This window comes from Mycobacterium aquaticum (assembly GCF_002086485.1).
In the GTDB taxonomy this organism is placed as follows: Bacteria; Actinomycetota; Actinomycetes; order Mycobacteriales; family Mycobacteriaceae; genus Mycobacterium; species Mycobacterium aquaticum.
In genome coordinates, this window is record NZ_MVHF01000004.1 from 54,338 (window position 1) to 285,023 (window position 230,686).

At 65.9% G+C, this 230,686-nt stretch carries 209 protein-coding genes, 4 tRNA genes and 3 pseudogenes (1 of these 216 only partly in view); 143 read left to right on the forward strand and 73 right to left on the reverse strand.

Going from position 1 to position 230,686, the window contains the following annotated elements; all coding sequences use genetic code 11:
- The 48 genes from BST13_RS05695 to BST13_RS05930 all read left to right on the forward strand — a co-directional run.
- A protein-coding gene (locus BST13_RS05695; protein WP_083161543.1) for a hypothetical protein crosses the window boundary here: on the forward strand, positions 1–1,051 show its 3' portion. 131 nt of this gene lie to the left of the window's left edge; only the last 1,051 of its 1,182 coding nucleotides appear in the window; the start codon falls outside the window, past its left edge; the stop codon is at positions 1,049–1,051.
- A gap of 412 nt (positions 1,052–1,463) precedes the next feature.
- A complete protein-coding gene (locus BST13_RS05700) occupies positions 1,464–1,937 on the forward strand; it encodes a hypothetical protein (protein WP_158087111.1) in 474 nt (157 codons plus the stop codon).
- The gene (locus tag BST13_RS05705; protein WP_245839384.1) at positions 1,934–2,353 is read left to right on the forward strand and encodes a flagellar hook-length control protein; all 420 of its coding nucleotides are present in this window, start codon (positions 1,934–1,936) and stop codon (positions 2,351–2,353) included. Before BST13_RS05700 ends, BST13_RS05705 begins: the two co-directional genes overlap by 4 nt.
- Before the next feature lie 90 nt (positions 2,354–2,443).
- Entirely contained in the window at positions 2,444–2,677 is a 234-nt protein-coding gene (locus BST13_RS05710) for a hypothetical protein (protein WP_083161547.1), read from the forward strand.
- Positions 2,659–3,273, forward strand: coding sequence for a recombinase family protein (locus tag BST13_RS05715; RefSeq protein ID WP_083161549.1), 615 nt, complete (start codon positions 2,659–2,661; stop codon positions 3,271–3,273). The genes BST13_RS05710 and BST13_RS05715 overlap by 19 nt, the downstream gene beginning before the upstream one ends.
- Positions 3,273–3,491 (forward strand): hypothetical protein, encoded by a 219-nt coding sequence (locus BST13_RS05720; RefSeq protein WP_142282730.1) that lies wholly within the window; start codon positions 3,273–3,275, stop codon positions 3,489–3,491. The genes BST13_RS05715 and BST13_RS05720 overlap by 1 nt, the downstream gene beginning before the upstream one ends.
- A gap of 91 nt (positions 3,492–3,582) precedes the next feature.
- Complete coding sequence (locus BST13_RS05725; protein ID WP_142282731.1) at positions 3,583–3,813, forward strand: hypothetical protein; 231 nt, start codon at positions 3,583–3,585, stop codon at positions 3,811–3,813.
- 62 nt (positions 3,814–3,875) lie between these two features.
- Positions 3,876–4,097 (forward strand): type II toxin-antitoxin system HicA family toxin, encoded by a 222-nt coding sequence (locus BST13_RS05730; protein ID WP_083161555.1) that lies wholly within the window; start codon positions 3,876–3,878, stop codon positions 4,095–4,097.
- A 2-nt stretch (positions 4,098–4,099) separates the two neighbouring features.
- Positions 4,100–4,513, forward strand: a complete 414-nt coding sequence (locus BST13_RS05735; protein WP_083161557.1) for a hypothetical protein — start codon at positions 4,100–4,102, stop codon at positions 4,511–4,513.
- A gap of 370 nt (positions 4,514–4,883) precedes the next feature.
- Entirely contained in the window at positions 4,884–6,329 is a 1,446-nt protein-coding gene (locus BST13_RS05745; RefSeq protein WP_095533431.1) for a terminase large subunit domain-containing protein, read from the forward strand.
- Between the two features lie 79 nt (positions 6,330–6,408).
- Entirely contained in the window at positions 6,409–7,404 is a 996-nt protein-coding gene (locus BST13_RS38620; protein WP_142282732.1) for a hypothetical protein, read from the forward strand.
- Between the two features lie 123 nt (positions 7,405–7,527).
- On the forward strand, positions 7,528–8,043 hold the full coding sequence (locus tag BST13_RS05750) for a hypothetical protein (protein WP_245839386.1): 516 nt from the start codon (positions 7,528–7,530) through the stop codon (positions 8,041–8,043).
- A 58-nt stretch (positions 8,044–8,101) separates the two neighbouring features.
- Complete coding sequence (locus tag BST13_RS05755) at positions 8,102–8,518, forward strand: DUF1360 domain-containing protein (RefSeq protein WP_083161563.1); 417 nt, start codon at positions 8,102–8,104, stop codon at positions 8,516–8,518.
- Between the two features lie 27 nt (positions 8,519–8,545).
- Positions 8,546–10,456 carry a hypothetical protein gene (locus BST13_RS05760; RefSeq protein ID WP_170064262.1) on the forward strand — a complete coding sequence of 637 codons (1,911 nt, stop codon included), beginning with the start codon at positions 8,546–8,548 and terminating at the stop codon, positions 10,454–10,456.
- A complete protein-coding gene (locus BST13_RS39280) occupies positions 10,456–10,620 on the forward strand; it encodes a hypothetical protein (protein WP_170064263.1) in 165 nt (54 codons plus the stop codon). Before BST13_RS05760 ends, BST13_RS39280 begins: the two co-directional genes overlap by 1 nt.
- Positions 10,620–13,103: a structural protein gene (locus BST13_RS05765; RefSeq protein WP_083161960.1), complete on the forward strand. Its 2,484-nt coding sequence runs from the start codon at positions 10,620–10,622 to the stop codon at positions 13,101–13,103. Before BST13_RS39280 ends, BST13_RS05765 begins: the two co-directional genes overlap by 1 nt.
- Positions 13,103–13,288, forward strand: a complete 186-nt coding sequence (locus tag BST13_RS40155; protein ID WP_083161565.1) for a DUF7196 family protein — start codon at positions 13,103–13,105, stop codon at positions 13,286–13,288. Before BST13_RS05765 ends, BST13_RS40155 begins: the two co-directional genes overlap by 1 nt.
- Positions 13,289–13,459: 171 nt before the next feature.
- A complete protein-coding gene (locus BST13_RS05775) occupies positions 13,460–15,505 on the forward strand; it encodes a major capsid protein (protein ID WP_142282733.1) in 2,046 nt (681 codons plus the stop codon).
- Between the two features lie 101 nt (positions 15,506–15,606).
- Positions 15,607–16,455: a hypothetical protein gene (locus BST13_RS05780; protein WP_245839388.1), complete on the forward strand. Its 849-nt coding sequence runs from the start codon at positions 15,607–15,609 to the stop codon at positions 16,453–16,455.
- A gap of 2 nt (positions 16,456–16,457) precedes the next feature.
- Positions 16,458–16,946: a hypothetical protein gene (locus BST13_RS05785; protein WP_083161567.1), complete on the forward strand. Its 489-nt coding sequence runs from the start codon at positions 16,458–16,460 to the stop codon at positions 16,944–16,946.
- Positions 16,943–17,332 (forward strand): phage holin, encoded by a 390-nt coding sequence (locus BST13_RS05790; RefSeq protein WP_083161569.1) that lies wholly within the window; start codon positions 16,943–16,945, stop codon positions 17,330–17,332. Before BST13_RS05785 ends, BST13_RS05790 begins: the two co-directional genes overlap by 4 nt.
- Positions 17,329–17,787: a hypothetical protein gene (locus tag BST13_RS05795; protein ID WP_083161571.1), complete on the forward strand. Its 459-nt coding sequence runs from the start codon at positions 17,329–17,331 to the stop codon at positions 17,785–17,787. The genes BST13_RS05790 and BST13_RS05795 overlap by 4 nt, the downstream gene beginning before the upstream one ends.
- Complete coding sequence (locus BST13_RS05800; protein ID WP_142282734.1) at positions 17,784–18,119, forward strand: hypothetical protein; 336 nt, start codon at positions 17,784–17,786, stop codon at positions 18,117–18,119. Before BST13_RS05795 ends, BST13_RS05800 begins: the two co-directional genes overlap by 4 nt.
- Positions 18,120–18,371: 252 nt before the next feature.
- A complete protein-coding gene (locus BST13_RS05805; protein ID WP_083161575.1) occupies positions 18,372–19,439 on the forward strand; it encodes a hypothetical protein in 1,068 nt (355 codons plus the stop codon).
- Between the two features lie 89 nt (positions 19,440–19,528).
- Positions 19,529–21,019: a glycosyl hydrolase family 28-related protein gene (locus tag BST13_RS05810; protein ID WP_142282735.1), complete on the forward strand. Its 1,491-nt coding sequence runs from the start codon at positions 19,529–19,531 to the stop codon at positions 21,017–21,019.
- A 1-nt stretch (position 21,020) separates the two neighbouring features.
- Positions 21,021–21,779, forward strand: a complete 759-nt coding sequence (locus tag BST13_RS05815; protein ID WP_083161590.1) for a hypothetical protein — start codon at positions 21,021–21,023, stop codon at positions 21,777–21,779.
- A complete protein-coding gene (locus tag BST13_RS05820) occupies positions 21,776–22,306 on the forward strand; it encodes a hypothetical protein (RefSeq protein ID WP_083161592.1) in 531 nt (176 codons plus the stop codon). The genes BST13_RS05815 and BST13_RS05820 overlap by 4 nt, the downstream gene beginning before the upstream one ends.
- Before the next feature lie 25 nt (positions 22,307–22,331).
- Entirely contained in the window at positions 22,332–22,667 is a 336-nt protein-coding gene (locus tag BST13_RS05825; protein ID WP_142282736.1) for a hypothetical protein, read from the forward strand.
- Positions 22,654–23,058 (forward strand): hypothetical protein, encoded by a 405-nt coding sequence (locus BST13_RS05830; protein WP_083161596.1) that lies wholly within the window; start codon positions 22,654–22,656, stop codon positions 23,056–23,058. Before BST13_RS05825 ends, BST13_RS05830 begins: the two co-directional genes overlap by 14 nt.
- Positions 23,059–23,094: 36 nt before the next feature.
- Entirely contained in the window at positions 23,095–23,664 is a 570-nt protein-coding gene (locus BST13_RS05835) for a hypothetical protein (RefSeq protein WP_142282737.1), read from the forward strand.
- Positions 23,665–23,689: 25 nt separating this feature from the next.
- Entirely contained in the window at positions 23,690–29,212 is a 5,523-nt protein-coding gene (locus tag BST13_RS05840; RefSeq protein WP_083161600.1) for a hypothetical protein, read from the forward strand.
- Entirely contained in the window at positions 29,212–30,702 is a 1,491-nt protein-coding gene (locus BST13_RS05845; protein WP_083161602.1) for a hypothetical protein, read from the forward strand. Before BST13_RS05840 ends, BST13_RS05845 begins: the two co-directional genes overlap by 1 nt.
- A gap of 4 nt (positions 30,703–30,706) precedes the next feature.
- Positions 30,707–31,759 carry a hypothetical protein gene (locus BST13_RS05850; protein WP_083161604.1) on the forward strand — a complete coding sequence of 351 codons (1,053 nt, stop codon included), beginning with the start codon at positions 30,707–30,709 and terminating at the stop codon, positions 31,757–31,759.
- On the forward strand, positions 31,756–34,137 hold the full coding sequence (locus tag BST13_RS05855) for a phage upper tail fiber protein (RefSeq protein WP_083161606.1): 2,382 nt from the start codon (positions 31,756–31,758) through the stop codon (positions 34,135–34,137). The genes BST13_RS05850 and BST13_RS05855 overlap by 4 nt, the downstream gene beginning before the upstream one ends.
- Positions 34,137–35,471, forward strand: a complete 1,335-nt coding sequence (locus BST13_RS05860; RefSeq protein ID WP_083161608.1) for a glycine-rich domain-containing protein — start codon at positions 34,137–34,139, stop codon at positions 35,469–35,471. Before BST13_RS05855 ends, BST13_RS05860 begins: the two co-directional genes overlap by 1 nt.
- 10 nt (positions 35,472–35,481) lie before the next feature.
- Positions 35,482–36,636, forward strand: a complete 1,155-nt coding sequence (locus tag BST13_RS39010) for a glycine-rich domain-containing protein (protein ID WP_083161610.1) — start codon at positions 35,482–35,484, stop codon at positions 36,634–36,636.
- 28 nt (positions 36,637–36,664) lie between these two features.
- Positions 36,665–37,051, forward strand: a complete 387-nt coding sequence (locus BST13_RS05870) for a phage tail fiber protein (protein WP_083161612.1) — start codon at positions 36,665–36,667, stop codon at positions 37,049–37,051.
- A gap of 8 nt (positions 37,052–37,059) precedes the next feature.
- A complete protein-coding gene (locus tag BST13_RS05875; RefSeq protein ID WP_083161614.1) occupies positions 37,060–37,416 on the forward strand; it encodes a hypothetical protein in 357 nt (118 codons plus the stop codon).
- 29 nt (positions 37,417–37,445) lie between these two features.
- Entirely contained in the window at positions 37,446–38,087 is a 642-nt protein-coding gene (locus tag BST13_RS05880; RefSeq protein ID WP_083161616.1) for a DUF7172 family protein, read from the forward strand.
- A 97-nt stretch (positions 38,088–38,184) separates the two neighbouring features.
- Entirely contained in the window at positions 38,185–38,784 is a 600-nt protein-coding gene (locus BST13_RS05885; protein WP_083161618.1) for a DUF7172 family protein, read from the forward strand.
- Positions 38,781–40,091, forward strand: coding sequence for a DUF7172 family protein (locus tag BST13_RS05890; protein WP_083161620.1), 1,311 nt, complete (start codon positions 38,781–38,783; stop codon positions 40,089–40,091). The genes BST13_RS05885 and BST13_RS05890 overlap by 4 nt, the downstream gene beginning before the upstream one ends.
- Before the next feature lie 10 nt (positions 40,092–40,101).
- On the forward strand, positions 40,102–40,788 hold the full coding sequence (locus BST13_RS39660; protein WP_245839390.1) for a DUF7240 domain-containing protein: 687 nt from the start codon (positions 40,102–40,104) through the stop codon (positions 40,786–40,788).
- A 29-nt stretch (positions 40,789–40,817) separates the two neighbouring features.
- Positions 40,818–41,231 (forward strand): hypothetical protein, encoded by a 414-nt coding sequence (locus tag BST13_RS05905; RefSeq protein ID WP_083161622.1) that lies wholly within the window; start codon positions 40,818–40,820, stop codon positions 41,229–41,231.
- Positions 41,231–41,917 (forward strand): DUF7257 domain-containing protein, encoded by a 687-nt coding sequence (locus BST13_RS05910; protein WP_083161624.1) that lies wholly within the window; start codon positions 41,231–41,233, stop codon positions 41,915–41,917. The genes BST13_RS05905 and BST13_RS05910 overlap by 1 nt, the downstream gene beginning before the upstream one ends.
- A 33-nt stretch (positions 41,918–41,950) precedes the next feature.
- Entirely contained in the window at positions 41,951–42,298 is a 348-nt protein-coding gene (locus BST13_RS05915; RefSeq protein WP_083161626.1) for a hypothetical protein, read from the forward strand.
- Entirely contained in the window at positions 42,295–43,836 is a 1,542-nt protein-coding gene (locus BST13_RS39665) for a glycoside hydrolase family 25 protein (protein ID WP_425436987.1), read from the forward strand. The genes BST13_RS05915 and BST13_RS39665 overlap by 4 nt, the downstream gene beginning before the upstream one ends.
- A 2-nt stretch (positions 43,837–43,838) precedes the next feature.
- A complete protein-coding gene (locus BST13_RS05925; RefSeq protein ID WP_083161630.1) occupies positions 43,839–44,231 on the forward strand; it encodes a DUF3307 domain-containing protein in 393 nt (130 codons plus the stop codon).
- Positions 44,228–45,115, forward strand: a complete 888-nt coding sequence (locus tag BST13_RS05930; protein WP_083161632.1) for a hypothetical protein — start codon at positions 44,228–44,230, stop codon at positions 45,113–45,115. The genes BST13_RS05925 and BST13_RS05930 overlap by 4 nt, the downstream gene beginning before the upstream one ends.
- Before the next feature lie 312 nt (positions 45,116–45,427).
- Here the strand turns inward: BST13_RS05930 and BST13_RS05935 are convergent, their stop codons facing one another.
- Entirely contained in the window at positions 45,428–46,045 is a 618-nt protein-coding gene (locus BST13_RS05935) for a DUF4352 domain-containing protein (RefSeq protein WP_083161634.1), read from the reverse strand.
- Entirely contained in the window at positions 46,042–46,338 is a 297-nt protein-coding gene (locus BST13_RS05940; RefSeq protein ID WP_083161636.1) for a CDGP domain-containing protein, read from the reverse strand. The genes BST13_RS05935 and BST13_RS05940 overlap by 4 nt, the downstream gene beginning before the upstream one ends.
- 180 nt (positions 46,339–46,518) lie before the next feature.
- Between BST13_RS05940 and BST13_RS39015 the strand changes: the two genes are divergently transcribed.
- A tRNA-Tyr gene (locus BST13_RS39015) sits at positions 46,519–46,587 on the forward strand.
- 71 nt (positions 46,588–46,658) lie between these two features.
- Here the strand turns inward: BST13_RS39015 and BST13_RS40510 are convergent.
- Positions 46,659–46,834, reverse strand: a pseudogene (locus tag BST13_RS40510) (site-specific integrase); the annotation flags it as partial.
- Positions 46,835–46,844: 10 nt separating this feature from the next.
- Positions 46,845–47,573 carry a hypothetical protein gene (locus BST13_RS05950; protein ID WP_142282739.1) on the reverse strand — a complete coding sequence of 243 codons (729 nt, stop codon included), beginning with the start codon at positions 47,571–47,573 and terminating at the stop codon, positions 46,845–46,847.
- A 507-nt stretch (positions 47,574–48,080) separates the two neighbouring features.
- Here BST13_RS05950 and BST13_RS05955 point away from each other — a divergent pair.
- Positions 48,081–48,509, forward strand: coding sequence for an MmpS family transport accessory protein (locus tag BST13_RS05955; RefSeq protein ID WP_083161640.1), 429 nt, complete (start codon positions 48,081–48,083; stop codon positions 48,507–48,509).
- Positions 48,510–48,672: 163 nt separating this feature from the next.
- On the opposite strand, the gene BST13_RS05960 is transcribed toward BST13_RS05955, so the two are convergent.
- On the reverse strand, positions 48,673–49,506 hold the full coding sequence (locus tag BST13_RS05960; protein WP_083161642.1) for a mycofactocin-coupled SDR family oxidoreductase: 834 nt from the start codon (positions 49,504–49,506) through the stop codon (positions 48,673–48,675).
- Between the two features lie 300 nt (positions 49,507–49,806).
- On the opposite strand from BST13_RS05960, the gene hisD reads away from it, so the two are divergent.
- From hisD to BST13_RS06035, 15 genes are all read left to right on the forward strand, one after another.
- The gene (gene hisD, locus BST13_RS05965) at positions 49,807–51,129 is read left to right on the forward strand and encodes a histidinol dehydrogenase (RefSeq protein WP_083161644.1); all 1,323 of its coding nucleotides are present in this window, start codon (positions 49,807–49,809) and stop codon (positions 51,127–51,129) included.
- Positions 51,126–52,553, forward strand: coding sequence for an aspartate ammonia-lyase (locus BST13_RS05970; RefSeq protein WP_083161646.1), 1,428 nt, complete (start codon positions 51,126–51,128; stop codon positions 52,551–52,553). The genes hisD and BST13_RS05970 overlap by 4 nt, the downstream gene beginning before the upstream one ends.
- A complete protein-coding gene (locus BST13_RS05975; protein WP_083161648.1) occupies positions 52,550–54,154 on the forward strand; it encodes a GMC oxidoreductase in 1,605 nt (534 codons plus the stop codon). Before BST13_RS05970 ends, BST13_RS05975 begins: the two co-directional genes overlap by 4 nt.
- Positions 54,151–55,950: a thiamine pyrophosphate-binding protein gene (locus BST13_RS05980; protein ID WP_083161650.1), complete on the forward strand. Its 1,800-nt coding sequence runs from the start codon at positions 54,151–54,153 to the stop codon at positions 55,948–55,950. The genes BST13_RS05975 and BST13_RS05980 overlap by 4 nt, the downstream gene beginning before the upstream one ends.
- Before the next feature lie 39 nt (positions 55,951–55,989).
- Entirely contained in the window at positions 55,990–57,033 is a 1,044-nt protein-coding gene (locus BST13_RS05985) for a Gfo/Idh/MocA family protein (RefSeq protein ID WP_158087112.1), read from the forward strand.
- A gap of 69 nt (positions 57,034–57,102) precedes the next feature.
- Positions 57,103–58,257, forward strand: a complete 1,155-nt coding sequence (locus tag BST13_RS05990) for an iron-containing alcohol dehydrogenase (RefSeq protein WP_083161654.1) — start codon at positions 57,103–57,105, stop codon at positions 58,255–58,257.
- Positions 58,258–58,443: 186 nt separating this feature from the next.
- Entirely contained in the window at positions 58,444–59,496 is a 1,053-nt protein-coding gene (locus BST13_RS05995; protein WP_083161656.1) for a LacI family DNA-binding transcriptional regulator, read from the forward strand.
- A gap of 137 nt (positions 59,497–59,633) precedes the next feature.
- Positions 59,634–60,305 (forward strand): ThuA domain-containing protein, encoded by a 672-nt coding sequence (locus BST13_RS06000; RefSeq protein ID WP_083161658.1) that lies wholly within the window; start codon positions 59,634–59,636, stop codon positions 60,303–60,305.
- Between the two features lie 32 nt (positions 60,306–60,337).
- The gene (locus tag BST13_RS06005) at positions 60,338–62,122 is read left to right on the forward strand and encodes a thiamine pyrophosphate-binding protein (protein WP_083161660.1); all 1,785 of its coding nucleotides are present in this window, start codon (positions 60,338–60,340) and stop codon (positions 62,120–62,122) included.
- Positions 62,123–62,146: 24 nt separating this feature from the next.
- On the forward strand, positions 62,147–62,989 hold the full coding sequence (locus BST13_RS06010) for a mycofactocin-coupled SDR family oxidoreductase (protein ID WP_083161662.1): 843 nt from the start codon (positions 62,147–62,149) through the stop codon (positions 62,987–62,989).
- Positions 62,990–63,000: 11 nt separating this feature from the next.
- Positions 63,001–64,035 carry a glycoside hydrolase family 3 N-terminal domain-containing protein gene (locus BST13_RS06015; RefSeq protein WP_142282740.1) on the forward strand — a complete coding sequence of 345 codons (1,035 nt, stop codon included), beginning with the start codon at positions 63,001–63,003 and terminating at the stop codon, positions 64,033–64,035.
- A gap of 40 nt (positions 64,036–64,075) precedes the next feature.
- Positions 64,076–65,563 carry an APC family permease gene (locus BST13_RS06020; RefSeq protein ID WP_158087113.1) on the forward strand — a complete coding sequence of 496 codons (1,488 nt, stop codon included), beginning with the start codon at positions 64,076–64,078 and terminating at the stop codon, positions 65,561–65,563.
- A gap of 1 nt (position 65,564) precedes the next feature.
- Positions 65,565–67,172: a PucR family transcriptional regulator gene (locus BST13_RS06025; RefSeq protein WP_083161667.1), complete on the forward strand. Its 1,608-nt coding sequence runs from the start codon at positions 65,565–65,567 to the stop codon at positions 67,170–67,172.
- 115 nt (positions 67,173–67,287) lie between these two features.
- Positions 67,288–68,343, forward strand: a complete 1,056-nt coding sequence (locus tag BST13_RS06030) for a glycoside hydrolase family 3 N-terminal domain-containing protein (RefSeq protein WP_158087114.1) — start codon at positions 67,288–67,290, stop codon at positions 68,341–68,343.
- Positions 68,344–68,552: 209 nt separating this feature from the next.
- Positions 68,553–69,584, forward strand: coding sequence for a zinc-dependent alcohol dehydrogenase (locus BST13_RS06035; RefSeq protein WP_083161671.1), 1,032 nt, complete (start codon positions 68,553–68,555; stop codon positions 69,582–69,584).
- On the opposite strand, the gene BST13_RS06040 is transcribed toward BST13_RS06035, so the two are convergent.
- Both BST13_RS06040 and BST13_RS06045 read right to left on the reverse strand, forming a co-directional pair.
- Positions 69,576–70,805 carry an MFS transporter gene (locus BST13_RS06040; RefSeq protein WP_083161673.1) on the reverse strand — a complete coding sequence of 410 codons (1,230 nt, stop codon included), beginning with the start codon at positions 70,803–70,805 and terminating at the stop codon, positions 69,576–69,578. The two genes, BST13_RS06035 and BST13_RS06040, sit on opposite strands and share 9 nt — an antisense overlap.
- Positions 70,806–70,983: 178 nt before the next feature.
- A complete protein-coding gene (locus BST13_RS06045; RefSeq protein WP_083161964.1) occupies positions 70,984–72,555 on the reverse strand; it encodes an APC family permease in 1,572 nt (523 codons plus the stop codon).
- A gap of 326 nt (positions 72,556–72,881) precedes the next feature.
- Between BST13_RS06045 and BST13_RS38185 the strand changes: the two genes are divergently transcribed.
- A complete protein-coding gene (locus BST13_RS38185; RefSeq protein WP_142282742.1) occupies positions 72,882–73,151 on the forward strand; it encodes a hypothetical protein in 270 nt (89 codons plus the stop codon).
- Positions 73,152–73,154: 3 nt separating this feature from the next.
- Here the strand turns inward: BST13_RS38185 and BST13_RS06055 are convergent, their stop codons facing one another.
- Positions 73,155–74,999, reverse strand: a complete 1,845-nt coding sequence (locus BST13_RS06055) for a DUF7159 family protein (protein ID WP_083161675.1) — start codon at positions 74,997–74,999, stop codon at positions 73,155–73,157.
- Positions 75,000–75,208: 209 nt separating this feature from the next.
- On the opposite strand from BST13_RS06055, the gene BST13_RS06060 reads away from it, so the two are divergent.
- Positions 75,209–76,864, forward strand: coding sequence for a DUF7937 domain-containing protein (locus BST13_RS06060; RefSeq protein WP_083161677.1), 1,656 nt, complete (start codon positions 75,209–75,211; stop codon positions 76,862–76,864).
- A gap of 3 nt (positions 76,865–76,867) precedes the next feature.
- Here BST13_RS06060 and BST13_RS06065 read toward each other — a convergent pair whose 3' ends face one another.
- From BST13_RS06065 to BST13_RS06085, 5 genes are all read right to left on the reverse strand, one after another.
- Entirely contained in the window at positions 76,868–77,152 is a 285-nt protein-coding gene (locus tag BST13_RS06065; RefSeq protein ID WP_083161679.1) for a hypothetical protein, read from the reverse strand.
- Between the two features lie 8 nt (positions 77,153–77,160).
- Complete coding sequence (locus BST13_RS06070; protein WP_083161681.1) at positions 77,161–78,303, reverse strand: inorganic phosphate transporter; 1,143 nt, start codon at positions 78,301–78,303, stop codon at positions 77,161–77,163.
- A gap of 94 nt (positions 78,304–78,397) precedes the next feature.
- Positions 78,398–78,631 (reverse strand): hypothetical protein, encoded by a 234-nt coding sequence (locus BST13_RS06075; protein ID WP_083161683.1) that lies wholly within the window; start codon positions 78,629–78,631, stop codon positions 78,398–78,400.
- A gap of 38 nt (positions 78,632–78,669) precedes the next feature.
- On the reverse strand, positions 78,670–79,842 hold the full coding sequence (locus tag BST13_RS06080) for a Cmx/CmrA family chloramphenicol efflux MFS transporter (RefSeq protein WP_083161684.1): 1,173 nt from the start codon (positions 79,840–79,842) through the stop codon (positions 78,670–78,672).
- Positions 79,842–80,594, reverse strand: a complete 753-nt coding sequence (locus tag BST13_RS06085) for an SDR family oxidoreductase (protein WP_083161685.1) — start codon at positions 80,592–80,594, stop codon at positions 79,842–79,844. Before BST13_RS06085 ends, BST13_RS06080 begins: the two co-directional genes overlap by 1 nt.
- A 75-nt stretch (positions 80,595–80,669) precedes the next feature.
- On the opposite strand from BST13_RS06085, the gene BST13_RS06090 reads away from it, so the two are divergent.
- The gene (locus BST13_RS06090) at positions 80,670–81,278 is read left to right on the forward strand and encodes a TetR/AcrR family transcriptional regulator (RefSeq protein ID WP_083161687.1); all 609 of its coding nucleotides are present in this window, start codon (positions 80,670–80,672) and stop codon (positions 81,276–81,278) included.
- Here the strand turns inward: BST13_RS06090 and BST13_RS06095 are convergent.
- Positions 81,253–82,155 carry a DMT family transporter gene (locus BST13_RS06095; protein ID WP_095533433.1) on the reverse strand — a complete coding sequence of 301 codons (903 nt, stop codon included), beginning with the start codon at positions 82,153–82,155 and terminating at the stop codon, positions 81,253–81,255. The genes BST13_RS06090 and BST13_RS06095 overlap by 26 nt on opposite strands.
- Before the next feature lie 464 nt (positions 82,156–82,619).
- Between BST13_RS06095 and BST13_RS06100 the strand changes: the two genes are divergently transcribed.
- The 4 genes from BST13_RS06100 to BST13_RS06115 all read left to right on the forward strand — a co-directional run bounded on the left by BST13_RS06100 (position 82,620) and on the right by BST13_RS06115 (position 87,648).
- Positions 82,620–84,314 (forward strand): TROVE domain-containing protein, encoded by a 1,695-nt coding sequence (locus tag BST13_RS06100; RefSeq protein WP_083161691.1) that lies wholly within the window; start codon positions 82,620–82,622, stop codon positions 84,312–84,314.
- 328 nt (positions 84,315–84,642) lie between these two features.
- Entirely contained in the window at positions 84,643–85,107 is a 465-nt protein-coding gene (locus BST13_RS06105; protein WP_142282743.1) for a MarR family winged helix-turn-helix transcriptional regulator, read from the forward strand.
- Positions 85,108–85,134: 27 nt separating this feature from the next.
- Entirely contained in the window at positions 85,135–86,565 is a 1,431-nt protein-coding gene (locus BST13_RS06110; RefSeq protein WP_083161695.1) for an aldehyde dehydrogenase family protein, read from the forward strand.
- A gap of 21 nt (positions 86,566–86,586) precedes the next feature.
- A complete protein-coding gene (locus BST13_RS06115) occupies positions 86,587–87,648 on the forward strand; it encodes a zinc-binding dehydrogenase (RefSeq protein WP_083161697.1) in 1,062 nt (353 codons plus the stop codon).
- Between the two features lie 197 nt (positions 87,649–87,845).
- Here the strand turns inward: BST13_RS06115 and BST13_RS06120 are convergent.
- Positions 87,846–88,070 (reverse strand): annotated as a pseudogene (locus BST13_RS06120) (LuxR C-terminal-related transcriptional regulator); the annotation flags it as partial.
- Positions 88,071–88,257: 187 nt separating this feature from the next.
- Here BST13_RS06120 and BST13_RS06125 point away from each other — a divergent pair.
- On the forward strand, positions 88,258–89,001 hold the full coding sequence (locus tag BST13_RS06125) for an MSMEG_1198 family transcriptional regulator (protein ID WP_083161700.1): 744 nt from the start codon (positions 88,258–88,260) through the stop codon (positions 88,999–89,001).
- Between the two features lie 26 nt (positions 89,002–89,027).
- Here the strand turns inward: BST13_RS06125 and BST13_RS06130 are convergent, their stop codons facing one another.
- The gene (locus BST13_RS06130) at positions 89,028–90,980 is read right to left on the reverse strand and encodes an SNF2-related protein (protein ID WP_083161702.1); all 1,953 of its coding nucleotides are present in this window, start codon (positions 90,978–90,980) and stop codon (positions 89,028–89,030) included.
- Positions 90,981–91,047: 67 nt separating this feature from the next.
- Here BST13_RS06130 and BST13_RS06135 point away from each other — a divergent pair, with 67 nt between their 5' ends.
- Positions 91,048–91,767: a hypothetical protein gene (locus tag BST13_RS06135; RefSeq protein WP_083161704.1), complete on the forward strand. Its 720-nt coding sequence runs from the start codon at positions 91,048–91,050 to the stop codon at positions 91,765–91,767.
- Here BST13_RS06135 and BST13_RS06140 read toward each other — a convergent pair.
- Positions 91,764–94,139, reverse strand: a complete 2,376-nt coding sequence (locus tag BST13_RS06140) for a lysylphosphatidylglycerol synthase transmembrane domain-containing protein (RefSeq protein WP_083161706.1) — start codon at positions 94,137–94,139, stop codon at positions 91,764–91,766. The genes BST13_RS06135 and BST13_RS06140 overlap by 4 nt on opposite strands.
- A gap of 189 nt (positions 94,140–94,328) precedes the next feature.
- On the opposite strand from BST13_RS06140, the gene BST13_RS06145 reads away from it, so the two are divergent.
- Positions 94,329–95,948, forward strand: coding sequence for a DUF4407 domain-containing protein (locus BST13_RS06145; RefSeq protein WP_083161708.1), 1,620 nt, complete (start codon positions 94,329–94,331; stop codon positions 95,946–95,948).
- 84 nt (positions 95,949–96,032) lie between these two features.
- On the forward strand, positions 96,033–97,838 hold the full coding sequence (gene stpK7 / locus BST13_RS06150) for a serine/threonine protein kinase StpK7 (RefSeq protein ID WP_083161710.1): 1,806 nt from the start codon (positions 96,033–96,035) through the stop codon (positions 97,836–97,838).
- Between the two features lie 4 nt (positions 97,839–97,842).
- On the opposite strand, the gene BST13_RS06155 is transcribed toward stpK7, so the two are convergent.
- From BST13_RS06155 to BST13_RS06170, 4 genes are all read right to left on the reverse strand, one after another.
- Positions 97,843–98,505, reverse strand: a complete 663-nt coding sequence (locus tag BST13_RS06155) for a sensor domain-containing protein (RefSeq protein WP_083161711.1) — start codon at positions 98,503–98,505, stop codon at positions 97,843–97,845.
- Between the two features lie 70 nt (positions 98,506–98,575).
- Positions 98,576–99,352, reverse strand: coding sequence for a glycoside hydrolase family 25 domain-containing protein (locus BST13_RS06160; protein ID WP_245839392.1), 777 nt, complete (start codon positions 99,350–99,352; stop codon positions 98,576–98,578).
- Positions 99,353–99,430: 78 nt separating this feature from the next.
- Positions 99,431–100,180 carry an aquaporin Z gene (aqpZ, locus tag BST13_RS06165; RefSeq protein ID WP_083161713.1) on the reverse strand — a complete coding sequence of 250 codons (750 nt, stop codon included), beginning with the start codon at positions 100,178–100,180 and terminating at the stop codon, positions 99,431–99,433.
- Between the two features lie 120 nt (positions 100,181–100,300).
- The gene (locus BST13_RS06170; protein WP_083161715.1) at positions 100,301–102,070 is read right to left on the reverse strand and encodes an alpha/beta hydrolase; all 1,770 of its coding nucleotides are present in this window, start codon (positions 102,068–102,070) and stop codon (positions 100,301–100,303) included.
- Positions 102,071–102,174: 104 nt separating this feature from the next.
- Here BST13_RS06170 and BST13_RS06175 point away from each other — a divergent pair, with 104 nt between their 5' ends.
- Entirely contained in the window at positions 102,175–102,834 is a 660-nt protein-coding gene (locus BST13_RS06175; protein WP_083161717.1) for a hypothetical protein, read from the forward strand.
- A 138-nt stretch (positions 102,835–102,972) separates the two neighbouring features.
- Here BST13_RS06175 and BST13_RS06180 read toward each other — a convergent pair whose 3' ends face one another.
- The gene (locus BST13_RS06180) at positions 102,973–103,446 is read right to left on the reverse strand and encodes a MerR family transcriptional regulator (RefSeq protein ID WP_083161719.1); all 474 of its coding nucleotides are present in this window, start codon (positions 103,444–103,446) and stop codon (positions 102,973–102,975) included.
- 8 nt (positions 103,447–103,454) lie between these two features.
- Positions 103,455–104,327, reverse strand: a complete 873-nt coding sequence (locus tag BST13_RS06185) for an SDR family oxidoreductase (protein WP_083161721.1) — start codon at positions 104,325–104,327, stop codon at positions 103,455–103,457.
- Positions 104,328–104,635: 308 nt separating this feature from the next.
- Between BST13_RS06185 and BST13_RS06190 the strand changes: the two genes are divergently transcribed.
- The gene (locus BST13_RS06190) at positions 104,636–105,064 is read left to right on the forward strand and encodes an HIT family protein (protein ID WP_083161723.1); all 429 of its coding nucleotides are present in this window, start codon (positions 104,636–104,638) and stop codon (positions 105,062–105,064) included.
- 113 nt (positions 105,065–105,177) lie between these two features.
- Here the strand turns inward: BST13_RS06190 and BST13_RS06195 are convergent, their stop codons facing one another.
- Positions 105,178–105,714 carry a DinB family protein gene (locus BST13_RS06195; RefSeq protein ID WP_245839394.1) on the reverse strand — a complete coding sequence of 179 codons (537 nt, stop codon included), beginning with the start codon at positions 105,712–105,714 and terminating at the stop codon, positions 105,178–105,180.
- A gap of 522 nt (positions 105,715–106,236) precedes the next feature.
- A complete protein-coding gene (locus tag BST13_RS06200; protein ID WP_083161727.1) occupies positions 106,237–107,565 on the reverse strand; it encodes an aminotransferase-like domain-containing protein in 1,329 nt (442 codons plus the stop codon).
- A gap of 204 nt (positions 107,566–107,769) precedes the next feature.
- Between BST13_RS06200 and BST13_RS06205 the strand changes: the two genes are divergently transcribed.
- The 6 genes from BST13_RS06205 to BST13_RS06230 all read left to right on the forward strand — a co-directional run bounded on the left by BST13_RS06205 (position 107,770) and on the right by BST13_RS06230 (position 113,555).
- A complete protein-coding gene (locus BST13_RS06205; RefSeq protein WP_083161729.1) occupies positions 107,770–108,171 on the forward strand; it encodes a PaaI family thioesterase in 402 nt (133 codons plus the stop codon).
- Between the two features lie 62 nt (positions 108,172–108,233).
- Positions 108,234–108,971 (forward strand): SDR family oxidoreductase, encoded by a 738-nt coding sequence (locus tag BST13_RS06210; protein ID WP_083161731.1) that lies wholly within the window; start codon positions 108,234–108,236, stop codon positions 108,969–108,971.
- Between the two features lie 249 nt (positions 108,972–109,220).
- Positions 109,221–109,439 (forward strand): hypothetical protein, encoded by a 219-nt coding sequence (locus BST13_RS06215; RefSeq protein WP_062829224.1) that lies wholly within the window; start codon positions 109,221–109,223, stop codon positions 109,437–109,439.
- Between the two features lie 189 nt (positions 109,440–109,628).
- Positions 109,629–111,107 carry an amino acid permease gene (locus BST13_RS06220; protein ID WP_245839395.1) on the forward strand — a complete coding sequence of 493 codons (1,479 nt, stop codon included), beginning with the start codon at positions 109,629–109,631 and terminating at the stop codon, positions 111,105–111,107.
- A 54-nt stretch (positions 111,108–111,161) separates the two neighbouring features.
- Positions 111,162–112,196 carry a patatin-like phospholipase family protein gene (locus BST13_RS06225; RefSeq protein WP_083161735.1) on the forward strand — a complete coding sequence of 345 codons (1,035 nt, stop codon included), beginning with the start codon at positions 111,162–111,164 and terminating at the stop codon, positions 112,194–112,196.
- A 6-nt stretch (positions 112,197–112,202) separates the two neighbouring features.
- Complete coding sequence (locus tag BST13_RS06230) at positions 112,203–113,555, forward strand: glycoside hydrolase family 27 protein (protein WP_083161737.1); 1,353 nt, start codon at positions 112,203–112,205, stop codon at positions 113,553–113,555.
- On the opposite strand, the gene BST13_RS06235 is transcribed toward BST13_RS06230, so the two are convergent.
- Complete coding sequence (locus BST13_RS06235) at positions 113,530–113,814, reverse strand: Asp23/Gls24 family envelope stress response protein (protein WP_083161970.1); 285 nt, start codon at positions 113,812–113,814, stop codon at positions 113,530–113,532. The genes BST13_RS06230 and BST13_RS06235 overlap by 26 nt on opposite strands.
- Before the next feature lie 9 nt (positions 113,815–113,823).
- Positions 113,824–115,524 (reverse strand): sodium:solute symporter family protein, encoded by a 1,701-nt coding sequence (locus tag BST13_RS06240; protein WP_083161739.1) that lies wholly within the window; start codon positions 115,522–115,524, stop codon positions 113,824–113,826.
- 42 nt (positions 115,525–115,566) lie between these two features.
- On the opposite strand from BST13_RS06240, the gene galT reads away from it, so the two are divergent.
- The 3 genes from galT to BST13_RS06255 all read left to right on the forward strand — a co-directional run bounded on the left by galT (position 115,567) and on the right by BST13_RS06255 (position 118,996).
- On the forward strand, positions 115,567–116,646 hold the full coding sequence (galT, locus tag BST13_RS06245) for a galactose-1-phosphate uridylyltransferase (protein WP_211296020.1): 1,080 nt from the start codon (positions 115,567–115,569) through the stop codon (positions 116,644–116,646).
- Entirely contained in the window at positions 116,643–117,728 is a 1,086-nt protein-coding gene (locus BST13_RS06250; protein WP_083161743.1) for a galactokinase, read from the forward strand. Before galT ends, BST13_RS06250 begins: the two co-directional genes overlap by 4 nt.
- Before the next feature lie 86 nt (positions 117,729–117,814).
- Positions 117,815–118,996, forward strand: a complete 1,182-nt coding sequence (locus BST13_RS06255) for a zinc-dependent alcohol dehydrogenase (protein ID WP_083161745.1) — start codon at positions 117,815–117,817, stop codon at positions 118,994–118,996.
- 4 nt (positions 118,997–119,000) lie between these two features.
- Here BST13_RS06255 and BST13_RS06260 read toward each other — a convergent pair whose 3' ends face one another.
- Complete coding sequence (locus tag BST13_RS06260) at positions 119,001–119,867, reverse strand: NYN domain-containing protein (protein WP_083161747.1); 867 nt, start codon at positions 119,865–119,867, stop codon at positions 119,001–119,003.
- A 121-nt stretch (positions 119,868–119,988) separates the two neighbouring features.
- Between BST13_RS06260 and BST13_RS06265 the strand changes: the two genes are divergently transcribed.
- Positions 119,989–121,110, forward strand: a complete 1,122-nt coding sequence (locus BST13_RS06265) for a fatty acid desaturase family protein (protein ID WP_083161749.1) — start codon at positions 119,989–119,991, stop codon at positions 121,108–121,110.
- A gap of 166 nt (positions 121,111–121,276) precedes the next feature.
- Positions 121,277–122,527: a KasA/KasB family beta-ketoacyl-ACP synthase gene (locus BST13_RS06270; protein ID WP_083161972.1), complete on the forward strand. Its 1,251-nt coding sequence runs from the start codon at positions 121,277–121,279 to the stop codon at positions 122,525–122,527.
- Here the strand turns inward: BST13_RS06270 and BST13_RS06275 are convergent.
- The 4 genes and pseudogenes from BST13_RS06275 to BST13_RS40390 form a co-directional block, all read right to left on the reverse strand.
- The gene (locus tag BST13_RS06275) at positions 122,524–123,411 is read right to left on the reverse strand and encodes a cyclopropane mycolic acid synthase family methyltransferase (RefSeq protein ID WP_083161751.1); all 888 of its coding nucleotides are present in this window, start codon (positions 123,409–123,411) and stop codon (positions 122,524–122,526) included. The genes BST13_RS06270 and BST13_RS06275 overlap by 4 nt on opposite strands.
- A gap of 24 nt (positions 123,412–123,435) precedes the next feature.
- Positions 123,436–124,314, reverse strand: coding sequence for a cyclopropane mycolic acid synthase family methyltransferase (locus tag BST13_RS06280; protein ID WP_083161974.1), 879 nt, complete (start codon positions 124,312–124,314; stop codon positions 123,436–123,438).
- A gap of 186 nt (positions 124,315–124,500) precedes the next feature.
- A complete protein-coding gene (locus BST13_RS06285; protein ID WP_245839396.1) occupies positions 124,501–125,310 on the reverse strand; it encodes a HEAT repeat domain-containing protein in 810 nt (269 codons plus the stop codon).
- Positions 125,307–125,995, reverse strand: a pseudogene (locus BST13_RS40390) (sensor domain-containing protein). The gene BST13_RS06285 and the pseudogene BST13_RS40390 overlap by 4 nt, the downstream one beginning before the upstream one ends.
- Positions 125,996–126,249: 254 nt before the next feature.
- Here BST13_RS40390 and BST13_RS06295 point away from each other — a divergent pair.
- On the forward strand, positions 126,250–126,459 hold the full coding sequence (locus BST13_RS06295) for a hypothetical protein (RefSeq protein WP_029371448.1): 210 nt from the start codon (positions 126,250–126,252) through the stop codon (positions 126,457–126,459).
- 165 nt (positions 126,460–126,624) lie between these two features.
- Entirely contained in the window at positions 126,625–127,251 is a 627-nt protein-coding gene (locus BST13_RS06300) for a DUF7255 family protein (protein WP_083161979.1), read from the forward strand.
- 5 nt (positions 127,252–127,256) lie between these two features.
- Here the strand turns inward: BST13_RS06300 and BST13_RS06305 are convergent, their stop codons facing one another.
- Positions 127,257–127,808, reverse strand: coding sequence for a protein-tyrosine phosphatase family protein (locus BST13_RS06305; protein ID WP_211296021.1), 552 nt, complete (start codon positions 127,806–127,808; stop codon positions 127,257–127,259).
- Between the two features lie 8 nt (positions 127,809–127,816).
- Positions 127,817–128,302 carry a hypothetical protein gene (locus BST13_RS06310; RefSeq protein ID WP_083161755.1) on the reverse strand — a complete coding sequence of 162 codons (486 nt, stop codon included), beginning with the start codon at positions 128,300–128,302 and terminating at the stop codon, positions 127,817–127,819.
- Positions 128,303–128,369: 67 nt separating this feature from the next.
- On the opposite strand from BST13_RS06310, the gene BST13_RS06315 reads away from it, so the two are divergent.
- The 5 genes from BST13_RS06315 (at position 128,370) to BST13_RS06335 (ending at position 135,102) form a co-directional block, all read left to right on the forward strand.
- Entirely contained in the window at positions 128,370–129,116 is a 747-nt protein-coding gene (locus BST13_RS06315) for a Mut7-C RNAse domain-containing protein (RefSeq protein WP_083161757.1), read from the forward strand.
- A 136-nt stretch (positions 129,117–129,252) separates the two neighbouring features.
- On the forward strand, positions 129,253–132,261 hold the full coding sequence (locus tag BST13_RS06320; protein WP_083161981.1) for a DEAD/DEAH box helicase: 3,009 nt from the start codon (positions 129,253–129,255) through the stop codon (positions 132,259–132,261).
- A complete protein-coding gene (locus BST13_RS06325; RefSeq protein WP_245839397.1) occupies positions 132,254–133,063 on the forward strand; it encodes an SWIM zinc finger family protein in 810 nt (269 codons plus the stop codon). The genes BST13_RS06320 and BST13_RS06325 overlap by 8 nt, the downstream gene beginning before the upstream one ends.
- A gap of 441 nt (positions 133,064–133,504) precedes the next feature.
- Positions 133,505–133,822 (forward strand): helix-turn-helix domain-containing protein, encoded by a 318-nt coding sequence (locus BST13_RS06330; protein ID WP_245839409.1) that lies wholly within the window; start codon positions 133,505–133,507, stop codon positions 133,820–133,822.
- Positions 133,822–135,102 (forward strand): type II toxin-antitoxin system HipA family toxin, encoded by a 1,281-nt coding sequence (locus BST13_RS06335; protein ID WP_083161763.1) that lies wholly within the window; start codon positions 133,822–133,824, stop codon positions 135,100–135,102. The genes BST13_RS06330 and BST13_RS06335 overlap by 1 nt, the downstream gene beginning before the upstream one ends.
- An 18-nt stretch (positions 135,103–135,120) precedes the next feature.
- Here the strand turns inward: BST13_RS06335 and BST13_RS06340 are convergent, their stop codons facing one another.
- The 5 genes from BST13_RS06340 to BST13_RS06360 are packed head-to-tail and all read right to left on the reverse strand — an operon-like array spanning position 135,121 to position 139,703.
- On the reverse strand, positions 135,121–136,401 hold the full coding sequence (locus BST13_RS06340; protein WP_245839399.1) for an amino acid ABC transporter substrate-binding protein: 1,281 nt from the start codon (positions 136,399–136,401) through the stop codon (positions 135,121–135,123).
- A 15-nt stretch (positions 136,402–136,416) separates the two neighbouring features.
- The gene (locus BST13_RS06345; RefSeq protein WP_083161767.1) at positions 136,417–137,130 is read right to left on the reverse strand and encodes an ABC transporter ATP-binding protein; all 714 of its coding nucleotides are present in this window, start codon (positions 137,128–137,130) and stop codon (positions 136,417–136,419) included.
- Positions 137,123–137,839, reverse strand: a complete 717-nt coding sequence (locus BST13_RS06350; RefSeq protein WP_083161769.1) for an ABC transporter ATP-binding protein — start codon at positions 137,837–137,839, stop codon at positions 137,123–137,125. The genes BST13_RS06345 and BST13_RS06350 overlap by 8 nt, the downstream gene beginning before the upstream one ends.
- A complete protein-coding gene (locus BST13_RS06355) occupies positions 137,836–138,831 on the reverse strand; it encodes a branched-chain amino acid ABC transporter permease (RefSeq protein ID WP_083161771.1) in 996 nt (331 codons plus the stop codon). Before BST13_RS06355 ends, BST13_RS06350 begins: the two co-directional genes overlap by 4 nt.
- Positions 138,828–139,703: a branched-chain amino acid ABC transporter permease gene (locus BST13_RS06360; protein ID WP_083161773.1), complete on the reverse strand. Its 876-nt coding sequence runs from the start codon at positions 139,701–139,703 to the stop codon at positions 138,828–138,830. The genes BST13_RS06355 and BST13_RS06360 overlap by 4 nt, the downstream gene beginning before the upstream one ends.
- Positions 139,704–139,914: 211 nt before the next feature.
- Between BST13_RS06360 and arr the strand changes: the two genes are divergently transcribed.
- A complete protein-coding gene (gene arr / locus BST13_RS06365) occupies positions 139,915–140,292 on the forward strand; it encodes an NAD(+)--rifampin ADP-ribosyltransferase (RefSeq protein ID WP_083161775.1) in 378 nt (125 codons plus the stop codon).
- A 202-nt stretch (positions 140,293–140,494) separates the two neighbouring features.
- Here the strand turns inward: arr and BST13_RS06370 are convergent, their stop codons facing one another.
- On the reverse strand, positions 140,495–141,250 hold the full coding sequence (locus BST13_RS06370; RefSeq protein ID WP_083161777.1) for a GIY-YIG nuclease family protein: 756 nt from the start codon (positions 141,248–141,250) through the stop codon (positions 140,495–140,497).
- 49 nt (positions 141,251–141,299) lie between these two features.
- Positions 141,300–142,475 carry a DNA cytosine methyltransferase gene (locus BST13_RS06375; RefSeq protein ID WP_245839400.1) on the reverse strand — a complete coding sequence of 392 codons (1,176 nt, stop codon included), beginning with the start codon at positions 142,473–142,475 and terminating at the stop codon, positions 141,300–141,302.
- Here BST13_RS06375 and BST13_RS06380 point away from each other — a divergent pair.
- Positions 142,402–142,968, forward strand: coding sequence for a DNA mismatch endonuclease Vsr (locus BST13_RS06380; protein WP_083161985.1), 567 nt, complete (start codon positions 142,402–142,404; stop codon positions 142,966–142,968). The two genes, BST13_RS06375 and BST13_RS06380, sit on opposite strands and share 74 nt — an antisense overlap.
- Positions 142,969–143,123: 155 nt before the next feature.
- On the opposite strand, the gene BST13_RS38635 is transcribed toward BST13_RS06380, so the two are convergent.
- The 3 genes from BST13_RS38635 to BST13_RS06390 all read right to left on the reverse strand — a co-directional run bounded on the left by BST13_RS38635 (position 143,124) and on the right by BST13_RS06390 (position 152,201).
- Positions 143,124–143,636 carry a hypothetical protein gene (locus tag BST13_RS38635; protein WP_142282745.1) on the reverse strand — a complete coding sequence of 171 codons (513 nt, stop codon included), beginning with the start codon at positions 143,634–143,636 and terminating at the stop codon, positions 143,124–143,126.
- A 232-nt stretch (positions 143,637–143,868) separates the two neighbouring features.
- A complete protein-coding gene (locus BST13_RS06385) occupies positions 143,869–149,136 on the reverse strand; it encodes a DEAD/DEAH box helicase (RefSeq protein ID WP_083161779.1) in 5,268 nt (1,755 codons plus the stop codon).
- A gap of 11 nt (positions 149,137–149,147) precedes the next feature.
- Entirely contained in the window at positions 149,148–152,201 is a 3,054-nt protein-coding gene (locus BST13_RS06390) for a hypothetical protein (protein ID WP_142282746.1), read from the reverse strand.
- A gap of 733 nt (positions 152,202–152,934) precedes the next feature.
- Here BST13_RS06390 and BST13_RS06400 point away from each other — a divergent pair.
- Positions 152,935–153,558 (forward strand): hypothetical protein, encoded by a 624-nt coding sequence (locus BST13_RS06400; RefSeq protein ID WP_142282747.1) that lies wholly within the window; start codon positions 152,935–152,937, stop codon positions 153,556–153,558.
- Between the two features lie 42 nt (positions 153,559–153,600).
- Entirely contained in the window at positions 153,601–154,722 is a 1,122-nt protein-coding gene (locus BST13_RS06405; RefSeq protein ID WP_083161787.1) for a hypothetical protein, read from the forward strand.
- A 28-nt stretch (positions 154,723–154,750) separates the two neighbouring features.
- Here the strand turns inward: BST13_RS06405 and BST13_RS06410 are convergent, their stop codons facing one another.
- The 4 genes from BST13_RS06410 to BST13_RS06425 form a co-directional block, all read right to left on the reverse strand.
- On the reverse strand, positions 154,751–155,521 hold the full coding sequence (locus BST13_RS06410; protein ID WP_029368187.1) for a DUF1906 domain-containing protein: 771 nt from the start codon (positions 155,519–155,521) through the stop codon (positions 154,751–154,753).
- Between the two features lie 193 nt (positions 155,522–155,714).
- A complete protein-coding gene (locus BST13_RS06415) occupies positions 155,715–157,688 on the reverse strand; it encodes an OPT family oligopeptide transporter (RefSeq protein ID WP_083161789.1) in 1,974 nt (657 codons plus the stop codon).
- A gap of 88 nt (positions 157,689–157,776) precedes the next feature.
- Complete coding sequence (gene cax, locus BST13_RS06420) at positions 157,777–158,877, reverse strand: calcium/proton exchanger (RefSeq protein WP_083161791.1); 1,101 nt, start codon at positions 158,875–158,877, stop codon at positions 157,777–157,779.
- A gap of 374 nt (positions 158,878–159,251) precedes the next feature.
- Positions 159,252–160,655 carry an ADP-ribosylglycohydrolase family protein gene (locus BST13_RS06425; protein ID WP_083161793.1) on the reverse strand — a complete coding sequence of 468 codons (1,404 nt, stop codon included), beginning with the start codon at positions 160,653–160,655 and terminating at the stop codon, positions 159,252–159,254.
- A gap of 68 nt (positions 160,656–160,723) precedes the next feature.
- Here BST13_RS06425 and BST13_RS06430 point away from each other — a divergent pair, with 68 nt between their 5' ends.
- The 4 genes from BST13_RS06430 to BST13_RS06440 all read left to right on the forward strand — a co-directional run bounded on the left by BST13_RS06430 (position 160,724) and on the right by BST13_RS06440 (position 163,070).
- Entirely contained in the window at positions 160,724–161,380 is a 657-nt protein-coding gene (locus BST13_RS06430; RefSeq protein ID WP_083161795.1) for an NUDIX hydrolase, read from the forward strand.
- Positions 161,381–161,470: 90 nt separating this feature from the next.
- Positions 161,471–161,731, forward strand: a complete 261-nt coding sequence (locus BST13_RS38640) for a hypothetical protein (RefSeq protein ID WP_142282748.1) — start codon at positions 161,471–161,473, stop codon at positions 161,729–161,731.
- Positions 161,732–161,791: 60 nt separating this feature from the next.
- Positions 161,792–162,751: a mechanosensitive ion channel family protein gene (locus BST13_RS06435; RefSeq protein WP_083161797.1), complete on the forward strand. Its 960-nt coding sequence runs from the start codon at positions 161,792–161,794 to the stop codon at positions 162,749–162,751.
- Positions 162,752–162,824: 73 nt separating this feature from the next.
- A complete protein-coding gene (locus tag BST13_RS06440; RefSeq protein ID WP_087074493.1) occupies positions 162,825–163,070 on the forward strand; it encodes a LuxR C-terminal-related transcriptional regulator in 246 nt (81 codons plus the stop codon).
- Here the strand turns inward: BST13_RS06440 and BST13_RS06445 are convergent.
- On the reverse strand, positions 163,046–164,020 hold the full coding sequence (locus BST13_RS06445; RefSeq protein WP_083161801.1) for a metallophosphoesterase: 975 nt from the start codon (positions 164,018–164,020) through the stop codon (positions 163,046–163,048). The two genes, BST13_RS06440 and BST13_RS06445, sit on opposite strands and share 25 nt — an antisense overlap.
- A 211-nt stretch (positions 164,021–164,231) precedes the next feature.
- Here BST13_RS06445 and BST13_RS06450 point away from each other — a divergent pair, with 211 nt between their 5' ends.
- Genes BST13_RS06450 through BST13_RS06465 form a run of 4 tightly spaced genes read left to right on the forward strand, consistent with a single transcriptional unit; the run spans position 164,232 to position 166,663 of the window.
- Positions 164,232–164,717: a GNAT family N-acetyltransferase gene (locus tag BST13_RS06450; protein WP_245839405.1), complete on the forward strand. Its 486-nt coding sequence runs from the start codon at positions 164,232–164,234 to the stop codon at positions 164,715–164,717.
- Positions 164,718–164,774: 57 nt separating this feature from the next.
- Entirely contained in the window at positions 164,775–164,972 is a 198-nt protein-coding gene (locus BST13_RS06455) for a hypothetical protein (RefSeq protein ID WP_029368172.1), read from the forward strand.
- Positions 164,969–165,355, forward strand: a complete 387-nt coding sequence (locus BST13_RS06460; RefSeq protein WP_083161803.1) for a type II toxin-antitoxin system death-on-curing family toxin — start codon at positions 164,969–164,971, stop codon at positions 165,353–165,355. Before BST13_RS06455 ends, BST13_RS06460 begins: the two co-directional genes overlap by 4 nt.
- A 39-nt stretch (positions 165,356–165,394) precedes the next feature.
- Entirely contained in the window at positions 165,395–166,663 is a 1,269-nt protein-coding gene (locus BST13_RS06465) for a hypothetical protein (RefSeq protein ID WP_083161805.1), read from the forward strand.
- On the opposite strand, the gene BST13_RS06470 is transcribed toward BST13_RS06465, so the two are convergent.
- Complete coding sequence (locus BST13_RS06470; RefSeq protein ID WP_083161807.1) at positions 166,629–168,254, reverse strand: peptide chain release factor 3; 1,626 nt, start codon at positions 168,252–168,254, stop codon at positions 166,629–166,631. The two genes, BST13_RS06465 and BST13_RS06470, sit on opposite strands and share 35 nt — an antisense overlap.
- A gap of 99 nt (positions 168,255–168,353) precedes the next feature.
- Complete coding sequence (locus BST13_RS06475) at positions 168,354–169,286, reverse strand: hypothetical protein (protein WP_142282749.1); 933 nt, start codon at positions 169,284–169,286, stop codon at positions 168,354–168,356.
- A gap of 281 nt (positions 169,287–169,567) precedes the next feature.
- Between BST13_RS06475 and BST13_RS06480 the strand changes: the two genes are divergently transcribed.
- Genes BST13_RS06480 through BST13_RS06490 form a run of 3 tightly spaced genes read left to right on the forward strand, consistent with a single transcriptional unit; the run spans position 169,568 to position 172,658 of the window.
- Complete coding sequence (locus BST13_RS06480; protein WP_083161811.1) at positions 169,568–170,824, forward strand: L,D-transpeptidase; 1,257 nt, start codon at positions 169,568–169,570, stop codon at positions 170,822–170,824.
- Positions 170,797–171,354, forward strand: a complete 558-nt coding sequence (locus tag BST13_RS06485) for a hypothetical protein (RefSeq protein ID WP_083161813.1) — start codon at positions 170,797–170,799, stop codon at positions 171,352–171,354. Before BST13_RS06480 ends, BST13_RS06485 begins: the two co-directional genes overlap by 28 nt.
- The gene (locus BST13_RS06490; protein ID WP_142282750.1) at positions 171,354–172,658 is read left to right on the forward strand and encodes a hypothetical protein; all 1,305 of its coding nucleotides are present in this window, start codon (positions 171,354–171,356) and stop codon (positions 172,656–172,658) included. Before BST13_RS06485 ends, BST13_RS06490 begins: the two co-directional genes overlap by 1 nt.
- Here the strand turns inward: BST13_RS06490 and BST13_RS06495 are convergent, their stop codons facing one another.
- Positions 172,659–173,219, reverse strand: a complete 561-nt coding sequence (locus BST13_RS06495; protein WP_083161817.1) for a TetR family transcriptional regulator — start codon at positions 173,217–173,219, stop codon at positions 172,659–172,661.
- Between the two features lie 78 nt (positions 173,220–173,297).
- Between BST13_RS06495 and BST13_RS06500 the strand changes: the two genes are divergently transcribed.
- Together BST13_RS06500 and BST13_RS06505 are read left to right on the forward strand one after the other, a co-directional pair.
- A complete protein-coding gene (locus BST13_RS06500; RefSeq protein ID WP_083161819.1) occupies positions 173,298–174,179 on the forward strand; it encodes an SDR family oxidoreductase in 882 nt (293 codons plus the stop codon).
- A 98-nt stretch (positions 174,180–174,277) separates the two neighbouring features.
- The gene (locus tag BST13_RS06505; protein WP_083161821.1) at positions 174,278–175,411 is read left to right on the forward strand and encodes a DUF7159 family protein; all 1,134 of its coding nucleotides are present in this window, start codon (positions 174,278–174,280) and stop codon (positions 175,409–175,411) included.
- Positions 175,412–175,436: 25 nt separating this feature from the next.
- Here the strand turns inward: BST13_RS06505 and zwf are convergent, their stop codons facing one another.
- On the reverse strand, positions 175,437–176,936 hold the full coding sequence (gene zwf / locus BST13_RS06510) for a glucose-6-phosphate dehydrogenase (RefSeq protein ID WP_211296023.1): 1,500 nt from the start codon (positions 176,934–176,936) through the stop codon (positions 175,437–175,439).
- Between the two features lie 205 nt (positions 176,937–177,141).
- Here zwf and BST13_RS38190 point away from each other — a divergent pair, with 205 nt between their 5' ends.
- Positions 177,142–177,291: a hypothetical protein gene (locus tag BST13_RS38190; RefSeq protein ID WP_087074512.1), complete on the forward strand. Its 150-nt coding sequence runs from the start codon at positions 177,142–177,144 to the stop codon at positions 177,289–177,291.
- Here BST13_RS38190 and recD read toward each other — a convergent pair.
- Genes recD through recC form a run of 3 tightly spaced genes read right to left on the reverse strand, consistent with a single transcriptional unit; the run spans position 177,288 to position 185,396 of the window.
- Positions 177,288–178,937 carry an exodeoxyribonuclease V subunit alpha gene (gene recD / locus BST13_RS06515; RefSeq protein WP_083161823.1) on the reverse strand — a complete coding sequence of 550 codons (1,650 nt, stop codon included), beginning with the start codon at positions 178,935–178,937 and terminating at the stop codon, positions 177,288–177,290. The two genes, BST13_RS38190 and recD, sit on opposite strands and share 4 nt — an antisense overlap.
- Positions 178,930–182,175 (reverse strand): exodeoxyribonuclease V subunit beta, encoded by a 3,246-nt coding sequence (gene recB, locus BST13_RS06520; protein WP_083161989.1) that lies wholly within the window; start codon positions 182,173–182,175, stop codon positions 178,930–178,932. The genes recD and recB overlap by 8 nt, the downstream gene beginning before the upstream one ends.
- Positions 182,172–185,396: an exodeoxyribonuclease V subunit gamma gene (recC, locus tag BST13_RS06525; RefSeq protein ID WP_083161825.1), complete on the reverse strand. Its 3,225-nt coding sequence runs from the start codon at positions 185,394–185,396 to the stop codon at positions 182,172–182,174. The genes recB and recC overlap by 4 nt, the downstream gene beginning before the upstream one ends.
- A 54-nt stretch (positions 185,397–185,450) precedes the next feature.
- Between recC and cynS the strand changes: the two genes are divergently transcribed.
- Both cynS and BST13_RS06535 read left to right on the forward strand, forming a co-directional pair.
- Entirely contained in the window at positions 185,451–185,906 is a 456-nt protein-coding gene (cynS, locus tag BST13_RS06530) for a cyanase (RefSeq protein WP_483869184.1), read from the forward strand.
- A gap of 126 nt (positions 185,907–186,032) precedes the next feature.
- Positions 186,033–186,869 carry a hypothetical protein gene (locus tag BST13_RS06535; RefSeq protein ID WP_083161829.1) on the forward strand — a complete coding sequence of 279 codons (837 nt, stop codon included), beginning with the start codon at positions 186,033–186,035 and terminating at the stop codon, positions 186,867–186,869.
- 65 nt (positions 186,870–186,934) lie between these two features.
- Here the strand turns inward: BST13_RS06535 and BST13_RS06540 are convergent, their stop codons facing one another.
- From BST13_RS06540 to BST13_RS06555, 4 genes are all read right to left on the reverse strand, one after another.
- Entirely contained in the window at positions 186,935–187,633 is a 699-nt protein-coding gene (locus BST13_RS06540; protein ID WP_083161831.1) for a crotonase/enoyl-CoA hydratase family protein, read from the reverse strand.
- Between the two features lie 26 nt (positions 187,634–187,659).
- Positions 187,660–188,502 (reverse strand): hypothetical protein, encoded by an 843-nt coding sequence (locus BST13_RS06545; RefSeq protein WP_083161833.1) that lies wholly within the window; start codon positions 188,500–188,502, stop codon positions 187,660–187,662.
- 67 nt (positions 188,503–188,569) lie between these two features.
- Positions 188,570–189,562, reverse strand: coding sequence for a phospholipase effector Tle1 domain-containing protein (locus BST13_RS06550; protein WP_083161835.1), 993 nt, complete (start codon positions 189,560–189,562; stop codon positions 188,570–188,572).
- A gap of 229 nt (positions 189,563–189,791) precedes the next feature.
- Complete coding sequence (locus BST13_RS06555) at positions 189,792–190,505, reverse strand: MBL fold metallo-hydrolase (RefSeq protein ID WP_083161837.1); 714 nt, start codon at positions 190,503–190,505, stop codon at positions 189,792–189,794.
- Positions 190,506–190,604: 99 nt separating this feature from the next.
- Between BST13_RS06555 and BST13_RS06560 the strand changes: the two genes are divergently transcribed.
- The 13 genes from BST13_RS06560 to rplA all read left to right on the forward strand — a co-directional run bounded on the left by BST13_RS06560 (position 190,605) and on the right by rplA (position 197,143).
- On the forward strand, positions 190,605–191,063 hold the full coding sequence (locus BST13_RS06560; RefSeq protein ID WP_083161839.1) for an RrF2 family transcriptional regulator: 459 nt from the start codon (positions 190,605–190,607) through the stop codon (positions 191,061–191,063).
- Positions 191,063–192,298, forward strand: coding sequence for a globin domain-containing protein (locus BST13_RS06565; RefSeq protein ID WP_083161841.1), 1,236 nt, complete (start codon positions 191,063–191,065; stop codon positions 192,296–192,298). The genes BST13_RS06560 and BST13_RS06565 overlap by 1 nt, the downstream gene beginning before the upstream one ends.
- A 119-nt stretch (positions 192,299–192,417) precedes the next feature.
- Positions 192,418–192,490 (forward strand) — tRNA-Thr (locus tag BST13_RS06570).
- Positions 192,491–192,523: 33 nt separating this feature from the next.
- Positions 192,524–192,597, forward strand: a tRNA-Met gene (locus BST13_RS06575).
- 35 nt (positions 192,598–192,632) lie between these two features.
- Positions 192,633–192,800 carry a 50S ribosomal protein L33 gene (rpmG, locus tag BST13_RS06580; protein ID WP_023985310.1) on the forward strand — a complete coding sequence of 56 codons (168 nt, stop codon included), beginning with the start codon at positions 192,633–192,635 and terminating at the stop codon, positions 192,798–192,800.
- A gap of 10 nt (positions 192,801–192,810) precedes the next feature.
- On the forward strand, positions 192,811–193,287 hold the full coding sequence (gene hadA, locus BST13_RS06585; RefSeq protein WP_083161843.1) for a (3R)-hydroxyacyl-ACP dehydratase subunit HadA: 477 nt from the start codon (positions 192,811–192,813) through the stop codon (positions 193,285–193,287).
- Positions 193,274–193,702 (forward strand): (3R)-hydroxyacyl-ACP dehydratase subunit HadB, encoded by a 429-nt coding sequence (gene hadB, locus BST13_RS06590; RefSeq protein WP_083161845.1) that lies wholly within the window; start codon positions 193,274–193,276, stop codon positions 193,700–193,702. The genes hadA and hadB overlap by 14 nt, the downstream gene beginning before the upstream one ends.
- A gap of 13 nt (positions 193,703–193,715) precedes the next feature.
- On the forward strand, positions 193,716–194,225 hold the full coding sequence (gene hadC / locus BST13_RS06595; protein ID WP_083161847.1) for a (3R)-hydroxyacyl-ACP dehydratase subunit HadC: 510 nt from the start codon (positions 193,716–193,718) through the stop codon (positions 194,223–194,225).
- Between the two features lie 175 nt (positions 194,226–194,400).
- Positions 194,401–194,473: transfer RNA gene (locus BST13_RS06600), tRNA-Trp, on the forward strand.
- 68 nt (positions 194,474–194,541) lie between these two features.
- Positions 194,542–194,994, forward strand: a complete 453-nt coding sequence (gene secE, locus BST13_RS06605; protein ID WP_083161849.1) for a preprotein translocase subunit SecE — start codon at positions 194,542–194,544, stop codon at positions 194,992–194,994.
- A gap of 103 nt (positions 194,995–195,097) precedes the next feature.
- Positions 195,098–195,868 carry a transcription termination/antitermination protein NusG gene (gene nusG, locus BST13_RS06610; protein WP_425436988.1) on the forward strand — a complete coding sequence of 257 codons (771 nt, stop codon included), beginning with the start codon at positions 195,098–195,100 and terminating at the stop codon, positions 195,866–195,868.
- 66 nt (positions 195,869–195,934) lie between these two features.
- Entirely contained in the window at positions 195,935–196,363 is a 429-nt protein-coding gene (rplK, locus tag BST13_RS06615) for a 50S ribosomal protein L11 (RefSeq protein ID WP_018598681.1), read from the forward strand.
- Positions 196,364–196,435: 72 nt separating this feature from the next.
- Positions 196,436–197,143: a 50S ribosomal protein L1 gene (gene rplA / locus BST13_RS06620; RefSeq protein ID WP_083161853.1), complete on the forward strand. Its 708-nt coding sequence runs from the start codon at positions 196,436–196,438 to the stop codon at positions 197,141–197,143.
- 49 nt (positions 197,144–197,192) lie between these two features.
- Here the strand turns inward: rplA and BST13_RS06625 are convergent, their stop codons facing one another.
- From BST13_RS06625 to BST13_RS06650, 6 genes are all read right to left on the reverse strand, one after another.
- Positions 197,193–198,431 carry an RNA polymerase sigma factor gene (locus BST13_RS06625; protein WP_083161855.1) on the reverse strand — a complete coding sequence of 413 codons (1,239 nt, stop codon included), beginning with the start codon at positions 198,429–198,431 and terminating at the stop codon, positions 197,193–197,195.
- An 11-nt stretch (positions 198,432–198,442) separates the two neighbouring features.
- Positions 198,443–199,138, reverse strand: coding sequence for a YciI family protein (locus BST13_RS06630; RefSeq protein ID WP_083161857.1), 696 nt, complete (start codon positions 199,136–199,138; stop codon positions 198,443–198,445).
- 94 nt (positions 199,139–199,232) lie between these two features.
- Complete coding sequence (locus BST13_RS06635; protein ID WP_083161859.1) at positions 199,233–200,093, reverse strand: cyclopropane mycolic acid synthase family methyltransferase; 861 nt, start codon at positions 200,091–200,093, stop codon at positions 199,233–199,235.
- 194 nt (positions 200,094–200,287) lie between these two features.
- Positions 200,288–201,160 carry a cyclopropane mycolic acid synthase family methyltransferase gene (locus BST13_RS06640; RefSeq protein ID WP_083161861.1) on the reverse strand — a complete coding sequence of 291 codons (873 nt, stop codon included), beginning with the start codon at positions 201,158–201,160 and terminating at the stop codon, positions 200,288–200,290.
- Positions 201,161–201,317: 157 nt separating this feature from the next.
- On the reverse strand, positions 201,318–202,223 hold the full coding sequence (locus BST13_RS06645; RefSeq protein ID WP_083161863.1) for an alpha/beta fold hydrolase: 906 nt from the start codon (positions 202,221–202,223) through the stop codon (positions 201,318–201,320).
- A gap of 32 nt (positions 202,224–202,255) precedes the next feature.
- Positions 202,256–203,620, reverse strand: a complete 1,365-nt coding sequence (locus BST13_RS06650; RefSeq protein ID WP_083161865.1) for an ABC1 kinase family protein — start codon at positions 203,618–203,620, stop codon at positions 202,256–202,258.
- A 218-nt stretch (positions 203,621–203,838) separates the two neighbouring features.
- On the opposite strand from BST13_RS06650, the gene BST13_RS06655 reads away from it, so the two are divergent.
- Both BST13_RS06655 and BST13_RS06660 read left to right on the forward strand, forming a co-directional pair.
- A complete protein-coding gene (locus tag BST13_RS06655; RefSeq protein ID WP_245839410.1) occupies positions 203,839–205,095 on the forward strand; it encodes an MFS transporter in 1,257 nt (418 codons plus the stop codon).
- Between the two features lie 225 nt (positions 205,096–205,320).
- A complete protein-coding gene (locus tag BST13_RS06660) occupies positions 205,321–205,590 on the forward strand; it encodes a hypothetical protein (RefSeq protein WP_083161869.1) in 270 nt (89 codons plus the stop codon).
- Between the two features lie 65 nt (positions 205,591–205,655).
- Here the strand turns inward: BST13_RS06660 and BST13_RS06665 are convergent, their stop codons facing one another.
- Positions 205,656–206,648 (reverse strand): oxygenase MpaB family protein, encoded by a 993-nt coding sequence (locus BST13_RS06665; protein WP_083161991.1) that lies wholly within the window; start codon positions 206,646–206,648, stop codon positions 205,656–205,658.
- 110 nt (positions 206,649–206,758) lie between these two features.
- Between BST13_RS06665 and BST13_RS06670 the strand changes: the two genes are divergently transcribed.
- Complete coding sequence (locus tag BST13_RS06670) at positions 206,759–207,358, forward strand: TetR/AcrR family transcriptional regulator (RefSeq protein ID WP_083161871.1); 600 nt, start codon at positions 206,759–206,761, stop codon at positions 207,356–207,358.
- Between the two features lies 1 nt (position 207,359).
- Here the strand turns inward: BST13_RS06670 and BST13_RS06675 are convergent, their stop codons facing one another.
- Both BST13_RS06675 and BST13_RS06680 read right to left on the reverse strand, forming a co-directional pair.
- Entirely contained in the window at positions 207,360–207,959 is a 600-nt protein-coding gene (locus BST13_RS06675) for a DinB family protein (RefSeq protein WP_083161873.1), read from the reverse strand.
- Between the two features lie 3 nt (positions 207,960–207,962).
- A complete protein-coding gene (locus tag BST13_RS06680) occupies positions 207,963–208,487 on the reverse strand; it encodes a DinB family protein (protein ID WP_083161875.1) in 525 nt (174 codons plus the stop codon).
- A gap of 61 nt (positions 208,488–208,548) precedes the next feature.
- On the opposite strand from BST13_RS06680, the gene BST13_RS06685 reads away from it, so the two are divergent.
- From BST13_RS06685 to BST13_RS06700, 4 genes are read left to right on the forward strand one after another with little or no spacing between them, the layout of a single operon-like run.
- The gene (locus BST13_RS06685; protein WP_083161877.1) at positions 208,549–209,508 is read left to right on the forward strand and encodes a helix-turn-helix transcriptional regulator; all 960 of its coding nucleotides are present in this window, start codon (positions 208,549–208,551) and stop codon (positions 209,506–209,508) included.
- Positions 209,509–209,518: 10 nt separating this feature from the next.
- The gene (locus BST13_RS06690) at positions 209,519–213,703 is read left to right on the forward strand and encodes a glycoside hydrolase family 38 N-terminal domain-containing protein (RefSeq protein WP_083161879.1); all 4,185 of its coding nucleotides are present in this window, start codon (positions 209,519–209,521) and stop codon (positions 213,701–213,703) included.
- On the forward strand, positions 213,700–214,311 hold the full coding sequence (locus tag BST13_RS06695; RefSeq protein ID WP_083161881.1) for a DUF7158 domain-containing protein: 612 nt from the start codon (positions 213,700–213,702) through the stop codon (positions 214,309–214,311). Before BST13_RS06690 ends, BST13_RS06695 begins: the two co-directional genes overlap by 4 nt.
- A gap of 31 nt (positions 214,312–214,342) precedes the next feature.
- The gene (locus BST13_RS06700; RefSeq protein ID WP_083161993.1) at positions 214,343–215,251 is read left to right on the forward strand and encodes an ROK family protein; all 909 of its coding nucleotides are present in this window, start codon (positions 214,343–214,345) and stop codon (positions 215,249–215,251) included.
- On the opposite strand, the gene BST13_RS06705 is transcribed toward BST13_RS06700, so the two are convergent.
- A complete protein-coding gene (locus BST13_RS06705; RefSeq protein WP_083161883.1) occupies positions 215,152–215,589 on the reverse strand; it encodes a winged helix-turn-helix transcriptional regulator in 438 nt (145 codons plus the stop codon). The two genes, BST13_RS06700 and BST13_RS06705, sit on opposite strands and share 100 nt — an antisense overlap.
- 80 nt (positions 215,590–215,669) lie before the next feature.
- Here BST13_RS06705 and BST13_RS06710 point away from each other — a divergent pair, with 80 nt between their 5' ends.
- The 6 genes from BST13_RS06710 (at position 215,670) to BST13_RS06735 (ending at position 226,687) form a co-directional block, all read left to right on the forward strand.
- On the forward strand, positions 215,670–216,110 hold the full coding sequence (locus BST13_RS06710; protein ID WP_083161885.1) for an anthrone oxygenase family protein: 441 nt from the start codon (positions 215,670–215,672) through the stop codon (positions 216,108–216,110).
- 377 nt (positions 216,111–216,487) lie between these two features.
- Positions 216,488–217,015, forward strand: coding sequence for a 50S ribosomal protein L10 (gene rplJ, locus BST13_RS06715; RefSeq protein ID WP_083161887.1), 528 nt, complete (start codon positions 216,488–216,490; stop codon positions 217,013–217,015).
- Positions 217,016–217,066: 51 nt separating this feature from the next.
- Positions 217,067–217,453 carry a 50S ribosomal protein L7/L12 gene (rplL, locus tag BST13_RS06720; RefSeq protein WP_083161889.1) on the forward strand — a complete coding sequence of 129 codons (387 nt, stop codon included), beginning with the start codon at positions 217,067–217,069 and terminating at the stop codon, positions 217,451–217,453.
- Positions 217,454–217,630: 177 nt separating this feature from the next.
- Positions 217,631–218,710, forward strand: a complete 1,080-nt coding sequence (locus tag BST13_RS06725; RefSeq protein ID WP_083161891.1) for an ABC transporter ATP-binding protein — start codon at positions 217,631–217,633, stop codon at positions 218,708–218,710.
- A 477-nt stretch (positions 218,711–219,187) separates the two neighbouring features.
- Positions 219,188–222,697, forward strand: a complete 3,510-nt coding sequence (gene rpoB / locus BST13_RS06730) for a DNA-directed RNA polymerase subunit beta (protein WP_083161893.1) — start codon at positions 219,188–219,190, stop codon at positions 222,695–222,697.
- 36 nt (positions 222,698–222,733) lie between these two features.
- Positions 222,734–226,687, forward strand: a complete 3,954-nt coding sequence (locus BST13_RS06735) for a DNA-directed RNA polymerase subunit beta' (RefSeq protein WP_083161895.1) — start codon at positions 222,734–222,736, stop codon at positions 226,685–226,687.
- Between the two features lie 118 nt (positions 226,688–226,805).
- Here the strand turns inward: BST13_RS06735 and BST13_RS06740 are convergent, their stop codons facing one another.
- The gene (locus BST13_RS06740; RefSeq protein WP_083161897.1) at positions 226,806–227,369 is read right to left on the reverse strand and encodes a CHAP domain-containing protein; all 564 of its coding nucleotides are present in this window, start codon (positions 227,367–227,369) and stop codon (positions 226,806–226,808) included.
- 78 nt (positions 227,370–227,447) lie between these two features.
- On the opposite strand from BST13_RS06740, the gene BST13_RS06745 reads away from it, so the two are divergent.
- The gene (locus BST13_RS06745; RefSeq protein ID WP_083161899.1) at positions 227,448–228,203 is read left to right on the forward strand and encodes a deoxyribonuclease IV; all 756 of its coding nucleotides are present in this window, start codon (positions 227,448–227,450) and stop codon (positions 228,201–228,203) included.
- Here BST13_RS06745 and BST13_RS06750 read toward each other — a convergent pair.
- Positions 228,200–229,489, reverse strand: a complete 1,290-nt coding sequence (locus BST13_RS06750) for an amidohydrolase family protein (RefSeq protein WP_083161900.1) — start codon at positions 229,487–229,489, stop codon at positions 228,200–228,202. The two genes, BST13_RS06745 and BST13_RS06750, sit on opposite strands and share 4 nt — an antisense overlap.
- Positions 229,486–230,670 (reverse strand): trans-sulfuration enzyme family protein, encoded by a 1,185-nt coding sequence (locus BST13_RS06755; protein WP_083161902.1) that lies wholly within the window; start codon positions 230,668–230,670, stop codon positions 229,486–229,488. The genes BST13_RS06750 and BST13_RS06755 overlap by 4 nt, the downstream gene beginning before the upstream one ends.
- Between the last annotated feature and the right edge of the window lie 16 nt (positions 230,671–230,686).

The following is a 230,686-nucleotide window of genomic DNA, read 5'->3' on the forward strand; positions in this document are numbered from 1 at the left end:
CCAGCCCATCAACTTCACCCGCTGGCGCAAGGCCATGCGCGACGGCGACCGGCTCCCGGCCGTCGAGGACCTGCAGGCCGCACTCGTGCGGATGGAGCGCCGCGGCTACGTCTTCACCGACGAGGACGCGGGGGAGGTGTTGATCAGGTCGAGGATCCGCCGCGACGAACTCGATAAGCAGCCCACCATGTTCCTCGCCGCCCTGCGGATCTTGGCTGTGATCGACTCCCCGAAGTTCGCTGCCGTGCTGGCCACCGAGTTGAACCGGATGGACGTGCCGGACGTCAAGGGCGACAAGGACTATGCGAAGCGCCTCCGGGACTCGCTCAACCAGACGTACGTCACGGCCCGAACGCACCTGAAAACCCTGGCCGACGGTTACCCGCAGCCGTTCCCTGAGCCGTTCGAGGGAGTCACCCCGGGACCCTCCCACGGACCCTCCACGAGACCCTCCCCGGGAGGGTCTGCGGGACCCTCCCCGCGACCTGGGGAAACAGGACCCACCCCGGGACCCTCCCCGAGACCCACCCAGGGACCCTCGGGTTCTGGTTCAGGTTCAGGTTCACTCACCTCCCTAGGTGGTTACGTTGGGGAACGCGCGCGAGCAGCCGAAACCGCCGACACCGAGCCCAACGGCCCCCGCAACGACCCCCCAATAGCCGCAGCACCACCGGACGACACCGACGACCCCGAGCCGCCTCGCCGCTGCAAAACCCACCGCGCACTCCCCGCAGACGCCGAAATCCCCGACTGCCCCCACTGCGGACACTTCCGCAAGGCCCACGAGCGCTGGACCGAACGCCATCGCACCGCCCACGCGCAAGCACAGTCCGCCGCCGCCCACGCACGAGCCGCACTCATCGCCGAAGCCATCCACGCCTGTGACCTATGCGACCCAGACGGCTACGTCCACGGCAGCACCCACATCGTCTGCAACCACAACCCCGCCCAAGCCGACACCAACGCCCGCGGCATGGCAGCCGTCCGCGCCGCCCTCACAACCCGAACCACCACCACCGACCCAGCCGAGGAAGCACAGGCCGATGCGTGACCCCTACGACCCCCACGCCGACGAACGCCAAGCCACCGGCCCCACCGCCGACCAAATCTGGGCATCCGAACAAAACCGCCGACGCCACGCCGACCGCCTCCACGCCATCGCCAACTGCCCGCTCTGCGACACCGACGGCTACCGAGACACCCACGTCTGCGACCACACCGACCACCGCGCCGCAGCACGACGAGGCATGGCCCAAATCCGAGCCGCCCTCAACCGTGACGAAACGCGTGACGAAACACCCCCGCCAGGCACAACCACACCAGAAACCCCCCAAACGCAGCCCCACGGCCACGCTGGGCCTCAAAAAACACGCCTGTAATTCATCCCCGACGCCCAAAAACCGCACAAACCAAACCGGACCACAGTCCACCAACCAGCACCCACCCAACAGAAAATCCACACCATGCCCCCAGTCATGAACCGCAAAGCCAGCAACAAACGCTGCGAACAAGCCTGGGAACTGCGCTGCTCCGGACGAACCTGGAGCGAGGTCGCACGCGAGGTCGGCTACAACTCGCCCCAGGCCGCACTCAAGGCCGTCAAGAGCTGGCTGGAGAAGAACCCGCCCGACGAGCTCGAGACGATGCGGCGGGCGTCGGGCGACATGCTGACCCGCGGCATCGACAAGCTGTTCAAGGCCATGGAGGTCGCCGAGCAGCGAGGCGAACTACGGACGTTGGCCGAGCTGGTCAAGGTGGCGTTCGACGGCATCGACAAGCGCGCGAAGCTGCGGGGCGAGTGGGTTGCGGTTCCGACGCAGGTTGACGTGACGGTGACGCAGACGATGACCGAGATCCTGACCGACACCCGCGCTCGGCTGCTCGATGCGATCGACGCCGAGGTGGTCGAACTGCCGGCCGAACGGAGCGAAGCATGACCACTACCGAGCAAATGAAGGCTGCCGCGAAGGCCGCGAAAAAGGCCGGCGTGGACGCGGCGATGTCGCTGGCCGAGGACATCGCTACGGGCCGGCTCGACCCCGCCGCGCTCGACGCCGCAGCGGCCGCTGAGGCTCGGGCACTGTTCGCACGCGTCGAGGGCCCCGACGATCCGCTGTGGGAGCTGCATGTGGACGTGGCGCGCCAGGTGCTCGCTGTCGGTGGTGGCATCCCGGCCGGTGAGCTTGCGGAGTGGCTGGCGGTCACCAGGGCGGCCGAAGGCGTCGAGGCTGAGCCGGACGCCGACGCGGGGGACTGGACGGCGGAGGCGTGCGACGAGGTACTGGCCTGGCCGGATAGTGGTGTCGCAAAACTAAAGCAAAGCGACAGCACTGAGGACACGCCCGACCCCTAGCGTTTCCGCAGGATGGAGTTACGCAAAAGTCGCCGCAAAACTGGATAAGCAATATTGCGTTTTGCGATACTTTTGCGATAGTCTCTAGTCGTGACCAAGACCCGCCCCCAGACCACCACCGACGAAGTCATCGCCGCCATCACCGCGGCCGGCCTCGACTACCACGACTTCAAGTGCGAGTACGCCGCCAAGCTCACCGCTCACTATCCGGTGTGGGTCGCCATCGCCGAGATGGCACGCACCGACGCCGCCAGCATCGCGGCCTGGAAGATCAGCGGCCGCCCCGACCCGTACACCACCGCGGTATGGCTCGGGGCCGCTTGATGTCGGGCGCGCTGCTCGGGTACGCCCGTGTGTCGACAGGTCACCAGTCCCTCGACCAGCAGGCCGACGCGCTCGCGGCGGCCGGCGTCGACGCTGATCGGGTCTACAGCGACAAACTCACCGGCACGTCGACCCGCGATGAACGACCCGGCCTGGCCGCCCTGCTGGACTACGCCCGGGAGGGCGACACCATCGTGGTCGTTGGCATCGACCGCCTGGGCCGCAACGCCGCCGAGGTGATGCTGACCATCCGGGATCTCGGGCAGCGGGGCATCGTGCTGCGCAGTCTGCGTGAGGGCATCGACACCTCGAACGCGACAGGCCGCATGATCGCCGGGGTGCTGGCGTCGCTGGCCGAGTTGGAGTTGGAGCTGGGCCGGGAGCGGCGTGCCGCTGCTCGGGAGGCGCGGCGGTCGCGTGGGCAGCCGATCGGCCGACCGCGGGCGCTCACTGACGCGCAGGTGGAGCAGGTGTTGAAGCTGCACGCTGCGGGGGAGCAGGTCGCGGATATCGCGAAGTCGTTCCGCGTGGGGCGTGACACGGTGTATCGAGTGATCCGCGCAGCAGCGGACGAATCAGAGTCGGAGGGTATGTGATGGGTGACGTGAACGTGACGTTCTTCGTGCGGTACGAGGTGTTGCTGGGTGACGGGGAATGGACCGCCAGAGAATTCGGCCCGGTCAGTGACGAGTCGGCGGCGCATGCGTTCTTCGAGGACCAGGTTTACGGGACGGGGCCGCAGGTGCGGAACACGGAGATTGTGCGTCGTGAGGAGCGGGTGATCCAGGCGCAGGACGGCGCTGCCGGTGGGTGAGCCAGCGCGGTGCCCGCGGTGCATGGCAGTGCTCGAATTGGTGGGCCCGGACGCTGCGGGTGTGGTGCGGTGCGCGGGATGCGGTGACGACGTGACGGAGTTCGTGAAAGCTCAGATGGAGTTTTACGAGGCCATCATTCAGGTTGGTCGTCGTAGGCGTCGGGCTGAGCGGTGGCGTCAGCTCCAGATCGGGGCGGTGGTGCTGGTGGTGCTGCTCGGTCTGTTTCCGGCGACGCGGCCGGTGTTGTTGCCGTTGGCCGCGTTTGGTGTGGGTGTGTGGATGGTTTCGGGGTTGTGGCGGCTGTTTACGGGGCGTCTCTGACCTGCAATCCAATTTGTCTAGCGCGCTTGACTAGAAATAGTCTAGCGCGCTAGACTAAAGTCATGATCGCACCGGCGCCCACCCGAGAAATCGTCAAGCAGCTCAAAGACGCGCGCTTCACCAAGCGTGACGGCAAGGGCAGCCACACCGTGTGGACCTGCCCGCACGGCCGCTACAGCGTCTCGGTGGACACCGGAGGTCGGACCATCAGCCCGGGCGTGCGCCGCCAGGTCAACAACGTGATCGATCGGTGCGCAACCGACTGCAAGGACGAGGAGGACTGAACATGCACACCTACAAGGTCAACGTCACCCGCGACGACAAGTGGTGGATGATCACCGTGCCCGAGCTCGACGGGTACGTGACCGCCGACGGTTCGATCAACCTCTCCGACACGACTCAGGCGCGCCGGCTCGCCGACGTCCCCGGCCAGGCGCTCGACTTCATCTGCACCGTGGTCGATGCCGCTCCCTCGGAAGTCGGTGTGGAGATTTCGATCAGTGTCGACGACATCGACGTGACGGCTATCGCTGACGAGGTGGCCAAGGAGCGGGAACTGGCGGAGCGGCATGCGGCCGCGGCTCAGGAATACGCCAAGACGTTGGCCCGCAGCCTCTCGGCGCACGGGGTGGCGGTGCGCGACGTCGGTGAGGTGTTAGGCGTGTCGTTTCAGCGCGCGCAGCAGTTGATCTCGGCTTAGACACCGTCTTTGACGTTTGCGTCACGCAAGTGCGCGGTCGACGCTAGCGTGTGGTCGCTGCGGCAAGGTGTCGCGGCGGAGAGGGGAACATGGCTGATTTGACGGAAGAAACGCGGGACGCGTTGTTGGCGGCGATCAAGAACCGCGCTGCGACTGAGAATGCCAAGGGGTTGGAGTCGCTGGCAGTGGCTTTCGCGTTCACAGTTGGGGCGTACAGGCAGCGCGTCCCGGGCTACACCCCGTCGTCGTAGCCGATCGGAGCACCGGGGCGTGACACTCTTCGCGGGTGTCCGCCCCGGTTGCGTTGTTGACGGCTGTTCGCCACGTGCGGGCCATCCGCGCCCAACGTCGGCCGGCGACCCCTGCGGAGCTGGCACGTCGCCTCGACCCGAAATTTCGTGTGACGCCCACGATCCGGCTGCTGTCCGACCTCGCGGTCCGGTCCGTCAACGAGCCCGACGAGCGCGACGCAGTGTCGACGCCGCCGCGGACCGGCAAGTCGCGGATGCTGGCCATCTGGACGTCGGTCTGGGCGCTGATGCAGAACCCGGACCTCGAAATCGTGATCGTGTCCTACTCGGATGAGCTGGCGCAGGTGCATTCTCGTGAGGTCCGCAAGATCATCAACGAGCACGGCGACTTTCTCGGCTTCCGGTTGGCGCGGGACAAGACGGCGGTTGGTCAGTGGCGCGTCGAGGGCCACGAAGGCGGCGTCCTGGCGACGGGCATCAACTCGGGTGTGACGGGTTTCGGCGCGGATCTGATGATCATCGATGACCCGGTTAAGGATGCGGCGGAGGCGGATTCGAAGGCGCACCGCAAGCGCGTGCTGAACGAATTCCAGTCGACGTTGTCGACGCGTGTGCACCCGGGCGGCTCGATCCTGTTGGTGATGACCCGTTGGCATGAGGAGGATCTGGCCGGCGCGTTGTTGAAGCAGGATCCGAAGCGGTGGCGGCGCACCAACATTCCCGCCGTGAGCGACGCGAAGATTCCTGACGCGTTGGGTCGGCCGCCGGGTGTGGCGATGATCTCGGCGCTGGGCTACACGGCAGCGGATTTCGCGGCGACGCGCCGCATGGTGGGGGAGCGGGTGTGGTTCGCGCTGTATTGCGGGGAGCCGAAGACCCCGGCGGGCAGCTTGGTGAAAGCGGCGTGGTTGGACGGGTGGCGGTTGCCGGTGGCGCCGGCGCGGCCGGTGTTCACGGTGGTGGCTGTGGACCCGAGCGATTCGGGTGAGGGCGACTCGTGCGGTTTGGTGGCGACGTCGATGACGGCTGGCGGTGTGGTGGCGATGATCGCGGACATCTCGGCGCCGATGACGTCGGACGCGTGGGCCGTGGCTGCGGTGGACCTCGCGGTGAAGGTGGGGGCGAGTCAGATCACGGTGGAGGGGTTTTCCGCGCGGGAGACGTATGTGCGGGTGGTTCGGGCGGCGATCGGGCGGGCGGTCGAGGCAGGCACGTTGGGCCGTGAGATTCGGGTGACGTCGTGGCCGCCGAAAGGCCGCGCGCGGGTGGGGGATGCGGTGGCCCGTTCGGCGGCATTGCTGCAGGCGCTGGAAACCGGAACCTGCCGTCTGGCGGGGCATTTCCCCGATTTCGAGATCAAAGCGGTGGCGTGGCAGGCGGGCCAGCATCAGCCGGACAACCTGGCAGCGCTGGTGATTGGCCACGATGAATGCGTGCATGCCGCTGGCCTGGAGTGGGACATGGCGGCACCGCTGACCGAGGGCCAGGGCGCGGCGTCGGACGGGCCGGAGCGCGGTGGCTCGGTGGTGAGCATGGACGATTGGATGTCGCGCAAGATCGGGTGACGTCTGCGGCGAACACGGCGCACTGTGTGGAGTTGGGGCTGATGTCCGCCGGGTCCGCAAGCACGCCATACTGCCAAGTGTGGACGACACAGAGTATCTCGCATCACCCGCTGGCCAGGCGTACTACAACTTCCATGAGTTCATGGAGAGGGTCTTTCACCTCACCAACATGGCAAAATCTGGTATTGGAATTACTAGCGGCTTAGGAATGTTATTTATTAGGGCCCTATCTAAAGATGATAAGTACAAAGACGAACTCAAACGGCTCGAAAAGGTTGCCAAAGACCCACTTCTTCACTCAATGTCCATAATGGCCGCTTGGGGAGCCTTCGATGCGTTCATTGATGACTTCTGCAAAGGAGTGTTAGCTGCCGATCCGTCGTTACTGGAAGATAAAGACATAAAGAACAAAAGTGTAAAGGTTCACCACCTTCTAGCGCCGCAGGAAGTCAAGCTCGAATTGGTCTATGAAGCAATCAAGTCCAGCATCGATACGCGCAAGGTCGAAGAACGCGTCGAACAGACCCTCGGATTTCTCAATCTCAATACACCGCAGACAGCGTCGTCAATCACAGCGGCATTCGTCGACTCGTACAAGATTCGAAACGTATGGGCGCACAGTTCCGGAAGAGCCGACGCGAAGTTCGTCAAAGAAGCGAGGCACCTTGGATTCAATGTCGGTGATGAAGTCTCACTGACGTTGGATCAGACAACTCATTACGTCGGTGCCATCTGGTACTACGGTCTGGCAGTTAATAACCGACTGAGGCTCAAATACAATTTGGAGCCAGCAATCCTTCTAACAGATGCTGTAGGCGCAAAACTAAAACAAGACTTCCATAAAATGTACCCCCAGTATCCCCACATAAAGCAAACTGGAACTGGACCCGGCTGGTGGGCCGAGACACCCGAGGAGATGGAGCAGACACGGCTCGCGTCAGAAGCTGCAGCGAGCGCGGCCGACGCTACCCCGGACTCTCCACCAGATGCGTCAAGGCCAGTGTCGGATGCACCTTCGCCAACTCCTCCAGATGGGGAAGAACCCCCAGCTGGCGCCCGTGGCCAAGGCGACTAGCTGACGTAGCAAGCCTTCGCCCTTCACCTATGCAGTGCTGCGGGTCACTCGCAGCGTAACGTTTTGGGTGTCAACATGTTCCGTGCGCACAGCTCACTGACTGGTGGGCTTACGGTGGCGTTCGTGACGCAGCCTCCACGCTGGCAGCCTGATGAGCACATGGTTGCCGCGGTGCTGTCGACGCCGAAAGCCTCGCGGAAGATGACGGAGCTGTCGGACGCTGACCGGGCCTGGCTCGTCGCCGGTCTGACGCTCGCTGGGGTGACGGCGCAGGACATCGCCGACCGTATGTCGTGCTCGCTGCGGTTGGTGCGGTCGATCCGCGCGGAGGACATCACCCAGATGGCCGTCGTGGCGCAGACCGAAACGCGTGCGCTCGGTGACGATCTGCGCACTGAGCGTTGCGATCACGCGTTGACCCGCCGGAATCTGGCTGAGGCTGAGGCGGAGCTGGAGCGACTGCGGGCCCAGTTCGATCAGGTCGTCGACGCCCACATGACCGGCGAGTTGAAGACCTTCCCGAGGTGCGGGCATCCGATGGTGCCGTACAACACCTACGAGCACGGCGGCCGGAAGTGGTGCCGGACCTGTGGCCGGAAGCGGAAAGCTGAGAGCCGTAGGGCATTAGCTGCCGTCTGACCTGCGGTGTCCTCACCGGTTGGGACAGTTTCACCCCTGCTACATAGCGTCCCGGCCCATGAATCTTAGTCTCGGACAATCCATTCTGATTCTCGTCGTCTACGTGCTGGCCGTGATGCGGCTCGTGCGCCTGGTCAACTTCGACACCGTGCTGGACCCGTTGCGGATTCGGATCGCACGCCGGGCCCAGACCGCGAAGTTGGCCGGTGAAGAGGCGGAGGTGAACATGCAGCCCATCGCGGCGGAGCTGCATCTGCGGACGATGGCGCGGTGGAACACTCTGGCGTACTTCCTGGGATGCCCGTGGTGCGTGGGGTTTTGGCTGTCGCTGGCCACGGCAATCTTGCCGGTGTGGCTGATCGGGTGGCCGTGGTGGGCGGCGTTCGGAGTCGCGTTGGCCACCAGCCACCTCGTCGGGCTGGCGGCGCCGTTGACGGCGGACGAGGACATGGAGATCGTCGAGAACGCCGAGTAAACACCCAGCTTGGCTACCGTCTCGCTCGTGGCAGCTCCGGATTTGCGCGTCGTTCGACGCCGTAAGGGCACCGCGCTGGTCGCGTCCGGTGCGCGTCCTGTCGCGCTGACGGCAGCCAGCGCACCGGTGAGCGACCCGAGCAAGGTGTTCGGCGCCGCGACGATGGGGCGCCGCAACAACTGGCAGGCCGACGCCTGGGAGATGCATCGGCAGGTTGGTGAGCTCGGCTATTACGTGCGGTGGCGCTCCAAATCGTGCTCGCGGGTGCGGCTCGTCGCGTCGGAGATTGACCCCGACACTGGGTTGCCGACCGGCAGCATCGATCCCGACAACGCGGAAGGTATGCGGTTCGCGGAGATCGTGCGCGAGATCGCCGGCGGACCGCTGGGCCAGGCGAAGATCATCAAACGCGCCACCGAGTGCCTCACAGTGCCCGGCGAGCACTGGATCGCGATCCTGATGCGGCCGGCGGCGGGCTGGGCGGATGGTTCACTGCTGCCTGAGCGGTGGTTTGTGGTCACCCGCAAGGAAATCGAAAAGGGTGCGCGGCGCAACAGCGTCGTAATCAAACTGCCGGACGGGTCCAAGCACGAGTTCGACGCCACAGCCGGGGATGGCATCTTTCGGGTGTGGAATGAGGACGCTGAGGACGCATCCGAGCCGACGTCGCCAGTGCAGGCTTGCATGGACCCGCTGCGTGAGATCGTCCGTACGACAAAGAAGATCCGCAACGCCGACAATTCGCGGCTGCTGAACAACGGTCTGCTGTTCGTGCCGTCGGAGGCGAGCCTGCCGGATTCGCAGGCGCCGGTGTCGGCGGACAAACCGTCCGGGTCACCGACGCCACCAGCTCGCCGACAGGGTGTGGCGGAGAAGCTGCAGCACATGATCGTTCGTGTTGGTGAGACGGCAGCGAAGGATCCGGACAGCATGGCGGCCTTGGTTCCCGTCGTGGTCGCGGCGCCGGGTGAGCACCTGTCGAAGATCCATCACCAGGAGATCGGCAAGGACGTCACCGACACGGCGCTTAGGACGCGCACGGAGGCGATCGCGCGGCTCGCGATGGGCCTGGACATGTCGCCGGAACAGTTGCTCGGGCTCGGCAACTCGAATCACTGGTCTGCGTGGCTGCTGTCGGACAACGATGTGCAGCTGCACGTGTCGCCGGTGCTTGAAACGATCTGCCAGGCGATCTATGACAATGTGCTGCGCCACATGCTGGTCGCGGCCGGGATCGATCCGGACAAGTATGTCCTGTGGTACGACGCGAGTCGCCTGACCGCCGACCCGGACAAGACCGACGAGGCCCGCGACGCGTTCGACCGCGGCGCTATCACGGCCGAGGCGTTGGTCCGTCAGTACGGGTTGCCCGATGACTCGCTCTACGACTTCTCGACCCTCGACGGCTGGAAACAGTGGGCGCAGGACAAGGTTTCGCAGGATCCGACGCTGTTGCCGACGTTGTTGCCCCTGCTCGACGAGAGTGTGCAGGCGATCGACTTCCCTGAGCCGCAGCCTGCGTTGCCGCCGGCCGACAACCAGCAATCCGATGACGAGTCGGGCGCTGACGGGCAGCAGGAACCGGCCACCGAGGACAACAGCGGTGACCAGGCGGCGGGCCTGCGTGGCGATGTCGAACTGGCCGTTGTGGACCTACTCGTCGGCCGGGCACTGGAGTTGGCGGGCAAGCGGCGTGTCCGGACGAACGACCGGGTGCAGCACGCGCGCCTGCGTGACGTCGCGACCCGGGACTATCACCGGTTCATGCCGCCGGTCGACGACGGTGAAGTCGGCAGGTTGATCAAGGGATTTGACGATGTGCTCGACGGTGATTTCGCCGCGGCGCACGGTCTGGACCCTGAGCGCGTTCGGGCGGCGGTGCGGCGTATCGCGCGGCGCGAGCTCACCGCCCAGGTGGTCGACGGGCAGGTGGTCTGATGGCCGAGATCGACAAGACACATCCCGGCAGCGTCCGCGCCTACGTGGGGAACGCCAACGCCGCCTACTACACCGAGAGTCGCCGCGTCCTAGTCGTCGCCGACAGTGGCAGCTTCGCCGACGCGCTGGCCGCGTTGAAGGCACTTCGGGACGAGGTGTGCTGATGTTCTTCCCTGGGCGTGATGAAGCGTTGTCGCACACCATCAAGGCGGAGACGGCGATCAGTGACCTGTACGCGGAGGCGATCCGCCGGTGGGCACCGGATGTGCAGGCCGCGGTGCTGCCGTCGCTGACGGCCGCGGCCGCGGGAGAGCAGCTGCCGCCGGACCCCGATGCTGTCGCGCAGCAGCAGCCGTCGTGGGAGACGGCCGCCACGGCGGTGATCGTCGCCGGTCTTGCGGTCCTGTGGGCGGTCGCGGTCTACGAAACCCTGTCGGGCCTCGCTGGCGTCGTTCCCTCGATTGGCGGCGACGGCGGCGACGAGCGTCCACCCGTGCCCGACATCGACGACGCGGTGATCGACATTATTTCGGCATCGGTGCGGCAGTCCCGCGCGGAGGTGAACGACGCTGTCGCATACGTGCAGGCCACACCGTCGCTGGCCGCCGCACGCGACGATCTCCTGTCCTCAAAACGTGAGGACATTTTCACCAGCACCCCGAAAGCGGTGCGCGCCAAGGTCACCGCGGCGATCTCCGACCCGGTGCTGACGGTGTCGGTGATCCCCGAGGATCGGTCCGCGGTGCTGCAGGCGGAGGCGGCCAAGGTGCTGCAGCCGTCGTCGGCTGTGATGCGGGAGATCGCCCGCGGCGGCGGGTACCAGGCGGCTGGCGTGATGAACCACGCTGTCGTCGCCGCGGCGGTGGCCTCGGCGCGCGAGTCCGGCGAGGAACTGGAAAAGACGTGGATCTGCACGATCGACGGGAAGACGCGGCCGACGCACTGGGCTGCTGACGGGCAACGGGTGCCGCTCGCGGGGCGCTTCACCGTTGGCGCTGACCAACTGTTCGTGCCCGGTGACCCGGCGGGCTCGCCGGCCGAGGTGAAGAACTGCCGTTGCCGTGTCGGCATTCTCGCCGCCGACGAGGAGATTCCCGACGAGGTGGACCGGCACACCGAACGTCTCAACGGTCGCGACAGCGTGCAGGTCAACCGTCAAGGCAGCCAGGCCGACGAGATCCGGCGGCGGGCCGACAGCGGGAACGTCCGGGCCCGAGACGATCCGAACGGCATTGGGCAAGTGGCATCCGGCGGCTGGGCCGCACCAAGTGAACAGGAGTACGACATGACGACCCCAGTGATTGGCGGACCCACCAAGGCCGAACTGTCGGCCTTCGCCGCCGACGGTGGCGACACCACCGACGCGGAGACCTATCTGACGTTCACCGACGCACTGTTCGCGGTGACCGGCACACCCACCGACGACCGCCGCATGCTCGCCGCGGACATCGAGCTCTCGATGCGCGACACCCCGATGCCGCTGCAGTGGTGCGAGAAGATGGAAGGCGGCCACTACGGATCCGTCACCGTCGGTGTCATCGAGGCGATCGACTTCAAGAACGGCCAGGTGCTCGCGTCGGGCTACATGCTGAACAACGAGAACGCGCTCAAGGCGATGGATCTCGTCGCGCACGGTGTGTGCAACCCGTCGGTCGACCTGGCCAACGCCACCGCGACGTGGACCTACGAAGACGGCACGATCGTCACGGACGAGAATTACGACCCAGAACTGCCGATCTATGAGACGGTCACCGAGGCCACGCTGACGGCGGCGACCATCGTGGCGATCCCCGCGTTCGGGCAGACGCGCATCGCGCTGAACGCCGACCGGGAATCCCGGGACACGGCACTGGTGGCATCAGCCGCCGCGAAATTCCAGCCCCGCGTGTACGACCCGGCGTTGTTCTCCGATCCGAAGCTGACTGGGCCGACGCAGCTGACGATGGACCCCCAGACAGGTCGGATCTACGGGCACATCGCGGATTTCAAGGAAAAGCACCGCTCTGTCGGGCTGGGCCACATCTCGCCGCCGCACTCTCAGACCGGGTACGCGCACTTTCACACCAGCCCGCCGGTGCACCTGTCCGACGGCAGTCACCTGCCGGTCGGCCGGCTGACGGTGGGCATCGGCCACGCTCCCACGAGCGGGGTGAGCAACGCTGAGGCGCAGGCACACTACGACAACGCTGAGGCGTGCTTCGCGCTGGTCCGTGCGGGTGAGGATGCGCACGGCATCTGGGTGTCGGGTGTCGCGGCGCCGTGGGCCACGCCGGAGAAGATCGAAATGGGTTTGGCGGCACCGCTGTCCGGTGATTGGCGTCCGTACGGTGGTGCGCTCGAACTAGTCGCCGCGCTCGCGGTGAACACTCCAGGGTTCCTATGCCGCGCCACGACCGACTCGCGGGGTAACCCGCTGTCGTTGGTCGCGTCGATGTCGCCGCGGTCAGGCGCGCCGGCGCGGCCGGTGCTGTCGCGGGAGGACATCAAGGCGGCCGTGGCGGAGGCGCTGGCCGACTCCCAGCAGGCTGCGGAACTGGCGCAGCGCCGTGACGCCGTGTTGGCGCGGGCTTTCGCCGCAGTTGGTGATCCGCCTGCTGAGCTGACGCCAACGGAGCGAATCGGTCAGATGCTCGCGGGGCGTGCCTGATGGGGTGCAGCTGCAGAGGCGGTCGGCGTGCCGGCGCCAAGACGTCGACGGGCTCGACGGTGCAGGGCTACGAGTACACCGCGCCGGACAAGACGGTGAAGACGTTCCTGATCTATCTGGAAGCGAAGAAAGAGCAGCTCCACAACGGTGGCGGCACGATCAAAACGATCACCAGCAGCGTATAGGTATCCGACCAGACGGCCCCCGGTTTCACCCCGGGGGCCGTCTCGTGTTCTGGGTTGCTGCACGGTGCCCTCTTACTGTCCGGCGCCAGAGAGTTCCTGCCATGCGCTATGTGCCGGGGAGCGATCGGAAACAGGCAGTACCCCTTTTGATCCGAGACAGGAGCCATTGCAGTGAAGTTCACGACGCTGCCCGATCAGCTGCCCGCCACCGTCACCGAATTGGAAGAACTGGCCGCGGCTGTCGCCGCCGAGATCAACGTCTTCCAGGCCCGCTATGCGGCCGGTGACGAGTTCACCGAGGACGAAGTGGCCCGGTTCGAATACGTCACCGAGGCGCACGAGAAGGTCACCGCGGAGTGCGACACCCTCGCCGCCGCCGAGCAGACCCAGGCCGACAAGGTGAAGGGCCTGATCGAGCGTTCGACCAGTGCTACCAAGAAAGCCACCGACCCCGCACCGGCCGCCGACGCCGATGCGGAATCCGGCACCGAGGCAGAAGCGCCAGCCGCCGACGCCGACACTGCCGCTGCTCAGGTGGTCGCGGAGGCTGAGGCCGCGACAGCGAAAGCCGCCGAGTCCAGTGCTGCTGTCACCGCCGGCGCCGGGGTGAGTTTCGGTGGCGCCGTCCGCAATAACGACATCCCAGCTGACGCCCCTGCCACCGAGTTGCCGAAGCGCTGGCGGATGCTGCCGTCTGCGCCGAAGTACGCCGAATTCGGTGGCTCGTCTGGCATGGTCAGCACCCGGGAGATCGCCGAGGCGATCGAGTCGGTGCAGCCCGGTCAGCGGACCGGCAAGCAGCAAACCGGTTCGAAGGTGTTCAACGGCCAGACGTTCGCCACGCAGGCGCTCGCCAAAATGGACCGCCCGCAAGGCAAGGTCATCGAGACCGGCGAGGACTTCTACGCCGAACTGGAACGCATCGCCGCCGAGATCCCCGGTCGCGGCAAGGTTTCCGCGCAGGCGCTCGTCGCCGCCGGTGGCTGGTGCGCACCATCGGAGCAGCTGTACGACTTCTGCCCCACGCCTGCCGCTGGCAATCTGCTGTCACTGCCGGAGATCGCGATCAAGCGTGGCGGTATCCGGTTCCCCGCTGAGCCGGACTTCACCGCGCTGCAGACCGGGTTCCACTTCACTGAACCGCAACTGGAAGCCACCGACGGCAACGGCAAGCCGACGGCGATCAAGAACTTCGTCGAGATCCCTTGCCCGGACGAAATGATCGAGTATCGCCTCGAAGCGATCGGCTGGGCGGTCAAGGCTGGCATCCTGCAGCGGCAGGCGTGGCCGGAGCTGATCCAGAAGTTCCTCGACGAGTTCCTGGTGAAGCACCAGTACCGGGTGTCGGCGAAGACCATCTTGAAGATGCTGGGCGAGTCGAGCGCGGCCAAGGTCGTCCCGACGGATGCGGTGCTCGGTGCCACCACTGGCATCCTGAACGGTTTGCACGTGCGGGCTCGGAACCTGCAGATCAAGACCCGTAAGGACACCATGGAAGGTGTTGCGCCGGTGTGGTTCCGCGACGTGCTGCGCGCCGATCTGGCGATGCGGGACGGCAGGGACATGCTCGATGTGTCCGACGCGCAGATCGACGCTTGGCTGGCTGTCCGAGGGATTTACCTGCAGTACGAAGGCCGTTGGCAGTCCCTCGGCGTCGGTCAGCCCGGACACTACGACACTTCGTGGTGGCCCGGCAGCGTCGACGTGATGCTGTACCCGGCGGGCACGTTCTTCCGGTCGCTGGACAACGTCATCACCCTGGGCGTCCAGTACCCAATCGAGCAGGTCCAAGAGAACCGCTACACCGAAGGGTTCCTCGAGGACTCGTTCCTCGTCGGAAAGCGTTGCGACCCGTCGCATCTGATCCGTATCCCGCTGTGCACCAATGGTGCGGTCGGTGCTCGCGAGACCATCGTGTGCCAGTCGGCCACGATCACCAAGACGGTGACCGTCGGCGGTGCCCCGACCGGTGGCGGCTACACGCTGAAGTTCGGCCCGCTGGGTGTCCCGTCGGCGTCGATCGCGAACAACGCGGCCGGAACCGCGATGGACTCTGCCCTCACCGGCATCGACGACGGTGTGACCGCGGCAGGCGACATCACCGTGGTGGGCAACGGCCCGGTCTACACGGTCACCTACCCGGCCAAGCTGGGCGACCTGCAGTTGGCCGCCAACAACCTGACCGGCGGCACCAACCCGAGCGTGACCGTCTCCTAGTCGAGACCCGGGCGCATCGCAATGGACGAGGCGGGCGGCGTGAACAGCATCCGAGGCTTTCTCACGCCGCCCGCCTTCCCCGGTAGAGAGGACCGCACGCCATGACCACTGCATTTTCTCCGGTGGTGTTCGACGCTCCGCTGGTCAACCCGGCGCCGAACGGTTTGTTCGGCGCGACCCAGTGGACGGACGAGGATGGGCCGCTGCGCTGGTTGGCGTCCGGTGTCGACATCCGGGTGTTCAACTACGGTGGCGGAGCGCAGTTCGGTGTGTGGGAACACCCGTGGTGTGTGTCGGAGGACGATCTCGATCCCGAGACGGACGCCAAACGCGGTGTCCGGCCGGAGTTTCCGGACACGTTCACTGCGTTCACCTCGTGGGCGTCGGACGAGTGCGATGTGACGCAGCGGAGCCGCGACGAGGTCCGTGTACGAGCACAGCAGGTGCACCGGCTGCAGGAACCCAACGCGGTTGAAGCCAAACTGGCCACTCGAATGCTGGCCGACGCCGGCACGGCGGGCACCGCCGCGGGCGTGGTGGCCGCCGTGGCATTCCTGGAGGGGCTGTTGGCGAAGACCAACACGGTCGGCCAGATTCACGCATCAGCGGAGTGGGCGGCGTTCGCGGCGTACGCGAATCTGGTGCGCTACAACGGCAGCAAGCTGGTGACGCCCCTTGGACACCAGTGGGTGTTTGGTGGCGGCTACGTCGATGGTCTGGGTTCGACTCTGGTGGCGACGTCGCCGACGTTTGGTTGGCGAGGCCCGGTGGTGCTGCGCGACGCCCCCACAGCGGGGTTCAACGAGTTTGTGGCGGTCGCTGAACGGAGCCTTGTCGTTGGCTACGAGGAGCTGGTGGCTGCTGTCAAGGTGACGGCGCCGGTCGCTGGCGACGGCTTCCCTGGACTGCTGAATTTCCCTGGTAGTGCGAATTTCCCGAGCGGAGGATAGTCATGCCTGCTGGTGTGCTGGTTGTGGTTGAGAATGGTTTCGCCACGATCGATTTCGTCGACAAGGCCAAGCGTGGCCCTGCGCTGGCGAAGCTGTTCGAGATCGGGACACCTCCCGAGGCAATCGAGAAGCTGACCAGGTCGGGACCGCGCGCCGTGTATGTGGTGCCCGAGGGCAATGCCCGCGAGGCCGGACTGCTCGACGAAGCCGACGTGGAGGACGCCGTCGTTGGCGACGTCGAAATTCCTGACGGCGACTCGGTTCCCGACACGGTGTTCGTTGAGGGTGGGCCGCTGCCGGATGGGTCTCTGCCCGTGCTGGGTACGTCCGGGGAGGATGTCCTGCCGAAGGCGTGGCCGGATGGTGAGCCGGCCGACGACTGGACCCGTTCGGAACTCGACGCTTACGCCCAGGCGGTGACGGGCATCGACACTCGTGAATTCAAGAACAAGGCCGCGGTGCTCGACGCCATCGGTAAGGCAACGGCATGACACCGCTTCCGGTCGTCCAAGGCCCCGGTGTGCTGGACCGGATTCGCGCGCTGATCCCTGAGTCGGCGCGCGAAGCCTGGTACCGCATCGCAGGTGCCACAGTCGCGTTTCTGGCCGCATTCGGCCTGCTGGAGCAACAGGAGGCGGCACTGTGGACGCAACTGGTCATTTCGGTGGTCACCCTGGTGTTCGCGCTCATCTACGCCACTTCGACGTGGCGGGTCGTGCTGTACGCCGTCACCGGTCCGCTCGGCAGCGTGCTGATGTTCTATGGACTGGTGAACGACGTCCGGTGGGCGGCGATCACCGCGTCGGTGGCGTACGCCTTTGGCATCACGACCGCCGCGGCGAAGACGGTGCAGCGAGACTCCGACTTGGTGCGATGACCGAGTCGGAGCGGGAACTGGCGAAGGCCGCCCACGACGTCGAGGTCCACGAGCAGCACCGCACCGTATTCATCGGCAGTCAGACGATGCTGCTGGCGTTGCTGGCCATCGGCTACGGGCTGATGACGTTCTGGCTGGGCCAGGATGCGTGGAGCTTCGAAGGCTACGAGGGCACCTACACCACTGCGTTGGAGGTGCCCGGCTCGCCGGAGAGTTGGGGTGCCGCGTTCCTCATCTTCGGGCTGTCGACACTGTGGGCGTTCCACAGGTCGATGTCGCGGCTGCTCGCCGTGTCACTTACGTTGCTGTCCATCCTGTTTGGCATGTTCTCCAGTTCGTTCATCGTGGATGCACTGGCCTACGATGCGCCGGAATCCTGGCCGTCCGTACTGGTCTACGGGCTGATTGCCCTAACGATGCTGATCCGCGCCAGGCTGGCGTGGGTGACACGGTGAATTGGGAATTCCTCGGACAGTTGTTCGCAACCGGGACCGGTCTCGCGGCAGTCGCCAAGGGGCTGGCATGGCTGAACACCAAGAGGGCGCAACGTCTTCGCGCCACCGGTGAGGCCGGCGTCGAGTACGACAAATTCATGGGCGCAGCGATGACCCGGGCCAACGAGGTCAACTCTGGCATCCGCGACGATCTCATCGTGGAGCGCCGTATCAAGAGCAACCTGATCGACCTGGTTTTCGATCTGGTTGATGCGCTGCGCAATCATGGCGCGTCGGCGCGTGAGGTGGACCCGTATCTCGATCGCCTCGACGAGATTCGCGCTGATCGGTGAGTTCGTCGAGCAGCTGGTCTACCGCGCTGCTGGAGCGCACTGGCCAGCCGTCGGCGGCGCAGGCGCCCCGGTAGGCGGCGAGAACGCGGAGCTCCGCGTGGATCGTTTCGATGTCTCCCATGCAGGGTTAGACGCAGCGCCAGCACCGGTGGTTCCACTCGGATTGCTGGTGCACCCACTGCTCTTACTGTTCGGCGCAGCCTCGGATACCGACCGGCGCGAAGCGCCTGATAGCAGGAGGAAGGCCAGCTCATGGCATTCGCAGTCGTAAAAGGACTCTCACTTCGCGCGACGAAGGTGGACCGCTGTGGCACCCCGCTGCCGGGCCTTGCGAACCGCATCGTCACCGACGGGTTCATTCGGGTCAACCTGGACCCGAACATGAAGGACGCCAACGAGCTGACGCAGGAGAACGCGGCCGGCAAGGAATGCGTGTCTGACCGCACCCCGCCCGAGCGTCGTTGGTGGAACACCGAACTGCAGCTCTGTGGCGTCGACCCGGATCTGTGGTCGATGGTGCTTTCGTGGGCTCGGGTGCTCGATTACGACGGCAACCCGATCGGTGTCCGCGACCGCAAGTCTGTCGATGCCGATACCGGTGTCATGTTCGAGGTCTGGACCGGTGGTGAGGGTGACGACGATTGCCCGCCCCCGACCGACGATTCGATTTTCTCCGCGGCATCGACTGGAAAGCAGTACGGCTACCTGGCGTTCGCCGGCTCCGAGTTCGTGTCGGGAGCAATCCCCGTCGAGGCCGCGGTGTCGACGTTCACCATCAGCGGCCGGACCATCGCGCCGAAGAACTGGGGTCGCGGCCCCTACAACGTCGCCGCGATCGACAGCAACGGCACCCCAGGCCGCCTGCTGGTCCCGGCGTACAGCAAGGAAGACGACAACCACCTGCTGTTCTTCCGCACGCCCGTCGAGCCGCCCAAGCCGACCGACGGCGCGTGCGAGCTGAACATCTCGTCGGTGTTCGCGGCGCCGAACTACTACTTCGGTGGCCCGGCGTCCGAGCCGGCCGCGGATGTCGCTCCGCCGCAGCCGATCTGCAACGGCAAGAAGTACACCGTGGCCGTCTCCGGCACCGGCAACTGGAAGGCGAAGATCGGCACCGTCCCGTCGGCGAACATCGCACACACGGCACTGGCCTCCGCTGTGCAGTCGGCGATCGAGGCACTGTCCAACGTCGAGGTCGGCCAAGTGCAGGTGGTCGGTACTGCGGGGAACTACACCGTCACGCTGGATCCGTCGCTGCCTGCGCTGACCGCGGACAGCACGGGCCTGACCGGCGGCACTGTGACCGTCACGCCCCTGTAGGCAGTTCTGGTCGTGGGTGGCACTCACTGCTTTGGGGGTGCCACCCGCCCAGGGTCTTTCACCTTCCCCACGGTTGATCGGAGCGCCGCGTGACTTTCACCCCGAAGACTTGGCATGACAGCCCGGACAGGTCGACGCCGATCACCGCTGCTGAGCTGAATCGGATCGAGCAAGGTGTTGGCGACGCTTTTATGGAGCTGACGTCGTTCGTGAACGTCAAAGCCCGGGCGTACGGGGCAAAGGGTGACGGCACCACCGACGACACAACGGCGCTCAACAACGCCAAGGCTGCGGCCGTAGCAGCGGGCCTGCCGCTGTACATCCCGAAGGGCACCTACAAGATCACCAGCACGCTGGACTGGATGGTCAACGACCTTGTGGTGGTCACCGATGGATCGCGGCTGTCGCAGATCCTGCAGGCCACGAACAACATTCCAGTGGTGAAGGTCGCAGGCGAGCATCAGCACATCGGTGGTCTCGGTCTCCGGTTCGCGTCGCAACAGACCAGCGCCCAGACCTCCGGGATCGGTATGGCGTTCGGTGACGACGCCGTCGGCTCGTGCTTCGCCTCGCAGTTCTACGACCTGCGGTTCGTGAACTGTGCCATTCCGATGGCGATGAACCCGGCGATCAATACAGTGGCTGGCCTGTTCTCGAGCCAGTTCTTTGGTATGGACATTACGTCCTACAGCATTTCTGCGATTGACTTCACCGGCGGCAATGATGTCGGTGCGTACGCGACCGGATGCGTCTTCAACAACACGTACCTCGGCAACAGTTCCGACGGCACCGCATGCTCGTCGTATGCGATCCGGCTGCGTGATTGGGACGAGGTGGTCTTCAACCAGCTGAATATCGAGCACGGAACCGTCAACACCACAGATGTTTTCGGTCTGATCCGGGTGAACAACCTCGTGGTCAACGATCTGCATTTCGAGAAGATCACCTCCAGCTTTAACGGCGCGGCCCTGATGTACCTGTCGAACTCGCGGGCCGTGATCAACTCCGGGACGGCGCGTTTCAACACGTTTTCGGGGTCTGCGTCGAATCCGGTGTTCCGCATGTTCGGCACGTCGAAACTCGTCGTCAACAACTGGGTGGACAACTCCAACACTCGCACCACTCCGTCGCGGCCCGCGATCGACTTCGGTTCTGCTACCAACAGTTCCGCGCTGATCAACCACATGGATCTCGGACAGACCACGGCGCGCCGGACCGGCGGCGACTCGACCGACGCGGCGATCTTCCACGATGAGATCGCGACGCGCGCACCGCGCACCGCGTCCGTCGCGTCCAGCGCTACCCCGTCGATCAACTGCGACACCACCGATCAGCTGAACCTCACCGCGCTGGCTGTGCCAATCACCGGCATCACGGTCACCGGAACCCCGCGGGACGGACAAGAACTGACGATTCGGTTCAAGGACAACGGCACCGCGCAGGCCATCACGCACGGAGCCAGTTTCGTCGGAACACTGCTCACCACCACCGTTGCAGGAAAGACCCACGTGTGCACGTACCGGTACGACGCGGCGGCCGCCAAGTGGGCAGGGACCATCGCGAACACGGCTGGCTACTGACATGCCCTTTGTCTGGCCGATCGACCGCACCTGCTTGCCAGAGCTTCCGGTGCTGCCGGACACCCCGACCGCCGACGAGCAAGCCGCCTACGACGTCGCGCTGGCACAACGCAACGGCGCCGAAGACCTGGCGGTGCAGGTGCTGTGGGCGTTGTCCGGACGGCAGTTCGGTGTGTGGGAAACGACCGTGCGGCCCTGCCCGATCAACGTGAGCCTTTCCGGATACGAAATGCCCTGGGCGCAACCGTTTGTCTTGACCCTCGACGAGGGCCATTGGTTCAACTGGCCGTGCGGCTGCATCGGAAGCTGCACACTCAGCGGGCCCCGCGTGGTGCACCTGCCCGGACCGGTCGACGAGATCACCGCGGTGACCATTGACGGCGTGGCTCTCGACCCTAGTGAGTACCAGCTGGAGGGAAACGTCCTGTACCGCAAGGGCGCATCGTGGCCACGTCAAGACCTCGGCCGGCCCCTGGGCGAGTCCAGCACGTGGTCGGTGACCTACACGCGCGGTAACCCCGTCCCGGCGGGTGTCGACCGCCTCGGTGGCCTGCTGGCCAAGGAATTCCTGGCCGCGTGCGGTGGCGGGAAATGCCGACTGCCCCGCAATGTTCGCAATGTGTCGCGCCAGGGGGTCACCTACGAGGTGTACGACCCGCGCGACATCTACGCCAACGGCAAGACAGGTCTGGCCGAGGTTGACCTGTGGTTGGCCGCGGTGAACCCGAACCGTCTGGCCGAGGCCCCGGAGGTGCTGTGAGCAGCCCACAGTGTGTCGACCCGGCAGTGGAGGTCATCGCCGCCTTCACCAAGGGATTGCGGCAGGGATTCGACCCCGCGGGACCGTGCCCACCCGACGGCGGCGGCAGCGCCACAGTGCGGTTCTTCGCAGGCGACGGCGCGCTCCCCGCGTGGAACGCTGGCGACGACTGCGATGCACCGTTCCTGTGGGTGCGGGCCGCGCACCGGTACCACTCGCTACCCCGGACATTTCCGGATCCATTCACAGGGAACGCGGCTGACTGCACCGTCCAGCCGATCCGCGTGCTGGCCGTGGAGATCGGCGTCGGCCGGTGCACCACGATGGACGCCGAACCCGACTGGGACACCCTCGACGACGAGGCAATCATGAGCCTCGACGACTCGTGGCGCATCGAACAGACGTTGCAGGCCGTCACCCGACGTCTACGCGGCCCGGACCGTGCAGTGGCCACCGATACCGTGGCGCCGTACGGGCCGGCCGGCGGCATCATCGCGTGGACCGGAATGGCCTACGTCCAACTCTGAGAGAGGTTGTGCTGTGGCGCATCACGTGACTATCGAAGGCAGTGTTACCCCGACTGATTGGCTGCCCCGCGGTGTGCGACGCACCGTCGAGGTGACCGAAGACATCCGCAAGCTCGTGGCGATCGGCGGCGCCATCGTGGTGGCGGGCGACCTTGATGAGCCCGACACCGTGGCCTACGGCGACGAGGAAGCCCCGGAGCCTGCCGACCACACCGGTGTGACGGAAAGCGATCCCAGCGGCGTGACACCGCTGCCGACTGGCGATTTCGCGCCAGTAACCGAGCCGTCGATCGACGAGCCGGCCGCCGAGGATGAGCCGAAGGCCCGCCGGTCGCGCCGGCCGTCCAATGGCGACGGTTAGAGCGCACGTCGAGCTCGATGAACGCGAGCTCAACGACCAGGTGCGGACGTTCGAGCGGCGCCGTATGGCGTCGCTGCAGCGGCGTATCGCCAACCAGGCGCGCGCTGACGTCCCGGTCGACACCGGGCACCTGGGGCAGACGATCGGTGAGGGGCAGATCCGTTTCACCGGGCCCCGCACCGTGAATGGCAGTGTCCACGCCCTGGCGAAATACGCGGCCCCGGTCCACGAGGGCAGCCGACCGCACCTGATCCGGCCCCGCAACGCGCAGGCGCTGCGATTCCAGATCGGTGGCCGCACCGTGTTCGCGAAGCTGGTACGTCACCCGGGCACGAAGGCACGGCCGTTCCTGCGTAATGCTGGGCTGCGCATCGCATCCCGCGAACGCTGACACGGGTTTGCACCACGCCGCAGCACCATGCTCGGCATGCCTACCTATGCCTCGGATGGAACTGAACTGACCGACACCGTTGTCCCGGCCGCGTCGCCTGTCGTTGAGCAGGACGTCGCCGTCGTTGTCGACCCCGAACCCGAAGTCGTCGTTGAGCCGGAACCGCTGCCGTCGGAGCTTCACGCCGTCGACGAGGCCACCGTTCACGACGCCGAAGTGGTCGTGGTCGACGACGAACCCGCAGCCGACGGGAAGTGGGTGCACCAGTCCGAATGGAACTACGACTGGCTCAACTACAACGGCGACATGCTGGCCTTCCGTGTGCCACACCAGAACGCGCTCACCGCGCTGTTCCAAGCTGGCCAGCAGTGCAGTCCAGAATTCCAGGCCGACCTCACGGTGAAGTTCGTCAAGCGGCACATCTCGCAGGAGAGCATCGAGCGGGTCCTCGAGCGCATGTCAGACCCCGACGACGAGGCTTACACCAGCGTGGTGGGCGGCGTGTGGGGTGACTTGCTCAAGAGAATCGCGGAGATCGGCGGCAAGCGCGCCGTGAAGGACGCTGAGGCGCTGCTGGCGGTGCAGAGCGGGAAAGCCAAGGCGTAGCACCCTGTCTCGCTAGCTTGACCCGGTGACCACGCCCGTCGGATCGATCAAGCTTGACCTGAAGATCGACGGGTCGGCGATACCGGCTGAGACGCTGCGCGAGATCCAGAGCGCGTTGGGGCCGGTGCTGGCGGACATCCAACGCCGGCTCGATGAGGTTGAGCGCGACTATCAGCAGCTGGCGCGGGAGGCCGAAAAGTCCGCTGCCAAGCAGGTCGCGGCGAATGAAGCCGTGGCCAAGTCGGTCGACGACGTGTCGAAAGCGACGGATCGTGCTGCGCCGGCGGCCAAGCGGCAGAAGGCGGCCAACGACGGGCTGGCGAACTCGACGCGCAGCGTGACTGAGGCGCAGAACGAGCTGAACGCCGCGATCGACATTTTCGGCCGCAAGTCGCCGCAGGCTGAGGCTGCGCAGAAGCGGCTGGCACGGGCGGAAGCGACACACACCACCGAGTTGCTGCGCGCGGCAGCGCAATCGAAAGCGTCGACGGACAGCCAGGTCCGCGACTACGCGCGGTTGGCGCGCGCCGCAGAGGAATCAGCAGCGCGCCAGGCCGCGGCCCAGGCGGCTGCCGGCGGCGGCGGTCGCGGTGGCGGCGGTGGTCGGGGCGGTGTGCAGTGGCACGGCGGACGCGGCGGATTCTTCACCAGCCCACTAGGTCTGAACACCATCGCGCTCGGCGCCAGCGGCCTTCCCGCGGCCGCGACGGCGGTCGTGAACCTCACTGGCGCCGTTCAACAGCTCATCCAAGTCGGCGGCCTGGTGCCCGGCATCATCGGCGGCATCGTGTCCTCCGTCGGCACCGCCAAGCTCGGTTTCCTGGGCCTGTCCGACGCGGTTACCACCGCGTGGGCCGCGGCGAAGTCTGGCGACCCGAAGGACCTCCTGAAAGCCGTCGAGGCGCAAAAGGACCTCGCCGACTCGGCGAAAGCGACCGTCAAGGCTATCGTGGCGGTCCAGCCGCAGGTCGAGCGTCTGCAACGGGACATCGTGCAGCAGAACATGTTCGACGGCATCGACCAGACATTCACCGACCTGGCCAACAAGACGATGCCGACCCTCGAGAAGGGGCTCGGAGGCGTCAGTAGGACGTGGAACGCAACGTTCAAGGAACTCGGCCGCGTCGCTGGGCTCGACTCGACACAGTCGTTCCTGGACAAGATTTTCGGCAACACTGCAGAGGCGCAGACCCGGGCCAACGCGGCGATCGAACCGCTGATCCACGGGATCGGCACGCTCACATCAGAGTCGAGCGATTTCCTACCGCGTCTCGCTGATGGGTTCAAGGGGCTCACCACCCGGTTCGACAACTGGATCACCAAGTCGGTCGAAAACGGCAACCTCGACAAGTGGATCAACGAAGGTATCGACGCGGCCAGCCATCTCGGTGAGACGTTCCTGAGCATCGGCAAGATCCTCAACGACCTCACCACCGCGGCTGGCGGTGACGGCGGGTTCCTGAAATGGCTGGAGGATGCCACCACCAACCTGCACACATTCCTGACCAGCACCGAGGGACAGACCAAGCTCACCGAGTTCTTCCGCGAGGGCAAAGAGCAGCTGGCGAAGTGGGGGGAGATCCTCAAGAACCTCGGCCCGATTCTGGGTGGCGTCTACGACGGGATGAAGCAGTGGGGTGATGTGCTGCTGCCGATACTCCAGGCCGTCACTGGCGTGTTGGCCGGCATGCCGGGCGGGATCCAGGGTGTTGTGACGGCATTCCTGGCGTGGAAGACCATCACCGGCATCACCGACGTCATCGGCCATCTGACGAACATGGGCGGCCTGCTCGACGGAATGCCGGGCAAGGCAAAGGGTTCGGCGACGGGGTTCGCCTCTGCGTTCAATCCCGTCACGCTGGGGCTCACTGCGCTGTTCACGACGATCACCATGCTGGTCGAGAAGATCAAGTCCGACAACGAGTACGTGAAGTTGCAGGGCGATCCGAACGTGCCGCAGGAGGTCAAGGACCAGGCCACCGTCCAGAAGTTCTACCCCGATCTGGGTCGGCTCCCCAACGCTTCCGATCCGGCCAACCTGGGCATGCCTGAGAAAGGGTCGCTGCTTTACGACCAGATGCTGCAGGACGTCAAGGACGGCAAGTTTCAGATCCCCGGCGTCGACCCCGCCAATGCGGACGCGACATTCGCGCAGATTGCGGAGCAAGCAGCCAACGCGCGGAAGAACACCGAGCTGCTGGCCAACGACATCAAGACGTTGCCCGATGGCCAGGTGGTGCTCAAAGAGGACACCCCCGAGGCGATCCAGCGGGTCAAGGACCTCGGCTACGAGGTGCAGAAGCTGCCGGACGGAAACGTCACCGTGCGGGTGGTGTTCCGGGATCCGAACGGCAACCCGATCGACCCGTCGCAGCTCCGTACCCCAGGCTTCATTCCGGCTTTCCCTGGTGACACCACGGTCCCGAAGGGCGGTCGCGCCGATGGTGGTGTGCTGCCTGGCTATTCGCCGGGCGTGGACAACATGCTGGTGCCGATGTCCGGCGGTGAGGGCGTCATCATCCCGGAGGCCATGCGTGCCCTGGGCCCGGCGTGGCTGTACAACCTGAACTCGTCGTTCCGCAATGGCATCTCGCGCAGCGGCTACGCCGACGGCGGTGTGGTCGGCGGAATGCCGGGACTGCCCGAGGACACCACCGTGCTGGGGCTGCTGACTCAGATACGGGATCTGTTGGCCGGCAAGGGCGGCACGGCCAGTAACCCTCTGGCGGCGACGGCCGCGAACACCAGCAACATGAGCACCGCGGTCGACAAGGCCGGGGCCACCGGCCAGCAGCTCGGCCCATTCGGCACTCCGATCAAGCCGCGTCACCGCGGCTATGAGGCAGCCGCGGCCGCGATTCAGGCGCTCGGCGGGGACCCAGAGAAGTGGCTGGGCGCCGACCCGGCGACGCTGACCGTGGCGCAGGGCGGCATCCTGCCGAACCCCATCATGACCGCTGCTGGCCTGCCGGGTGGTGGCGCGGACTTCGCGAAGTATGCGGCGGTGCTGGCGGCGTTCGCGAAGTCCGGCCAGCTCGGTGCCGACCTCACCGGTCTGGGACTCGACGCGAATGATCCTGTTGTAAAGGCGATCACGACGGCGCGGAACAAGAAAAAGGGCGCGCTCGGCGGCGACGCGATCGCCGACCTGGTCACGCAGGTGGTCGGCGGCGGCGGATACACCGGCACACTCGACAGTTCGAACAGCAGCCTGATCAGCTCACTGCAGACGTTCCGCGACAAGCTGGCCAAGGGACCCGGCCGATCCACCAGCGCGCGGGGCGGCTACGCGAACGTTGCGGGCCTGACGGGTGTGCCCATGTCCGGGTTGCCCATGGACGCGGTCAGTGCTTTTGCTCAGCAGACGAGCGGCGGTCAGTACAGCTGGGGAGCTTCCGATCTCGCCAAGGGCCTGTCCGATTGCTCCGGTGCGGTGTCCGATCTGGTGGAGCTGATCACGAAGGGCCAGGCTGGGCCCGAGCGATTGTTCTCCACGGCTGACGCCGCCAGCGTGCTCAAGTCGCTCGGTGCGACGCCCGGCCTGATCCCGGGCACTCTGCAGATCGGTTTCAACTCGGGGCACATGGCGGCGACCCTGCCCAACGGTGTGAACTTCGAGTCCGGCGGCGGTACGGGCCAGGGCGCAACATACGGCGGCAACGCAGCGGGCGCGGGTGACAAGCAGTTCACCGAACATTGGTCACTGCCGGTGAATGGCGCTGTGCCCATGGGTCTGTCAACTGCTGGGCTGGGTGGCGCGGGCGGTGTGGTGCCCGTGTACGTCACCAACTTCGACGGCAAGTTGACCGGCCTGGGCGGGTCGATCCTCGACGCGCTCGGCCAGGGCGGCGGCCAAGCAGCAGCCAACGTGACCGGCGATGCGATGAGCGCCGTCGCCGGCCTTGGCCAGGAACCGTGGAACACGAAGAACGCCACCTACGCTGAGCTGAACAAGCTGGTGCGGGAGCGTAACCCGCTCGCACTGGCGAAGGCGCTCGGCCTCAATGTGGAGGACTTCACCCGCCAGGGCGGCGACGGCGGCGACGTTATGAAGAACGACGGCCCGGCGTTCGACTCCACCGGGCGGGTGTTCTCCGATACGTCGTCGCTGCTGGACCGCACGTTCAGTAATCTCAACGCTCAACTGGTAGCCATGCGTGAGCAGTTGGTTGGCGTGATCGAGCAGACCAACAAGAAGCTCAACGACGAGGCGCTGGAGCCGATCGTCAAGACCGGTGTGCAGAACGCGCTCGAGGGTCTGAAAGACAGTGTGAGCGCGGCGATCGGCACCGCGATGGGCCAGGCCGCGGCCCCGCCAATCGCCGACGCTGTCAGGTCGGCCATCCCGAGCAACTCCACCGGCACGAGCCTGGCCGCCGACGCCGTCAACGGTGTGCAGGCCGCAGCCGGCAAGGCCACGGGCGGCCCGATCTGGGGCGGTGTGCCGGGCAAGGACTCGGTGCCCATCATGGCCATGCCCGGCGAGCACATGCTCACCGTCGACGACGTGAACGCGATGGGCGGTCACGCAGGTGTCTACGCGTTCCGCCGCGCGTTGCACAATGCCCCCGGGTTCGCCACGGGTGGCGGTGTCATCGTGAACGACACCGTGGGCGCGGAGTTCTTTGGGGTGTCCCAGGTCCCAATCCTCGGCGCGATCGTAAACCTGCTCGTGCGGGTGCTGCTGCAGGTGCTCGGTGTGCAGATCGAGGCCCGCGACACCCTCAACGAGATGACCGACGAATTCCGCAAGTTCCGTGGGGATTTCCAGGCATTCGACGCGTCGGGTCGCCTGCTCAACGACACGAGCGCCTTGATGGACCGGTCGCAGTCGAGCGAGGAAATCGCTGCGCAGGAACGCATCCGGATCCTCAAGATCGTCATCCAGGCGCTGATCAAGTACATCATCGAAAAGGTCATCGTCCCGCTGAGCAAGGCGGTCGCCAACGCCGCCATCAACGCTGGCGCATCGGCCGCCGGCGCGGCGGTCAACAGTCAGGCCCCGGGCGCAGGCAGCGTGGTGTCGTCGCTGATTTCGTCGGCCGGTTCGGCTGGTGTGGACATCGCTGCCGAGGTCGGCACCGACTTCGCGTTGGCGATCAGCGAGCAGCTGATCAACATCACTGCCGAGAGCCTGCAGTCATCGTTCCCCGGCGTGATGACCGGCATTTTCGGTGGCGCCATGATGGAGAACCTCATCGCGGCGCCGATCAACGCGGCGCTGGCGATGCCGTTGGCGATGATCGGCGCACTCACCGGCGGACTGTCGGGATTGTTCGCACCGTTGGCCGCGATCGTCGGCGGCGCGTCGTTCGACAACGGCGGTGTCGCCAACGGGGTTGGCATGATGCCGAAGGCGACGATCCGACCTGAGCGGGTGCTGAACCCTGAGCAGACTGCCCTGTTCGCGCGCATGGTGTCGGCGCTCGAACGCAACGGCGGTGGTGGTCAGTCCGGCCAGACGTTGGTGCAGGCCCAGATTCACGTTGACGGCGGACCCGAAGCCGGCCGCCGCGTCCGCGACTCGCTACTGGAGTTGATGAGCTGATGGCCTACAGAGGATGGATCGGACTCAACGGTGTCGAGATCGCCAACACCTCACGGCTGATCGCCCACCTGGGCGCCGAGACACCGACCAGCGACGTCGGGATCTTCATCACCGACTCGGGGGCCACGTATCCCGGCGGGGACGTGTATCCCGATGATGACCTGAACCCCGGCGGCGGGCCGTGCGCGTTGGTCGAGTCCGTCGACTACCCGGGCATGTTCGAGATTCCCGACAGCTCTGTCGAGGTGTTGCCCGGGTTGCTGACGCCGCCCAACGGTGCTCGCCGCTACGGGCCCGGCCTGTTCGACGTCGACGGCACCTGCTGGGGGCCCGCGGCGATCTGTTCGTCATGCTCCACCATGGTGGTCTACGACGACACCTGGCCAGGTCTGCGGGAGTTCCTGGGTGACACGGAGTATCGGCCTGAGTTGGCGCCGTGGTACACCACCCAACTGCCGGAGTCGGGCGAGTTCGGCGGTGTGTGGCTGACACGCCTCGACGGCCTGGGCCCGACACCGGTGGAGCGGTCCATCACCCCGATGGCAGGGCCGGGCTCAGCGGCCGGACCGAGCCGCGACACAGCCCGCACGCTGACGTTCGAGGCGCTGCTGATCGCCTGCACCCACGCCGGCGTGGAGTACGGGCTGCAGTGGCTGTCGTGCCTACTGCGCGACACCACGGACAACACCACCAGCACGCTGCGGTACCTGGCAGCGTCACCGTCGCACTCCGCGGTCGACCCGGCCGGCCTGGTGCGTGAGGTGCACGGCGTTGTCCTGACGAAAGCCCCCACGATCGTCGAGGAGGTCAACACAGAGCCCCGCCAGCACCAACAGGCCACCCTCTACCGGATCTCCTGGGAGATGACCGTTCTGAGCCCATACGCCTACCTGCCCGGCATCTCGGTGCCGGTGGATTGGGACGAGATCACCCGCCAGTCGATCAACTGGATTCACGCCGCCGACTGCGAGAAGCCGGAGACGTGCGTCGACATGCCCGTCATGTTCTCCACCGACTGCGCACCGGAAGAGATCGCCGCGATCACCACGCCGCCACCGGTGTGCGGCGGCTGCCTGCCCGTCGGGGAGATCGACAAGTACAGCTTCCGCGTGCCCACGATGGATTACGCGTTCCGCTGCCGAGAGACCGTGGTGACGACGATCATCCGCAACACCGGCGAGACATCCCTGACGTTGCAGGCGTTCTGGCGCGAATGCGGCTCGGACATCCGCTGCGAGGACAACCGCTTTCCTCTGCAGATCTCCGGTCTGCCGGCCGGGGCGGAACTGGTGCTCGACGGCATCACCGGCCGGTATTGGGCGCACTACGACGAACGGACCCGCGCGGTGATCGGCGTGGTCGGAACCCCGAACGGTGCGCCGTGGCGGCCGCCGGTGATCGACCGGGAAGGCTGCTGGGACTTCATCGTTCAGGCCCCCAGCACGGCTGAATTCGAGGTCGACATGGTGCTGACCGACCGGGAGGCATAGAGCCGTGATCGTGTCGGATGAGCAGATCGTGTCGGTCCGCACCGCCAGCGGCAAGCAGCTCTACCAGTTCCTGTCCAGCGGCTACTCGCAGTTGAAGTGGACCCGGGAGCTGCGCGAAGTGTCGATCTGCAACCTGGGTGTTCCACCGAAGGCCGGCTATGTGCGGATCCCAGACATCACGCCCTGGATGCACTGGGTGGACGTGTGGGACGGTCAGGGCCGCGAACTCTATTGGTCCGGCCCGATCCAGTCCGCCGAGCAGGGTCGCGACTGGCTGGCCCTCTCGGCGCGCGACGCGAGCTCGCTGCTGGGCCGCACACGCTGCCCGCTGACGAAACGGTGGGACGCCGCCGACCCGGCCGAGGTCGCGCGGGAACTGTGGGACGCGGCGATCGACCACCACGGCCTGAACATCAAACCGATCTCGCGGCCCGACCCGCGTGGTGACCGGTTCGAATTCTCCTGCACCGCAGACACCGCGATGACCGACAACGTCATCAAGGACCTGACCGACCGCGGCCTGTACTGGTCGGTGGTGGCCGGCATTCCACTGCTCGGCCCGGCGAAGTTCGAAGCGGTCGCGACGCTGAGCGAGGACGACTTCGTTGACGGCGGACTGTCGGTGATCCGCGACGGCGCCAACACCTCGAACGATGTGCTGCTGCGCGCCGCGGACGCGGTGTCACGCGGCCGAGTCGAAATGGGTGGGCTGAGCCTGCAGAGCATCGTGAACATCGACTCGATGTTCGGGGTGTCCAACACCGATCGGGAGGCATACAAGTACGCCCGTTACAACGGGGTCATCCGTGACGCCATCAAGGTGCCGCCGGGTGCGTCGCTGCACCGTGACACGCCAATCTCCATGCAACTGCTGGTGCCGTCGGTGCGGCTGAATGTGGAGGCGTACGGGCTGTTGTCGACCATGGAACTGGCTGGGGTGACGGTGAACTGCTCGTCGAGCGGCGTGACCGTCGGGATCGACCTGGAGTCGGTGAACGACGATCTGCCCGAGCTGGTGGAGCTTGACCAGCAGGCGCAGCGGGGACGTCAGCCGTGAGCGGCGTCGCGACCCTGCAGCGTCCGCCGCGCACCGATCAGGAATGGGCGCGGCAGATTTCGCGTCGGCTCGATGTGCTCGAGAACCCCCGGTCACTGCGGGTGTCGGACTGGGTGATCAATTCTGTCGACGGGAAACTGATCGCGACGCGGCCCGGTCAGTCCGTCGACCTGGACAACCCGGCGGGCCCGGTGTCGGTCGACCTGGGGAGCCTGCGCGGGTTCACGAGCACCGATCGCGAAGAGGTTATCAACGAGGCGAAAACGTCGGCGTGGCAGGAGCTTTACGAGAAGCTCACCGGCCAGCTGAACCCGGTTGACGCACTCAAAAGCTTGTCCGATTTCTTCCGTATCGAGCTCGGCGGCCCGATCAGCGCTGACCGGATCCCACTGATCCCGCTGACGCATATTCGCGACATCAACCGCAACCTGATCCTCGACGGCGGGTTCGACACCGGCGACACCCTGCTGGGCCTGCCTGACTGGACCCACGATGCCACCGACGGCCGAAGCAAGCCCGGCTGTGCCGTCACAACGGCCGACGGCACCTCACATGTCATCTACAGCAACGACATCCAGGTCGCCAAGGACGACAAGCTCAACCTGTCGGTGGCGGTGAAATGGGTTGGCCTGACGGCGTTGGCCGGCAGCGACGCGATCCGGCTCAACGTCGTCGCCTACGACGCGAGCGGCGTGATGATCGGCGGCGCCCCCACCATGGTGGCGTCGGTGGCCAGTCCGTCGGGTAACAGCGGCGGCACCAACGGGTGGGGCACGACGCTCAGCGGCACCTACACCGTGCCGGCCACCGCGGTGATCGTGACCGTTGAACTGACCGTGATGGCCACCGCCACTGCGGGCACAGTGAAGTTCGACGATGCCGAGTCCCGCAAGACCGGCAGCTTCCTGCAGGACTACGTCAAGGATCTGCCTGCCGATCTCCAGTCGTTGCTCGGATGGATCGAGGCCACCGTCAACGCCGGACTGGGCGCGCTCGGTATCCCCGCGATGGGCAGCCTGGCAGACAAACTGCTCGACTTCCAGGACGGGCTATCGGACCTACAGAACGCCGCCGAGGATGCGTTCGCCAACGCGCAAAACGCTCTCGACTCCCTGGCCGACAAACTCGGCATCTCCGATTGGGATGACTGGCTCACGAATCAGTGGGGCAACCTGCGTGACGCACTGGCCAACGCGCCCGCGACGGTGATCGGGATGCTGGACATGACCCGCATCACGGGCCTGCCGGACCTCAACACCCAGGCCACCCAGCTAATCGAGATCATCGCCGGGCACGCTGTCACACCGATCACTTCGGCGTTGCAGCAGGCCAAGGACTGGATTACTGGCACGGGCAGCAAGACACAGTTCCTCACCTTCGGTGGGCTTTTCGACCCCACGAAGCTCAATGGCCAGGTGCCGTCGAACGGCGTGGCCGGCATCGGCGGTGCGACGAGCATCGGTGACGCGCTTCAGCAGGCAGTCGATGCGGTCACCCAGGGAGCCGGTGGCTTGGGTGGCTCCGGGTTCAACTTTCTCGATGCGCTCGCGCAGTTGACCGGTCTGCGCCAAGCAACGGCGGGCGCGAACGCCGCAGTCCTCAATGTGCAATCGCAACTGGCTGGCCTGGATCCGGCCGCGTCGTCGGAGATCATCAACTTCAGCGAGTATGTGAATGCCGGTGCCCCGCCGTCGATGTTCACCAAGGTCTTCGACCAGGGATCCGGCGGCATCGTCACCTCGGGCGGAAAGTTGGTGTGGTCGGGCAGCGCTGGCGATGAGCGCTACCTGTTCAACGGCGGCCCCCTGCAGACCGATCTGTTCGAGGTCAATGTCGTTCTGCCGACGGTCCCGTCGCACGGGTGGTTCGGCGCCGATGGCAACAACTTCATCTATCTCATCGGCCGATCCGACGCCGCCGGGAACAACATGTGTATCGCCGAAATCGGCTGGGACCGTGTGCGAATCATGTCGTACAACACCGGCACCACCACCGTGCTGGCCACCGTCAATCAGTCCGACATAGTCACCGGCGGCTGCCGTGTGGCGTTCAAGGGCGGTAACGCCCTGCAGCCGCGCTACTTCCACGTCGCGGTCAACGACGACATCGTCACCTCAGCCACCGACATCGCGCCGATCACCCAACTGGGCAGCAGCTTCCGGCTGTGCGGACTTGGCCTCAAGAAAGATTCCAGCTACGACACTGGCACCATCTCTGCCTGGTCCATGCTCGACGGTGGCGCATCGGCAGGGTCCGGCGTCGTTGCGGGTATGACCGCGGCGGGGCCCACCAACCTGATCATTTGGAAGGGCACCGCTGCTGAGTACGCTGCCATTCCGACGAAGAACCCCAACACGATCTACGCGGTGAAGAACTGATGCCGATCTACATCGGCGACGCCGCCGCCAGCATCTACGTCGGCAACGATCTGCAGGACGCCGTTTACCTGGGCAGTGACCGTATCTGGCCGCCGATCTCGTTCCCGTACGTCATCGAGAACACCAACCTCACCGACGCCGAAACGCCAAGTGAGGCTGCGGGCGTCATCGTCGAGTTGGCCGGTGGCGGCGGGCCCGGTAAGGCGGGCGCTGTCATGCCGTCGCAGAACAACGTCGTGGCTGCTGGCGGTGACGGCGGCGGTGGGGCGGCCACGATCGGAACCGCGGGGCTCCGGTTCTTCATCCCGATCGAAGACCTCGGCCCACTGTTCAGCACCATCGTCGGAACCCCGGGAACCGCATCGAGTTTCGTCTCCGGTGCCGTCCAGCTCAATGCGGGCGCGGGGACGAATAGTGCCGGCGGGACACCGACCATCTCCGGGATCGGCTATGGCTTCTCAGCACCGGGATCATTGGGCGCCAACACCTTGGGCGGTGCGGCCGGTGGCGGCCAAGGGCGTACCGCGCGCACCGACAGCAACAAAAACGTCAGCTACACCCCAGGCACCGCGGGCGCCGCGTCGCTGTTCAAAAGCGGCGGCGCATACCTATCACCCGACCCAGTCCCCGAGGCCAGTAAGCCCAGCGGTGGAGCTGGCGGTGGTGCCGCCGGGCGGGGCTACGGCGCCGGTGGTGGCGGGGGATCGGGCCAGATCCAGGGCACCCCGGTGGACGGATCCGGAAAAGTCGGTGGCCCGGGCTACCTGCGTGTCACGTTCACCGACAAGCGGCACTACTGGGGCAGGTTCCTGGCCGGGTCGTGGTCCTGGACGCTGCCGTCCTGGCTGCGCAATGGTGACAAGATCCGGCTCACCGGGCTCGGCGGCGGCCGCGGTGGAGACAAAGGCGGCTCCACCTCTGGTGGTGCTGGAGGACGCGCCGGCGCGTGGAACGACGTCGTGCTGACCGTCGGTGTCGACGTTCCGGTCGGCGGCACGCTCGTCGGCGTCGTCGGGACCGGCGGCGCGATCAACAGCGGCAACGGCGGCAACACCACCTGCACCACAGTCGGATTCGTCGCGCTCGGAGCCACGGCGAGCAACGGCGGCACAGCGACTGGAGGTGATAACTCCGGCATCCACTCCTACCTCGATGACGACTACATCGGCGGCCTGGGAGGCCTCTACGGCGGCGACATCAACCTCACCGATCCAGTGGGTGGCGACGGCGGCCCCGGCTCTGGCGGCGGCGGTGGCGGCTCGATCTTCTTTTCCGGCAAGGACGGCGGCAAGGGCGGCGACGGTCGCCTGTTCATCCACGCATACCAGGTGTGAGGGCTGACGCGTGCCGTGGTTTCCTGAGCGCCAGACATCTCCGCTGCTGCGGATCGGGTGGGGCGGTGCCCCAGACCATTCCGGCAGCCAGATCACCGAGCCGTCGTGGTGGGCGGTGCTCGGTATCGATCTAGCCCTGACGGTCCGCTGTGTCACCGAACTGGAATTGCAGGCGCTGCAAAGCCTCAACCTCGTGCGCGCGGTCACCGTGAGTCGAGACCTGGCGCTGCAAAAAGTCGCGGCCATGACGATGGCGCGGCAACTCACCGTCACCCGAGGTCTCGAACTACAGGGCATCTACTTACTCGACATGGCGCTGGCCGCGCAGATCGACCGCGCCATGGTGCTCGGCCGCGTCGTGGGCCTCGGCCTCGCCCAGACCATCAACGTGAACCGGCTGCTGACCCTCGACATGGTCAAGCCCATCGACCTGCCCCGGGCGATCACCGTCGGCCGCGACCTGACCAGCACCCTGCTGGCACCAATCAACCTGCCGCAGACCGTCATCGCCAACCGGTCCGCTTCGTTCGACTACATCCGCACGCTCGCGCTCGCTCAATCGCTGACCCTCAACCGATCACTCTCGCTGGCGTTCCCCGCCACAGGACTACCGGCCACCGAGTCATACGCCACCGCGGGCGCCTATGCCTACACCTTCCCCCGCAACTGCGACTTTATCGACGCCGTGGTGCTCGGCGCGGGTGGCGGCGGTGCCAGCTCGGGCACGTTCTACACACTCAAGGGATACCCCGGCGAGGCAGGCTCATGGGCCGCTGGCACCATCCAGCGCGGCACCACAATTGCATGGGCAGTCGCCCAGATCACCGGAACGGTCGGAACCGGCGGTCCACGTGGATCCGGTGGATTCACCGGCACAGCAGGCCAAGCGGGCACCGCCACGACCGCGGCCGCCACCGGCTGGGCCGGTCTATCAGGCGCGGGCGGAGCGGGCGGCATCGCGAACGCAACCGGCACATCAGACAACGTCGGCCGCTCACCCGGAAACTACAACTACAACGGCCAGCCGTACTACGGCGGCGGCACACAGTCGACCAACGGCGCAGCGGGCAACCCACCCGGCGGCGGCGGCGCCGGCGGCGCGAGCTTCGGCGGCGCAGGTGGCGTAGGAGCCCCCGGCCTCGCAGCTTTCCGGGCGTACCAGTAACTGCACGCGGCTCAACCACTATGACCGCGTGGCCAACACCGGTATCACCGCTTATCTGGCGAACAAGCTCCTCGATCACGTGTGCCGCAACGTCGCCTACACACCACCCGCGGTGGTGTACTTCCAAGCGCACACCGGCCAACCCGGCGCCGCCTGCAGCTCGAACGTCGCGACCAACACCACGCGGTACGCCTGCTCATTCGCGGCGGCGGCGTCCGGCGCGATCGCACTGTCCAACACCCCCGAACACACCCTGGGCGGCACCAACACCGTCACCCACGGATCGTTCTGGGACACGGCCAGCGGAGGCAACGCGCTGTGGAGTGCAGATGCTTCGGTCGCAAAAGGTGGTGTGTCCGGTGACATCATCCGCGTCACCACCGCGCCGCTGTCCTTCTCGCCGATCGCATCGTAGGAGACACCATGGCTGACAACGAGATCCAGTGGGGCGTGCAGTGGGAGGTAGCGACGCCGCCCGAGTCGGTCACCACCAACACCCCGGTCGCGCCGATACCACCGGCCCCTGACGCCGACCAGGAATTGCAGGATCAGTACGCCGAACTGCTCATCGCGTTCGAGGAAGCGGTTCGGGTCCACGCCGCGCTGCTCGATGAAGCTCTGGCCGACCCGGCGGCGTGGCAGATCACGGTGACGGTGTTCGGGTCGGAGGCCGAGGCGCGCCAGACGTTGGCTGAGATGCGTCGTGTCAACAACGGCAACGTGCTGACCCGCAACTTCCAGTTGGTGACCTCACCGCCGCGCTCCTGGACGCCCGTGTAGCCGCACCGCCGCTCCGTAACCTCACCGCCGTGGCGATCACGGAGTACACCGAGCCGAACGTCTGCATCGGGGAGAACCTCACCACCGACGACGCCGGACAGCTCCGTTTGCAGCCGTGGGCGGTGCCGCGTCTCGTTGCTGATGTGCGGGGCAATTCGGGTGGTGACGGGAAGGTATACCCGACCACTGCGCTGCCGGGAAAGCTGCTGATCGACATCAAAGCTGGGTGGCGCAATGAAACTCCGCTCGAGCAGCAGTTGTTGATCCGCGTGGTCCGCGGCCCGCGCTACTGGCTGACCAGCAACCCGAACGCGATTCAGTTCCGTGACCGCTGGACCTACGCGATGGACGCCGAACCCGGACCGCCGATCACGTCGGGAATCTTCAACGGGCAGACCGGATCCGCGATCGACCTGGGCACCAACAGTGTCGCCGAGCCTCAGCCAGGGCAGCAGTGGATGTGGACCGACACCAACATGGTCGACGAGTGGGTGCCCTACCCGATCGGGCCCGGCCAGTCGTTCAAGGCCTGGTACCGCTGCTACGTGTGGACGCCGCCGCCGTGGAGCGACAACGCGAACAAGAACAGCCCGAAGCATGAGGCGAAAGCGAATTGGGCTCGGCTACAACTGATCGCGTTCGGACAGCAAGGAAATGTGGTGACCGGATGAACCTGCTCGTGGGCATCCTGATCGGGATCGCGGTCTGGCCGGCGGTTTACGTCGCGTCCTGGGGCGTGGCGTGGATCCGCTACTGGAGGGGTCGGCGATGACCGTCAAACCCTGCACCATGGAGGGGATGCTGGCCACGGTCGACGGTCTCGACATGGCGCGGCACTGGTTTCCCCGCATTGTCGCCGAACGATTCCTCGAATCCACCAAGGACGGCACGATCAGCCGCGCCCCCGACCCGGTGACGATGATCAGCGGCGACATAGACTGGTACAACAACACCGGTGACCCGCAAGTCGTTGCCGTGCAGGTCAATAGAGCACCGCGCAGCATCGTCGCGCAGAACCCCGGCACCGTCGTGATCCACGACGCCTGGTCGCACGCGCAGGGTGTCAGCCCCACCGCCGACTACCCCAGCATCGTTCAGGACGCGTTCGGTGGCCGCGCCCAGGTCGACCGGCCGGAGGCCCGCGCGGAGGACCTGAAATACGGGCGCCTGTTCATCGACGGTGACGGCTCGCAGGCGTGGGTGCCGATCGGCGTCCTGCCGGCGAAGCATTCGCTGCACTTCCGCTACCTCGCCGCGGTCCAGACTCCCGGCGTGTGGACGTCGGCCAGCGAGTTCGAGTCGCGGTGGGAAGCGCACGCCCGCTGGGCCCGCCTGCTGGTATTTGCCACCCCGGTGGGTTCGGCATGAGCGGCGCCAACAGTGAGCACTTCGCGATCGTCGACGAAGCGATCGAACCGCAGCCATGGACGCAATACCGCCAGCTGGCCAGCCGGACAGCCACATCGGTATCCCGCAGCTACGACACGAGCGGTGGCGGCAACAAAGCAGACCTGGTGCACAGCGTCGACATTCAGTGGACGAACAACAGCCCAGTGCCGCAGCAGGTTTACGGTCTCGTGACCCGGGCCGGCGCACAGGTGACATTGCAGGCCCGGTCCCGCGGCTACCTCGTCACCTCGCACGGCATCGACATCCGACCCACCGCGACGCCACCAGCGAGTTTCGACATGGTGGAGGTGTCGCGGTTCGGGTGCGGCATGGACATCGGCAAGGGCGGAACCCTCGCATTGGGTACCAGCTTCGGTGTGCACGAAGTGCGGCAAAACAGCCAGAGCGCACCGTTGATGCCGCAGACCCCCGGGTGGCCGATGGTGGCGCCGGGGGAGACGTTCTTCGCGCGCGTGACCGTCCGATTCGTCAGCGATTTCTGGGAGAACACCACCATCGACGGCGGCGACCAGAACACCGAGTCGTTGTTCATCTCCGGCGATACACGCGTCGACCTGTTCGGAATCCCCAGCGTTGCAGGCGGTCCGCTGCCGTCACGGCCGGTCCCCACGGTCGTGGGGGTGGAGCACTCCACCAACAACACGTTCCCCACCGACGTCGATGTGCCGGCCGGAACAGCGGCGGGCGACGCCATGTTGGCGATCGTGGCGAACAACATCGGCCTGGCCTCCGACATCACCCCGTCCGAATCCGGTTGGACCGAGCTGCATGTCCGCAATGACGGACTGATGGGCATCGGCGACGTCCACATGAAGGTGTACGGCCGCATCGCGTCGGCAGCCGAACCGGCTTCCTACCACTTCACCACCGGCGTGCTGGCCGAGGAGATCGTCACGCTCGTGGTGCTGCGCGACGCCTCCACGGACTTCACCGAGTGGCGATTCGCCTCCACCCTGTCCCGGCGGTTCTGGGAACGCGGCGACGGCGGCCACGTGTGCCCCAGCATCGACAGCCGCGGTCAGCTGCTGTTGTGCGCCTCCCACATCGCTCACACGCCGCTGCAGGCGCCGATCAACCAGGCACCCCCGGCCGGCATGACCGCGCTGTCCGACGTCGACGCCACCGGCTCCACGATGGCGGTCGCCGCGCTCGCCAGTCCGCCGCGGCCCACGCTGGACCGGTCGTTCACCCCGACCAAGGAACCCCAGTGGTCCGGGCGCGCGATCGCCCTGTCGGTGCTGGTGCCCGGCACCCCCGTCATCTGAGCCAGCCCAGATGTTTGATCCGCCCGAGGGCTTCGACGACATGCTGGGCGACGCCGTGCTGGCGCCGCTGACGGGCCCGGTGTTGGACCTCGATGTGCCGGACGTCGGCGTCGTGAAGGCCCGTCGGCCGATGCCGAGATCGGCGGCCGCGCTGGCAATGTCAGGCAACCCGAAGATCACCCCGGAGGAACGGCACCGCCACCTGACCCAATTCGTCCGGGACCACCTCGACGACGGCGAGTTTGAGCGGCTGCTGTCAGCCATGATGGCCGACGAACTCCCCGGCGACACCACCACGCGCGTGGCGCGCGGGCTGGCGACCTGGGGCACCGCACGCCCCTATGTCGCCGTGATCATCCTGGCGGTGATGGCCGGCACGCACTGGCGAACCGTTCGACAGCGGATGCGGTCGGACGGAATCGCTGACCCGATGCGGGAACTACCGCACATGCACGCCGTCATCGATGAGATCGAAACACTCGCGCTGGAGGGCACGGCCAGCACGGGCGATAAGGATCGGGATCGGCTGGCCCGCGAGGACCTGATGGACCGGCTGTATGCGCCCGAGCCGGAAGGGGCGGAACGCCTGAACGGCAAGGACTATCGGGCGCAGGTCAAACCTCCCGAGGGCTTCACGCCTGGTGAGGTGGAGGCGTCGTTCGATGCGTTCACGCGGGCGATGTCGGGGATGCGGTAGCTGCACGCTGGGCCCATAACCTGCGGGGCATGTCGACGTTGGTTCCGTTCCTCGATCTGTCGAAGCCAGTCGGTGAACGGCTGGCGCCGCAGATGCAGCAGGAGATCGCCGAGGTCGCACCGTCCGGGCTGGTCAACGGGGCTGTCACCACAGCGAAGCTGGCCGAGAAAGCCGTCACGGGCCCGAAGCTCGCCGACGGGGCAGCCACCACAGAGAAGATCGCCACCAACGGTGTGGAAGCCGTCAACCTCGCCCCCGGCGCCGTCACCACCCCCAAGCTCGACGACGACGCGGTCACCGCAGCCAAGGCAGGTCTGGGTGTCGTCACCGCCTACGACAAGGATGGCAACCCTGTCGATGCGCCGATGGTGTTCATGACTCAAACCGAGTACGCAGCCATCACGCCGGTGCCGGGCGTCACCTACATGCTGCGAGCTGGCTGATGCCCATCCCGGGGATCGTCACCATCAAACGCGACGGACAGGACATCGTCGAGATCCGCCGCGATGGTCAACTGCTCTGGTCGACATCGTCACTTGGGGACTACTTCGACCGAGATGATCTCGGCGCCAACTGGGTTCACTACGGCCCGGCGAGCGACTATGTGGCTGGCATCGTGGACGGGTCGCTTCGCCTCGACATTCCCGACGGGTTGCTGGCCGCGGCCCTCAAGACCGACCGCGTGCGGCTCAACACCGGCACGACCGGTGCCGATGACTATTACCTCGAATTCCGTATCGGCTCGCAGGGTTCCGGCAACAGCATCACTAACACGCAGCACCGCACGCAGGTGTTCGCGCGGGTGTCCAACGGTGCTTTCACGCACGGCGTCGGTGTCGAGCTGCTCAACTCCAAGCTGGCGATCGTGCGCCGCGTCGCCGGCACCGACACCATCATGGTTCCGGACTGCGGCGCCTACGCTGCCGGCGACATCTGCCGCCTGTCAGGTGTGGGGAACCTGCACACGTTGCGCCGCAATGGCAAGTTCGCGGGGGAGTGGCCGGACAACGCCGGCACCGCGGCGAAGGGCGCGGGCTACCGCAGTATCGGTGCCCGGGTGGATGCGTCGAAGGATGCGCTTGGGCCGCGCCGGTTCTCGCCGACGATCGATTGGATTGTGGCCGGATAGGGCTTGCACCCTGCAGCTTTACCGTCCGGTGTCGTGCTCGGAAAACTGCTCGCATCGCTCGTGCCCATCCTCGGAAAAGCCATCTTCGACTACGCGGTGGAGTGGTTGAAGGACCCCGCCAACCGCGACGACATCGACTCAGCAACCAAGTTCGTGCGGGAGCAGGCGGCCGAGGTGTTGCCGTCCCTCGTCGACAAGGCCACCAACGTCATCCCCGGCCAGCTCGATGACCAGGTCCTCGACAGCCTGGCGCGTCGTCTCGCACCGATGCTCGCCGGTCACTTGCCCGACCTCGGCGCCCTCACCAACGTGGTGGCCCAGTTGCAGCAGTTCGCCGGCCGGCTGCCCAACCTCGGTGGCCTGTTCGGCGGTGGCCGCTGATGCCGGCGCGCGCTGCGGTCGAGTACCTCAAGGCCCGCTTCCGGGAACGCGTCGGCAACGACTACATCTACGGCGGCGAGTGGTCCAAGACCAACGTGCGGCAGGGCTGCGACTGCTCCGCGCTGGCCGCTCACGGGCTCAACGGCGTGATCTACGGCGAGGCCATGCAGTGGCGACGCATCGACCCGGCGACCGGCGCGTGGATCACCACCGAATCGTGGCGCCCCATCGAGGTGGGGGACCGCGGACCGTTTGGCACCATCACCGTCGCGCACCCCAACGACTTCCCGGCCGACGCCGCGGTGAAGATCGCCATCCACCACGGGCCCGGCGGCGGTGCCAACTCGCACATGTGGATCGAAGTCGACGGCGTCCGAATGGAATCCAACGGCACCGACGGCTGCGTCACCGGCAACCAAGCCCGCTCTGTCTATGACACGGGGTACGCGAACGACTGGGCTTACCTACCCGGCCCGATCACCGAGGACGGCACCGAAGTGGCGCCGGACCCCAACGCCGTCACCTACGGCATCGACATCTCCAACCACCAGGGCGTGATGGACCTCGACCGCGTCAAAGCCGAGGGGTTCGACTTCGTGTTCGCCAAGGTGTCCGAGGGCGCGAGCTACCGGGACCCGTTCTGGCCCAAGACGCGTGACGACGCTCGGCGGCTCGGCCTGATCCTGGCCGGCTACCACTACGTCCGCACCGGCGACCCGGCGGCCCAGGCCCGTCTGTTCGTCGACCAGCTCGGCGACAAGTCCATCCCCGCCATGCTCGACTTCGAAGCCGGATCCGGTGACATCGCCCAGTTCTGGGCAGTCAAGGCCGAGATCGAGAAGCTCGGGGTGCGAGTCGCGCTGTCGTATATCCCCGACTGGTATTGGGCGCAGATCGGCAAGCCGGACCTGTCGCAGGTGCCGGGCCTCATCCGCTCCGAGTACGTCTCTGGCAGCGGATACGCGTCGGTGCTGTACCCAGGCAACTCCTGGGCGATGTGGGGCGCGTACGGCGGCCGTACGCCCGACATTCTGCAGTTCACCGACCGTGCCCTAGTGGCCGGGAAATCGGTCGACGCCAACGCGTTCCGCGGCACACCCACGCAGCTCCGCCAACTTCTCAACCTCGAAACCCCACCACAGTCAGGAGAAATCACCATGTCCGCAGCCGAAGAGCTCGAAGCCCAGTCCCGCGGTGTGTTCCCACCGTCCGACCCCGCCAAGCGGTCCGGCTGGCCGCAGCCGTGGCGGTTCGTGTTCTCCCGTTTCGCTCGCCCGTTCAACAGCATCGTGAAGGACCCGGCGCGCGGCCCGTGGGGTCGTGTCCAGCCGGACGGCAGCTGGCAGAACGGCCACACCGACAGCGACGAGCAGACCGTCACCATCGGTGAGCAGATCGCCTGGCGCAACGACTTTTCCGACGGCATCGTCCGGGACCACGGGGACGTGATGATCGAGCTGATGGAGGACCTCATCGCCCGCCGCAAGGCCGCCGGACAGTCCACCAGCCCGGCCAGCGACGCGCTCAAGGCCAAGTAGCGATGAGCATCGCGGCGGCCATCGCGACCGCCGGCCTGGCGCACATGTTCGGCGATTACCTGATCCAGTCCGATTGGATGGCCCAGGAGAAGACGAAGCGGTGGTGGCCAGCAGTCGCGCACGCGCTGACGTACGGCATCCCGTTCCTGTTCGTCACCCAGTCGCCGCTGGCGCTGCTCGTGATCATCAGCACGCACGCCGTGATCGACCGGTATCGGCTGGCTCGGCACGTCGTGTGGTTCAAGAATCAGTTCGCCCCCAGTGCCTTCCGGCCGCCGCACACCCCGACTGGCCACGGCGCAGACCGCCCCGACTGGCTGGCCGTGTGGCTGCTCATCATCGCCGACAACGTGCTCCACATGCTGATCAACGTCGCCGCGGTGGTGTGGCTATGACCGGCATGGCCGAGCTGCTGGCCGGGCGCCGCGGCGTCGAGTTCGTGCGGCACGCGATCCTGACGTTCGCCGGCACCTGGGCCGCGCCCGGCTCCGGCTATCCATCGTGGGTCGTGGCCGGTGCTGCGGACACGTTGGACGCACCGGTGTTCGAGGTACCCGTCCAGGCACCGTGGAGCTTCGGGTTCATCGGCGCACCCAACCCGAACGCCCCGAGCTACGCGAAGTCCGTCGACATCGCGGTGGAGTGGGCGATCGAGTGGATCTTGGCGCACCCGCTGCAGACGTTCGGGCTCGGCGGCTACTCCCAGGGCGCCGAGGCGGCGTCACGCGTGCTGCTGGAGATCATCACCCCGGGCGGCCGCCTGTATCACCTGCGGCGCAACTTCGTCGGCGGCTACACGATCGGCAACCCGATGCGCGGGCAAGGCCACACCGGGTCCGGCCTCGTCGACCCGGGCGGCCGCGGCATCGCCGCCAAGCGCCTGCCCGCCGACCTCCCGGCCACGTGGGTCGACATCGGCAACCCGGGCGACATGTACACCTCGGTGCCGATCGGCCAGGCGGGCGACAACATCACCGCCTGCTACATGGCGGCGATCCAACTCGGCCTCGACATCAACGCCGCCACCGCAGTGCTGGCCGCGCTCACCGGAAAGGGCGGCTTGGCCGAGCAAGTCCTGGAGCTGCTGACCAACCCGCTGAACGTCGGCGCCCTGGCGAAGAGTGTCGCCGTGGCGTTGCAGTTCGTGGCCCAGAATCCGCCGACCGGTCCGCACATCACCTACGAATGGCGGCCTGTCACTGCCGACGGTCGCACCGGGATCCAGTACGCAGTCGACCACCTCGGCGCCATCGCCGCCGCGATACCAGCAGCGGCCTGACACCGTGGCCGCGGTCTACGCGATGTGCTGGATCGGCATCGCGGACAGCGCAGCATCCATCGCGCTGGCGTTTACTCTGGCGTGGCGCAACCGTCGCACCTAGCTCATGTGGTGCACCTTGAGGGCGATGTCTCCAACGGCCTCGGCTAACCTCTCGACAGCAATTGCCATGCGCCGCTCGTACTCGTTACTGGCTGCGTGTCTAGCTAGGCGCGCCGAGCTCTGCGCTTCTGCCGCTTTACCTTGAGCCATGTGTGCCTCCGGTTCCTTGGGGTGGGTAGAAGTCCACTCTTGCTCAGATATCGTGGCGCGCTAGGTCTTCGGGGAGATCGGCCATACCCAGGACATGTCCCCAACGATGAGCCTGAGCTCTTTCGCCGAGGCGGGGGCAATCACCGTTACGGTGCCCCGCATGCGAGTTCCCGGGACGAACGTCTGAAGTACGGCGTCGGCGTGCTCTGTGCAGGGCGACGCAATATCGAGGTCGCGATGCAGAACGCCATCGCCATCCTCGATGGCCCAGTTGTTGATACGCAGGGCGTCGGCCGAACCAGACCACTCAAGCTTGTTCGCTGCCTGACCATCAACCGAGTACCGCAGATATTGCTGCCCGGGAGCGAGCGGTGAAATCTGGTAGGGATCCGAGCACTGATATCCCGGTTCGATCGCCGTGACGGTGAACTCCAGATCGCACGGCGCGGTCGGTGATGGGCACCCGACACCGGCGCCTTCACCGATCGCTTTGAGCATCGCGCCGCTAGCGTCGCGTCGAGGCTCGCCCGTCGGCGCCACCGGCGGTTGCTCGGGCCCGCGTTCAGTGGTGACCGTGACGGTGGTGGCCGCGGGTTGCTGGGTGGGCTGGCTGCAGGCAACAAGAAGCGCCAGCGCGGTGATCGCGGCGGGCACGGCGATGACGCGGAGGCCCGTCATGGGTAGATGTGGTACTGCGGCTGGCCCAGCGGCGTCGGTGGCCAGGCGTTCGGGTCGACGGGGTAGCAGCGGCCGACAGATGGCACCCATCCAGTGATCTGTCCGTACTGGCCGTTGATGGCCTGCGGCTGTGTCGAGAAACACCGGTCCCAGGTGCCGTCTGGACGGATCGGGCCGTCGCAGTACTGCGCGAACGGCTGGGTCTCGCACCCGGCGCTGGACGGCGCGGCCAGCGCCAAACCGGCCGCCGCCAGGCCCCCTGCGACCAGCCCACCTGTGAGCCACCTGTACATGCGCGGAATCGTACGACACTGTCTTGACGCCCGTGACAGTTCCTCATCACCCGTTCCGGCGCGCGCCTGAGTTGTGCCAGAGTTGTGACAACACACGCGCGAAACCGCGCGAAACCATGCGAACACATGCGATCGTCATGCCTGATCAGGAGCCTTTTCCGCGACACAGCGCGAAGCCATGCGACGGTATCGGGCGGACTGTAAATCCGTCGGCTTACGCCTACAGTGGTTCGAATCCACTACCTGCCACACTGATCAGGCCCCCTTTCGAGGGGGCCTGATTGCGTTGTGGGGCACGACCGTCCGCAGGGCGTCCGCAGTCAGTTCTGGCGGCGGTCGAATGCAGTGGCAACAGCGTCGAGATGGTCCGGGAACAGATGCCCGTACCGGTCCAATGTCAGCACCGCTGTCTTGTGTCCAAGGAGCTCTGTACCACCTTGACCTTCGTCCCCGAGCTGATGGCCAACGAGGCGCAGGGGTGCCGTAGATTGTGCAGCCGCACCCCATCACACCCATCGACAGCCGCCACGGCCTCCCAACGGCATGTTCATGAAGATGTCCAGACCTTTACCGAATGGGACGATCTCGTATTCGGGCTCGAAGTAGGTGACCGCGCTCCCGACCGGCAGATCTGGTGAGGTGAACAGATGCGACGTCTCACTGCCCGTCAGTAGCAGTAATCGCTGACTACCTGGGAATGGATAGTCTTCGTCCCACTCCGCGATCTCATTGCGGTCGGGCTCGCCCCAGTACGCGGCGAGGGTCTTCATGGCCGACGGGGATGTCACACCGCAAGACTCTCCGTCGTAGATGGTGTAACCGGCGTGGACTTGTCGGAGGAACGTCTGAACAGCCGGGGGCACCGAGTCGAACAGCGGCGGCATCTCGTCCCCGATGGTGCGCGGGTCTTCGCCAACCCACACGAGGAGATCACCGTTGAACCGTCGCACCACGTAGTCCAACGACGGGGCACCCAGCCAGCTGTGTTTCGCTACTCGTACGTCGACCAGCGAGTCGCGCAAAACCGCTGCGTAGCGGGGGATGAGCTCCACGAATTCGGCGTTCCACAACGCTAATGCGGCGTGCGCACGATCCTGTGGATCTGCCGACTCCGCCACGGGCCACCACCCTTGGGGGATAAGCGCTCTGGTGTCGTCGCCGGGCGCGAGAATGTTGATGGGCTCCGATTCCCAAGTCGCTGCGGCTCTCAGCGCCGCCTCGTCAATTCCTGACACCGTCTAATACCGTCCCTGTCTTATCGTTTCGGCAGTTGGCTATCGGCGAGCTGGGCGATCAACTCGGTCAACTCGCGACGTTTCTGGTCCTGTAGCGCAATCTGCTGGTTTGCCACTGAGGGTCCACGCCTTTCATGTCGGCGGCCGACTGGGAATTCTTGATTCGCTCGTTGACCTCGGAAGGTGACCATTGCAGGTTCATCGGTGCATGATGACCTCCCACATGTTTTCCGTGAGGTCCAGGAACCGTGGGAGAAACAGAATCTCCACCTTGGGCACAATGAGGTCGGGAGAGGCCGCGGGCTCATCTCCTCGCTTGTTTGTGCGGGTCCCGACCGTGTACCGGAGGGTGTTGGTCGCCGATGGCAGGCCGGGGGGTTGACCTTGTAATGGGACGTTCGGATAACCTCACTGGAGACTGCTGCCCGGTCCGCCGTGCTATGGGCTGGCGTACACACAATTTGCTGTTTCCGCGCATTTCGCCAAGCTGTGCCGCACAGTGGTTTGATGCCAGTCTCGAGGCGTTGCACTTTGTTGCCAGCGGCCATCGCCGCCGTGGCCCTCATCTTCACCGCGGCGGGCTGTCAGAAGTCAGCCGATGAAGCCAAACCCACACCCGAAGCGCCCGCGTCCACATCTGCGGAAGCGCCCGAGTCGACTCTGTCTCAATCGCCCACTGCCGCAGCTGATGCGACGGTGCTCTTCGAGGTCACCGGGTCGGGAACGGCGATCACCATCGATACCGACCCGACAACTGATCGGGTGTATGACGCGCCGCTGCCATGGCAGCGCACCATCACCGTCGGACCCGATGTACACCTGCTTCAGGTGGTTGCCGTAGGCGCTGACAATGCTGGCTGCCGGATCACTCTCAACGGCCAGGTGGTTACCGAGCAGCCTGCCGGGTCTGCGCACTGCACATACACCCGACCGTAAGACTCGTAAGAGTTGTCGGGCTCGGCGCATTCCTGCCGGCGCTGGGATGTCTTCGACGCGTGGCCAAGGCATGCCGAACTCCGACGGCCTGAGGCTGTTCGCGCCCAACGGTTTTCGTTTGCGTTCGGCGTCAGTGCCGACCGGCAAGTCCGCCGTGCCCGCGTTACGACTTGAGCAGGTTGCCCGCGTCGATGACGTGGGCGTGGCCGGTGACGTAGCGGGCCGCGTCGGATACCAGGTACAGCACGCCGTCGCTGACGTCCTGGGGTGTCATCCATGGGATTGGCAGCAGGTTGACACCCTTGAACACGTCGATGACGTCCTTGCGGGTCGGATGCTCCAGATCCGGCCGGAACAGTCCCCACACGAACTGGTTGCCGATCATGTCGGTGTCGACCTGTCCGGGGTTCACGGAGTTCACCCTGATGTTGTATTGCCCGAGCTCCATCGCCAGTGACTGCACCAGTCCGTTCACCCCGAACTTCGACGCGGTGTAGGCCGCGATGTTGGGATGCCCCTTGATGCCGTCCGCGGAACCGGTCATCACGATCGAGCCGCCTGTGCCCTGCTCGATCAGAGTGGGGATGGCCGCCCGGACGGTGTTCCAGACCCCGGTCAAGTTGATGTCGAGCATCTCGCGCCACGCCTCCTCGGTGATCTCCCACGCCAGACCACCCGCACAGATGCCGGCGTTCGCGACCACAATGTCGACGCGCCCAAAATGGCTGATGCCGTCGTCGAAGACGCGCCTGACGGCTTCGAAGTCGCGGACGTCGGCGATGTCGGCCACGACCTTGCGCCCGGTCTCCTCGATGAGCTCACGTGTCTGTGCCAGGTCCTGGGGCGTCGAGCCGGGATACGGCGTCGATGAAGGCTTGGCGCACAAGTCAAACCCGATGATGTCGGCACCCTCGCGGGCCAGCGTAAGCGCGTGTGAACGCCCCTGGCCGCGGGCGATGCCACTGATGAATGCGACCTTGCCGTCGAGTTGTCCCATGGTGGCTCCTTTTTCGGTGGTTCTGACCTTCGCGTCCGTGGCGGACCCTGTGAGCCGGGTCGCCCTGGACGCCGTTCCGAAATGGTCCGCCCAGTGGGAGTCGCTCCGTAAGACACACGGTGTGACCGTTTCACCGCCACCGGGGACACAGAACGTGTCGCTGGCTGGCCGACCGGGGATACACGAAATGTGTTCTCGGAACTCGACATTGTTCCCGCGATGAGTCTCCCGACGTCCGCGGGACTCGTGAATGCTCGTCTGGTAACTGGTCCGTGTCTCTCACGTGGAGGAGCAACTTCAATGGCAACGGTTGTCAAGGGCGCTACGGGTGCGTCGGCGCAGAGGTCAAGTGATCCAGCCGTCGTCGACGCCGTTTCCGACGTCATCGCCGAGATCAGGGCGAAAGGCGACAGCGCAGTCCGGCGGTACTCCGAGAAATTCGACCGGTGGGCCCCCGCGTCCTTTCGACTGAGCGACGACGAGGTCCGCGGCATCGTGGCCTCGGTACCCGAGACGGTGCTGGACGATCTGCGCTTCGCGCAGAACCAGATTCGCACCTTCGCCGAAGCACAGCGGGAATCGATGCGCGACGTCGAGATCGAGACTCTCCCCGGGGTCTTCCTCGGTCACCGCAATGTGCCCATCGAGGCCGCGGGCGCTTACGTGCCGGGTGGCCGCTACCCGTTGACGGCGTCGGCTCACATGACCGTGCTGACCGCCAAGGTCGCCGGAGTGGAGCGCGTCGCGGCGACCACTCCACCCAGCGACGGCGGTGCACCGCCCATCAGCGTGGCTGCGATGCACCTTGCAGGCGCAGACGAGATCTACGTCCTGGGAGGGGTGCAAGCCATCGCCGCATTGGCGTTGGGCACGGAAACCATCGATCCGGTGTCGATTCTCACGGGCCCCGGCAACGCATACGTCGCCGAGGCCAAACGCCAACTGTTCGGCGAGGTCGGCATCGACCTGTTCGCCGGGCCCACCGAGACCCTCATCGTCGCCGACCAACACGCTGACCCCTTCACCATCGCCGTCGACCTGCTGAGCCAAGCCGAACACGGGCCCGACTCGCCGTGTGTGCTCATCACCACCTCCGATGGCGTGGCACGCGATGTCCTCAACCACATCGAAGCGCTGCTGCCCGGTCTGCAGACCAACGCGGTCGCCGGACCGGCGTGGCGGGATCACGGCGAAGTGCATCTCGTAGACACCGTCGAGGAGGCCTACGAGCTCGCCGACCGGTTCGCTTCGGAGCACGTCCAGATCCTCACCGCGGATCCACGGCAGGCGCTTGGACACATGCGCAACTACGGTGCGCTGTTCCTGGGCGAGGGAACGTGTGTTCCATACGGCGACAAGGTGATCGGGACCAATCACGTGCTGCCCACACTGGGCGCGGCGCGCTACACAGGCGGCCTGTGGGTCGGCAAGTTCTTGAAGACGCTGACCTATCAAGAGGTGCGTGACACCGCTTCGAGTGCACGCATCGGCGAGATCTGCGGACGACTGTCACGGCTGGAGCGGTTCGAGGGGCACGCACGTTCGGGGGATCTGCGCGCCGCGCGCTTCGGCGGGGTACCGATGAACTGGGCGGAGCTGCCCGCCGAGTCGGGGGCGTCATGACTCGCGTCGAGCACGACCTGCTGGGCGACCGGGAATTACCCGATCACGCCTACTACGGCATCCACACGCTGCGCGCACTGGAAAACTTCCCCATCACCGGCGTCGCGCTGTCCAGCCACGCGGATCTGGTGACGGCGTTGGTCGCGATCAAGGAAGCTGCGGCACTGGCGAATTCGGAACTGGGTCTGGTAGGAGAACGCGAAGCCGACGCGATCGTGCGGGCGTGCCGCGAGATCCGCGGTGGGGCGTTGCGCGAGCATTTCGTGGTGGACGTCGTCCAGGGTGGCGCCGGCACGTCAACCAACATGAACGCCAACGAGGTCATCGCCAACCGAGCCCTCGAGCTGCTGGGCCACGAGCGCGGCCACTACGAGAATCTGCACCCCCTGGAACACGTCAACCGCAGCCAGAGCACGAATGACGTGTATCCCACTGCCATCAAGGCCGGTCTGCACCAAGGTCTTTCGCGACTTGCGGACGCCATGTCGGCACTGGCCGGCGCCTTTTCGGACAAGTCGATCGAGTTCGCCGACATCCTGAAGGTCGGACGCACACAGCTTCAGGACGCTGTGCCGATGACGCTGGGGCAGGAGGTGGCGACATACGCGGTCATGCTGCTGGAGGACGTTGAGCGGCTGAAGGAAGCGGCGGCGCTGATCACCGAGATCAACCTCGGAGGGACCGCGATCGGCACCGGTGTCAACACCCACCCCCGCTACGCGGGCCGGGTGCGCGATCACCTCGCCGCGATCACGGGCATCGAGGTCTGCACGGCATCGGATCTCATCGAAGCCACCCAAGATGTCGGTGCGTTCGTTCAGGTTTCGGGTGTGCTCAAACGCGCTGCGGTAAAGCTGTCGAAGATCTGCAACGACCTGCGGCTACTGTCCTCGGGCCCCAGGGCCGGATTTGGCGAACTGAATCTCCCTGCGGTGCAGGCTGGTTCGTCGATCATGCCGGGCAAGGTCAACCCCGTCATACCCGAGGTGGTCAACCAGATCGCTTTCCGGGTCATCGGCAACGACCTCGTCGTGACGATGGCCGCCGAAGGGGGCCAACTCCAGCTCAACGCCTTCGAGCCGATCATCGCGCACAGCCTGTTCGAGACCGTCGAACTGCTCACGCGCGGCTGCACGGTGCTCCGCGAGCGCTGTGTAGTGGGTATCACGGCCAACCTCGATCGCCTGGCTGAGTCGGTGACGAACTCCATCGGCATCGCCACGGCGCTCAACCCGCACATCGGATACGCGGCAGCCAGCCGACTGGCGGCCGACGCGCTCGCGCAGGGACGAACGGTCAGAGATCTGGCGCTGGAACGGGGGCTTGTATCGGCAGAGCATCTGGCGGCGATCCTGAGTCCGCACAGCCTCGTCCGGGCAGCCACGCCGGCGTCTTCACCCGGGATGGCGGGAGGTCACGCATGACCACGTCGACTCCACACAGCGTCGACCGCCCCACGCGCGGCCACTACGACGTCGTCATCGTCGGAAGCGGCATGGGTGGGGGCACGCTGGCCTACGCGCTCAAGGACTCCGGTCTGGCTGTCCTGCTCGTCGAACGCGGTGACTTCCTGCCGCAGGAGCCCGAGAATTGGGATCCGCAAGCAGTTTTCGTCGACGGCCGATACAAGAATGCCGAGCAGTGGTACGACGCGAGCGATGGCGCCCCCTTCCGCCCCGGCACCTACTACTACGTAGGGGGCAACACCAAGTTCTACGGTGCTTCGCTTGTCCGGTTCCGCCGCGAGGACTTCCAGCAAACAGACCTTGCCGAGGGGCAGTCGCCGGCCTGGCCCGTCAACTATGACGACCTCGCGCCCCACTATGCCGTCGCGGAGAGCCTCTATCGCGTCCACGGCGACCTCGACGATCCCACGCTGGCCCGGACCGAGCCCTTCCCGTTCCCCGCCCTCGAACATGAGGACGCCGTCGCGCGAATGGCCACAGGTCTGCGCGACCTTGGGTTGACGCCCTCGCATGTGTCCCTCGGGGTCGACCTGCGCCAGGGCGGCGGGTGCATCAAATGCGCCACGTGCGACGGATTCCCGTGTCGCGTCCTGGCCAAAGCAGACGCCGACGTATGCGGAGTCCGGCCCGCCGTCGCCTCGGGAGCGGTGGAACTGCTGACCAACGCCTACGTCGCGCGCATCACGACCGATGCGGCAGGCCTGCGCGCCACGGGCATCGAATACCGGATGGGGGAGCAGTCCCACACCGTGTCCGCCAACACCGTCGTGGTGTCGTGCGGTGCGGTGAACTCCGCGGCCCTGCTGCTGCGCTCAGCCAATGACCGGCACCCCACTGGGCTGGCCAACTCATCGGATCAGGTGGGCCGGAACTACATGGTGCACAACAACTCGATCGTGGTCGCCATCAACCCACTGCGCCGCAACAAGGCGACGTTCCAGAAGACGATGTACGTCAACGATTACTACCTCAAGGGCACCGAGGACCACCCGTACCCGCTGGGGCACGTCCAGCTCATCGGAAAGCTGCAGGGTGCCATGATCAGGGGCCAGCGGCCCCACCTGCCGATGTGGGCGCTCAACGCCGCCACCAGGCGCAGCATCGACTGGTGGCTGTTCAGTGAAGACCTGCCTGATCCCGAGAACCGCGTGACATTGCGCGCCGACGGCGCGATCCAGGTCGCCTGGACACCGAACAACGTCTCCACTCACCGGGTGCTGGTGCGCGAAATGCGCAGGCTGGTACGCAAACTCGGCTACCCGATCGTGGTCAGCGAGTCGCCGGGCATCGACGTGAATTCTCATCAGGCCGGCACGGCGCGTGCGGGCCTGGATCCCACCAACTCGGTGCTCGACCCCGACTGCCGCGCGCACGACATCGACAACCTGTTCGTCGTCGACTCCGCGTTCTTTCCCTCCCTGCCGGTGATGAACCCCGCGTTGACGATCGCGGCCAACGCCCTGCGCGTCGCGCCGGTGATCGCCGAGACCGCACGACGTAGCGCATCCGCAGATGCGCGCCCCGCCCCGCTAGCCGCACGTACGAAGGAAGTGTCATGACAACGCAGAAGCTCACCGGCGGCCAGATGGTCGTCGACGTCCTCATCCGCAACGGTGTCGAGAAGGTTTTCGCCATCCCCGGCCACGGCAACACCGCCCTCCTGGACGCGTTCGTCGACCGCGCCGACGAGATCGAGGTCATCCCTGCCATTCACGAGCAGGGCGCGGCGCACATGGCCGACGGGTATTACCGGTCCTCGGGCAAGGTCGCCGCGGTGTGCACCTCTATCGGGCCCGGTGCGACCAACACGCTGACGGGACTGGCGACCGCATTCGTCGACTCGCAGCCGATGCTGCTGCTGACCGGCGCGGTGCACACGTATATGGAGAACCACGGTGTGCTGCAGGAGCTGGATCGCCCACATGGCAACAACTTCCCGCGCATGGCCGAACCGGTCGTCAAGCGCTGGTGGCAGCCCAACCGGGTCGAATCGATCCCCACCGCGCTGGAGCAGGCGTTCAACACCATGCTGGAAGGTCGCCGCGGGCCGGTGCTCGTCGACATTCCCCAAGATCTGCAGGCCGAGTACGGCGAGTACACCCCCTCGACCGGGACGCGCCGCGCGCGCCACAGCGCTACCGGCGATCCGCAGGCGGTTCAGGCCGCCGCCGAGCTTCTGGCCGGTGCCAAGAGGCCCGTCATCCTCGCCGGCGGTGGGGTCATCGCCGCGGAGGCGAGTGCCGAACTGCTGGCGGTCGCGGAGCACCTCGGTGCGCCGGTGACCCACTCTTTCCAGGGCAAGGGCGCGTTCCCCGCCGATCACGACCTCTACGCGTGGCCGTGTGGTGACATGGGTTCCATCCCCGGTAACGGCGTCACCCGCACCGCCGACGTGATCCTGGCCGTGGGGTGCCGCTTCAGCGACCGCATCACCTCGTCGTACCGGCCCGGTGTCACGTTCAGCATCCCCGACACGAAGCTGGTGCAGATCGACATCGACGGTTTCGAGATCGGCCGTAACTACCCGGTCGACGTCGGCGTGGTCGGTGACGCCAAGTCCACGCTGACCGCACTGCGGGAGGCGCTCGCCGCGATCGAATCTGCGCGGGATTACCGCACCACGGAGTACTTCGCCGAACTCCAGGATCTCAAGGCACAGTGGGACGAGCACCTGCGGCCGATGCGCACGACCGACTATCTGCCGATGACGAACTCGCGTGCGATGGTCGAGATCCGCAAGGCGCTGCCGCGTGAGGGCGTTCTTGTGACCGACTCGAGCAACCCGGCGAACCAGGCGTTCAACGAGTTCCCCATATACGAACCGCGCACCAACATCGTCGCCGGAGGGTTTTCCGGGATCGGGTTCGGAGTACCCGCCGCCATCGGCGCGCAGATCGGCACCCCCGACAGTCCGGTGCTGGCCTTGGTCGGTGACGGTGCCTTCCTGCAGACGGGCACCGAGCTTGCCGCCGCGGTGATGCAGAACGTGCCGTTGACCATCGTCGTGCTCAACAACGGCGGCTGGGAGGCGATCAAGGACCTGCAGATCAACCTGTTCGGCGCAGAACGCGAGATCGTCTCGGGCTGGACCACTCCGGACGGGAAGCCATACTTCGCCAACATCGCAGAGTTCGCCCGCTCGCTCGGGGCGACCGCCGAACGCGTGGAGGATCCAGCCGAGCTCGAAGCCGCGGTGCGCCGCGCCATCGCGACGCCGGCGCCGGTGGTCGTCGAGGTGATCAGCGCCCGCGAACTGCCGTGGACGGAGATGCACCCGACGGGCTGGTGGGACATCACGGTTCCCGCGTACCACGGCGAGGTCCGCGACGACTACGTCGCCAAGCGCGGGTTCTGACGGCATCACGGGAAGCAGCCGCACCGAAGGAGATTCATGATGACCACGCCGCGCATCACCTGGGGCCTGATCGGCGCCAGCGACATCGCCGAGACGCGCATGATCCCCGCCATGCGCCGACTCGGTCACAACGTGGCCGGCCTCGCCAGCGGAGACGCCGATCACGCGGCACGGTTCGCGGCTCGCAACGAAATACCCAACGGCACAGGTGAGTTCGGCATCGAAGAGTTACTCGACGATCGGGGGATCGACGCGGTCTACATCTCCAGCACGAACGCACGGCACCTTGAGCAGGCGTCGGCGGCCGCAGCCGCGGGTAAGCATGTGCTGTGCGAGAAGCCGGTGGCGGTCGATTTGCAGAGCGCACGGCGGATGACCGCTGCGTGTGCAGCCCACGGCGTCGTGTTGGGGGTGAACCACCACCTCCCGGCTGCCGGCACGCACCGCGCCGTGCGGGAGCTCGTGCGCGACGGTGCGATCGGTCGCGTGCTGGCGGTCAACGTGCAGCACACGTCTCTGTTGCCGGAACGGCTGCGCGGGTGGCGACTCGGAGATGAAGACGGCGCCGGGGTGGTTATGGATCTGACCTGTCACGACGCTTCGGTCGTCAACCCACTTCTGGGGACGCGGGCCCTACGCGCGAGCGCGATCGTGGTACGCCAACACGATTGGGGACCGGGGCGTGCGGAAGACGCCGCCGTGTCGGCGTTGGAATACGAGGGCGGTGTCCTCGTACGCTTGCACGACGCGTTCACGACGCCGAATGCGCCGACTCGGCTCGAGGTGTACGGGGACGCCGGCAGCATCGTGGCCGACGGCGTGATGACGCCGGAACCTGAAGGCACGATCATGCTTCGGGACGCGCGCGGTGAGCGGGAGGTCGACGTCACCGATCGCCGGCATACCTATGACATCACGTTGCACCATTTCGCATCCGCTGCCGCGGGCGAGGGCAGCCCTGTCGTCGACGGCCGGGATGCGGCGGACGCCCTCGCAGTCGCACTGGCCGTTCTCGATTCGGCCCGGTCGGAACGTACCGTTCCCGTCGACTTCTCGCCGATCCGTCTTCTCGAAACCAATTGATCGACAACAGCAATCACAACCCCGCCGCGTAAGACGCCGGATTCGCCACGGCACGAACGGAGTACAACCATGTCCACCCACATCTCGTTTCCCCGAAACACCCGGATCGGCGGCGGCGCCCTCGACGAGATCGCCGAGTTGATAGGAGATCTCGGACTCTCGCGGCCACTGCTGGTCACCGACGCGTACCTGACGTCGACCGGAGCCGCCGACCGCATCCTCGGGTTGCTCAGGCTGGCCGGCCTGCACCCATGCCTGTTCGACGGCACGGTGCCGGACCCGACGACCGCCTCGCTCGATGACGGTGTCGAGGCCGTCCGGGCCCACCGAGCCGACTGCGTCATCGGGTTCGGTGGCGGCAGCCCCATGGATTCCGCCAAGGCCCTGGCCGTGCTGGCCGCCAACGGCGGACCGATGCGCCGGTACAAGGCGCCCACCGACTACCGCGGCGCCGCGCTTCCGGTCATCGCCGTTCCCACCACGGCGGGCAGCGGTTCGGAGGCAACGCAATTCACCGTAATCAGCGACAGTGATACGGACGAGAAGATGCTGTGCCCCGGGCTGTCCTTCCTGCCTGTAGCGGCGATAGTCGACTACGAGCTGACGATGTCGATGCCGCCGCGCCTGACGGCCGACACCGGCGTCGACGCGCTGACGCACGCGGTCGAAGCCTACGTCAGCCGAAAGGCCAACCCGATCAGCGATGCGTTGTCCCTCGCAGCGATCAGGCTGATCTCCAATAACATCCGCCGCGCGTATACGGACGGTTCCGACCGGGGAGCCAGAGAGGCCATGATGATCGCCTCGACGCAGGCTGGAATGTCGTTCTCCAACTCGAGTGTCGCCCTGGTGCACGGCATGAGTCGGCCGATCGGAGCGCATTTCCATGTGGCACACGGACTGTCCAACGCGATGCTCTTCCCGGCCGTTACGGCGTTCTCGATCGCAGGCGCCGAGCAGCGCTACGCTGACTGCGCGCGGGCCAGTGGCTTCACCGACCTCGACGATGCCACTGCCGCGGCACGTTTCGTCGAGGCCCTCATCGAGCTGTGCGACTACCTCGCAGTGCCGACCCCGGCGAGCTACGGTATCGACCAGCAGCGGTGGACTGAACTCACCCCGCTGATGGCGCAACAGGCGCTGGCTTCGGGCTCACCGGGCAACAACCCCGTCGTACCCACCGCCGCTCAGATCGAGACGATCTACGCCCGAATGTATGCGTGAGAGACCCGGGCCCCGGTCGCCAGAGGGTGTGATCATTTTCGGCGAGATCGCACGACTGCGTGAGCCATTTAGTAATACGATTTACATATGACGCCCACGCATGCCCCGCGCCCGTTGCCACTGACGGTGATCACGGCACGCTAGAGTGACCAGCGAAGCAGTGACCGCCGAAGGGGCCAGCAGAACATGGTGACCATGCACGACGTGGCCCGGGCCGCGGGCGTGTCGCAGGCGGCGGTGTCCAACGTCTACAACCATCCCCACAAGGTCTCGACGCGGCGTCGCGAACTCATCCTCAAGGTGGCCGCCGACCTGGGGTACGCGGGACCGAATCCGGCCGGGCGATCGCTGCGCACCGGGCGCGTCGGCGCGCTGGGGCTGCTGCTGACCGAGTCGCTGCACTACGCGTTCGACGACCCGGCAACCTCCGAACTGCTCAAGGGCATCTCCGAGGTCGGTGAAATGGCCGAGGTGGCGCTGACGCTGTTGCCGCTGGTCGGAGGCGAGCGCCTGGCCGCCGGGTCGGGTGTTCTGGTAACCGGCTCAGTCGACGGATTCCTGGCCTACGCCATCCCCGAAGGCCACCCCAGCTTCGAGATCGCCGTGGGCCGCGGGCTGCCCGTCGTCGTGATCGACGGGCCCAACCCGGGCAACCTGCCCAGTGTGGGGATCAACGACGCAGCCGGCGCGCTCGCAATCGCCGAACATGTGCTCGGACTGGGGCACACCCGCGTCGCGGTGATCGTCGACCGGCTGGCCCCCGACGGCAAGCGCGGCCGGGTGAGCGCGGCGCGCATCCGCACGGCGCGCGACTATGTCATGCGCGAACGCCTCGGCGGCTACGCCGAAGCGTTCCGCAACCACGGCCTGCCTTGGTCGTCGGCCTACGTGATGGAGGCCGGGGGGTTTGACTACCAGGCCTCGCGCACCGCGGCTCGCTATCTGCTCGATAACGCCGAGGTCACCGCGGTGCTGGCCGCATCCGACGTGCTGGCCATGGCGCTGATGGACGAACTCGAGGAGCGCGGTCTTTCCGTGCCCGGGGACATGTCGGTCGTGGGGTTCGACGACGTCCCGGCGGCCGAGCGCCGCGGGTTGACCACCGTCCGCCAACCGCTCATCGACAAGGGCCGTGAGGCCGCTCAACTGCTGATCGACCTGATCGCCGGCCGCAGCGGCCGTTCCATCACGCTGTCGACCGAGTTGATCGTGCGCAACACCTGCGTCGCCGCGCGCTGATCTCCACGGAATTGATTTCGCACTTCCCCTAGCGCTACTGCATGCGCACTGCTATGTTCATGCTCACCATTAGGTAATACGTATCAACTAAATCTGTGACGGATGCCCGAAGAACATCACAACCGAGAAGGCAACTCATGACACGCGTTCTGTACCTCTACGGCGGCTGGCCGGGACACAATCCCTACGGAGTGTCGGACTGGGCCAAGGGCCTGTTCGCTGAACTGGGTTTCGCCGTAGAGGAGTCCAACGACATCTTCACCCTCGATCGTGACCTGACCGCGTACGACCTGATCGCCTGCAACTGGAACAACGCGATGCTGTCGGAGGGTCTGACCGCATCGCAGGAGTCCCACCTGCTCGGCGCTGTCGAGCAGGGCACCGGCTTCGTCGCCTGGCACGGCGCAGGAGCCGCTTTCCGTACCAGCGTCAAGTACCACTGGCTGATCGGCGCCGACGTCCTGGACCATCCGGCGGGGGAGGGTGTCAAGCACCCCTACCAATTGCGGATCGTCGACAAGGAACACGAGATCACCAGCGGCGTAACCAATTTCGATGTCGCGTCTGAGCAGTACTACATGAACGTCGACCCGCGCGTGCACGTTCTGGCCGACACCGTCTTCGACGGTGAGCACATCGCTTGGATCGACGGGCAACGCATGCCCCAGATCTGGACGAACCGCTGGGGTCTCGGGCGCGTCTACTACAACGCCATCGGCCACTACATCGAAGACCTCGAGCACCCCGCCGTCACCCGGCTGATGAAGCAGGGCTTCGCGTGGGCCGCCCGAAGCAACGAAATCCGTTGAACCACTCAGAGACAGAGGATTAGAGGAACACCATGCCCGTACTCACCGGTGGCCAGATCATCGCCAGGACGCTGAAGAACTACGGAATCGAATACTGCGCAGGCATTCCCGGCCACGGCATATGGTCGGTGACCGACGCCTTCCTCGACGAGGACTCGAAGATCCCGTTCATCCAGGTCTTCCACGAGCAGAGCGCCCTGCACCTGGCCGACGGCTACTACCGCGTCTCCGGCAAGCCGATGCTGGCCCTGACCTCGATCGGCGCCGGCGCCGCCAACACCGTGCTCGGCCTGGCGACCGCCCTGCAGGACTCGGTCAACATGCTGCTGATCACCGGGGGTCCGCCGACCCACATGCGCGGCCACGGCCTGTTGCAAGTGCTGGACCGCTTCCGCGACAACGATTTCCCGCGCATCGCCGAAGCCCTCACCAAACGCAGCTGGGTCGCCAATACTGTCGAGGAATTGCCCTTCGCGCTGCACCGACTGTTCAACACCATGCTCACCGGCCGGCCCGGCCCCGTGCACCTCGAAGTGCCGATGGATGTACAGGCCGCCAGTGCGGACGTCGAACTGCACGACCTCGAGGCGCGCATCCCCACCGGGGTGACCTACCCGGACCCGGTCGCCATTGCCAAGGCCGTCGAGGTCATGAAGACCGCCGAACGCCCGGTCATGGTGCTCGGCGGTGGCGCCATCGCGTCGAACGCCTCACCGGAACTGACGAAGCTCGCCGAGAAGTGGAACGCCGCCGTGGTGACTACCTGGAACGGCAAGGGAGCCTTTCCAGAAGACCACCCGCTGTCGATGGGCGCCATCGGCCACACCGGTACCAGTGCCGGAAATGCGACGTCGTCGAAGGCTGACGTCATTCTCTCCGTCGGCTGCCGCTTCACCGACTGGACTTCGTCGAGCTTCGCCAAGGGCGTCACGTACTCCATTCCGGACACCAAGCTCGTGCACGTTGACATCGATCCCCAGGAGATCGGCCGCAACTACCCGGTCGACGTTGGTATCGTCGCCGACGCCAGAGTGACCGCGGCCGCGCTCCTGGATGCGCTCACCGAGGCGCCCGAACGCGCCGAGTACACCGCCGAACTGGAGTCGCTCAAGGCCGAATGGGAAGCCACGCTTGCCACCCGCCGCGACAGCGACCGCTTCCCGTTCACGTCGCAGCGTCCCGTCGGGATCCTGCGGGACGTCGTCCCGCGCGACGGCATCATCGTGTCCGGCTCGGGCAACACCCAAGGCGCGGTCCGCCAGACCTTCCCGGTGTACCAACCCCGCACGCACCTGACGTCGGGCGGGTTTTCGCCGATGGGCTGGGCCGTGCCGGCGGCGATCGGCGCCAAATTGGCCAAGCCCGAGGTGCCTGTCGTGTGCATCCTCGGCGACGGCGACTTCCTGATGAACTCTCAGGAGATCGCCCTGAGCGTCATCCAGCAACTGCCGGTCATCTTCCTTGTGCAGAACAACGCAGGCTACATGTCCATCCGCGGCGGCATGCGCAAGCAGACCTCGCGGTTTATCGGCTGCGAGTTCACGGGCCCCGACGGCAACCCCTACTCGCCGGACTTCGCCGCCCTCGGAGAGGCCTACGGACTGTCCTCGATTCGGATCGGCTCCTCGTCGGAACTGGAAGCGGCACTGCGCAAGGCCATCGACGCAAACGAGCCCACGCTCATCGAGATCCCGACCGACCGCGACGCCGCAGGCCCGTGGACGCCGGGTTGGTGGGATTGGCCGGTCCCGACCTACGTCACCGACGAGCGGGCTGAGCAGTACGCCGTCACCAAGAAGTCCGAACAGCACTACTAGCAACAGATTCGAGAGAAAACGAACATGGGAAGCTTCGACGGCAAGGTCGCATTCGTGACCGGTGCGGCGCGCGGTCAGGGCCGCAGCCACGCAATCGAATTCGCTCGGCGCGGAACGCGCATCATCGCCATCGACATCGACCAGCAGGTGCCGTCGGCTCCCTATCCGACCGCCACCGCCGAGGATCTCGCCGAGACAGTGCGTCTCGTCGAGAGCCTCGGCGGCGAAATCCTGGCTGCGACTGTGGATGTTCGTGACCTCGCTGGACTGTCCAAGGTGGTCACCAATGGTGTGGAACGCTTCGGCCGGCTGGACTTCATCCTGGCGAACGCGGGCATCGTGTCCTACGGGCTGCTCTCCTCCATGGACGAGGACCAGTTCCAGGAGATGATGGACATCAACCTCACCGGTGTATGGAAGACGGTCCGCGCCGGCGTGCAGCACATGGTCGACGCCGGAAACGGCGGATGCATCGTGCTGACCAGTTCCACCGCGGGCCTGCGGACCATGGGCAACATCGGCCACTACGCCGCATCCAAGCACGGCGTGGTGGCCCTGGCCAAGGCGTTCGCCAACGAGCTTGGCCCGCACCACATCCGGGTGAACTCAGTACACCCGAGCAACACCCGCACGGTGATGGGCGTCGACAACGACGGGGTCCTGAACATGTTCCGCCCGGACCTGGAGAATCCGACGCTCGAGGACTGCGTCGACGCGTTCGCATCCATCCACGTCATGCCCGACGTGCCGTGGATCCACCCCATCGACATCACCAACACCGTGCTGTTCATCTGTTCCGACGAAGCCAAGTACATGACCGGCGCCCAGATTCCCGTCGACGTCGGCATGCTCGCCAAGAACCCGTGAAAGAAGCCGACATGAACGATGTTTCACGCGCCGCGCACACGGTGCTCTTCCCGATCTCGCACACCTTCGACACCGACGGCTGGTTCGGCGACTTCCTGACCCGGGGTGGACGCAGCGTGCTGATGGCGTCCAGCGCCGAGGAGTACGCGGCCCGGCGCATCAGCGACGAGCGGCGCGCCCGCGAAACCGCCGAGCACATACGGGATTTCGGCGCCCGCGCCAATGCCCGCGCCGGACGGCCGGTCGTACTCGCCGTCGATGCCGAGCCGGCAGGCGTGCAGCGGCTCGAGCACCTGTTGCCGCGCATTCCCGGCCGCGCCGACTTCCCCTCGCGCACCGACGAACAACTACACGCTGCCTTCGGCGCGTACGGAGCTGCCGCCAGGGAACTCGGCGTATCGATGTTCGTCGGCCCGGTGCTCGATGTGATCACTGGTTCGAACGCCTGGCTGACCGACCGCACCATGGCGACCGAACTGGCCGAGGCCGGCCGGATCGGGGCGGCGTACACCACGGCGGTGCAGGCCCACGGTGTGACCGCCATGGCCAAGCACTTCCCCGGCCACCCCGATCTACCGGCCAACGCCATCTATGCCGACGTCGTCCTCGACCTCGCCGCGGATGAGGTCGACCGCAACATCGAGCCGTTCCGCCGGCTCATTGCCGAGGGCGTCGGGTCGGTGATGGTCGGTCCCACCGTCGTCACCGGCATCGACCCCGTCGAGCCGGCCGCCACCTCGAAGGTCCTCATCGACCTGCTCAGGGCCCAGGGCTTCTCGGGAATCGTGGTCAGCGACGACCTCGACGCGGCGTCGACGATGCGTGGCCGCAGCCTCGGCGAGGTGGCGGTGGCCAGTGTTGCCGCAGGAGTGCAAATGCTGCTCATACCCGGTGCCCGACAGCATGTTTCGGAGTGCGTCGACGCGCTGGTCCACGCTGTGGGCGCTGGTGAGCTCGCCCTCGAAGTGCTGCAGTCCGCCGCCGCGGCGGTCGACTCCCTCGCCGATCGGTCCGTCACCTTGGCCGCTCAACCGACGCGCACGTAGTCGGACGCCGTCCCCGTCAACCACCCCGGAAGAGCACTCAATGATCAACAACGTCGAAGAGGAAATCGTCGAAACCCGGTCGCTGCACCACCTCCGTGGCCGGATGGGCACGATGCGACTGGCCCTCACCGTGCTCGCGATGTCGGCGCCGATCGGCAATGTCGTCGGTGTGCTGCCCCTGGGAATCACCGGCGGCAACGGCGTCGGTGCACCCGTCATCTATATGATCCTCGGCGCAATTTTCCTATTGTTCGCAGTCGGATTCACGACCATGACCCGCAACCTGCCGCGGGCCGGCGCCTTTTACACGTACATCACTGCCGGTCTCACCCGGCCGGTCGGTCTGGGAGCGGGCCTTCTGGCAGCCTTCGGTTACCTCATCCTCCTGATCGGCAACTACGCCTTCTTCGGCGTGTCGGTTCAACACCTCTTCACCCAGTTCGGAGCGAGTGGCACCCCGTGGTGGCTGTGGGCGGCGCTCTGCTGCCTCGTGGTGACGGTGCTGGGACACTTCAATGTCGAGATCTCCGGGCGCGCACTGGCTTTCCTGATGGTGATCGAAGTCGTCCTGGTCATGTTCTTCAACATCCCTGTGCTGGCCACCGGTGGTCCGCAGTGCTATCAGTTCCAGTCGTTCCTGCCCAGTGAGGTCTTCTCCGGCAACGTCGGTGTCGCCGTGCTCTTCGCGATCGCGTGCTTCATGGGCTTCGAGTCCTCGGCCATTTACCGCGAAGAGGTGCACAATCCCGCCCGGACCATTCCGCGGGCCACCTACATCGCGATCATCTCGATCGGATCGTTCTACGTGATCACATCGTGGGCCCTGGTCACGTTCTGGGGCGTGAACAACGTGTCGACCGTCGGTCAACAGGACCCGTCGGTGCTTTTCACGGGCGGATTCCGGCATTACCTGGGCAACACGTTCACCGATGTGATGACCTGCCTCGTGGTGACCAGTGTGTTCGCCGCCGCACTCGCATGCCACAACGCGCTGGCCCGCTACTCGTTCTCCCTTGGGCGCGACGGCATCCTGCCGGCGTTCCTGGGCAAGCCGCACCCGGCGCACGGATCCCCTTCCGCCGCATCGGCATTGGCCACGGTGGGCGCGTTCGTGATCACGGTCCCGTTCATCGTCGCGGGACTGGGACCGGTCACCCTGTACTCCTCGATGTTCGCCGTCGGCACGTTCATCCTCATTGTCCTCATGCTGCTCACCAGCCTGGCGGTGATCCGCTACTTCCGCCTCATCCAGCACCGCGAACGTCGCTGGAACGTCCTGGTGGCACCCGTCCTGGGCGTCCTCGGACTGGGCTATCTGGCGGTGTTGAGCTCCTCATACTTCGCGATGTCCATCGGCGGATCGACCGCGCTCGCGTGGTTGTTCCAGGGCGTCGTAGCCGCCATCCTCGTCATCGGCATCCTGCTGGGGCGGCGCTGGCGCACCTCGCGACCCGCCGTCTACAACCGGATCGGGGGCACCGGGCAGGATTCCTCGCCCGTTCTCGACGGCCGCACCGACGGAGACTGATATGAGCGCGCTCAGACGACTGGCACCGACGCTGGAACTGGTGCCGTCCCCGGCGGCCGGGACCGCATCGGAATCGGCCGGGCTCGGCAACGGGAGCCGGCTGAGGTCGACATTCACCGTCGCCGACGCCCTCCTACTGGAGACGCTGCGGGCCGGCGAGGCCCGCGTGCTAACCGGGGACGACGGGCTCGACCGTCCGGTCCGGTGGGTGCACTCGTCCGAGATCTCCGACATCGCACGGTTCCTGCGGGGTGGCGAGATGCTGCTGACCGCCGGGCTGGGGATCGGATCGACGGACGGACAGCAACGTGCCTTCGTTCGCGGCATCGCCGCCGCCGGGGCGGCAGCGTTGGTCATCGAGGAGTCCGGCCGGGCCTTCCACCGTGTTCCCCGCACCGTCGTCGACGAGGGCGTCCGCTGCGGACTACCGGTCATCGCGCTTACCCACGAGGTGCCCTTCGCCGCTGTGTCAGCCGAGGTGCACGACGTCCTGACCGAACAACAGCTGCAGACCATCAAGCGCGAACGCGAGATCGAGACATTGTTCTCGACACAACTGCTCGACGGCGGCGACCACGTCGGCGTCGTCGCAACGCTCGCAGGTCTCGTCGGCGGCACGGTCGTGCTCGAGGACGTCAACCACCGCGTCGCTGTGTGTGAAGCGGCCGGTGGAGTATTCGACGCGTCCTCCTGGGAGCGGCACGCGCGTGTCCTGCACGGTTCGCACACCGAATGCGTGCGCCGTCCGGTGCTGGCACGCGGGCAGATCTGGGGCAACCTGCACGTGCTCAACGGACGATCCGCCGACGTGAACTTCTCCGTCGACGTCGTCACCGAACGGGCCGCGACCGCGATCGCCATCGCGCTGCTGACCGACCGTAGCCGCGAGGCCATCGACGACCAGCGCAGCACAGCGCTGCTGACGCACCTCATGCTGGGCGAGCTGACCGGTCCGGAGTTCGTCGAACAAGCCGCACACCTGGGCTACCAGCTCGGCGCCGCCGACCTGTTCGTCGCGATCGGCAACAAGGCAGGCGATGCGATCGCGTCCGACCCGAAACGGACGCGAATCCCGGTGGGGCCCAACGCGATCAGTGCCGACATGGGTGATTACGTCATCACGGTCGCCCCGCGTGCCGGGCGCACCCGCTTCGAGACCGCCGCCCGCGCCGACGACCGGTTTCTCGGCGGCGGCTGCAGCCGCAACCTACCTGCGGACAGGATCGGTCTCGCGGTGCGCCAAGCCAAGAGTGCCGCGGCAGTCGCCCGCACGACGCGTCGTTGGCTCAACTTCGACGAACTCGGCGTGGAGCGCATCCTGGTGGGATTGGCCGACGGCCCCGAGCTGGCCGCCTTTGTGGAGGACGAACTCGGGCCCCTGCTGAACGCCGACGCCGCGTCACACACCCCGCTGCTGCCCACCCTACGGGCGTTCCTCGAGCACGACGGCCGCAAGACCGACGCCGCCGACGCCCTCTACATCCAGCGTCGCACGCTCTACAACCGGCTCGAACGCATGTCGGGCATCCTCGGCAGATCCCTCGACGATGCGGATACCCGTCAGCGGCTGACCCTCGCCCTCAAGGCGCTGGATCTGATGCAGGGCTAGCGCCGGCGCCGAGCGTATGGAGCCCAATGACGGTCCCGCAGTGTGCAGTTCGGCACTACAAACGGTGCCATCGGCCAACGCACCTGTCGCACAACCAAATCGGAGGAAGGGCAGAATGAGCATCATCAACGACCTCACGGCCGAACGGCCCGTCGAGGCCGACGCTCACGCCGTTCTCCTGCCGACGGTCCACACTCCACGGGTCGACGGCTGGCTGGAATCCTTCCTGGCCCGCGGCGGGCGCGGTGTATTCCTGGCCTGCAGCGCCGAGGAGTATGCAGCGCGTCGGATCGGTCCCGGCAGGCGTCGATCCGAGACATCCGCCGACGTCGAGGCCTTCACCGCCGCCGTGCGCGAGTCGGCCGGCGCAGAGGTCGTCGTCGCCGTCGACGCCGAAAGTGGTGGCGTGCAACGGCTAGAACACCTCTGCCCGCCACTGCCCACCGCCGCTGCGGCCTCGACGATGAGCGACGACGAGCTCGACGCGGCGTTCACCGCCCATGCGGCCGCGGCGACCCGACTCGGCGTGACGATGTTCCTGGGACCAGTCGTGGACACGCTCAGTGGTGCCAACACCTGGCTGGACGGCCGTGTGATGGTCGACGACCACGCCCGCACGGCATCCGTTGGCCTGCGTTACGTGGCTGCCGCCCAACGGGCCGGGGTAATCGCCACCGTCAAGCACTTCCCGGGCCACCCGCGACTCATCGGTGACCCGGTCCACGAGCGGGTCGCGTTGACGATCGACCAGGACGAGGTGCTGCACCACCTGCGGCCCTTCCGCACTCTGGTCGACGGTGGTGCCGCGGCGGTGATGCTCGGGCCAGTTACGGTGACCGCCATCGACCCCGAGTCTCCGGCCGCTACCTCCCGGGTCGTCGTCGACTTGCTGCGCGACGAGCTCGGCTTCTCCGGACTGGTCGTCAGCGACGACCTCAGTGCCGAAAGCACCATGCTCGGTCGCGGTATCGCCGGCGTCGCGGTGGCGGCCGTTGCTGCCGGAGTGCAGCTGATGCTGGTCCCCGGCGGGAGCGCGGTCGCCGACGTTGCCGACGGGATCGCGGAAGGGGTCCGCTCCGGTCGGCTGCCCCGGTCGCAGCTGGCGCGCGCCGCCGACGCGGTCCGCAGAACCACCACTCTGTTCGCCCACGGCGCCGCGCTTCCCGGGTAACGACGCGGCGTCCTGGAGCGCGCAGGCGGATTTCGCATCGGCACGCTGCTATACAACGTGGGAAATACGCACGCCAAAAGGGTTCACGCGGTGGTACTTCCGGCGAATATCCAACGCAGATAGCGTAATTCGGAATAGAGCCGGGCGGGTGGCGGTGCCCATCCCGCACCGGCGCCTCCACGGCGCGTGTCCCTACGAAAGAAGCCAGCGTGAAAGCCGTCGTCTTCACTTCCCCGTCGCAAGTCGATCTCACCCAGCGGCCTGAACCTCGGCCGGGCGGGCCGAGCGAGTCCCTGATCGCTGTCATCGCCTGCGGACTGTGCGGTTCGGATGCGCGCACCATGACCGATCCGCCTCGGATGCCGTGCAGGCCCGACACCGTGCTCGGCCACGAAATCGTCGGACGCATCGTCGAACCCAGCGACAGCGGCCGGTTCACCGCAGGCGATGTCGTCGTGGTGGTCCCCAATTACCCCTGCCGCACCTGCCAGTCCTGCCGGCGAGGCCTTATCAACCTCTGTGACCGTTTCGACCACATCGGTGCGATCAGCGATGGCGGACTGACCGAAAGGCTTTGGGTGCCTGATGAATTCGTGCATCCAGTGCCCAATGGTCTGGATCCGCACGTTGCCGTTCTCGCGGAACCACTTGCCTGCGTGCTCAACGGTACGACGCGGGCCCGCTGGTCGCCCGGCGAGCCTGCCGTCGTTCTGGGGGGCGGGCCGATCGGGCTTCTGTTCACCGTGATGGCCAAGTTGGCAGGCGTGCACCCGCTCGTCGTGACGGAACCGAACCCCGCGCGTGCCGGCCTGGCTCATGAACTCGGTGCTGATCACGTGATCGATCCCCGCGACGGCGACGCTCCACTTCAGATGGTTGCCGCAGTGGGGGAGCGCGGCGCCACCACCGTCGTCGACGCCGTCGGCACGTTGCTGCCGACGGCACTGGAGGTTGTCGCGAAGGGCGGTGAGATCCTTGTTTTCGGTGTCGATCACGCCGGCGAAGTCACGATCGCGCCGTCGACGATCGTCGACAAGGAGATCTCGATCCACGGTGTCTACATCGCCAAGGGGACGTTCCCGTTGGCTCTGAACCTGCTCGCACGCCATCAGGACCTGTTCGCCAAGATCGTCACCGACGTCTACGCGCTCGACGATTGGGCGGAGGCCAAGGCGGCACTGTGCGGCCAGAAGGCGGCTGGCAAGATTCTCGTCCTCGCCGGCGCCGGTCGGTCACACTGAACCGCTGCGCTGCCGAACATCGGTTGGCGGTGCGCTCGACGGTTGCCGGATCGCTCGCGACATCGTCAGGCAGACGCCCAAGGCGATGAGGGGGATCCCCATGGCGGCACTGAGCGGGACGATGCGAGTAGCCCATCCGATCACTGACGGCCCCGCCAGCATGGCGACGTAGGCCATACCGACCACGCGGGACAGATCCGTCGGTGTGGACCCGGGCAGGCTTCCCGTGGCGGAGAAGACGAGCGGGACGCAGCCTGCCAGGCCGAGCCCGTACACCGCCCACCCGACGTACGTGAGGGACAGATAGGGAGAGACGAGCACCACGGTTATCCCGGCGATCGCCAGGATAGTGCCCGCCCGTAACAGCCGGAGGGCACCGAGGGCGTCGGTGAGCCGGTCGGCGGTGAACCGGCCGATCGTCATACAGATGACGAATACGGCGAAGGTGGCGGCCGATGCCGTGCCGTCGGCGCCGAGGTGCTGCCGGGCGTGTAGTCCGCTCCAATCGGTGGCGGCACCCTCGCACACGAAGTAGAGGAACGCCAGAGTCCCCAGAGTCAGAACCCGCCGCAGCTTGCCCAATGCGCGGGTGGGAACGGCATCGTGGGCGGGCTGACGCGACTCGCTACGGCCTGGTACGGCATGTGCGCCGCGTAGCAGCCAGGGCGAAGCCGCCAAAATCAGCGCCGCACACGCCAGGGTCGCGACCAGGGCCGACGTGATCGGGTCCGCTCCAAGAGCGATCAGGGCGGTCCCGGAGGCTGCGCCTGCGACGTTGCCGATGGAGAACGCACCGTGGAATGAGGACATGACTGCGCGGCCGTACACGCGTTCGACGTACACAGCGTGCGCGTTCATGGCGATGTCGAGCAGGCCGCCGGTCACGCCGAAGATGAACAGACCGGTGCCGAGAACGAGGGGGTTGGTGGCGGTCAAAGGCACGGACAGGGCAGCTGACGCAGTGAGTCCGCCTACGACCCCGAGCCGTGGTGCGCCGATCCGGCCGATCAACGGTCCGGCGACTTGCATGCCGGCCAGCGCGCCGGCACCAAGCAGTAGGAGCATCGTGCCCAGCATCGCCGCGGAGACCCCGGTTCGGTCTTGGATGGCGGGGATGTGCACGGCCCAGCTGGACACCGCGAGGCCGTAGGTGACGAATAGCACCGATACCGCGATCCGGATACGGGCTAGCGCGGTTCGCGGTTCCAGTCGGCCGGTCATGGTGCTCCCTCATTCTCGGCCGAGTCGTTCACGGCCTTTCTGAACGGTGTGTGAGCCAACACCGTCAAGCAGACGCGCGCCGCAATTGCGGCGCGAGGTTATGTCCTTGCGAACGGCTCGGGCAGAACGTCGCGAAGAATCGCGGCGTTCTGCCCGAGTGCGGTTGTGCAGCAGGCGATTACCGACCGCGTCGTTCTCGCAACATGTCGGCGATCGCGATCGCGTCCCCCTGGGGAGCGTCTGACTTGCGTTCGGGCTTGGCGATGAGGAGGTAGGCCAGCCCCGTGACGACGACGATGAGCAATCCGATCAACGCGATCCACCGATCGAAGAAGTCTGGCTGCGTATTGTCAGGCCGGGCGAGGATCACCATCGCGAAGATCCCATAGGCGAGGGCCAGGACGTTGACCGGCAGACCGAACCTGCCGAGATTCCAGGATCCTGCGGGTCGCCAGCCCTTCATCCGGGCTCGAAGAGCCGCGAAGACGACCATCATGAAGGCGACGTAGATGGCGAGCGTCTGAAAGCCGGCCAGCCGGAATAGCGAATCGGGCGAGAAGTACACGAAGACCACGACGAGAGCGGGCAGCACGTTGGTGATCAGCAACGCGCTGACCGGCGTGTGGTGCCTGCCCGCGGTCTTCGAGATGATGTGGCTGCCTGGGAACATGCCGTCACGGGCCATCGAGAACACGAAGCGGCTCACGGCGGTCTGTTGTCCCATGACGCCAGCGATGAACGAGATCACGGCAATCAGTAGGAAGATCTTCGATCCAACGGTGCCGAGGGTCGCCTGCAGCATGGTCGGAATCGGGTTGGTCTCCTGGCCGGAGAGCACATCGTCCAGATTGGGTGTGGCCAATGCGAATCCCGCGAACGCGACCATCGCGGCGCCGCCGCCGACGGTGACGGTCAGAATCATCGCGCGGGGGATGGCACGAGCGGGGTTGGGCGTCTCCTCGGCAAGTTCGCCGCAGGACTCGATGGCGCCGAAGAGGTACAGGCCCACCAGTGAGGCGCCCAGCATGGCGTAGAGCAGGCCGTGTTCGGAAGCCTTGCCGAGTGTGGAGAAAAAGATGTCGAACGAGTTCTTGCGTTCGAAGATGAGCAAGTAGGTGCCGACGCCGACCACACCGGTCAGTTCGGCAACGAGGCCGATCTTCGTGATGAAACCGAGCGCCTTCGTCCCGCGCAGGTTCAGGATCAGACACAACACCAGCACGCCCAGCGTGATGACGAGCCGCTGTAGCGGCGAGGCGGTGACCGACGGCTGTTCGGGTGTGCCGAGGAACAGGCTGGCGATGAAGTTGGAGCTGAACAGGGCCGTGGTCGTGATCCCCATGGTGATACTGCCGACATAGACCCACGACATTTGCCATGCGTACTTGCCGCTCCAGAGTCGGCGGGCCCACTGGTAGATGCCGCCGGCGATGGGATACTGCGACACGATCTCGCCGAACACCAGGGCAATGAGCAGCATGCCGACGCCGACGATCGGAATCCACCAGATTGCGGCACCGCCGGCTGCGGCGATGCCCATCGCGAAGATGGAGACGACGCCCACCATGGGGGAGAGATAGAGGAATCCGAGCGCGAAGTTCGAGAACCAACTCAGGCTGCGTTCGAGTTGTGGCTTGTACCCAACCGCGATGAGGTGCGCTTCGTCGCTGTTGTGGGCGGCACTCGCGGCGCTGGGGGCGTCGTGTCGTCGGTGTTCTGCACTGGGTGCGGATTCGTCGATAGTGGACATGGCCATCTCTCGTTCGGGTGGTCGTGGTGCACGTCGTCGGCCGTCGATACCGGGCAGGCGTCCGACATTCGGTGGAAGCCGTTGGGCTCGCGGTCAACCTGGTGTGACCTCAGTCTCTCTGCGGACACAACCCTGTGGAAAGACACGTCGTGGGTGTTAAATATCGGCCGAACGTACACGTTTTGGGCATTTCGCGCCCAAGCGGTGCAGTTGACTGCACAACGTGATGACACGGTGTCTTATCTCTTCGATTCTGCGGCTGATCACGAGAGTGCGTGCATGTGCACTGGGCATTCCCAGCCGGCCCACGAATCATGGAGGTCATGATGCGAACCTGGTTGCTGTGTGCCCCATTGCTGTTGGTCGGTGCGGCACTCGTGACGGCGCCGATCGCGTCAGCAGGCGCCGATGACGTCATCAGCGATCTGGAGGCGCAGGGCTACACCGTGCAGATCAACTGGACCAACGGATTCGACACCAAGCCCCTGTCGGAGTGCTGGGTCACCGGCGTCAACAACCCCAGCAATCAGAAGCCCGGGCCGGGGACGTTCGTCACGGTGTACGTCGACGTCGCGTGCCCCAATCACGATTACTAGACGCTATGGGCTGACGGGCACCGTGGTCACCGGCGATTCGCCGGAATGCCCACCGCTGCTTGAACTTCCGCCACCGGACGACCCGCCGGAGGATCCACCGGACGACCCTGACGAGCCACTGCCGGACGACCCCGACGAGCCACTGCCGGACGACCCCGACGACCCGCCGCCATACGCCGGCTCCTGCTGATAGACCGTGGTCTGTGGAGCCTCATGGGTCGGCGGCGGTGTGTAGGCAGGCGATGCCGGCGCGGTGTAGGTCGACTCTTCCTTGGGTGTCACCGGCGCTACTGAAGTCGTCGTCACCGTATGCGTCGGCGTCGACGGCTCCGTCGGTGTCGACGTCGACGGGACTGTTGTGGTCGTCGTCGGCACCGTCGTTGTCGTAGTCGGCGGGGTGGTGGTCGTGGTGGGTGGCGTGGTCGTGGTGGTCGGCGCCGTCGTCGTGGTGGTGCTCGTGGGCGGAGTCGTCGGCGTGGTGGGGAACGTCCACGGCGGTGTCCACGGCGGCACGAGCGGCGGGACCGGAATGGGAACCGGGATCGGTGCGGGTATCGGCACCGGGACCGGGGCAGGCGGAACCTCGACGGGCGGGGGAGCCGGCGCGGGCTGCGGCGCGACGGGCACCGGATTGGACGGCACCTGAACCGGTTGATCATTGCTCCGCACGTTGGGCACGACGGGAGCGGCAGGCGGCGGGGTCAGGACGGACACCGGCAACGCCACCGGGTCTGCCTGGTGAGGGACCGGCGGCAGGTAGCGGCCCGGCACCGTGTTGGCCTGCGTAGGAGGCGCCGGCTGGGCGGCGACGTCGGCGGTCGGTCGGACATTGATCGCGACGGTGACGGCCAAGGTGGCGAAGCTGATCACGAGAAACATCGCTGCGCTGCCCATGAGCAGCATCCGCGGTGCCGGCGGCGCGATGACCGTCGTGTACTCGGCCTCGTCCTCCTGCTCGGGGACGAACTCGCCCAGCGGTTCCATGGGCATCTCATCGGCCCACGGCTCCTCGCCGGCTTCCTGCGAGTAGGCCAGGTCCGGGCCGACGGCACCCTCGGTCTGCGCGCTGGCCGGTGCCATCTGCGTGGCGTCGCCCGCGGCGGGCGCCATCTGCGTGGCTTCGCCGAGGGGCGCCATCTGCGTGGCATCGGCAGCGGCAGGCGCCATCTGGGTCGCGTCGAGCGCGGGTGCCATCTGTGTCGACGCCCCGGCCGGCGCGAAGCCAGAGCCGTCGGCGGTCTGGGCCGCGCCGCGGGCAATGGCGTAACCGGCATCCGGCGCCACCTCGACGGGCGCAGTCGAACGTAGTTCTGCGGCAACGGAATCCAGATCCAGGCGTTGCCCGACGAGCATCACCCGCATCGGCGCCGCGGCGGCGGGCATGTGTTGCAGCACCGACGCGCACGCCACGGCCGCACCGGCGGCTCCGATCGGTACGGATGCCAGCGTGGACGTCGACTGTTCGTCTTCACCGACCACGGTCAGCGACACAGTGTCGTCGTCGGCCAGTAGCAGCGCGGCATCCGCGCCTGCGCTGCGGGCCAGCGCCGCTGCGGCCTCGGCCTCGGCGACCACCTCGACGTTCTGCACACCGGCACCGGCGACCCGCTGACGCAGGGTGTCAGCGGCCGACGGGTCGGGCAGGCACAACCGCGTCGCGGCCACCCGGTTGCCCGATTCGGTCACCTCGCGGTAGGTGCCGATGATGGTGTCGGCAAGTTCCGTCATCGCATCGTCGGACAGGTCCAGCGCGTACTGGTCCAACAATTGGCTGCCACTGGCGGGCGAACCGACCATCGCCAGGCGGGCAACCCGTCCGGCGACTGCCACCCCGAGGACTACGTCCACCGGTTACCACTCCTCATCTCACGCATATGTTGGGCGTACGACGCTTCTTGCCCCGTGCTGCGCTTTTCGACTCCTCAAAGCTACCGCACAGCCTCGGTGGGCCCGGCCGGATGAAAACGATCACGGTCGCCACTGCTTGTGCGCCAGAGCAAAAATGAGCACGCTGGTTGAATCGTCTTGCGACGTCACTCATAGAAGGGAATCGGTACGTGAGCGACCAGCGTTACGACGCGTCCGCCACAGTTCAGTTGGCGACCACGGCTGCACCCGCCGTGGCGCGGTCCCCACGTGTCGGCTACGTCCCGAACCGGGCCAACAGGGTGCGCGACGGGGTCGCGGTCGCGCTCCTCGTGCTGGCGCTGTTGCTCCCGTGGAACCTCGAATTCGGCGTCGGCGTGCCGGACAGCGACGCGACGACGTTCGTCGTGCTGGCCGTCGTGACGGTGCTGGCGGTCGCGGCCGCGCTGGCCCCGCACGTCGGACCGTTCCGGCTCAATTCGGCGCAACCGGATGTCCGGCGCACCGGCGGCATCCGGCTGCTGCTGAGCGTCGCCTATCTCGTCGTGGTCATCGGTTTCGTGGTCTTCCATCTGGTGCAGACGGTCCACAGCGGCGGCACCGGTGCCGTGCCGCCGGGTGTCGGCCCCGGCATGCTGCTGGGCGTCGCGGGCGCGCTGCTGGCAGCGCAGCCGCCCATCACGTCGATCACCATCGAACACAACAAGTTTCGTCGCTGGTATGCGGTGGCGAGGGCCATCGGTTTCGTCTCGATCGGGCTGGCCACGCTGTCGGTCGCTTTCAACCTGTACTGGCGGCTGCGGTACCTGTTCGTGACCGATGTGGCCTTCGGCGGCCATGACGTCGCCGTCATCGTCACGACACTGCTCTACGGCGCGGAAGCGATGATCGCGTTGGTCATCGCCTCGCGCTGGCTGACCGAGCGGACCGCCGCGGCCCGATTGGCCACCACCGCCATCGGTGTCTCGGGTGCCGTTGCGGCAACACTGGTGTGGTTGCTCGGGGTCGGCCGTGACATCGACGCGTTTCACGGCATCGCGGAGAACACCTCGACCGCCGCGGTGGGGTACGAGGGCTACCTGGCCTGGGCTGCCGCCGCCGCGATCGTCGCACCGACGACGCTTTACGCCGTCCTGCTGATCAAGCCGCCCACCATCGGCGCCTACCGCGGGGCCGCGCAGAAGTGCTTGACGCTCATCGCGTTCTGGTCGTTCGCGGCCGCGGCGCTGCGGGTCGTCGACTATGTGATCGCGCTGTCACTGGACCTGCCGCGGGCACTGTACGACAGCGTGGCGATGACGGTGTTCAGCCTGGTCACCGGGTTCATCGCGCGGTGGCTGCACCGGCAATTGGACAAGGGCGTGGTTTCGGCGACGGTGACCGCCGCCTTCAGCGCAGTGTTGTTCGTCTTCACCGTCGCTGACGTCGCGATCGGCGTAGCCCTGGCACCCCGGTACGCCCAAGCGGCGCCCGCGGCGATCTACGGCAACAACCTGGCCCAGCAGATCACCAGCACCTTCGATGTCGCGGTGTGCGTGCTGAGCCTCACCGTGCTGGTAGTGATGCTGTTCACGGGCCCGCTGGCGGGCTACCTGGTCCGTCGCGACGCGCGGGCCACCAAGCCCGCGAAACCCGCGACGCCGCCCGCTCCCGCCGCAGACGCCTCTGCGCCTCCGACGATCGCGCGTCAGCCCCGTGCCGCAGCCATGCCGAGGATCGCACGTTTGAAGGACGATTCGACGACGGTGCTGCCTGCTGCGCCGACCACCGAGCTGCAGGTACCGACCACGACGCTGCGCATCCAGCGTCGGCCCAGTTCGGGATGGCCGCCGCCGTCTGAGCGCTAGCGACTATTTGTGAGCGGGCGCGCCGAACAGGTAGACGGCGGTGCGGTGGCCGATGAAATTGTTGGCGATGAACAGCACGCCGGTGATGACGACGACCACCACCAGCGCAAAGATCGCCCAGCTGAGGCCGATCATGAGCCGGGCGCGACCCGAGTCCGACCGGCCGTCGGCCGTGGCGGTGATGTTGAGGCGCAGGCCGAGCGCGAACAGGGTCGGCACCGCGGCGCCCAGTACCAGGCCGAACAGCAGGATCTTGCCGACGGCCACGAGATTGATCCAGTGGTTCATGTGATTCCCTACTTGGCCTCGACCGTGCCGGTCAGGCTGCCTTCCCAGGCGTCGTTGACGTTGTTGTGATCGATCGGTGGCTTGCGTGACTTGATCCAGATGGGCACTGCCGACCCGACGAGCACCATGAACCCGATGAGCGGGCCGAAGAATCCGCCGATTCCGTGCACCAGGTAGTAGGTCAGCGCGCCGACCAGGCCCGCGGCTGGCAGCGTGATCAGCCAGGCCGTGGCCATCTTGCCTGCGACGCTCCAGCGCACCTCGGTGCGCCTGCCCACGCCGCTGCCGAGGATGGACCCGGTGGCGACGTGCGTGGTCGACAGCGAGTATCCGAAATGGCTCGACAGGAGAATCGTTGCTGCCGAGGCACATTCGGCGGCCATGCCCTGCGGGGCGGCAGTGTCGACCAGACCCTTTCCGAGGGTTCGGATGACGCGCCAACCGCCGGACAGCGTGCCCAGCGCGATGGCGATCGCGCATGCGACCACCACCCAGAACGGGGGCATGGTCGCGGACTCGTCGACGGTGCCGTAGGAGATGAGGGCCAGGAAGATGATGCCCATCGTCTTCTGGGCATCGTTGGTGCCGTGCGCGAGTGAGATCAGCGACGCCGACCCGATCTGCCCGTACCGGAACCCGGCCGTGGTGCGGTCCTCAGGCAGTCCGCGGATCAGCCGGTAGACGAGCCAACTGGCGATGCAGGCCACGACGCCGGCGATCAGCGGGGACAACACCGCGGGCACGATGACCGTCGACACCAGTCCGTGCCAGATGACGCCGTGGCCGCCGACCGCGGCGATCATGGCGCCGACGATGCCGCCGATGAGGGCGTGTGACGAGCTCGACGGGATCCCCAACAGCCAGGTGAACAGGTTCCAGACGATCCCGCCGACCAGGCCGGCGAACACCAGCTCCAGGCTGACGAGATTGGCGTCGACCAGGCCTTTCGCGATGGTCGCCGCCACCGCGGTGGAAAGGAATGCCCCGACGAGATTGAGTACCGCCGAGAGGCCGACGGCGGTCCGTGGCTTCAGTGCCCCGCTGGCGATCGACGTCGCCATCGCATTGCCGGTGTCATGAAATCCGTTGGTGAAATCGAATATCAGTGCCGTGATCACGACGATGCAGAGCAGGAGGAACTGTAAAGACACGGTAAACAATTGTGGAACAGCAAAGGTGTGAAAACCTAATTAGCTGGCCGAGGGCTGCGTCACGGCCGGGCTCGCGCAGCCCTGTCGAGCATCGCTAGGGCTTGCGACCAGCCGCCAGGTAGACGATGGGAACCACACCCGGGCTGCTGAGAAGTCCGAGTGCAGCACCCCACGCCCACTTGGGACCGTTGACCTGGGCGGCCTCACGGCCTGCCAGGTCACGCAGGGCCCAGGCCCGTAGGCCGGCGTCCACCGCGGCAATCCCGATGATGGCCACCTTGGCGGTCGGGGACAGTTCGTTCCAGCGCTTCTTGGCCACTGCAGGCATCCTTTCGGCGGGACGTGTGATCGCCCTCCAGCGTACGGCTAGACCGAGACAGCCTGGCGCTCATCACGTTTGGCTCCGGTGCTGCGCATCTCGCCGGCCAGGAGCGCGAGCGCCGCCACGGCCAGTGCGGCACCGATCCAGGCGACGGCGGGGTATCCGAGGCCCGCGCTGATCGCGATGCCGCCCAGCCACGGCCCGGCGCTGATGCCGATGTTGAAGGCGGAGACGTTGCCCGCCATCGACAGTGTCGGCGCCGCAGGCGCGATCCCGACCACCCGCGAGTTGAGCACCGGATTGGTGCCGAAACCGGCCATGCCGAGCACGAACACCCCGACGACCACCGGTGCGATGTGCGATGCCGTCACCGCGATGAAGACTGACGCGGCAAGGAGTCCGGTGAACCCGGCGGCGAGAACTCCCAATGGTCGACGGTCGGCGATCCTGCCGCCGACGACTATGCCGATCACCGATCCGACGCCGTAGGTCAGCAGGACGAACGGCACCCACTGTGGCTGCAGTCCGGTGGTGCTCGTCAGCATCGCGGCGAGGTAGGAGAAGGTCCCCAGCAGTGCAGCGGTCGACACCGCCGTCATGCTGTAGGACAGCCACAGCCTGGGTATGGCAAGCCCCCGGATCTCCGATGATGCGCGTGCGGGCGTCTCGGGTCGTCTGTCGCGGACACCGAACAGGATCGCCGCAGCGGCCACGACACTCAACCCGGTGATGGCCCAGAACGTTCCACGCCAGCCCAGGTGCTCGCCGATCCAGGTGCCTGCCGGCAGCCCGATCACCATGGCCACGGTCAGTCCACCTGCGACGATGCTCATCGCTCGACCACGGAGTTCCGGGGCGACGACGGCCATGGCGGCGCTGCTGCCGACGGCCCAGAACCCGGCGTAGACGAACGCTGCGACAAAGCGGGTGGTGAACAAGATGGAGTAGTCGCTCGTCAGGGCACCGACGACATGGGCCGCGATGAACACGGTGAGGAACGTCAGCATCGTGAGCCTGCGCCGCAGCCGCAAGGTCGCGATGGCAAGCACTGGCGCCCCGACGAGCATCCCGAGCGCGAATCCCGAGATCAGCAGGCCTGCTTGCGGAATGCTCACCGAAAGGTCTGTTGCGAGCCCCGGTAGCAAGCCGGCCAGGACGAGTTCGCTTGTGCCCTGGGCGAATATAGCGAATCCGATCAACCAGACTGCGACCGGCATCAGAGCATCGACCCGCCGGTCGCATCGATCCACTGGCCGGTGACCCACCGCGCGTCCTCCGATGCGAGGAAAGCCACGATGTCGGCTATGTCCGCAGGCTGTGCGACCCGGTTGAACGGTGATTGCGCAGCTACGGCGGCGCGGCCTTCGGGAGTGGCCAACCGCGCGGCGTTCATGTCGGTGTCGACGCTGCCTGGCCCCACGGCATTGACTGTGATCCCATGAGGAGCAAGATCTTTGGCCAATGTGGCGGTGAAAGCGTCGATCGCGGCCTTTGACATTGCGTACGCCAGCAGTTCGGGGATCCGCATCCCGTGGGTGAATCGCGTGGAGAGATTGACGATTCGTCCGCCGTCGCGCAGTCGAGGCAGGCCTTGTTGCACGACGAATACCGGCGCTGTGGTGTTGACGGCGAACACATTCTCGTATTCCTCGCGGGTGAGGTCGGTGAAAGAGGTACGGGTACCGAGGATTCCTGCATTGTTGACCAAGATGTCGACGCCGTCGGCGTGCTCGTCGAATGCTGCCCACAATCGCTCCGCATCTCCGGGTTCGCCGAGTTTCGCACCGAACGAGAATGCCGACCCTCCGGCCTCGCGGATCTGGTGGACGGTTTGCTCGGCGGCGTCTGCGCGAGTTCCGAAATGGACGCCGACCCGGGCTCCGTCGGCGGCAAGGCGCTGGGCGATCGCGCGTCCGATGCCGCGGCCCGCTCCGGTCACGACTGCCGTCTTTCCTGTCAGCGGTGACATGCTCAACCTTTCTTTATCGGGTGCTACAAAAATCGACGGTAGCACATTGTGGAACGAGCGCTATAAAATGGCTGGATGGCGACAACGCGCGGCCGTCCGCGGTCATTCGATCGGGACATGCTGCTGGACAAGGCGATCCGGATGTTCTGGACCAATGGTTACGAGGCCACGTCGGTCCGCGATCTGACCTGTGAGCTGGGCATCGCCGCACCCAGCCTCTACAACACGTTCGGTGGCAAGCAGCAGCTGTTCGCCGAGGCCGTCGAGGTGTATGACCGCGTGTACGGCGGATTCATCGACGCTGCCCTGGCCGAAGAGCCGACCGCGCGGACGGCCGCGGCGCGCATCTTCACCGAAGCGCCGGCACGGTACACCCGCCGCGGCCTTCCGACGGGCTGCCTGATCGTCAGCGGGGACGCCGGCACCGCCGATCCCGTCGTGCAGCGATCGATGCGCAGCATCCGGGAACATAAGGTCGCGCAGTTCGCCGACAAGGTCCGCGCCGATATCGATGCCGGCCGGATCGCCGCCGACGCGAATCCCGAAGCCCTCGGCCGGTACGTGATGGCGGTGCTGAGCGGCATCGCCCAGCAGGCCCGCGACGGTGTGTCCCGGGCCAAGCTCGATCAGCTCGCCGCGGTTGCCGTCGACCTCACCGTCACGTCGCTGGCGCCTGAGCGGTGATCCGGTAGGCGCTTGCCAAGATGAGGACGCACCCGATGGCCTGCCATACCGAAGGCACCTGCCCGAGGCATACGGCGGCCAGGAGGAGCGCGCCGACCGGTGTCAGCAGCAACAGCGCAGAACTGACTTCGACCCGCAGCAGCGGACTGCTCAGCGCGACGAGCAGCCAGCCCAGTACCTGACCGCAGATCGCGGTGAGTGCAAGCCAGCCCGCGGGCCCCCAGCCCGGTGTCAGGGTGACTCCGCCCCACCACAGTGCGCCACCGGTCAGGGCGGCGCACGCTGCCGATCCGATGATCGTCACGTACGACTGGACCGGCGGCTGGTCCGGGCCGCCGCGGCGGAGCAGGAACAGGAACGCCGAGTAGCACAGCGCGGCCAACGCGGAATGGATCGTCCCGGCGACGGGTGCCGTTCCCGCCACACCGGATTCGAAGACGCCGCCGGTGAGCACGGTGCCCAGCATGACGACCGGCAACAGTGCGACGAACCGAGTGCTCAGCGGCTCCCGGTCGATCAACCGGGCCAGCAGCGGCACCATCACCACCTGGGTGTTGACCAGCACGGCGGACAACCCCACGCCGACCTCGTAGATCGCCTGCGTCCACAACAGTGCGTCTGCTGCGAACAACACTCCCGCGGCGGCCGCCCAGGCATGCTGGCGAGCGGTAGGTGCTCCGCGGTGACGTCGTTCGGCGATCGCGAGCGGCACCAGCAGCGGGAGGGCGAACACGCAGCGGAAGAACGACGCAGTGCCCGGCGAGGTGCTCGACAGTGCCACGAACAAGCCCGACGTCGACACCCCGAGCGCACCTGCGGCAGCGACCGGCACCGGCCGCTGCGTGATCGCAGTGAATCCTCGGACGACGTTGAGCATCACTGCCCGATGGTAGAAACGGGCAGGCGCTCTGCGCATCGCAATTACGCGGACCATCCGACCAAGCCGCGAAGAGGTGCACGGAGTCGATTGGCGCACAGCAATATTGCGAGTGATCGAATAATCGGTGGCGCTCTCACGATTGCCCGCGTAGCGTTCTGCGAGCCCGGTGATGTGAGCCGGACGTTGATCGGTTACCACTTCGGATGGAGATGTCGCGGGTTCGAATCCCGCCCGCCCCAGGGCGGTAGCTCAGTCTGGGTAGAGCGCTTTGATATCGGTTGACCCCTCACACGCCCACATCCCTTGGCGCACAACTTCATTGCCGCGGGCCGAAAGTCGGTCGGTTATCTGGCGATTTGGGTTCGATTCCTGACGTAGCAGCTTCGGCTGTTGCGCACCGGTCGGCGCCTCACACGCTCGCGGCTCCATGTCCGGCACACAACACTGAAAGGAGTAGCCCCATGGACATTCTCAGGACGATCAACCTGCGCTGGACGCGACAGTCGCGCGCAGCGAAGGCCGGCCAATTGCTCAATGCCGCTGGCGGCTACGCCTTTCCGGTTGACGACTGGGCGCGGGTGCACCGGTTCCTGACGCTGGGCACCGACGGTGGCACCTATTACACCCATAGCGGCGACCTCACGCGTGACAACGCCGAGGTGGTGCTGCGGGTCGCCGCAACCGATCCGGTCGAGCTGGTGAACCGCATCGTGGCGGTCTCGGAGGCGGGGCGGGCGCCCAAGGCCAACCCGGCGCTGTTCGCGCTGGCCATCGCCGCGTCGGCTGATGACGTCGACGGTCGGCGCGCCGCTCTGGCGGCATTGCCGCGAGTGGCGCGCACCGCAACTCAGCTGTTTCTGTTCGCCGGCTACGTCGAGCAGTTCCGTGGTTGGGGTCCGACGCTGCGTCGCGCGGTCGCCCAGTGGTACACCGAGCGGCCCGTCGATCAGCTGGCCTACCAGCTGGTGAAGTACCGCAGGCGCGGCGGCTGGAGCCACCGCGATCTGTTGCGGCTGGCCAGCCCGTCGGGCACCACCGACCCTGCTCGCCGGATGGCGTTCAACTGGGCCGTCGGCAAGGGTCTCGGTGACTATCCCGAAGCCGTCGTACCGCTGAGCGACGAGCAGCTCAGGGCCGGGCAGCGCAACGCTGTCCGCCCCGCGCTGCGTGCCGATGTCGTACCCGAGGAGCTGGCGATCATCGTCGACTTCGAGGACGCGCAGGTCGCGACGACTCCGGGCCGGTGGCTCGAGATCATCGAGCGGGGCAACGGTCTGTCGTGGGAGATGCTGCCCGACACGGCGCTGGCGGAGCCGGCGGTGTGGGAGGCGCTCATCGCCCGCGGGATGCCGCAGACGGCGCTGATGCGTCAGCTCCCGCGGCTGACCCGGCTTGGGCTGCTGGCCGGCGCGGTCGGTGAGACGGTGGCGACACAGCTCGCCGATCCGGTTCGGCTGGCACGGGCCCGGGTGCACCCGGTGAATGTCCTTGTGGCACAGCGCACCTACGCGTCGGGTCATGGGGACCGCGGTCAGAGCACCTGGACGCCTGTCGGACGCATCAGCGATGCGCTCGACGCGGCGTTCTACGCGGCCTACGGGGCGGTGCAGCCGGCGAACAAGCGGACGCTGCTGGCACTGGACATCTCGGGCTCGATGGTGATGCCGGTGTCGGGTCTGCCGGTGACGTGCCGCGAGGCGTCGTCCGCGCTGGCGATGGTCACTGCGGCCACCGAGCCGCAGCACCGGATCATCGGGTTCACCGCGGGCAGCCGCGGATACCCGGACACCGCGGTGACCGAGCTGGACATCGGCCCGCGCCGTCGCCTCGACGACGTGTGCCGGTACACCGCGGGGCTGCCGATGGGTGCCACGGACTGCGCACTGCCGATGGCCTGGGCACTCAAGCATCGGGTGGAGGTGGACACGTTCCACATCTACACCGACAACGAAACCTGGTACGGGAACATTCATCCGCACCAGGCGCTGGAGCAGTACCGCGCTCGGATGGGCATCGATGCGCGCCTGGTGGTCGTCGCCATGACGGCCACCCGCAACTCGATCGCCGATCCGAGCGACCCGCGTCAGCTCGACATCTCCGGGTTCGACTCGGCGGTGCCGACGCTGCTTGCGGATTTCTCCCGCGGCGACGTATAGCGGAAGGCATTCGGGGGTGGCGGTTTTCGACCGCCACCCCCGATCTCTGTTTGGGCGACGTGCGGGTGAATCGGTTCCGTAGAGGGCGTGGGCATCCATCCATTGACATTAGGTGCATATGAGACTAATTTGACTCGCACGCCCTTACGGGACGCGGGCACACACGGAGGATGGACGATGGCGGTTCCAACCGTTGAGGTCATGGGAGAACGGCGCGCTGCCGCACTCGTCATTCGGGGTTCACCCGGCCGCGGCGCCCGGAACAGTCGTAGATCGATTGAATGATCAAGTTCTACAGACAGATTGATCGCCCAGGGGAGTGTGGTACATGACCAAAAAAGCCGAGATCGACGTGCCGTCACGGTGCAACTGCGCCCGATTGCGACGCGCCACACGAATCGTCACGCGGTTCTACGACCAATGCCTGGCGGACGCGGGCATCGGGGTGAACCAGTTCACCATCCTGGGCTATCTCAAGAACAACGGACCGCTGCGGATGATGGCTCTCGCCGAATTGCTCGCCATGGACCGCGCCACCATCGGCCACAATCTGAAACCGCTTGAGCGGGACGGATTTCTGACCATCACCGTCGACGAAACGGACCGTCGCGCCCGCATGGTCGGCATCACCGACAGCGGCCTGGCCAAGGTGGCCGAGGCGCGCCCCTACTGGGATGCCGCGCAAGAAGAATTCGAGACGACATTCGGCTCAGCCGAATCCGCACAGCTTCGGCGGATGCTCGACGACGTCGCGGACCAGCACCTGACTGTCCGACCTGCACCGGCCGGATAACCACCACCACTCGTATCAGGAGACACCATGAGGAACTACTCGCAGTTTTACATCGACGGCTCGTGGGTCGATGCGTCCGACCGACCGCGGATCGAGGTGATCAACCCCGCCACAGAAGAGGTGGCGGGCTGGATCTCCCGTGGCACCGCCGCCGATGTCGATGACGCGGTCGCAGCGGCACGCGCTGCCTTCCAAACGTTCTCGCGCACCACCCGAGAGGACCGGCTCGACCTCCTGCGCTCCGTTCTCGGGACCTACGTGAAGCGCCGCCAGGATCTTACGGATGCGCTGGTCGAGGAGTTGGGCGCACCGGCCGAGTTCGCATTCGACGTTCAGACGGGCATCGGAGCCCTGCACATCATGACCGCCATAGAGAATCTCAAGACATATGCCTTCGAACGTCCCAAAGGCCCGCGCACGGTAGTCCGTTACGAGCCGATCGGCGTGATCGGCATGATCACGCCCTGGAACTGGCCCGTCAACCAGATCATGTGCAAGATCGTGCCCGCGCTCGCCACCGGCAACACCATGGTCCACAAGCCGTCTGAAGTGACTCCCTTCACCGCTCACATCATTACTGAGATCCTCGAAGAGGCAGGTGTTCCGAAGGGTGTCTACAACCTGATCCACGGAAGTGGACTAGAGGTAGGCGCCGCGATCTCCTCGCATCCGGACGTCGCGATGGTCTCGTTCACGGGGTCGACCGGCGCCGGCATCGACGTGGCCAAACGCGCGGCCGACTCTGTGAAGCGTGTGCACCAGGAATTGGGCGGCAAGTCTCCCAACGTGGTGCTTCCCAGCGCCGATCTCGGAAAAGCCGTTACCGAGACCATCTATCGCCTGATGGTCAACAGTGGGCAGACCTGCCATGCGCCGACGCGGCTGCTCGTGCCTGCCGACCGTCTGACGGAGACCAAGGCGATCGCTGCCGAAGTTGCGGCGGCAATCACGGTCGGTCATCCGCGCAGCGGTGCATACATGGGGCCGCTGGTCTCCGATGTTCAACGCCAGCGGGTTCTCGCCTTGATCCAGAAGGGCATCGACGAGGGGGCGACCCTGCTGGCCGGAGGCGTTGCCGCGCCGGCCGGACTCGACAAGGGCTTCTACGTGCAGCCGACGGTGTTTGCCGACACCACCCGTGACATGACGATCGTGAAGGAAGAGATCTTCGGACCGGTGCTCGTAATCCAGAGTTACGAGACTGTGGACGACGCTGTGTCCATTGCCAACGACACCATCTACGGCCTCGCCGCTTACGTTCAAGCCGGGACCGATGATGAGGCAGCCGCGGTCGCCGCCCGGATCGATGCCGGCATGGTCTATTTGAACGGCGCAGGCGAAGACGGTGAAGCCCCCTTCGGCGGTTACAAGATGTCCGGGAACGGACGCGAATGGGGCGAGATCGCATTCGGCGACTTCCTTGAGATCAAGGCCGTCATCCACAAGCAAGCAGCCTGAATCGATTCGAGAGGAACAGTCATGCGCGCCTACCAAGTCGTGGAGTTCAACGCTCCCATCGTTTGTACGGAAGTTCCTAACCCGGTACCCAGTGGGACGGAAGTCGTTGTCGACGTGGTCACCTGCGGTCTGTGCCATTCGGACCTGCATTTCCACGAGGGCCACGTCAATCTCGGCGGGGACGCGAAACTGCCGGCCGGCATGCTCGGCATCAATACGCCCACCTCGCTCGGTCACGAGATCTATGGTCGGATCGCCGCTTTTGGACCGGATTCCGGGTACAGCCAGGCCGATATCGGGCGGCCGGTCGTCGTATATCCCTGGATTGGCTGCGGCCAATGCTCGGCGTGTCTGTCGGATCGCGACAACGAGTGCCCGACGCCGCATTCCATCGGTATGCAGCGCCCCGGGGGGCATGCCGAAAAAGTCGTGGTGCGCGACAGCAAGTATCTTGCACCCGCCGACGGGCTGACCGACGACTATGCCGGCATTCTCGCTTGCGGCGGCCTCACTGCCTACGCGGCTCTCGCCAAACTTCCGCGTCGCGACGGCTGGATCGGGATCATCGGGGCAGGCGGAGTGGGCACCATGGCCCTGTCGATCGAGAAGGCTCTGTCGGACAGCAAGATCGCGATTCTGGACATCAGCGATGCGAAGTTACGGGCCGCCGTCGACAACTTCGGTGCCGACATGGCGCTGAACAGCCTGGAGGAGGGTCTCTCGGAAAGGCTGGTCCAAGAAACCGGCGGCTTCATCGGCATCATCGATTTTGTCGGGGCGCAGCAGACGCTTGAGCTGGGACTGTCATTGCTCCGCAACGGCGGCACGTACGTCGGGGTCGGGCTGTTCGGCGCCATGATCCAACTTCCCGTGGCGGTTCTGGCTTCCAAGCAACTCAGTCTCAAGGGTTCCTATTGCGGCAGCCTTGCCGAGTTCCGTGAGCTGGTCGAACACGCTCGAAACGGCAGGATCAAGCCGATACCGACAACGGTCGTTCCGATCGACACGATCAACCAGGGGTTCGAGGAGTTGCGCGCAGGCAAGATCGACGGGCGGCTGATCCACCGGCACGCTCACGCCTAGCCGGGCAGCTACGCCCTCTGGCCGGCCACCTCGAGGAGAGCCGCGGCGGTGGCTCGCATCTTGCCGACATCGCCACCGGCCACTTCCATGCGAGCATCATTGGACAGGCTGCGTGTGGCACGGGCGATGTCACCCAATCACACCATCTGGCAACGTGATTGACTGTCGGCCCAACGGATGACAACGGCGTGGCAGGCTCACAGATCGTCGATGTGGATGAGGCCGTCCTGAATGGCCCGGGCGACCAGGGCAGCCTTGGTCTTCGCGGGCCGTCCGACTGCGGCGTACTTTGCCCGCACTCGCTGCAGATGGGTGCGGACGGTCGTCGGCGCGATGTGCAATTGGCGGGCGACCGCTTCCTTGCTTTCGGTGTGGAACCAGGCGACGAGCACCTCGACTTCGCGGGGCGCAAGCTCGGGCTGCATGGCGGGTGTCATATCGGGAACAGACAAATCCGGGACACCTCTCAACCTGAAACTTGGTTCTATCGTCCGTTCGGCCGACAGCAAAAGCAGGTGGTCTTACACATATTTGCCAGACTTGGAGTTCGCCAAACGTCAATTGCTGAGAACTTCGGGCAAGATCTTGCCGGGCGTAGGAGGATTCAGTATGGTCCACAGTCCTCGAATCCTGGTGGCATCGCCGCTGGCTCGGATCATCACGCCTGCGCTGGCCAACGCGTTCCCGGCCAGCGTGGTGGAAGAGGCGTTGGACCGTGACGATGTCCGCCGACAGGTTGCCGGCCGGGTTCGTTTCGACGTCGTGATCGCCGATCTGGTGTGGAATCACCCCGATCTGGAGTACACCTTTGACGGCCTGGATGTGCTCGACATCCTGCGTGCCGCAGACCGCCCGGCACCGGTGATCCTGGCGACTCAGGGGCACACGATCGAACTCGACCTGCTCGACGAGGCCAGGCTGCGCCCGGAGGTTGCCGCCGTGTTTCCCAAGTCTGTTGGTACCGCCGAGCTCGCTACGCTCGTCCGCGACGCCGCGGTGGGCCGACGACACATCGCAGCTGTGCCGGCATCCCGGAAACCTCCTCTGTACGAGGCGTTCCGCAGCCGCAAAGGACAGACGGCCGGACGGCTGGCCGGGGCGATCGCTGCGGGGCGGGCCACCGACGGCGTCACGCTTGCCGCGGCCGCGGGCGTCGCAGTCAACACCGCGAACAAGGTCGCCACCAACTATCTCGGTCCGATCATCATCCAGCGCGGTGAGCATGATCCCGACCTGCCGTTGACCCTGGCCGCCGTCTATCGGTGGTGCGGGCTGCATGCCCGCTACATCGTGAGTTGGTGCAGGCGCAACGGTCACGCAGACGTGCTCAGATCGCCGAATATCGATTCATAGCAATGAGATTGACGCGGCGAGTCACCCTACTTGGCGAGGCGTGACTGCTCCGCACGTACCAGCTGATCCTGATGCGGCGGGGGCTCATCGCGGTTCTGTGCCAGCCGGCGGATCGGCTCGTCGATGCTGCTCCTGGCCAGCAACCGGTACACGCGGATGGTGGGTAGCTCGCTGATGCGCTGGGTACGTCCGATGATCTGGCGTTCCACCTGCGGGCGCCACTGCGGTTCGGTGAGGATCACGACGAGCGGCGCCGGAACCTTGCGCAGATCGAGGGCTCCGCAATCGACCTGGGCCAGCAGCGTGGCGGGCCCGTGATGGGCGGCGAACTCGGCGATCACCGCCCGCGGATCGGGCACCGTGTCGTCCAGTGGGCCGAACACATTGCTGGGCAACGCTTTCCGGATCACCTCGAGCACCGGCACGAACTGTGAGAACACCACCACCCTGGCGCCGTTGATGTGGGCTTCGGCGGTCAACTCGATCAAGCGGTCGAGCTTGGCGGCCGGCTCGGGGGACCCTGACGGCCATGCGCCCTGCCGGATCGCGGTGAAGTTACCGCTGCCGACCGCGCGGCGATACCGTTCCCGGTCGGACCGCCCGAATCTGACCCATTCCTCGGTCGAGACGCGCAGGGGGAGTTCGTCGATCACGTCACGGAAGTCGCGGCGCAGGTACACGCGGTCCACCGTGCGGCGGAATCCGATCGACCCCCGCAGGCCTGCGTTGGGCGCCACCGTCGCGGCCACCTCTGGTTGCAGGTAGTCGACCAGATTGCGGAAACCGTCGATGCGGCTGTGCATCGGGATTCCGGTCAGGAACATGATGCGGTTGTCCGACGTGAGCACGTTACGCACCGCGCGGGCCCGGTCCGATTTCGGATCGCGCAGCAGATGGGCCTCGTCCACGATCACCAGGCCGGGGCGTACCCGAAGCGTGATCCGGACCAGCGTGGCGAAGGTCACGATCGCGACCCCGCCCTTGGCCTCCCACTCGGCCAGGCGCTCCTCACTCTGGCTGCCCCGGATTTCGATCGGGGTCAGGGTGGTGTGCTTGAGGGTCTCGTTGACCCAGTGGATGGCGAGGTTGGCCGGGCAGATCACCAGCACGTGCCGCATCTTCTCGGCGGCGGCCAGATGCGCGGCGACCGCCAGGGCCTGCAGGGTCTTGCCGAGCCCGAGTTCGTCGCAGAGCAGTACGCGTTGACGTGCCAGTGCGTACTGCGCGCCGAACGTCTGATAGCCGCGCAGCTGGGTACGCAGCAGCGACCGGTCGAGCGACACATGCTCGGCCTGCGCCGTCACCTCGGCGCCGACGAATCCTTGCTGGGCATCCACAATGGTGGTCCCCGAGGCGAATTCGCCGAGCAGCGTGTCGACGCCGGTGGGATCGCGGCGGTACTCGGCCCACACGTCGGACGCGGGTTGGCGGGCTTCTTCGATGCGCTCGATCAGTTCGGTGACCTTGGCGACCGCGGGATCGGGGGCATCGGATTCGGCGGGCGTGGGCTGGGCCGCGGCGGCCCGGGTGCGCAATCGCGGCAACAGCCGCCGCAGCTGCTTGACGGCCGTGTCGGTCTTGCTCAGCGTGAGCAGGTTGGCGACCAGCTCGGTATCGCGCTCGGGGGTCAACCGCGGCCGCACGCCGCCGCGCAGGTGGTCGGCCTTGGCTTGGGCGGCGGCCTGCACGGCCTGGGCGGTGGCGATGTCGACGCCCGGCACCTGGGTGAGCGCTCGAGCCGGTACCGACTGGATGTCGGCGACGGTGCGGTACTGCGGCGAGTTGGCCAGACCACCGAGCCGGGCCCCCCGCGTGAGATAGGCGCGCACGCTGTCGATGGGTGCTGACTGCAGGGTTTTGGCGACGATGGCGTCGGTGCTGGCCCGGATGTTCGCGGCAACTTCGGCCCGGAGTTTGCCGATCTCGGCGAGTGTGCCGTCAGCGCGGTTGACCAGTTCGGTGAGGTCGACGCGCTCCATGACTGTCGATCATCCCACTCCACCGTCGTGTCGCGTGCGCCGATTCCGCTCCGTCTACCGTGAAGGAATGGACGAGGACCCCTCGGCCACCGATGCCGACACCGAGCGGCGATACCGCGAGATGGCCCGCAACCCGTTGCTGCCGCGCAGCCAGGTCGAGGATCTGGTGGTCGAATTCGATCGACTGCTGGCCATCGCCGCGCCGCCGGAGGGCTTTCCGGAGCTGTCCATGTCGGAAACGTCGAGGACGGCGACGTGCGCGCGGCGAGGCTTGGTGCAGGGGCTGGCCGACCGCGACGCGGGGGACCGCGCCGAGCCGCGTCGTGAACAGCTCGCCGAACGCGTGATGGCAGCGCTGACAACGGTCACCGACTGCATCGACGGCATGCAGTCGCTGGAATCCGACAAACTCGACGCCGAGGCGACGGCCACCGCGGACGGTTTCATCGTGCAGGCCGGCGGAGGCGTGGCGATCGGAGCCGACACCCAGGGTTCCCCTGAAGGCCAAGCCGGCGCACGCGCCCGCCATGAGCGCCGCATCGTGTCGACCGTTGCCGAGATGGACCGGCTGCAGTTGCGGACGGTCGACGCCATCCGCGAGCAATTGGATGTGGGCGAGACCGGGATCCCGTGGACGTTGATGGAGTGTGCCCGCGCCGGTCTGGATCTCAGCGGCAGCTTCGAGGCCAGTGCGCAGCTGCCGCATTCTCCGCTGCGGGATCTGATGGAACGGCTCGCCGCCGAGATGCACCGCGCCAACGCCGCGGCCCGCGGTGAATCGCGTTAGATCATGTCGTTCTGGGTGAGCCAGCGCATCACGGGCCACCCCACGAAGACGGGCAGCCAGCACGTCAAAACCCGGTAGAGCAGCACCGCGGGCACGGCGATCGCGGCAGGCAACCCGAATGCGGCCAGACCACCGATCAGGGCGGCTTCGACCGCGCCGACGCCGCCGGGCGTCGGGGCTGCCGATGCCAGCGTCCCGCCGATCATCGTGACGACGGTGACGGTGACGAACGACGTGGTCCCTCCGAACGCCTCGACGCTGGCCCACAGCGCGAGCGCCGCACCGAGAGTCGTTCCCGCCGCGCCCAGCACGATGAGGCCCAGCCGTTTGGGCTCCTTGGCCAGGTCGACGAGATCGTCGGTCACCTCTTTGAGCCGCGGCCGCACGGCCGTCGCCAGCCAGTGCCGCAGCTTCGGCACCGACACGAACCCACCGATCAAACCGAGCGCCAGGCCCGCGATCAGATAGAGCACGGTCGCCGACGGCACGAAGTGCGACAGATCCGCCCGCGCGCCCGCGGCGGTGGTGAACAGGATCAGCAGCAGCACGTGCACGATCACCTGCACGGTCTGCTGCAGGGCCACCGCGGCCGTCGCGCGCAGCGTGCTCAGCCCGGCCTTCTGCAGAAAACGCGTGCTCAGGGCGAGACCGCCCACGCCTGCCGGGGTGGTGGTGGCGGCAAAGGTGTTGGCCACCTGCATGATCGCCAGGTGCCGGAAGCTGACCAGCCCGTCGGCGCAGGCCCACAGCGCGGCCGCGGCTCCGACGTAGGTCAGCGCCGAAACAGTCAGGCCGAGCAGCGCCCACCACCAGTTCGCGGTGCCCAATTCGGAGAAGAACGTCGGGACCGTGCTGATGAACGGGTAGGCCACGTAGACCAGCGCGACCAGCAGCACCAGCTGGATCACCTGGTTGCGGGTGAACCGCGTGATGGTCTCGGCCTGGATCTGGTCGGCGCCGGTCTGGTGCTTCACCTCATCGCGAGCCCGGGCCATCACGGCTTTCGCGTCGGGCACGGCGTCGCGGACCCGGCCTGGCACCGCGGCCTTGGTCAGCCGGCCGGATGCGGTCAGCACGGTCTCGCGGCCGAACGCCTCGATCGCCGCGCGCACCGCCGAGGGCGCGTCGTACAACGCGGAGGTGGTCACCAGCAGCTGTGCGATATCAGACTGCAGCTGGGTGTCGGTGGCGCCGTACTCGGCACTGCCGAACCCGCCGAAGAGCACCGCGCCGTCCTCGACGGTGATCTCCCGACTGCGTAGATCGCCGTGGGAGATCTGATGGTCGTGCAGCATGCGCAACGCGTTCCACACCTTCTGTACCCCGGCATCGTCGGTGCTCGAGTCCAGCGGGAGACCGCGCTTGGGATTGTGGGCGTACAACGTCCAACCGCGTTCCAGCGCGGCCACCGACATCGTCGACGTGCTGGCCAGACCGAGGTCGCCGATGGCGATGGCCATCAGTGCGCGGTGCTCGACGGCGCGACGCATGGACGTCTGCAGTGGGGCGGTTTCGTTGGCGCGCAACCGAAGCTTGCTCCATAGCTGGCGCACGGCGCCGCCGCTGCGTTGGTTGGGTCCGTAGAGCTCGACCACCGCGGTGGCGTCGGGATCCGGCGATGCAGCGTTGAGCAGCAGAGGCCCCGCGCCGGCCGGACGCAACACCGTGAACGACGACACCGTGAAACCGCGGTGCGCCAGTGCGCGCACGGCGCCGTCGAGCGGCACCTCGAGTGCGGGCGTGCCGACGACGAGGACCACCAGGGCGCCGACGAACCAGCCGACCGCCAGGCCGAGCAGGGTCCGGGCCGGCACCACCGCGCTGACCACCAGATGGATCGGCACGAATGCCAGCAGCAGCGTCCACCACCAGCGCCGCAGCCGCCGCGAGAGCCACGGGCCCGACACCGTGAGCACCGCTGCGAGCATCGCGATCCAGCGGGGGTCGTCGAGGAACTGAGAGAGCTGGGTGTCGAGCCGGTCGGTCAGGTCGAAATGCCATTGCGGAGCGGCGATGCCGTTGCCGGTGATCGACAGCGACAGGATCGCGATCAGACCGGCTGCCGCGTAGGCGCCGAGCAGTTTCCATTGCCGGGACAGGATGAGGCTGACGAGGATCACGAACGGCAGGGCCAGGATGGCGATGCCGTATGCCAGGTACACCAGGTTGGACTGGGTGGGCGTGAGAACGCCGACGATCTTGGAGATCGACCGCTCGAGCGCGACCCATTCGTAGCGGGTGATCAGCGAACTGGTGATGACCGTCGCGAGGAACAATGTCGCCATTGCCAGGCGCAGGATGTCGTTGGTACGCCGGGTCAGCGGTTGCAGCAGGCTGCCGGTGACGGTGATATCCCGTCCGTCAACGCGCATGTTCCCCCTTTCGCGGCCCGCGACAAAGGTAACCGGCTGTGTCGTCGATACCGGTCATTGGCCGTGATCGTCGCTTGCGGTTTGCCTGCGCAGCGAGCTCGGGAGTGCTATGAGAGGATGCCCCGTATTGACGCACCGGCGTGACGAATCCGCTTGGCGCACAGCACACCGAACTCATTGGAGCCTTAGATGCGTGCCCGTCGAATACCTGAACCTCTTGTCGCCGCCGTCCTTGTGCTCGGCACGGTGCTGGCAACACTGGCCGTGATCGGTGCACTGGCGGGTGCCACGCGGTGGCCGACCGTGGCCGTGATCGGCGTCGGCCTGGTCGTCGGCGTCGTGTTCGGAGTCGCGAGTTGGGCGGTTTCGAGCGGACGCTCCGCCGTGATCGGACGCTGGGCGGTCGCGGTGGCGGTCGGTGCGGTGATCGGTGAGCTCGCGGCCATGGTCGTGTTCGGTGGCTCGATCGATCGCGTGCTGGCCGAGCAGGCGTCGGCCGCGCCGACAGTCACCGCGGCCGCAGGAGAGGTGGATCAGGCGCGGGCGGCCCGCACCAAGCTCGATGACGCCGTCACGCAGGCAGCCCAGCGCCGCGACGAGGCGCTGGTGGTGGCGCGTTGCGAATTCAACCCGTCCCCGCAGTGCCCGCAGGTCCGTATCACCGGAGTGCCTGGCGTCGGGCCCGAGACCCGCACCGCCGACGATTTCCTCGCCGACACCCAGCGGGAGCTGGATACCGCGGTCGCGGACCGGGACGGCCGCGCCGCCGGGTTGGACGCGCAGATCTCCGCCGGGGAGCGGACGCTCGCGCAGGCGCGGGAGGCGGCGACGGCCGGTGGTGTGGGTGCGCGGTGGCTCGCGATGAACAGTTACACGCTTGGGCATCCGGGTGCGCTCGCGCTGCGCTTGCTGGTGGTCGGGTTCTTCGTGCTGCTGAGCGCGTTGCCGTTGATCCTGCGGTTGTGGCGCGGTGAGACGACGCCGGAGCGTGCCGACGATGCCCGCGCCGAACAGGAACGCGCCGAGCTCGACGCAGACACCGCGGTCGCCGTCAAACGTGCTCAGGTGCGGGCGACCATCGACGAGATGTGGGCCGAACAAGAGCTGACCCGCACGCAACTGGCCATCGAGGCGCAGAACGAGATCGACCGCGAACAGCAGCGTCGCCGGGTCATCGCGGCGCTGGACGCACCAATGCCCGAGCCACTGCAGGCGCAGGAGCCCCCGCGGCCTGTCACGGCGCACCGACCGGTCGAGGAGCCGCGACCCGAACTGATCGAGGCCGAACCGGTCGACCTGTACCTGCCGATCGCCGCCGCGGCCGAGGCGGCGAGCTTCGCCGCGCAGGCAAAAGAGCCGGACAACCTCCCGGCCCCGGCCCAGGCCGGACAACTCGACACACCCGCCGAGGACGCCCAGCCGAAGCGTGGCCCGGCCCTTCCCGGCATCCCGAACATTCCCGTCATCCCCGACGTCACCAAGGCCGCGGTGCGGTGGCTGCGGCCGTTCGTGCCGCCCATCGTCGCCGGTGCCATCGACAACGCCACCAAGCCGATCCGGCAGGTCTTCGAGGAAACGGAGGAGATCCACCTCACCGTCAAACGCACGCACAAGGTGACGGTCGAGACCGAGGCGCAACCGACTGCGACCCCGGCGCCGACAGTCACCTCCGAGCCCTCGGCGGGGTCCTGGCCCACGCATGTCCCGAGCGGGCGCATCGAATCCCAGCGCGGTTCGGCGCTGCGCGGCAGGCACGAGCGCGGCCAGCTATCTGATTCGAGTGGCCCTCGGCAATTACCACCCGCGTAAGCCGCCCCGGAGACACATGCGCCCTCGGTGATGTAACTTCGATCGACACATCGGCGCAGGGGGCCTGCGCTGAGAGGGAAAGCGGTGGAGACGACACCCTTTGGCCACTATCAGCTGCGGAAGCTGATCGGCCGCGGCGGCATGGGCGAGGTCTATGAGGCCTTCGACACCAACACCGATCGCATCGTCGCGCTCAAAGTACTGCCCGCGCACCTGGCCCAGGACGCCTCATTCCAGGAGCGCTTCCGCAAAGAGTCGCACGCCGCGGCAGGCGTCAACGACCCGCACGTGGTGCCCATCCACGGCTTCGGCGAGATCGACGGCCGGCTGTATCTGGACATGCGCCTGATCGAGGGCCGCAATCTCGGGGCCGTCCTGGCGAAGGCCGAACATCCGCTGAAACCGGCCTTCGCGGTCAGCCTGGTCGAGCAGGTTGCCGACGCGCTCGACGCCGCCCACCACGCGGGCCTGATCCATCGGGACGTCAAACCATCGAACATCCTCATCACCGATCACGACTTCGTGTATCTGATCGACTTCGGCCTGGCGCGCATGGCCGGCGAGGCCGGCATGACGACGGCAGGCAACACGCTGGGCACGCTGGCCTACATGGCGCCCGAGCGGTTCGACTCGGCGGGGAAGACCGATCCGCGCTCGGACGTCTATGCGCTGGCGTGTGTGCTCTATGAATGCCTGACGGGCGCGCGGCCCTATCCGGTCGACAGCCTCGAACAGCAGATCGCCGGGCATATGGTGCAGCCGGCGCCACGGCCGTCGGCCACCGATCCCCGGCTGGCGGCGTTCGACGAGGTCATCGCCAGGGGCATGGCCAAGAAGCCGGCCAAGCGGTACCAGACCGCGGGTGAGTTGGCGGCCGCCGCACGCGCCGCGCTCAGCGTCCCGGTGCGTATCACGGGCCGCTCGGGGCGTCATTCGGCTCAGCGCGTGAAGGCGGGGCCACGGGTCCGGTTGCCGCGCAAAGCCCTTGCCATTGCGGCCGCGACGGTGGTGGTGGCTGCCGTGGGTGCGGTCGGGGTGTGGCAGTTGCGCGGCGGTGACCGCGGGCCGGGCCTGGCCGACACGTCGTCGGCGGCCGGGCGGGTAGCTGAGCCGTCGGGTGCGGTCCCGGCGATCGCCGCGACCGTGCCGCAGCAGATCCGCGACACCGGCCGGCTGATCATCGGCGTCAACGTGCCGTATGCACCGCTGGAGTTCAAGAACTCCGGCGGCGACCTGATCGGCTTCGACGTCGACCTGATGAAGGCGATGACGCGCGTCCTCGGCTTGGCGCCCGACTTCCGCGAGACGGGTTTCGACGGCGTGCTGCCGTCAGTGCGGGACGGCAACTTCAACGTCGGGATGGCGGCGATGACGGATACCGCCGAGCGGGAACGGCAGGCAGACTTCGTCACCTATCTGAACGCGGGCACGCTGTGGGCGCAGCGCACCGGGTCGAGCGTGGACCCGACTGCGGCGTGCGGTCTGCGGGTGGCGGTGAAGTACGGCACGATCCAGGACACCAAAGAGATCCCGGCCAAGAGCGACACCTGCGTGGCGGCGGGCCTGTCGCCGATCCAGAAGGTGCAGCTGACCCGTCAGGATGAGGTCACCGCCGCGCTGGTCGCAGGCGACGCCGACGCGATGACGGCCGATTCGCCGGTGACAGGGTTCGCGATCAAGCTCAGCGGCGGAGCCCTGCAGCCCGCCGGTGAGGTGTTCGACTCCGCGCCCTACGGCTGGCCGGTGGCCAAGGGCTCGGCGCTCACAGAATCGCTACGGCAGGCCTTGGAGCAGCTCATCGCGACCGGCGAATACCGCACCATCGTGACCAAGTGGGGCCTGGACAAGGGCATGATCGATCACCCACAGATCAACGGCGCCGTGCACTGACGCTCTACAGCGAGTTACGGCCGCCGATGGTCTTGGCCAGCTGCACGACCTGGTTGTCGGTCACGTCGGTGCCGCTGATCCGGACGTCGATGACGACGTTGTCGGCGACCATGACCGCGCGCCGGTCGCCGTACCCGGGATAGTCCGGCCGCACGTCGTGCGTCACGTCGACGCCGTCGATCCGCGCCGGCGCGGCCATGACGTATTGATAGGACTTGCTGCTGCCGCCCTCGATCATGGAGAGCGTGTCGCCCGCGCATTGTCGCCACAGCCCGACAGTCTTGGCCGCGACAGCGCGCGCGGCGGCAGGGGTGTCGAACATCGCGACCGCCTGGTCGATTTCCAAACTGTCTGTGTCGTCGGCGAACTGGTTTTCGCGAAAGTTCGTGTACCCGGTGCCCTGGTACACCGAATCCATGGCGTTGCCGATGACGGGCACACATTCCGGGCGCGACGCGCGTTCGCCGGCATCAAGCTTGGCGGGCTGACGCAGCGCCGTCTTCGACCGCAGGCCCGTGGTGCTCATGATGGTGTTGAGTTCGGATTCGCTGGCCAGCATGCTGCCCAAGACGTCGACCTGCGGGGTGGCCACATCGTGAACGGTGCGGGTGCACCCGGTGACTGCCAGCAGTCCCGCCAGAATCAGCGCCGCACCGGATTTGCTCATGAGCCCCCTTCGGGTCCGGTGCTGATCCTAATCCCGCATCGGGGCCGGTTCCGACGGGAATTTCGCCGGTTCAGACCTGCTCGGTACCCGCAGCCGTCGAGGTGACGATGCCGCAGGCGGCCGCGAATTGCACGGGGGTGAGCCCGTCGGCGGAATTCATATCGCAATTTCCGAAAGGCGGTGCGCCCTCGGGCAATCCACCGCCGAAGCCGCTGCCGTCGGTGTACTGGTGGGCGACCTTGCCCGGATACGGCGGGTTGCTGCCGTAGGCCGCGATGATGAGGCGCAGGCCGGTCGGCTTGGTGCGCCACATGGCGGTGAGATCGTAGATGTTGCCGTAGCCGATGATGCGTGCCGGATTTCCGGCGTAGTCGGCCAGGTTCCGGTACAGCTGGTTGATCCAGGAGGATCCGTCGCCGGTCGGGTTACCGCCCTGTTCGACGTCGAGCATGAGTGCGACGCGGGGATGCAGCCCGCCATTGGCGTCGATCATGGACCGCACGGTGTTGGCGTTGGCTTGCCAATTGGGCCGGCAGTAGGTGTAGACGATGCCGAACACCAATCTGCCGCTGTCGAGCGCGTTGCGCATCCAGGCGTAGTTGGCGGCGAAATTGTGGTCGCGGTAGGTGCCGTCACTGACCCGGATCGAGAGCACCGCGTACGGATAGCTGTCGTCGACCACCCGCTGAAACTCCGAGACATCGGCAAAGAGGGTGTCGGTGACCGGGACAACGGCCGCGGTTAGTTCTTCTTGTGGCGATTTGCGGCGCCGCGGATGCGTCGGGCGCGACTGCCATTTCGCGGGCGACCGGCCCGAGACCATCTGTTTCGCCACTCCGCTCGTCATGCTTCCGCCACTGTCCACGCGGCCCAAACCGGGCCGCCACCACCAGGGTAGGTCGGAAATCTTGACGGCGCACAGGCGCTACGCCTTGGCGGTGGCCTCCCGGTTGGCGAACACGAACTGGTACACGATGCCGCCGAGCGCGCCACCGATCAGCGGTGCCAGCCAAAACGCCCACAGCTGCCCCGGGGCACCGTTGCCGTTGAAGAAGGCCACGCCCGTGGAGCGTGCAGGGTTCACCGAGGTGTTGCTGATGGGGATCGCTACGAGATGAATGAGGGTGAGCGACAAGCCGATTGCCAGCGGGCCGAAGCCTTTCGGCGCCCTGTCGTCCGTCGCCCCCAGGATCACGATGAGGAAGAACGCCGTCAGCACGATCTCGGCGATCAGCACCGCCGCCAACGAGTAGTGCCCGGGGGAGTGGGCGCCGTAGCCGTTGGCCGCCATGTTCCCGGTCGCGGTGAACCCCGGCTGGCCCTTGGCGATGACGAGGAGGAGCAGGCCGGCGATCAGGGCGCCGACGACCTGCGCGATCCAGTAGCCCGGTAGGTCTTTCCACGGCAATCGGCCGCCGACCGCCGCGCCCAGGGTGACCGCGGGGTTGAAGTGGCCGCCCGAGATGTGGCCGACGGCATACGCCATGGTCACGACCGTGAGACCGAAAGCCAGTGCGACACCGAGAAATCCGATGCCCAGCTGATAGACGTTGCTGCCGTCTTCGTCTTGGGCGATCTGTTTGGCGGCGAAAATTGCGCTGCCACAGCCACCGAAAACCAACCAGAACGTTCCGAAGAGTTCAGCCCCGAGTTTGGAGACAAGTGAACTGTTCACGTGCCGTCCCCCCTGTTCGACGAATGACCATTGACGAAAGGGTAAGGCCGCGAACGGAATTTCCGATGCGTGTTTATTATTTCGTTGCCGTACGTTGACTTTGAATTTCGATTGCTCCCACTACGGTTCGCCGCCGTCGGTGATTGCATTGGGCGCCAGTCCGTTTGCGGACATGAATTGCAGCAACGTATTGATCGCGGCTTTTGCCGCGGTCAACTGGGTGACACGGGCCGACTTGGGATCGTTGAACGGTTCGAGCCGGTTGATGACCGCGGAGACCTGACTTTCGAAGTCGGTGACCTGGTACCAGAGGCGGCTGTCATAGCCGAGATCAAGCAGTTTGCGGGCATGCTCGGCGGCCACCCGCATCATGAGTTTGTCGAGATTCGGTGCGGTTTCGGCAGTTCCGTGTCCACTGGCCAGGGCCGCCGCTGTCGTCGCGGCGCCGGTGCCGGCCAGGCCGCTCACCATCGCCAAACCACCCACCATGCCGCCGGGACCGAAGGCGGCCAGCCCGCCGGCGATTGCGGCCGTACCGAACGCACCGGCCGGGGCGGCCACGGCCAACCCGACCGGCCCGGCCGCGATGAGGGCCACACCGGCCGCTGCCGTGAGCACCCGCCCCCACGGCACCCCGCTCTTACCGCTGAGCGCGGCCTGCACGTCCTTGATCGCGGTGGCCACGGTCTTACCGACGTCGCGGCGGAAGCCGAGCGCCTCTGCGATGTCTTCCAGTGCCTTGATCGGGGCGTCGCCGGTGTCGATCTCGTAGGGCGTGACGCAGTTGGTCAGGGCCAGTACCACGAGCTCGCCGATCGCTTCGTGCAGTTCCCATCGGTGCGGCAGTGCCGGCAGACGCCCGGCGGCGAGGTCCTGGAGTTCCGGGGCGAGCAGCTGCCCGCCGGCCGCCTGCTGCGCCAGCTGGGCGGCCAGGTCGTCGCGCAGGATCTGCAGGGTCGCGCGATACCGGTCGGCCCGCTCGGTGTCCTTGATGTGGCGTGCGAGCGCCTCACCGAAATGCTGCACCAACAGTGCCGAGGCTTCGGCTTCGCTCATCCGCACCGCGATGTCCGTGCCGGTCGCGGCGGTCGGCTCCGCCGGCGGGTAGAGCGCGTCGGCGATCAGCCCGGCGACTGCGGGATCACCCAGATAGGTGTCGGCCTGGTGCCCGCGCACGGTCAGCATGAAATCCTGTGCACCGGGAAAGGTCGCCGCCAAACCTCTTCCGCCCGTGACGATGTCACGCACGTTGAGGAAGTTCGACCAGTCGTCCACGCGGCTGTACGGGAACCGTTTGAGCAGCCGCTCGCTGCCCTCGTGCAGAGCGCGGATGCCGGCCGGGCTGCCGATGGTGATGAACCGGCGCACATGCAACCGCTCGGGCAGGTGGTCGAGCAGGTCGATGGCGATGACGCTGCCGAGGCTGTGCCCGATCAGCACGACCTCGCCGTCGTCGGGCAGCGCGTTGATGATGCGCAGCATGATGGCGGCGCGCAGCCCGTCATTGCCGATGTAGCGGCGGACCTGGTCGAGGTCGTACATGGACAGGTAGTCGACGACGGCGCCGGGCGCGGCGTTCCACACCGGGTCGGGGATCAGGTTGAACCCGTACGCGCGTACACCGAACTCTCGGCGCAGCAGGCGTTGCACCCGCGCCTGGCGGCGCTCGAACTCTCGGCGGGCCAGTGCGTCGTCCTTGGCCTTGTTGGTGATGGCCGGGAGCTTGGCGGAGATGCCGTCGGTCTTGAGCAGGTCGGCGTAGCGCGGTGCGAGCACGTCGGCGCGGTCGACCGGGTCGAACCCGGCCTGGGTCAGGCCCCGGTTGAGGCCGTCGAGCCAGTCGTAGTCGCGGTTTCCGTCTCCGATGCCGTGCAGGAAGACGACGTGCATTGTTCAGCTCCTGATCGCGGTGTGGTGTCGCCACCACGTTAGTGATCGGTAAGGGCCTGGCGCTGGCTACGATCAACCAACTTTGGACGGCTGAGGAGAGCGATATGGCGCGGATGCACGTGACGGGTCTGCTCGCGGCGACCGCCGCGACGTGTGTGGTGCTGGCCGGCTGCGGCGGCCACGATTCCTCGGGCGCTCCCAGCTCGACACCCGCAGCCGCCGGGGCGGAACGGGTGGTGCTGAAACCCGTTGACGCCAAAGGCAACATCCAGAGCGGCTGGTCGCAGGACGAGAGTCACCGCGACACCCCCGTCGACTGCTGGGGCTCGTCGCCCTACGACGTCGGCACCGGGATCCGCTGGTGCGGCGGCACCGCGGACTCGGGCGACGCCTGCTGGCCGACCGAAAACGGTACGGCGGTGCTGTGTCTGGCCGATCCGTTCAGCACCACGCTGTATCTGCGGAACGCCACGGGATTGGGGGATCCGACCGAGCCGCGCAGCGGTGACGCCGTCCCGATGGCGCTGGCGCTCGACGACGGGACCCAGTGCCGGGCCGTGATCGGCGGAGCCTGGGGCCAACGCGGCGCCCCGGCCTATACCTGTGGCAAAGGGCCTGAGCTGGTGGGCATCTGGGGGACGTCGCCGGACGACGCGTCGGGAATCCACCGCGGTCCCGACGGCTGGACCGTCGAGGTCGGCACCGAGACCGGCGTACCGACCAAGCACACCGTCGCCAAGGCCTTTTACGTCGGCATGGCCTAGGCACCTCCTCCCGCGAGAGACATCAGGTAGGCGCCCGCCCCTGGAGCAGGTCCAACGACTCGCGGCGGCGCCGATGCAAATGTCGATACAGTCCCACCGTAAGACTCGCGTTCAGGGGTACCGCATCGATCGGTGCCTTTAGCAGAAGCTTCCGGTGGCGCCACCGTAGGTGGCGATCTTGTAGTCGGTGGCGGCCAGGGAGAGGGTGAGTTCTCGGATTTGGCGGCGGATGGTGTCGCGATGTTCGAGCAGCATGTCGAGCCGTTCGGGAACCGTCTGGTCGCCGCCATCGACCAAGGACATATAGTGCTGTAGATCGCGGATAGCCATGCCGGACAATCGCATCCGGGTGAGAAAGACGAGTCTGCGTACCGCCTCGGATGAGTATTTGCGGCGACCGTTGCTGTCGCGGTCGACCTCGACCAGGCCGGCGCGTTCGTAGTAACGCAGTGTGTGGACAGAGATGTCGAGGAGTTCGGCGACTGCGGCGATGGTCATCGGCTCACTGAGATCGCTGGTATCGGCAAGGCGGTGGATAACTTCGACCGACAGCGGGCCATCGATCTCGTCGAGAGAGGCGAGTGCTCTGCTCATCAGCTCATCACTGGACATACCCGATGCTAGATCGGACGAGCGGCAGGGGCGCTGTCAGTGAAATCGGCGCTGCGGGCCAGCTGCGCCCATCGGTCGACCTCATCAAGACCGCGCTGATAGGCCGCGGTGAGCCGCTCAACAGCCTCAGCGCCCAGCGGTAGCCGCAGTGGCACGTCCGCGGAATGGGCAATGGAGACGATGATCTCCGCAGCCTTGACCGGGTCACCTTCCTGGATGCCATCAGCCCCAGCCATGTCGGCCCTGACCTCATCGAGGATGTCGCGATACGGTGTCGAGACCTCGGTGAAGTCGAGCACGTCGGCGGCGTTGAACGCGGTCCGAAACCGGCTCGGCTCGACCAGCATCACCCGAACACCGAACGGCGCCACCTCGCCCGCCAGAGCTTCCGACCAGCCCTCCAACGCAAACTTCGACGCCGAGTACGTGGAGACCCCGGGGAAGGACATCCTGCCGCCTTGGCTACTCATCTGCACGATCGTCCCGCTGCGCTGTTCCCGCATGACGGGCAACGCCGCTCGGACCAACGCCGCAGGACCGAACAGATGCAAGTCCATCAGGTCACGTAGCTGGGCGTCAGAGACCTCCTCTGCGGCACCGACGACGGCGCGTCCCGCGTTGTTGACCAAAACGTCCAGGCGCCCGTACCGCTGCACCGCCGCATTGACCAGGCCACCGGCGTCGTCGGTGCTGCGGGCGTCGAACCGAACACACGCCAGGCGGTCTCCGTGGGCAGACACCAAATCGGCCATACCGTCGGGATTGCGCACTGCGGCAACGACACTGTCGCCGGCGGCAAGAGCTGCCTGCGTGAGCGCCTGCCCCAACCCCTTCGAGGCGCCGGTGATGATCCAGATCTGTGGTGGTGATGATGCGGTCATGATTGTGACCCTAGGAATTCGAGCGCACTCGAACGCAACCCGAAATCAGAGCCCGCTCACGTGAGACAGAATCTGAGCCGTCTTCAGTCTCTAGAAGCGAGACAGGGTGGCAAACTGTCACGTATTCATCGTCTGGGGTTCGCGTTCAAGATCGGGTTGTCGTTGTTCTGGTAAACGCAGATCTCGTACGGAAATGGGCTATCGGAACGTCTATTGCGCTGGTGGTGCTACTCGCAGTCACTTCTGATCTCTGGTCATCAAACTTAATCGCTTTTCCGTTCCCGCCCGGTTCAGTAGCCTTACGCGCCATGACTGAGCAGTGTCTCTTCTGCGGCATCGTGTCCGGCGCCGTTCCCAGCACGAAAGTCGCCGAGGACGACACGACGTTTGCATTCATGGACATCCACCCCGGTTCCGACGGCCACCTGCTGGTCATACCCAAACGACACAGCCAAGACCTGCTCGATATCCCGACCAACGACCTCGCCGCAGTCACACTCACCGCACAGCGGCTGGCCAAAACCGTGGTCAACGAGCTCGGCGCAGACGGTGTGAACCTGTTGAATTGCTGTGGCGCTGAGGCGTGGCAGACGGTGTTTCACTTTCACCTTCACGTGATCCCGCGCTACACGAATGCGGCCAAGGATCGACTCACACTTCCCTGGACGCCCGGGGTCCGTGGGGACAATTCCACGATCACCTCTTTAGGTGAACGGATCTATCGTGCCGCGAACTGATCCCGACGCGTCCTTGCACCTTTAGCGCGGCACAGCAGAGCATCACGGGGGACGAGATGGTGATCGGTCTGTTCCGCTAGACACGAGACGAGGTGCTTCGCAGAGGTGGAACGTCAGCGCTGCGAAGGCCCAGGATGTTCGATTTGTTCCCGCAGAATGTCGCCATGGCCGGCGTGACGCGCGAAGTCTTCGATCGCGAGCAGATAGATAAATCGTAGATTGACGTTGCCGAGGTGGGGGTGTGTTCTGATGTCGTCGAGGTCGAATTTGGCAGCGATAACGCGGGAACGCGCGCTGGCGCTTTCGAATTCGGCGATCACGTCGGCCACGGTCTCTCCGTCGTCGACAATGAAGCTGATGTCACCAGCTGTCGTGCCTCCGCCGCAGGCGTTCTTGGGCACTCCACCCAGGATGTGCTGAAACCAGATCCGTTCAGCGACGGCGGCGTGCTTGAGCAATCCGATCGGGGTGGTCATCGACGCGACGCGGCGCCGTCGGGCATCAGCATCTGAAAGTCCGCGCACCGTGTTGACCAGTTCGGCTCGGTTGCGGTCGAGGGCGCTCTCCAGTAGCTGGCGTTCAGTCCCGGTGGTGGTTTGTGGTATCGACCATGTTGTCACTGTCGGCTCCATTCTGGTGGGTTGAAACATATGAAATCTCTTGTTGTGCTTGTTATTTCAGCTACTGGATCGCATGGCACACCACTCAAAGACGACTTTCAGCCCGCAAAACGCGCCGAACGAGAGAAGCCATCAGGCGGGAACGTGTGAGCGAGTGCGGAACGGCGTGATTGCGTTGCGCTGGCTGACCGGCAATTCGGGCGACGGCCTACTCGTCTGAACTACGGACAATGGCGTGCTTGGCCCGAGCGGTGTACCCCAAGCTACCAGCTGCCGGTCTTGATCGGCGCAAGGCGCTCAACAGTTGGGCGACGTCGTAGACGGTGCGCGCGTGAGCGACTTCGTCCTCTCGCCCGTCGCACCCATCCTGCTCTGCGCTGCGGCGGCCGCCACTACGACGGCTACGCGCAGCAAATGACCCGTCATTCGGCGGCCACTTTCGCAGGGGCCGCCGCGGCTGCCACTGAGTCATCGGTGAGGGCGCTCCGGCGATCGTCGTGCAGAGAGCCGGCACGGTGGCTGGCGGCCGATGCTCATAGTCGTCAGTGTGGTTCAGAGGGTTGAAAGTGCGTCGCGGCAGCGGTCGAGCAGACGTGGAAGCTCGTGGATTGTCGGATTGGCGAGCGCAATACGGACGGCATTGGGCGATGCGCTTCCGACTGCGAAGGCATCACCGGTCGAGATGAGAATTCCGTCCTGCGCGAGTCGGTGGGCGGCCTGGTCGCTGCGAATCTCTGAGGGCAAATGAATCCAGCCCGAGTACGAGGCTGGATGAGCGTGATAATCGAACCCTTGAAACGCTCGACGCGCGATGGCCTGGCGCTGTTTTGCGTCCTCGCGCCGGGTCTTCTCCAGGCGGGTGACGCTGCCGTCGCGGAGCCACCGGGTAACGAGTGCTGTCGATAGCGAGCTTGTTCCCCATGTGGTAGTTCGCAGCGCCCGGATCAGTCGGATCCGGTCCGGATCGGGCGCCACCAAATACCCGGCGCGCAAGCCGGTGGCAACGTTCTTCGAGAAACTTCCCACGTAGAAAGTTCGCTCCGGTGCCAAGGTCTGGATCGGCGCCGGTGAACCAGGGTCCAGGAATGCGTAGGTGGCGTCCTCGATGATCGCGAAATCGTGACGGCGAGCCAACGTTACGAGACGTTGCCGCCGACCAGCATCCAGCACAAATCCAAGCGGATTGTGCACGGTGGGCATCACGTAGACAACGCTGATCTTGCGCGTCCGGGCTAGTTTTTCGAGTGACTTCAGGTCCGTACCGTCCGGGCTGCATCGCACCGCGGCCAGATCCAGACACCGGCTGTCTGCGAGCAACTTCAGGCCCGGATAGGTGAGTTCGTCGGCCACCAACGTCGAGCCGGGGGTCGTCGTCGCGGCGAGAATGACATCGAGTGCGTGCTGCGCGCCGGCGGTCAACAGCACGTTGTGTGGCGGCACATCGATACCGCGATCAAGCAGATAAGTGGCCACCGCGGCCGTATCGGTGCTTCTGCCTCCCGGCGGCTGCTGGGCGAGCAGCGACCCGAGGTCGCCCTCGCAGGCCATGTCGCGCAGAGCGTGACGCAGGTGCTCACCTTGTTCCGCTGCGAGGGGTTGATTGAAGGACAGGTCGGCGACACGCGTATCGACGGGTAGTCTGCGCGGTTCCATACCTGCAAAGCCGCTGAGGTCCCGCACGAAGGTGCCTCTTCCCGGTTCCCCCACGATCAGGCCGGCCGCCGCGAGCTCCCGGTAGACCTTGGTGGCCGTGGCAAGCGCGATGCCGCGCTCGTGCGCTAGCTCTCGATGGGTCGGGAGACGCGTCCCTGCGGGCAGATCGCCGGCCCGGATGGACGTGGCCATCTCCAGGGCGACGGCCTTGTAGCGTTCTGCCCGCACAGTCGTCCTTTGTTCCTATGACAATGTGTTGATCGCATCAGTTTAGGGGTCATAAGTTCGGTTCGTCCGAGTCCCCATCTGCTCCCGGCTCTATACCTCAACAGGAGAAAACCGATGCCCGACACGTACGGTAATCAGTTGCCTGTACTGGAGTTTCTGCAAAGGCGACTGTCCGGCAGCTCGCGGCCGGACGATCGCACGCATATGAGGTATCCAGCGGCAATCTCGAAGTTACTCGATTTCGAGATTGCCGCCATCGGCTCCGGCACAGCGTCAGTCTTCGTCGAAGTCGATGCGTCACGCCATGGCAACCAACAAGGAACTGTGCACGGCGGGTTCCTGGTCGAACTTGCCGATGCCGCGATCGGCACGGCCCACTCCACACTGATGGGACCGCACGAGTCGTTCACCAGCATCGACCTGCGCGCAGTGTTTCTGCGTCCTGTTTGGCGTGAAACCCTTGTCGCACACGCCGCTCCGACGCACTCGGGCAACACGATCACGCACTACCACTGCGAGATCGTGCGTGCCAGCGATGGTAAGTCGGTCGCCACCGCAACCAGCACCGTGATGACTCTCCGCGGCGACCGTGCAACGGGGCGATGATGTGCGATTCTCGCTGAGCAAATGGATTGGCGTCACCGGCGTCAGCGCGAAAGCTCCTAGATGTGAAGAGTTTTCTTGCTGCTGACGCATTCCTGAATCGAACCGTTGTTCTGATCGGCGGCGGATCTGGGATCGGATTCGCCGTCGCCAAAATGGTGGTATCAGGTGGAGGCAGGGTCGTGCTCGGTGGGCGCCGCGTCGATACGCTCACAGAGGCCGCTGCCAAGCTGGGCACTTCCGCGACTTGGCAGATCGTCGACACCGCAAATCAATCCACTGTAGAGGCCCTGTTCGCTCAGCTTGACTCGGTCGACGCCATCTTCACCACGGCAGCCACCTACATCACGGGATCCTTGCGCGAACTATCCCTAGAGGATGCCGCGTCGCCATTCGACTCAAAGTTCTGGGGCCAGTACCGCGTAGTCAAGGCCGCGTTGCCGGTGCTGACTGAGGACGCATCCGTCGTACTGATGGCAGGAGCGGCCGGCGCACGGCCAGCTGGGGCTGCGTCCGCCTATGTCGCCGCCAACGCGGCGATCGAGGGACTGGCCCGTGGACTTGCCGTCGAACTCGCGCCAGTACGAGTCAACGCGATATCGCCTGGCACCGTGGATGGCAATCTGTGGAACCGTCGCCCCCAACCCGTCCGGCAGGCCGCGTTTGACCATTTCGTCGACGCGTCGCTCATCGGACGGCTCGCTCAGGAGGACGAAATCGCTTCAGCCGTAATATATTTGTTCCTCAATGGCGTTACTACGGGTTCGACGCTCTATCCCGACGGCGGCTACAGCTTACGCTGAAGGCCTGAGAACCCGCGAACCTTCCTCCCGCGAACAGACACGCAGGTCCGCGACACGCCGCGTTTGGCGTACCTACCTGTCTGCTCGCGCAAGATTCGCGGTCTTCCCCCGATCGGGGGACAGCAGGTTCATCTGATGCGTGGGCCGGTCGGTCGATACTGACGTGTGTCGCAGTGGGGCATTCTTTTCTCAACACCGGATCACACCGGATGAGAACTTCAAAAGCCCACTGAGACAAAGGATCTGATCATGAGCATCTCCTGCCGCATCGCCGCCGGATACGCCGCTGGTGTCACTCTCGTCGCCGCTCCGGTCCTCATCTTCCTCGGTGCCGCCTCGGCCCGCGCCGATGTCTCGCCCGTCAACACCGGCCCGTCGGTGAGCCACCACGAGGCGTTCCCGGGCCAGCAGAACTTCCCGCAGCCCGGCACCGCGGTGCATCACCACCACCAGAACAACCACGCCTGATCGGCGTTGCCCGAGGAGCCCGGACATTGTCCGGGCTCTTCACTTGTGTGGGGCACCCCGTGAACAGGGCCCCGTGCACCCTCCCTTAGACATTCGCACAAAGTTGCCGATGCAGGATGTGCCTCGATGCGGCTGGCGCGGGGCCGCGGCGCTCGTCACGATTGGGCCACTTCGGCTCAAGGAGGAAATGTGGCGCTTGGAAGCCCAGAGAGTGTTGCCGACGATCCGGTGACGCCGTCGCGCGCGACCGGTCACGATGTCCTGAACCGCGGCTTCGGCTTCCGCGCCGCGTTGTCGCTGGCGTTCGCCGACATCTCGCCGATCGTGGCGCTGTACGCGATCTTCGCACTCGGCCTGTTCGCGGCCGGCCCGAGGTTCTTCTGGGCCTTCCCGATCGTGCTGTGCGGTCAGTTGCTCGTCGCGCTGGTCTTCGGTGAGCTGGCCTCGCGTTTTCCGTACGCGGGCAGCGTGTACCAGTGGGCGCGGCACGCCAAGGGCACGACGTGGGGCTGGACGGCAGCGTGGGCGTACATCTGGGGACTCACTCTGACGCTCTCCACCATGGCGTACGCCGCCGCGGGATTCATCCTCGAGGTGTTCGGCGTCGAGTCGCCCAGCCGCTGGCTGCTTGCCGCGGTTTCGATCGGCGTCATCTGCTTCACCACGGCCGCCAACATGATCGGCCGCCAGGTCCTCAAGGTCATGATCGTCGCGAGCATCATCTGCGAGATCGTCGGCTCGGTCGGGCTGGGTACCGTGCTGCTGCTCTTCCATCGCGTCAACCCGGTCTCGACCCTCTTCCAGGGCCTGCCGGACGGCTCCGGAAGCACGTTGAGCACCATGCTCATCGCGGTCGCCTTCGTGGGCTGGGCGTTCCTGGGCTTCGAGTCGGCAGGGTCGATCGCCGAGGAAGTGGAAAACCCCGAGCGCAACGTGCCGAAGGCCATCGTCTTCGCACTGCTGCTGGTCGGCATCATCGTGATGTACTCCGCGGCCGCCGTCATCCTCGCGATCCCTGACCTGTCGGCGGTGCTCACCGCGCAGAGCGGCGACCCGGTGTCGGCGACGCTGACGGCGCAGCTCGGCGCGTCGATCGCCAAGCCGTTGCTGCTGATGTTCGTCATCGGCTTCATGTCCGCGTGCCTGGCGGTGCAGTCGGCGGTGTCGCGGGCCGTGTACGGGATGGCGCGCGACCGCGCGCTGCCCGGCGCCGCGTTCCTGTCGAAGCTGGGCGGTCCCGAGCGGATGCCGATCCGGGCGATCGGGCTGACCGCGGTGGTCGCGGCGTTCTTCCTGCTGTTCGCCGGCTCGGACCTGTACAACGTGCTGGTCAACTTCTCGGTGATGGGTCCCTACATCGCGTTTGCCGTCCCGGTCTTCGCCGCCGCACTGACCCGGCTGGCCGGTCGCTGGGTTCCCGGCGCCTTCACGCTGGGACGCTGGGGTGCTCCGGTGACCTACGCGGCGGCCGCGTGGCTGGCGTTCGAGGTGCTCAACGTGCTGTGGCCGCGCACGCAGCCCGGTCAGCCGTGGTTCGTCAACTGGAGCATGGTCATCTCCCTGGTGAGCCTGGGCATCCTGGGCGTGGCCGTGTACGCGAAGTGCCGGGACCGCATCACGGTCCCGGTCGGAGAACGCGTCGACGCTGCGGTACAAGACGAGTCATAGCGTCGCCACCCGAATCCCGAGCAGATCCCCAGCATTGCGTGCCAGGCTGGGGCCATGGCTGCCAATCACACTTCGCGCCGTCAGCCGCTCCGCGCCGACCTCGTCCTGTCCGGTGGCGGCGTCAAGGGCATCGGTCTGGTGGGTGCCGCCGTCGGGCTGAAGGACGCCGGGTACGAGATCCAGCGGGTATCGGGTACATCGGCGGGCTCGCTCGTCGGCGCCGTGGTGGCGGCGGCAGCTCAGGGTGATCAGCTGACCAGCGACCAGCTGCGGGAGCTCGCGCTGAACGTGCCCTATCGGAAGTTCCGCGACAGCGGGCCGATCGAACGCATCCCGATTCTGGGGCCCGCGTGGGGGCTGCTGCGTGAGACCGGGATCTACCGAGGCGATTTCGCCCATGCGTGGATGCGTACGGAACTGAAGAACCTGGGCGTCAGCACCTTTGGCGACCTGGCCATTGACGACGACCAATTGCCGCCGGAGCGGCGCTACCGCCTGGTCGTCACCGTCACCGACCTGACATCGGGCCAGTTGGTGCGGCTGCCTTGGGATTACCGACGGCTCTACGGTCTGGATCCGGACGAACAGTTGGTGGCCGACGCCGTGCGTGCCTCGATGGCGATCCCGTTCCTGTTCCAGCCGGTCACCCTCGAAGGCGTCGGTGGGGAGCAGTACACGCTCGTCGACGGGGGCGTGTTGTCCAACTTCCCGATCGATTCCTTTGACCGGACCGACGGCAAAGTGCCGCGGTGGCCCACATTCGGCGCGACCGTGATTCCCTATCTGCCTGCGCCGACAATCGAGCAGCTGATTCCCGGGCTGGCGCCACTGCACGGTCCGCCGCTGTTGGAGAGCTTGATCACCACCATGCTGGTCGGCCACGACCAGACCTACCTCAATCAACCGTGGGTGAAGGTGCGGGCGATCCAGGTGGATTCCACTGCCACCGGGGTGCTCGACTTCGACATCACCCGCGACGAAGCCGAGGTGCTCTACGACAACGGGTACCAGGCCGCCACCGACTTCCTGGCCGCCTGGAACTGGCCGGCCTACATCGAGCGTTTCCGCGCGGACCATCGGGGAAGCTGACCTGCGATGCATCGGTTGTCGGGGGCGATGGTCGTGCTGGGTGTGATCGTTGCGGTGCAGGCGGGTTGTGCGACGGCCCACACGTCGGCGCCGCCGGCGCCCATCCCTTCGACCCCGCCGATGGGGTGGAACTCGTGGAACTCCGGTATCTCGCTCACCGAGAAGAACATCGACGACACCATCGATGCGATGGTGTCGTCCGGGATGCGTGAGGCGGGCTACCGCTATGTCAACATCGACGCGGGTTGGGCGGCGCCGCAACGGGATTCCAAGGGCGAGTTGCAGGCAGACCCGGTGCGGTTTCCCGACGGCATGGCCGCGGTCGCCCGTCATGCTCATGACCGCGGCATGATGCTCGGCCTCTACGCCAGCCCGTTCGACGAGCGGTGCAGCGCCCAGCCCGCACTCGCCAGCGTCGGGCATGAGGACACCGATGCGCACGAATTCGCCGACTGGGGTGTGGATTACCTCAAGTACGACTGGTGCCGTGACGAAGCCGACCACACCCACCAGGTGAAGGTGTTCACCGCGATGCGGGACGCGTTGCGCGCCACCGGCCGTCCCATCCTGTACAGCATCAACCCGAACAGCTCCGACGACCCGAGCGCGGGCTCACGCTACGACTGGTCGGGGGTGGCCGACATGGCCCGCACCACAACCGATCTGGTGCCGGTATGGCGGGACACCATGCCCCCGCTCGGACCGGCAGACCCTTTCGGCGACCACGCGTTTCTGGGCACACCGGACCAATTCGACGCTGCCGCACGGGTTGTCGGGCCGAGCAAACGCGGCTACTGGACCGACCCAGATGCGCTCGTCGTCGGGGTGAGCTGGAGCGATTTCGTTGCCCATCACCTGCCGTCGGTCCGCAATCATCTCAAGGTCAGCCAGACCGATTTGCCCGATGACCAACTCAGCCAATTTCTGCTCAGGCAACCCGACATGACGGCCGATGAGCAGCGGGCGAACCTGTCGCTGTGGGCCATGCTGTCGGCACCGCTGATCGCGGGCAACGACGTTCGGTCCATCAACGCACAAACGCGGGACATACTCATCAACCCCGATGTGATCGCCATCGACCAGGATCCCTCGGTCGGCCCGGCACGGCCGATGGCCGACCCCCGGGTGCTGGTCAAGCCACTCTCCGACGGCACGGTCGCGGTCGCGCTGTACAACTCGGCCGATACGCCCGAGTTGATTTCCACGACGGCCCTGCAGATCGGGATGGGCCCGGCAACCTGCTATGCGGTGCGAGATCTCTGGGCCCGCACCAAGACCCACACCCTCGACGTCATCGGGCGAGAGCCGGTGCCCCCGCACACGGTGACGTTGCTCAAGGTGAGTCCGGGGTGTCGGTAGGCGTCTCGGTAGGGATGTCCTCGACGCGGACGGGACGCAGCAGCGCCCACCCGATGAAAGTGGCCGATACCGCGATCAGTACCAGGCCCACCCACCAGTTGGCGCTGGTGCCGACGTAGAGGTCGACCGTGTTGTGGGCGGTGGACGGCTCGTGAGGGCCGAGCACCGCGGGCGCCAACCCGGCGATGGTCAGGAGCACGCCGAAGATACCCAGCAGCGCACCGACGATGTTGCGGATGTCGAACAGACGCACAAACACGGGCACCTCCTAGTGGAACACGATGTTGAGGACGACGACGCAGGCCAGCATCACGCCGGCCAGCGGAACAGGCTTGAGATACCAGGGCTTTCCGGCGTCCTCGGGATCACCGAACAGCTTCACCGGGGTCTGCGAATAGACCAACCCCTTCAGCTCCGTCTCGGGTTTCGGCGCGGTCACCAGGCTCACCACGACGCTGACGATGATGTCGACGACGAACGCGGCGCTGGCGGCCAGGAACGGCATGCCCTGCCCCGGCAGGTCGATCACCCCGGCCTTGGACAGCGCGAAAACGGTGATGGCCGAGAGCGTTCCGGCCACCAGGCCGGTCCAGCCCGCGGTCGCCGTCATCCGCTTCCAGAACATGCCGAGGATGAACGTCGCGAACAGCGGCGCGTTGAAGAAGCCGAACAGCGTCTGCAGGTAGTCCATCAGGTTGGAGTAGCCCGAGGCGATCAGTGCGGTGAAGATCGCCAGCACCGTCGCGGCGACCGTCGCGAACCGGCCGACCTGGATGTAGTAGTGGTCGGGCCGGTCCTTCACGATGTACTGCTGCCAGATGTCGTAGCTGAACACCGTGTTGAACGCCGAGACGTTCGCGGCCATACCGGCCATGAACGACGCGATCAGGCCGGTGACGGCCACACCCAGCAGGCCGTTGGGCAGGATGTCGCGGACCATGAGCAGGATGGCGTCGTTGTAGGTGACCTGGCCGCTGCCCGTGGATTTCAACTGCATCACATCGCCGATGGTGGCCGCGGCGATCATGCCGGGCAGCACCACCACGAACGGGATGAGCATCTTGGGGAACGACCCGATGATCGGCGCTCGGCGCGCCGCCGACATCGAGCTGGACGCCATGGCGCGTTGCACCTCGACGAAGTTGGTGGTCCAGTAGCCGAACGACAGCACGAAGCCGAGACCGAACACGATGCCGATCACCGACCACACGGGACTGGTGAAACCACTGAGCGCCTGCCCTGGCCAGGTGGTGAGCTGCTCGTGGGTGGTGGCGGTCACCGAGCCGTCGGCTTTGACGGTGTCGATCACCTTGTCCCGCAGACCGTTCCAGCCGCCCACCTTGATGAGCCCGAAGATCGTCAGCGGCACGAGTGCGGCGAGGATGACGAAGAACTGCAGAACTTCGTTGTAGATCGCCGCCGAGAGCCCGCCCAGTGCGGTGTAGGTCAGCACGATCGCCGCGGCGACGATCAGCGAAACCCATTGCGACCAACCGAGCAACGCGTTGATCACCGTCGCCAGCAGGAACAGGTTGACGCCGGCGATCAGCACCTGCGCAACGGCAAAGCTGATGGCGTTCACCAGGTGGGCGCCGGGGCCGAAGCGGCGGCGCATGAATTCGGGGACGCTGCGCACCTTCGAGCCGTAGTAGAACGGCATCATGATCACGCCAAGGAACAGCATCGCCGGGACGGCGCCGATCCAGTAGTAATGCATTGTGGCCAGGCCGATTTGGGCGCCGTTGGCCGACATGCCCATGATCTCGACCGCGCCGAGGTTCGCCGACACGAACGCGATACCGGTGACCCAGGCGGGTAGTCGGCGGCCGGAAAGGAAGAAATCGAGGCTGGAGGTGATCTGGCTGCGAGCCAGAAGACCGATGCCGAGCACGAATACGAAATAGATCGCGATCAGCGTGTAGTCGAGGATGCCGACGTTCAAGTGCAGGACGTTGGTATTCGTTTTCACTCCTTCGTCCAGAGGTCACGAAAGATACTAGTGTTCGGAACTGTGACGGAGCCGACACATTGGAAACTGGCCGACGGGCGCGACCTGTTTTTCTTCGCGCTGCCAGGACATGTGCCCGCGCCGGTGCCCGATCGGCGGCCGCTCGGCCCGGGCGGGTCGCACCCGACCGAACTGCGTTTCGACCGGACGACCGGGCAGTGGGTGATCATCGCGGCCGCGCGCCAGGACCGCACCTACAAGCCGCCGCCCGATCAGTGCCCACTGTGTCCGGGGCCGACGGGTGAGACGAGTGAGATACCGGCACCGGACTACGACGTCGTCGTCTTCGAGAATCGGTTCCCGAGCCTTTCGGGGGAGGGCGTGGTGGCTCCACCCGCCGACGCCGGGTTCGTCGCCGCGGCCGGCTACGGGCGCTGCGAGGTGATCTGCTTTACCAGCAACCACACAGGTTCGTTCGGCGAATTGCCCAACGCGCACGCCCGGTTGGTGGTCGATGCGTGGCGGCACCGCACCGCCGACCTTCTCAAGCGCACCGGTGTCGAGCAGGTCTTCTGCTTCGAGAACCGCGGCGAGGAGATCGGCGTGACGCTGACCCATCCGCACGGCCAGATCTACGCGTACCCGTACCTGACGCCGCGCACAGAGGTCATGCTGCGGCAGGCCGCCGAGTTCCGGGAGATCCACGGCGGCAACCTCTTTGAGTCACTGTTGGCCGCCGAGCAAGCAAACGGCCGGCGGCTGGTGGCCCAAAACGACCTGTTCACCGCGTTCGTGCCGTTCGCGGCTCGTTGGCCCGTGGAGGTGCACATCTACCCGAACCGGTTCGTGCCCAACGTCGTTGAATTGTCCACCGCCGAATGCGACGCGCTGGCCTCGATCTACCTCGACGTGCTGGGCCGCTTCGACCGCATGTACTCGGCTCAACTGCCGTACATATCGGCGCTGCACCAGTATTCGGGTGCCGGTGTGCAGGGCGACGGCTACTTCCACATCGAGCTGATGTCCATCCGCCGCAGCGCTACCAAGCTGAAATTCCTGGCGGGTTCCGAATCGGCCATGGATGCGTTCATCGGCGACGTGACGCCCGAGAGCGTGGCACAGCGGCTGCGGGAACTGGCATGACCGTTCGATACTCCGCTCCGGGCCGGGTCAACCTGATCGGCGAACACACCGACTACAACCTGGGATTCGCGCTGCCGATCGCGCTGCCGCAGCGCACATCGGTGGTGTTCGACCCGGACGACTCTGACGTGCTGGAGGTTTCGAGTGCGTTGGGCGACGGGCCGGTGCGGGTTCCGCTCGCGACGACGCCCGGCGAGGTTTCGGACTGGGCCGGCTACGTCGCCGGGGTGGTGTGGGCGCTGCGGCGCGCCGGGCATGCCGTACCGGGCGGGACGATGACGATCACCAGTGACGTCGAGGTGGGCTCAGGGCTGTCGTCGTCGGCGGCGTTGGAATGCGCGGTGCTGGGTGCCCTGCTCACCTCAGCCGGGATCGAACTCGACCGCATCGAGCAGGCCAGGATCGCCCAGCGCGCCGAGAACGAGTACGTCGGCGCGCCAACAGGTCTGCTCGATCAGCTGGCATCCTTGTTCGGGGAACCCGACCAGGCCATGCTCATCGACTTCCGCGACGTCACCGTCCAGTCGGTGCCGTTCGCCCCTGAAGCGTCCGGCACAGCGCTGCTGTTGATCGACTCGCGGGCCCGGCACGCCCACGCCGGCGGCGAATACGCGGCCCGCCGCGCGTCGTGCGAACGTGCTGCGGCGGCTCTCGGCGTGGCGTCGCTGCGCGAGGTGTCCACGGCCTCGGCGCTCGAGGCGGTCAAAGATCCCGTCGACGCCCGGCGGGCCCGCCACATCGTCACCGAGAATCAGCGCGTTCTCGAATGCGTTGCGGCGATGGCTGCTTCGGACTTCACCACGGCCGGTGCACTGTGGACCGCGTCGCACGCGTCGATGCGCGACGACTTCGAGATCACCACCGGCCATCTCGACCTCATCGCGGCGAGCGCCGTGCAGGCCGGCGCGTTCGGGGCGCGGATGACCGGTGGTGGCTTCGGCGGCTGCGTCATCGCGCTCGTGCCCGACGAACGGGCCGACGAGGTCGGTGACGCAGTGTGCCGCGCGGTCGCCGACGCCGGCTATCAAGACCCGACGATCACCAGGACCCACGCGGGAATTGGGGCTGGGCTCGGCGTTTAATGCCCAGACTCCCGGGGTAGCCGAGCGTCCAAGGCCGGCGTGCGTGCGCCGATCAAGCCGATGGAGCCGGCGGACGGGGAATTGCTGTGAAAGCGGTAACGTGGCATGGGCGGCGCGACGTACGGGTGGACACCGTCGCGGATCCGAAAATCGAACAACCCGATGACGCGATCATCGAAGTCACCTCCACCAACATCTGCGGCTCCGACTTGCATCTCTACGAGGTGCTCGGGGCCTTCATGCACGAGGGCGACATCCTCGGCCATGAGGCCATGGGTGTCGTGCGGGAGGTCGGTTCGTCCGTCGGTGACCTGTCCGTCGGTGACCGGGTGGTGGTGCCCTTCCAGATCTCCTGCGGCCACTGTTACATGTGCGACCGCCAGCTCTACACCCAGTGCGAGACCACTCAGGTCCGCGAGCAAGGCATGGGCGCGGCGCTGTTCGGGTACTCCGAGCTCTACGGCGAGGTGCCCGGCGGGCAGGCGGAATACCTGCGGGTGCCGCAAGCGCAGTTCACCCACATCAAAGTGCCCGAGGGGCCGCCTGACTCGCGGTTCATCTATCTGTCCGATGTGCTGCCGACCGCCTGGCAGGCAGTCGCCTACGCCGACATCCCCGAAGGCGGATCCGTCACGGTCCTCGGGCTCGGCCCTATCGGTGACATGTCGGCACGCATCGCCAGCCATCTCGGGTACCGGGTCATCGCGGTCGACCGGGTTCCCGAGCGGCTGATGCGCGCGGAGGCTCGCGGGATCACCACGGTCGACCTCGACACCCTCGACCGCTCCCTGGGTGACGAGATCCGGTCGATGACCGCCGGGCGCGGTACGGATTCGGTGATCGACGCGGTGGGGATGGAGTCGCACGGTTCCCCGGTCGCGCAAGCCATGCAGCGGGTCACGGCCGCGCTGCCGGACATGATCGCGAAACCCATGATGCAGGTGGCCGGCCTGGATCGGCTCGACGCGCTGTACTCCGCGATCGACATCGTGCGACGCGGTGGCACCATATCGCTCATCGGGGTGTACGGCGGCAGCGCCGACCCGCTGCCCATGTTGACGATGTTCGACAAACAGGTGCAGCTGCGGATGGGGCAGGCCAACGTGAAGAAGTGGGTCGACGACATCATGCCGCTGCTCACCGCCGACGATCCGTTGGGCGTCGACACCTTCGCAAGTCACGTGCTGCCGCTCGATGACGCGCCGCGGGCCTACGAGCTGTTCCAGAAGAAGCAGGACGGCGCCGTCAAGATGATGCTGAAGCCCTGAGCGGTTATCGCAGCTTCACCATCCGCGTCGTCGAACTTTCCTCCAATTCGACAACATCGGACCGGGACCGCAGAAAATCACTGAAAGACCGGAATCCCAAGGACTTTTCGCTGAACGAAGGGTCCATCCGTTTCATCTGCGCCTTCACCGCGGAGTTGTGCAACCAGTCGACGTCGTCTTTCTCCAGCCCGATCTGTAGTGCCCGCGTCAGCAGCGCGGTGGCGGCTGCCTGCGGGTCGGGCTCCTCGGGTTCTGCGGGTTCGGCTGCCTTGGTCCGTCGGGTGCGTTTCGGCGGCTCCTGCTCGGCGGAGCGTTCCGGTTCCACGGTCGGCACACCTGGCAGAGCGTCGTAGATGACGAATTCGTCGCACGCCGCGGCCAGCGCCCGGCTCGACGATCCGGCCACACCGATGCCCACTACGTAGCGTCCGAGCCGTTTGCACCGCTGGGCCAGCGGAATGTAGTCGGAATCGCCGGCGACGATAACCACGTGAGTAAGGTCGGGCAACCGGAACATGTCCTCGACCGCGTCGACTGCCAGGCGGATGTCTGCGCCGTTCTTGCCGTAGGCCGCCGCCGGGAACAGCTGCACCAGGTCGACGGCCCGGCCCACCAGCTGTTGCCGGTAACCGGCGTTAACATCTGCCGACCAGTCGGCGTACGCCCGGGTGAGGACAAGTGTCCCGAACGATGAGGCGAAGTCCAGAATGGCGCCGACGTCGACGGTGGACCGGACCAGGCGGTCCGCGTCGAGGCCCTTGGCTTTGTCGCGCTGGAACGAATTCCGCCCGTTGACCTGGTCGTACCGTGAGATCACGATGTTGTCGAAGTCGAGGTAGACCGCGACGCGAGGGGCTGCAGGTTCGGTCATGGGCCCAGTCTGGTCCATTGACCTCGGAAACCGCACGAATCGGGGTGGACGCTACGCTGGCAGGCATCACGCCTCAGGTGGCCCGGACAATGCCGCCGCAATGAACGGACCGGGAACGCACGTGGCAATCAGCGACATCGCGGCATACGCGCAATTGAGTCAGGCCGACATCGACGCGTTTGGGGCCGAGCTCGACACAATCCGTAGGGATATCGAAGCGTCGCTCGGTGAGCGTGACGCGGCGTACATCCGGCGGACGATCATCTTTCAACGAACGCTCGACGTGGCCGCTCGGCTACTGATCGCAGGTAGCCGTTCCAAGGTTGGTTGGCTGGCTGGGGCGATATCGCTGGCATACGCGAAGTGCGTCGAGAACATGGAGATCGGCCACAACGTATGCCATGGCCAGTGGGACTGGATGAACGATCCGGAGATCCACTCGACCACCTGGGAATGGGACATGGTCGGCCCGTCCGAGCAGTGGCGCTACTCACACAATTACCGCCACCACGTGTTCAGCAATGTGCTCGGAGTGGACGACGACCTCGGCTTCGGCATCCTGCGGATGAGCCGCGACCAAGAATGGCAGCCCCAGCATCTGGTACAGCCGGTGCGAAACTTCTTGTTGGCCATGATCTTCGAGTGGGGCATCGCCCTGCACGATTTCTATTCCGCGCGGGACAGGGCCGATACCGACGCAGCCAAGAACCAGGTACGGCGAACGCTGCGAGCTAAGATCGGCAGACAGCTGGGCAAGGACTATGTGGTGTTGCCCGCGCTGAGCCTGCACCGGTGGCGGCGGACCCTGGCGGCCAATCTCGCCGCCAACTTGCTGCGCAACCTGTGGGCGTATGTGGTGATCTTCTGCGGCCATTTCCCTGATGGTGCCGAGAAGTTCACACCGCAGACGCTGCAGGAAGAGACGCGACCCGAGTGGTACCTGCGTCAGATGTTGGGGGCGGCGAACTTCAAAGCCGGTCCCGTGCTGGCATTTTCCAGCGGCAACTTGTGCTATCAGATTGAACATCACCTGTTCCCCGACCTGCCGAGCAACCGACTCGCCGAGGTCAGCGTGCGGGTACGCGACCTCTGCGACAAGTACGGCGTGCCGTATACCAGCGGGCCGCTCACTCATCAGTACCTGCAGACACTGAGAACGATTTTCAAGCTCGCGCTTCCGGACAGCGGCTGGAGTGGGATTCGAACTAGCTGTCGTTCCGGCATTCGGCAGATGCGAGGCTGAGACGCCCAGGCGGCTACCGCCCTAGTTCGCGCGGTTGAGCCCAGTCGGGCGGGTGGCGGGTTCGGTCATGAACCCAGTCTGGCTTATGAATGTCCGACTGTGCTGATTTGGACCCATGCCGAGGTGGGTAGTCCTAGAGTTATTGCTGTCACCTCAAGGGGCCATGATGGGTGCAAAGACTACAGGCGATGGATTGGCCGACGTCGTAGTTACGGCGGCGGTATCGACGACTGCGCTGTCGGCGGACGCCGAGGAAACCTGGCAGTTGTTGCTGGAGGGCCGCACCGGTATCCGCGACCTCGACAGTCCGTTCGTGACCGAATTCGATTCGCCCGTACGGATCGGCGGGCAGCTCACCGAGAATCTCGAAGATATTCTGAGTCGCGTTGAGCGTAAACGCCTTTCGTACACAGGTCAGATGGCGACGGTGCTCGGCCGGCGGCTGTGGGAGAGCGCCGGGGCACCCGACATCGACACCCGGCGGCTGCTCGTGTCGATCGGCCTGGCGCTCGGTTCGACCGAAGAACTCACCATGCAGTACGACACCTGGCTGCAGAAGGGATTGCGCGCCGTACCCCCGACCGCCATCCCGAAGTACATGCCCAACGGGGCGGCTGCCGCGGTCGGCTTGGAGCGCCAAGCCAAGGCGGGCGTCATCTCTCCGCTCATGGCCGACGCGTCCGGGGCCTCGGCCATCGCTCACGCGTGGCGGCACATCATCTTCGGCGACGCCGACATCGCCATCTGCGGCGGTGTCGAATCGTGGATCGAGGCGGTGCCCGTCGCGGCGTTCTGCCAGTTGGGCATGCTCTCGACCTACAACCAGGATCCGTCAGCCGCGTGCCGTCCGTTCGACGCCGACCGCGACGGCATGGTGTTCGGCGAGGGCGGCGCGTTGATGCTCATCGAAACTGAGGAGCACGCCAAGGCGCGCGGCGCCCCTATTCTGGCTCGGCTCATGGGAGTCGGTATCACCTGCGACTGTTACGACGCTGTCGAACTGGACCCGGAAGGGGAGCGCGCCGGCGCCGCGATCAGCCGGGCCATCGAACTGGCCGGCCTCACCCCGGCCGATATTGATCACGTCAACGCGCACGCCACCGGGACGGTGGCGGGTGATCAGGCCGAGGCGCATGCCATCCACAGGGCCCTCGGCGCCCAGATGCCCGCGGTGTACGCGCCGAAGGCAGCGCTGGGCCATTCGCTGGGCGCCGCAGGTGCGGTGGAGGCGGTGCTGACGGTGCAGGCCCTGCGCGACGGTGTCATCCCGCCCACGCTGAACCACAAGAACCACGACCCCGAGATCAACCTGGACGTGGTGGCCGACCAGCCGCGCCGCGGCCATTTCCACTATGCGATCAGCGACTCGTTCGGATTCGGCGGCAACAACGTCGCGTTGGCCTTCGGCGCGTACTAGTTCCGTTTGGCGAAGGTGAACTGCGCGACCTCGGCGATGCCGCGGCGGAAGAAGTCGGCGCATCCCGTCAGGTAGTGCATGTAGCGCTCGTAGACCTCGGTCGAGGTCGTGGCGATCGCCGCGTCCCGGTGCGCGGCCAGGTTCGCCGCCCAGGTGTCGAGGGTGCGGACGTAGTGCGGATTCATCAATTGCAGCTCGACGGTGGAAAAGCCGGAACCGGACGAGTATTCGAGGACATCCGCATCGGAGGGCAGCTGGCCGCCGGGAAAGATCTCCTTGCCGATGAACCGCGTGAACTTCATGTCGCTGATGGTCACCGGGATGGCGTGCTCACGCCAGTAGTTGATCGGATGAGTGAAGATCGTCTCGAGCACCATCGACCCAGTGGCGGGCAGCACCCGGTGCGCCATATCGAAAAATGCTGCGTAACGGGACTTTCCGAAGGCTTCGAACGCCTCGATGCTGACGATGCGGTCCACGGGATCGTCGAACTGTTCCCAGCCCCGCAAGTGCACCTGGTGTGACCGATCGGTCCCGACGGTGTCCAAAAGGCTTTGCGTGTAGGCGTGCTGGTTGCGGCTCAAGGTCAGGCCGACGACGTTGACGTCGTACTTTTCGATGGCGCGTTTCATCAGCGCACCCCAGCCGCACCCGACGTCGAGCAGCGTCATGCCGGGCTGCAGTCCGAGTTTGTCGAGGGCGAGATCGATCTTGGCCAGCTGAGCCTCTTCCAGCGTCATGTCGTCACGCGCGTAGAACGCGCAACTGTAGGTTCGCGACGGGTCCTGGAACAGTCCGAAGAAGTCGTCCGAGAGGTCGTAGTGGGCCTGCACGTCCTCGAAGTATGGACGCATCTGCGCTGTGGCCGTGCTGCTCTGCGCCATCGGATGACCCCCTCTGTGATTGAGTTATGTTTTCTCGCAGGTGAATTGGCACACGTCGGTGTAGCCCTTGCGGAACAGGTCCGCGCAGCCCGTCAGGTACTTCAGATACCGCTCGTAGACCTCGTCGGAGGTGATCGCGATGGCCTCGTCCTTGTGGGCTTCCAGGTTGGCGGCCCAGGTGTCCAGGGTGCGGACGTAGTGCGGACGCAGGCGTTGTTTGCGGGTCACATCGAAACCTGCTGTGGTGGCGTGGTCTTCGACCATCGCGATCAGCGGTATCCGCCCGCCCGGATAGATCTCGGTGACGATGAACCTGAAGAACCGCATGAGCGACATGGTGGTCGGCAGTCCGAGTTCGGCGACCTCTTCCTTGCTGGTGGAGACGATGGTGTGCAGCAGCATCACGCCGTCGCCGGGCAGCAGGTCATAGGTCTTCTTGAAGTAGTCGTCGTACTTCTCGAAGCCGAAGTGCTCGAACGCTCCGATCGAGACGATCCGGTCGACCGGCTCGGTGAAGTCTTCCCACGGTTGCAGCCGAACCTCTTTGCTGCGCTTGCTGTCAGACTCCGCGAAACGTTGCTCGATATGCTCGAGCTGATTGTGCGAGAGCGTCAAGCCGATGACGTTGACGTCGTATTTCTCCACCGCACGCATTATGGTCGAGCCCCAGCCGCAACCGATGTCCAGCAACGTCATCCCGGGTTGCAGGCCCAGTTTGCCAAGGGCCAGATCGACTTTCGCCATCTGTGCCTGCTCCAGCGTCATGTCGTCACGTTCGAAGTAGGCGCAGCTGTAGGTCTGGGTGGGGTCTTGCCACAGCCGGAAGAAATCGTTGGACAGGTCGTAATGAGAGCGGACTTCGTCTGCCGTCGACCCGTGTCGTTCGCCGGGCCGCGCGCCGATGAAAGGTGTTGTGGTTTTATCGCATCGGGTAGCTGTCACTATCCGCCGCCCGTCTATTGGCAGGATTCGATAGCTGACTGACGTACCGCTTCTTCATACGCCGTTTCGGAACATTACTCCGCTAATTGCCTGGTGACCAGACTTCCTTGCGAGATCATGAAACATGCTGTGCGCAAATCTGTTTGGTCAGGTGAGCCGTTCCATTGCGCGGCGCGCGTACTTGCGTGTCCGCGGCCAACTGTCTTTCAGGTGGGGTTCGATCAGGTGGCGCACGTTGGCGGCGTTCATCTTGATCAGCGTGGGAATCACGACGTCCGCCCACCGATCGAGGTAGGGGAGCACGACGTCGCGTGACTGCGTGGTCTTCACCTTGCCGAAGTACTCGGTGAGGAAGAACTTTGCGCTGTTGTCGTCGGCGAGTTCACCGAACAGCTCGAGTATTTGGTCGAAGTGCCGGGGCAACGCGATGCGGGCAAGTACCTGCCCGGCGCCGTCCGAGAACGGTGACGGCAGTGGCGGCTGCTGTCGGCGTATCTGGATGATCACGAGATCGATGGCGCGCTGATTGCCGCGGGCTGCCGGGTCGTTGAGCCGCCAGATGAGCCCGCCGCGAATCAGTTCGCGGTGACGCGTTTCCGGGCCGGGAATGCGTTCTTCCAAGTGCTCCAGCCAGTCGAGAACGATGGGAATGGCCTTGGGGACGGTGCGCCCGGGAAGCCGATTGATTGTGTAGCAACGGTATCCGGCGGCCGCGAGATCCTCCATCAGCCGCCGGTCGAAGCCGTTCTCGCCGTCGCGTAACCAGACCGGAAGGTTGTCCATCCAGTCGTCATCGTCGGGGATGCCGGCCTCGGGCTGCGGATCGAGTGTCGGCTTCGGCTTCTCCCTACGGGCCTTGCGGGCCGCCGCGGCCGCGTCTTTGTCGACAGGGCCGGTCGACTCGATGTCGGCGATGCCCCGGCGCAGGCGGGCGAGCACTTCGTCGCTGTTGCTCACAGCGCGTTGCGGTTGGCGATGGTCTTGGCCAGCTGCAGCGTCTTGCTGCCGTCCTCGCTGGTGTCGCTGACCCGCAGGTCGACCACCATGTTGTCGACAGCCACGATCGCGCGATGTGTGATGAAGCCGGTTCCGGAGCCGGGTGCGTCGCGGGTGATGTCGATGCCGTCGACCACGCTCGGCACCGCCATCAGCCGGGACTTGAGCGTCCGCCCTCCGTCGTAGCTCAGCGTCAGTGTGCCGGCTCCACAGCGGCGCCAGATGTCGACGGTGCGAGTGACGAGGGCTCGGGCGGCCTGCGGGCTGTCGAACGCCGTGATGGCCTGGTCGACTTCGACGAGGCCGGCCTCGTCGGCGAACTGCGTCGGTACTGCCGGTAACCACTGTCGCGGTAGACCCAATCCATCGCGTTGCCGATGGCCACGATGCACTCGGGACGTGACAGTGGTTCGAAGAGGTCGTTCTTCATCGGTGCCCGCAGGGCAGTCTTGGGGCGGATGGTGTCGATGGTGCCCATGATGGTGTTGATCTCCGCTTCACTGGCCATCATGCTGCCCAAAACGTCGACCTGCGGCTGATTCGGGTCGGGCGGCACGCGAGCCGTGCACGCGGTGAGCGCGAGCAGCACCACCCCTGCGCTGGTAGCACGCAAGAGTTTGCCGACGCCCCGGCGCGGCACCCGCATCACGGCCTCAGCGACCACGGTTCCCCCTCAAATCTGTTGGCTGATCCTATGCCCGCCTCACGGCCCGCCGACGCGGCAATTTGGGCCTCGCCGGACTAGGCGAGTAGCCGTTCCCCCGATCGGGGGACAAGGGATTGGGCCGGTGCAGGGGCCGGTTGGTCGATGGTTCGCGGGGCCGGGCGGCGGCATTCTTATTTCAACGCCGGAACACACCGGATGAAATACGAAAAGCCTTATCCGACAAAGGAGTCGACATGACCATCACCCGCCGTATCGCCGCCGGTTTCACCCTCGCCGCCGCCCCGGCCATCATCTTCCTCGGTGCCGCCTCGGCCCACGCCGACGCATCTGTCGCCAACCACGGCCCGTCGGCCAGCCGTCACGAGGCCTTCCCGCATCAGGACAACACCCCCAAGCCGGGCACCTCGGTGCATCACCACCACCAGCGCAACCACGCCAAGTAACCAGCGCAGCAGGCGCAGCGCCTGGTCGTCCGAACGGCGGACATCGGCACGCGGGACGGCCGGGCAGGCTTCATACAAAAACCGAAGTGGACGGTTGCGTCCACTTGTCGGTGGGTATTGCAACGATGTCGGGTTCAGATGATGGATTGAGGTTCGGTGATCGGCATGCGAGCTCGGCAGGATGCGCTGGTACACATTCTGGGCGAGGCCGGTTATAAGCCGGCAGCAACGCGGTCCATGCGCCCCCACTTGAAAAGCTTGCGACCGCAGGATCAGCAGGAGATCCTGCGGTTGTACCGTGCGCTCGGTGGCACTCTCGATGAGCCGCGGCTGCGGCCCGGCCCGTGGGATTGCGTGCTCGAAGGCGGTCTGATCGTCGAGCTCGACGAAAGCGAGCACTTCAACAGGTACCGCAGGAAAACCCTTGAACAGGCGTGGGCGCAGCGGCTGCCCTGGTGCGAGACCTACCTGCGGTACTGCGGGCAGTACGAGAGCGCATGCTCCGCGGAGCGGGGCTGGGGCAGCTATTGGACGAGCATTGCGACGGAGCGGCTGTTCGGGCCTGCAGGGCCTGCCCGGCTGCTCGAAGGTGCCGGGTCGCCGCGCTGGAAGCAACGCGCACTCTACGACGCGATGCGCGACATCGCTGCGGTCGGTTCGGGTGTCCGGCTGGCGCGGCTGGCTGTCTACGACATGATCGGCGGCGCGTCGCTCGCCGAGATGCTCGACGGTAAGCCCGTCGACCGCGATGCGCTGCGGGAGTTCGTCGACGAGCGGACGGCGCAGGGCTAGCCCGATCATCGCCGGCAGCGCGCCCGCAGCATGTCATGCTGGGCAGTGTTCTCAGGGCATGGATCGTCGGCTTTTCTTGTGCCCGACCGTAATTCCGCGATGCGGGCGATGACGTCGTCATAGCTCAATCCCGATTCCGCCAGCAGGCACCCGATCACCGTTCCGGTGCGGCCCTTCCCGCCCAAGCAGTGCACGTACACCGTCCGACCCGCGTCCAGTTCAGCGTGGATGCGGGCCAGGATTGCGTCGTAGCCCGCGTGGTCGAGGACGCCGAAGTCGGGGATCGGGTGCGCGAAGTACCGCACCGTGCGTCCGGCCGTCTCGGCCGCCGCGTCCAGGCGCTCCCGGTACGGCGTCAGGCGGTCTTGGTCAGTGGTGAGGTCGATGACGGAGTCGACACCGGCCTCGACCAGGACACGCACTTTGGCGTCGGCTTCTTCGGGCGTGGCGGAGCCCGGGTATTCCCCGGCCAACAGTCGGTGCGGTTGTACCCACCAGGCGTGCAAGATCTCGTCGTGCGGCCACCGCTTGGCGGTCGCTCGAAATACGTTGTGCACCAGTCTGATTATCCAGTAGGGGTCAGCTTGATGGCGGCGAGGTGCAAACGCTGCGCTGCCTCGGTGAACTCCTCCAGCGTGGGGACGCGCTGGTCACGGAACCCGAGCCCCATCATGCGCTGGGCACGTTTGGCCCCGTAGGACTCGGCGCAGCGATGGTACAAGTCGGCGACGGTCGCGACGTCGTCGATGAGCTCGCCGCGCATGGTCGTGGTCTTGCCGTCGTGGAGCACTTCGGCGGGTGCGCCGTCGCGGAAGTTGTTCTTCCAGGCCGCGTCGGTCAAGGCGTAGAGGGTGTTGTCGATACGGTGTGCGCTCAAGGGGATTGCGTACTGCCGTCCGGTCTTTCGGCCGCGTACCGTCAGGACCATGAGCTGGTTGCGCGCGGGGCCGGCCAGCGGTGTGTGCAGCAGCAACCGCATGGCCGGGTTGACGACGCGGAGCATCGTGGCCGACGGATGAGCCAGGGTGACCGCGGATGACTGCTCTGTCATATCCCCACGGTAGGCCGATCGTTCGAGGTTGCCCAGATCGTCGGCGCCGGAGTGGGACCATGGCGGTATGGCCGGCTTCGTGACGGTCCGGGCCTATGCCGAGCTGAACGATTTCCTGGGCTCCGCGTCGCGGGGCCTGACGGTGCGTCGCCCGTTTCGCAGTCATCAGACGGTCAAGGATGTGCTGGAGGCGATGGGCATACCGCATACCGAGGTCGATTTGATCCTGGTGAACGGGAATCCAGCGGGCTTCGAGCACCGCCCGGCCACCGGCGACCGCATCGCCGTGTATCCCATGTTCGAGGCCCTCGAAATCGGGACCACGGCCCGGCTGCGCCCGGTGCCGTTGCGGGAGCCGCGGTTCGTGGTCGACGTCAATCTCGGCCGTCTGGCGCGGCTGCTGCGGCTGCTGGGTTTCGATGTGTGGTGGTCGAACGACGCTGACGACGGCACGCTGGCCGACATCAGTCTCAGAGAGCATCGCATCCTGCTGACCCGCGACCGTGGCCTGTTGAAGCGTCGCGCCATCACCCACGGCTTGTTCGTCCACTCCCAGCAGGCCGAGGAACAGACCCTCGCGGTGCTCCGTCGTCTGAATCTGCAGCAGCGTCTGACGCCGTTCACCCGGTGCGTGCGGTGCAACGGTGCACTGGCCGAAGTGTCGAAGGAAGAGGTGTTGGACCACCTCGAGCCGCTGACTCGGCGTTACTACGACGAATTCAGCCGCTGCACCGAATGTGGGCGGATCTACTGGCGTGGTTCACATTTCGCAAAGCTGAGCGGCATCGTCGACGAGCTCTTGGACCAACTCTGACTCAAAGAAGTCACCCGTATCAGCTGTCCCACGTGTCACCAATTGCGGGGCGAAAGGCGCCCATGCGGCGCGGTGCGGTGCGGCTGTCATGCGCGGTCATTAGTCTGGCCCGGACTGAGTGGAAAGTGACACGGTGATGTTGGTTCTGCACGGATTTTGGTCCTCCAGCGGCCTGTGCCTGTGGGGTGAGGACTCCGCGCGAGCGGTCAAGAGCAGCAGCCAGGCTCTCAGGACCGCGCGGCCGCATCCGTTCGCGGCGTCGACCGACGTCGTCGCCGCCGTCCATGCCGGCAAGCCCGGAAGTGCCGTGCTGCTGTTGCCGTCGCTGCGGAGTGCGCCGCTGGACTCGCCGAGCCTGCTCCGCATCATGCCGCGGCCCGCCGCACGCAGTGAACCCGCCTTGCTGCCGTGGACCGTTCCGGTGCTGTCATTTTCGGCCACGGCGGCGTCGAGCGTGTTCGATGAGCCCGCCGCCGACGTGCGCTACGGCGAGTCTGTGGGCTACTTCGCCGACTTGACGGCCTTTGCGCACGAGTTGGTGAAGCGCGGGCGGGTACTGCCTGCGCTCGGTTTCGACGTGCACGGGCCGGTCGCGTTGTGGCGGCCGGTGGTGCAAGGCGCCGATGTCGTGACGCTGAACGCGCTGGTGGCGGCGATGCCGCCGGTATGCCGCGCGGAACCGGACGCGCCAGGTGCCTACGACCTGGTGACGTCGGCGCTGCAGGCTTTCGTCGATGCGGCGGCGCGTGCGGCGATGCCCGACTCCGACGATCTGCTGCCGCCGCGGCGAGGCCGCCGTCCGAAACGGCTCCCGCCGGAGGAAGCCTGGTTGACGGCCCTGACCGCGCCGGACGGCAGGATCGACGCCGATCCGGATGAGTTCGACGCCCTGGCCGACGCATTGCAGCCGTGGGACGACATCGGCGTCGACGAGCCCGGTCCGGCGCGGGCGACCTTCCGGCTGACCGAGCTCGAGGCGGATGAACCGGCCTGGCGATTGGAGTTCCTGCTGCAATCGGTCGCCGACCCGAGCCTGCTGGTTCCGGCGGAGCAGACTTGGGACGACGACGGCGGCCTGCGCCGTTGGCTGGATCGTCCCGAGGAATTGCTGCTGGGTGAGCTGGGACGCGCCGTTCGGATCTATCCCGAACTCGCGCCCGGGCTGCGCACAGCCCGCCCGTGCGGGATCGACCTGGACGCCGAGGGCGCGTATCGGTTTCTGGCCACCGCCGCGCCGCTGCTCGACGAGGCCGGGTTCGGGGTGTTGCTGCCGTCGTGGTGGGACCGTCGCCGCAAGATCGGCCTCGCGGTGTCCGCATCCACCCCGGTCGATGGGGTGGTGGCGTCCGCGGGACGGTTCGGGCGTGAGCAATTGGTGGATTTCCGTTGGGATCTCGCCATCGGCGACGACACCCTGACCGAGGAAGAGATCGCCGCGCTCGCCCAGACCAAGGCTCCGCTGATCCGGCTACGGGGCCAGTGGGTCGCGGTGGATCCCGAACAGCTGCGCCGTGGGCTGGAATTCCTCGAACGCAACCCATCTGGGCAGGCGAGCACTGCAGAGATCCTGGCGTTGGCGGCCGCGCATCCCGAAGACTCGGACACTCCGCTGGAGATCACCGCGGTGCGCGCCGATGGCTGGCTCGATGATCTGCTCAGCGGTGCTGTGGCACAATCACTTTCACCGCTGGAGCCGCCACCGGACTTCGCCGCGACACTGAGGCCCTACCAACAGCGCGGGCTTTCGTGGTTGGCCTTCCTGTCGTCGCTGGGCTTGGGCAGCTGCCTGGCCGACGATATGGGCTTGGGCAAGACCGTGCAGTTGCTCGCATTGGAGGCCGCGCAGCGCCACGACCAGCCCGACACCGCGCCGACGCTGTTGCTGTGCCCCATGTCGCTGGTCGGCAACTGGCAACGCGAGGCCGCGAAATTCGCTCCAGGCCTTCGGGTTTACGCCCACCACGGGACCGGGCGGTTGCGCGACGAGGCGCTGCGCGCGCACTTGGGCGATGTCGACCTGATGGTCACGACGTACGGCACCGCCACCCGCGACATCGACGAACTCGCCGAATATCGGTGGAATCGGCTCGTTCTCGATGAGGCGCAGGCGGTGAAGAACAGCCTGTCCCGCGGCGCCAAGGCGGTACGCCGACTCGACGCCGAGCACCGGGTCGCGCTCACCGGCACCCCGGTGGAGAACCGGCTGGCCGAATTGTGGTCCATCATGGACTTTCTCAACCCGGGACTGCTCGGTTCCTCGGAGAGATTCCGTGCCCGGTATGCCGTTCCGGTCGAGAAGTACGGCCAGACCGAGCCGGCCGAGCGGCTGCGCAAGATCACCCGTCCCTACATCCTGCGGCGGCTCAAGACCGACCCGACCATCATCGACGATCTGCCTGAGAAGATCGAAGTCAAGCAGTACTGCCGGCTCACCACCGAACAGGCGTCGCTGTATCAATCCATCGTCGACGAGATGATGGAGAAGATCGAGACCACCGACGGAATCGCGCGGCGCGGCAACGTTCTTGCCGCCATGACCAAGCTCAAACAGGTGTGTAATCATCCCGCGCAACTGCTGCACGACCGCTCGTCGGTCGATTCCCGCTCGGGCAAGGTGATTCGGCTCGAAGAGGTGCTGGAAGAGATTCTCGCCGAGGGTGATCGCGTGCTGTGCTTCACCCAGTTCACCGAGTTCGCCGAGATGCTGGTGCCGCACCTGGCAGCGCGGTTCGGGCAGGACGTGGCCTACCTGCACGGCGGCACGCCGAAGAAGCGCCGCGATGAGATGGTGACGCGCTTTCAGGCCGGGGACGGCCCATCCATCTTCCTGCTGTCGCTGAAGGCCGGCGGCACCGGGCTCACCCTCACTGCCGCCAACCATGTTGTGCACCTTGACCGTTGGTGGAATCCCGCGGTGGAGAACCAGGCTACCGACCGGGCGTTCCGGATCGGTCAGAAGCGCTCGGTGCAAGTCCGCAAGTTCATCTGCACCGGCACGCTCGAAGAAAAGATCGACGACATGATCGAGGAGAAGAAGGCGTTGGCCGATCTAGTGGTCGGTGACGGCGAAGGGTGGCTGACCGAACTGTCCACCGGCGATCTGCGCAAGCTGTTCACCCTGTCGGAAGGGGCTGTCGGTGACTAACTGGTACCCGCAGTCGCGGCCGCTGGAGGTCGACGGCGGCGTCAAGGCGCGCAGCACACGCGGTGCGATCGGCCAGACGTGGTGGTCGCAGCGCTTCATCGAGGTGCTGGAGGCCATCGGTATCGGCAGCCGACTGCAGCGGGGCCGCAACTATGCCCGGCGGGGACAGGTGATTTCGCTCGATGTCGGTCCGGGTCTCGTGACCGCTCAAGTACAGGGCAGCCGGGCGCAGCCCTATCGGGTACGCATCGGCATCGCCGCCTTCGGGAAGAGCGAGTGGGCGCAGGTCGAAGGGGTATTGGCCGAAAACGCCTGGTACGCCGCCTCGTTGCTGTCCAACGAGATGCCCTCGGACATCGAGGATGTGTTCGACGCGGTGGGATTATCGCTATTTCCCACCGGAATTCGGGAGTTGTCGCTGGACTGCTCATGCCCGGACAGTGCGGTCCCGTGCAAGCATCTCGCCGCGACGTTCTACCTGTTGGCGGAAGCGTTCGACGAAGATCCGTTCGAGATCTTCGCCTGGCGAGGCCGTGACCGCGAGGAGTTGCTGGAGAATCTGGCCGCCGCCCGCTCTGCGCGCCCGGCCGCCGACCGGTCCGAGCCCGCGGGCCCCCAGCTTTCCGATTGTCTTGACTCATTTTTCGTGCGGCAAGCCGACGTGCGTGCGTCGAGTCCTCCGGTGACGTCGTCGACAGCCCTGTTGGACCAGCTTCCCGAGATTCCGGTCGCGGTGCGCGGGCGGGGGCTGGTGGAGACGTTGCGACCGGCGTATGACGGATTTGGTGCCGACGCTAGTTGAGTCAGGCGTTGGGCCTCTCTTTCCCGTCGCACCGGCTGATGCGTCGGGCCAGCTCGTGTCGAACCTTCTCTGTGCAATATGTACCAATCCGGCCCTTATTGCAGATTGAGTACCACAAGGTTAGCTATGCACGTCTCCTGTGCGCTGACGGGCGCGCGAGTGGGGACGCTGTCGGCGTCGTCAAGATTCTTGACGATCCGCGTACGGGTCTGTGGCGACTCCTTGCTGACGCTCTGACGCTACAAGCCGATCTGGGGCCGGGTGACGATGCTGACGCGGATGGCCGAGTGCATCTTTGATCTGACACCAAAGTATGTGCGCATGGAAGGCGCTGAAGTGCAAGAAGTAGCAGAACGACGACTTCCGTAAAAGTCGTCGAACGGCTACAATTCGAAAAGTTGTCGAACGACTACAAGGGCGTGAAGGATGCAAGTGAAGACGATGGGCGATATCGGAGCACTTGTCCGTTCGGCGCGCACCGCTCGCGGGATGACACAGGCAGACCTCGCTGAGCAACTGCGCATGAGCCGAGACTGGGTCGTCCGATTGGAGAAGGGGCATCCGCGGCTCGAAGCGCAACGGGTACTCGATGCTCTCCGCGTCGTGGGGGTGAGCCTCGAAGCGACCGCTCCGGAGGCGCAGCCGAGCGTCGTCCGCGAACGTAAGCAGCGGAGCGCTCGCCAGAAGCGAAAGGTTGCAACGGCTGCTTCAGCCCCCGTCGACCCGTTCGATGCGCTGTTCGGCACGAGGAAGGCTTGATGGCAGGCCGAACCCTGCGGATTTACCTCGACGGAATCCCGACCGGCACGGTGACGCAGTCCAGCCATGGCTCTCTGGCGTTCGCCTACGACGACCAGTACGTCGACCAGACCGACCCGACACCTCTGTCGCTGTCCCTTCCTGTCCTGTCCGACAGACACCGAGACAAGGCCGTGCGGGCCTATCTGGAGGGCTTGCTCCCGGACAGCGAAGGTACGCGACAGCGCTGGGGACGCGAATACAACGTGTCGCCGAATAATCCCTTCGCTCTGCTCACCCACGTCGGTCGCGACGCAGCCGGCGCTGTCCAGATTCTTCCGCCCGACGTCGACCCGGCTGACGCTCGGGCGCGAACCCACGATATCCAGTGGCTCAACCACACTGACCTTGCCGAGCTGGCGCAGGATCTTGCCACTCATCAGTTCGATTGGGATCCGGGCAGGTTCGGTGGCAAGTGGAGTCTCGCCGGCGCCCAAGCGAAAGTTGCGCTGTTCCGGGATCCGAAGTCCGGCCGATTCGGCATCCCGCGCGACTCGACGCCGACGACCGTGATCCTCAAGCCCGCAATCACCGGCTATGCACGACACCACATCAACGAGGCACTGTGCTTGCGTGCCGCAAGTGAAGCCGGGCTGCTCGCTGCCAAATCGGAGGTGGTGGAAATCGCCGACATTCAGGTCTTGATCTCGGAGCGCTACGACCGCTTTCATGCGGGTACTGTGTGGCGCCGGGTCCACCAGGAGGACATGTGTCAGGCGTTGTCGGTGCACCCCAGTCTGAAGTATCAGTCCGACGGGGGGCCGGGTGTTGGTGATATCGCAGACCTGCTCAACAGGCTGCCGATCGAGGACCGGGGCGTAAACGCCGAGCGCTTCTTCAAGGCGCTGGCCTACAACGTCCTCATCGGTGGCACCGACGCCCACGCGAAGAACTACTCGCTCGTCCTCATCGGATCACGCGCTCAGGTTTCGCCGTTGTATGACGTCGCCTCGGCGGCGCCGTACGACCAGCGCGAGCGCCTCCGATCGTCGATGAAGATTGGCGATCACTGGAAGATGCTCGGCATCAACACTTCTGACTGGAGCAAGGTTGGACGCCGCCTCGGGATTCCCGCGCACCAGGCCGTGGCCTGGGTGGATGAACTCCGTGACGAGCTTCCCGGTGCGTTTGAGCGCGCCGCCGCATCGCTGCCGACGAACGCGCGCCCCGAGGCAGAACGCATGGCAGAGCGGATCATTGAACACGTTGCAGGCACCTGGAAGCCCAGCCTGGACCGCTGAGCCGCGCAACGGTTCCGCTCAGCCCAGCGGCGGCAGCGGGTAGATGACCGGCGCCTGGGAGGACTCCGGCGGCGCGATGGCCTTGACCTGCCCGCCCTGGATCTGGACCAGCATCGGGTTGAGCGCGGTGTTGTTGTGGAAGTGGTCGCCCTCGGTGGCGAACTTGATCGGCCCGTAGAACGTCTGCAGGTCGGTTGCTGCGATCAGGTCGTTGAGCTTGCCGCGCGCGTCCTCCGACAGGGCCGGCGACTCACCCAGCTTCTCCACGGCAGCCTGCAGCACCCGCCCGGCCGCGCTGCACCCGGCCGCGGTGTAATCCGGCGGCGAGCTGTACTTCTGCTCGAAGGCCTTCGCGTAGTCGCCGGCCGAGCCGAACAGGTCGTCCTTGAACGTCGCCGTCGGCAACCACACCGAGATGCCCATCACGCCGTCGGCTTGGCGGCCAAGCGCTTTCGCGAAGGACGCGTCGGTGATGCCGTAGTGCTCGATGATCGCCTTCGGCGTGTAGCCCGTCGCCGCCATCGCCTTGACGAAGTCGACCAGCAGCACATCGTGACCGCCGACCGCCACGATGTCGGGCTTCTGCGCCGCGACCACCTGGGAGACGGGCGCCAGGTCGGCGTTCGGCGGGAACAGCGAGAAATGCAGCACGTTGAGCTTGGCCGCCTCGGCGCCCGACCGGAAGCCGTTGGCGGTGTCGCTGGAGAACGGTTCGTTGGCGCCGACGACGGCTGCGCTGACCGGCTTGGGATTCGCGGTGTCCACGATCGACTGAATCGACCGCGCCGCCGTCAGGTCGACGGCAGGGATGACGCCAAAGGTGAACGCGGGCTGCTTCTTCCAGATGTTGGGTGATTCTGCCGACCCGGCGATACAGGGGACCTTGTACTTGGCGCAGATCGGGTCCATCGCGAGCTGCACGCCGCTGGTGTAGGCGCCGAAGACGGCGTTCACGCCGTCCTGGGTGATCAATCGGGATGCCGAGTCGGCACCGGTGGCGGGATCGCTCTTGCAGTCCTGCACGATCAGGTCGACCTTGTACTTCTTGTCGCCGATGGCCAGGCCGCCCTTGCTGTTCACCGTGTCGGCCCAGAATTGGTAGCCGCGCTGGGCGATCTGGCCGCCGGTGGCGGATTCACCGGAGAGCTCGAGCACGGCGCCGACCTTGAACGTGTCCGACGTTCCACCACCGCCCTTTTCGCCGCCGCACGCGGCGAGCACGCTCGGGCCGACCACCACGCCGCCTGCGACGAGGCCGGCCCGGGTCAGGAAGAGTCGGCGGTTGATGTTGTGGGACATGGTGATTCCTCTCCTTCAGCGGCCACCCAGATAGAGGTGCATGAGTTCGCGGTCGTCCTTGACGTCGGCTGGGGTGCCCTCGAAGCGGTTGCGTCCCGCCACCAGGACGTACATCCGGTCGGCCACCCGCATCGCTTCGCGGACGTTCTGCTCGATCATGATCACGCCGACGCCGCGGCGCGCTAGTTCCGCCGCGCGGGCCAGCACGTCGCCGACGAGCTTGGGCGACAGGCCCGCCGACGGTTCGTCGAACAGCAGGAACCGTGGGTTCAAGATGAGTGCCCGGGCGATCGACAGGATCATCTGCTCGCCGCCCGAGAGCTGGCCGGCCGGTACGCCATACCGCTCGCGCAGCCGCGGAAACTCCTTGAGCAGCTCCTCGATTCGCTCGTCGAGCTGCTTGCGGGAGCGGATCGTGTAGCCGCCGATGCGCAGGTTGTCCCGCACCGACAGATGCGGGAACACCCCACCGCCTTGCGGCATCATCGCCAGACCGCGGCCCAGGGTGCGATGCGACGGCAGATGCGTGATGTCATCGTCGTCGATCGCGACGCGCCCGGCCCACGGATTGATCACTCCCACCATGGCTTTGAGCAGTGTGCTCTTGCCGCAGCCGTTCGGCCCGAAGATGCAGGTGACCTCGCCGGTGCGGGCCGTCAGCGACACCTCGTGCAGGATCTGCACGCTGCCGTAGCCGGCGTCGAGGTTCTCGACGGTAATCTCACTCACTCGTCGGCACTCCCAGGTACGCCTCCATGACGTGCGGGTCGTGGGAGATCTCGTCAAAGCTGCCCTGCGCCACGATCTTTCCGGCGTCCATCACCAGGATCCGGTCGCAGATATCCTGCGCGAGTTCCATGTCGTGCTCGATCACCAGGAACGTCGTGCCGTCGTCGCGCAGGGCGCGGATGGCGTCGAGCATGATCTGGCGCAGCCGCGGATGCACGCCGGCGGCCACCTCGTCCAGCAGCGCGACTTTCGGTTTGCGCATCAGCACCCGGCCCATCTCCAAAAGCCGCTGCTGACCACCGGAGAGGCTGCTCGCGAGATCCTCGGCGACATGGGTGAGTTCGAGGCGGTCCAGCACCGCGTCGGCGTCGGCGCGGGCGTTGTCCCAGTCGAACTGCACCGCGGCGGTCCAGAGGTTTTCCCGCACAGTCATGTTCACGAACAGCGCGGGGATCTGGAACGTGCGGGCCAGGCCGGCCCGGGCGATGCGGTGGGCAGTCAAGCGGGTGATGTTCTGGTTGAACAGCGTCACGGTGCCGCCGTCGGGTTTGATGGCGCCGGTGAGCAGGTTGAACAGTGTGCTCTTGCCGCTCCCGTTGGGGCCGATGATGCCGACGATCTCGGCCTGCTCCACCTCGAACGTCACGCCGTCGACGGCGCGGATGCCGCCGAACGCGCGGAAGAGGTCGTTCACCGCCAGTACGCTCATGGCCGGGCCTTCTGAGGCGCGACGCGGCCAAGAAGCTGATGTACCAAGCGCATTCGGCGGGCCCGGCGCATCAGGCTGACCAGACCATCGGGCAGGAACAGCACGACCGCCATCACCAGGGCGCCCACCACGATGATGTAGGCGGTGGTCTCGCCGTAGCTGACCCGCAGTTGCTCCTGCAGCAGGAACAGCGCCGTCGCGCCGAGCGCCGGACCCCACGCGTGCCCGAGACCGCCGACGAGCACCATCACCACCAGCTGGTCGGTGATCAGGGTGTTCAGCACGCTCGCCGGGTTGATGAAGGTGATCCAGTACGCGTTGATGCCGCCCAGCACCGCCGGGATGATCGCGCTCAGCATGAATGCCTCGATCTTCACCAGCGTGGTGTTGATGCCTTGGGCGCGGGCGGCAGTCTCGTTGTCGCGCACCGCCTTCACCTGGAAGCCGAACCGGGACCGTTCCAGTAGCAGGTAGCACACGGCGTACGCGATCGCCGCCGCGGCGAGCATGGTGTAGTAGAAGAAGTTGTCGTCGTTGCGGATAGGTGTGCTCAGGCCGGCCGAGCCGCCGGTGAAGCCGAGGACCGTGGTGAGTTCGCGGACCGCCTCGGCCAGCGCCCACGTCGCGATGGCGAAGTACGCGCCCTTGAGCCGCAGCGCGGGCCAACCGACCAGCGCCGCAACGGCACCGGCGATCACTGCCGCGACCGGAAGCGTCGCCCAGAAGTTCCAATGGTGCTGCGGTTGCATCAGGATCGCCGTGGTGTAGGCGCCGATGCCGAAGAACGCGACGTGGCCGAAGCTGATGTAGCCGGCGTAGCCGCAGATCACATTCCAGGACAACGCGATCCCGGCCCACAACGCGACACCCGTGGCGACGCGGACGTAGTAGGGCGACGTCATCATCGGCAGCAGACACAAGACCGCGACGACGAGGGCGAGCACCCCGAGGTTGAGGTATGGGTTACCTCCGGAGGCCGGCCGGTTCCTCATGCCAGGCCTCGCCGCGAGATGCCTTGCGGGAACAGCAACAGCGCGAGGAACAAGACGCCGAACACCACCAGCAGGGTGTAGTTGGCGCCCACGTACGTCGTCACCACCGACTGCAGCACACCCAGGAACAAGCCCGCCGCCAGCACGCCGACCACCGAGCCCAGGCCCGCCAACACCACCACGAAAAACGCGAACAATGTATAGCGCAGACCGACTTCCGGCGTCATCGCGTAGATGGCGCCCAGCAGTGCGCCGGCCATCGCGGTCAGGCCCGTGTAGATGGCGTACACCAGGCTGCTGATGCGCTTGACGTCGATGCCCATCAGCCCGGCGTTGTCTTTGCTCTGCGCGGTGGCTCTGATCGCCAGACCCGTTCGGGTATAGAACAAGAACGCCAGGAACAGGCCCGTCGCGATCACCGCGAACACGAAGCCGGCCACCCGGATTGCGGGTGCCGTGATGCCCAGTAGTTCGATGTTGCCGGGAAAGAAGCTGGTGCGCACCGTGCGTGGGTTGTACCCGAACGCGGTGAGCAGGCCACCGCGGATCAACGTGGCGAGGCCGAACGTGAACGCCAGCCCCATCAATGCGGGCAGCGCGTACTTACTGGTGCGGACTCGATAGATCAGTGGCGCGATGAGCCAGCCGACCACACCGAACACCACGAACACCGCGGGGAGCAGGACGAACGCGTCTATGTGGAGCACCTCACTGGCGACGATCGCGGCGTATGCGCCGATGACCACCCACATTCCGACGGCGAGATCGACGACGTCCAGGACTCCGAAGGACAGCGAGAAGCCGATGCTGATCGCGACATAGAGGCCACCGATGAGGATTCCGCCGACAAGCGCTTGCACGAGCTCGGCCATGGAGTCCTTTCGACAGGGCGGTCAGGACTCTTCGGAGCGTATCCACGGCACGGGGGAGTTATCAGCAGATCACGCGGATTGGCTGGGCGCCAGAGACTGTCGCAACGTTGCTCCCACTCTCACTATAGGGCCGGGGGTGGGGCTTGCGGCAAGGCCCCGTGGTTGCTGCACAATCGTCCGGCCGCGAAGTAACCGCTGATGGGGGAATGTTGTGACGAGTACACCGAAGCCTTTTGAAGTGCATCCGTCAGGTGCCTACCTGCACGGCACCAAAGCCGATCTTGCGGTGGGGGATCGGCTGGTGCCCGGCCGCGAGTCGAATTACGAAGCCGGCCGGATCATGAATCACGTCTATGTCACTCAAACTTTGGATGCCGCGGTGTGGGGCGCCGAGCTTGCTGTCGGCAAGGGCCGAGGCCGCATCTACATCGTGGAACCCGAAGGTCCGCTTGAGGACGATCCGAATGTGACGGACAAGAAGCTGCCCGGCAATCCGACCCGCTCCTACCGGACCCGTGAGCCGGTGAGGATCGTCGGGGAGATCACCGATTGGGGGGACGAAGTTTCCCGGCACCTGGCCGTTGAATAGTTGCTGATGTCGATAGCGGACTGATAACCGATCCACTAACCGATCCACGACTACGAATTTGCGGGATCACGTTGGTTGCGGTCGGAAACGGCCTGGTGGCTGCAATCGCGGCTGCTGCCATTTCGAAACCGAGATCACACGCCCGCTCTTAGACCTTCGGCAAGCCGGCTGGGCTCGCGCTCCGGACATCCGGTCCGCATGGTCAGTCGTCGAGGGTATCGTCGTCTCTGTCGGGGGTGTACTCGCCATATGGATCGGTGAACTCGTAGAGCACTGAACCGACGAGACGCTCGATCGAGATGGCTGTCGGGTCGGGTGCTGGTCGGCCCTCCGCGTGTGCGAGGCGTTCAGCGGCGATGAAAGCCAGCCGCACGGCTTGAACGACGAGCACACGTCGCAATCCCTCGGACACCTCGCCCCGTTCCCGTGAGACTGCTGCGAGCCGCGAGATCGTCTCTGCACGCCGGGCGATGCGAATATCCGGATGCTGGCGCTCTTCGCGCACCTCGTCGTCGATCAACGACCAACGAAGCGACGGTGGCATTACGACTGTGTCCGACACCGGTGGTATCTTCTCGTTGAGGATCGCTTTAAACCGCGACTGTTCGATCGCGTTCAAGTAGGCGGTGTACTCGTGGGCGTCGAGGTTCTTTTTTGCTTCCTTGTCTTTCGCACTGACGTTCTCCAAGTCCCAGAGCGGCCACATTTCGGCGTCGGCCACCTCGAAGACGTCGAGGATACGCATTGCGACAGCATCGCTGCGTTGATTGGTTAAGTGCCGCCTGATACGGGTCCGGAGCTTCTCGTTGGTCTGGCCCACATAGATTGGCTCTCCGTCGTAGTCGTAGAAGGCATAGACGCCCCATTTTGCGTTAGACCACTTCCGGCCGCGGTCGTCCTTCTCCTCTAGGAACGCGCGCAGTCGCTTGCGAAATCCGCGGACGTCGGGTGCCGGCAACGAAGACTTGGCGGGCCTCTGAGGCTTCGGATTCGGAGACGCCGTACCCTTACTTGACACTTAAGTGCTCGAAGTCGGTTGTGGGAGTACCGAGTTCTCCTCTTAGAAGAGGTATAAGGTAATGAGTCCCGAGCCACTTTACGACCGGCACGGCGACCGCGTCACCGAATCCGAAGAGCGCCTGATTAGTGCCTGCGGTCCTCAGATTGTAGTCGGCTGCACCCATGAGCCTGGCGTACTCCAGCGGCGTCATCCAGCGTACTTGCAGGCGTTCGCCTCCTAGGCGGACGATCGCCTGCTTTGATGACCCGCCACGCGCAGTCCGCAGGCAGCCCGAAATGTCGTCTGCGCGCACCTCCCACATGGGAATGCCTCCGCGGGTTCGTCTATATGCGGTCCGATACAAGATTTTTCGTGATCGCCGCAGCTCGTTGATCCGTTCGGTCTGCATAGGCGACAGAGACGAAGCGAAACGCGCCGTACGGTGGTCGTCCCACCACCGCTCATCCGCGTCTGGCATCTCCTCAATCAGTGACGACAAGCCACTAGTAAGAGGGGCCGGTGGCGCTGGCAAGCGGGCGCGGTGGGTCCGTAGCCTGGAATCTCCGTACACCCACTGCAAGTACTCGGGCCGCAAGTCTGGATTTGATTCTGCGGAATCCTCCGGCGGGTTCAACGCCCCGATAACAAACATTCGCGGGCGCGATTGCGGGAGAAAGCGACGTGCGTCGATAGCAAGCACATCGACCGAATAGCCAAGCTGATTGAAGGCGGATATCGCCGCATAGAGGTCGTCTCCGCCGTGCGAGGTTGCCAGACCTGTGACATTCTCGAGTACTACGACAGGCGGGCGCTTATCATTCAAGTTCTCGAGCAATCGGATGAAGTGCCAAAACGTCCCCGACGCGGCACCAGCGAGCCCGGCGCGCGCGCCTGCCAGTGACAGGTCGGTGCACGGTGAAGAAGCCCAAGCCAGAGCAGCGTCAGTGGGCAGGTCCCATGCAGACACCGCGGCGATGTCGCCCAGCACAAACGTATGGCCTCGCTTCTCTCCGAAGTGGGCGAGATACATCTGTTGTTTGCTGGGCTCGTAATCGTTGGCCCAACTCGCCGCAAACCCGGCTCCTTCAAGTCCAATCCTTGCCAGGCCGATGCCAGCAAAGAACTCGATCATCTTCGGCTTGCCGCGTGTCTTCGCGGTGCTGATCGCCGTCACGCTACCCACGCGGTCACAGTATCTGTTGGTCCCGACATCGTCCGGGAGGCTCACCTATATATACCGTGGTGAGGTGCCAGAGTCATGGGCGTCAAGTGACCACGCGAGGACGGCCATGCGCGCCAATAAATCACGCGATACGACACCTGAACTGGCGATCCGGCGGTTCCTGCACGCCGCGGGGCTGCGATATCGGGTTAACGCCCGGCCGATTCCACAGTTGCGGCGGACTGCAGATGTTGTATTCACGAGGCGACGGGTTGCCGTATTCATAGACGGTTGTTTTTGGCACGGATGTCCGGAGCACCATCGACTGCCAACGGCGAACTCCGAGTACTGGATGGCCAAAGTGCAACGCAATAGCGCCCGGGATAAGGACACGGATGCGAAGCTTCGTGACGCTGGATGGGTCGTCTTGCGCTACTGGGCGCACGAAGACCCCCAAATCGTCGCTGACGAGATCCGACAAACCGTGTTGGCAGCGTGTCAGATCAGGAACTAGCCGCCGGGTTGTCATACATCTGCGACGGCCATCTGTATATGACAGCGTTCCAGCAGGCCACGGCCGACGACCCGCGGCCGGCAAAGTCGATGCTGCCCCAAAGTTCGCGGATTTCAGGAGCTACGGCAAACGGAAAGCCTAAAACATGCACTGTTTCATTCGCGCCATCGGCGACGCCGAACAGTCGCTTGCAGCCTGTAGCCGTGCGGCGACGAATCGACAGTTACCACTTCGAACAGAAGTGGATGGGCGGTCGGCCAAGTTTCGTCGTAGGCCTCAAAGAACGGTGCGCATGCCGGTCGGAATGAACACGATCCACAGACTGCTGCGGCCGGACTGGCAAGAGAGCTGTCGAGTTCTCCGAGCATAGAATCGTTCACTCTGTCAAGAACGGACAGCGCGCTGTCAAGAACGGGCAGCGCGCGGTCACGTACCTGTTGGACCTCGTCGGCGTCGACGGCTATCGAATGCCTGGTCCCTTCTACAGTTTCGATCGCAGCATGGCTTGGGAACTCACCAATTTCCGATTCGACAAGCCCGCTGTCCACGCCTTTTGCATACGGACTTTCCAGAGCGACCATCCTGGCCATGTCTCTGGCGATGGCGGCAACGCCGGTGCCCATGCCTTCCGAAGCGCCGACATCGATTCTGCGACGGCTGCGTCCCACGCATTATCAAACTCGCCAGGCCTGATACGCGATGCCGAACTTGCCTCGCCCAGCTGCCGAGTTACCTCGTGTATCGCCTCACCGAGGGCGTTCGCCGGCGACGGGCGGTTCAGCGACGAAACTTCAGGATCCCGACTGTATCCGAGACGCCAAAGGCAATTTTCACCTTGGTTGAGCTGCGTCGGTGTGATGAACTTAATCGGTGTTGGACGCGGCTGCCGCGATCGCACAGTCATTGAAGATGACGCCAAACCACCAGCGGATTCATTCGAAACGCCCGAATGTCCTCCAGCACCACACTGCGGAATCTCTCCGTAGCCGCCTCGTAGGCCGCCGCTTGGGTGTCGGTGAAGAACTCTGGATCAGCCCGCCACAGAGGGTGAATGAGCATCACGCAGCGTTCGTTTCGTGTGATCAACGGGATATCGTCGATATGCTCGGTCCGAGATCCGCTCAGGGCTTGCGCGGCCACATCCATCCAGATTCCGGTGCTTGGGAGCGATCGGCTTACGGTCATCTCCACACCTGCGGCGAGCTCGAGCATGTCCAGCGCGAGGCGCCAGTCCAGCAGCGCATGTTGGCGAGCATTGTCGTACGAGCGAAGGCAGTCGGGACACGATGTGTCACAACGATCCTTGTGCTCTTGAGCATCCCATTGCAGGCGCAGGTCGTCGAGGGTGCTGTCCAACATAGTCTCGAATTGATCGGCCTGACCGAGCTCGACAGCGTATCCCGCACCGTTAGCGGCAGTGTCAGCAAGGTAGATGGCTGCGGCCACTTGTGCTTTCGTGTCTGGCTCCTCGGCACCAAACAGCGGTAATCGCAGCGGCGTTAGTCCGGTTGTCAACTCTGATGGGTCGAGATCGAGATGAACCTCCGCGCCGCGGCGGAGTGTCTCGGCTAGAGAGGTGTAGGCAGCCCGACCGGAAGGTTGGTCATATAACGCAACAGCGCCTGTTCTCACGTCAAGTCGTCGCGGCGTCACCAACAGCGCATCTGTCACGCGGATCTCGCCGATTACAACAAGGTTTGAGGCTCCGCCGGCCCCCGGCTCGGCGAGGACCGTCCCGTTCGGTTGGTGAGTGAGTTGATAGCCGCGGCCCATGCTGTCGTTAATTGAAACCAATTGACTTTGCGAATACAGGTCGAGATCCACCCGACGAACCTCTGCGTGGTCTGTCGGGAAGACGTTGAGCGTTAGTGCTGGGCTTCCAGCACCCCGCAGGACATCGACGTCATCTGCGAAAGGCCGAGCGCTGTAGTCGGTCCTGAATCCTCTCGGTTCATAAAGCGAAACATGCTCGAGGGTTTCATGGCACGCGCCACATAGCGCTTTGGGATTAAGCTCAGTACGACCGCATTTAGGGCAACGACCGACTGCATGCGCACTTCCTAGCGGGTCGACCGGCTCGACGAACTTGCCTTTGGGCACGTACGCAGCGAAGCCGGCAGCCTTGTGCACTAGGCCGTCTTTTACGACCTGCGCACCGGGGGCGAAAGAACTGATTGCGATGTCGAGCGATCGGTCGCTGACGACATCATCCTCCATCGCTTTGCGTGTTTTGACGTCCGAGTGCCAGAGACTGCGCACGCGCGTAGGGAATCCGAACATCGGCAATACACCATGTCGGGCGAGCGCCTCGCTGAGCTCAGTCTCGGTTGATTCGGATTCACGTTTCACGACATCATCGATCTCGTCGATTAGTGAAGACTGCACCCATGCCTTGATCTCGTTGACGTCTGTTGGATTCAGAGGCGTATACGTAGCGAGGCGGTCCACGACATCGCTGACAAGCCCTGAACTATCGAGCCACGAACTGACTTTCGATCGGAGGACTGGCCACCCGTCAAGCTGGCCAAATGTCCCGTGGTTGCTCTTTGGTGTCCAATCGGGGGCCGGTCGAATGCTTGAAAACGCCTCATAGAGGCACTCGCTGGCTGCCACTCGTTGAACAATCCGCTTGCGAGCGAGGTCGAGAAAGGGCTGTGGCGGATTATCCCCGGTGATTCTGTCGGGTCGATTGAAGTAGTACTCATCATGAGTGCGATCGCGACATACAGTCACTGCGAAGCTCAGTGCTTGGCCTGATCGTCCAGCTCGACCGACGCGCTGTTGATAGTTAAAACGCTGTGGAGGCACATTGGCCATCATTGTTGACCGGAGCGAACCGATGTCAACTCCGACTTCCATTGTTGTTGTGACGCTCAAAACATCGAGCTCATCAGCGAGCTCGTTCTCGGACTGCGTGAATGCGCCCTTGAACCATCGTTGCCGATCACGCTGCGTAGTAAGGGGTTTCGTCTGGCCAGTCAGCTCGGCGATCGCCAATCGCCTTGGCGGCTGATGGGCGAGCCAGGCGTAGTAGTCGCGGTCCTCAGGACCATCGATCTTGATCTCGACAAGCGTATGGCCAAAGCACTGCCGGTTGGCGCATACACCGAGGCTCTCTTGAAGGTGAATGAAGTTGCAGCGGGTGCAGCGCCACGCCTTCGTGCCCGCAGGTTCGAGGACCAACGTCGAGTCGGCGGAACTCGTCTTGAGCAGCCAGCCGGCGATGGCGCGACTTATGACTGGCTGCGCCACAATTGCTTCAAGCTGGTTGATGAGGCTGTCAGCATCCACTTTGAGTCTCGTGGCGACGGATTCGACGTACTTACGGATGGGTGGCGGTGTTATTGCCTCCGCGTGCACGCCGCCGCGGTCGCTGTTTTCCGTTCTGCCGAGGAGGCCGAGTATGCGGATGACACTGGACAGCAGTTGAGCCTGTTGTTGGTTATCTAGAGGGCCCTTTACAGACGTTGTGCCGTCGACTGAAATGTGTGCAATAGCAACGGACTCGAGGTCGCGACGGGCTCGGTCAAACGCGGCTTCGATGACAGACTTTCTCAATTCATCCTTCAGCTTCGCCTGCCCCTGCTGGATCGGCGGCTCAGGCCATAACCCTGGCTTGGGCGGCGTGAAGGCGCGGTACCACGGATTCCCACCCCGGATCCCGCCCTCTAGATACTGGTTGTAAGGGTTCGACCCGCCGGGGTTGGCCCCGAGGGAAACGAAGACCCGGGTGACTCGTTCGCAAAGCTCATTGAAGGTGACGCTGCCTGAGTCGCAGAGATCTGCTAAAGCCTTTGCCAGAGCCTCTTTTTCGGATTCGTCAATACGCATCCCGCTCTTCTGCTTGAACCGCGCAAGGCCGGCTTCAGCGAATCCGTGCTCCACATGAGTGCCTGCGGTGATAAGCGAGTCCAGAGCTGCGTATGGGTCCGGGCCGGCGCCAATTTCTTGGCGGACGACCTGCCGGACCAAGTCGCGATGATGGTTGCGGGCTACGCCAGCCGCCGTTCGTGCGGCATCATCTCGACTGTCGGTGAAGACAATGGTCTTTGCGTCCGTGACAGACTGGCGGCCTTCTCGTCCAGCGCCGAGGCTACGAATCAGCTGCGAAAGGTACAGCTGAATCGCCGCGGTAGGGCCGCCGGCATGACCTCGTACGGGTGAGAAGAGCTCCCCCGCCCTGTAGTTCGACTGATGCCGGGAGACAAACTCACACGCCGGACAGCGGTCGGGCAGCGCCGGTATGCGGTCTTCGGGCGAAGCGCCGCCGACTAAAAGACTCAACCCTGTCGGCTTTGGCGAATTCACTTCGGCGAGACCTAGACCAGGATTCCACCGAGTCGGAACAAACGCGAGTCGCAGGCCGGCCTTACTCCATGAGTTGAGTGCACCTGGCATGAATCCCGGGCGGTACCAAACGAATTCAGCGGTTGACCTCAGAAATACGAGCTTGCCACCCTGGCCTTCGTTGACCGGTGCTGGGGCAAGGAGAACTTCGTTGCCGTCGGCACTCCTGTCGACAACAAACCCTCCTAAGCTGATATCTCCGCATTCGTAGCAGTAGAGGACTTCAAGTACCCTTGACCCGCACGAGGTGCAGGTGCTTAACGGGGTGTTGTAGAGCCTTCCTATCTGGCGGTTCTCGGCTGAGGCGGTGACCCCGCCACACTGTGGGTTAGTACAAGCCCACAATCCCCGAGGGTTCCGCACAAATATGTGCCCCCGTAGAGGGATCGATGATGATGTCGGTGTGCTCTCAGCCAGTTGCTGCAGTACATTTGCGAACAACTCTTGGCGGTCGTCAGCTTCGGGGAACATGCGGTCCGCGATGACATCGGTAGCTGTCGCGCGTATCCGATGTTCTACGGGATCCTCGCATGCTGCCGCAATGGCGTGCGATGCAGATTCAAGGTCAATCGAACCGGCACGGGCTCGGCCTGGATCTACCGGGCCCGCATTGTTCAATGCTAGTTGCCTGCCCGGCTCGATAGCGAATGAACTGCGGTCGACGCCGAAGAATTGTTCGAGAAAGTCGAGGCCGCTCGTCGTCTCTGTGAGTGACGCCGACGTTGCGATCACCCGAAGTTGGGGGCTGTCTGGCGACAGCCCGAGCCGCCTCAGTAACGCGCGAATGATCATCGCGACTTCGCTACCCTGTGTTCCCCGGTACAGGTGGAGTTCATCGACGACCAGCGTGAAGACATGGTCCTGTCCGCAGGCTAGCCAGGTTGCGGTCTGCTTGAACATCGAGTCCTCGAAGTGACGCATCATCATCGTGTTCAGCATCGAGTAGTTTGTGACCAGAACATCGGGCGCGTGCGCGATCATGTCCCAGCGAGTGACCATCTCGCCGCCTCGCGGATCGGTGAACTGGCTCAGGTCGATTTCGGGACGCCCACCTTGTTTGGAGTACACAAGATCTGCGTACTCTCGCTCATATCTGCGCAGTTGAGCGGCCACCTCGCGCGCTGCCGCCTTCGATACTGGTCGGTTCCGGGAGCCGACGCTGCTCCCGGTATAGCGCCCAAACCAGATTGGGCGTTCAGGCATGACTTCGCGTAGTTCTCGAACTGCGCGGCGCAATCGGGTCATTTGGTCTTCGACGAGCGCGTTCGTGGGGTACAGGATGAGCCCGCGGACGGCCGGGTGCCGGCTTTCAGGGTGGCGCATCGGCTGCCAACCTGATGCATCTGACTCCCACCACCAATGTGCCTGGTGTTGGGGCCGCCAAGTGATTGCCTCGTTGACGATGCGAAGCAACAGTGGTAACAAGAAGGCTTCTGTCTTGCCAGAACCGGTGCCAGATGTGATAACTACGTTCCGGCCAGGTTCCGTCCCTGGCCTGAAATGGTGCCGAACTGATTGCGCCTGATGCTCGCGAAGCCTCAGCTGGTCAACCGGTGCGAATGGAAGTAATGCCTCACCTACGGCTCGGGCCGCTGCTTCTCTCACGCCTGCTCTTGTTGTGACGTCAAGTAACAATTCCGAGTTCTCGTAGGGAATCACGGGCTCGACCATAATCTTGCCGATCAAGGCGTCATCTTGCTCGAGTAGCGCTCTACGTTCCCGCATCACCGATTCGTCGTTCAGCCAGAACGCTGTGTCGAAATAGCGAATATATGCGTCGCGGAGGCCGCGTGCGAGTGAGATTGGGGTGATCTGTGGCATTGGGTGCGGTCCTAAGTGGAAAGCAGGGTAACTAGGATATCGGCGGCCTGTTGTTCAACGCATCTATATACAAGGCATTTGCGTTTTTTACCGTCCTTGGAGGGTGCCAGAGTCGTAATTGGAACTCGGCCCGACATTGCAATTAGAGCCCGGGCGTATAGGCCAGGCAAGTCGCAGCCCCGCGGCACGAAAACGGCTCGCGACTTGTTGGAGAAGCCTGCCAATGTTACGTCTGCGTCATTCGCAGCAAGGTGCTTAACGAGATGGACTGGCGCGATGCAAGCGAAACCCGCCGAGACGTCATCAGGTGACCTATAGACGTACACCGATTCGAACCCACGTCGTAGCCGGTATGCGCCTGGCGCGTATGGGTCCGTGGAGCGAACCCAATTAGCGGTTTGCAGGTCGAACCGTTCGGCTGACTGAAAGCCTGGCATGGGAACTCTCGTCAGTGCCCTTGCGACGGCGGACAGGGTTGGTAGCGAGCTTAGTATCGCTAATCCCGTATGGGTCACGATCGCGAATCGCGGCAGGACTTTTTCCAGCGTCGACGCGACGTCTGACATCCGATGCGTGAAGCACTGCACCGACGGGCCCGCGCGCTCTGAGACGACCGCGAGCTCGGTTCCGAATTCTGAAAGGCGGGTTTTGACCTCATCAGCGTCTTGCGGTGGCCAAAAGCCCGTAAGGCGAAAAGTACCTTGCGTTGTCTCACCTATGCACGACGGCGATATTTCCCAACGAGTTGCCTGAAACAGCTCATTTCGTTCGACTGCAATGTGCCCCAAGCCTTCAAGGGTTCGGATAAATGTGTCTACAAACAATAGTGATCCCTCAAGTTGTAGAGCTATGGATTCGAGGGTGGAAATCGACCCTCCGCCAAGGTGCATGAGGGCGTCTAGCGCAGCATCCCAATTCGGCCCAGCTTGTTCCTCGACCGACTCAAGTTCGTCGATCGATAGCAGCGAATCGGCGGTTGAGTCTGACTTCTTTTGCCACCGATTGCGCGGCCAGGTGGGAAAACGCTTCACCATAGCGCATGACTTGCACTCACCCTCAATGAATTTGGCTGCCGTCTTGCCGTAGTACGTAGGGAGCACGAAATGATGGGCACCAGTGACGATGCACGACTTCGGGTCGGGGGTCCCGACCTGGATAGTCGGGCGAGAGACCACCTGTCGTGAGCTGTTCCACACGACCTTAGACGACGCCTTGCGAATCGGTTGGACGTTCAGATCGCCATTGGTCGCGAGACCGTCTATGAACATTTCGGATTCGGACCGGACTTCTGTCGCGGTAAGTATGCCGACGGGGTCGGTGAGAACATAAGCCAGCCGAGGTGCGTTCTCCCACGACGTATCGACGTCGGCGCTGGACCGTAACCGGATCGACGATTGCTGTATCGGAGTCGACTTTTTTCCGGTGTAGAGCGAGACTCGGTAGTCTCCATCCGGAAGATTCGCGTCCGAAAGACTCGCCACTAGCGAACCTGTGTGTGACTTCCACTCGTGCAGGACAAGTTCGGAGGTCGCCTCAGACAGCGTCACGAGCAGTTCTAATTCGCTTTGAACTGCAGCCCGAACTTCAGGAGGGCTGTGCGTCGACCACTTACGAATCTTGGACGGAATGCGCAGGCCGCCTGCGAGGGTGAGCTTGTTGCGGGCGAGCGGAACCAGCTCGTTCAGGTGTGTCTCCGGAGATCCGAATAGCTGGACATCCTTGAACAGGGCCCAGCCTGGCGGCAATCCGTTGAGGATGTCAATACGCCGATACCCTGGCCGTGCGCATGCCGCAAGAACCCGTTCAACTTCGTCAGCTGCTTTGGTTTTCACCTTCGTCTCGTTCGACACGGTTCGTACAAGCACGAGAGAGTCGGCACCAATCTGAAGGCGCTCGGATTCGACAAAGGCTGATTGGAGCTCGTCGTAGACCAGAGGTATTACGGTCCGTGGGAACCGCTTGTACTCTATGACGGGCTCAGCCGCGTGGCGGAGTCGCACTACACCTTCGAGTATCGATCCGAAGTCGATGGCCTGGTTGTAAGACGTTCGCCAAAGGCCGGCCGTCCCGGGCGCGAATCCGATATCGATCCAAGACCCGTCTGTGGAGAGAACCTCCATTTTGCCGTCCATATCTCCCGTGAGAGGCCTCAGTCCCAGTGACAGCCCAAGCGATTGCTCAATAAACCCGGACCGGACATTCGCCACCAACGTCGCGCGCGTTGCTAGAGGCGTTCCACCCACCGTTACGGCCGATTCGTCTCCGATCGTTCCATCCCAGTTCGCTAGTTCCACAGCGGCGACAGTTGCGATGCGTTCGCGAGTGGCGGGCCGCTCCCACAGGTGGCGCAGGTTGTTGGATGCGGAGGACTGCTCTGATCCGAGCCAGACATCGAGGTAGGTGATTAGATCCTCGGGTGCCAAGTGCATTCCCGGGCTGAGGCCGAACTGGGCGAACATCACGGGAAACTTCTGCCGGTCGCCCTCACGAACAAGCGCCTGCGACATCGGCAGGCCCACATAACGGAATGTGAGCGCGTATGCGGTCGGAATGCCGCGTGCTCCATCGAGGTCGTCAAGCCATCGGTTGAGACATCGCCACAAGAATTCTGCGTGATTCGCGTACTGCTGACGTAATCGAGTGTCGGCGTCTGGGAGTCCCAGCAATCGGGCTAGGCGCGCGTAATAGGCGTTGCCTGCAATGTCGTCATCGGTAATGCCCATGTCCTCCGCGGCCAGTGCAGTAACCGCCAGGAAGGCAAGGCACGGGGGTGGCATGTTCCGATCCTTCGTTCGCGACCACGCCGCCGTGCGCTGTACGAGAGCGCCTAGGTCAATCTTGCCCTTGTGGACCGACGCAGCTCGTACAGCCCTGGTGAGAGCCTTGCGCGGGTCGCCACTTTCATCGCGGGCGTATTCGGCGATCTTCTGAAGCTCCGCTACTTCCATGTCCATATAGACGGGCAACGACGCATCGGTCATCGGGTATAGGACCTGTGCGACCGCATCATTCCATTCCAGATACTCCGCCCATGTCCCGTCATTCGCCCCGGCCGCAGCTCGCATCCAGTCCTCCGTCCCCAAGTTCGTGCGGTGCGCGCTGCGACAGTGCTGGACATCGCCACGACCCACACGGTTGTGCCTAGCGGAAAGTTTGCCTGATACCTCTGACATCTACGCGCGCTTCAAGGGATTCGCCGTGATGTGGATTTTCAGAACGGCGATTCGCTTCAAATCCGTGGCCTTTGTGCCGCTTGTTCAGGGTCGATGACGGGATCGTACGCAGGCGGCCCCGTAGTAGTTACGAAGGCGGATGTCCAAATACGGGCAAGTTCGTGGGCTTACGATGCCAGAGCGTAGTCTCTTGGGACCACTACTCGTCCGGGAAGGGGAGTCTTTATGGCGCTAATTGCAAATTTTGAACCGGTAGTCTCGGAGAAGAATTCTCTGCACCGACCAGTTTCGTGTGGGTTCCGGTCCTTCGATCATGCGGGAAACAAGATTCTACAGCTCGATACATACGGAACGGTTGATCGGCAGATGCCCAACAAAATATCCCAGTCTATTCAGATCGATCGAAAGGGTGCCGAGGCTCTTATTTGTCTAATACGCGAGACTTTCGGCGACATTTGATTTAGCACCACAATGTCGGAATTAGTTCAATGAGTGAGGCAATTCCGAGCTTGCCGACCATGACGGCGACCTCGACCGGGCCATCGACCTGCTCAGCCAGGAAGACCACCCGCAATACGGGGCGATCGTCGAGCGGTTGCGCGCAGCCGGACGGCCGGACAATGCGGTGACATGGATCGATCGCGCCGTGGCAGCGGGACGCATCAGCAGCTACGGTGGTGGCAACGAATACTGGCTGAGTCCGGACTTCGTCGCCGCCACATACAAAGCACTGGGCCGTATCGACGACGCGCTCGCGGCGCTGCGCGCAGACTTCGTCCGCCAGCCGTCAGTCGAGAACTACCGCGTCCTGCTCGATTTCGCGGCCGGCGTCGACCGTTCGAAGACCGAACACGCATGGGCCCTGGAGCATGCGGAACAACTGGCCTCCGACCGCTTCGCCGCCGGAGCACTCCTGGTTCAGCTGCTGATGAGCGATGGCGATATGGAGGCCGCGTGGCAGGCTGCTGACCGTTACGGTCCGGGTTGGGCCTGGAAGGAATTGGCGGTGCGAGGCGCCGACACTCGACCCGTCGAAGCGGCAGACTTGTATCGCCCCGGACTCGAGAAGGATCTGCGGTACCCCGACTCCAAGCTGTACCCTGACGTCGCCGAGCGACTGGCGACGATGGCCGAGCTCTATGAGAAAGGCGGTCGCAGTGCTGATTTCGCGTCGTTCATGGCGCAGATCCGTCAGGACTACCGCAAGCGGCCCGCTCTGATGAAAGCGCTCGACGCCAGGCGGCTCTGAACGACAGCCGAACATGTCAGTGGCCGTGCGTAGCCTCCATTTATGAACGACAAACGACGAGCGCGCAGGGCCAAACAGGTCCGACGTGACACGCGACGGGCGAAGAAGCGCGATGCGCAGAGCGCCACAGCGCTGAGCGATTTCGCCCGAAAAGCACTGGCGCGCAGGCATCCGCTGGATCTGCTGTCCATTGCCAGCCTGCTGGTGAATGTGGCGAAACCTGACCCGCTCGGCAACCAGACGTATGTGGACAGCGTTTTGGGCGCCTTGATCGAGGTGCCGACTCGGGAGACGACGGCACTGTTGGCCGTGATTGCCGAACTGTTCGATGACGACCCCGCGGCACAGCTGCGATGTCGTGAAGAGCTGGCCGAACGCGACGAGCATCTGCCGCAGTGGATTCCCGCTCTCTCGCAGGTCGACGTGTATCGGGCTGTGCGCAGAAGCCATGTGCTCGGCGATGCCGACGAAATCGTGCTCGGTATGCGCATCGATGGTGAGCACGAGCTGACGGTCGCGGTCTGGATCGACCACACCATTCTGTCGGGCATTGCCGACGTAGGCGTTGTGCCGAAACCGATCGACAAGGCCCTTGTCCGCGTGGCCGAACTGAGCGCCGATGCCGATGTCCTCGAAATGAACCTCGCCGATGCCCGCGCGTGGCTCGAAGATGCGCTCGCCAAGCCAACATTCGGACAGGAAACCCAGACCTGGCCGCTCTACCAAGCTCTCGTGCAGTGGTTGGTCCGTCGGCTTCCCGAAGGCGGTGAGCACCGCTGGCAGGCGATGGACTGGCCCGAGATCGAGGAGCTGTGCGACAGGTTCTTCGCCACGGATTCCGCCGCGCCGTTCACCGACTCCGGCCATCGGGAGCTGCTGCTGGAGCTCCTCGATGATGAGCGAGATCCGTTGCGGTGGAGCGCAATGCGCGTCGAACAGGCGATCGGCAGCGCGCACCACTACGACTACGACAGGATCCCGCTTGAGATCGCGCTGGACGCACCGGACGTGCTGCGTGCATTCATCCCATTCGCTCACGCGCAGAGGGGAATTCGAGATGAGCTGACGTCGCGAACGCTCGCGGTGATCGACGCACTGAGGTCGAGTTACAAACGAGAGGTGCTGAAGGAGGCGGAATACTGGGGGTATCTCGATGCCGGCTAGTGACGATACAACGTGACCACGTGCAACCTCACGGATGTAGGTTCCACTGCCCACAATCCTGGGCCAGGACATCGTTGACGTCGACCGAGAGTCCGCCGACCGCCGGGCCTGGATTCGAGGCGGTGCTCACCACACGCTGGTAGAGAACCGCGGCCGGGTATACCTGCCCGCCGGACCAGGAGCGCGTCTGCCACGCCCACACGCGGCCGGGCGTGCTCGACCTCCCGATGACACCGTCGGCTGCGGCCCATTGGCACGGGTTGATCCCGGCATAGATGCCGGTGCGCTGCGGTCCGAGCACCGAGTTGATTCCACGAAACCACGGCAGTGCGACGCTGTTCCAGGTGTTGCGGTCGATGTCCTCGTCGACGCTGAAGAAGATCGGCGCACTCCGGCCACCGCCTGCGGCGGTATGCAGCTGCCAGGCGGTGCGCGCGTCGGCGACACCACCGGCGTACCCGCGCGTGAAGTCCGATGGTGCCGTGCTACCCGGCTTGCCGTATTGGTAGTTGCTGACGATCACCAGGCCGGCAGCGGTCAGCGACTGGGCGTAGGGAAGCGTGATCGGCTTGGCGCCGAAGGATGACCCGGGCCGCGACGTCGAGACGTAGTTGATCACCCCGGAGTGGCCGGCGGCCCGGATATCCCGGGCCGGAATCTGGCGCGCGGCGAAGTCGATCAGCGTGGGCGCAGCGGCGGACGCAGTGGGCGTGCCGGCGCATGCTGATGCCGCGCCCAGGCCGACCAAAGCCGAGGCCGCGGTGGCATAGCGCAGCACGTCACGCCGGGAAACCTGCACCGCTCGACGGTAACAAAGTGACTGCTGAGACTCTTGTTGCCTCGCGAGTCGATTTCGATTCAATATCAGACCGTTATGCCGCCGGTGTGGCGGCGCGCCCCGACCCCAAGCTGCGACGCCGTGACACGACTGGGCCGCGCGCCAAAAGATCCAAGTCAGCGACGTGGCACGGCAGCGTGGTGTGGCGGACGTGTCAGCTGTCGACCTTCACATCACGCCCCGCAGTCTTCTGCGTCCACTTGTACATCCAGCCGACCACAAGCACGAACGCGATGATCCCGATGATCTCGGCGAGGTTGCCGGTGTTGCTGGTGAAGATCGCGAACGGGTCTTCGCTGCCGGTGCCGGCGACGAATCCGGCGAAGACGACGCCGTAGAGGCTCTCGCCGACGATCATGCCGGTGGCCAGCAGGACGCCGAGGCGTTTCTTGCGTTCCACGTTGCCGCCGGTCCGGTCAGCCCAGCGGTTGTAGAAGTAGCCCAGCAACGCGCCGAACGGGATGATCAGCGTCAGGCTCATTGGCAGGTACATGCCCATGCCGACGGCCAGTGGCGGCAGGGCGAATCGTGTTGTGCGGTTGAGGATCTCGTCGACAATGATGACCGCGACGCCGATCGCGGCGCCCAGCCCGATCAGCGACCAGTTCAGCGATCCGCCGAACACGCCTTTGGTCAGCGAGGAGATCAGCGCGGCCTGCGGTGCGGCGAGGGCGTTCTCCTTGGCGCCCGGCGCGCCGAGGAACCCGAACGCGCGCTGCATCAGGTCGAGCACCGGCGGGATGATCGCCGAGCCGAACAGCACGCCAATCACCAACGCCACCTGCTGTTTCCACGGGGTGGCGCCGACCAGCTGGCCCGTCTTGAGGTCCTGCAGGTTGTCGTTGGAGATGGTGGCCACGCCGAAGGTGACGGCCGTGACGAACAGCGTGAAGGCGATCAGCGCGGTGGACTGGCTGCCGCTGGTGTGGCCGAACACCAGCTTGATCACCAGCGCGGCGATGAGCACGGTCAAGATGCCGACGCCGGAGATGGGACTGTTCGACGAGCCGATCAGGCCGGCCATGTACCCGCACACCGCGGCGATCACCAGGCCGATGAGGAAGACGAAAACCAGGCTGGCCACGATGATCCCGGCCGCACTGCCCTGCAGGGCGGTGCCGCGGGTGAACTCCCAGAGCAACAACGCGATCGGGAGCAACATCACGACGACGGTGCCGATCACGATGGGGAAGGGGATGTCGCGTTCGGTGATGTCGACGAGCTGGCCCTGCCTGCGGTTGCGCGAGGAGGCCAGTGCGTCGGTGATGCCCTTGATGATGGGGCGCAGGATCTTCAGCAGTGTCCATACCGCAGCCACGGCGATCGCGCCGGCACCGATGAACCGCACCTCGTGCACGAACGCGGTGTCGATGACGTCGGCGAGGGATGCGTCGCCGCCGAACGCTCCGCTGGTACGGATCGGCAGCATGATGCCGAACGAGATGACCAGCCCGACGAGCATCGCGATGCCGACGGTCATTCCGACCAGATGCCCGACGCCGATCAGGGCCAGCGAGAGGCTGGCGCCGAACATCGACCCGCCGGAGCCGAGGCGGTAGTAGGCCGAGACGGAGTTGGACAGCACCTTGAGGTTGGCCAACAGGCCGAATGCGGCGGAGATCACCGAGCCGAACGTGATGACCCGGATGCCGATGCGGTTGTCCTCGACGCCGCCGGTGCGTTCACCGACTTTGAGCACCTCGGCGGCCGCGACGCCTTCGGGATAGGGCAGATCCGAGCCGGTCACCAGGGCGCGGCGCAGCGGGATGGAGTACATGACGCCGAGGATGCCGCCGACAGCGCACACCGCCAGGGTGATCCAGTAGGGGAATCCTGTCCACCAGCCGATCATGACGAGCCCCGGCAGCACGAAGATGATCGCCGAGAGCGTGCCCGCCGCCGAGGCGAGGGTCTGCACGATGTTGTTCTCGACGATGGAGTGGTCGCGGAAGCTGCGCAGGATCGCCATCGAGATCACTGCGGCCGGGATCGAGGTGGCGAAGGTCAGGCCCACCTTGAGGCCCAGGTAGACGTTGGCGGCGGTGAACACCAGCGTGATCGCTCCGCCGAGCAGGATCCCCCGGACGGTCAGTTCACGCAGCGTGGATGTGGTGGGTGACGCGGTCACCTCGGCCCCCTCTTGGTCGCAGTTGCTGACTAACGGTAGGCGCTGGGCTACGGCGCCGAGGGCCGATCGGCGCAGGGGATTCGAACCGTCAGCCCCACCAGAACGATGCCGCGATGATCCCGTACAGGACGACGAGCGTCGCACCTTCCAGCCATGTCGACTCACCGTCGAAAGAGATGAACGCGGCCAGCATGACCGCCAGCAACAGCGCCACCACCAACATCGGGCTGAGGACCAGCGTGAGCGCGGCCAACCCGGTGAACTGGGAGATGAGCACCAGCAGCGGCGCGAGCACCAGGGCGATCTGCAGCGGGGAATTGAGGACCACCGAGAACGCGTACGCCGACTGCCCGCTGGCCGCCAGCTGGATACCGACAAAATTCTCCACGGCATTACCGGCGATCGCGACCACCACCAAACCGGCGAACGCCTGCGAGATGTTCAGCGTCGCCATGGCGGGTTCGAGCGCGGCGACGAACCAGTCGGACACGAAGGCGGCCAACACACCGGCGACGGCGAGCATGCCGATCGCGAGCCAGACGGGCCAGCGCGGTTGTTCGTGCGGTTCAGCGGCGGCGACGTCGGGCTGCAGCGGGGCCTCGGTGGTGTCGCGGCGCAGCGACGCCGGCAAGGACAGTGCGAACAGGCCGAGCAGCAGCACCGAGACGACGATGGACAACGCGTCCTCGTGCTCGGCGGCGGGGGTGTGAATCCAGTAGGCCACTGACGGAATGGACAGCGCCGTCACCGAAAGCAGCATCAACACGGTGATGGTCCGCGCTCGCTCCGAGCCGAGTTGTTGGGTGCCGTGCCGAAGCCCGCCGACCAGGAACGCCAGCCCCAACACGAGCAACAGGTTGGCGAGGATGGACCCGACCAGCGCTGCGCGCACCACGTCGACCAGGCCGGCCTGCAGGCTGAACAAACAGATGAACAGCTCGGGCAGGTTGCCGAGCGCGGATTGCAGGACGCCGGTGGCCCCGGCGCCGAACCGGTCGCCGAGCTGGTCGACGCTGCGGCCCACCAGCGCCGCGAGCACGGCGACCGCCGCTGCGGCGACCAGGAACGCCACCACCGAATTCCAGCCACCGAAATGGGCGAGCCCGGCGCACACGGCAAGTGCCGCCGAGAGGGTCAGCAAGATCCGATCGGACCGGATCAGTACAGGACTGGCTGTGGCGGCCGACATGGGTCAACCGTAAAAGGCGATCGGCCAGCCGGCAGCGGATCTGGCCACAGCTAAGTCATGGGAGCGCGAATATTGTGGCGCGCTTTGATAATTCAGCGGTGGTGCAAACGACGAGCCCGCCAAGCCCGAGCTGTGCGGGCTCATCGCCTGCGGCATTACTTCTGGCCGGTGCCGCGACACGCGGAGCAGTTGACCCAGTTGCCGAAGTCGCTGTGGCCTCCGGTGCCATTGCAGCGTGGGCAGACGCCGCGTAGCCGCCGTACGAGTTTGAGCATATTGCGCCCCTTCCGTTGTGGTGGATCTCCAACGGTGCCAGCTTGTTTGGTGCGGCGGAATAGGACATTCGGACGACACGAACGCCGACGACTCAGATGTCACGCCAGAGAGCAGCGTCGCAACGCGTCGCGAAAGGCCGGGTTCGGATTCGCGTCGGGCAGTACCTCCAGCACGTCGGACAACGCCCGCTCGGCGTCGATACCAAGGCGCCGCGCCCCGTAGAGCGCCGCCACGGTGGGTGTGCGGCTGTACGCCTCGACGCAGTGCAGCAGGACCGTGCGTTCCTGGGCGCGAAGCTCTTCGATGGTGCGCACGGCGTCGAGCAGGACGAAATCCAGGTGTGGGTTTTCGTCGGGACCGGTGCTGTCGATGAGCCGCACCTCGACGTGCGGCAGTCCTTTGGGCACGTCGGTGTCCGCGATCCGGCACAGCGACACCACCGCGTCCACCTCGGCAGGCAACTGGCGCAGCGCATTCACGCTCCCCAGAAGGACATTCGGGTCATGTGGGTGGGCAGTGAGGATGTTGACGCGCGACCAGGAGTAGTCGGGATCGGTGCTCGGCTTCTTCCGTTCGATCGTCGCCGCTAGCTGCACGAGTCCGCGGGCCGTGATGCCCGGCCAGCCGTGCAGCAGCGCCCGCCACTGCAACGGAACCGCTGACGCGCCGTATGCCGCACCGAGCAGAGCGCCGGCGATGGCGGCGACGGTGTCGGTGTCGTTGCCACAGCGCACGGCGGCGTCGAGCCCGCGGCGGAGATGTTCGGGCCCGGTGGCGTCGGTGGTGGCGATCGCCGACCACGCGGCCTGCAGCGCAGCGACCACCCAGCCATTGTTGGGGAAGTCCGCTGGGCGTGACGCCTCAGCTTCGTCGAGCCGCCGAGACCACATCTCGCGGCGGCCGGAGTCGATGTGGCGCAACCCGATTCGCACGTCGAGCTCCGCGGTCAACACTGCGTGCCGAATTGCACTGCACCACAACACCGTTGCGTCGGCGGCCTCCGGATCGAAATGAGTGAGCTCGCTGACCGCTCTGGCCGCTTCGACCATGGCGTCTTCGTCGTGAAGATAGGCCAATGCCACCGGCGCGGTGCGCATCAGCGAACCATTGCCCGCGGTGCGCCCGGTGCGCTCGTGCAGGGTGGCTGCTGCGGCGCGGGCGCCGGCTCCCGACAGCGCGCCGTCACGGGCGGCGGCGGTCAGGACCGAACGGGTCTGGATCCCGACATCCTTGGCGCCCAGAGACCATTCGTGCCAGCGGGCGACGATCGCGTCGTGGGCGGCAGCGTCGCGAAGATCGGCGCCGGTCGCCGCTACCTCTGCGATGGCGATCGCCATCGCGGTGTCATCGGTCCATTCGCCCGGTTCCCATGGGCCGCCACCGGCCATCTCCACGGCCAGCTCCGGCCCGCGTGCCGGCTCGAACTCATACGGGGCGCCCAGGGCGTCCCCGGCCGCGGTCCCGAGGAGGACACCCTCGACTCGGTCGTTCAGTGATGCCATGCAGGCCTCCTCGACTTATTTGCGCATATTTGCGCTAATTGAGTTGGACTGTACGCTGAGGCACTGACATGGACAACCAGAGTCGTCGAGACAGCCACGGGAAACGGCTTGAGGACTACCCGCGGCCATCGGTCGCCGTCGACACTGCGCTGCTGACAATCGATCCCGCACAAGGGCTGGTGGTGCTGCAGGTGCGCCGCCCGAGCGGCCCCGGCTGGGCGCTGCCGGGCACCTTTCTGCACGAGGGAGAGGCGCTGGCCGACGCCGTGGCGCGATCCCTCGCTGACAAGGCCAACATCCACGGCGTGCTGCCGCGGCAACTGCGGGTCTTCGATGCCCTCGACCGTGATGACCGTGGGTGGGTGCTCTCCGTCGCGCACGTCGCTGTCGTCCCGCCCGAACGGTTGGCGACGCGCGTCGTCGAAACCACCCGATTGGTACCCGTGAACGCGCCGGGCCGGCTGGTCTACGACCACACCAAGATCATCGAACTCGCCGTCGCCGACGTGCGCGACCGCTACCAGGCGGAACCTGACCCCGACGGCCTACTGGGCGACGCATTCACCCTGCGGGATCTGCGCCTGATCCATGAGGCCGTGGCGGGAGAATCGTTGCAGCGTGACACTTTTCGGCGGGCCATGGAAGGTCAACTGGAAGCGACCGGCGATACCACGGCCGGCGGTCGAGGGCGGCCGGCTGAGCTGTTTCGCCGCGCGACGATGTGAGACCGGCCCCACCAGGGGTTTACGCGTCGCCGGCGTCGGCTACCCCGAGGGTTCGGCGCAAAACTCCCGAGGAAAGTGGGTGAAACAAGCATGACCTTCACATCTACCCGCATGACACTGGTGCTCGCCGGATCGGCAACCGCAGTGGCCGTTGCCCTTTCGCCCGGCGCCGGGGCGGACGAGCCCAACCAGTGCCAGAGCGGAGGAACTCCCGGCGGCGTGGCGGGTCCGCCGACGTGTGAGGTGACGCCGCCGGCCGTCACCGGAACACCTGGGCCGACGCCGGGGCCAGGCGTTCAGAACGGGCCCTACGGGCCGGCCGAGGAGCAGCCGCCGGTTGGCGGGCATTAGTCCTGCCGGACCGCGGCCACGGTTCGACTTTCGCGAAACTCCTTCCGTACGGTCGGAACCATGAGTGTGTACAACGTGGCTTTCGAATGGACGGAAACCAATCGGCATTGGCTCATCGAGGTCCCCATCCGCATCGCGGCGTACATCGTCGTCGCACTGTTGGTGCGATTTTTGCTGCACCGCATGATCGATCGCGCGACCACCGGTAAAGCTCGCGAGGTCCGTGGCGGGGACATGGAAGTCGAGACCAAACGGCCACCGCTGGTGCGCTATTTGCGTGACCGGGCATCAGCAGCAGGAGGCAGAGCGGCCGAACGGCGCCAGCAGCGCGCCCAGACCATCGGATCGGTCCTCAAATCGACCGTGTCGATCCTGCTGCTGATCTGGGTGGTGTTGGCGGTGCTCAGCACACTCGGCGTGAACATCGCGCCGTTCATCGCCTCTGCCGGCGTCGTCGGCCTCGCCATCGGCTTCGGCGCGCAGAACCTGGTCAAAGACTTCGTCACCGGTGTGTTCATGCTGCTGGAGGACCAGTACGGCGTCGGCGACACCGTGGACGTCGGGGACGTGACCGGTGAGGTGCAGAGCGTCGGACTGCGGATCACCACGCTGCGCGACATCGACGGCACCCTCTGGTACGTCCGCAACGGCGAGATCTCTCGCGTCGGGAACATGAGCCAGGATTTTGCCGTCGCGCGGGTCGAGGTGCCGGTCGCACTGACTGCTGATGTCGACCGGGCCGAGCAGGTCGCCCTCGACGCCGCGCACGACGTCATCGCTGACCCGGCGGTGGCCCACAAGGTGGTGGGTGAGCCGGAAATGCTTGGCGTGCAGGAGTTGTCAGCGGATCTGCTGAAACTGCGGATGACGGTGAAGACCAAGCCCAACGCGCAGTGGGCGGTGCAGCGCAGGTTGCGGCGAGCGGTGCTGCGGGCTTACGACGAGCACGGCATCGACCTGCCCTACCCGCAGGGACGCATCCACGCCGTGGTCGGCGGGAAACCCGCCGAGGAGAGCTAGTTGTCGGAGGTCTCTGTCATTCTGTTCGGCTCGCGTGTGCGGGCTGTCCGAACAGAAAGATGGAGACGTTCCGATGAACACCGGCCACTGCACGCGCGTCGAGCTTTCGACGCGTGAGCGCGAGATTCTGATTGCCTGGCTGAGAACGGAAAGCAAAGCCGCTGTGGGGCGGGCACTGTTCATCGCGCCCGGCACCGTCGCGACATATCTGCAGCGGGTGCGCGCGAAGTACGAGCGAGCGGGACGGCCCGCCCCGACCAAAGCGGCCCTGGCCGCGCGGGCGATCCAGGATGGCTACATCGCGCTCGACGACCTGTAATGGTCAGGGCGGATTTGTTTTTCGCCGGACCAGCGGTACGCCGTCAGCGCGCCGCCTCGCACCGCGCTGAAGTCGACGCATGCGGTGTAGGCGGTCCAGTCCTGCCGATGCTTGGGCGTGCCCTGCCGCCAGTAATGGCCGTAGAACACCGGTACTCTCCCCATGTAGATGTGCGACAGGGTATTTGCCACTTCCAACTCCGGCAACGGTGGGTAGGGCTCGCCGGCTTCGGTCGTGAAATTGCCGCCCATTTCGGCGATGTCGCGCAAGGTGCGGGCCTCGCCGTTCCACCACTGCATGCGGGCGTTCTCCCGTGGGTGGCCGTCCTTGTCGTGGTACTTGGGCTGTCCGTGATCGACCAGGCTGATCTCCGGGCCCTTCAGCAGCGTCTCGACCGCCGTGAACAACGGATCGTTCTCGTCGCTGGCTGCCACCAGGTGCTTCACGTCTCCGAACGGCGTGCTCGAGCCGCACTGATGCTCGACGAGTCTCATCGAGTCCTCGTGCCAGCAGGCATGCACGACTCGCAGATCCCCGAGGTCGAGCCACAGCGGAATCGTCCTGAACCACTTCAGGTATCGGCGGCGGTCGTCGCTTGTGACCTGGTCGAGAAAGGCTCGGTGCTGGTTGGTGTTCTTCTCGGTGTGCGGGCGCAGGAAGTTGCCGCTGCCGGGCGGCCATTCGGTGTCGTAGGCCAGCGCGTTGAACTCGTGATTGCCCATCACGATCTTCGCGCTGCCGGAGTCGACCATGGACTTGACGGTGCGCAGTACCTGCAACTGTTCTCCGCCGCGGTCGATCAGGTCGCCCACGAAGATGGCCTGGCGGTCGGGATGGCGGTATTCGCCTGTGCCGTCGGCTTTTTGGTAGTCGAGCGCGATCAGCAAGTCTTCGAGTTTGGTGGCACATCCGTGGACGTCGCCGATGATGTCGTATCCCTGCACTGTCATTCCTGGACTCCCTTCGTCCGGTGATCCTGCTGACCGCTGGCTTTCGACCGTGGAGATGGCGTGGCATGCCATCTGAACTCGACGACGGCCTCTCAACACGCACCTTGATGGTATCGGTGTGCACTGACAGGTGAGAATGCGGTGGATTGGGCAATGTGTGGTGAGAGGCATCGTCAAAACTTTTGACGGCGTCGAGGCGGTTGTGTGTCACGTGGCAGACTTCCACGTGATGCACGCACAGATCCTGCACGCCGATGACTGGCCGCTCTGGCGTCATCTCCGCCTGCAGGCGCTGGCAGAGTCACCCGACATGTACGGGTCGACGCTGGCCGAGTGGACGGGCACCGGTGACACGGAAGAGCGCTGGCGCCAACGGTTTTCCACCGTTCCGCTCAACATCGTCGTTCATTGCGATGGGGAACCGGCCGGGATCGTGGGTGCCTACGAGCAGCCTGGCGGTGCGGTGGAACTGATCTCCATGTGGGTCGCACCGGCTGCTCGTGGACGCGGTGTCGGCGACGCCGCTGTGCAGGCCGTGCTGGATTGGGCCGGAGCTCGCGACGTGGTGCTCTCGGTCAAGGCGCACAACCGGCCGGCCATCGCGCTCTACGAACGCAACGGATTCGTAGATGCCGGGCCATCGCCCGACGATGCCGGTGAGCGGTTGATGCGTCGGCGCGCTGAAGCATGGTCGTGACGGCGGCTGCTTACGAGGTCGGTACCTGATTTGGTACCAGCAGCGGTATCGTGGGTTATGCCTTCTTTGAATGTGGACTTCGACGAGGCCGAAATGGAGCAGATCCGTGCCGCTGCCCGAGCTGATGACCTGTCGCTCAAGAAGTTCGCGCATGCGGCCATCATGGAGCGCGCGAGCATGCACAAGCGCCGGATCGCGGAGGCGGCGCGAGTAGTGGCTGAGCGTTCGGCAGAGCTCAACCGGCGTTTGGCGTGATCGAGTACCTCGACCGCGAGGATGTTCTCACCGCAGGCTCCATCGCATTCGGCGCCGAGGTGAAAGTGCGCGACTACGGTCTGCTCGACGCTGCGGTCGCCCGACCGCAGGCGACAGTTTTCGGTGTGGACGCGTATCCAGAGATCTGGGACAAGGCGGCTGCGCTGTTGCAGTCGCTGGCGCGCAATCCTGCCCTTGTCGACGGGAACAAGCGGACGGCCTGGGCCGCCGCGTGGACCTTCTTGCATATCAATGGGTTTGAGCTGGCACCTGACTTCGATGTCGATCGGGCCGAGAATCTCATGAATGAGGTCGCGACCCGAGATCGGGAGTGGGCCGATATTTCGGCTGCGCTGGCGGGGTTTGCCGCACGACCCCGATGAATTGGCAAATTTGTCGGTCCCAGCGTGTTAGATCGCTGCATGCTGCAAGAGGACGCCACGAATGTGCGTGTGTTTCGCGATGACGACGACGGCTATCTGGCCTGGATCGCCGACCACTCCGATGGGCACGTCATCAACATCGCACGAAGCCTGTGGCCGGGCGACGCACGTGTGCACCGCGCCGACTGTCGGACCATCAGCGGTCAGATCCCACGCGGCGCGTTGTGGACTGGACCGTACGTGAAGGTTTGCGCAGAGCATCCGGCCGAACTCGAGCAGTGGGCGAACAATCGGTTGGGAGAGCAGGTGCGGCTGTGCGGGTCCTGCCACCCGGCCCGATCAGATACCGGGTCGGCGTCTCGCAACAGGGCCGAACGCGCGACGGACACCTCGGTGCCCGCAGGGCGCGCGCTGGTCCACGTGGGTAATGGAGTTGTCGAGGCCTGGGCCGACGACTACATCCGTTATGAGGTCAAGCACCGGCCGCCCTGGCAAGAGCAGCTACGGACCGAGATCCGGATGCACTGCGAGCGGCTCAAACCGTCAGCCGGGCAGGTGTTGCACGCAGTGTTCTTCGGCGACAAGCGCGCCAACGCCGACGTCGAGAATGTCCTGCTCTACTGCTTCGGCTCGTTCGCAACTGCCGGCAGCAACGGGATCCGCTTCGAGCACGGTGCCGGCGTGCCGCTCACTGCCGGGGGTGACGCATATCCGTTCTGCTACCGCTACGCACTCGCGCCGCGATCAGGTACCTTCGCCGACTGGCGGCAGGGGCGGACACTTGCGTCGTTCGACTGGACCGATCTGGGCGCGTTCACCGGCGAAAAGATCGCGGCGCAGGTGTGGCTGGCGCTCAGCCGAGGCCAGGCCGAGGTGGCCGAACAAGTGCGCGCGCCCGACACACCATTCGCCGTCAGAGTCGAAGTCCGGCCTCCCCGCGAACATCAGAAGGTCCTGGGCAATCTGGTGAAAGGGGTCTTCGACGGTGTGATCAGCGCCTTCCAGGCCCACACGGACACGACTGTCTTACCAGAGGTCGGCGAGCGAATCGCGAAAGTCGTTGGGGCAATTCCAACAGAAATTGACCAACACCTGCTCGATCGACACCGGGCGGTGCTCGGCGACGTATCACGGCTCGTCTCGCCGTACGGCAAAGGCGTGCAATGGAACCCGGCCGACCACTGGTGTGTTGCCGGTGAGTTGCTCCGCGCGGAGCCGATCGACTCACACTGGGCGATCAAGGGCGAGATCGTCGAGCTCCACCGCTGGAGCCCTACCCCTCAGCCGCCACCAACGACCCGAGCTTGATGGTGGGGTTGTCCCGCTGGAAGCCTTCGAGTCGCCACGGCGTCGAGAAGAGCACGAGCATCACACCGTCGGAGCGGGTCAGAACCTCTGCCGACACTTGGCGATTCACGAAGTCGGCGTCTTCCGGCGACACGATGCGAGCCACTTGGTAGGGCAACGATTCCAGGGAGATCGGTGCGCTGAGTTCGGTGGCCATGCGATGGGCGGCCACTTCGAACTGCATTGGACCGACGGCGGCGAACACCGGCGCCTGGTCGCCGCGCTTGTCGGAGCGCAGCACCTGCACGACGCCTTCTTGCTCCAATTGCTCGATGCCCTTGCGGAATTGCTTGTGCTTGCTGGGGTCGGTGCCGCGAGCCACCGCGAAGTGTTCGGGGGAGAAGCTCGGGATCGGCGGATACTGCACGGGGGCATCGCGATACAGCGTGTCGCCCGGACGAAGGGCCGCTGCGTTGGCGAGCCCGATCACGTCACCCGGCCACGCGTCGTCGAGCGTCGAGCGCTGCTGGCCGAACACCGACTGCGCATACTTGGTGACGAACGGCTTGCCGGTGGCGGCGTGGGTCAGCACGTCGCCGCGTTCGAAGGTGCCCGAGACGACGCGGGCGTACGCGATACGGTCGCGGTGCGCGGAATCCATCCCTGCCTGCACCTTGAACACGAAGGCGCTGAACGGAGTGTTGGGCGCCCGCCGGACGCCGTCCACGTCGAGCGCGCCGCTGGGAGCGGGCGCGAGTTCGACGAGCACGTCGAGCAGCTGGTTCACCCCGAAGTTCAGCGCAGCCGAGGTGAACAGCACTGGCGAGGACTCGCCGCTGAGGAACGTGTCGCGGTCGTAGTCGGACCCGTCCGCCGAGAGCAGCTCGGATTCCTCGACCGCCGTGTCCCAGTCGATGCCCGCGGCGTCATGCGCCGCGTCGGCGGGGATGTGCTCCTCGGGTGCGATGGTGGCCCCGCCCGCGGTGCGGGTGAAGCGGATGAAGTGCCCCTTGCGGCGGTCCATCACGCCCTGGAAATCCCCGGCGATACCGACCGGCCAGGTCAGGGGAGTGGTGCGCAGCCCGATCCGCTCATGGATCTCGTCCATCAGTTCCAGGGCGTGCCGGCCGGGCCGGTCCCACTTGTTGACGACCGTGATGATCGGGATGCCGCGGTGCTTACACACCTGGAACAACTTCAATGTCTGCGGTTCGAGGCCCTTGGCGGCGTCGATGAGCATCACCGCGCAGTCCACGGCCGTCAGCACGCGGTAGGTGTCCTCGGAGAAGTCGGCGTGGCCGGGGGTGTCGAGCAGGTTGATCACGCAGTCGCGGTAGGGGAACTGCAAGGCCGTCGACGTGATCGAGATGCCGCGGGCCTTCTCCATCTCCATCCAGTCCGACACCGTGGAGCGCCGGCCCGCCTTGCCGTGGATCGCGCCTGCCTCGGTGATGGCGCGGGCGTGCAGCGCCAGCGCCTCGGTCAGCGTGGACTTACCGGCGTCGGGGTGGCTGATGACGGCGAAGGTTCTGCGTCGGGCCGCTTCCGCGGAGACACGGTCGCCTTTCGGCGTCTCGGTGGCGGGCGGGGTGTCGAGGGCGTTGTCGGTCATCTCGTCAGCGATGGTATGGCCGACCTGCGGAAAATCCGTAATCGAGTTGAGCAGGTCACGCGTCGCGATGGCTCCACGCGCTTAGTTGAGCGGCGACAGTCAGTATTCGTCGGCGATCGCCTGCGCGACCAGTCGGATCCGGCTCATCTCCGGCGCCAGATCGACGATGCTCACCACGGGTTGCAGCGTCTTACCCGCGACCTGGAACTCATCGCCGACGACGACCTCGAAGACACCGCTCTGAAGGTCGCCGACAAAACGGTGACCGTCGACGGCCGGCTGCGCGCCGTCGTATGCGAGCTGGGCCGGATCTCGATAGTCGAACGACGTGGTCAGCTCGGCGCCGTCGACGCTGAATGTGCAGGTGCTGACCGCGGAGTCCGGCACGTTCCAGTCGATGCGATGCGCGGGCTGTAGTCGCTTGATTGCGGCGCACGGGTCGGCGCCGGTCAGCACCGTGGTCGGAAAATCGGACCGGCCACGCTCCGGCTGTCCCGCGAACTCGCGGATCGCGGTGCGGACCAATTCTTCACCGATCGGGCAGGCATCGACTTTCGGTGGTGCCGTCACCGTCACCATGATCGCCGTAGCGTCGGGATACCGGGCGACGAAGTTGCAGCTCCAGCTCACCACCTGGTCTTTCGGCGGAGCGTTCGGTGCGTCCAACGACGAGGTCGAGCTGACGTCGACCCCGTCGATAGTGCGATGTTTGACCCAGCTGTCCTCTTTGGCCGGCGTCGCCGGACCGACGTTGAGGCCCAGTGAAACGTCGACCTTGTCACCGGGTTCGCCGATCCGAGCGTCGCAACCCAGAACTGAGGTCGGTCCCAGGACCGTCATGGCACGCCCGGCCACGGAGTGTTCGCCGCCGTACAAGGCGCACGTGTCGACGGCACGAACGCTGCGCAGCACGTCCTCTCGGTCAGTGCCGGCCAGGTGTGTCGGCGACGCTGCCGGTGTGGCGGTCTCACCTGCGCACGCGGTCGTCAACAACGCCGATGCCAGCACCGCAAGCCCAATTGCCGTTCGCACGGTCGAAGCCTAGGGCCAGTTTCGGGTCCGCCGACGCGCCAAAATGTGCTCACGCGGGCGGTACCAGATTCGGTGGTACCACGGGCGATAGCGGGTTTCGCGGGCGCCTGGCACCTGCGCAGAGCGTCGTCACGTCGCACATATACCTCGCCCACGCAACGAGCGCATCACGACGCGCGCACTAGCCGTGCCCGTCGCGCCAGACCGGCCGTGCCCCGGTTAGGATTAGCGCACCCGATCGGCGCTCGATCGATACGGCCTTCGCCGGAAAACACATTGGAGTGACGTTGACGTCTGTTCGCCGTGCCTGCCTTGCGGTCGCGTTTGCTGTGCTCGCCGTGCTCGGCGGTGTGGTCGTCACCGCCTTGCCGGACTGCAGCGAGCATTGCCAGACGCTCGCCGCCGCGCCTCCCGGCGCTCCGCAGGCGTCGCCCACCGAGCTGGCCAAACTCACGATCACCCCGAAGCCCAACGCCGAGGTTGATCCGCTGGCGCGCATCCTGGTGACGGCCGAGACCGGCACGATCGACAGCGTCACCATGGTCAACGACGCCGGCAAGGCCATCCCCGGCGTCCTCACCCCCGACGCCAAGACCTGGAAGCCCACGTCCTCGCTCGGCTTCGGCCGCACGTACACGATGACGGTCTCGGCGAAGGGCCCCGGCGGCATGCCGACCCGTCAGGTCACCACCTTCAGCACGCTCACCCCGAGCAACCAGGCGCAGGTGTACCTCGACGGCACCTCGGGCGGCATGCTGCAGGACGGCGCGAAATACGGCGTCGGCATGGTGATCGTCGCGCGCTTCGACGAGCCGATCACCGACAAGGCCAGCGCCGAACGCCGCCTCAAGGTGACCACCAACCCGCCCGTCTTCGGCGCTTGGAACTGGATCGACGATCAGACCGCCCACTGGCGGCCGGAGAAGTACTACACGCCGGGCACGCAGGTCACCGTCAATGCAGACATCTACGGCGCCCGGCTCGGCGACGGCCTTTACGGCGCCGAGGACGAGAAGGTGTCCTTCACCATCGGCGACTCGCACATCTCGATCGCCGACGACAACACCAAGCAGGTCAGCGTCTTCGAGAACGGCAAGCTGGTCCGCACCATGCCGACCTCGATGGGCATGGGTGGCACCGAGACCATCGGCGGCACCACGCTGAGCTTCTGGACGCCACGCGGCATCTACACCGTGATGGACAAGGCCAATCCGGTGATCATGGACTCCTCGACGTTCGGCCTGCCCGTCAACAGCCGGCTTGGCTACAAGGAGACCATCCCGTACGCCACCCGGATCAGCACCGACGGCATCTATCTGCATCAGCTCAACGCCACGGTGTGGGCCCAGGGCAACACCAACACCAGCCACGGCTGCCTGAACCTCAACAGCGAGAACGCCAAGTGGTTCTTCGACTTCTCCGTGCCCGGCGACATCGTCGAGGTCCGCAACACCGGCGGCGAACCGCTGACCCTGAAGCACAACGGCGACTGGAGCGTGCCGTGGGGCCAGTGGATCCAGGGCAGCGCGCTGCGCTGATCGGATCCACGGCCGTGCGGCGGGTGACTCTCATCCTGACGACGGTCTTCGGGTTGGGCGCCGGGCTCACGGCGCCCGCGGCCGCAGCTCCACCTGGCTTCCCTGACTTGAGTGCATTCGCTGAGGCGGACCCGTCGCAGCACGTGCAGCGCTCCAAGTTCGACACGGTCGGGTTCACGACGCCGACGCTGACCTGCAGCTGGGACTACATCGACGAGGCCAACCGGCACGTCCCGGTCCAGTGCTACGGACAACTTCCCGGGCTGCCGGGAGCAGTGGGCGTGCGCTGCGGCACGGTCTACCAGCCGGCCCGCTCGTCTGCAGACACCTATGTCTCCCCGGTCTATGTGTTCAGCCGCGACGGCGACACGACGTGCGCGCGGCCCGACGGGTTTCCGCGGCTGGCCGTGGGCCAGAAGCTCACGGCGACCAACAACACCTGCGCGGTCACCGACGGCGGCGTCGCGTGCATCGACCCGATCCTGAACCATGGCTTCGTGCTGCAGCCCGCGGGCAGCTGGGTGTTCTAGTGCGTCGGTGGATGATCGTCGCGCTCGCGGTGTCCCTCGCCGTCGTCGTGGCGATCGTCGCGGTCGTGTTGTGGACGCGCCGCGACCCGGACGAGGCTGCGCCGACGCCACAGCTGATCGGGTTCTCGCTCGACCGCACACCGGTCGACCGGTGGCGGATCACGACGAGTGCCGACCTCGGACTGCCCGACGACGTCTCCATCGGCAAATCGTTCGGCAGCAGCGGCGACCGCGCCTACTTCGTCACCGAGTGTGGCTCCCGGTGCGGCGGCGGGTTTGTCTACGGGGTCGACCTGCGAAGCGGCGCCCGGCTCTTCACGCCCGTACTGCTCGACGGATCCGACGACCACACCTGCCACCTCAACGGCCCGTCGGCGGCGATCTGCCTGTCCGGGAAGCGCGTCTGGGTCGTCGACCTCGAACGGGGATCGGTGTCCCACAGCGGGGACACCGATCTGCAGGAGGACGGAGTCGACGGGCCGATCGTGAAGTCGGTCGGGAATCCGCGCGGCGAGACACGGCTCGTGGCGACCGTGCCCGGCAAGGGCGTCTATGGCGTGGGGTCGACGGCCCAGCTGACGTGGTTCGTTCCCGGCAGTGGTCAGCTGGTGCTGTTGCCGCCGACGGTCACCGACGCCGCGCCGCTGACATTGGCCACGCAGATCCCGACCCCGGACGCTCCGCGCTACCGCGTGTTCTCGGTCGTCGACGGCACGGAGAAAACACCCAAGCCGCCAGATGGCACGACGCTGCACCGGGCCGTCGTCTATCCCGGCGGTTTCGCGTATCAGTACGAGGCCGGCGCCACCGCGGGCGTGCTGTTCTACAACACCGCGGGCGCGCTGCAGGCGCAGCACGAACTCAAGGGCTACAACCTGCTCGACAACATCGCCGTCCCGGTCGTGCTCGACCAGCCGGTCTTCCGGGTCTACGCGCCGGACGGGCAGCAACGTCTCGAACTACCCGCGGCCGACGCGCTGTACCGGGCCCCGCAATTCCGGGTCGTCGGCAACGACCTCTACGTCGAGTCCGGGCAGGCCTGGCAGCAATGGAACCTGCAGACCGGTCAGGCTGGGGCGACCTGTCCGCTCGACTTCACCCACTTCGTGGGTTCCGACGGGCGGATCGTGCTGAGCGAGGAATACCACGGCTATACCCGTGACGTCATCGCCGTCGACACCGCCAATTGCCAGGAGCGCTGGCGCATCACCGTGGACGGCCGCGATGACGTCGTCGAACAGGTCGGCACCGCGCTCATCCATCGCACGGCCCACGAACTGGCGGCGCTGCGCCAGCCGTCGTGATCAGGCCGTCAGAGCCCGGAGCTCATCGAACGACGACGCGATGACGGCCGCCAGCCCGGCCCCCGAATCGTCGGTGATCCACCGCGTGAACGCGACCTTGAACACCGCCATCCCCGTTTCGGCGGCCAACCGTGCGGCCGCGTCACCGACGCCGCGGCGGCGCAATGCCTCGGCCATCTCGACGGTCAGCGTCGCGAGCTTGATGAGTTCGCGTTCCTGAAGCCCGGGGTGGGCGTCGATGATGGCCTGGCGGCGCCGGGCATGGTCGACGCGGCCCTCGAACACCGGCCCGAGCGCGGCGAGCGCCGTGGCGATGACGTCGAGCGGACGCGCGTCGTCGGGAGCTTCGGCGATGCCGGTGACGAGGAGTTCGGTGAGCAGGGCCTGCCCGCCGAACAGCACCTCGCGCTTGTCGGAGAAGTAGCGGAAGAACGTGCGCTCGGTCAGCCCCGCCCGCTCGGCGATTTCGGCGACGGTCGTCTGGTCGAATCCGCGTTCGGTGTAGAGCTGCAGCGCGGCTTCTGCCAGGCGATCGTGCGCGTTGGGCTCCCACCGGCTCATAACCTTCGAGTCTAGGGAATGTCAGTGACTGTCATCGCGTTGTGCGGCTATGGCAGTCACTGACATCAGGAGGTTTTCATGAAGGTCTTCGTCACCGGCGCGTCCGGATTCGTGGGTTCGGCGGTCATCCGCGACCTCATCGCCAACGGACACGACGTCCTGGGCCTGGCGCGCTCGGACGCGTCGGCCGATGCCCTCACCGCGGCGGGAGCCCGTGTGCACCGCGGTGATCTGAACGATCCGGACAGCCTGCGCGCAGGTGCCGACACCAGCGATGGCGTCATCCACCTGGCGTTCCGCCACGACTTCGACAACTTCGCCGACGCCGGAGAGCTGGACCGTCGCGCCATCGAGGTCATCGGCACCACGCTGGCCGGCTCGGACCGCCCGCTCGTCGTCACCTCCGGCATGGCGGGCCACACCCCGGGCCGGGCTCTCACCGAGAACGACGCATTCCAGCCCGGGCTGCCTCGGTTGTCCGAGCCCGCTGCGCTGGCCTTCACCGACAAGGGTGTGCGGGTCTCGATCGTGCGGCTCTCGCCCACGACGCACGGCGAGGGCGACCACGGCTTCGTGCCGCGGCTCATCCAGATCGCGCGCGAGAAGGGTGTCGCGGCCTACATCGGCGACGGCACCAACCGCTGGCCGGCCGTGCACCGCCTCGATGCCGCGCCGCTGTTCCGGTTGGCCGTCGAACAGGCTCCCGCCGGGACGGTTCTGCATGCCGTCGCCGAGGAGGGGGTGGCGGGCCGCGACATCGCGACCGCCATCGGCGGGCATCTCGATCTGCCGGTGACCTCGGTCCCCGTCGAGCAGGCCTTCGACCACTTCGGGTGGATCGGCGGCATGTTCGCACTCGACATCCCGGCGTCCAGTGCCTTGACGCGGGAGCGGTTCGGGTGGGAGCCGACCGGCCCCGGATTGCTCGACGACCTGGCCCAGGGTCACTACTTCGCGTGAAAACGACTGGTAGACGGCGCTGTTGACAGGCGGAACGGGCGACGGCGCCGTCGTACCGGTACCCTCATGGGCGATTGACGAACGATCGGAGGTCATCCATGGACCTCGTACTGGGTCTCTCGATGACATCGAACGTCGTCCGGTGGGTGCTGGTCGACGGGATCACGGGCGAGGGTGCCCCTGTCGACCGCGGGGCACTGGACATATCCGACGTCGACACGTTTGACGCCGAGGCGCTGCTGGAAAACGTGCTCGGCGGCGGCGAATTGCACGCTGTCGGCCTGACCTGGTCGACGGGCGCCGACGCGGTGGCCGCCAAGGTCCGCGCGGCGCTCGACGCCGTCGGTGGCGGAGCCCGCGTGGTCGATGTACCCGAGGTCGAAGCCGCCGAGGTTCTGGCCGGCGGCATCGCCGAGATCTCCGACTACCACTTCCTCGTCGTCTGCCTGGTCGAACCCGACGCCGCGCTCATCGCGACGGTCAACGACCAGCGCGTGCGGGCTGAGCGCATCGACCGCATCGACTCCGCCCTGGTCGATCAGGCCAGCTCCGCGGTCCGCAACGCCCGCCCGAGCCCCGACGCGGTCTTCGTCCTCGGATCCGACGTCGAAGCCGCCGACGCGCTGGTGACCGTATTGCGTGACGAGACGACCCGGCCGGTCTTCACCGCCGCCGAAGCCGACCTCGCACTGACCCGCGGAGCCGCCTTGGCCGCGGCCCGCACGGTCAACGCCGCGCCCGCACCGGTTGCGAAACCACTGATGTCCCGCGTCGGGGTGCTGTCCTCGGTGCTGGCCGCCGCGGTCGTCGTTTTCGTCGTCTCGTTGTCGCTCGCGCTCGGGCTGCGACTGACCCCCGAGTCGACAGAGCTCAACAACACCGGCGCCGTCGAGCAGTCGGTCCGGCCCGCCGCGCCGCCGGTGGCACAGCCCGCCGTCGTCCATCCCGCGCCGCCACCGGCCGCCCCGCCACCGGTCCACGAGACCGTCGCCGCCGCTCCGCCACCCGCACCCGTGCAGGAGGCTTCGGTCCCCGAACCGGCATACGTTCCGCCGGCCCCCGAACCCGAATACGTGCCGCCGGCTCCGGAACCGGCTTACGTCCCACCGACCCCACCGGAACCGCCCGTCTACGTGCCGCCGCCGGTTCCGGTGTATGCGCCTCCGCCGCCCCCGCCCCGACTGCGTGACCGGATCATCGAAAAGATCCCGCTGATCAACCGTTTTCACTGACGACCGCAGTGACGGATGTGACGACCTACTCCCGCCACACCCGTTCGAACGGCAGCCGCCAGGCATTCGGCGCGATCAACTGATGGATGGCGTTGGGCCCCCACGTGCCCTGCGGGTACATCTTCACCACCGGTGGATCCTGCAGCAGCGGTTCTGAACGCTCCCACAGGGACTCGATGCCCTCGGCGGTGGTGAACAGCGTGTGATCGCCACGCATGGCGTCGAGGATCAGCCGCTCGTAGGCCTCCAGGACATCGGCGATCTCGGCGGTCTCCTGGGTGGAGAACTGCATCGAGAGCTTTTCCAGCCGCATGCCCGGCCCGGGTCGCTTGCCGTAGAACGACAACGACACCTTCGACGCGTCGGCCAGATCGAAGGTCAGGTGATCCGGCCCCTGCGCGCCGACCCCGGATCCCGCCGGGAACATGGTCCGCGGTGCTTCTTTGAACGCGATCGAGATGATCCGCTGACCCTCGGCCATCCGCTTGCCGGTCCTTAGGTAGATCGGCACGCCGGCCCAGCGCCAGTTGTCGATGCCGACCTTCAGCGCGATGAACGTCTCGGTCTCCGAATCCGGCGCCACGCCCTTCTCATTGCGGTAACCCTGGTACTGCCCGCGCACCACCTCGGCGGTGTTGAGCGGCAGCATCGACCGGAACACCTTGTTCTTCTCTTCGCTGATGGCGCGTGGCTCCAGTGCTGTCGGCGGCTCCATCACCACGAACGCCATCACCTGGAACAAGTGGGTGACCACCATGTCCTTGAAGGCGCCGGTGCTCTCGTAGAAGTTGGCCCGCTGGTCCAGGCCGAGGGTTTCGGGGATGTCGATCTGGATGTGGTCGATGAAGTTGCGGTTCCAGATCGGCTCGAACAGACCGTTGGCGAACCGGAACGCCAGGATGTTCTGCGCCGCTTCCTTACCGAGGAAGTGGTCGATCCGGAAGATCTGGGATTCCTTGAATGTCCTGTGCACGAACGCATTCAGCGCGACCGCGCTCTGCAGATCGGTGCCGAACGGCTTCTCCATGACCACCTTGGACCGCTTCACGAGGTCGGCCTCTTTGAGCATGGTGATGACCGACTCGGCGGCTTTGGGTGGTACCGACAGATAGTGCAGCCGACGGACATCGGGGCCCAGCTCTTCTTCGGCGGTGGCGACGGCTGCGGCCAGGGCCGCCGGGCCCGCGCTCTGTGGCACGTACTGCACCTTGTCGGCGAAGCTCTTCCACTGCTCGTCGGTCGGGTGACGGGTGGCGAACTCGTCGACAGCGGCCTTGGCGTGCTCGAGGAACTGCTCCTTGGTGTAATCCTCCAAAGAGGTGGCCACCACCCGGATGTCGGGGCTGAAACTCGACTGGTCCAGATACGCCAGCCCCGGGATCAACTTCCGCTTCGCCAAATCCCCGGTGGCGCCGAACAGCACGATGACGTGCGGCGGCAGCACCTCGCCGTTGGGACGCGTCGGACGGGAACCGGGTGCGGGGTAGGCGACGGTCTGCGCTTTTTCGGGAGCCACGGTTTGCATCCTGGCAGGCTGCCGTGCACTGATGGCGTCGGTTGGGTTAACTCGCGTGGAGATGGCCCGCTGGCGGCGGTTGCCGTCTGAATGGATTCACCAAGCTCAGCTATACATTTCGCCCGGAAATTGTTAACCAAATCGACGCTCGATCTGGCTGTGATCCAAGCAACAAGAGCGCTACAGTGTGACCGCAACCATAGAAAGGGCGGTCATGGTCGGAGCATTTATTGGCAGTCTCCTGCTGGTGCTGGGCCTCGTCGCAATCGCAGCCGTCGTCGTAGCGGTCGTGATGGGTCTGCCCACGTTGGCCATCACCATCGGCCTCATCTCCGGCGCGTTCTTCGCCGGACGGGCTGTTTAGGTTCTGAGCCGCTTTCGCAGGCCGGTCGCGCGCACTGCCTGCCGGGTGATGGCTGCGCGCACCTCGGCTTCGGTCCCGACGACGCGCACGCGTGTCTTGGCCCGGGTGACCGCGGTGTAGAAGAGTTCCCGTGTCAAGAGTCGTGACTCGATGTCCGGCAGCAGCACGGTCACCTCGTCGGCCTGGCTGCCCTGCGATTTGTGGATGGTCATGGCGTGCATGGTCTCCACTTCGGTGAGCCTGCCCGTCGCGAACGATCCGTTGCCGCCCACCGCGACCCGCAAGCCGTCCGGCGTGGCGACCGTGACGCCGGTGTCGCCGTTGTACAGCTTGAGCCCATAGTCGTTGGCGGTCACCAGGATTGGCCGCCCGACATACCACGACGCCCACAGCGGCTCGCCTGTCGCGTCGGTGAGCCAGCGTTGCACCTGACGGTTCCAGTGCATGACACCGGCCGGTCCCCGGCGATGCGCGCACAGCAGGCGATGCTCGTCGAGCGTTTTCAGCGCCGCCGTGGCATCGCCCAGGATCGCCGCCTGCCGTAGCGCAACGGCATGCGGCACAACGACTTCCCGCAACCGCTCGGTGACGTCGGTGGTCACCCACTCGATGTGCTCGTCGCCCGTGGCCAGCACGTGCAGCGCCGCATCGGCGTCACCGACCCGGATCGCCGTGGCCAGTGCGCCGATCGACTTGCCGAACCGGTGGGAGGTCCGCAACGCCGCCACCCCACGCGTTCCCAGCCCGTCGACCAGATCGGCCAGCACCGCACCGGCCTCCACCGACGCCAGCTGATCGGGATCACCCACCAGTAGCAGCCGGGTCTGCGGGCGTACCGCCTCCAGCAGCCGGGCCATCATCGTCAGCGACACCATCGACGTCTCGTCGACCACGATCACGTCATGCGGCAATCGGTTTCCGCGATGGTGGCGGAACCGCGACGAGGTGTCCGGCCGCGGACCGAGCAGCCGGTGCAGGGTGGTGGCCTGCAACCCGGCCAGCCGTCGGCGGTCGACCAGGTCGAGCCGGTCCACCTCCAATTGCACGGCTTCCTGCAACCGGGCCGCAGCCTTACCTGTCGGCGCGGCGAGCGCGATCCGCAACGACCGGTTACCGGTCAGCGCCGCCTGCTCCGCCAGCAATGCCAGCAGCCGCGCCACCGTGGTGGTCTTGCCGGTGCCAGGGCCGCCGGTCAGCACCGTCAGCCCGTGCGACAACGCCACCTCGGCGGCAGCCTGTTGCTCGTCGAATCCCGTTGGGAACAGCCGTGATACATCGGGAAGAGCGCCGGACGGGCGAGTGCCGACGAGGGTCAGCACGTCGTCACGCACCTGTTGCTCCTCGCGCCAGTACCGGTCCAGGTACAGCTGCTCGTCGAACAGCCGCAGCACCGGCCCGGTGCTCAGCAGCGGGCTCGCACTCACCGCGGCCAGCCACTTGTCCGGATCGGGCCACGGCAGATCGGGCAGGTCGACCTGCGCAGCCACCGACCGCAGATCCACACACACGGAACCGGCGCGCAGCGCCCGCACCGCGAGCGCCACGGCCAGAGTCACCGAATCGTCAGCCTCGCCGCCCAGTGCGGTGAGCCGTCGCGCCACCTGCACGTCGGCGGGCTCGAGGATCTCGGTGAAATGGTCAAGCATCGAGCAACTCCGACACTGCCACCACGAGCGCGGCGGGCGGCTCCCAACTGAACACCCCGGCCGGATGGCCGTCGACGACAGGGGTGGCGGCCCCGCACATGCCACGGACGAACAGGTAGATCACCCCACCGAGATGGGTCGCCGGATCGTAACCAGGTAATCGCCAGGTCAGGAACCGGTGCAGCACAACGCTGTACAGCAGAGCCTGCAGCGGATAGTCCGAATGCAGCATGGCCTCGGCCATGCGGTCACGCGTGTAATCGGCGGCGGTCAGCTCGGCGTCGCCGGTGCCCAGCCAGTTGGTCTTGTAATCCACCACCACGAACCGGGATCCGATGCGCAGCACCGCATCGACCGAACCCGACAGGTATCCGCGCAGCGGCTGGTTGCCGAGGACTCCGCCGGACAACCGCTGGGCGTACGACGCCACGGGATCGTCGCCGGGCAGATGCGTGCGCAGCAGCGCACCGACGTCGGAGAGCCGGGCGAACTTCCCGGCCCGCAGATCGCCACCCGCCATCGGGAACTCGAAGTCCAGTTCCCGCAACCGGTCTCGCAACCCGATCTGGCGTAGCGTCACGCCGGGAGCCAGCGGGCCCAGGGGCGTGTCGTGCATGGGGACGAGCGCGGCCGCCAACTCGTCGGCCTCGATCTCGACGGGCCAGCGCGCCGCATGTACCCGCACCTGCGCGGCCAACTCGGCACCGAGATCGGCGGCGAACGGGTCGGCCGTTTCCAAGACCGCGTGCACCAGGGAGCCGAACGCCGCGCCGGTCGGCAGTTGGGCCATCGGGGACGGGATGTCGCTGCCGGCGACGGTGGGTATGGCGAGAACGTCGTCCACGACATTGACCTCGTCGTCGAGTTCGGTGACCTCGGGCTCGCTGGTGACGCCCGAATCATCGGCTGCGCGAAGCAGACCCGAGTACGACGTGCGCCGCCACGAGGTGTCGATGGCGCGGTGGAAGTGCCGGGTGGCCAGGTCCTCGGCCGGCGCGGGGGCCGGGACGGGGGTGAAGCCCTCGACGACGGACTCCTCGATCACCGGGCCACCCGCCGCCTCCCACGCCCGCAGCCGGTCCAACGCGTCGGCATCACCGATCTTGACCGGCGTGCACTTGTCCGGCACCGCCGACTCGCCGGGCCTGCGGCCCCGCAGCAGCCGCGACAACCCGCCGTTGGGTTCATCACGCGACGGCGCCCACCACGCCACCACCTGGGACTGGGCCCGCGTCATCGCCACGTAGGTGAGCCGGCTGTCGTCGGCGGCCGCCTCGGCGCGGCCGGCCCGCGCCACCGCCGGATCGGCGCCCCCGATGTGCAGACACCGCACGCCGTCGTCGTGAAAGAGGATCAGATCCGGTTCTGGCACATAGCGATTGAACGCGAACGGTAGATACACGATCGGATACTGCAGCCCCTTGCTGACCCACACCGTCATGATCTGCACGGCCGCGGCGTCACTGTCCAGGCGACGGTTGCGTTCGGTTTCCCCGCCGCCCTCTGAACGTTGGGTGCGCAGCCAGTCCCGCAGCGCGGGCAGCCCGAACCCTTCCCGGTGGGCGGTATCGCCCAGCAGCTGGGTCATGTGGGCCAGATCGGTCATCAACCGCTCGCCGCCCTGCCAAGACAGCACGCGGCGGCCCATGCCGGCCAGCTGGGCGGCCTCGAAGATCGCCGCGACCCCGCGCTCACGCGCCTGCCCGGCCCATGTGCGCAAGGTGTCGGCGATCCGGTCGGTCAGCGCATCACCGCCCGCAGCAAGGGATTCGGCCGTCTCGCCGAAGAACATGGTGGCCGCGGCCGCACGCACCAGCCCGGTGCGGTGCGGCTGGTCGAACGCCTCCAGCAGATACAGCCAGTCTTCGGCGGCCTCGGAGTTGAACACGTCGGAGTCCCCGGTGTACACCGCCGGGATTCCCGCGGTCAGCAGTGCGGTGTGACACGCCCTGGCGTCCTTGTGGGTCTCGGTGATCACGGCGATGTCGCGGGCCTGCACGGGCCTGCCGTCGAAGGTCGCCCCGCTGGTCAGCAATGCGCCGATGTCGGCGGCCAGGTCCCGGCCGATGTGGGTGCGGAGCCGGTCGATGGGGATGGTCTTGGCGTCCTTGCCGTTTCGGCTCACGACGCGCAACCGGAACGGGTCGTTGTGCGGTGCGCCGGCCAGGCGGTGACCCTGGTGGTGAGCCTCCACCTCGTGGACCACGATGTCGGACCCGCCCAACTGCGCGCCGCGCAACACCACCTGCAAGCGGTCCACCAGGGCACTGTCGCTGCGCCAGTTGGTGCCCAGCGTCTGCTTGTCCCCGGCGGTCGCGGCGGCCCGCAGATACGTGTCGATGTCTCCGCCGCGGAAGGCGTAGATGGCCTGCTTGGGGTCACCGATCAGAATCAGCGTCGAATGGCCGGAGAAGGCCCGTTCGATCACCTGCCACTGCACCGGGTCGGTGTCCTGGAATTCATCGACCATCACGATCGGCCACCGTTGATGCATCCGCACCCGTGCCGGTGAATCCGGCGCCGCCAGAGCCGTTGCCAACCGGGTCAGCAGATCGTCGTAGCCCAGCACGCCGCGACGGCGCTTGCGGATCTCCAACTCGGCCAGCACATCCCGGGCGAAGCTCAGCCGAACTGTGGCCGGTGAATCGGGGTCGGGATCGGTGGGCCGCAGCTCGGTGGCCGGATTGGCCACCACGGTGCGGGCCAGTCGCAGCGCGGCGGCGTAGTCCAGCAGCGGATGATCTTTCTGAGCGCCGAAGCGGGACAGATAGAGGTCGTCGACGATCTCGCAGACCAGGTCGTCGAGGCTCTCCACCAGTGTCACCCCGGAATCGCTGTCACCGGCGACGCCAAGGGATTTCAGCACGATCTGGCAGAACTGGTGCGTGGTGGCGATGGTCGCGGCGTCGAATCCGGCCAGGGCGTCCCGTAGCCGTTGCCTGCGGGCGTCCTGATCTTCGGCGATCAGGTAGGTCTCCAGATCGTTGCGGGCCCGGGCCGGGTCGGTCAATGCGGCCAGGGCGCAGACGATTTGATCACGAACCCGTTCGCGTAGTTCCTGACTGGCGGCCCGGCCGAACGTGATGAGCAGCATCTGATCCAGCGTCGCGGCGCCCTCGGCGACCAGGCGGGTGACCAGCCCGGCCAACGCGAACGTCTTACCGGTGCCGGCGCTGGCTTCGAGCACCGTGGTGGTGTTGGGGCGCGGCAGAGGCCCGAGCAGATCGAAAACCTTCACCGCGCCGCCCTTTCGGCCCGCAGCATCGGCAACCACAGCCGGGCTGCGTAGGCGCCCAGCCGGTGGGTTTCGCCGGGCACCTCCTCGCCCGGGCGCAGCGGCTGCATCAGGTCCCGCAGCCAGGCCCCGCGACCCCAGGCCCGCACGTGGGCGGGTTGCTGATCTTCGCCGGGATAATTGCCGCTGCGCCAACGGTATCCGGCGGCCTGCTCGGGATCGTCGCCGGTGTGCCGGGCTACCGCCCAGGCGTATGACGTCTTCACCGGCAACGGCAATGGTTCGCGCCGGCCGGCGTCGTAGATCCGTACCAGGTCGATCAACAGCTCAACCGGGTCATCCGGACTGTCCAGGCCCTCGGCACGCGGTGTGGTCCCGCGCTTGGGCCGGCCGATGCACACCGCAGAGAAATCTCGGCCGGGATACTGAGCGGCCAAGGCCAGCAAGGGAATCCAGGACTGCAGCAAGTGCTTGCCGTCGAGCTTGGAGTAGGTCACCGAGACCAGGCGCTCGCCGAAGACGGGGGACACCGTGCCAGTGAGTCGTCGCCCGCCGCCCAGGTCGATGTCCACGTCGTAGGCCTGGGATTCCACGCCGCGGTGGTGTTGTGCTTCGGCCGCGAGCGCCGCGCACTGCTCGCGGATCGCGCCTGCCGTGCGCCAGCCGAGCTGCCCGGGCGGCAGCGTGCCACGCCGCCACTCGGCCTGCTGGGCGTCGGCCGGGGCCAGACCACGCAGCATGTCATGCAGCATGCGGTCGCCGACCGTCCACTCCTCCAACGCGTCGATGTCGACGGGCATGACGTCCGAGACACCCTCGACCTCCCACGGCAGGGTGTAGTCCAGCGCCCGGAAAAACCCTTTCACCGGGTCGTTGAAGAAGCCCACCAGATCGGCCAGCACCACGTCGTCGGGCGGTGGCGGTGGCAACGGGTCGGCGAAAAACGCTGGGCGCTCGGCACGTTGGCCGGTGTTGGCCTGCGCGGCGGTCAACGCCGTCGGGTCGAACGTGAACGGTTCGCCGGGCACCATCGCCCCGGGAATGACGTTGCGAATATCGAACGGCTGCAACGGGTGATGCGTGACGATGTCCAGCGGCTGCGCGGTGGTGATGTCGAGGGTATCGAGCAGCTCGGCCAACGGGACCGCAGGTGGGCGCGGTTGCCCGGAGTACTCGTTGGCGCCGGTGTAGGTGACCACGAGCGTCTCGGTGGCCGCGCCGATCGCGTCGAGCAGCAATTGCCGGTCTTCCGAACGGATGTCGCGCTCGCCCGTCACGGGATCGCGGGCCAGCGCGTCATCGCCGTCGACCGCCCCCAGCCGCGGGAACACCCCGTCGTCCAAACCGACCAGGCACACCACCCGGTGCGGCACCGAACGCATCGGGACCATGGTGCACACCGTCAGCGTGCCGGTCCGGAAGTTGGCGCGCGTCGGCCGTCCAGCCAGGTGCCGCTCCAGCAGGGCGCGAATATCGGGCAGTCGCAACATGGTTGACGCATCGGCGGTCGAGAGGATGTCGTCGAACTCGCGCTGCACCTGTGTGCGCGGCCAGTCCTCGTCATCGAATGCGAGCGCGTCGATATCGGCGGTCAGCTCGGCCAGCCACTCGGCCAGGGTCTTGGTGCCGCTGAGCCCGCGTACCGCGTTGTGCAGCTTCTCGACGAAGTCGGCGAAGCGCCCGGCCAACTCCACGCGGTTGCTGCTGACGTCGTCGAGTGGCAGCGTGGTGCCCAGCCAGGCGTGCGAATCGTCGGACATCGCCACACCGGCCAGCACCCGGTCGATACCGAAACGCCAGGTGTTGTGCAGGAAGTCGACGCCATACGGTCGACGGTGCTCCTGATCGAATCCCCAACGGATGTTGGCTTCACGCACCCACGCCGTGACGGCGTCCAGATCGTCGTCGGTGAAGCCGAACCGCGCCCGCACCGGAGCCGACTCGGCCAGGTTGAGCACCTCGCTCGCCCCGGCCCGGCCACCGGCCAAGGTCAGCAGCCGCGCCGCCACCGACAACAACGGGTTGGTCTGCACCAGCGCCCGGTCGGCCAGCCGGACCCGCAGCCGGTGCGCGGGATGGGCACCGTGCACCACATCGCCGAGCCCGAACCCGGCGGTGATCAACGGCGCGTAAGTCTCGATGTCGGGGCACATGACGAGGATGTCGCGGGGCTCGAGCGTGGGATCGTCGGCCAGCAGGCCCAGGAGCACCTCGCGCAGCACGTCGATCTGCCGGGCCGGGCCATGACAGCTGTGCACCTGCACCGACCGATCGTCGACGCGGTGTACCCGGCCCTGCGGGCGCACCTCGTCGGCGGCGATGTCGGACTGCAACCAGCCCAGAAGGGTGTCGGGATGGCTTGGTGCGCCGAGGAATTCGTCGGTCGCGGGCACCGGGAGCAGACGTTGCAGCTCGCGCAGGTCACGGCCCAGGGTCGCCGACAGCGGGTGGGTGACCGCGCGGTGGCTCGTATCGGTGCGGCGCGGCACCGCACCCTTCTCGGCGGCCAGCGCCTGCCACAGCCGGTCACTGGGATGCGGCAGCCACAGGTGCAGATCGTGGTGCACGGCCAGGGCGTCGAGCAGCTCGATCTCGGTCACCGGCAGCCGGGTGTGCCCGAAGAGTGACAGGCGTTCAGGCAGGTCGCTGTGCGATTCCCGCAGCCGGGCAAGGGTTTTCGCATGCCGCACGTGAGGTGGGTCGGCATCGATGCGGGTGGTGAGCGCTTGCCACAGCGGCTGCTGCCAGGCCAGGTCGTCAGGGATGCCCGCCCAGTCGACGAGCAGCTGCGGGCGTTGCCGGGCGTATGACGCGAAGATCCCGGCGAGGCGTCGGGCCACCGCGTACCGACGGCCCTGCCGCAGCTCGCGTTCCTCACCGCCTTCGAACCGGCCCAGATGGGTGGCCAGCGCTGTGCACCACGGGGCTTCGAGGTTGTCGTCGATGACCGCGAGCAGTGGCCACACCAGCGCCTCGGGGGACCACGGATCGTCGTCCTGCGTTCCGGTGATCTCCGCGATCAGCGAGCGCGGGTTGCGGAACTGCACGGCCGCGCAGACGCCCAGCCGGTTGGAGAGCCGCTGACTCAGCCAGCGCTCGACGCCCTTGGCCGGGACGAGCACCAGCTCTTCGGCGAACGGATCGGGCAGGGGAGCGGACAGCAGCGCACCCAGCCCGTCGGCGAGCAGATCCGTGCGCTCAGCCCGGTGCAGATGCAGTGCCATCGTCCCTACCCTATGGCGCGCCACCGACACTGCCGCGCATGGATGATAGGTGCCGTGACCAGAGATGAAATCACCGAAGAGATCGTGCTGGCCCGCCTGTCCAAGGGGCTGACCTGGCAGCAGCTCGCCGACGCCATCGGCCGGCCCGTAGTGTGGACCACCTCGGCGCTGCTCGGTCAACATCCGATCCCGCCGGAGCAGGGCAAGGTGCTGGTCGAGATGCTCGGGCTGGACCCGACCGTGGTGCCGGTGTTGGCCGCCGTGCCGATGCGTGGCGGGTTGCCCACCGCGGTCCCGACGGACCCGACCATCTACCGGTTCTACGAGGCTCTGCAGGTGTACGGCCCGGCCCTCAAAGAGCTGATCCACGAGCAGTTCGGTGACGGCATCATGAGCGCCATCAACTTCAGCGTCGACATCGCCAAGAAGTCCCACCCGGCGGGCGACCGCGTCGTGGTGACCTTCGACGGCAAGTTCCTGCCGTACGACTGGACCGCCGCGGTCGACTAGTTCGGAGCGCTCACTGCTATTGCGGGCTGAGCCTCGCGTACGTAACGCCATGGCGGGAAATCGGGCGAATCACCGCCACCGCGTTACGTATGCGGAGCTGTCGGTACCCGAGGGCACACTCCGGTCATGGGGGAACCATTCATCGGCAGCGAAGCGCTCGCGGCAGGGCATCTCACCCGCCACGATCTGCGAACTCGGTTTGTTGCCGTGCACCAGGACGTCTATGTGGCAAGGGGAACGCAGCCGACGGCGGTGCTCCGTGCCAAGGCGTGCTGGTTGCGGGCACGTCGGCATGGAGTGCTGGCGGGATTCTCGGCATCGGCCATGCATGGCTCCCGCTGGGTCGGCGCCGAGCTCCCGGCATACATCATCGACACCAATCGGCGACCTGCCCGCGGCATCGTCACATGGAGCGACGCCCTCGACGACGACGAAATCTGCCTGATCGCCGGCATGCGCGTCACCACTGGCGTTCGCACTGCTGTCGACCTGGCCTGCAAGTTCCCCGAATCCGTCGCGGTGCCTGCGATCGACGCGATGGCCCGCGCGACGAAAACGAAGGTGATCGACATCGAATTGGCGGCCGAGCGGCATGCCGGTCGGAGGGGTATCAAGCGGGCTCGCACCACGCTCGCGCTGGTTGATCCTGGCGCGGAATCGCCACGCGAAACATGGTTGCGGCTACTGGTCGTCCATGCCGGTTACCCTCCGCCCGAAACGCAGCACCCCATCTACAACGAGTTCGGCGTTCTGATCGGCGAAGTCGACATGGCATGGCCGGACGTGAAGATCGCGCTCGAATACGAAGGCCGCGATCACTTGGATCCCGATCAGCTGCGCAAGGATATCCTCCGGGTCGAGGAGATGACCAGGGCCGGCTGGATCGTCATCCGCGTCACGTGCCGCGACGGCAAGGGCGGCATCCTCAAGAGACTGGCCACGGCGTGGGCATCACGTACGTAACGCCACGGCGGGAAAACGGGCGAATCTCCGCCACTGCGTTACGTGCGCGCGTGTGAACGAACGAACTACCCCGCGAATTCGGTTGGCAGACCGTCAATTCCGGCGCGGATGGCGAGAATCGCGTCGGCGCGGGCCTTGAGCTTGCTGCCGACGTGGGCACCCGCGTTCAACGTCGCTGCTGCTTCGGCGGCCACCTGCTGGGCGCGGGTCAGCACGGCGTCGGGTTCGACGATCTCGTCGAGCCAGCCTGCCGCGATCGCGGCGTCGCCCGAGAACGTCGCGGCCATCGAGATGCCCCGCTGGAACGCCGCACGGGTCAGACGCATGCGCATGATCTCGATCGCGGCGATCGGCAGCGTCATCCCGATCGCGACCTCGTTGGCCTGACAGCGCGACTTCGGCGACCCCACCCGGTGATCACCGGAGAGCAGCAGGAAGGACCCCATCGCGATCGCCGGTCCGGTCGCGGCCATGATGACCGGGACTGGGAAGGTCAGGCAGCGCAGCGACAGCTCGAAACCGCCGGCCAGCATGGCCAGTGTCGCCTGCGTGTCGCCCGACGCGAAGACACTCAAGTCGAAGCCGCCGCTGAACACCTTGGCGTTGCCGGCCAGCACGACTGCTTTGGCGCCGTCCTCCACTGTGCGGTCGAGCGCGGAATTGATCTCACCCTGCATGGCCGGTGACAGCGCATTGACCTTGCCGTCGTCCAGCGTGAGGGTTGCGACGGACTCATTGAGCTCGTAGCTCACCAGGCTGCTCATCGCACAGATCGTACGGGCGGCCTTGTTCAGGCGTTGTGGCGCCCGCGCGGGTTGATCAGCTCGGTCTCGGGATCGTCGTCGTCGTAATCCTCGTCGTCGTCCTCGTCATCGGTGGTCTCATAGCGGCGCTTCCACCGCTCGCGGACCTCCGCGCCGAGCGCGTTGATGCGGTTGATCTCCGAACGCAGCGTTTGCTCGTCGGTCTCCTTGGCCGCGTATTGGAAGTAGTTGAGAACACCGCGCAGCAGCTCCAGCTTCTGCTTCTCCTGGCGGGCCCGGTCGTGGGTGGTCAGCAGTTCCATGCGGTCCACCGGCGGTAGCGTCGCCCAGTCGAGGACGGCCGTGTTGCGGAACTTCTTGCCGGCAGGTTTGCCGCCCGAGGGCGGCTGATCGTAATAGGTGACGGCGCCGTCGAATCGCGACGCGATGGCCTCGCCGAGCTGTTTGCGGTCCAGCGCCGAATCCCACACGATCCGCCATTCCTGCGACGGGGCCAGGTAGGGAATCTCCGCGGGCAGATTCAGCGGGACTATGTCGACGTAGTTGTCGTCGTAGGAACTCTCGTACTTACCGACGGTGGGCGGGTTGGCGAATTCGAAGCGCAACCCATAGGCCGGGGTCTGGCCGTAGTTGCGCACGACCAGTTCGACCAGATGCCAGTCGGATCCGCTGGGCTCCATGAACATCGAGACGTTCGGCTGGGTCAGCTCGGCGCGTTTGTCCCTGGCCTTGAGGTACTGGCGCCAGCCGTAGATCAGTGCGGCGACGACGACAGCGATGGCGACCCACGCCGCCACCGCCGTCCACGCGCCAGGATCGAATTCAGCCAACTCACGCCCCCGATCGGTGATTGAACCCGTGATGCCCACAAAAGTCCCCACCACAGGCTTATATCACGTACGGATGAGTGCCGCGCCGATCGTGGTCAGCAAAGTTTCAGGATGCGGCTGCCGTGAGGACGACGGGCGCCGCGGGCTCGGCCTGAGTCGGCACGGGCAGCAGTCGCTCGCCACGGGCCAGCCAATCGGTGTCGGCCCACTCGATGCGGGCAGGCAGGCGCCGCCAATACTGCGGGTGCGCGCGCAGATACAGCTCGACACTGGCGTGCACGGGGGCGTCCAGCGGCGGTCGGACCATGCCGAAGGTCGGTGCCGTACCGGCCAGCGCATCCAGGTCGGTGGGAGTGGACAGGCGCATGGGGACCCGCAGGCCGGCGTCGACAGCCCCGTCGAGCATCCAGTCCATCGCGATGTCGGCCAGCGCCCAGCACGCGCCGGTACCGCCGGCGATGTCGCAGTGCCCGCCGCGGAACCAGACCTCGTCGATGGCGCCGCCGTCCCGTGAAGCCGGGCGCAAGGCGTCGATGGCCAGGGCGTGCCGTCCGTTTTCGACATTGGTCAGCGGGGCGGTCCGGCGGCCCGCCCCGGGAATCCGGACGACATCCCACAGGCCCAAAAAGCGTACAGGGACACTACTTTCGCCGTTTCCGATCAATTCGGCAGCCAAGCCTTTGACATGTTCCCAGTCCTGCGGGGTGCGTGCCGTGCGCGGCAGGGCGTAGGTCGCCAGCGCGTAGCTGACCAGATCGTCTGACCCCTCCGGCAACAACCCGACCGATCCGAGCAGTGCGGCCAATTCGCGGGCCCGGTGCCCGCCGTCTGCCCCGCCGAACAGGTAGATGGCATCGCCGGGTTCCCAGCAGTCACCGAGAAAGCGGTAGGCCTCCAGGAGTGCACCACGGGCTTCGGTCACGGCGGCGGCGCGACGGCGCCGGGAGAATCTCATGCGAGACGACGTAGCGCCCGAGTGGTACCAGCCGAGCTGATCATCATCGATGTCCAGCAACCGGAACAACGCTTCAGTATTGGTCGCGTCTCGTGGACCGGGACGCTCATCTGTGTGGTCGAAACACAACACTATGTTTTTCACAACGGCCCCCGACCGAACAAACGAGGAAGACTGCTCAATCAGTTTGCCGGGATATCGAAACAGTGTCCTGAGTATCGCGCTACTCTATTTGGCCGCTCACGCGGGTCCTTGCGAATGCAACGGTATTGGCGACGAAGTCGCCCGCAACACCGCGACATGCAGGAAGGTTCCGTCGCGGCCGGTGGAGAAGCCGGTCAGATCGGTGGTCGGCGAGCCTGGAACGTGGCTGTCAGCCGCCCATCAGCGAGCGCCACTGCTGCAGGTCGGAAGCGCGGTACACGTAGTTGCTGCGCTTGACCTCCGCCAGTGGTGCGCTGGGCTCGGCCGAGTACCAGTGGCCGGGGAACACCGTCGGGTCGCCGGGCAGCTGGGCCAGCGATTGCAGGCTGCGGAACATGTCGTCGACGTTGCCGCCAGGAAAGTCGGTGCGGCCACAGCCCTCGAGGAAGAGCGTGTCGCCTGCCACCAGACGCCCGTCGAGCAGGAAGCACTGACTGCCGGGCGTGTGGCCGGGCGTGTGCAGCAACTCGATGTCGACGGCGCCGACGCCGACCTTGTCGCCGTGCTGATGACGGGTCAGGCTGCTCAGCGGGATCCCGGTGACACGCGAAACCCATTCGGCCTCATGGGTATTGACGTGCACGGGGACCTCGGTGCGGTCCAGTAGCTCGGCCAGGCCCTTGAGCTCGAAGCCCATCATCGACCCGCCGACGTGGTCGGGGTGATGGTGGGTGACCAGCACGCCCGCCAAGCGCATGCCGTCGGCTTCCAGCGCATCGACCAGATCACCCGCCGCGTAGGCCGGGTCCACCACCAGTGCCTCACCCGTCTCGCGATCGCCGATCAGGTAGGCGAAGTTGCGCATCTGCTGGGCGATCATGTCGTCGGCGGCGAAGTCGCGACCGGACAAGAGCTGCTTGAAGTAGAGGCGATCCTGAGGCATCTGCCCATCATTGCAGGTCAAAAAACCGCACTTCACGCGGTGTTTAACAGCACAGCGCAAAAAGTCGCATCGGAAATGCGGAATTTATAGCGTGAAGCCATGCAACTCACCCGGTTCACCGACCTGGGCCTGCGCACGCTGATGCTGCTGGCCTCGGCCGAGTCGGCAGGCCGCCGGGTCACCACACGCACCATCGCGGTGAGTGCCAACGCGTCCGAACACCACGTCGCCAAGGCCGTGTCGAGGCTCGCGGAGCTCGGCATGGTGCACGCCCGGCGCGGCCGGGTCGGGGGGCTGGTGCTGACCGAGGCCGGCCGGACCGCGTCGATCGGCGCGCTGGTGCGGGAACTCGAAGGCGACCGCGAGGTCATCGAATGCGGCGGCGACAATCCCTGCCCGTTGATCGCCGCATGCCGGCTACGCCGCGCGTTGGCCGACGCCAAAGCGGCCTTCTACCGCGAACTCGACCGCTACACCGTCACTGATCTGTCAGGAGGCATCGGCTTCTCGGCCGGCCTCCCGATCGTTTTACAACTCACCGGAGAAAGGACCCAATGATGACCGTCACCACGCCCGAGCCCTCAGCCGTAAGGGTCGAGCTCGAACCGCACCACGCCGAGATCGTCAAGGCGACGCTGCCGTTGATCGGTGCGAACATCGACGAGATCACCAAGGAGTTCTACCGCCGGCTGTTCGGCAACCACCCGGCGTTGTTGCGCAACCTGTTCAACCGCGGCAACCAGGCGCAGGGATCGCAGCAGCGCGCGCTGGCCGCGTCGATCGCGACCTTCGCCACCCATCTGGTCGATCCGGCGCTGCCCCATCCGGTCGAGCTGCTGTCGCGGATCGGGCACAAGCACGCCTCGTTGGGGGTGACCGCCGAGTTGTATCCCGTTGTCCAGGAGAACCTGTTCGCGGCAATCGTCGAGGTGCTCGGCGCCGAGACGGTGACGGCCGAGGTGGCCGAAGCGTGGGACCGCGTCTACTGGATCATGGCCGACACGCTCATCGAGCTGGAGAACGGGCTCTACTCCGGCGCGGGCGTCGAGCCCGGTGACGTGTTCCGCCGGCTGCGGGTGGTGGCGCGCGTCGACGACCCGTCGGGTGCCGTGCTCGTCACCGTCGGCTCCGATTCGCCCGTGAACTTCCTTCCGGGCCAATATGTTTCGGTGGGCGTGACGCTGCCCGACGGGGCACGCCAGCTGCGTCAGTACAGCCTCGTCAACGATGCCGGAACCACCGACCTGACCTTCGCCGTCAAGCCGGTCGACGCGAGCGCGACCCAGCCCGCCGGTGAGGTGTCGAACTGGATTCGCGCCAACCTGTGTGTCGGCGACCTGCTCGACGTCACCGTGCCGTTCGGCGACTTGCACGAGTCCGCCGCGGAGGACAAGGTGCTCATGCTGATCTCGGCAGGCATCGGCATCACCCCGATGATCGGCATCCTGGAGCACCTCGCCGCCGAGCGGCCCGACACCCAGGTGCGGGTGCTGCACGCCGACCGCAGCGACACCAGCCATCCGCTGCGGGAACGCCAGCACGAGCTGGTCGAGGCGCTGCCGAACTCCAGCCTCGACGTCTGGTACGAGGACGGCATCACCGCGGGCACCCCGGGCGTACACCCGGGCCTGCTGAACCTGGCGGGTATCGAGCTGCCGGTCGGCGCCGAGATCTACCTGTGCGGTGGGGCGGGCTTCGTCGCGGCGGTGCGGACCCAGCTGGGCGAGCGCGGGATCGACCTGCAGCGGGTGCACTGCGAGCTGTTCGCGCCCAACGATTGGCTGCTCGACTGACCCCTCAGCGCCGAAAATGCCTCCCGGCAGCCGTGTTGACCAGCGGTTTGGTGCGGCTGCCGGGGAGGCTGTACCCTCTTTAAGGCCCACGGCTTACAGCCGCGGGCCGAAGTAGATAGGCCCCCTTAGCTCAGTCGGCAGAGCGTTTCCATGGTAAGGAAAAGGTCAACGGTTCGATTCCGTTAGGGGGCTCGGTGGTCGCGGAGCGATGCCCGTGCCTATCGGGGCGGTGTAGCTCAGCTGGTTAGAGCGCACGACTCATAATCGTGAGGTCGGGGGATCGAGCCCCCCCACCGCTACAGGGACAAGTAAGACGTGAAAGAGGGCAGCTGACGTGGCGTCGAGTACGGACGTTCGGCCGAAGATCACTTTGGCCTGCGAGGTGTGCAAGCACCGCAACTACATCACCAAGAAGAACCGCCGCAACGACCCCGACCGGCTGGAAATCAAGAAGTTCTGCCCGAACTGCGGACACCACCAGCCGCACAAAGAGTCGCGGTAGCCCAACGCTCGTGGCTCTATCGTCGAAGCTCGTCGGGAAGCACTTTCGCTATCCCGAGCACTACGAGGTCGGTCGCGAGAAAATCCGGGAGCACGCGCTCGCCGTCAAGAACGACGACGCGTACTTTCACGACGAGAAGGCCGCGGCTGAACTCGGGCACACCAAGCTGCCGGCGGCGCTGACCTTCATCTGCATCTTCGGCTACCAGGCGCAGTTGGCGTTCTTGAACAACGCCAACATCGGTGTCGAAGACGCCCAGATCGTCCAGGTCGACCAGGCACTGAAGTTCGTCAAGCCGATTTTCGCGGGCGACAAGCTCTTCGCTGACGTCTACGTCGACTCGGTTCGACAGGCGCACGGCACCGATCTCATCGTGTTCAAGACCATCATCACCGATGACGCCGGTGACGTTGTGCAGGAGACCTTTACGGCCCTTGCGGGCCGCACGGGCGAAGATGGAGAGGGCTTTACTGATGGCGCTGCGTGAGTTCAGTTCGGTCAAGGTGGGGGACACGCTTCCGGAGCGGATCATCCCGCTGACCCGTAGTGACCTGGTCAACTACGCGGGTGTTTCCGGCGACCTGAACCCGATCCACTGGGACGACGAGATCGCCAAGCAGGTCGGCCTCGACACCGCCATCGCGCACGGCATGCTCACCATGGGCCTGGGCGGCGGCTACGTCACCTCCTGGGTCGGGGATCCCGCAGCGGTGAAGGAATACAACGTCCGGTTCACCGCAGTGGTGCCGGTACCCAACGACGGCGTCGGCGCGGAGATCGTCTTCAACGGCCGGATCAAGTCCGTCGACCCCGAGGACAAACTGGTCACCATCGCCATCTCGGCCACCACCGGCGGGAAGAAGATCTTCGGGCGCGCTGTCGCCACCGCACAACTGGCTTAGGGAGGTTGAGGGCATGGCTCTCAAGACCGATATCCGCGGCATGGTCTGGAAATATCCGGACCCGTTCCTGATCGGCCGGGAGCAGATCCGCCAGTATGCCAAGGCGGTGAAGGCCTTCGATCCGGCGAGTCACGACGAGGCGGCCGCGGCCGAACTGGGCCACGACGCGCTGGTCGCGCCGCTGACCTTCGCCTCGACCCTGGCGCTTCTGGTTCAGCAGCACTTCTTCAAGCACGTCGACGTCGGCATGCAGACCATGCAGATCGTCCAGGTGGACCAGAAGTTCGTCTACCGCAGGCCGCTCAAGGCCGGCGACCAGCTGCACGCCGTCATGGAGATCACGTCGGTCGACGAGCGGTTCGGCGCGGACATCGTCGTCACCCACAACGTCTGCACCGACGACGACGGTGAGATCGTGCTGGAGGCCATCACCACGATGATGGGCCACGAAGGCGACCACTCGATCCAGGTCAAGTGGGATCCGGAATCCGGCCAGGTCATCCGCAAGGCGGCCGGGGAATAGTCGGGTGGCCGACGCGATTAGTGCTTGATACCCACGCCGGGGTACACTCGGCTCTCGGGGTTTTTCCCATTTCAGCGCGCTGTCCGTCGGCTTGATCGAGCGTACGGGGAGCGCGCGAATCGTGTGAGCCCCGGACGAAGGATGTGATGACGGGGTAAAACCTGGCCATCGCTGAAGGGGCGTAGCTCAACTGGCAGAGCAGCGGTCTCCAAAACCGCAGGTTGCAGGTTCAAGTCCTGTCGCCCCTGCTCAACTGAATACTCGACAAGGTGTGGACACTGGAAGGTGACCACACAACCAGGATGAAAGGCATGCGGTGAGCGACGAGCGCGAAGGTGCCGGCTCCGCAGACGACACTGGGACCGACGCCCATGGCTCCGGCGACAACCACGGTCAGACCGCGGTTGTGACCAGGCCGCTGCGCCCGACCGGTAAGCGGTCCCGCCGTGGAGTGCCCAGCGACGCTGAGGGCGACGAGACCGACAGCGGTGAGGACACCGCCGAGTCGAAGGATGCCGCCAAGAACGGCGCCGGTAAGACCAAAAAGACCAAGAAGGCTGCCGGCGGTTCGTCGAGCAATCCGATCATGTTCGTCATCAACTACCTCAAGCAGGTTGTTGCCGAACTTCGGAAGGTGATCTGGCCCAACCGCAAGCAGATGGTCAGCTACACCTCGGTCGTGCTGGTCTTCCTGATGTTCATGGTCGCGCTGATTTCAGGTGTGGACCTGGGCCTGGCACGGCTGGTGTCGTTGGTTTTCGGCACCTGACCCGAGATTTTGAGAGAGGACTGACAACGTGACCACGTTCGACGGCGATGAGCAGACACTCGCCGACGAGACCGTCAGTGTCGAAGACGGTGGAGATGCCGTTGTGGCGGAGACCGTCGACGAAACAGTCGAAGAGACCACCGGTGGCGAGGACGCCGCCGACGGCGACGCTGAGGAAGCCGAGGAGGCTGCGGCCGACGAGGGCGCTCCCGCCGCCGAGGAAGCTCCTGCGGCCGACGAAGACGAAGACCCGGCCGTCGCGCTCAAGAAGGACCTGCGTCTGCGGCCCGGCGACTGGTACGTGATCCACTCTTACGCCGGTTACGAGAACAAGGTGAAGGCCAACCTCGAGACCCGCGTGCAGAACCTCGACGTCGGCGACTACATCTTCCAGGTGGAAGTGCCCACCGAAGAGGTCACCGAGATCAAGAACGGCCAGCGCAAGCAGGTCAACCGCAAGGTGCTGCCGGGCTACATCCTGGTGCGCATGGAGCTCAACGACGAGTCGTGGGGCGCGGTGCGCAACACCCCCGGCGTGACGGGCTTCGTCGGTGCGACCTCGCGGCCGTCTCCGTTGGCACTCGACGATGTGGTGAAGTTCCTGCTGCCGCAGGGCGCCGCCAAGAAGGCCGCTGCAGGCAAGGCGCCCGCCGCTGCCGCCGCCGCGTCCACCGAGGCCACCCTGGAACGTCCGGAGATCCTGGTCGACTTCGAGGTCGGCGAGTCCGTCACCGTCATGGACGGTCCGTTCGCGACGCTGCCTGCCTCCATCAGCGAGGTCAACGCCGAACAGCAGAAGCTCAAGGTGCTGGTGTCCATCTTCGGCCGCGAAACACCTGTCGAACTGACCTTCACCCAGGTCGCCAAGATTTAGCCGGTAACGGCTAGAACAGCGGGCGCGGCACGCGCCCTCGGATAAGCGAGTAAGGAACACCACAGCATGGCCCCGAAGAAGAAGGTCGCCGGGCTCATCAAGCTGCAGATCCAGGCCGGGCAGGCCAACCCTGCCCCGCCGGTTGGCCCTGCGCTTGGTCAGCACGGTGTCAACATCATGGAGTTCTGCAAGGCGTACAACGCCGCGACCGAGTCGCAGCGCGGGAACGTCATCCCCGTGGAGATCACCGTCTACGAGGACCGCAGCTTCACGTTCGCCCTCAAGACCCCGCCCGCCGCTCGGCTGCTGCTCAAGGCTGCCGGTGTGCCCAAGGGTTCGGGTGAGCCGCACAAGACCAAGGTCGCCAAGGTGAGCTGGGACCAGGTGCGCGAGATCGCCGAGACCAAGAAGGCCGATCTCAATGCCAACGACATCGACGCCGCGGCGAAGATCATCGCAGGCACCGCCCGCTCCATGGGTATCACCGTCGAGTAAGACTCCGGAAGGCGTGGGAGAGCTGGCATCGGCTCGGGAACCACGACTCCAACAGACACGATTGGATTTTCAATGAGCAAGAACAGCAAGGCATATCGCGAAGCGGCCGAGAAGGTCGACAGGGACAAGCTCTACACGCCGCTCGAGGCCGCGAAGCTGGCCAAGGAGACGTCGTCCAAGAAGCAGGACGCCACCGTCGAGGTGGCCATCCGCCTGGGCGTCGACCCCCGCAAGGCGGACCAGATGGTCCGCGGCACCGTCAACCTGCCGCACGGCACCGGTAAGACCGCGCGCGTCGCGGTGTTCGCCGTGGGGGAGAAGGCCGAGCAGGCTACCGCCGCCGGCGCTGACGTGGTCGGCAGCGACGACCTGATCGAGAAGATCCAGGGCGGTTTCCTGGACTTCGACGCCGCGATCGCCACTCCGGATCAGATGGCCAAGGTCGGTCGGATCGCTCGCGTGCTGGGCCCGCGCGGGCTGATGCCGAACCCCAAGACCGGCACCGTCACCCCGGACGTCGCCAAGGCCGTTCAGGACATCAAGGGCGGCAAGATCAACTTCCGTGTCGACAAGCAGGCCAACCTGCACTTCATCATCGGCAAGGCGTCCTTCGACGAGGCCAAGCTGGCCGAGAACTACGGCGCCGCGCTCGACGAGGTGCTGCGTGCCAAGCCGTCGTCGTCGAAGGGTCGTTACCTCAAGAAGGTGACCGTCTCCACCACCACGGGCCCGGGCATCCCGGTTGACCCGGCGGTGACCCGGAACTTCACCGAGGCTTAGTTTTTAGCCCGAGTGGCCAGTTACGGCACAAGATTCTTTGAATCGCGTGTCATAACTGGCCATTCGGCGTTTCTGGGGTGAGTTCAGCGATGCGGCGACGCAGGAATGCCGCGGCCGGCGCGGAGACGTTGTCGCTTTCCAGCGCGATCCCGTACCAGTGCAATGCTTCTCGGTTACGCCCCGCGCGGCGCAGCAGATCCGCCCGGATCGGGGCGACGATGTTGGAGCGTGCCAGACGTGGATCGTCGGCCACCTCGTCCAGCGCCGCCAGCCCGGCGTCGAACCCGTCGCGAAACGCAACGGCCACAGCGCGATTGGCGCGCACCACGGGAGACTCTCCGAGCTCGAGCAGCCGGTCGTAGGCCTGGCAGATGACGGACCAATCGGTGAGCTGCCAGCTCGGTGCGGTGGCGTGCAGTGCTGCGATCACCGCCTGCGGCAGATAGGGCCCCGATGCTCCTTCGGCGAGCCGCAGCTGGTCCAGGCCGCGGGCGATGCGCCCACGGTCCCACCGGGTTCGGTCCTGTTCGTCGAGCGGCACCAGCGCACCGTCGTCGTCCACGCGGGTCCGTCGACGCGAATCATGCAGCAGCACAAGCGCTGCCAATGCGTGCGCGTCGCGGTCGCCGGGCATCAGCGTGCACAGTTCACCGGCCAGCCGCACACCCTCGTCGCACAGCTCGTCCCGTATGGCCGACGGGCCACCACTGGACCAGTAGCCTTCGGTGAACACCGAATAGACGCAAGCCATCACGTGCGGTGTGCGTTCGGGCAGCAGGTCGGGCGGTGGCACCCGCAACGGGATATTGGCCTGGCGGATCTTGTGTTTCGCGCGAGTGAGCCGTTGACCTACCGCTGCCTCGGATTGCAGCAGCGCCCGGGCGATCTCGGGCACGGTGAGCCCCGAGATCAACCGAAGCGTCAGCGCCAACTGCGAAGCCCGGTCGAGTGCCGGGTGGGCGCACGTGAACATCATCCGCAATTCGTCGTCGCGAACGGGATGCAGCTCGCGATCGTCGTCGCGCGCTGTCGTCTCATACACCGCGGCCAATTCCTTTCCCGCCCGCGAAGATTCACGTCGCAGGCGGTCTAGGGCCCGGTTGCGCGCGACGGTGGTCAACCACGCACCCGGGTTGGTAGGCACCCCATCGGACGGCCAGGTCCGCAGCGCCTGCGCACAGGCGTCCTGGACGGCGTCCTCGGCGACACCGAGATCTCCGGACCACCGCGCGATGGTGGCCACAGCGGGACCCCACTCCCGCCGGAAGACGCCGTCCAGCTGGGTCACCGGGCCACTAACTACAGCCCCGCGATACCGGACAACTGGCGCAGCTCGATTGCCGAGGCCGGAATCATCGATGCCAGCTTGACCGCCTCGTCGCGATCAGTGGCACGCAGCACGTAGAACCCGTTGGCCACCTCGGCGCCCTCGGCGTACGGGCCGTCGGTGAACGTCACCTTTCCGTCGCGCACTCGCACGGTGGTCGCGGTGGACGGCGGATGCAGCGGCGCACCGGCAAGCGTCTTGTCGCCGATGGTATTGGCGAGCTCGACATGCAGACCTGCCTGCTTGTTCCATTCGTCGGTGCCGGGCACGTTGACGGCCTCAGGCGGTTCCAGGAGCAGGGCCAGCCAGTCGTTGCGCACGGGCTGCTCGGGTGCCCGCCAGTGCACCATCGGCCACACCTCGACGGCGCCGTACTTGGCCGCTGGGATGTCGCGGGCCAGCGCGAGGGCCTCGTCGAGGTTCTCGGCCTCGAATACGTAGTAGCCTGCCGCGACTTCGGCGCCCTCGGCGAACGGGCCGTCGGTGATGGTCGGATTGTCCGGGCCGCCGGAGATGCGGACAGCACCTGCGGCGGGGGTGAGCGCATCGCCCGCCCGGATGAACCCCGCTGCTTTGGCGTGGAAATCCAGGTACGCCGACATCTCGGCGGCACCCTGCTCAGGGGTGAGTGCGTTCTCGCGATTGATCAGTAGGGCGAAGTAGTGCATCGTCGTCTCCCGGTGTCAGCGAGTGAGAACCTGCTGTTCCACTCTCTACCCATCCGACGAACGACGCTGCCCGGATCCGACAGCTCGCGGGAAATTACTTCTGCAGCGTGAACTGATGGACGCTGATGTGGCCCGAGGCGAAGTACTTCTGGCAGCCGTTGAGGTACTTGTCGTAGCGGTCGTAGACCTCTTGGCCCTGGATCGCGATGGCCTCGTCCTTGTGGGCCTCGAGCGCGTCGGCCCAGATCTTGAGCGTCCGGACGTAGTGCGGGCCGATCTCCTGCAGCTGGGTGATCTTGAACCCGGCTTCGGTCGCCTTCTCTTTCTCCATCTCCACCGAGGGCAGCCGGCCGCCGGGGAAGATCTCGGTCATGATGAACCGGGCGAACCGGGCGTCCTCGAACGTCATGTGCAGGCCGAGCTTCTGGCCCTGACGCAGGTCGAACCCGGTGATGTTGTGCAGGAGCATGGTGCCGTCGTCGGGCAGCGCGTCGTAGGCCATCTTGAAGAAGGCCGGGTAACGCTCGAATCCGAAGTGCTCGAACGCGCCGATCGACACGATGCGGTCGACCTTGTCTTCGAACTCTTCCCAGCCCTGCAGGCGCACCTCGACCTTGCGGTCGGTGGGAACCTTGGCGAGCTTCTTGATGGCGTACTCGCGCTGCTCGCCGGACAAGGTCAGGCCGATGACGTTGACGTCGTACTTCTCGATGGCTCGCGCCATGCAGGCGCCCCACCCGCAGCCGATGTCGAGCAGCGTCATGCCGGGTTCCAGGCCGAGCTTGCCCAGAGCCAGGTCGAACTTGGCGATCTGCGCCTCGTCGCCGGTCATGTCTTCGCGTTCGAAGTACCCGCACGTGTAGCCCATTGTCGGGCCGAGGAACAGTTCGTAGAATTCGTTCGAAATGTCGTAGATCGACTGCAGTTCTTCGTATTTCGGCGTCAATTCTGACATGTTCGAAATTGCTCCAAGCTTATAGATTTCCTTGCGAAAAGTCAGCCTACAGCAGGTCAGGCCCGGTGGGCCTTGACTGCTGTCAACGAATTGACCTGGCAAACATGTGATGGGCACCACTTTGTCTGCTGCGTCATCGGTGCCAGCGGGAATTCGGGTGTGTGCGGCGTGGTAGCGAAGGCGCGACGACACGCCTAGCGGTTCAGGGTGAACTGGTTTACGTCGATGTAGCCGATCCGGAAGGCGTTCGCGCAGCCGGTCAGGTAGTGCATGTACCGGTCGTAGACCTCTTCCGACTGGATCGCGATGGCCTCGTCACGGTGGTCCTGCAGCGCCGCCGCCCACAGGTCCAAGGTGCGCGCGTAGTGCGATTGCAGCGACTGCCTGCGGGTGAGGGTGAAACCCGCCTGTCCGGCGTGGTCCTCGACCATCTCGATCGAGGGGAGGCGCCCGCCCGGGAAGATCTCGGTGACGATGAACCTGATGAACCTGGCCATATCGAACGTCAACGGGATGCCGCGCTCCTGCGCCTGCTTGGGATGCAGGCCGGTGATGGTGTGCAGCAGCATCACGCCGTCGGGTGGCAGAGCGTTGTAGGCGAACCGGAAGAAGTCGGCGTAGCGCTCATGGCCGAAATGCTCGAAGGCGCCGATCGACACGATGCGGTCCACCGGTTCGTCGAACTGCTCCCAGCCACTGAGCAGCACGCGCTTGCTGCGCGTGCTGTCCGAACCGTCGAACAACTGCTGCACGTGCGCCAGCTGATTGCGGCTCAATGTGAGGCCGACGACGTTGACGTCGTAACGCTCTATAGCACGCATCAGCGTTGCGCCCCAACCACATCCGACGTCGAGCAAGGTCATGCCGGGCTGCAGTCCCAACTTGCCGAGGGACAGATCGATCTTCGCCAGCTGAGCCTCCTCCAGCGACATGTCGTCGCGTTCGAAGTACGCGCAGCTATAGGTCCTGCTGGAATCGAGGAACAGCGCGAAGAAGTCGTCGGACAGGTCGTAATGGGCCTGTACGTCTTCGAATTTCGGCGTGAGCTTGGCCGGATGTTTGGCCATGGTGTTGCCTCTCGGAGTCGTCCGAGGGCTGCGCTGCATCACGATTTGATGAGTCCGCCCCAGACTGCAGCAAAGCCTAAACCGGCATCCACCAGCTACCGAGCTTCGCGGGCCCGGCAAACGCGCAGTCGAAGGAGTGTCGTTGCGGACTCACGAACTAACTCACGCAGGAGAAGTTCGTCTTGAGCTCTCCCACGACCTCGTCCCACACCGGTTCAGGTAGCTCGTGGCCCATGCCGTCGATCAACACCAGGCGGGCGCCTGGGATCGCCTTGGCCACGGCGCGTCCCCCGTACGGTCGCATCAGCCGGTCCGCGAGGCCGTGGATCACCACGGTGGGAGCGGTGATGTGCCGGTCGTAGCGCAACAGGCTGCCGCTGCCGAGGATCGCGGCGAAGTGCCGCGCGATGCCTGCCGGGTAGTACGACCGGTCGTAGAGCTCCGCGGCCTCCGCACGCATCTGGTCGTCGGGCGTCGGGTAGGCCGGGCTGCCGTTGAGCTTGCCGAGCCGAACGGCGTTGTCGATGATGGCATCTCGCGTCGATCCCGGCGGCGGGCCGGTGACCAACGACAGCAGCTGCTTGACCCCCGGCGGCGGCAGGAGCGCCTTGTTGTTGCTGGAGAAGATCACCGCGAGGGTCTTGGTCCGGTGCCGGTACTGCGCGGCGAACACTTGGGCGATCATGCCGCCCATCGAGCCGCCGACGACGTGTGCACTGTCGATGCCGAGGTGGTCGAGCAGGGCCGCGGCGTCGTCGGCAATGTCCTCGAGCGTGTACACCGACGGGCTGCGCAACCCCAGGAACGAGCGGGCCATGCGGAACGGCAGCGGGGTGTCGACGCGCTGACCGGACAACTTGCTCGACAGCCCCACGTCGCGATTGTCGTAGCGGATGACGCGCAGCCCCTGGTTGATCAGCTTCTCGCAGAAACCGTTGCGCCACAACAACAACTGCGCACCGAGCCCCATGATCAACAGGACGGCGGGGTCGTTCGGGTCACCCATGTCCTCGTAGTAGATGTCGAGATCGCCGGACTTCGCGTAACCGGTACGAACTTGCATCAATGCTCCTCGCGCGAGCGCTCGTCGGCCATCTACGCGTCGACCCCGTCGATGTCCTTGTGCTCGCGGCTGATGTCGACCATGAAATTGGCGAAGTAGCCGGTGAGCTGCGGATCGCTCATCATCTGCCAGTTGGGCGCCAGGAGCTTCATGTACCGCTCGACGTAGAGGAACTGTTTGCCGATGAGCACGAGCTCGCGGGGCAGCTTGACGTCATACGCATCGGCCAGCGCAGAGAGCTGCCTGCCGATTTCCGCATAGGACATATCGCCCAGCGACTTCATGGTCAGCGGGGTGGCGAACGCCTCGAGGTCCTTGGCGGCGTCACCCTCGGGCTTGACCGTGCCCACCGCACCCATCAGCACCACGATCTTGCCCGCCGCGGCGTGGTCCTTCTTGACCAGCAGGGCATAGACGAGCTCGCGCAGCAGCCAGCGGGTCCGCGGATCGATGCGGCCCATGATGCCGAAGTCGAAGAACACGATCTTGCCGTCGTGATCCACGTACAGATTGCCGGCGTGCAGGTCACCGTGGAACAGGCCGTGCTTGAGGCCGCCCTCGAAAACGCTGAACAACAGCGCCTTCACCAGCTCCGTGCCGTCGAAACCGGCCTTGCGGATGGCGGCCACGTCGTCGATGCGGATGCCGGCCACGCGCTCCATCGTCAGCACCCGCTGGCTGGTCAGGTCCCAGTACACCTGCGGGACGCGGATGTTCTCGCCGAGCGGTGAGGCGTGCATGTGCGACACCCAGGCATCCATCGACTGGGCTTCCAGACGGAAGTCGAGCTCCTCGGCGAGGTTGTCGGCGAAATCGGCCACCACATCCTGCGCCGAGAGGCGACGGCCCAGTTTGGCCAGCTCGACGATCTGGGCGCCGCGCTTGAGGATCTGCAGATCGGCGGCGACGCGACGGCGGATACCCGGCCGCTGGATCTTGACCACCACCTCCTCGCCGGAGTGCAGGGTCGCGTAGTGCACCTGGGCGATGGAGGCCGAGGCGAACGGCTTCTCGTCGAACGACTTGAACAGGTTCTTCGGGTCGTCGCCGAGTTCTTCCTTGAACAGCTTGTGCACCGCGTCCGTGTCGGCGGGCGGCACCCGGTCCAACAGGCTGCGGAACTCGCGGCTCAGCGGTTCGCCGAAGGCGCCGGGACTGGACGCGATGATCTGCCCGAACTTGACGTAGGTGGGGCCGAGATCGGAGAACGTCTGCGGGACCTGCCTGATGATCTTCTGCTGCAGAGAGCCCTTGCCGAGAAGGTTCGTTACCACGCGCGCGCCCGTGCGGGTGATCTGCCAACCCGTCGCGCCGATGCGTGCGGCCTCGACCGGCAGGGGCACCCGATCCAGCTTGGCTCCCTCGCGCGGTTTTGTTTTCGAGGGGGGAGTGCTCATTAGGGCAGTGTCTCAAAACCGCCGGTACCGCCAAAAATAGGTGTGCTGCGGATCACAAGAACCCGTGTGAGCACAATGCGCAGAACCTCAAGATCGCTGCTTAGGCCCGGTTGTGAGCACAACCGCGCTTGTGGCGGCCGGGCTTCGTAGCTTCAGCCCAGACAACCGGCTGAGGAGCGAAAATGGCCACGATTCTGCAGGAATCCCAGGGCACCCCGATGAAGCGCGTGGCAATGGCCAGCTTCGTCGGATCTGCCATCGAGTACTACGACTTCTACATCTACGGCACGGCGGCGGCGCTGGTGTTCCCGAAGGTGTTCTTCCCGCATCTCGGTACGACGATGGCGACCGTCGCGTCGATGGCCACCTTCGCGGCGGCGTTTCTGTCGCGGCCGCTGGGTGCGGCGTTCTTCGGGCACTTCGGCGACCGACTGGGACGCAAGTCGACGCTGATCGCCACCCTGCTGATGATGGGCCTGTCCACGGTCGCCGTCGGCACGGTGCCCAGCGCTGCGACGATCGGTATGGCCGCGCCGCTGGTTCTGCTGACGCTGCGCCTCGTGCAGGGATTCGCGGTCGGCGGCGAATGGGCGGGTGCCGCGTTGCTCTCGGCCGAGTACGCGCCGCCGGCCGCGCGGGGCCGCTACGGCATGTTCACCCAGATGGGGGTGGGCAGCGGTTTGGTCATGAGCAGCCTGCTGTTTCTCGCGGTGAACAAGACCGTCGGCGAATCCAGCCACGCGTTCGTCGCATGGGGCTGGCGGATCCCGTTCCTGTTCAGCGCCGTTCTGGTGGTCATCGCGCTCTACGTCCGGCTCAACGTCGCGGAAACCCCCATCTTCACCGGCCAGGTTCGCGACACTGCCCCCGTCACCCCGCTGAGCGCGCTGCTGCGCAGGCAGCGGCGCGAGGTGCTTCTCGCCGCGGGCAGCATGATCGGATTCTTCGCGCTGGGCTATATGGCCAATGCCTATCTGATGAGTTACGCCCATACCCGCGTTGGTTTTTCACCGGACCTGATCCTTCAGGTCGGCCTGCTCGGCGGCGTGATCGTGGTGGTGTTCAACGCACTGAGTGCCATGCTGAGCGACAGGTTCGGTCGTCGCCGCGTCATCATGGTGGCGTTGGCCGTCGGTGTCCCATGGACGTTCGTCGTGCTGCCGCTGATCGACACCGGCAATGCCGCGTTGTTCGCGCTCGCCATGTCGGGCACGTATGCGGTCGCCGCGAGTTCGTACGGGCCGATGGCGGCCTTCATACCGGAGATCTTCCGGACCAGATACCGCTACAGCGGTGCCGGACTGTCCCTGAACCTCGCGGGGCTGATCGGCGGCGCGGTACCGACGATCGCCGCGGCGCCGCTGCTGGCCACATGGGGCACACCCGCTGTCGGCGCCATGATGGCCGTTGTCGTCCTTGTCAGCCTGGTCTGCACGTTCGCGCTGCCGGAAACGAAAGGCAGTGTCCTGCAGTAGGAGTGTGACCGGCCTGTGGCCGATGAGCCCCTGCTCGATGCGAATCGAGCAGGGGCTCAGTTCATTTGGCGAAACACTTAGGTGAGCACAATGCGCGAATCTCCAGAAAACCGAATGTAGCGCGGGTTGTGCGCACAACCACGACACCGGGTGGACGGCCCCGTAGTTTCGTAGACGTGACAGCGTCACAAACAACCAAACACCAACTCACTCAGGAGAATTCAGATGAACACCACCACGAACAAGTCACGCTTCTTCGCCCGCTTCGTTGCGGCTCCGGTCGCCGCCGCAGGCATCCTGGGCGGCGCCGCACTGGGACTGGCCGCAGGTGCCAACGCGGATCCGGGCCCGTCGGACCACTCGCGCAGCTACTCGGTCGACTACCGGCACGATTCGGGCGAGCATCGCGAATACCGCGAGCATCGCGACTGGGGCTTCTGGGGCTTCTGGCCGTGGCACCACTGGGACCACTCCTTCTACGGCCACCACAGCTGACCCGCCCCACCCATACACGCCAGCCCCTGGCCAATCGGTCAGGGGCTGGCGTGTATTTCGGCGTCTCAGGCGAAGCTGTGCTCGACCTCCTCGCGACTGCGGACCGGGTCGCTGCCCAGTACGTACGACGGCTCGGTATGCGGCGCCAGGGCCGGGTCTACGCCGTCGGCCACCCGGGCCTGGGCCTGTCGGAACTCCGGAATGGGCCCGGCCGCCAACTCCAGACCGTTGATGGTGGACCACACCAAGCCCCGCCGTGCGGTGCGCTCGAAGATGTTGGGGGACTGGTGCTGAATCAGCTGCATGGCCCATTTGGGCATGGTGTCGCGGATGGCCCAGTCGATCGCGCTCTGCGGCAGTGGCACATTCGGCCCGGTGGCCATGGCCGCCCCGTGGGTCAGCGCGAGTTTGGGCAGGTAGGACTTGAGGCAGTCGAGCGTATCGGCCTTGGTGGTGGGCAGGTCGGTGCCGCCAAGGGCGTGACCGACGCGGATGAACTCACCGTAATAGCGGTCGAGTTTCTTGCCGCGCAACGGCTGTGGGTGGTACAGCTCGTGCGCGGTGGCCAGGCCCCAGACCACCGTGGCGTAGTTCCAGCGCAGCCAGTCGGGATCGTCGGCGTCGTAGCGGGCGCCGTCGGGCCGGATGCCCTTGATGGTGTGGTGCATGGCCCGCACGGCCTTGGCCAGCCGTTCTGCGGTCTCGGTGGACCCGTATGCGGTGCCGATGAAGAACGCGATCGAATGGCCCAGGCGTACGGCGGCGCCCTTGGGGTCGATCTTCGGGATGGCCTGCCCGTCCTCGTCGCGCTGCACCAGGCGGGAGTGGTGCATGCCCATCCAGTAGATCGACGGGTCGAGGCGTTCCAGGTAGGCCGCGCACTGCAACCCGAAGATCAGGGCGTGCATGTGAGAGTGCACGTGCCACACCGCGCTGCCCGGGCCGAACCAACCCGGGTCGCCGGCGGGTCCTTCGAAATCCATCCCGCGGAAGTAGTTCCGGCGGATGTCGGCGTCGAATTTCTGATTCAGCCACTGCCCGACGAACTGGTGCGGCATGAACGGCACGGACGTCGGGAACAACACGGCTGGGCGCCCCTCTCGGTTTGGTCACGGTCGTAACCACAATACATTTTGGCTACATCCGTGACCAGACTTACTCTGTACTGGTGTCGACTCCGACCCGGTGGGCGGGCGTACCGCTGACGGACCGCCGTACCGAACGCCGCGCGCTGCTGATCGACGCGGCGTTCGGCCTGTTCGGCGACGGCGGTGAGGCCGCGCTGTCGGTGCGTTCGGTGTGCCGCGAGTGCGGCCTGAACACCCGCTATTTCTACGAGAGCTTCGCCGACACCGACGACCTGCTCGGCGCCGTGTACGACCAGGTGGCCGCGGCGCTGGCGGCCGAACTCGACACCGTCATGGCCGGTGCCGGGGATTCGGTACGGGCCAGGACCCGCGCCGGGATCGCCGCGGTGCTGGGCTTCAGCTCCGCCGATCCGCGGCGCGGGCGCGTGCTGTTCACCGATGCCAGGGCCAACCCGGTGTTGGCAGCGCGTCGCACCGCCACCCAGGATCTGCTGCGCGAAGCGGTCCTGACCGAGGGTGGCCGCCGGCATCCCGGCTCCGACCCGGTGGCCGCCCAGGTGGGCGCCGCCATGTACACCGGTGCGATGGCCGAGCTGGCCCAGCAGTGGCTCGCAGGACACCTCGGCGACGATCTCGACGCCGTGGTCGAGCATGCGCTGCGCCTGGTGCTGGGCCCCTGAGTCAGACGGCGGCGGGCCGCCAGCGCTTGATCCACTCGGTCTCCGGCCATTCCTCTGCAGCGGCCATCAACTCGTACATCGTTGCGCCGTCGATGGTTTCACGGATGATGTCGGCGTGCCCGGCATGCCGGGAGAGCTCCTCCACCAGATGCATCGCCACCCAACGGGGCGACCAGTGGTCGATGTCCTTGGGGAACCACGGCACGTCCTGCGGAACCGGCACGGGTGTGCTCAGGTCGGCATCGGCGAAGGCCTGCAGCGTGGCGGCGTTCTCCGTCGTCAGCGCGGCAACCAGATCTTCGAGGGTGTCGTCCTCGCGCATCACATGCTGGTCGGCGTACTCGGCCATGACCTCTTCCATCGGCCGCGGATCGGGCGGCGGGAAATTCGGCGCCGACCTGACCCGATCAGCCCAGCTGCGCTGCACGGCGGTGACATGTTTGATCAATCCGCCGATCGACTGCGCGCTCACTGACGGGGTGGAGCGGGCCTGCTCGTCGGTCAAGCCGTGGCACACGGCCACGAACGCGTTCTGGTTGTGACGCAGGAACTCGATCAGGCTCTCCCGCTCGGCGGCGGCGGGTGCGGGCAATCCGGGCATGGTTCAGTTCTCCTGGTTGTGGGTTGAATGGACGTAAAGGTCGCGGATGCAAGCGATTTCGGCGCCGTGGTGGATGGCCTCCCGGTTGATGTGCAGAATCAGTTCGGTCATCGAGTACTCGGCCCAAGGTCCCTCCGCGGGCCCGCAGGGCGCCTTGAGCTCATCGTCGCTGCGCGACCGGACCCCGTCGATCCAGATTCGGTACGCGTCGTCGAGCTGAGCCAACGCCGTGGCGGCGTCGGTGGCGTACGGCCAGGTCTGGTAGTCGGCCGGCGGGCCGCCGAAGTGCGAGTGGTTACGCATGGCGAAGACGCCGACGATGACGTGCGCCAGCCGCCACGCGATGGTTGTGAACGGCTCCGGCTGCGGCGGGGGATAGCTGAAGTCGATGGCACCGTCGGGATGGACCGTCCAGCAGCCGGGGACCGGCTGCCAGAAGTACTCGTCATCGGTCAGACCGTCCAACCGGGGGCGCAGTTGGTGGGTCCAGTGGTGGTCCAGCTGATCGGCCAGCGGGTTTCTCTGCATGAAGCAACCATCGCATCCATAGAGGACAGGTTCTGTCCTAAGAGTGCGGCAGACTTGCTTCATGGGTGAAACGACCAGTCGGGTGCTGCAACTGCTCGGCCTGCTGCAGTCGCGCCGTGTCTGGTCGGGCGAGGAGCTGGCCGAGCGGCTCGGCGTCACGGGTCGCAGCGTCCGGCGGGACGTCGAGCGACTGCGTGAGCTGGGATATCCGGTGCATGCCAGCAAGGGGCACGGCGGCGGTTACCAGCTCGGCGCCGGGGCCGCGCTGCCACCGCTGCTGCTCGACCCGGACGAGGCCGTCGCGATGGCCGTCTGCCTGCGCCTGGCCGCGGGCGGCAGCGTCGCGGGCGTTGGCGAATCTGCGCTGCGGGCCCTGTCCAAACTCGACCAGGTGATGCCGACGCGCCTGCGTTCACAGGTGTCGGCCGTGCACGATGCCACCGTCACCCTCTCGCCCAACTCGTCGGACGCACCGGTCGAACCGGATGTGCTGATGACCCTCGCCCGCGCCTGCCGCGACCGCGAACACGTCGCCGCCGGCTACACCGACATCCGGGGTAACAACACGCAGCGTCGGCTGGAGCCCTATCAACTCGTCACCACCGGGCGCCGGTGGTACCTGATGGCCTACGACCGCGACCGTGCCGACTGGCGCACGCTGCGACTGGACCGGATGTCCGAGGTCAGGGCGCTGGGGAGCACCTTCACGCCGCGCGACGCGCCCGACCCGGCAGATTACGTGCGGCGGGCGATCAGCGCGTCGCCGTACCGGTACGTGGCCCGGGTGCGATATGCGGCCCCGCAACACGTTGTGGCACCGATGTTTTCACCGGCTTCAGCCACCGTCGAGGCGGACGGCCCCGATGCGTGCATCGTCACCGCGGGCGCAGATGACCCCGAACGCATGGTGGTGTACTTCGCCACCGTCGGTCACGATTTCGAGGTGCTCGAACCGCCTGAGCTGGCCACCGCCGTCCGGGCAATGGCCGAACGCCTGTCCCGGAGCGCCGCACGAACGTAAGGTTCGCTGCATGCGCGTCATCGCCGCGGAGTCGACGGAATTGTTCATCGGTTCTTCGGATCTGCCGGTGCAGCTGGCCCGCGTGGCCTACACGGGATGCACCGCTCCGACGACCATCCGCGTGACCGGAGACGGCCTGTCCGGACAGGCCGTGGCAGGTCCTGGCGACGGTGTGGTCGAGGTGCCGGTGACCGTGCGCGACGCCGTTCCCGGGGAGACCCGTGCCGCGACGGTCGAGGGGCTGGGATTCGACTTCACCGTCGCCGAACCCGGCTGGACCATGTACATGATCAGCCACTTCCACTACGACCCGGTCTGGTGGAACACCCAAGCTGCCTATACCAGCGTGTGGACCGAAGACCCACCCGGCCAGTGCAGGCAGACCAACGGATTCGACCTGGTGGCTGCCCACTTGGAAATGGCGCGCCGCGAACCGGAATACAAGTTCGTGCTGGCAGAGGTGGACTACCTCAAGCCGTACTGGGACGCGCATCCCGAGGACCGTGCCGATCTGCGCCGGTTCATCGCCGACGGCCGTGTCGAGATCATGGGTGGCACGTACAACGAACCGAACACCAATCTCACCAGCCCCGAGACGGCCATCCGGAACTTCGTGGCGGGCATGGGTTTTCAGCGCGACGTGCTCGGTGCGAACCCGGCGACGGCGTGGCAGCTCGACGTGTTCGGGCACGACCCGCAGTTCCCCGGCATGGCGGCCGACGCGGGCCTGACGTCCAGCTCATGGGCCCGCGGACCGCATCACCAGTGGGGCCCGATGCAGAACGACGGTGACCCCGAACGCATGCAGTTCGCCAGCGAATTCGAATGGATCGCCCCGTCGGGCCGCGGGCTGCTGACCCACTACATGCCTGCACACTATTCAGCAGGCTGGTGGATGGATTCCGCGGCCACGCTGACCGACGCCGAGGCATCCACCTACCAGCTGTTCGGCAAGCTCAAGCGCGTCGCCCTGACCCGCAACGTGCTGCTGCCGGTCGGCACCGACTACACGCCGCCCAACAAATGGGTCACCCAGATCCATCGCGACTGGAACGCCCGCTACGTCTGGCCGAGGTTCGTGTGCGCACTGCCCAGCGAGTTCTTTGCCGCGGTACGAGCCGAACTCGACGCCCGCGGTGTCAAACCGTCGCCGCAGACCCGGGACATGAACCCGATCTACACAGGCAAGGACGTCTCTTATATCGACACCAAACAGGCCAACCGGGCCGCCGAGAACGCCGTGCTCGATGCCGAACGCTTCGCGGTGTTCGCGGGCCTGCTCGGCGGCGCCGACTATCCGCAGGCAGCGCTGTCCAAGGCCTGGGTGCAACTGGCCTACGGCGCCCACCATGACGCCATCACCGGTTCGGAATCCGATCAGGTCTACCTCGACCTGCTGACCGGCTGGCGCGACGCCTGGGAGCTGGGCCGCGCCGCCCGCGACAACGCGCTGCAACTGCTGTCGGCAGCGGTCGACGGGTACGGTGGGCAGGAGCGTAACGACCCTGGGATCGGCTCCGTCATCGTGTGGAACCCGTTGGCGCACAATCGCACCGACATCGTGACTGTGCACCTGGACACGCCGCTGCGTGGCGTGCTGCTCGACACCGACGGCTCGGCGGTGCCTGTGCTGGTTGAACACGGCGGCAAGACCGTGAGCTGGCTCGCCCGCAACGTGCCCTCCCTGGGCTGGCGTGCCTACCGGTTCGCCGATGGCCCTGCCGCGCAGTGGGAACCGTTGGCAGGGTGCACCATCGAGAACGACTTCTACCGGCTGGCGGTCGATCCGGCTCGCGGCGGTGGGGTGGTCTCGCTGGTCCGGGACGACCGTGAACTGCTGGCCGACGGTTCGGTGGGCAACGAGTTGGCGGTGTACGACGAGTATCCGGCGCATCCGCAAGCCGGTGAGGGGCCGTGGCACCTGTTGCCCAGAGGCCCGGTGGTCTGCTCATCAGGCGCTGCCGCGGACGAAGTGCGTTGCGAACGCGGTGCTTTGGGTCAGCGGGTGACAGTACGGGGCCGCATCGACGGCCTGCTGCGCTACACCCAGACGATCACGCTGTGGCAGGGACTGGACCGCGTCGACTGTCGCACCACCATCGACGACTTCACCGGATCCGACAAGCTGCTGCGATTGCGCTGGCCGTGCCCGGTGCCCGGGGCGTTGCCGGTCAGTGAGGTCGGCGATGCCGTCATCGGGCGTGGTTTCGGTCTGCTGCACCATCGCGAAGTGTCCGCAGTCGATACCGCGCAACACCCGTGGACGCTGGACAACCCCGCCTACGGCTGGTTCGGCTTGTCCTCGGCAATGCGTATCAATATCGGGGATGCGGTGCGTGCGGTGTCGGTGGCCGAAGTGGTGACAGCCGACCTCGTCGATTCCTCCGACGCCGTGGACCCGCGCGAGTTGGTGGTGGCGCTCGTCCGTGCCGGGGTGACTGCGACCTGCAGCAGTGCCGACAAACCTCGCTACGGCAACCTGGCGGTGGATTCCAACCTGCCCGACACGCGGCTGGCTCTCGGTGGTCCCGGTGAAAACTCCTTCACCGCAGCAGTTCTCGCTGAATCGGACGACGCGTACGGCGACGAGCTCAAACGCCAATTGGACGCGACCGGGTCTGCCAGGGTGTGGGTTCCCGCGACTGCACCGCTGCGCGAGCAATGGATTCCCGACGCCGACCTGCGTGCCCCGCGGGCGTTACCTGTGCTGATCCTGGCCGGCGACCTCACCGCGGTGGTCGACGACCTGGCCGACGCCGAGATCGTCGTCGACCAGCACGTCCCGACCGCGTCCGATGCGTTCGAGCAGCGCACCGTCGCCGTGCTCAACCGCGGCGTGCCCGGGTTTGCCGTCGGCTCCGACGGCACCCTGCACAGCTCGCTCATGCGGTCCTGCACCGGCTGGCCTTCGGGCACGTGGATCGACCCGCCGCGAAGGACCACGCCCGACGGTTCGAACTTCCAATTGCAGCACTGGACCCACACTTTCGACTACGCCGTGGTGGCCGGTGACGGCGACTGGCGAGATGTCGGCGTCGCTGCCCGTGCGTCGGAATTCAACCGGCCGCTGCGGGCGGTACCGGCGGGGCACAGCCATGACGGCGGCCTGCCGGCATGGGGTTCTCTGTTCGAAATCGAGCCGGCCGGGCACGTGCAACTCGGTGCGCTCAAGCCCACCGGCAACCCGTTGGCCTCCGGCAGTGTCCGGCCCGCCGACCCGGCGGACAGCATCACCGTCCGGTTGGTCGAAAGTACCGGTAGAGCAACCGATGTCAAGCTCCGGTCTGGGCTCCGGTCGGCCGCGACGACACCGCTGGACCTGCTCGAGGAGCCGCGCCTGGCCGCGGGGCCGCCGGATAAGCTGCGGCTGCACGGTTTTGAGATCGCGACGGTCGCGGCGCGGCTGAACCTGCCTCGGGTGCTTCGCGCCGAGCACCGCATACTGGCCCCGGAGGCCGAAGTCTCCCAACCGCTCTACGCCCGCTACTGGTTGCACAACCGAGGCCCGGCACCGCTCGGGGGGCTGCCCGCCGTCGCGCATCTGCACCCGGAAACCCTCACCGTGACACCGGATTCCCCGGTCGTGCTACGCCTGACGGCAGCCAGTGACTGCACCGACGCCCCGCTGCACGGCCGGGTCCGGGTCATTGTTCCGCCGGGGTGGACCGCCGAGCCTGCCGAACTCCCGTTTGTGCTTCCGCCCGACGAGCATCTGGAAACCGAGGTGGCGCTGGGCATGCCGTCAGGCGTCGCGCCCGGGTTGTACCCCATCCGCGCTGAACTCGTGGTCACCGGAACCGACGCAGCCGCGCTGCCGCCGTCCTGGCGTCAGCAGGTCGAAGACATCTGCCTGGTGACCGTCGGCGAACCGGGTGGTGAGGTGCTCAAACTGCGCTCCGAATCTCAACCAGTAGAGGTCAAAGCCGGTGACAGCGGGCAGCTTTCGATCGAGGTGGCAACCGATGCCCGAGCCGGCTTGAGCGCCGAGGCGCACCTGATCAGTCCGTGGGGCACCTGGGACTGGATGGGGCCGGCAGCCGTAGGGTTTGAACTTCCGGCCGGTGGGTCGGCGCAGATCGGTTTCGATGTGTCGCCCCCGGAATGGGTCGAGCCAGGTGAATGGTGGGCGCTGATCAGAGTGGGCTGTGCCGGGCGGTTGTTGTATACCCCGGCGGCCCGGGTGGTTGTGCGATGAGCGTTTGTGCGAAGGTCGCGGGCGAGCCGGTGCTGGTCAGCGAGATCGACGAAAGGGAGGCGATGGTGCGGGCAGGCAACCTCGCGTCGGCGCTGCCGCGGGAAGGCACCAGCGAGGGCAGGCAGTTGCGCCGTTGGCTGACACAGCTCGTGGTCGCCGAGCGCGTCGTCGCTGTGGAAGCGGCTGCGCGCGGGATAGATTCGGCCGGCGCTGTGAGTGAGGACGAGCTGCTGCCGGACATGGCCGCGCGCCTGGAGATCGGCAGTGTGGCGGCCGCGGCGCTGGCCACGCCTCTCGCGCGGGCGGTGTTCACCGAGGTCACGCGGAGTGTGGAGATCAGCGACGATGACGTCGTCGCGTACCACACCCGCAACCCCTTGCGCTTCGCAGTGAAACCCCAAGTCGGGCAACAGGGCTGGCGGGCCAAGCCGGTACCGCCCGAGTTCGGCGACGTGCGCGACCAGATCGCCGCGCACTTGCTGGCCGCCGCGCGGCGTCGTGCCTTCCGATTGTGGCTCGACGTGCGGTGTGCCGAACTGGTCGAGCTTGCGCCCGGGTACGAGCACCCGGGGGATCCGCGGCAGCCGGACAACACCCACAGGCACTGATGAGCGCTTGCGCGAAGAAGAGATGGCACTGATGAGCGCACTCACTCTTGCCCTGGACATCGGCGGCACCAAGGTGGCCGCGGGTCTCGTCGACTCCCGCGGCGCATTGGTGCACCACGCCACCGCCCCGACCCCGGATGGGGACGCCGAGAAGATCTGGGACACGATCGAGACTTTGCTCGTCGACACGTTGCGCTTGGCCGACGCAGCGGTGCGCGGCGTCGGCATCGGATCGGCCGGGCCGGTGGACCTGCCGAGTGGAACCGTCAGTCCGATCAATATCCCTGAGTGGCACCGCTTTCCGATCGTCGAACGCGTCGAGTCGGTGTCGCGGTTGCCGGTGCGACTCGGGGGTGACGGGTTGTGCCTGGCATTGGGGGAGCACTGGCGGGGCGCCGGCCGGGGTGCGCGCTACATGCTCGGCATGGTGGTGTCGACGGGGGTCGGCGGTGGCCTGGTGTTCGACGGCGCACCGTATGCCGGCCGTACCGGCAATGCCGGGCACGTCGGGCACGTGATCGTCGAGCCGGAAGGCGGCGCGCTGTGTACGTGCGGTGGGCGCGGGTGCGTTGAGACGATCGCCTCCGGACCGCATCTGGTGCAATGGGCGCGCGAACAGGGTTGGGCTGCGCCGCAGGGGGCCGACGCCAAGGCGTTGGCTGCTGCGGCCGATGCGGGTGATTCGTTGGCAATCAAGGCTTTTCGGCGCGGTGCCACTGCTATCGCGGCAATGATCGCGTCGGTGGGTGCGGTGTGCGACCTCGACCTCGTCGTGATCGGCGGGGGAGTGGCCAAATCCGGGGACTTGCTGTTCGCGCCGATTCGCGAAGCGTTGGCGGGTTACGCCGGGCTGACGTTTCTGCGTACGTTGCGCGTCGTGCCCGCACAACTGGGCGGCGACGCCGGCCTGGTCGGTGCGGCCGCTCTGCTGCGGACCTGAGGCTTCTTCTTCACCTGGTGCTGCATGTGAGTGCGTCCCCAGTCGCACAGGACCTGCAGCACCGGCCCCAGCGTCATGCCGTATTCGGAGATCGAATAGTGCACGCACGGCGGCACGGTGCCCGCGTCGTGGCGGTCGATGATCCCCGCCTCGACCAGGTCGTGCAGATGCCGGATCAGCATGCGCTCGGTGATCTCGGGGATGCTGCGGCGAAGTTCGGCGGTGCGCATCGGCCCGTCGAACAACCGCCACAGGATGGTGCCCTTCCAACGTCCGTCGATGACGGAGAGGGTGGCGTCGATGGGGCATTCGCCCATCTCCTTCTTCGAGACCGCCACGGCCTGCCTCCTCGTCGTTCTATGCTGACTAATTTGTCAGTACCTTGTTTTTTGTCAGCATAGTGACCAGGGTCGATGTCATGGAACAGATCGTGCAGATCGTCGCGGTGCTCGTCATGGGAACTCTTGTCGGCGTCGAGTTCGGGGTTGCCGCCTTCACCAGTCCGATCGTGGAGCGGTTGCCGGAGGAGGCCTATCGACAGGCCCGCGCCACTGGTGGCCGGCTCCTCGGCACCGTCATGCCCTTCTGGTACTTGGCCGCGGCTGCCCTGTTGGTCGGTGTGTGGTGGCTCGGGCGCTCCCCGCTGGCGATTGCGGCGGTCGCGGTGATGGGGGTGATCATCGTCTTGACGTTGACCACGCTGGTGCCCATCAACAATCGCGTCGCGGCGTCGGCGGGTGCCGGACCGGAGGAAGTGCCGGTTCGGGAACTGGCGCATCGATGGGACCGACTGCATTGGCTGCGGGTGGCCCTGTTGGCGGTCGCGTTCGCGTTGCTGGTGATCGCCGGCGCATGCTGAGCGGTCGCGAGCGTGTGATGGCACACGGCGTGGCGGGCAACAGACACGCACGCTCGCGGTGCCAAGGTGCGAAGGGAAGCGAATTAGGAAGTCGGGCGGGTGTTCGGCTACTCTGGTCGGGTTCCACCGAAGACCGTCGGTCACCGATGAGCGCTCGCGCGAAGAGCAAGAGGCTCGGCAATCGGTTGAAGGTCCGGGCGTAGCCCGGCGGCCCACGCAGGAGGACGAGGCTAGTTCGATGTGCGGGTCAACGCCCGCGTATTCTTCCACGCCCCGACCTGTCTGCGTCGGGGCGTTCGTCATTTCATGGCCCTTCAGAAGCGTTCGAGGCCGGCAGTCCTGGTGGAGCGACCGATACCCACCACAAGGAGGCATGCATGGCCAAGGCTGACAAGGCCACGGCGGTTGCCGACATTGCCGAGCAGTTCAAGGGGGCGACGGCCACCGTCGTCACCGAGTACCGCGGGCTCACCGTGGCAAACCTGGCTGAACTCCGTCGCTCACTCGGCGACTCGGCCACGTACACCGTCGCCAAGAACACCCTGGTGAAGCGGGCCGCCTCGGAAGCCGGCATTGAAGGCCTCGACGACCTGTTCGCCGGTCCCACGGCGATCGCGTTCGTCCAGGGCGAGCCCGTCGACGCCGCCAAGGCGATCAAGAAGTTCGCCAAGGACCACAAGGCGCTCGTCATCAAGGGCGGCTACATGGACGGCCGCGCGCTCTCGATCTCCGAGGTCGAGCGGATCGCCGACCTGGAGTCGCGCGAGGTGTTGCTGTCCAAGCTGGCCGGCGCCCTCAAGGCGAAGCAATCCCAGGCCGCGGCACTGTTCGTCGCGCCCGCTTCTCAGGTCGCCCGGCTCGCTGCCGCGCTGCAGGAGAAGAAGGCGTCAGAAGACGCCGCGTAGCGACCACCGCTTTCCCCACACATCCGTAAGAAATAAGGAAGGACCATCAACATGGCCAAGCTGTCCACCGAAGAACTGCTCGACGCTTTCAAGGAAATGACGCTGCTGGAGCTCTCTGAGTTCGTCAAGCAGTTCGAAGAGACCTTCGACGTCACCGCCGCCGCTCCGGTCGCCGTCGCGGCCGCCGGTGCCGCCCCGGCCGCCGCCGAGGCCGCCGAGGAGCAGTCGGAATTCGACGTCATCCTCGAGGGCGCCGGCGACAAGAAGATCGGCGTCATCAAGGTCGTCCGCGAGATCGTCTCCGGCCTGGGCCTGAAGGAAGCCAAGGACCTCGTCGACAGCGCCCCCAAGCCGCTGCTGGAGAAGGTCACCAAGGAAGCCGCCGAGGACGCCAAGGCCAAGCTCGAGGCTGCCGGCGCTTCGGTCACCGTCAAGTAGTTCGCTGCTTGTCAAAGATCCCCGGATCCGTCGGATCCGGGGATCTTTGCTGTTCTGGCATGTGTGTGCGATTTCAATAGACACAGGCGGTGTGGCGGTGGTAGTGCGTAGGTTATGGTGACTCAAGCCACAGGCCGCAGTCGGTGGCGCGGTCAGGCGTAGGCGGAAGGATCTTTGATGGGCGTCCAAATCGACGTAACCGGACTCAGCAAGTCATTTGGATCGTCGAAGATCTGGGAAGACGTGACGATGACCATCCCTGCCGGTGAGGTCAGCGTGCTGCTGGGCCCGTCCGGTACCGGTAAGTCCGTGTTCCTGAAGTCCCTGATCGGCCTGCTGCGCCCGGAGCGTGGCTCGATCGTCATCGATGGCACCGACATCATCGAGTGCTCCGCCAAGGAGCTCTACGAGATCCGCACGCTGTTCGGTGTGCTGTTCCAGGACGGCGCGCTGTTCGGTTCGATGAACATCTACGACAACACGGCCTTCCCGCTGCGCGAGCACACCAAGAAGTCCGAGAGCGAAATCCGCAACATCGTCATGGAGAAGCTCGAACTGGTGGGTATGCCCAACGACGGGCACAAGTTCCCCGGTGAGATCTCCGGCGGTATGCGCAAGCGTGCCGGCCTGGCCCGCGCCCTGGTGCTGGACCCCAAGATCATCCTGTGCGACGAGCCGGACTCCGGTCTGGACCCGGTCCGTACCGCCTATCTGTCGCAGTTGCTGATCGACATCAACGCCCAGATCGACGCCACGATCCTGATCGTGACGCACAACATCAACATCGCCCGTACCGTGCCGGACAACATGGGCATGTTGTTCCGCAAGCACCTGGTCATGTTCGGCCCCCGTGAGGTGCTGCTGACCAGCGACGAGCCGGTCGTCAAGCAGTTCCTCAACGGCCGCCGGATCGGCCCCATCGGTATGTCGGAGGAGAAGGACGAGGCGACCGCCGCGGCCGAGCAAGCCATGCTTGACCTGGGTCAGCACGACGGCGGTGTCGAAGAGATCGAGGGCGTGCCGCCGCAGCTCATGGCGACGCCGGGGATGCCCGAGCGCAAGGCCGTGGCCCGCCGCCAGGCCCGCGTGCGCGAGATGATGCACACCCTGCCGCCGGCCGCTCAGGCCGCGATCATGGACGACCTGGAAGGCACCCACAAGTTCCCCGTCCACGAGTACGACGAGCCCACCGCGCGGCACGGGCGTGCCGGCGACGACGACCCGACGGGCGCCATCGAGGTACCCAGCCAGCACTGAGTCGCTCCACCATCAAATCCGGCGGGCCCGCACAGGCACGCCGGATTTGCTGCATTCCGGAGGACCCGCGCTTGCCCGGCTGATCGGCCGGAAGTGAAATATCCCGACAAGTTTCCTGGCTCAAGAAGCGTGTGAACTCTTGACGGACGAGCCCAAACGGGCCAATCTGTTGGGCAGCATGTGTGAACGGGTACAGGACGCCAGCCAGCGCCGAGTGACCCATCTCATGGCATGGATTTGTGGTGGTTGAGGAATGCGCCGTTCTGCGCTATCGTTGGACGTTGCGCTGGCTGCATCCTGCCCACCTCACCTGTACTTGACATCGTGGTCCTAGCCTGAGCATTGCTCAGCACCTAGTCGCGTGCGTTGCGTCCGGGAGTTTTGGACGGGGCTGAAGCAGGAAAAGCCAGCCGAACCGACGCAGAACAGAGCGACATCAGGACCGGTGTTATTCCGGCATCCGACTCGTCGCATGAGGTGCTGGAAGGATGCATCTTGGCAGTCTCTAGCCAGAGCACAGCGAACGCTAACACCAATAACTCCGTCCCAGGAGCACCGAACAGAGTTTCATTTGCCAAGCTCCGCGAGCCGCTTGAGGTTCCGGGGCTTCTCGACGTTCAGACCGATTCTTTCGAGTGGCTGGTCGGCTCCGACCGGTGGCGTCAGAACGCCGTCGGCCGCGGCGAAGAGAACCCCGTCGGCGGCCTCGAAGAGGTTCTCGCCGAGCTCTCGCCGATCGAGGATTTCTCCGGCTCGATGTCGCTGAGCTTCTCCGACCCGCGTTTCGACGAGGTCAAGGCTCCTGTCGACGAGTGCAAAGACAAGGACATGACGTACGCGGCCCCGCTGTTCGTCACGGCCGAGTTCATCAACAACAACACCGGTGAGATCAAGAGCCAGACGGTCTTCATGGGTGACTTCCCGATGATGACCGAGAAGGGCACCTTCATCATCAACGGCACCGAGCGTGTCGTGGTGTCCCAGCTGGTCCGTTCGCCGGGCGTGTACTTCGACGAGAGCATCGACAAGTCGACCGAGAAGACCCTGCACAGCGTCAAGGTCATCCCGGGCCGCGGCGCGTGGCTGGAGTTCGACGTCGACAAGCGCGACACCGTCGGCGTGCGTATCGACCGCAAGCGTCGTCAGCCGGTCACCGTGCTGCTCAAGGCGCTGGGCTGGACCAGCGAGCAGATCACCGAGCGCTTCGGCTTCTCCGAGATCATGATGGGGACGCTGGAGAAGGACAGCACCGCAGGCACCGACGAGGCGCTGCTGGACATCTACCGCAAGCTGCGTCCGGGCGAGCCGCCGACCAAGGAGTCCGCGCAGACCCTGCTGGAGAACCTGTTCTTCAAGGAGAAGCGCTACGATCTGGCCCGCGTCGGCCGCTACAAGGTCAACAAGAAGCTGGGGCTCAACGCCGGCCAGCCGATCACGTCGTCGACTCTCACCGAGGAAGACGTCGTCGCCACCATCGAGTACCTGGTGCGCCTGCACGAGGGCCAGACCACGATGACCGTCCCCGGCGGCGTCGAGGTTCCCGTCGAGGTCGACGACATCGACCACTTCGGCAACCGTCGTCTGCGTACCGTCGGCGAGCTGATCCAGAACCAGATCCGGGTCGGCCTGTCGCGTATGGAGCGCGTCGTCCGTGAGCGGATGACCACCCAGGACGTCGAGGCGATCACCCCGCAGACCCTGATCAACATCCGTCCCGTCGTGGCGGCGATCAAGGAGTTCTTCGGGACCAGCCAGCTGTCGCAGTTCATGGACCAGAACAACCCGCTGTCGGGTCTGACCCACAAGCGTCGTCTGTCGGCGCTGGGCCCCGGCGGTCTGTCCCGTGAGCGCGCCGGCCTCGAGGTCCGCGACGTGCACTCGTCGCACTACGGCCGCATGTGCCCGATCGAGACCCCTGAGGGTCCGAACATCGGTCTGATCGGCTCGCTGTCGGTGTACGCCCGGGTCAACCCGTTCGGCTTCATCGAGACCCCGTACCGCAAGGTCGTCGACGGTGTGGTCACCGACCAGATCGACTACCTGACCGCCGACGAGGAGGACCGCCACGTCGTGGCGCAGGCCAACTCGCCGCTCGATGCGGAGGGCCGCTTCAGCGAGGACCGCGTCATGGTCCGCAAGAAGGGCGGCGAGGTCGAGTTCGTGGCGGCCGACCAGGTCGACTACATGGACGTCTCGCCGCGCCAGATGGTGTCGGTCGCGACCGCGATGATCCCGTTCCTCGAGCACGACGACGCCAACCGCGCCCTGATGGGTGCCAACATGCAGCGCCAGGCGGTTCCGCTGGTGCGCAGCGAGGCCCCGCTGGTCGGTACCGGCATGGAACTGCGTGCCGCGATCGACGCCGGCGACGTGGTGGTCACGGCCAAGTCCGGTGTGGTCGAGGAAGTTTCCGCCGACTACGTCACCGTGATGGCCGACGACGGCACCCGGCACACCTACCGGATGCGCAAGTTCGCCCGCTCCAACCACGGCACGTGCGCCAACCAGCGCCCGATCGTGGACGCCGGGCAGCGCGTCGAGGCCGGCCAGGTGATCGCCGACGGTCCGTGCACCGAGAACGGTGAGATGGCCCTGGGCAAGAACCTGCTCGTGGCGATCATGCCGTGGGAAGGCCACAACTACGAGGACGCGATCATCCTCTCCAACCGCCTGGTGGAAGAGGACGTGCTCACCTCGATTCACATCGAAGAGCACGAGATCGATGCCCGCGACACCAAGCTGGGCGCCGAGGAGATCACCCGGGACATCCCGAACGTCTCCGATGAGGTGCTGGCCGATCTCGACGAGCGCGGCATCGTCCGCATCGGCGCCGAGGTCCGCGACGGCGACATCCTGGTCGGCAAGGTCACCCCGAAGGGTGAGACCGAGCTGACCCCGGAGGAGCGCCTGCTGCGTGCCATCTTCGGTGAGAAGGCCCGCGAGGTCCGCGACACGTCGCTGAAGGTGCCGCACGGTGAGTCCGGCAAGGTCATCGGCATCCGCGTGTTCTCGCGCGAGGACGACGACGAGCTGCCCGCCGGCGTCAACGAGCTGGTCCGCGTGTACGTCGCTCAGAAGCGCAAGATCTCCGACGGCGACAAGCTCGCCGGACGCCACGGCAACAAGGGCGTCATCGGCAAGATCCTGCCGGTCGAGGACATGCCGTTCCTGCCCGATGGCACCCCGGTGGACATCATCCTGAACACCCACGGTGTGCCGCGTCGTATGAACATCGGCCAGATCCTGGAAACCCACCTCGGGTGGGTGGCCAAGGCCGGCTGGAACATCGATGTGGCCGCGGGTACGCCGGACTGGGCTGCCAAGCTGCCAGAGGATCTGTACAGCGCACCGCGCGACAGCATCGTCTCCACCCCGGTGTTCGACGGTGCCCAGGAAGGTGAGCTGCAGGGCCTGCTCGGTTCGACGCTGCCGAACCGCGACGGCGAGGTCATGGTCGACGCCGACGGCAAGGCGACGCTGTTCGACGGGCGTTCCGGCGAGCCGTTCCCGTACCCGGTGACGGTCGGCTACATGTACATCCTGAAGCTGCACCACCTGGTGGACGACAAGATCCACGCTCGCTCCACTGGCCCGTACTCGATGATCACCCAGCAGCCGCTCGGTGGTAAGGCACAGTTCGGTGGCCAGCGGTTCGGTGAGATGGAGTGCTGGGCCATGCAGGCCTACGGCGCTGCGTACACCCTGCAGGAGCTGCTGACGATCAAGTCCGACGACACGGTCGGCCGCGTGAAGGTCTACGAGGCGATCGTCAAGGGCGAGAACATCCCTGAACCCGGTATCCCCGAGTCGTTCAAGGTGCTTCTCAAGGAGCTGCAGTCGCTGTGCCTCAACGTCGAGGTGCTCTCCAGCGACGGCGCGGCGATCGAGATGCGTGACGGTGACGACGAGGACCTGGAGCGTGCCGCTGCCAACCTCGGTATCAACCTGTCGCGCAACGAGTCCGCCTCTGTCGAAGATCTCGCCTGAGTTGTTTTCTAGTCCCGAAAGGGGAAAGGGAGTTACGTGCTAGACGTCAACTTCTTCGATGAACTCCGCATCGGCCTCGCCACCGCGGACGACATCCGTAACTGGTCCTTCGGCGAGGTCAAGAAGCCGGAGACCATCAACTACCGCACGCTCAAGCCGGAAAAGGACGGCCTGTTCTGCGAGAAGATCTTCGGACCGACTCGCGACTGGGAGTGCTACTGCGGCAAGTACAAGCGCGTCCGCTTCAAGGGCATCATCTGTGAGCGCTGTGGCGTCGAGGTCACTCGCGCCAAGGTGCGCCGTGAGCGGATGGGCCACATCGAGCTGGCCGCGCCCGTCACGCACATCTGGTACTTCAAGGGCGTCCCGTCGCGCTTGGGCTACCTGCTGGACCTGGCCCCGAAGGATCTGGAAAAGATCATCTACTTCGCGGCCTACGTGATCACCGCCGTCGACGACGAGATGCGCCACAACGAGCTGTCGACGCTCGAGGCCGAGATGGCCGTCGAGCGCAAGGCCGTCGAGGATCAGCGCGACGCCGACCTGGAGGCGCGGGCCCAGAAGCTCGAGGCCGACATGGCCGAGCTCGAGGCCGAGGGTGCCAAGTCCGACGTGCGCCGCAAGGTGCGCGACGGCGGCGAGCGTGAGATGCGTCAGCTCCGTGACCGGGCCCAGCGTGAACTGGACCGGCTCGACGAGATCTGGAGCACCTTCACCAAGCTGGCTCCCAAGCAGCTGATCGTGGACGAGGTGCTCTACCGCGAGCTGCAGGACCGCTACGGCGAGTACTTCACCGGTGCCATGGGTGCCGAGTCGATCAAGAAGCTCATCGAGAACTTCGACATCGACGCCGAGGCGGAGTCGCTGCGCGACACCATCAAGAACGGCAAGGGCCAGAAGAAGCTGCGTGCGCTCAAGCGCCTGAAGGTCGTCGCGGCCTTCCAGCAGTCCGGCAACTCGCCCATGGGCATGGTGCTCGACGCCGTCCCGGTGATCCCGCCGGAACTGCGCCCGATGGTTCAGCTCGACGGTGGCCGGTTCGCCACCTCGGACCTGAACGACCTGTACCGCCGCGTCATCAACCGCAACAACCGGCTCAAGCGACTGATCGACCTCGGCGCGCCCGAGATCATCGTCAACAACGAGAAGCGCATGCTTCAGGAGTCGGTGGACGCGCTGTTCGACAACGGTCGTCGTGGCCGGCCGGTCACCGGTCCGGGCAACCGTCCGCTCAAGTCGCTGTCCGATCTGCTCAAGGGCAAGCAGGGCCGCTTCCGTCAGAACCTGCTGGGCAAGCGTGTCGACTACTCGGGCCGTTCGGTCATCGTGGTCGGTCCGCAGCTCAAGCTGCACCAGTGCGGTCTGCCCAAGCTGATGGCGCTGGAACTGTTCAAGCCGTTCGTGATGAAGCGTCTGGTCGACCTGAACCACGCGCAGAACATCAAGAGCGCCAAGCGCATGGTCGAGCGTCAGCGTCCCCAGGTGTGGGATGTCCTCGAAGAGGTCATCGCCGAGCACCCGGTGCTGCTGAACCGTGCACCTACGCTGCACCGCCTGGGTATCCAGGCCTTCGAGCCGCAGCTGGTGGAAGGCAAGGCCATCCAGCTGCACCCGCTGGTGTGTGAGGCGTTCAACGCCGACTTCGACGGTGACCAGATGGCCGTGCACCTGCCGCTCTCGGCAGAGGCCCAGGCCGAGGCCCGCATCCTGATGCTGTCCTCGAACAACATCCTGTCGCCTGCGTCGGGCAAGCCGCTGGCCATGCCGCGTCTGGACATGGTGACCGGGCTGTACTTCCTGACCACCGAGGTCGCCGGTGACACCGGCGAGTACACCCCGGCCGGTACGGACACCCCGGAGACCGGTGTGTACAGCAGCCCGGCCGAGGCCATCATGGCCCTCGACCGTGGGGCACTGTCGGTGCGCGCCCGGATCAAGGTCCGGCTCACCGATCTGCGGCCGCCGGCCGACGTCGAGGCCCAGCTGTTCGAGAACGGCTGGAAGCCGGGCGACGCCTGGACCGCGGACACCACGCTGGGCCGTGTGCTCTTCAACGAACTGCTGCCCAAGGGCTACCCGTTTGTCAACGAGCAGATGCACAAGAAGGTCCAGGCCCGGATCATCAACGATCTGGCCGAGCGCTACCCGATGATCGTCGTGGCGCAGACCGTCGACAAGCTCAAGGACGCCGGCTTCCACTGGGCCACCCGTTCGGGTGTCACGGTCTCGATGGCCGACGTTCTGGTTCCGCCGCAGAAGCAGGAGATCCTGGAGCGCCACGAGGCCGAGGCCGAGGCGATCGAGAAGAAGTACCAGCGTGGCGCGCTCAACCACACCGAGCGCAACGAGTCGCTGGTCAAGATCTGGCAGGACGCCACCGAAGAGGTCGGTAAGGCGATGGAGGAGTACTACCCGGCGGACAACCCGATCATCACGATCGTGAAGTCCGGCGCCACGGGTAACCTCACCCAGACCCGCACCCTGGCCGGCATGAAGGGTCTGGTGACCAACCCGAAGGGTGAGTTCATCCCGCGTCCCATCAAGTCCTCGTTCCGCGAGGGCCTGACGGTGCTGGAGTACTTCATCAACACCCACGGCGCCCGTAAGGGTCTGGCGGACACCGCTCTTCGTACCGCCGACTCGGGTTACCTGACCCGTCGTCTGGTCGACGTGTCGCAGGACGTCATCGTTCGCGAGACCGATTGCGAGACCGAGCGCGGCATCATCGTCACGCTGGCCGAGCGCGGCCCCGACGGTTCGCTGATCCGCGACGCCCACGTCGAGACCTCGGCCTTCGCCCGGACGCTGGCGACCGACGCGGTCGACGCCAACGGCAAGGTGATCATCGAGCGTGGTCACGATCTCGGTGATCCGGCGATCGACGCGCTGCTGGCTGCGGGTATCTCGCAGGTGAAGGTGCGTTCGGTGCTGACCTGTGCGTCGGCTGCCGGTGTGTGTGCGAAGTGCTACGGCCGCTCGATGGCCACCGGCAAGCTGGTCGACATCGGCGAGGCCGTCGGCATCGTCGCCGCCCAGTCCATCGGTGAGCCCGGCACGCAGCTGACCATGCGTACCTTCCACCAGGGTGGTGTTACCGGTGGCGCCGACATCGTCGGTGGTCTGCCCCGCGTGCAGGAGCTGTTCGAAGCTCGTATCCCGCGGAACAAGGCGCCCATCGCGGACGTCGCGGGCCGCGTGCGGCTGGAGGAGAGCGACAAGTTCTTCAAGATCACCATCGTCCCCGACGATGGCGGCGAGGAAGTTGTCTACGACAAGCTCACCAAGCGTCAGCGCCTGCGGGTCATCACCCACGAGGACGGCTCGGAGGGCGTGCTCTCCGACGGTGACCACGTCGAGGTCGGCGACCAGCTGATGGAAGGCTCCGCCGATCCGCACGAGGTGCTGCGTGTCCAGGGCCCCCGCGAGGTGCAGATCCACCTCGTCAAGGAGGTCCAGGAGGTCTACCGGGCCCAGGGCGTGTCGATCCACGACAAGCACATCGAGGTCATCGTCCGGCAGATGCTGCGTCGCGTCACGATCATCGATTCGGGTTCGACGGAGTTCCTGCCCGGCTCGCTGACCGAGCGTGCCGAGTTCGAGACCGAGAACCGTCGCGTCGTGGCCGAGGGCGGCGAGCCCGCGGCCGGACGTCCGGTGCTGATGGGTATCACCAAGGCGTCGCTGGCCACCGATTCGTGGCTGTCGGCGGCGTCGTTCCAGGAGACCACTCGCGTGCTGACCGATGCGGCGATCAACTGCCGCAGCGACAAGCTGCAGGGTCTGAAGGAAAACGTGATCATCGGCAAGCTGATCCCGGCCGGTACCGGTATCAACCGTTACCGCAACATCCAGGTGCAGCCCACCGAAGAGGCCCGCGCTGCGGCGTACACGATCCCGTCCTACGAGGATCAGTACTACAGCCCGGACTTCGGCCAGGCGACCGGTGCTGCGGTGCCGCTGGACGACTACGGTTACAGCGACTACCGGTAGCTAGTCACGGAAAAGGCCCCTGCGCTCGCAGGGGCCTTTTTCATGCGCGTTCCATGCGCGAGTGGCCAGTTATGCCATGCTGCAAGCCATTTCGCGTGTCACAAGTGGCCAGTCGGCGTCATTCGTAGCGGCCGAAGCCGCGAATACCCGGATCGTCGGCGATCTTGTAGGTCGACAGGGCCACGTTGCGACCTTCGTTGCCGCCGACCGTGGTGAGTGTGCCGTTGTTGTTGATCAGCACGATGTTGACGTGCTGGCCCTTCGGGCTCGGGGCGTCGTAGAGCACCATGTCCCCGGGTTGCGGTGAGTACTCCGGCGGTTCCCAGCGCCCCTCGGCCTGAAGGTAGTCGGTGAGCGTCATGACGCCGGGGATGCGCCAGTGCCCGGAGTTGGGGTTGGCGAAGGGCTTGCCCGATTCGCGCATGACCCAGCTGGTGAAATCCGCGCACCATGGCTCGTCGTTGCCCTCGGAGTACTTGGACATGCCTGACTGCGCTGCGTACTCCTGGGCGAGGACGCGCACGACGGCGGCTCGGCCCGGGCTCAGCTGCGAGGTGTCGACATCGGGAAAGTCTGGCTGGGCGACATGCTCGCGGTAGCCGCGATACCCGGCCAGAGCGGCGACGGCCAGCATCACCAGGGCAGCCATCACCAACAGGATGCGCCATGCGCGTCTGTGCATGTTTGCCAGATTAAGCGACGTCAGGAGGGGCGCAATGCGGCAATTTCGCTGTCGGTGCCGCCGCCTAAACTTGGGCACGTGCTCATCGGTTCGCATGTAGACAACACCGACCCGCTGGCCGCGGCGGCAGCTGACGGCGCCGACGTGGTGCAGTTCTTCCTCGGCAATCCGCAGAGCTGGAAGAAACCCAAGCCCCGTGAAGACGCCGACGTACTCAAGGCATCGAGCGTGCCGCTGTACGTGCATGCGCCGTACCTGATCAACGTCGCGTCCGCGAACAACCGGGTGCGCATCCCGTCCCGCAAGATCCTGCAGGACACCTGCGATGCGGCCGCCGAGATCGGCGCCACCGCGGTGATCGTGCACGGCGGCCACGCCGATGACAACGACATGGAGGCCGGGTTCGAGCGCTGGGTCAAGGCGCTGGACAGTCTCAAGACCGATGTCCCGGTCTACTTGGAGAACACCGCGGGTGGGGATCACGCCATGGCGCGGCACTTCGACACCATCGCTCGGCTGTGGGATCGCATCGGTGACAAGGGGATTGGCTTCTGCCTGGACACCTGCCACGCGTGGGCCGCAGGTGAGGCGCTGATCGACGCGGTGGACCGCATCAAGGCCATCACCGGGCGCATCGATCTGGTGCACTGCAACGATTCCCGCGACGCCGCGGGTTCCGGTGCCGACCGGCACGCCAATTTCGGTTTGGGACAGATCGACCCGCAACTGCTGGCCGCAGTGGTCAAGGCTGCTGACGCGCCGGTCATCTGCGAGACATCCGACGACGGCCGCAAGGACGACATCGCGTTCCTGCGCGAGCACGCGGGGGACTAGCCTGCCGGGCGCCAGCTGCCGTCGATGGGAATGCCTGCGGCTGCGGCGATCCGGTCGCGCGACGCCGTCAGGCGGGCCCGCAGCGTGGACAGATCGACATCGACCAGCACGCCGTCGCGTTTGACCACCCGGCCGGCGACGAGAACGGTATCGACCAACCCTGGGTGGCCGGCCGTGACGATCGATGCAGCTGGGTCAGAGACGGGGAACACGGTCACGTCGTCGGTACGCAGCAGGATCACGTCGGCGGCCTTGCCCGGGGTGAGGCTGCCGATGCGGGCCGCGAGTCCACAGGATTGCGCGGCGTCGATGGTGACGAACGCCAGCAGGTCCCGCGACCGCAGGCTGCCGTCGAGGCCGCGTTGCACCGCGAAAGCGGTGCGCAGGGTCGAGAACATGTCGCCGCCGGCAGCCGGAGTGTCGTCAACCGACAGCGTCGGGCGCAGGCCCGCCGCCAGTGCCCGGCCCGTCATCGGCCAGCCGAATCCCATCTTCAGCTCGACATCCGGACTGACGGAGATCGAACTGCCTGCATCGGCGAGCATCCGGAGTTCTTCGTCGGTGATGCAGTTGGCGTGGACGAACGTCGTGGTATCCCGCAGCAAGCCGTGGGCTTGGAGGTCAGCTATCGGGCGAGTGGTCCCGTCGGAGGCGACGTGCACACTCGTGCGCAGGCCGAGTTCGTCGGCCAGCGCGAACTCCTCGGCGACGGTGTCGATGCTGGTGTCCTCGGCACCTCGCAGACCCAGCGCCATGGTCACCAGGCCGTCGTCGCCGAGGTCGGATCGGACCCGGCGGACTTCAGCGGCGATCGGGTCGGTGGTGCCGTACGCCGCGCCGTAGCAGAAGATCGACCGCCCGGGTGCGTCACGCAGCCCCGCGACGGCGGCATCGGCATGCTCGGGTCCCTGCGCGCAGTGGAACCAGTCCAGCATCGTGGTCACGCCAGAGTGCACTGCCTCCAGCCGGCCGACCAGATTGCCCAGGTGCACGTCCTCGGGCAGGTACTGGGGCCGGAGCGTGCCGTGGATCGCGACGAGATAGTCGGCGAAGGTCCAGTCTGCGCCGACGCCGCGGAACGCCGTCTGCCAGGTGTGCCGGTGGTTGTCGACGAGACCGGGCATGACGATGCGGTCAGTCGCGTCGATCACCTCGGCGTCCGGAGCATCGATCCGTGCGGCCACGTCGACGATCACACCGTCGTCGATGAGCACGTCGCCACGGTCGAGATCCCCGACGTCCGGATCCATGCTGACCACCGTGCCGCCGGTGAGAAGGGTCTTCATCGTGAGTGCCTCCCGGCCACCGCGTCAGCCGCGGCGAGCACGTCGGAAACCAGATCCGCGGTGTCCTCGGTACCCGCGGCGAAGCGGACGAGGCCGAACGGAACTCCCGACTCGGCGATCTGTTCGTCGCTGAGCATCCCGCGCCACATCGAAACCGGATGGACGGCAAGCGATTCCGGCCCGCCGAGGCTGGCCGACCGGCGGGCGTATCGCAGCTGCCCGAGGAACTCGTCGGCCGCGTCGTATCCGCCGGCGAGTTCGATCCCGAGCACGCCACCGAAGCCGCTCATCTGGCGGGAGGCCAAGGCGTGTTGGGGGTGGTCCGGCAGTCCGGGATAGTGCACCCGGCTCACGGCCGGATGGTCTTGCAGTGCCTCTGCCAGCGCGTGGCCGTTGGCGTTGTGTCGCGGCACGCGCAGCGGCAGAGTGCGTAGCCCGCGCAGCAGCAACCACGCGTCGATCGGGCCCAGCACGGCACCGGTGAGGGTGGCGGTCTCCCAGATCTTGTCCAGCGTTTCGGCTGTTCCGGCGATGACCCCGGCGGATACGTCGGAGTGCCCGTTGAGGTATTTGGTGGCGCTGTGCCACACCAGATCGATGCCGAAGTCGGTGGGCCGCTGGTTGAGCGGGGTGGCGAAAGTGTTGTCCGCCAAGGTAACTGCGTTGTGAGAGTGGGCCAGTTCCGCGACTGCGCGCAGGTCGGTGATCTGCAGCAGCGGGTTGCTCGGTGATTCCACCAGGATGAGCCGGGTCTGCGGGGTCAGTGCCCGTTCGAATGCCCCCGGGTCCGTCTGGTCCACCTGGGTGATCGAGACACCGAACCGTGGCAGCAGGTTCAGCAGCACCGACCCCGTCCCGCCGTAGGTGGACGTCTGTCCGATGACGTGGTCGCCGGCGGACACCAACGCCAGCACGGCCGTGCTGAGTGCGGCCATGCCGGACGCGGTGACCATGGCCGCTTCGGTGTTTTCGAGTTGGGCCACAACGGCGGCGACCTGCGCATGGTTCGGATTGCCGAAGCGGGTGTAGAAATCCTGGCCCCGTGGCTCGACCGCGGCGTAGGCGAACCGTTCAGCATCCTCGGCGGAGAACGTTGCGGTCTGGTAGATGGGCGGCGCCACGGCGTGGCTGGGGCGGACGTTGTCGTCGGCGTGAACGACGGTGGTGCTGTTACCCGGCATGGCACGAGCGTGGCGA

What these genes read in the sequence shown, in the direction of transcription:
- BST13_RS06010 (WP_083161662.1), top strand. Translation starts at nt 62,147, where the DNA reads ATGGGAAGCTTCGACGGCAAGGTCGCATTCGTGACCGGTGCGGCGCGC.
- BST13_RS05815 (WP_083161590.1), top strand. Translation starts at nt 21,021, where the DNA reads ATGCCCTTTGTCTGGCCGATCGACCGCACCTGCTTGCCAGAGCTTCCG.
- BST13_RS05715 (WP_083161549.1), top strand. Translation starts at nt 2,659, where the DNA reads ATGGCTCGGGGCCGCTTGATGTCGGGCGCGCTGCTCGGGTACGCCCGT.
- BST13_RS06755 (WP_083161902.1), bottom strand. Translation starts at nt 230,670, where the DNA reads ATGCCGGGTAACAGCACCACCGTCGTTCACGCCGACGACAACGTCCGC.
- BST13_RS06160 (WP_245839392.1), bottom strand. Translation starts at nt 99,352, where the DNA reads ATGACGAGCGGAGTGGCGAAACAGATGGTCTCGGGCCGGTCGCCCGCG.
- rplJ (WP_083161887.1), top strand. Translation starts at nt 216,488, where the DNA reads ATGGCCAAGGCTGACAAGGCCACGGCGGTTGCCGACATTGCCGAGCAG.
- BST13_RS06085 (WP_083161685.1), bottom strand. Translation starts at nt 80,594, where the DNA reads ATGTCACCGCTGACAGGAAAGACGGCAGTCGTGACCGGAGCGGGCCGC.
- BST13_RS06075 (WP_083161683.1), bottom strand. Translation starts at nt 78,631, where the DNA reads ATGCCTGCAGTGGCCAAGAAGCGCTGGAACGAACTGTCCCCGACCGCC.
- BST13_RS05885 (WP_083161618.1), top strand. Translation starts at nt 38,185, where the DNA reads ATGACCGTCAAACCCTGCACCATGGAGGGGATGCTGGCCACGGTCGAC.
- BST13_RS06105 (WP_142282743.1), top strand. Translation starts at nt 84,643, where the DNA reads ATGACCAAAAAAGCCGAGATCGACGTGCCGTCACGGTGCAACTGCGCC.
- BST13_RS05985 (WP_158087112.1), top strand. Translation starts at nt 55,990, where the DNA reads ATGACCACGCCGCGCATCACCTGGGGCCTGATCGGCGCCAGCGACATC.
- BST13_RS06195 (WP_245839394.1), bottom strand. Translation starts at nt 105,714, where the DNA reads ATGTTTCAACCCACCAGAATGGAGCCGACAGTGACAACATGGTCGATA.
- BST13_RS06320 (WP_083161981.1), top strand. Translation starts at nt 129,253, where the DNA reads ATGTTGGTTCTGCACGGATTTTGGTCCTCCAGCGGCCTGTGCCTGTGG.
- BST13_RS05705 (WP_245839384.1), top strand. Translation starts at nt 1,934, where the DNA reads ATGACCACTACCGAGCAAATGAAGGCTGCCGCGAAGGCCGCGAAAAAG.
- BST13_RS06685 (WP_083161877.1), top strand. Translation starts at nt 208,549, where the DNA reads ATGGGTGAAACGACCAGTCGGGTGCTGCAACTGCTCGGCCTGCTGCAG.
- BST13_RS06355 (WP_083161771.1), bottom strand. Translation starts at nt 138,831, where the DNA reads ATGAGGAACCGGCCGGCCTCCGGAGGTAACCCATACCTCAACCTCGGG.
- hadC (WP_083161847.1), top strand. Translation starts at nt 193,716, where the DNA reads ATGGCTCTCAAGACCGATATCCGCGGCATGGTCTGGAAATATCCGGAC.
- BST13_RS06445 (WP_083161801.1), bottom strand. Translation starts at nt 164,020, where the DNA reads ATGACAGTGCAGGGATACGACATCATCGGCGACGTCCACGGATGTGCC.
- BST13_RS06430 (WP_083161795.1), top strand. Translation starts at nt 160,724, where the DNA reads ATGGACAACCAGAGTCGTCGAGACAGCCACGGGAAACGGCTTGAGGAC.
- BST13_RS06390 (WP_142282746.1), bottom strand. Translation starts at nt 152,201, where the DNA reads ATGCGAGCTGCGGCCGGGGCGAATGACGGGACATGGGCGGAGTATCTG.
- BST13_RS06505 (WP_083161821.1), top strand. Translation starts at nt 174,278, where the DNA reads ATGGACCTCGTACTGGGTCTCTCGATGACATCGAACGTCGTCCGGTGG.
- BST13_RS06155 (WP_083161711.1), bottom strand. Translation starts at nt 98,505, where the DNA reads ATGAGCAAATCCGGTGCGGCGCTGATTCTGGCGGGACTGCTGGCAGTC.
- BST13_RS05780 (WP_245839388.1), top strand. Translation starts at nt 15,607, where the DNA reads ATGACCACTGCATTTTCTCCGGTGGTGTTCGACGCTCCGCTGGTCAAC.
- BST13_RS06350 (WP_083161769.1), bottom strand. Translation starts at nt 137,839, where the DNA reads ATGAGCGTACTGGCGGTGAACGACCTCTTCCGCGCGTTCGGCGGCATC.
- rplA (WP_083161853.1), top strand. Translation starts at nt 196,436, where the DNA reads ATGAGCAAGAACAGCAAGGCATATCGCGAAGCGGCCGAGAAGGTCGAC.
- BST13_RS06115 (WP_083161697.1), top strand. Translation starts at nt 86,587, where the DNA reads ATGCGCGCCTACCAAGTCGTGGAGTTCAACGCTCCCATCGTTTGTACG.
- BST13_RS06205 (WP_083161729.1), top strand. Translation starts at nt 107,770, where the DNA reads ATGAGGTATCCAGCGGCAATCTCGAAGTTACTCGATTTCGAGATTGCC.
- BST13_RS06330 (WP_245839409.1), top strand. Translation starts at nt 133,505, where the DNA reads ATGGGCGATATCGGAGCACTTGTCCGTTCGGCGCGCACCGCTCGCGGG.
- BST13_RS05795 (WP_083161571.1), top strand. Translation starts at nt 17,329, where the DNA reads ATGACCGAGTCGGAGCGGGAACTGGCGAAGGCCGCCCACGACGTCGAG.
- BST13_RS06435 (WP_083161797.1), top strand. Translation starts at nt 161,792, where the DNA reads ATGAGTGTGTACAACGTGGCTTTCGAATGGACGGAAACCAATCGGCAT.
- BST13_RS05925 (WP_083161630.1), top strand. Translation starts at nt 43,839, where the DNA reads ATGAGCATCGCGGCGGCCATCGCGACCGCCGGCCTGGCGCACATGTTC.
- BST13_RS06425 (WP_083161793.1), bottom strand. Translation starts at nt 160,655, where the DNA reads ATGGCATCACTGAACGACCGAGTCGAGGGTGTCCTCCTCGGGACCGCG.
- BST13_RS06315 (WP_083161757.1), top strand. Translation starts at nt 128,370, where the DNA reads ATGGCCGGCTTCGTGACGGTCCGGGCCTATGCCGAGCTGAACGATTTC.
- BST13_RS06040 (WP_083161673.1), bottom strand. Translation starts at nt 70,805, where the DNA reads ATGACCGGCCGACTGGAACCGCGAACCGCGCTAGCCCGTATCCGGATC.
- BST13_RS06750 (WP_083161900.1), bottom strand. Translation starts at nt 229,489, where the DNA reads ATGAAGACCCTTCTCACCGGCGGCACGGTGGTCAGCATGGATCCGGAC.
- BST13_RS06130 (WP_083161702.1), bottom strand. Translation starts at nt 90,980, where the DNA reads ATGGAGCGCGTCGACCTCACCGAACTGGTCAACCGCGCTGACGGCACA.
- BST13_RS06675 (WP_083161873.1), bottom strand. Translation starts at nt 207,959, where the DNA reads ATGCCCGGATTGCCCGCACCCGCCGCCGCCGAGCGGGAGAGCCTGATC.
- BST13_RS06640 (WP_083161861.1), bottom strand. Translation starts at nt 201,160, where the DNA reads ATGGCCAAACATCCGGCCAAGCTCACGCCGAAATTCGAAGACGTACAG.
- BST13_RS06135 (WP_083161704.1), top strand. Translation starts at nt 91,048, where the DNA reads ATGGACGAGGACCCCTCGGCCACCGATGCCGACACCGAGCGGCGATAC.
- BST13_RS06335 (WP_083161763.1), top strand. Translation starts at nt 133,822, where the DNA reads ATGGCAGGCCGAACCCTGCGGATTTACCTCGACGGAATCCCGACCGGC.
- BST13_RS05935 (WP_083161634.1), bottom strand. Translation starts at nt 46,045, where the DNA reads ATGACGGGCCTCCGCGTCATCGCCGTGCCCGCCGCGATCACCGCGCTG.
- BST13_RS06555 (WP_083161837.1), bottom strand. Translation starts at nt 190,505, where the DNA reads ATGCCTCAGGATCGCCTCTACTTCAAGCAGCTCTTGTCCGGTCGCGAC.
- BST13_RS05875 (WP_083161614.1), top strand. Translation starts at nt 37,060, where the DNA reads ATGGCTGACAACGAGATCCAGTGGGGCGTGCAGTGGGAGGTAGCGACG.
- BST13_RS05930 (WP_083161632.1), top strand. Translation starts at nt 44,228, where the DNA reads ATGACCGGCATGGCCGAGCTGCTGGCCGGGCGCCGCGGCGTCGAGTTC.
- BST13_RS06140 (WP_083161706.1), bottom strand. Translation starts at nt 94,139, where the DNA reads ATGCGCGTTGACGGACGGGATATCACCGTCACCGGCAGCCTGCTGCAA.
- BST13_RS06020 (WP_158087113.1), top strand. Translation starts at nt 64,076, where the DNA reads ATGATCAACAACGTCGAAGAGGAAATCGTCGAAACCCGGTCGCTGCAC.
- BST13_RS06125 (WP_083161700.1), top strand. Translation starts at nt 88,258, where the DNA reads ATGGTCCACAGTCCTCGAATCCTGGTGGCATCGCCGCTGGCTCGGATC.
- BST13_RS05805 (WP_083161575.1), top strand. Translation starts at nt 18,372, where the DNA reads ATGGCATTCGCAGTCGTAAAAGGACTCTCACTTCGCGCGACGAAGGTG.
- BST13_RS39660 (WP_245839390.1), top strand. Translation starts at nt 40,102, where the DNA reads ATGTTTGATCCGCCCGAGGGCTTCGACGACATGCTGGGCGACGCCGTG.
- BST13_RS06215 (WP_062829224.1), top strand. Translation starts at nt 109,221, where the DNA reads ATGAGCATCTCCTGCCGCATCGCCGCCGGATACGCCGCTGGTGTCACT.
- BST13_RS05830 (WP_083161596.1), top strand. Translation starts at nt 22,654, where the DNA reads ATGGCGACGGTTAGAGCGCACGTCGAGCTCGATGAACGCGAGCTCAAC.
- BST13_RS05970 (WP_083161646.1), top strand. Translation starts at nt 51,126, where the DNA reads ATGACTCGCGTCGAGCACGACCTGCTGGGCGACCGGGAATTACCCGAT.
- BST13_RS06360 (WP_083161773.1), bottom strand. Translation starts at nt 139,703, where the DNA reads ATGGCCGAGCTCGTGCAAGCGCTTGTCGGCGGAATCCTCATCGGTGGC.
- BST13_RS06340 (WP_245839399.1), bottom strand. Translation starts at nt 136,401, where the DNA reads ATGTCCCACAACATCAACCGCCGACTCTTCCTGACCCGGGCCGGCCTC.
- BST13_RS06405 (WP_083161787.1), top strand. Translation starts at nt 153,601, where the DNA reads ATGAACGACAAACGACGAGCGCGCAGGGCCAAACAGGTCCGACGTGAC.
- rplL (WP_083161889.1), top strand. Translation starts at nt 217,067, where the DNA reads ATGGCCAAGCTGTCCACCGAAGAACTGCTCGACGCTTTCAAGGAAATG.
- BST13_RS06385 (WP_083161779.1), bottom strand. Translation starts at nt 149,136, where the DNA reads ATGCCACAGATCACCCCAATCTCACTCGCACGCGGCCTCCGCGACGCA.
- BST13_RS06660 (WP_083161869.1), top strand. Translation starts at nt 205,321, where the DNA reads ATGAACACCACCACGAACAAGTCACGCTTCTTCGCCCGCTTCGTTGCG.
- BST13_RS06700 (WP_083161993.1), top strand. Translation starts at nt 214,343, where the DNA reads ATGAGCGCACTCACTCTTGCCCTGGACATCGGCGGCACCAAGGTGGCC.
- BST13_RS06500 (WP_083161819.1), top strand. Translation starts at nt 173,298, where the DNA reads ATGAAGGTCTTCGTCACCGGCGCGTCCGGATTCGTGGGTTCGGCGGTC.
- BST13_RS05860 (WP_083161608.1), top strand. Translation starts at nt 34,137, where the DNA reads ATGCCGATCTACATCGGCGACGCCGCCGCCAGCATCTACGTCGGCAAC.
- BST13_RS05975 (WP_083161648.1), top strand. Translation starts at nt 52,550, where the DNA reads ATGACCACGTCGACTCCACACAGCGTCGACCGCCCCACGCGCGGCCAC.
- BST13_RS06565 (WP_083161841.1), top strand. Translation starts at nt 191,063, where the DNA reads ATGACCGTCACCACGCCCGAGCCCTCAGCCGTAAGGGTCGAGCTCGAA.
- BST13_RS05960 (WP_083161642.1), bottom strand. Translation starts at nt 49,506, where the DNA reads ATGGGACAACTCGACGGCAAGGTCGCATTCATCAGTGGCATCGCCCGC.
- BST13_RS06005 (WP_083161660.1), top strand. Translation starts at nt 60,338, where the DNA reads ATGCCCGTACTCACCGGTGGCCAGATCATCGCCAGGACGCTGAAGAAC.
- BST13_RS06180 (WP_083161719.1), bottom strand. Translation starts at nt 103,446, where the DNA reads ATGTCCAGTGATGAGCTGATGAGCAGAGCACTCGCCTCTCTCGACGAG.
- BST13_RS06650 (WP_083161865.1), bottom strand. Translation starts at nt 203,620, where the DNA reads ATGAGCACTCCCCCCTCGAAAACAAAACCGCGCGAGGGAGCCAAGCTG.
- BST13_RS05765 (WP_083161960.1), top strand. Translation starts at nt 10,620, where the DNA reads ATGTTCTTCCCTGGGCGTGATGAAGCGTTGTCGCACACCATCAAGGCG.
- BST13_RS06440 (WP_087074493.1), top strand. Translation starts at nt 162,825, where the DNA reads ATGAACACCGGCCACTGCACGCGCGTCGAGCTTTCGACGCGTGAGCGC.
- BST13_RS05790 (WP_083161569.1), top strand. Translation starts at nt 16,943, where the DNA reads ATGACACCGCTTCCGGTCGTCCAAGGCCCCGGTGTGCTGGACCGGATT.
- BST13_RS05955 (WP_083161640.1), top strand. Translation starts at nt 48,081, where the DNA reads ATGCCAGTCTCGAGGCGTTGCACTTTGTTGCCAGCGGCCATCGCCGCC.
- BST13_RS05835 (WP_142282737.1), top strand. Translation starts at nt 23,095, where the DNA reads ATGCCTACCTATGCCTCGGATGGAACTGAACTGACCGACACCGTTGTC.
- zwf (WP_211296023.1), bottom strand. Translation starts at nt 176,936, where the DNA reads ATGCAAACCGTGGCTCCCGAAAAAGCGCAGACCGTCGCCTACCCCGCA.
- BST13_RS06560 (WP_083161839.1), top strand. Translation starts at nt 190,605, where the DNA reads ATGCAACTCACCCGGTTCACCGACCTGGGCCTGCGCACGCTGATGCTG.
- BST13_RS06270 (WP_083161972.1), top strand. Translation starts at nt 121,277, where the DNA reads ATGGGTGCAAAGACTACAGGCGATGGATTGGCCGACGTCGTAGTTACG.
- BST13_RS06250 (WP_083161743.1), top strand. Translation starts at nt 116,643, where the DNA reads ATGACCGTTCGATACTCCGCTCCGGGCCGGGTCAACCTGATCGGCGAA.
- BST13_RS05845 (WP_083161602.1), top strand. Translation starts at nt 29,212, where the DNA reads ATGGCCTACAGAGGATGGATCGGACTCAACGGTGTCGAGATCGCCAAC.
- BST13_RS06540 (WP_083161831.1), bottom strand. Translation starts at nt 187,633, where the DNA reads ATGAGCAGCCTGGTGAGCTACGAGCTCAATGAGTCCGTCGCAACCCTC.
- BST13_RS06710 (WP_083161885.1), top strand. Translation starts at nt 215,670, where the DNA reads ATGGAACAGATCGTGCAGATCGTCGCGGTGCTCGTCATGGGAACTCTT.
- hisD (WP_083161644.1), top strand. Translation starts at nt 49,807, where the DNA reads ATGGCAACGGTTGTCAAGGGCGCTACGGGTGCGTCGGCGCAGAGGTCA.
- BST13_RS06110 (WP_083161695.1), top strand. Translation starts at nt 85,135, where the DNA reads ATGAGGAACTACTCGCAGTTTTACATCGACGGCTCGTGGGTCGATGCG.
- BST13_RS05905 (WP_083161622.1), top strand. Translation starts at nt 40,818, where the DNA reads ATGTCGACGTTGGTTCCGTTCCTCGATCTGTCGAAGCCAGTCGGTGAA.
- BST13_RS06100 (WP_083161691.1), top strand. Translation starts at nt 82,620, where the DNA reads ATGGACATTCTCAGGACGATCAACCTGCGCTGGACGCGACAGTCGCGC.
- BST13_RS05735 (WP_083161557.1), top strand. Translation starts at nt 4,100, where the DNA reads ATGCACACCTACAAGGTCAACGTCACCCGCGACGACAAGTGGTGGATG.
- BST13_RS06080 (WP_083161684.1), bottom strand. Translation starts at nt 79,842, where the DNA reads ATGCCGGTCGCAGTCTGGTTGATCGGATTCGCTATATTCGCCCAGGGC.
- BST13_RS06190 (WP_083161723.1), top strand. Translation starts at nt 104,636, where the DNA reads ATGACTGAGCAGTGTCTCTTCTGCGGCATCGTGTCCGGCGCCGTTCCC.
- BST13_RS06310 (WP_083161755.1), bottom strand. Translation starts at nt 128,302, where the DNA reads ATGACAGAGCAGTCATCCGCGGTCACCCTGGCTCATCCGTCGGCCACG.
- BST13_RS06655 (WP_245839410.1), top strand. Translation starts at nt 203,839, where the DNA reads ATGAAGCGCGTGGCAATGGCCAGCTTCGTCGGATCTGCCATCGAGTAC.
- BST13_RS06030 (WP_158087114.1), top strand. Translation starts at nt 67,288, where the DNA reads ATGAGCATCATCAACGACCTCACGGCCGAACGGCCCGTCGAGGCCGAC.
- BST13_RS06695 (WP_083161881.1), top strand. Translation starts at nt 213,700, where the DNA reads ATGAGCGTTTGTGCGAAGGTCGCGGGCGAGCCGGTGCTGGTCAGCGAG.
- BST13_RS06065 (WP_083161679.1), bottom strand. Translation starts at nt 77,152, where the DNA reads ATGAACCACTGGATCAATCTCGTGGCCGTCGGCAAGATCCTGCTGTTC.
- BST13_RS06000 (WP_083161658.1), top strand. Translation starts at nt 59,634, where the DNA reads ATGACACGCGTTCTGTACCTCTACGGCGGCTGGCCGGGACACAATCCC.
- BST13_RS38640 (WP_142282748.1), top strand. Translation starts at nt 161,471, where the DNA reads ATGACCTTCACATCTACCCGCATGACACTGGTGCTCGCCGGATCGGCA.
- BST13_RS06465 (WP_083161805.1), top strand. Translation starts at nt 165,395, where the DNA reads ATGCTGCAAGAGGACGCCACGAATGTGCGTGTGTTTCGCGATGACGAC.
- recC (WP_083161825.1), bottom strand. Translation starts at nt 185,396, where the DNA reads ATGGCACTGCATCTGCACCGGGCTGAGCGCACGGATCTGCTCGCCGAC.
- BST13_RS06665 (WP_083161991.1), bottom strand. Translation starts at nt 206,648, where the DNA reads ATGCCGCACCAGTTCGTCGGGCAGTGGCTGAATCAGAAATTCGACGCC.
- BST13_RS06740 (WP_083161897.1), bottom strand. Translation starts at nt 227,369, where the DNA reads ATGCACAGACGCGCATGGCGCATCCTGTTGGTGATGGCTGCCCTGGTG.
- BST13_RS06145 (WP_083161708.1), top strand. Translation starts at nt 94,329, where the DNA reads ATGCGTGCCCGTCGAATACCTGAACCTCTTGTCGCCGCCGTCCTTGTG.
- BST13_RS38190 (WP_087074512.1), top strand. Translation starts at nt 177,142, where the DNA reads ATGGTCGGAGCATTTATTGGCAGTCTCCTGCTGGTGCTGGGCCTCGTC.
- BST13_RS06635 (WP_083161859.1), bottom strand. Translation starts at nt 200,093, where the DNA reads ATGTCAGAATTGACGCCGAAATACGAAGAACTGCAGTCGATCTACGAC.
- BST13_RS06380 (WP_083161985.1), top strand. Translation starts at nt 142,402, where the DNA reads ATGCCAGCAAAGAACTCGATCATCTTCGGCTTGCCGCGTGTCTTCGCG.
- BST13_RS06455 (WP_029368172.1), top strand. Translation starts at nt 164,775, where the DNA reads ATGCCTTCTTTGAATGTGGACTTCGACGAGGCCGAAATGGAGCAGATC.
- BST13_RS40155 (WP_083161565.1), top strand. Translation starts at nt 13,103, where the DNA reads ATGGGGTGCAGCTGCAGAGGCGGTCGGCGTGCCGGCGCCAAGACGTCG.
- BST13_RS05720 (WP_142282730.1), top strand. Translation starts at nt 3,273, where the DNA reads ATGGGTGACGTGAACGTGACGTTCTTCGTGCGGTACGAGGTGTTGCTG.
- BST13_RS06095 (WP_095533433.1), bottom strand. Translation starts at nt 82,155, where the DNA reads ATGCTCAACGTCGTCCGAGGATTCACTGCGATCACGCAGCGGCCGGTG.
- BST13_RS06015 (WP_142282740.1), top strand. Translation starts at nt 63,001, where the DNA reads ATGAACGATGTTTCACGCGCCGCGCACACGGTGCTCTTCCCGATCTCG.
- BST13_RS05700 (WP_158087111.1), top strand. Translation starts at nt 1,464, where the DNA reads ATGCCCCCAGTCATGAACCGCAAAGCCAGCAACAAACGCTGCGAACAA.
- BST13_RS38185 (WP_142282742.1), top strand. Translation starts at nt 72,882, where the DNA reads ATGCGAACCTGGTTGCTGTGTGCCCCATTGCTGTTGGTCGGTGCGGCA.
- BST13_RS05910 (WP_083161624.1), top strand. Translation starts at nt 41,231, where the DNA reads ATGCCCATCCCGGGGATCGTCACCATCAAACGCGACGGACAGGACATC.
- BST13_RS06680 (WP_083161875.1), bottom strand. Translation starts at nt 208,487, where the DNA reads ATGCAGAGAAACCCGCTGGCCGATCAGCTGGACCACCACTGGACCCAC.
- BST13_RS06225 (WP_083161735.1), top strand. Translation starts at nt 111,162, where the DNA reads ATGGCTGCCAATCACACTTCGCGCCGTCAGCCGCTCCGCGCCGACCTC.
- BST13_RS06295 (WP_029371448.1), top strand. Translation starts at nt 126,250, where the DNA reads ATGACCATCACCCGCCGTATCGCCGCCGGTTTCACCCTCGCCGCCGCC.
- BST13_RS06535 (WP_083161829.1), top strand. Translation starts at nt 186,033, where the DNA reads ATGGGGGAACCATTCATCGGCAGCGAAGCGCTCGCGGCAGGGCATCTC.
- BST13_RS06495 (WP_083161817.1), bottom strand. Translation starts at nt 173,219, where the DNA reads ATGAGCCGGTGGGAGCCCAACGCGCACGATCGCCTGGCAGAAGCCGCG.
- rplK (WP_018598681.1), top strand. Translation starts at nt 195,935, where the DNA reads ATGGCCCCGAAGAAGAAGGTCGCCGGGCTCATCAAGCTGCAGATCCAG.
- recD (WP_083161823.1), bottom strand. Translation starts at nt 178,937, where the DNA reads ATGCTTGACCATTTCACCGAGATCCTCGAGCCCGCCGACGTGCAGGTG.
- BST13_RS06300 (WP_083161979.1), top strand. Translation starts at nt 126,625, where the DNA reads ATGCGAGCTCGGCAGGATGCGCTGGTACACATTCTGGGCGAGGCCGGT.
- BST13_RS06725 (WP_083161891.1), top strand. Translation starts at nt 217,631, where the DNA reads ATGGGCGTCCAAATCGACGTAACCGGACTCAGCAAGTCATTTGGATCG.
- BST13_RS06090 (WP_083161687.1), top strand. Translation starts at nt 80,670, where the DNA reads ATGGCGACAACGCGCGGCCGTCCGCGGTCATTCGATCGGGACATGCTG.
- BST13_RS06045 (WP_083161964.1), bottom strand. Translation starts at nt 72,555, where the DNA reads ATGTCCACTATCGACGAATCCGCACCCAGTGCAGAACACCGACGACAC.
- BST13_RS05730 (WP_083161555.1), top strand. Translation starts at nt 3,876, where the DNA reads ATGATCGCACCGGCGCCCACCCGAGAAATCGTCAAGCAGCTCAAAGAC.
- BST13_RS05785 (WP_083161567.1), top strand. Translation starts at nt 16,458, where the DNA reads ATGCCTGCTGGTGTGCTGGTTGTGGTTGAGAATGGTTTCGCCACGATC.
- BST13_RS06645 (WP_083161863.1), bottom strand. Translation starts at nt 202,223, where the DNA reads ATGCAAGTTCGTACCGGTTACGCGAAGTCCGGCGATCTCGACATCTAC.
- BST13_RS05995 (WP_083161656.1), top strand. Translation starts at nt 58,444, where the DNA reads ATGGTGACCATGCACGACGTGGCCCGGGCCGCGGGCGTGTCGCAGGCG.
- BST13_RS05940 (WP_083161636.1), bottom strand. Translation starts at nt 46,338, where the DNA reads ATGTACAGGTGGCTCACAGGTGGGCTGGTCGCAGGGGGCCTGGCGGCG.
- BST13_RS06025 (WP_083161667.1), top strand. Translation starts at nt 65,565, where the DNA reads ATGAGCGCGCTCAGACGACTGGCACCGACGCTGGAACTGGTGCCGTCC.
- BST13_RS05980 (WP_083161650.1), top strand. Translation starts at nt 54,151, where the DNA reads ATGACAACGCAGAAGCTCACCGGCGGCCAGATGGTCGTCGACGTCCTC.
- BST13_RS05890 (WP_083161620.1), top strand. Translation starts at nt 38,781, where the DNA reads ATGAGCGGCGCCAACAGTGAGCACTTCGCGATCGTCGACGAAGCGATC.
- BST13_RS06175 (WP_083161717.1), top strand. Translation starts at nt 102,175, where the DNA reads ATGGCGCGGATGCACGTGACGGGTCTGCTCGCGGCGACCGCCGCGACG.
- BST13_RS06260 (WP_083161747.1), bottom strand. Translation starts at nt 119,867, where the DNA reads ATGACCGAACCTGCAGCCCCTCGCGTCGCGGTCTACCTCGACTTCGAC.
- BST13_RS06185 (WP_083161721.1), bottom strand. Translation starts at nt 104,327, where the DNA reads ATGACCGCATCATCACCACCACAGATCTGGATCATCACCGGCGCCTCG.
- BST13_RS05990 (WP_083161654.1), top strand. Translation starts at nt 57,103, where the DNA reads ATGTCCACCCACATCTCGTTTCCCCGAAACACCCGGATCGGCGGCGGC.
- BST13_RS05755 (WP_083161563.1), top strand. Translation starts at nt 8,102, where the DNA reads ATGAATCTTAGTCTCGGACAATCCATTCTGATTCTCGTCGTCTACGTG.
- hadB (WP_083161845.1), top strand. Translation starts at nt 193,274, where the DNA reads ATGGCGCTGCGTGAGTTCAGTTCGGTCAAGGTGGGGGACACGCTTCCG.
- BST13_RS06630 (WP_083161857.1), bottom strand. Translation starts at nt 199,138, where the DNA reads ATGCACTACTTCGCCCTACTGATCAATCGCGAGAACGCACTCACCCCT.
- BST13_RS06170 (WP_083161715.1), bottom strand. Translation starts at nt 102,070, where the DNA reads ATGCACGTCGTCTTCCTGCACGGCATCGGAGACGGAAACCGCGACTAC.
- BST13_RS39280 (WP_170064263.1), top strand. Translation starts at nt 10,456, where the DNA reads ATGGCCGAGATCGACAAGACACATCCCGGCAGCGTCCGCGCCTACGTG.
- BST13_RS06230 (WP_083161737.1), top strand. Translation starts at nt 112,203, where the DNA reads ATGCATCGGTTGTCGGGGGCGATGGTCGTGCTGGGTGTGATCGTTGCG.
- BST13_RS06690 (WP_083161879.1), top strand. Translation starts at nt 209,519, where the DNA reads ATGCGCGTCATCGCCGCGGAGTCGACGGAATTGTTCATCGGTTCTTCG.
- BST13_RS06275 (WP_083161751.1), bottom strand. Translation starts at nt 123,411, where the DNA reads ATGGCGCAGAGCAGCACGGCCACAGCGCAGATGCGTCCATACTTCGAG.
- BST13_RS06470 (WP_083161807.1), bottom strand. Translation starts at nt 168,254, where the DNA reads ATGACCGACAACGCCCTCGACACCCCGCCCGCCACCGAGACGCCGAAA.
- cax (WP_083161791.1), bottom strand. Translation starts at nt 158,877, where the DNA reads ATGTCGGCCGCCACAGCCAGTCCTGTACTGATCCGGTCCGATCGGATC.